Source organism: Ferdinandcohnia salidurans (assembly GCF_042680725.1).
Taxonomy (GTDB): domain Bacteria; phylum Bacillota; class Bacilli; order Bacillales; family Bacillaceae_L; genus Ferdinandcohnia; species Ferdinandcohnia salidurans.
The window spans coordinates 1-230,686 of record NZ_JBHUEK010000031.1 but is presented as its reverse complement, the minus strand read 5'-3'; the positions used below and the strand labels follow the sequence as shown (position 1 = coordinate 230,686).

Genomic DNA, 230,686 nt, shown 5'->3' with positions numbered 1-230,686 from the left:
CCAACGCCAATTACGAAAGAAGTCATTAACTTTTTAGAACAATTCGATCCTGAAAATGAGGAAACATGGGAACGAGCTCGAAAAGTTCCACTCTATAAAGTGTTACCAAAGGTAAAGGTAGCTAAAAAGTAAACGATCAAAAGCGTTCTTAAATAAAGGAAAAGGTACTCCAGCAAAATTGGAGTACCTTTTTTCATAGGAATTGAAATGGATCTGTATTTAGTTCTGAGGTAATCACAGTAACCTCGAATTTCTTTTCTTTGAAACGCTCCGTTAAGATATTAGCTACCCCTTTTTTCATGACCTTTTCAACATTGTGGCCTGGATCAACGATATTAAGGCCCATCATCATTGCATCATGAGCAACATGGTAATACATATCTCCAGTTACATACACGTCTGCACCAGCTCTTTTAGCATGTGAAACATATTTATTTCCGTCTCCTCCAAGTACCGCAACCTTCTTCACTTTATCTGAAAGAGTACCTACGACACGAAGTCCATCTACTTCTAATTTATCCTTAACATGAAAGGCGAATTGCTCAAGTGTCATCTCCTGTTCGAGATAACCAACACGTCCAAGTCCAAGCACATTACCTTCATTTTCAAGGGGATAAATATCGAAAGCAACCTCCTCATATGGATGCGCGTTAAGCATAGCCGTGATCACCTTCTTTTGAAGGCCACTCGGAAAAACCGTCTCAATTTTGATTTCATCCACAACTTCTAATTTACCGACTTCACCTATATGTGGGTTTGTCCCTTGATGTGGTAAAAATGTTCCTGTACCAGGCGTGTTGTAAGTACAATGACTGTAATTCCCTATAAAACCTGCACCAGCCGAGCCTAAAGCATCTCGTACTTCATCAGCAGACTCCCGAGGGACATAGACAGCTAGTTTTTTTAACTTTTCCTCGTAGGTTGGCGCAAGCAATTCAATATTGGTTAACCCCAATGCATCCGCAAGTAAGTCATTCACGCCCCCAACAGCCACGTCTAAATTTGTATGTGCTGCATAAATCGCTATGTTATGTAAAATACACTTTTCAATGATTCTTCCAGATGGTGTATCCGTTTGAACCGTTTTTAAGGGTCGAAAAATAGGAGGATGATGAGCAATAATCAAATCAACATCATTTGAAATGGCTTCATCAACCACATTTTCTAATACATCAAGTACAACCATTATTTTTTTTATTGGTTTGTTTAATGTACCAACTTGAAGGCCGATTCTTTCTCGATCACCTTCGACGGCTAAGTGCTTTGGAGAAAATTGCTCAAATACTTGTATTACTTCAAAACCGTTAGGTATTTTGCTCATTGTAATGCCTCCTTTACTATTTTTATTTTTTGCTTGAGCTCTTCTTTTCGTGTCTGATTTTCAGGTGTTTCTCCTGCTGTCTCAAGCTGTGATAAGATCTTTTCCCAATGTTTTAGTTCATGATCCCATTTTTTTTTCAAAAACTGAATTTTTTTCTTTTAATAAGAATGGTCCTAGTAAAAGTTCTTGTTCCTTATCCTGATAAGGCTTAAGTGGGTTTCCTTTTTCGGCAACTAAAACTTCATAGATTTTTTTGTCTTCCTCTAGGATTTCTTCTGCGATTATCTCCCAATCGTTTTCAATAAGCCATTCTCTAATTGTTGAAGCACCAATATTTGGTTGTAGGATGAGTCTTTGTACACCAGGCAGTTTGTTTTTGCCATTTTCAAGTATGGAGCGGATAAGCGAGCCCCCCATACCTGCTATGGTAATACATGTAACTTCATTTGGTTGAATGACTTCCAGTCCATCCCCTTTACGAGCTTCAATTTTGGCATCAAGCTCACTTTTGGAGATTTGTTTTTTTGCAGATTGTAATGGTCCCTCTGCTACCTCTCCTGCTATTCCTCCAGAGATAAACCCATTTAAGTATGCATAGCACGGAAGATAGGCGTGGTCAGACCCGATGTCTGCTAATATTGCCCCTTTTGGTATGTATGATGCGACAGTTTCAAGCCGCTTTGATAGCTTTTCTTCATTCATAATAACACCACATTTTTTTAGGATAGTTAAAAAGTCCGGTGAAAATGACACATCGAATTTCTTCGTTGGCTTGTTTTTCCGTTCCTTGGAAAAGAAAACCACTTTTCCGGCGTGCAAAATCGTCTGCTCAAGTATTCACTACATACTATCCGCTACTCAAAACTGCACCGCCTTGAACTTTCGACGCACAGGATGTGCTAGTGTCGACAATGCCACAGGACGTGGCGTTTTTGTCGACGCGGTCCTTTTCATCCTCCTTTTTTAACATCATATTTTTTAGTTTTTATTATACAAGATGTCAGTAGAAACTTCCATCTGACAGGGAAGGGCAGTAAAAAACCCTTTACATTTATGCAAAGGGTTTTTTTATTATTTATTTTTGTTCAACTAACCAATTTGCGATTTCTTGTACTTGTGCAGGGTCTTTAACTAAGCCACCTGGCATCGCACCTCTACCATTAGTGATTACATCCTGAATCTCTTCTACGGAAAGATCAACACCTTTTAAAGCAGGTGCAGTACCTTGACCTGCTAAATCTTGACCATGGCATGCTGCACATGTTCCTTGGACAACTTCTTCTGGGGAAGCAGCTGCTGTTTCTGGAGCCTCTTCACCTTGGTTTGCCATTTCGTCCATGTTACCTAGTCCAACAAAGCCTAATAGGAACATAAGTCCAATACCGAAAACTGCAATCAGGGCAAATGGTATTAATGGATTCTTTTTCATTATTCTGACCTCCCTTACCTTATGTACATCAAAAATAGATATAATTATTATTCTATACAAACACTCTCTATTTTACTTGAAAAATGATAGAAGTAAAAGACCTATTTGTACAAGAACTTATTTAACATAATATTGTAAAATTTTTTTACACAAAAACGTCACAAATTTGTCATAAAAAATAATAAAAACTCCTTCCCAATTGGCAAGGAGTCAATAAGACATATTTATTTAGCATCCAATTGAACGTGCAATGACCATTCGTTGAATTTCAGAGGTCCCTTCCCCGATTTCAAGAAGCTTTGCATCCCGCATAAATCTTTCAACATGATATTCTTTCATATAACCATAGCCACCGTGTATCTGGACAGCTTGATTTGTCACCTCCATACAAATTTCAGAGGCATAAAGCTTTGCCATTGAAGCTTCTTTTGAGAAACTTCTTCCTTGATCCTTCAACCATGCAGCTTTGTACACCATATTCCGTGCCAGTTCAATCTTCATCGCCATATCTGCTAATTTAAATTGAATAGCCTGGAAGGTAGATAGGGACTTTCCAAATTGTTTGCGTTCTTTTGCATAATGTAGGGCCTTTTCATAGGCTGCTTGTGCAATTCCAACTGCCATTGCTCCAATGCCGATTCTGCCGCCATCTAGCGTTATTAGAAACTGTCTGAAGCCTTCTCCTCGTTTTCCTAGCAGGTTTTCTTCAGGTACATGAACGTCCTCTAAAACTAATTCCGTCGTGTTTGAAGCATTGAGTCCCATTTTCTCGTAATTATCAATAACTTTAAAGCCTTCTGCATCAGTTGGTACTATAATTGCGCTAATTTCTTTTTTAGCCCCATGACGGCCCGTTATCGCTGTGAGGGCTAAATGCTTTGCGAAACTGGCATTTGTGATAAAGCATTTATTTCCATTAATGATAAACTGATTATTTTCGAGAATGGCTTCTGTTTGGGTTCCACCTGCATCTGATCCAGCATTGGGTTCTGTTAATCCAAAGGCTCCCAAGGACTCTCCTGTGCAAATAGGTATTAAGTATTTTAGTTTTTGTTCTTTTGTTCCAAATAAATGAAGGGGTGCACCACCAAGTGAGATATGTGCCGAGTATGTAATTCCGGTAGACCCACAGGCACGGCTAAGTTCTTCGACCACGATTGCAAAGCTAATTGTATCAGAATCTGCTCCGCCATATTCTTCAGGAAACGGCAGACCCATCATCCCTAATTCTCCAAGCTTTTGAAAAATTTCTTTTGGGAAACGTTTATCTTTATCCCGTTGTTCAGCACCTGGAGCAACTTCTGCTTCGGAAAACTCTCTAATTGTTTTTTGGATCAATTTTTGCTCGGTCGTTAAATCGAAATTCATAATACCCCTCCCGTTGTATACGTTTTCATATCTATTATATCGGGAGTTGGTGAATTTTCAAATAATTTAAATTTTCAATAAAGTAACAACTGAAATTATACTAACGAGAACTCCTGCTATCAAAAAATACTTCTTCTTTAAAAACACTCCAACTAAAATCCAACCGATACAATTCAAAAGAATCATACCGATTAAATAAAGTGCCTGTCCTTTAAAAAGTAGTTCACTTAAACTCGTTGTTAAAAGCAAGGTGAAAAGGGCGAAAATAATTGAACCAAAATGAACGAAAAGTGGATTAGTTCTTTGAGTAATTAGGCCTAAAATGCAGATAATTAAAAAAATAAAGTTTAATACCATTTGCAATATAGTCGATATTTCAGTAAAATAAGTGACAAGTAATAAAACTGGTAAAAGTAAACCAATTCCGATGATCGAAACAAATGGAGTTTTCTTAGTTAAAGTTGTTTCTTTTGTTGATTCAATTCCTTCTCCCTCTGTATATAACGAGAGTAGGAAATTACAATATGCTTCTGGCAGTAATTTATTTTTACGCCAATATAGGATTTCATTGATAATAATCTTTTTTCTGTCTTGATTCATGAAAGCGCTCACCTTGTTTGAATAAAATCAAAGACTAAAACTCCATGTTTGAGTGGCATTGTCTTTGTACCCATGTCGAATAGGGCTAAAACTAAAAAAATAGTTTACTTCAATTGTATGAAGTAAACTACGGAATGTAAATGAAAATATTTATTCTAAGAAATCCTTTAATCTCTTACTACGGCTTGGATGACGAAGCTTTCGTAGGGCTTTTGCTTCAATTTGTCGAATACGTTCACGAGTAACACCAAATACTTTACCAACCTCTTCGAGAGTACGAGTACGTCCATCATCCAATCCAAAGCGTAGACGTAATACATTTTCTTCTCGATCTGTTAAGGTATCTAGAACATCTTCCAGTTGTTCTTTTAAAAGCTCATATGCAGCATGCTCTGATGGAGAAGTTGCGTCTTGGTCTTCGATAAAGTCTCCAAGATGTGAGTCATCTTCTTCACCAATTGGTGTTTCTAATGATACAGGTTCTTGTGCAATCTTTAAGATTTCCCTTACCTTTTCTGGTGTTAAATCCATATCTTCTCCAATTTCTTCAGGCGTTGGTTCGCGCCCCAGGTCCTGGAGTAACTGACGTTGCACACGGATTAATTTATTAATTGTTTCTACCATATGAACAGGAATACGGATGGTTCTAGCTTGGTCTGCAATCGCACGTGTGATGGCTTGACGTATCCACCATGTTGCATACGTACTAAATTTGAAACCTTTGCGATAATCAAATTTTTCAACAGCTTTAATAAGTCCCATATTACCTTCTTGGATTAAATCCAGGAACAACATCCCACGACCAACGTAACGCTTAGCAATACTTACTACAAGTCGCAAATTGGCTTCAGCAAGTCTACGTTTGGCCTCTTCATCACCTTGTTCAATTCGTTCAGCAAGTTGAATTTCATCATCAGCGGAAAGTAAATCAACACGGCCAATTTCTTTCAGGTACATACGTACTGGGTCATTTATCTTTACTCCTGGAGGAACACTTAGATCATTAAGATCAAATTCTTCTTCCTTGGATAGTTCTTGAATATTTGGATCATCTTCATTGTCATCATCAGCATCATGATCCCCGCTATCACCTAATAATTCAATACCCTGCTCTCCAAGGAACTCATAATATTCATCAAGGTGGTCTGATTCAACTTCAAAACCAGACATACGCTCAGCGATTTCTTCATATGTCAATACACCACGTTTTTTTCCTAGTGCTGTTAATTTTTCTTTAACTTGCTCTAATGTTAACTCAGTATCGACTTCTTTAGACTTTTCAGCCATTTGTTCCCCTCCTTCCAAACTTGTAAGACATAGAGGTTAGAAAACCTTTTTGTTAAATTAATGCTTTTTTCATTTGAATGATTTCATTTGCAATTGTAGCAGCCTTCAAATAATCCTTACTTCGTTCAGCCTCTAGTTGTTCAGATTCTTTTTCTTTTATCATTGACATTTTTTTGTGATTCAACACCTGTTTCACATAATCTGATAAAACAGATTCCGTCACTTCCTCTTCAATGGACATCATTGCAATATCGGTGACAATCCTTTTTAAACTCTCATCATGAATCCTTGTTAGTAATGTGCTGATATCTGGTTCATAGCCTTCTTCATAAAATGCATATAGGTACGTTACAATCGCTCGATGCTCTTCGATATTAAATTCGGCTTGAAGCTGATCCTGTATTTTCTCAGCAATATCCCGACTACGCAACATATAAGCAATTAAATATCGTTCTGCATTATGATAGGCTTTAAGTAAATGTTTTGATACGGTAGGTTTCGCTTTCGTATTATTTCTATTCGAAGAGAAATTATCCCTTTTTTTCCGTTCAGATTTATAATACTGAAGCTGTTGGGTTTTTAATGCATCAAGTGATATAGAAAATTCACTTGATAATTGGCGCAAATAATGGTCCCTTTCTACAGCCTTTTCTAAAGAGGAAATTTCTTTAATAACATCTTCTATATAACGGATGCGATCTCCTTCATCCTGAAGATTTTTTCCTTTTCTTAAGTACTGCATTTTAAATGCCATTAATGTAAGACTTGCCCCTATTACATCATTTTTAAACTTATCTGCGCCATATTTTCTAATGTAGTCATCAGGGTCCATGCCATTTGGCATTGTTGCTACTCTTACATAACAACCCGCTTCACCTAGCATACTAGAAGCTCGTAAAGCGGCATCTAAGCCCGCATTGTCAGAGTCATAACAGATAACAACAGATTCCACATTCCGTCTTATTATTTTTACATGTTCATCCGTCAAGGATGTGCCCATCGTACCAATTGAATTTGGAACATCAGCTGTATCTGCTGCAATGACATCTGCAAATCCCTCAAAAAGAACCACTTGCTGGTGTTTTCGAATAGCAAGTCTAGCTTGATGGAAATTATAAAGGGTCTTGCTTTTATTAAAAATAATCGTTTCAGGGCTGTTTAAATATTTTGGTTCCTGCCCCTTATCAAGCACCCTGCCAGAAAATGCTATGGTTTTACCTTGGTGATCCCATATCGGGAACATTATGCGGTTTCGAAATCTATCAAAGAATGTTCCGGTATCCTCCTTTTTTACGAGCAGTCCGGCCCGTTCCATCAACTCAGGCCTAAAGCCTCTCTTCTGAAGAAATTTCGTGGCAAAGTCCCACGAGTCAAGGGCATAGCCAATTTCAAACTTATCGATGATTTCTCTTGTGAAGCCCCTATTGGTTAAATAGTCTAGCGCTGGTTGACCCTCTTTTGTATTAAGTAATAGGTGATGATAGAATTTCTTTAATAATTCGTGTGCTTCTTGCATTTTTGATGCTTCATTGTTTTTATCAGAAACAGCAGTTGGCTGTTCATAATCTGACAAATCTATGTTCACTTTATTAGCGAGGTTTATTGCCGCCTCCGCGAAGGAATACCCTTCTAAGTCCATTAAAAAAGAAAATACATTTCCACCTGCTCCACACCCAAAACAATGAAAGATTTGTTTATCGGGAGATACAGAGAATGAAGGGGTATTTTCACCATGAAATGGGCATAAGCCAAAATAATTTCTACCTTGCTTCTTCAATTGAACATATTCACTAACAACATCAACAATGTCAACAGAAATACGAATTTTTTCGATTGTTTCTTCGGGTATTCGATATCCCATGTATAACATCCCCAAGTACTAAATTATTCGATGTTTAGAGTTTAAATCCTGCAAGATTCGACAAACTTTTTTTAAAAATTTTAGTAAAATGTTGTCTGTCTTCGTCAGTAAAGGGTTTTGGTCCTTTTGAATATGAACCACTCCGTCTTTCTTTTGCAGATAAAAAGCGAAAATGGAGGATTTGTTCCATATCCTCTTCCTTAAACTCTTTGCCACGAGGTGATATAACAGTTACACCTCTATTTACTAAAATACTCGCTAAGCCAGTATCCTGGGTAATGACGATGTCTTTTTTTATTGCATGATTCATAATATAGAGATCTGCTGCTTCTTTCTCAGCATCCACGTACACCCATTTACCACCCATTGGAGTCGACATAACATGAGCATACGACGCTACAAATACAACATTGATATTATATGTACCTGCTATGCTAAGTATTTCTTCTTTAACTGGACAAGCATCCGCATCCACAAATATTTTATTCTTTTTTTCGTCATATTTCTCTATTCTACATCACTCCGAAGAATCCTTCTTTTCAAGAAAAAGATTACAAATAAGTTCAAAAATCTGTGATTGTCCCATCTTTAGGTGAGCAATTATGGACAGATATACTATCATATATCTGTTGAGAAATATTGAAACAAGGAAAAAAATGTCGAAAATTAATTCACCTATTCCATAATTTATCCTTGACAACCTTCAATATATAGTTTATTCTATCCAATCGAACTCTAAACCTAAAAATATGTATTTTTATCACAATTTTTTATTATAATATAAAATTCCTTCAAGCGCCATAAAAAAACATATCTTTTTAGAGATATGTTTTTTACTGTATAAGTAGTCTTATGTTTACTTTGTTTTACGATTACTTATTTTATTTAAAATAATATTGGCCGTTTCTTCAACCGCTTTATTTGATACATCCACTACATCACAATTAATTTTATTCACGAGAGATTCAAAGTGGTCAAGTTCTTCTTTAATACGATTAATATTTGCATAGATCGCTTGGTCATCCAAACCTAATGACTTTAATCTTTCACGTCTAATATGGTTTAGCTTCTCTGGGCTGATTTTTAGTCCAAAGCATTTATTCGGTGATACTTTAAAGAGCTCTTCCGGTGGATCAACTTCTGGGACGATTGGGACGTTTGCGACTTTATAGCGCTTATGAGCGAGATACTGAGATAAAGGCGTTTTGGACGTTCTTGAAACCCCGATTAAGACAATATCTGCACGTAAAATTCCTCTTGGGTCGCGACCGTCATCATACTTAACAGCAAATTCAATTGCCTCAATCTTTTTGAAATAATCCTCATCTAGTTTTCGTACAAGACCTGCTTCAAATCTTGGGTTACTTTCATAAAGGCCAGACATTTTTTCGATTAATGGACCCAGGATATCGTTTACAATTACCCCTTCACGTGCAGCTTCGATCACAAGAAAATCTCGTAGTTCAGGAACTACAAGTGTGAATGCAATAATTGCATTATTAAGTTTGGCAAGTGCGACAACCTCTGCTAATGTAGCTGTATCTTCTACATAAGGAATTCGTTTGATTTCTGTATGGGAGCCGTTAAATTGGCTAACTGCCGCTTTAACAACTAATTCAGCTGTTTCCCCAACTGAATCTGATACTACATATACAACGCGATTTCTCATTTTAATTCTCCATCTCCTAACTTAAAAGATCAAAATGCTCATTAAAGGATTTCATCACCAGCAAGTCCTACGAATGCTTTTGTCATATTTGTCTTAGTGATTCTGCCAATTACCTCTATACCCCGTTCTGATTGCTTAACAATTGGTAATGCATCAATTTGTTTTTCAATCAATTTATGAGCCACGTCAATTAAAAGATCATCTTTTTCACACATCGTAATATTTGGCATTCGTGTCATAATAATTGTAACGGGTACAGATTTTAAATCCTGGTTTCCAAGACTTGCCCGCAGTAAGTCTTTACGTGATAAAACTCCAACAAGAAGTGATGATTTATCCACCACAAACAATGTACCGACATCTTCTAAAAACATTGTCACGATTGCATCATAGACAGATATACTCTCATTAATCACAACAGGGATAGATTGGTAATCCATCACTTTAATTTTATTTATCCTATCCGCAAGTAATTGCTGACCTGTTTTACCTGTGTAGAAATAGCCGACACGTGGCCTGGCTTCAAGATATCCTGCCATAGTTAATATAGCGAGGTCTGGTCGAAGAGTCGCCCTAGTCAAATTTAAACGTTCTGCAATAGCTTCACCAGTGATTGGCCCATTGTCTTTTACGATTTGTACGATTTGTTCTTGCCGCTTACTCAGTTCTATTGTACTCACCACCATTCCTAAAATCTATAGTATTTATTTTAAATATGTAAGTTGTTTGAAAAGAGTTATACTAATTATTAATTATTATATACTAATTGCGTAATCACGTATAGTAAATAGAAAAAGACTAGGAGCTAATTCTTCTGCTCCTAGTTTTTAAATTGTTTATCCCAAGTGTTACTTTTTCGCGGTCATAAACATGTACATTCGTTTTTCATGGTCAGTTTATTTTACAATAATTGCGTTCAGGTCCCCAATTAAATAAATAATGTTAGCTAGTTGCACCATTTGTGCAAGTCGGTTTTTCCTTACTGCCGCATCATCTGCCATTACCATTGTATGTTCGAAGTATTGATCAATTAGCTCTCTCAATGAAGCTAATAAATGGAAAGCTTCTGCTACTTCATGATTGTTTAGACTTTCAATTACTTTTGGTTTTACTTCAGTGAACTTCTCAAAGAGATTCTTTTCCTCTTCAGATTGGAAAAAGCTTGGATTAATTTCAGCTTCTTCACCTTTTTTGGCGATGTTAACAACCCTACCTAATGACTCAATAGTTGTTTTAAAATCTTGGTGGTCCTTGTTGTTCTCAAGCATTTCCGCCTTTTTAATAATAAGTCCAACATTTCCAATCTTTGTACCAAGAACCGCATCAATAATATCATAGCGGATGTTTCTAGTATTTAGTTCATGTTTGATTCGTAATTTGAAAAAGTGAACAAGTTCTTTCTTAATTTCTTGTTTTTCAAGCTTCGCAACTTTTGCCTCAACAAACAGATCTAATACACCATCGATTAGTTCTTCAAGGCCAATATTCCAACCTTTATCAAGTAAGATTTGAACGACACCAGAAGCCATACGGCGTAATGCATATGGATCCTGTGATCCTGTTGGAATAATACCGATTGAGAAACATCCAACTATTGTATCCAATTTATCCGCTAAACTAACTACTGCGCCAATAGTCGAATTAGGACTAGAATCGTCAGCATGTCTAGGCATGTAATGCTCGTTAATAGCTACCGCCACTGCCTCGTCTTCTCCACTAATTCGTGCATAGCGTTCACCCATTACACCTTGAAGCTCAGGAAATTCATACACCATATTGGTTACAAGGTCAAATTTGCATATTTCGGCTGCTCTGTTTGCTTTTTCCTGTGTTTGGCTATCAATGTTAAGAAGTTCTGACACCTTCTTAGTGATATGCTGAATTCTTCTAACCTTATCACCAATTGAACCAATTTCTTCATGGTAAATTATTTTATCAAGCTTTTGGACTAAGTTATCAATTTCTAACTTTTGATCTTCTTTATAAAAGAAATCTGCATCAGATAAACGTGCTCGTAAAACCTTCTCATTCCCTCTAGCAACTTTATCAAGATAGTTATGATCACCATTACGAACTGCGACAAAGTAAGGTAGTAGGGCCCCGTTTTTGTCCTTTACAGGGAAATAACGCTGATGCTCTCTCATACTTGTAATTAACACTTCTTCCGGTAAATTCAAAAATTCTTCCTCAAATTTTCCGAAAAAGGCAGTAGGATATTCAACAAGATTTGTTACTTCATTCAGTAAATCTTCGTCAATTGGAATCTCCCAATTGTTGTCCTCTTCAAGTATTTTGATTTGATTCGTAATGGCTTCTTTGCGCTCAAGATAATCCGCAATCACATATTGAGACATAAGTACTTTTTCATAGTCTCTAGGAGATGTGATTTCAACCTCTTGACCTAAGAAACGATGTCCCCATGTTTTATTTCCTGATGTTACATTCGTAATCGTGATTGGTATTATTTGATCTCCAAACAAAGCGACAATCCATTTAATTGGACGGACATAGCGAAGGTCTTGATCGCCCCAGCGCATATTTTTAGGGAATGAAAGATGGACGATAACACCCTCAAGTTCACCTAAGATTTCTTTCGTGTCTTTCCCTTTAATAAATTTATTGATATGTGCATATTCCACACCATTTATTTCTTTAAAAAAGATATCCTCAACAGAAGCACCCTGTCCTCTTGTGAACCCCATTGCAGCTTTTGTCCAATTTCCATCTTGGTCTAAGGCAATTTTTTTTGCAGGACCTTTTGCTTCTAGTTCAACATCCTTTTGTTTGTCGGCAACATCCCGAACAAGAACCGCTAGTCTTCTCGGTGAAGAAAAACTCTCTACTTGCTCAAATGAAATATTATGTTCAAGCAGCCAGTTTGTAACCTTGTCAGAAAGCTGATTCATAGAATCTGTTACAAAGCGTGCTGGCATTTCCTCTAATCCAATTTCAATCAATAAATCTCGATTACTCATTACGATCGTCTCCTTTTGCCTTCAGCATTGGGAAGCCTAATTTTTCCCGCTCATCATAAAACGTTTTAGCTACCTTACGAGCTAAATTACGAACTCTGCCGATATATCCTGTTCTTTCGGTAACTGAAATTGCTCCCCTTGCATCTAATTGGTTAAAGGTGTGAGAACATTTTAAGACATAGTCATAGGCTGGATGAACGAGTCCTTCGTCCATTTGACGATGCGCTTCCTTTTCATAAATGCTAAATAAGTTAAATAGCATTTCTGTATCTGATGTTTCAAACGTATACTTTGAATGTTCGTACTCAGGCTGATGGAAAATATCTCGAACTGTAAATCCTTTTGTCCATTCAAGATCAAAAACATTCTCTTTATCTTGAATATATGAGGCTAAACGTTCAATTCCATATGTAATCTCAACAGATACTGGCTTACATTCAATACCTCCAACTTGTTGGAAATATGTAAATTGAGTAACTTCCATTCCATCTAGCCAAACTTCCCAACCAAGCCCTGCTGCTCCAAGTGTTGGGGCTTCCCAGTTATCTTCAACGAAGCGGATATCATGTTCTAATGGATTAATTCCTAATGCACGTAAGGAATCTAGATATAATTCCTGAATATTATCAGGTGACGGCTTCATGATCACTTGAAATTGATGGTGTTGGTATAAGCGGTTTGGGTTCTCTCCGTAACGGCCATCGACTGGGCGTCTTGAAGGTTCAACATATGCCACATTCCACGGCTCAGGGCCAAGGCTTCTTAGGAATGTGTAGGGACTCATTGTTCCAGCACCCTTTTCAACGTCATAAGCCTGCATCAGAATGCAACCTTGATCTGACCAATGCTTCTGTAAGGTTAATATCATTTCTTGAATATTCATTAATCTTGCACCTCCAAAATTATAAAGCGAAAAGCGCCTTGCTCAGAAACGAGGAAACTGGCCGACTAGAATCGCCACGTCCTGTGGCAAAGTCGGCACTAGCACATCCTGTGCGTCGGAGACTCCGACAAAGAGGCGCTTTTTGCCTCTGCAGGAGGAGTTGAAGTTTCTCGAGTTTCTAGGCGCTGCAGCTAGGTTGAAAAAACTATTTATAAAAAAATAAAAAAACTCCCCTCCTCTATGCCTAATTGTAGACATAGGGACGAGAGTTTACCCGCGGTTCCACCCTATTTGCAAAAACTCTATGAGTTATTGCCTCTTTCAAGCGATACACTCTGGAACGCCTTCCTTATCTGTTCATACCCTAGCTTCCACCATCCTAGGTTCGCTTTTATGAACGGGGATAAGTACTACTTTCCTTCACCGTGCAATATTTTTAGATGAGGTTCAAAAAGTAGCCAAATGATTAGACTTCGAATCTCTGCGTCACTCGGCCTCTCCGGTCCTCACGTATTAAGAGCATACGCTGCGGTCCTCAAGTCACTCTTTCCTTGACCTTCTCGCTTCTGATTCGTCAACTTTTTGAACTCTTATTTTATTTGAACTATATTCCAAATTCACTGCTATGTCAAGTAGACCACGTTAGGTTAGACGTAAATTTTCAAGTTGGTCTAGGAATCGTTTAGATTTTAGATATAAGCCTGAATATTCCTCGTAGTACATGTCAATGACCATCTTCAATTCTTTCTTCGTTTCGTCTTTTACGGCAATTTTTCCTAATCGGTTTAAATCAAAATAATAAAATAAGCGCAACAAACGAATTGTTGCTTGCGATACTTTCAAATGATAGGGTTCTTTTTCATAACAGCGGTGGCAAAGTAACCCACCCTCTCTTATCGAAAAGGCAAATTCACCCTCTGTACTGTTACAGTTTGTACATTCATTAAGTCGAGGATACAACCCAAGCAATGGTAGCATTTTAAGCTCATATATATACAAAAGAATATCAGGATCATACCCCTCATTTAAGTAATTGAGGGTTTGATACAACATTTCAAATAAAAACGGGTTTGATCTCTTATCTTCAGTGCATTTATCGGTTAACTCGACAACATATGATGCATATGCCGTTAGGAAAATATCTTCCCGAATACTTCGTAAGGTTGAAATCGTTTCACCTTGTTGTAATACGCCTAAACCTGACGTCTTTTGAACTAAAAACTGTCCATATGTAAAAACCTGGGTAATGGCTGCAAGGCGACTACTAGGTTTCTTTGCACCTCTTGCCATTACCCCTATTTTCCCCCATTCACGGGTATACAAAGTTACGATTTTATTTGTTTCACCATAATCACTTGTTCTTATGATAATACCTTCGCATTTTTGTAGCACTACTGTCACCATCCATTGGCAACTAGGCAATCCAATTACCGTTGATTATTTGCGTCATACATGACTTATTTAAGGTTTAAGACGCTTTTTTTAGGATGGTCAAGTAATTGGAAAATCTATTTCTGCTAGCTCCTCACTTTGTGCCTCGGGTCTCTCTGTCTTCTCTTGTTCCAATTCCTTAAAAAGAAGATACGTATCAACATTACCTGTTTGACTAAACACCTTCCAGGTAAAATCTAACATAGTAACCCCACCTTTCTGTAATTTAAACACTAGCAAAGACTATTCCAATTTCATTCACTTGTAAGAATATCTTGACCGAAAATCCTAAAAAACATGTTACATAAATTTTGCTAATCCGTGTATTTTTTTGGAATTTACGTATACTTAGACTTTAATATTCATCTTCTCTAAAGCCATAATCACGAAGTTGAGAACTTTTGTTACGCCAGTCCTTTTGAACCTTTACCCAAAGCTCTAGAAAAACTTTTGAACCAAGCAATGCCTCAATATCTGCTCGTGCTCGTTTCCCAACTTCTTTTAGCATACTACCTTGTTTTCCGATTACAATTCCTTTTTGCGAATTACGTTCGACAATAATAGTGGCGCCAACATAGACAGTATTTCCACTTTCTCTTCTTTCGAGTGAATCCATTACAACTGCAATCGAATGTGGTATTTCCTCTCTTGTTAGGTGAAGCACTTTTTCACGAATCAACTCAGTAATGATAAATCGTTCAGGATGGTCAGTTACCTGATCAGCAGGATAGTATTGAGGTCCCTCTGGTAAATAAACTTTGATCTGTTCAACTAATCTAGAGGTATTCGTTCCCTGGAGTGCTGAAATTGGAACAATTTCCTTAAACGGATAAAGTCCTTTGTACTTCTCGATTAACTCCAATAATTTATCAGGATGTATTTGGTCTATCTTATTAACAACGAGAAAAACTGGTGTCTGAATATTTTTAAGTCGTTCAATAATGAACTCATCCCCACGACCATATCCTTCTTCCGCATTGATCATAAATAAAACGAGATCAACTTCTTTAAGAGTGTTTTGAGCTACCTTCATCATAAAATCACCAAGTTTATGCTTTGGCTTATGAATTCCAGGCGTATCTATAAAAATAATTTGGGAATTTTCTTCTGTAAAAACCCCCTGCACCTTATTACGTGTCGTTTGTGGTTTATCACTCATTATAGCGATTTTTTGCCCGATAACATGATTTAAAAAAGTAGATTTCCCAACATTCGGTCGTCCTATAATTGAAACAAATCCTGATTTATAATTATTCTTAGTTTCCATGTAAATCCTCCGGTGTAAATGCTCCTGGTAGCAGTTCATCAATTGTTATCTCTTGTACGTCACCTTTAAGATTTGATAAGAATACCTTTGTATCACGTCCACAAAGCTCCGAAATCACTTGACGACATGCGCCACAAGGCGGTACTGGTCGTTCTGTATCTGCAACTACAGCAATTGCTGCAAACTCCTTATCTCCTTCAGAAACAGCCTTAAATAGCGCTGTCCTCTCTGCACAGTTTGTTACACTGTATGCTGCATTTTCGATATTACAGCCATGGTATACTTTACCATCCTTTGTTAATATCGCAGCCCCTACTTTAAACTTTGAATATGGAACATATGCTAGTTCTCTTGCTATTTTCGCTTCGTTGATTAGTTCCTCTGTTTTCACTATGTCTTCTTCCTTTCTGCGTATCTAGTACGGCAGTGTATTTTCATTTTACATAAAAACGTTCACGAAATCATCGTTTATGTTTCATTTGTTACATAATTGTAAGAATTTTCTCTATATTAATTTGTATAGATATGGTAAAAAAATGATTAATCCAACGATAATGGCTATTATCGCATATATTAGAACAGCTCCAGCTGAAATATCTTTAGCCTTTTTAGCTAAGGGATGATACTCACCCGTGACTAAATCAACCACTTTTTCAATTGCAGTATTCAGCATTTCAATTGAAAACATTCCACCGAATAAAAGGAGAACAATTAGCCATTCTACCTTTGTAATATGAAACAAGAAACCACAAAAAATAACGATAACCGAGAAAAAAAAATGAATTTGCAAATTTCGTTCTGAAAAAAATGCTTCTCGCAAGCCTTGTAAAGCATACGAAAAGCTATTGATTAAGCGTAACCATTCACTCTTTTGTTTATCTTTCAAGACCGTATGCCTCTAATATTTCCTTTTGTCTTGAAAACATTTTTTCTTCATCCTCTTTTGTCATATGGTCATAACCAAGTAAATGTAAGAAACCATGGACAGCAAGGAAACCTAATTCCCTTGCAAAAGAATGACCATAATCTTCGGCCTGTTCCTTTGTTCTCGGAATCGAGATGATGATATCCCCTAATACCTTTGGTATGTCTTCACCAATAATCGCAAGTTCCCCTTCACCCATTTCTTCCATCGCAAATGAAATGACATCAGTCGGTTGATCTTTGTCACGATATTCTCGGTTTATTTCTCTAATCCGTTCGTTATCAACAAACGTAACGGAAACCTCAGTTCCTTCACTGACTCCTTCTTTATCGGCAGCCAAAAATAAAAGTTCTTGAACTAATGTACATTCTTCCTCTTTTACTTCCCCAATTTCATCATTAAAATCAATTTCTAGTCTCATGCTTCCTTCACCTTCTGTTTTGTTGTTTCGGCAGGGTACTCAATTCTTGAATGGAAAATCCCCTTTAGTGATTCACAAAGTGTTTTCGCAACTACATCAAGTTCTTTTAGTGTTATATCGCATTCATCAAATTGTCCATCCTGTAAGCGGTCCGCAATAATGCTATTTACTAGTGATTCAATCTTATGTGGAGTAGGAGTTGATAGCGACCTTACGGCTGCTTCAACACTATCCGCAATCCCAATCACCGCTGCCTCTTTTGTTTGTGCTTTTGGACCCACATATCTAAAATCTGATTCTAGAATATCGCGTTCACTTTGTTGCTTTGCTTTATGGAAAAAATATTTTAACAGTGTTGTACCGTGATGCTGTTCTGCTATGTCCACTATTTCCTTTGGCATCTTAAATTTCCTTAAAGTTTCTGCCCCATCTGTAGCGTGTGCTGTAATAATTGTTTTGCTAAGCTGTGGTGCAATTTTATCATGCGGATTTTCAATATTCATCTGATTCTCAATAAAGAAATGCGGTCGTTTTGTTTTTCCAATATCGTGATAATATGACGACACCCTAGCTAATAAACCATTAGCCCCGATTGCTTCACAGGCTGATTCTGACAAATTCGCAACCATCACACTATGATGATAGGTTCCAGGAGCTTCCGTCAAAATTTTCCGCAGTAACGGGTGATTTGGGTTTGATAACTCAATTAATTTCATAGTTGATAAAATATTAAATCCAGCCTCAAAGAATGGTAGTAGCCCTATTGTTAAAACAGCAGCAATTACCCCAGATAAGACCGCCATAATAATCGAAGAACCATAGTCTAGACTTGAATAACTACCGTTTTGCAATAACATAATTGAAAATATGACTAAAATATTAATTAAAGCTACAAAGAGTCCAGCTTGGAGAATTTTCGCCCTACGATTGTGCTTACTTAGAAAAAGTATCCCAGCCAAGCTGCCAAATAGGAAATAGATTCCCGCTGAGAAATTAAGCGTACCCGTCACACCTTCATTAAAGATAAGGCTTCCACAAACAGCAAAAACCATGCTTGAAAGTATCGCAACTTTTTCATTAATCAATAGCTTTATTAGCATTGCCCCCATTGCCACTGGAACAATATATCCTATATCAGAATAATCGATTTGTTGGAATAAACTAATACCCTTCATTAATAGAATGGTAATAGTAAAGATAATCGCAAAAATTAATAAATAGATATTCCGATGCCGATCAGTTGGAATCATCTCATTATGAAAATGATAAATAATCCCGGTAATAATCAATAGAATAATCAACAATAGGCCGATGAATGGTTGTATAGGGTTATTTGTGCTAGTCATACCAAGCAGCTCTAACTGCCGATATATATCCCTAGTGATTAAATGTCCTTCTTCAACAATAATTTGACCTTGCAGGATTTTAACGGGCTCAACTGCCTCAATCGCTTGCTGACGCTTTTCTTCCGTGGCTTCAACATCATAATAGACATTTTGAACAACTGCAAACCGAGCCATTTCACGCATTGGTTCTCGAAGAGCCGTATCGACACTTGAGTAACGTAGTTCCTCCACTACCTTATTTTTTGCATTCTCAACTTCAGAAGCTGGAATTCTTGTGTTCATTACATTATTCACTGCGGTAATAACTGCATCCTTAGTGCGTGATAATTGATTGGGACTTGCTGTTAATAATGCTGTAAGAACATCGTTTTGAATTCGATCAGTTAAATCCTGTGGAAGTTTTGTTTTTAAAATTTGTAACTTTTCAGAAGCTGTGAGTTGCTTTGGTTCTTCTCCTCGATCATCCTCCGAAAGGCTTTCCCATTCTTTGACCCTTGAGTTGTATATATCCATTGCTTCATTATTTGTTTCATCAATTGAATCAAAAATAGAAATGACAAGGTCAACTTGATTGTCTGCATAATCTGATTTGAGAGTGAAAACATCTTCAACCTCTTTTGCAGCTGCATCCTGCTTTGTTTTTGTGGCAACCTTATCTTCAATTGTCAAAGGAGAACGAATTGTCTGTTCAGATGGTTTTAAAGCTTCGATTTGTAAAACTTCTGGTTTCACATTGCTAAACATGACTAAAAACATAATTCCCGCAAGGAGGATGTATATCAAAATATGTAGGGATTGATAGCTTTTTAAAATGGACAACTTATTTTGCAGCTTATTCGGTTTCCTCATCTCTTGAACCTCCTTTAACCTGATTTTACCAGTTTCTTTAATGGTAAAAAAGACCCATTTCGCATGGGTCTTGTCATGATTGTCCAGCTTCAGCCTTTTCATAAGCTTCAATGATACGAGCTACAAGGGGATGACGTACTACATCAGACTGTTCTAAGAAGATAAATGCAGAACCATATACATCCTTCAGTATATGCATTACTTCATGTAATCCAGACTTTACCCCTCTAGGTAAATCGATTTGCGAGATATCCCCAGTAATGACCATTTTAGAGCCAAAACCAAGTCGTGTCAAAAACATCTTCATTTGGGCTAGTGTTGTGTTCTGCGCTTCGTCTAAAATGACAAAAGCATCATCGAGTGTACGCCCTCTCATATAGGCTAATGGAGCAATTTCAATTGTTCCTCTTTCTATTAGTCGTTCCGTATGTTCTGCTCCAAGCACGTCGTGTAATCCATCATATAAAGGTCGTAAATATGGATCAACTTTTTCTTTTAGGTCTCCAGGTAAAAATCCTAAGCTTTCACCAGCTTCTACAGCAGGGCGAGTTAGAATAATTCGTTTGACCTGTCCATTTTTTAGTGCATTTACGGCCATTACTACTGCCAAATAAGTTTTTCCTGTACCTGCTGGTCCAATTCCGAAAACTAAATCATGCTGTTTGATAGCAGCTACATATTGGCGTTGTCCATGTGTTTTTACACGAATTGATTTTCCTTTTGCAGTTTTTGTGATTTCTTCATCATATAATTCTTCAAATGAATCCAAACTTCCATTCTTCGCCATTTGAATACAATAAATAACATCACGTTCACTTACTCGTATTCCTTTTCGAATGACACCAAGAAGCTTTTCAATAATTTCTTCAACAAGCTGTACACTTGTTGGATTTCCTGAAACATTAAGTGCCTCGCCTCTTGTTATAATTGAGACGTTTAATTCCTCCTCAATCCTTTTAAGGTGGAGGTCATTGTTTCCAAACAGCACAAGTGCTTCGTTTGGATTTTCAAGTTGATGTTTACTCATTACTAAATCTTCTGACATCCTTTAGTCTCCTTGAACTAATGGTATCGTTGTGACGATATTCTCAATAACATTATATTTTATTTCCAATTTTACTTTACCATTGTTAATGGATTGACGCAAAACTTTTTCTTCAATAATTTCAGCATCACTGTCCAAATCTTGTTCTAAAGCATTCCGACCGATTCTCTTTGCTTCTTCAACAGCCTCATTTGTTGTGTACTTTCTAGTGATTTCTTCACTTTCTCGAATAGACACTTTTTCATACGCAATTGGAAGTTCCCAATTAAAGAATTTGATATGCCTCTTATCTAATTCAGTTTGATATTCCTTATACTCAACTTTACCATATCCCCATACTGGAATACGTAAATCCCCTATCGAGATATAATGCTTTTGTTTATTTTCTCCTGTCATGACATTTAGTTTCGTTGTAATTTCTACCTCTACTGCAGACTTGTACCAAGTCTCCCCATAAATCTTCCCACGTGCAGGTACATAGATTTCTTCTCCTTCTTTTCCAATTTTGCCCGAAACTAAGATGTCTCCCTTTTTGACAAGATCATTTACTGCTTTAACTGGTTTTCCTTCCTCTACGATTAATTTTTTGATAATAGCTGTTTTATTTGCAACAAGATCTCTAGGACTGTACTGTTCTGGCGGGTCAGGTTGGTTCTTTTCAACAACCTCAAAATGATAGGTCGTCCCATTTAACTCCACACCAATCCAAGTAATATCGTTAATCGCTTCTTCTAGATGCCTTTGTAAGGACTCATTATCCTCAATAAAGAATTGAAGCTTTCCTTTTTCAACTCCGAGTTTCTTCAGCTCTTTAATAATTAAATGCTCAGTTTCTGGCTTGGCACCTTCTACTTTAATGCCCCAGACCATATTAGATAACAAAGTTACAATGATCAGAAATAAAAAAGCTCCAATAAGAAATCCACTATTGTATATCGCCTTTTGAACTAGAAAAGGCAAACCTTTTTTTCCAATAAAGCGAAGCTTACAATCATTTTTACGGACAACCCGTCGAATTTTTTTTATATCCTTTAAATACATAGAGAAGCTCAGGGCATGGGTTCCTGGCTTCTTTACATCCCACACGACAATTCCTTGTCTTACACATTCATTTATGAATCTCTCTGTACCTTTTCCAGAAATAACAGCTTTGACACTCCCACTAAAAAAGTGCATCCAATGATTTTTCATGCTTATCCCCCTACTGATTCAATGATTCAATTCTCAATATATTGCACATGTTCAATTTTTCCTTCGAGCATTATTTCTTCAGGTAAAATTGTTTTAATCACAAATGCATTACCCTTTATCAGAAGTTGTCCTTGTTTCAGTAATAGCCGTACCTCTTTATCTGAAAAGGTTAATAATCCTCGATGATTTTCTATGTAAATATGTAATTGTCCAATCATGGTTATTCTTGGAAGATCCATCATGACGTCAGCAGGAAGTTCCATCTTGTTTGTAATCCAACTTTTCATTCGTTGACTTAGGTTTTTAGGCATAACAAAGAACCCCCTTTCATCTCATGTTTATGAGTGAAAAGGGGTTCTTAGTACATTTTTTAAAATCCATAAACGGACACTTAGCGACGGATTTGGTATGGTCTTTTTGCTCTTGGCGGACCCAGAATTTCAGACCAAATAATACCTTCTACAACCTTGTTTTTCGAGTAGTTTTTAGCAGGACTCGTTTCTCTAGAAGCAGTTGGTTTAATAACCGTCAGGACTGGTTCTTCTTCCTCGGTTATCGTTTCCGTATAGGTTCCCTGCTGTTGAAGCTCGAGATAACGATCATAAAACGTATTTGGAACTTGAGTATTGGGAATCTCTTCTGGTTCTAATTCAGTTTCATATTTTGTTTCCACCTGATATTCATCTTTTTCAGGTTTACGTTCTTGGTCAAACGGATTAAACTGTTTTGGCATTGGTACTGGCGTTGTAGGCTCTGACTCCCCACTGTTAAATCGCTTAAACGCATTAAAAACAAATCCAATGATAATGATTAGAATCCAAGCATTTCCCATTACAAAATTAATCAAGTCTTGCAAAGGTGATTCCACAATGTAAACCTCCCTTCAAATTTTGAGGTTTAATTATTATTTATCTTCATCCTCTGGATGTGTGCTTTTACCAATTGAATTTCTCATATCAGTATCAGCCATGATATTTTTAAGGTTCGTATAATCGAGTACTCCTAGATTACCTGAACGTAAAGCTTCTGCCATAGCAAGAGGTACTTCAGCTTCAGCTTCCACAACCTTCGCTTTCATTTCTTCTACGCGAGCGCGCATTTCTTGTTCAGTTGCAACCGCCATGGCGCGACGTTCTTCAGCTTTCGCCTGAGCAATTTTCTTATCGGCTTCGGCCTGGTCTGTTTGAAGCACAGCTCCAATGTTTTTACCAATATCAATATCGGCAATATCAATGGAAAGAATTTCGAATGCAGTACCTGCGTCAAGTCCTTTTGCAAGTACGGTTTGAGAAATCATATCTGGATTTTCGAGTACTTTTTTATGGTCTTTTTGTGAACCAATTGTACTAACGATACCTTCACCTACACGGGCAATAACAGTTTCTTCACCTGCACCCCCGACTAGGCGGTCAATGTTCGCACGCACAGTGATACGTGCTTTCGCTTTAACTTCGATACCATCCATTGCCACACCCGAGATAAATGGTGTTTCAATAACCTTTGGATTAACACTCATTTGAACGGCTTCTAACACGTCACGACCCGCTAAGTCAATTGCAGCTGCCCTTTCGAAGGTTAATTCAATGTTCGCACGTTGTGCAGCGATTAAGGCATTTACGACGCGGTCGACATTACCACCCGCCAAATAGTGACTCTCCAGTTGGTTTGTATTAAGGTTTAATCCCGCTTTTTGAGCCTTAATTAACGGGATAATAACACGGTTTGGAATAACCCGACGTAGTCTCATCCCTATCAATGTAAAGATACTTACACGGACACCCGCAGCTAGTGCAGAGATCCATAGTGCAACTGGCACAAATGTAAATAGTACAGCTAATAAAATAATACCAAGTGCAACTAATATTAGAATTGTAATCATACCTGTTGGCATTCTAATTTTCCTCCTAGATTAAATTTATTTATCAATATCAGTAACCTCTCGAACGACAATTCGAGAACCTTCTGTTTTGATCACTTCAATTTTTGTGTTTTTCTCAATGTAATTCCCTTGTGTGACAACATCTAGTCTTTCTTCATCAATGATTGCTGTACCAGAAGGTCTTAAGGTTGTAAAGGCAATTCCTCGTTTTCCAATCAAATCTTCGCGATTCTTATTTGATACATACCCGCTTTCGGTGTTCGTAGAATCGAAGAGAATAATCTTTTTAAAGGCGTGTAATTTCTTACCGAATACTTTAACCAAAATAATTGAAACGATGACAGTAGCTACTAAAGCAACTAATAGTGAAACACCAATAACCATAACACTACTTCCTGCCAAGAAAAAGCTTGTTAAAATTGCTCCTAAACCTATCAAGCCTATAATCCCCCCAGGCAATACAAACTCTAATAAAACTAAAACAATTCCTATTACAAAAAGGATAATGGACTCCATTCCAGCTAGTCCTGCTACTAAATGTCCATAGAAAAAGAGTAGTAACGATGATATTCCCATTATACCTGGAATACCAAATCCAGGTGAGTAAAGTTCAACTACTAAACCTAAGCTTCCAATTGTTAATAAGATCGAAACAACAACCGGATTCGTAATAAAGCGTGCAATCTTTTCTGCAAAGCTAAGTTCGGCTTCTTCAACAGCAGCTTTTTCATAGCCAATTGTCTTTAGTAAGTCTGCTCTATTCTTTACAACACCTTCAGCATATCCAACCTCCTGAGCCTGCTTGGCGGTTAATGTGAGAAATTTACCTTTTTCAGCACCTAGTTCTGGCAGGTCTATCTCTTTGTCCGCCATTGCTAACGCGTAAATCGGATTTCGACCATTGTTTTCAGCAGCGCCTTTCATCGCTGAAAGCCAGTATGAAACAGCTTTTTCATCTGCAGTATTCCCTGCCTGATCAATAATTCCTGCTGCCCCCATTCTTCCATTCTCAGACATATAAATTTCATTGGCATTTAAGGCGATAAATGCACCTGCTGAAATGGCGTCGTTATTTACAAAGGCAACTGTAGGAATAGTTGATTCCTGAATTCGTTTTCCGATTTGAGTTGCAGCATCAACGGCCCCACCAGGAGTATCTATCTCGAGAATGATGACATCGGCTCCCTTTTCCTCGGCATCTGTAATCGTACGATCAATAAAAGCATGTAAGCCTTTTTCAACGGTTTCTTCCAACGGAATGAGGTAAGCTACCTGATCTGTGGCACTAAGGCTTTTATTTGGTGTTAGTGTAAGGAGTAAAGGTAAAAGAATAATGGATAGGTACAAAAATATTCTCATTTTTTTCAAGGCGATCCCCCCTTTCTATTCCTTTTTACGACTTGATAGTATGTAATACGAATGAGATGTAGGTGAGGTTTCAATATTTTGTGTGTTTCGATACATTATTTTTGTTGGTATTTCTTGGATTATGTATATAGTGATATGAGAACTACAACCAGCGAAAAGAGCGATTTATTTTCCCTCATATAAGAAAAACACCTTACACAATGTAAGGTGCTTTGTTTAAGATAGGTGCTGTTGAACAAGTTTGTTAATGAGACTGCCATCAGCCTTCCCTTTAACTTTTGGCATAATTGCAGCCATCACTTTGCCCATTTCAGCCTTTGAAGAAGCATTGACCTCTTGTACTGTTTCTTTCACAATCTCAACAAGTTCCTCTTCGGATAATTGTTTTGGAAGGTATACCTCTAATATCTCAATTTCAGTTTGAATTTTATTAACAAGATCTTCACGACCAGCGTTACTAAATTCGCGGAGGGAATCTTTTCGTTGTTTTAATTCACGAGTAAGAACAGTTAGTTCTGCATCTTCTGATAGCTCACTGGAACCAAGCTTAATGCCTTCATTTTGAAGAGCAGCCTTTACCATTCGAATAACAGATAGCCTATCTTTGTCTTTATTCTTCATCGCTGTTTTCATATCATTATTTAAACGCTCGAGAAGACTCATAAAACTACACCCTCTTTTAGAATTTACGCTTTCTAGCAGCTTCAGATTTCTTCTTACGCTTTACGCTAGGCTTTTCATAGAATTCGCGCTTTCTAGCTTCTTGAATCGTACCTGATTTAGATACAGTACGTTTGAAGCGGCGAAGAGCATCTTCAAGCGATTCGTTTTTACGAACGACCGTTTTTGACATTCTAATTCCCTCCCTCCGAAAACAACCACTAACATCTAATTAAGACACATGTTCCATTGGTTCTCTTGGTGTCGATAGCTAAATATCGTCTAAAAAATAAACATGTACTTTGCAATTATAATATATGCATGTTTTTTGGTCAACTATTTATCATAATTGAACACTAGAAAGCAATTTATATTCAGTAGTTTTGATAAAGTTTTATACTGTTATTCCTACTAATTCCTTACTTTTTATAGTTTGTTACTTATTCCAAAAAATTTAACATGAAAAAAAGTTAAATAAATCTAAGTAGTCATTTTCAAGCAGCCTTGTCCATACAATGTGATAGGGGTGAAGATATATGATTGAACTTATATCATTATTTGCTGTATTTATCGCCATTTTTTTATTTGGTATGACTGTTATGAGGACAGGCTTGTATAATCTTACCGGCGATAAATTAAGGGTATGGCTAATTCGTTTTACAAATAATCCGATAAAAGGTTTATTAACTGGCATGATCATTACAGCAATTATCCACAGCAGTTCTGCTGTTATGGTTCTTGTTGTTGGATTAATTGCGACTGGATATTTAACCTTTAAACAATCGATTGGAATTATTCTTGGGACAAATATAGGCACGACATTTACTGCAGAAATGATCACTATTGATTTATTTGAATGGATTGTCCCAATATTAATCATAGGATTTTTATGTTTATTTGTTCGAAATCAGCAGGTTTTTAGTTTTGGCGCCTTTTTATTTGGGTTAGGATGCATGTTTGTGGCAATGAATGGATTCGAACAACTCGCGAGACCTATCGGCGATTTCCCTTCGATTTATACCTTTTTTCAACATACAAATCAAAGTAATCTTTTTGGTGTAGGGGTTGGAACCATTTTAACGTCAATTATTCAATCAAGTACAGCGACAACTGGAATTATTATGGGGTTTATGAATGAACAACTATTAACTTTAAATGCAGGGATAGCCGTCTTACTTGGTGCGAATATAGGGACTTGTATTACTGCATATATTGCAAGTATTGGAAGCAAGCATGAAGCAAAATTAGCGGCATATGCTCATATTTGGGTAAATGTAATCGGGGTAGCGTTATTCTTCCCATTTATTAATGTACTTGGTCAAATCGCCATATTACTCACATCACATCCTGATGTGCAAATCGCACACGTTAGTTTAATCTTTAATGTCCTCAGTTCACTCCTGTTTTTACCATTTGCTGGAGTCTTAACAAATTTTATAACGAAAGTGCACAGAACTGCATAAAAAAAGCTGGCCATTTGGCCAGCTTAATTTCTTTTTTAGTAATCTGAAGAACCAGTTAATCCATTAACGATTGCGACACCAGCACTCGCCCCAATTCTTGTAGCCCCAGCATCGATCATATCTTGAGTACCCTTCACATCACGAACACCACCAGATGCCTTTACTCCGATATCTGGACCCACTGTTTTACGCATTAAGCGAATATCTTCCACAGTAGCACCACCTGTCGAGAAACCAGTGGATGTTTTAACAAAATCAGCCCCAGCTTTTACAGAGAGTTCACAAGCTCTTACTTTTTCCTCATCAGTTAGCAAGGATGTCTCGATAATCACTTTAGTAAGCGCCTTTCCTTTGGCTGCTTCAACAACCATACGAATGTCTTTTTCAACTAATTCGTCATTTTTATCCTTAAGAGCACCGATATTGATTACCATATCCACTTCAGTGGCTCCTTTTTCAATTGCATCCTTTGTTTCAAATGCCTTTGTTTCAGAAGTACTAGCTCCTAATGGAAAACCAATAACTGTACAAACCTTAACATCTGAACCATTTAACAAGCTTGCTGCCTTTTCTACCCATGTTGGATTTACACAAACGGACATAAACCCATATTCTTTTGCCTCTGCACAAAGGGTTTCAATTTGCGCTTTCGTTGTATCCGCTTTTAATGCTGTATGATCAATCATTTTTGCAATATTCGTCATTATGTATTACTCCCTTCATCTTTCAGTTGTACGTACCTCTAACATCATATCATTGTTGCAACAGCTTGACTAGCACTTCTCTGTCATATTATGCGATAAAAAAAAGAAGCTAATCCAATGATTAACTTCTTTACGGTTCTCTGGTTCTTATGCAGTCGTTCTTTGTTCTTGTTCAACCGTTAGTTCTTCTTCGACTTTTACAAATTTACCTTCATTATATGGATAACCGGCTTTTGTAATTTTTACTTTTACAATTTTTCCAATCATATCTTCAGTGGCATCGAACTTTACTTTTAAATAGTTGTCTGTATATCCGATGTATAGACCACTTGTTGGATCGTCTTTGTCGATTTCCTCTGGAATTACTTCTAATACTTCACCTTCGTAATTAGACGCATACTCCTTCGCTAATTGGTCAGATAGTGAAATTAAACGGTGTACACGCTCATTCTTCACTTCTTCATCAATTTGGTCTTCCATTCTAGCGGCAGGTGTTCCAGTACGCTTTGAATATGGGAAAACGTGTAATTCAGAGAATTTATGTTCGTTAATAAAATTATAGGTTTCCATAAACTCTTCTTCCGTTTCCCCAGGGAAACCAACAATAACATCTGATGTAATCGCCAATCCTGGTAATGCCTGACGCAACTTTGTTAGACGTTCAGCAAAGAACTCCATTGTGTATTTACGTCTCATACGCTTTAACACGGTGTTCGAACCTGATTGTAATGGAACATGTAGATGTCTAACCACTTTTTTCGATTTATCTAGCACTTCAATAATTTCATCTGTGATTTGGCTAGCTTCGATGGAAGAAATACGAATTCTCTTAAGACCAATAACCTTTGATTCTAGGTCGCGTAAAAGAGCTGCCAGATTGTAATCTTTCATATCTTCCCCATAGCCACCTGTGTGGATTCCGGTTAAAACAATCTCTTTATAGCCTGCATTCACAAGCTGTTGTGCTTGTTTGATAACCTCTTGTGGGTCACGAGAACGCATTAAACCACGTGCCCATGGAATGATACAGAACGTACAGAAATTGTTACAACCTTCTTGGATTTTTAATGAAGCACGGGTACGGTCAGTAAATGAAGGTACATCAAGTTCTTCATACACTCGTGTTTTCATGATATTTCCAACACCATTTATCGGTTGTCGCTCTTCTTTGTATTGCTCGATATATTCAAGCATCTTCTTACGATCCTGTGTACCAACGACAATATCAACGCCAGGAATCGCCATGATTTCCGCTGGTGATGTTTGTGCATAACAGCCTGTAACACAAATAACAGCATCAGGATTCTTACGAATCGCTCTACGAATGACCTGTCTACTCTTTTTGTCCCCTGTATTTGTAACAGTACAAGTGTTAATTACATACACATCAGCAGTACTTTCAAACTCAGTACGCTCATAGCCAGACTCTTTAAAAAGCTGCCATATGGCTTCTGTTTCATAATGATTTACTTTACATCCTAATGTATGGAATGCAACTAATGACATGATTGTCACCTCGCTAATTCAAAATGATATGATACAGTTGATAAAACATATAATGGTGCTGTTTCAGTACGTAAAATTCGTGGTCCAAAGCTGCAGGAAATAAACTCATTTTCGATTAAGAAGGAAACCTCTTTTTCGGTTAGACCTCCTTCAGGCCCGATCACAACAAAAAGAGATTCCCCATTTTTCATTTGTGATAAAAGACGTGCTAGATTAGAGTTTTCACCGCGCTTTGCATCCTCTTCATAAGCTACTACCTTATAGGTATAAGATTGACTAAAGGACAATAATTCTCGAAATGATAATGGTTTGTTAACGTTTGGAACCATTGCGCGATGGGATTGCTCAGCTGCTTCCTTTGCAATTTTCGCCCACCGTTCTACCTTTTTTTGTCCTTTTTTTTCATCCCATTTGACAATTGAACGTGCCGCAACAAAAGGGACAAACTCAGATGCCCCAAGCTCCGTCCCTTTTTGGATTACATATTCAAGCTTATCCCCTTTTGGTAGTCCGCTTGCAATACATACCTTAATGGGAAGCTCATTCGAGTTCTCTACCCATTCTACAACATTTGCCAAAACTGTATCATTGGTAATTTCAGTAATTGCACAAATAGCTACTCTACCATTATAACAACAAAAAATAGAGTCTCCAACTGACATTCTCATAACTCGTGTTATATGGTGAACATCTTCACCTGTAATTGTGGCCTGTGTTTCGTTTATAGTATCGACGAAATATCTTTGCATCTATTTTTCCACCACCTGCAAATACCCTTATTCGCTTTTCTTTCTTGCAATCATTGATACCCAGTCTTCCATAACTAGTACTTCCTCAATCTCGAATCCAGATGCCAGAAGACTGTCCTTTACTTCTTGTTTTTTCGTATTAATAATTCCAGAAACGATGAATGCTCCATTCGGTTTCAGGATTTTTACTGCATCATCTGTGAAACGGACAATAATTTCAGCTAGGATATTCGCGACAATGAGATCCACAGGTCCCTCAATATCATCAAGTAGATTATTCTGAGACACGGTAACTTTATCATGAACCTTGTTTAATTTAATATTGAGTCTTGCACTTTCAACCGCAACTGTGTCTAAATCAAGTGCTTTGACAGAACTTGCCCCCAGCATTGCTGCTGCAATACTTAACACACCAGAACCAGTCCCAACATCGATAATTGTATCTCCGTTCTTAACTGTTCGTTCTAATGCTTGAATACTCATGACTGTCGTTGGATGTGTACCCGTTCCGAAAGCCATGCCTGGGTCTAGTTCAATTATTAATTCATCACTATGAACAGGCTCGTACATTTCCCAAGTAGGCACGATTGTAAATTTCTCAGAAATTTTTACAGGATGATAATACTTCTTCCACGCTGTAGCCCACTCTTCCTCATGAACTTCGCTAATAGTGACTTTATTATGGCCCAAGTCAATATCAAAAAGCAAAAGATTGTTGATTGCTTCTTTTATCTCTTCAACCGTTTCACCTAAAAAGCTATTTACTGGGAGGTACGCCTTAACAATAACTCCTTCTTCAGGGTAGTCATCAGGATTGAGTTGGTAGATCTCACCAAACACATTTTCACGTTCTTTCGTTAAGTCAAATGGATCCTCAATGACAACTCCACTTGCACCTGCTTCATGAAGTATATTTGATACCGGCTCCACCGCCTCTTGTGTAGTGTGAATACTAATTTCAGACCATTTCATTACTACCAACTCCAATCCATTTGTTAAAAAGTCGCTACACCTTTTTGTATCATTCGCCTTTAAAAGCTCGTTTTACTTTCGCGAAAAAATTATCATGTTGTTCATCCGGAGCTTCATTACCGCTTATTTCCGTAAATTCACGAAGCAATTGTTTTTGTTTTTCAGACAGCTTTGTTGGGGTAATAACCCGAATCCGAATATGTTGGTCTCCTTGACCATAACCACGAACATTTGGCACACCCTTGCCTCGAAGGCGGAATTTTGTTCCAGTCTGAGTACCAGCAGGTATCTTTAGCTTTACCTTCCCATGAAGAGTAGGTACTTCAATTTCATCACCTAATGCAGCTTGCGCAAAGGTTAGTGGCATTTCACAGAAAATATCATCTCCGTCACGCTCGAAAAATTCATGAGATCGAACATGGAACACAACGTATAAATCCCCTGGAGGTCCTCCATTTACACCTGGTTCACCTTGACCGGATACGCGAAGCTGTTGGCCGTCATCAATACCAGCTGGAATTTTCACATGAATTTTCTTGCGTTTTTTCACTTTACCAGTTCCACTACATGTAGAACATTTATCCTTAATGAATTTACCAGTTCCACTACAGTGGTGACATACACGTCTGTTTACAATTCTTCCGAAAGCTGTGTTTTGTTCAACGTTGATTTGACCCGAACCTCCACAGTGTGAACATTCTTGTGGGTTTGTTCCAGGTTTTGCACCTGACCCATGACAGGTTGAACATTCTTCCTCTCTCGGAATTTCGATGTCTGTTTCCTTACCAAAAACAGCCTCTTCAAACTTAAGTGTCATTGTATATTGTAAATCTGCCCCTTGACGTGGTGCATTTGGGTCTCTTCTTCTAGTTCCGCCACCAAAGATTGAGCTGAAGATATCTTCGAAACCAAAGCCACCACCAAAATCCGCACCTCCACCAAAGCCACCAAACCCTTGATTTGGATCTGCATGACCAAATTGGTCATAGTGAGCACGTTTATTATCGTCTGATAATGCATCGTAAGCCTCTGTAATTTCCTTAAATTTATCTGCAGCATCTGCTTCTTTATTGATATCGGGGTGATATTTTTTTGATAATTTTCGATATGCTTTTTTAATTTCGTCTTTACTAGCACTTTTCGAAACCCCGAGTACCTCATAATAATCTCTTTTACTCATTGAATCCACTCCCGCATCATTCACATAAAGAATATTGTATCATTTAATTTTATGAAAAGGCAATAATACTTGTTTTAAGCATTAAGTTCATAATTGTCTAACTTTTAAAGGGTAACCACTTTAAACAAAAAAAGCCAAAGCCAAGACAGGCCTGACTTCGACTTTTTTTTACATTTAATTCTTTTAACGGTGTCTGGTTTCAGTGCCTAGAAACTCGAGAAACTTCAACTCCTCCTGCAGAGGCAAACTACGCCTCTTTGTCGGAGTCTTCGACGCACAGGATGTGCTAGTGCCGACTTCGCCACAGGACGTGGCGTTTTAGTCGGCCAGTTTTCTCGTTTCTGAGCAAGGCACTTACGCCTTTCTATTTATCATCATTTACTTCTTCGTATTCAGCATCTACTACATCGTCGTCTTTCTTGCCTTGAGCTGCACCTTCTGCTCCTTGTGCACCCTGAGCTGCTTGAGCTTGTTGCTGAGCTTGCTCATAAAGTTTCACGGAAAGCTGTTGAACGATTTCTTGTAGAGCATCTTTCTTCGCTCTGATTTCTTCAAGTTCGTTTTTCTCAATTGCTTGTTTTAAAGCGTCTTTAGCTTCGTTAGCTTTTTCAACTTCTGCAGCATCAACTTTACCTTCTAAGTCTTTAAGTGTTTTTTCAGTTGTAAACACTAATTGATCTGCTTCATTACGAAGTTCAACTTCTTCTTTACGCTTTTTGTCGGCTTCTGCATTTTCTTCAGCCTCACGTACCATACGATCTACTTCATCGTCAGATAAGCCTGAAGATGATTGAATTGTAATAGCTTGCTCTTTATTTGTACCAAGATCTTTTGCACGTACATTTACGATACCGTTCTTATCGATATCAAATGTTACTTCAATTTGTGGCACTCCACGTGGTGCTGGTGGAATATCAGTTAATTGGAAACGGCCCAATGTTTTGTTATCGGCAGCCATTTGGCGTTCACCTTGAAGTACATGGATGTCAACAGCTGTTTGATTGTCTGCAGCAGTTGAGAATGTTTGTGACTTACTTGTTGGGATTGTTGTATTACGATCGATTAAACGAGTAAATACACCACCCATTGTTTCGATACCTAGAGATAAAGGTGTTACGTCAAGCAGAACAACATCCTTAACGTCACCAGTTAATACTCCACCTTGAATTGCTGCACCTAGAGCAACTACTTCATCGGGGTTAACACCTTTATGTGGTTCCTTACCAGTTTCTTTCTTAATTGCTTCTTGAACAGCTGGAATACGAGTTGAACCACCAACAAGGATGACTTTGTCAATTTCACTAGCTGATAGACCAGCATCTTGAAGTGCACGTCGAGTTGGTCCCATTGTGCGCTCAACAAGTCCTGCTGAAATCTCATCAAACTTCGCACGAGTTAAATTAACTTCTAAGTGAAGTGGTCCTGCTTCTCCTGCAGTGATAAATGGAAGAGAGATTTGTGTAGATGTTACACCGGATAAATCCTTCTTCGCTTTTTCAGCAGCATCTTTTAAACGTTGTAACGCCATTTTATCTTTTGAAAGATCAATTCCATTTTCCTTTTTGAATTGGTCTACTAAATAATCGATAATTACTTGGTCAAAGTCATCTCCACCAAGACGATTGTCACCCGCAGTTGACTTAACTTCGAATACTCCGTCACCAAGTTCTAGGATGGACACGTCGAATGTACCACCACCAAGGTCATATACAAGAATGGTTTGATCTTCTTCTGTTTTATCTAAGCCATATGCAAGAGCAGCAGCAGTTGGCTCGTTAATAATACGTTCAACTTCAAGACCAGCAATTCGACCTGCATCCTTAGTTGCTTGACGTTCAGCGTCATTAAAGTATGCTGGGACTGTGATAACTGCTTTTGTTACCGTTTCTCCAAGGTATTCTTCTGCATAAGATTTAAAGTATTGAAGTAGAATCGCAGATACTTCTTGTGGAGTATATTGCTTACCTTCTATTTCAGTTTTATAATCTGTTCCCATGTGACGTTTGATTGACATAATTGTGTTAGGATTTGTGATTGCTTGACGTTTTGCCACTTCACCAACTTGTCTTTCCCCATTTTTAAAAGAAACAACAGATGGTGTTGTGCGGTTACCTTCTGGGTTCGGAATTACTTTCGGTTCTCCACCCTCCATAACAGCAACACATGAGTTTGTTGTACCTAAATCTATACCAATGATTTTACTCATAAAAAAACCTCCTAATTGAATAAAACTTTGAACTATTCATTCACCTTCACCATTGAAGGTCGTAACACTCTATCTTTAAGTTTGTATCCTTTTTGTAACTCTTCTAGAACCACATTTGATTCCGTGTCAGGCTCACTCACCTGCATAACGGCTTGATGCACATTCGGATCAAATTGTGTTCCCACTGCTTCGATAGCTTCTACCCCTTCTTTTTTAAGGGCATCTATAATGCTTCGGTAAACCATCTCTACACCTTGCATAATAGATTTTGCTTGGTCATTTGTTGCTTCTATTTGAAGTGCCCTCTCAAAGTTATCAAGAGCTGGCAACAAATCCGTTACAAGACTTTGTGATCTATATGTAGCAGCTGTTTCTTGATCTAAGCGTGCACGCCTCTTAAAGTTTTCGAAATCGGCAACCTGACGCAAAATGCGACTTTCTGCCTCCTCTAGCTTAGCTTCAAGTTCTGCAATTTTTTCATTGGCTTTCGAAAGTTCGGCTTGCACATTATCTTCTTGTTCTTCTACTAATTCTGCTTCAGCCTGTTCAATCGTTTCTACCACATCATTATCTACGTTAGCTTCTTCTAGTTCAATTTCTTCTTTTACTACTTCGTTCTCGTTAGCCAATACACTCACCTCCCTTAAAGTGAAGTCCCTATCATCATAGTATCTAGTATATGTATTAGAGGGTTATTCCACCCTCTACTAAATATAGCCACGGCTATTCGATTTGATACAGTTTTGTCAGCACCTTCGAAAAATCATGACTGATATGCTGCAACAATGTAATAACACGTGAATATTCCATTCTGGTCGGGCCCAAAATCGCGATAGACCCTAGGTGTTCATTCCCAACCGAATAAGTTGCAGTAATTAGGCTGCAATCATTCATTGCGATATTGTTGTTTTCATGACCGATTTTGATATTGATTCCCGCTTTATCGGTTCGTAACAATCGAGAAAATTCGTGTTCACTTTCAATCATGGTTAATAAAGATCGAATTTTTTCAATGTCATGAAATTCGGGTTGACTTAACATCTTTGTTTTTCCACCAATAAACACTTTTTCTTCGGTTGATAGTGTAAGTGTTTTGTCTAAAACACTTATAACCGTATCGTAGTTACGTATATTTGTTTTTAACAGAGAAGCAACTTCTTTATAAATTTTGTTTTTTAAATCAGTCAGTGGAACACCAACAAGTCGCTCATTTAGAATGTTTACCATTTTTTCAATATCGCTCGGATCCATGGACTCCGGAAATGAAATAGTTCGATTTTCCACATGGCCATTATCTGTAACGATAATTGCAACAGCTGTTTCATTGTTAATTGGAACAATTTGCAGCTTTTTGACTTTATTTTCTTTAAAGGCGGGACCTAAAACAATTGAAGTATAGTTTGTTAGATCTGATAAAATCTGTGCAGATTTTTGAACGATTTTTTCAAGCTCATAAATCTTCTCTGCAAAAATTGACTTTATCTCATGCTTTTCCTTTAAAGTTAATCGACTTGGAGATAATAAATGATCCACATAGTATCGATAGCCTTGTTCAGATGGGACTCTACCAGATGAGCTATGGGTTTTCTCAATAAATCCTAGTTCTTCTAGATCTGCCATCTCATTGCGAATAGTTGCTGAGCTAAACACAATCCCATCCTTTTTCGACAATGTTCTTGACCCTACTGGCTGTGCAGATCTAATAAAGTCATCAATTATTACTTGAAGAATCAATAGTTGACGATCTGTTAGCAAGGAACATCACCTCTGTTAGCACTCCTAATCTGCGAGTGCTAATTCTATAATTAAATTACCAAATACGCGTGCCATTGTCAACGATTTAAACTCCTTCTTTATCTACAGCAAAAACGCTTGAAAAACTTCATTTCCAAGAAATTTTCCGGCTTGTGTTAACCGAATATAATCATCTTTTTCTTCTAACAAACCTTTTTCTTTTTGTTCTTTAATTTGGTCTGCAAAAACATCAAAAATACTGATTGAAAATTTTTCCGAAAAATGAGAGAGCGAAACTCCTTTTGTTTTACGCAAACCTAGAAAAAGCTCTTCTTCCATTTTTTCTTGTTTTGTTACTTCATGTGTTTCGACATACGGAAAGCGATGTTCGTCTATGGCTTGCATATATTTTTTAATTGGACCGGCATTTGAAATTCTTCTTCCTGCCACATAACTATGGGCGCCTGCGCCAATTCCATAGTATTCTTCATTGTCCCAATACGTTAGATTATGGCGACTTTCATAGCCATCCTTTGAGAAGTTACTAATTTCATATTGATGGAAACCATGCTTTTCCATTTCCGCCATTAAAATTTCATACATTCTTGCTTCATTTTCCTGACTTGGCAGATTCAGTTTCCCTTTTCTCATCAAATTATAGAACACTGTTTTTGGTTCAATAATGAGAGAGTATGCTGATACATGCTCTACATCTAGTGAAAAAGCTAAGTTAAGTGATTCTTGAAAACTTTCTATCGTTTGTTGGGGTAAAGCATACATTAAATCAATACTAATGTTTTTAAACCCAACATGTTTCGCCAAATCAATTGTGTGAAAAACATCTTCACGACGATGTGTTCTACCAATAGCTTTGAGGAGCTCATCATCGAAAGTTTGTACTCCAAAACTTATTCGATTGACACCTGAATCAAGTAATATTTTTAATTTATCCTCTGTAAGATCACCAGGGTTTGCTTCAAAGGTGAATTCGATTGTATCGCTTTGGGGCTTTAAATATTGATTAATACTCGTTAGGAATTTCTCTAACTGGTTTGCGGAAAGAACGGTTGGCGTTCCCCCACCAACGAAGATGGTTTTGAGAGTCGAAGGTGGATAAGCCTCGACTGTATTTTTCATTTCAGTATCCATGTATTGAAGATATTCATCAACGGGTTGTCCTTTTAGAAAAACTTTATTGAAATCACAATAGTGACAAATTTGTTCACAAAACGGGATGTGAAGGTATGCTGCTTGTACCAAAAAATCACTTCTTTCTATAAGCGGATGTCGCGGTTAGTGGAATAAAGAAAACCGCAGAAAAGTCTGCGGCCTCTTACTTTATTTATCATCCATTTTCAATACTGCCATGAATGCCTCTTGAGGTACTTCGACTGAGCCGACTTGCTTCATTCGTTTCTTACCTTCTTTTTGTTTTTCAAGAAGCTTACGTTTACGGGAAATGTCCCCACCGTAACATTTTGCTAATACATTTTTACGCATTGCCTTAATGGTTGAGCGAGCGATAATCTTTTGACCAACCGCTGCTTGAATAGGCACTTCAAAATGCTGTCTTGGAATTAATTCCTTTAGCTTTTCTACGATCACTTTTCCTCGATCATAAGCTGAATCCTTGTGGACGATGAAGGACAATGCATCTACTTTTTCAGCATTTAATAAAATATCCATCTTCACAAGCTTTGAAGGCTTGTAACCTATTAATTCATAGTCAAATGACGCATAGCCTTTTGTACTTGATTTTAATTGGTCAAAGAAATCATATACAATCTCTGCAAGTGGAATTTCATAGACGATACTTACTCGTCTTTCATCAAGATACTGCATATCAATGAAGATACCACGTTTGCCTTGGCATAACTCCATAACAGCACCGACATAATCATTTGGAACCATCATGGTTGCTTTTACGTAAGGCTCTTCAATTCTGTCAATTTTCTGTGGATCCGGCATTGATGCTGGGTTATCAATTCGTACGTCTGTACCATCCGTTAGAAACACATCGTAAATAACGCTTGGTGCAGTAGTAATTAAGTCGATTTTAAATTCTCTTTCAATTCTTTCTTGAATGATTTCCATATGCAATAAACCTAAAAATCCACATCGGAAACCAAAGCCTAGCGCTTGAGAAGTCTCTGGTTCGAATTGAAGGGCTGCATCATTTAATTCAAGTTTTTCTAATGCTTCACGTAAATCATTATATTTAGCTGTATCGATAGGATATAAACCACAATACACCATAGGATTTAAGCGTCTATATCCTGGTAGGGGCTCAGTAGCACCATTTTTCGCGTTCGTAATCGTATCACCTACACGAGTATCCCCAACATTTTTGATTGCTGCTGTTAAAAATCCAACGTCCCCAACAGTTAACTCTTCCTGAAGGGTTGCGCGAGGTGTAAATACGCCCGCTTCAATCACTTCAAACTCCTTACCTGTTGCCATCATTTTTATTTTATCACCAGGTCTGACTTTACCTTCTATGACACGAATGTACGCAACTACACCACGATACGGGTCATATAAAGAGTCAAAAATAAGAGCTTTTAGAGGTGCTTCAGGGTCACCCTGCGGTGCAGGGACTTTTTCAACAACCTGCTCTAATATCTCTTCAATTCCAATACCCGCTTTCGCAGAGGCTAAAACAGCTTCTGACGCATCAAGTCCGATAACATCTTCAACTTCTTGTCTAACGCGCTCTGGGTCCGCACTTGGTAAGTCGATTTTATTAATTACCGGTAATATTTCTAAGTCATTGTCTAAAGCGAGGTACACATTTGCTAGTGTTTGTGCCTCAATCCCCTGTGCTGCATCGACAACGAGTACTGCACCCTCACATGCTGCTAGACTCCGTGAAACTTCATATGTAAAGTCAACATGTCCTGGGGTGTCAATAAGATGGAATATATATTCCTCACCATCTTTTGCCTTATATTTTAATTGTACCGCGTTTAATTTAATCGTTATGCCACGTTCTCTTTCTAGGTCCATGGAATCTAGCAATTGTTCTTTCATTTCGCGATGGGTTAATGCATTTGTTTTTTCAAGTATCCGGTCAGCCAATGTTGATTTACCATGGTCTATATGAGCAATAATTGAAAAATTTCGAATTCTAGATTGTCTATTACGTCTCTCTTCTTGGTTCATTAAAAATCCTCCTGTATGGAACAACTACACTAGATTAGATTATACAGAACTATTTTCTCACATTCAATTACGAAAAAAAACGACCATAAACAAAGAGAGCTTGCTTTTTATTTTATAGCATGCTCTCTTCTAAATTTTATCAAGTAAATGTCCAATTCCATTTCCAATAGCAATCATGATTTTTTCAAAAATAGCACTGATTCCATTTCCTAGTTTTTCACCAATACTTGAAAAAAAGTTAAATGATTCAACATTTTCTAGTTGTTTCTGTTTTTCTTCTAGGTCATGACTCGTGACCTTTCGGCCTAAGACAGATGCTTCAACTTCACCGTTATTGTCGGAAATATGAAAGGCGCCTTGAAGGGAGGGGTCATTATAGCCCCTCATTTTCTTCATCCCTTCATTCGCCTGCTGCATGCCGATCAATACGCCCAGAAGAAGTACGGTTACTATTAAAAAACATTTCATCATGAATTTAACCATTGGAATTACTCCCTTTATTGCCTATTCTTTATTCGTTTCATTCGCATCCACTTTTTCAGCTTGCCAGTAGTATTCTGCTAAGACATCCGCTACGGCTGCTGCTGTTCGGCGGAGTTCTTCGAAATTATTATCGACACCACCAAATTCAATTAACATGGCATTTCCAGATTTATCTTGGTTATATACTCCATTATTGCCAACTCCACCTTGTTTAAAAATACCTCGATTTAAACCTGGATATTTTTTTTCAAAAATATCATGGAGCGAATTGGCAAGCTCAAGATTTTTAGCAATGTTGGGATTGTCTGATCCAACAATAAATGCTATTTTTGCATAGGATTTTCCGTTAATTGTCACTGTGGTTTTTTCTTTTCTATGTGCATCCCGGTGAATATCAATGAAGTAATTTAATTCCTTATTACTTGACATAGCGCTAGCCATAATCTCGCCAGAAGCTTTATATGATTGATACCAATTGTATCCTTTTCCTTTTATATACTGATCCATATTTGTCTTATCAATATCTGTACCAATTCCTCTTGCCTCTAATTCTTGCTGAAGCATTTCCCCTACTTTGGTTACATTCACTTCAGGATGTCTTGCATTATTCGCATTATTTGTATCCACGCCTTTTAAATGTGGGAAGTAGGCTTCTGACGAGTGGGTGTGATATATATAGGCAACTTTTTTCTCGCCGGTTGTCATCGTTGGTGGTGGCACAGGTTTAGTAGGCTTTTCTGCCTGTTCAACATTTTGGGTAGCCACTTTTCTTTCATCTAGTAAAACATCTAATGGTGGCGGAGACTCTATCGGCATATTCGTGTAATTGGTTCCTTCACCTGCTACAATGATCTTCCCGTCAAAAATCGAGAATCCAGGGAGCTCCCTGCCTAAGAAGCTCCGTGGGTCATCTAATGTAAGGTTTGTCGCTGCTTTAAAAACGGCTCCTACATAGTCTGGTTTCGTAGTAGATTCAGGTAAGCCTTGAACGAAATAATGGTTTTCATACCCTAATAAATGAACAAGTGCTTCCCCTGAGAGATTTGTTGCAACATTACTTATAGACGAAGAACTTATTCTAAATTCTGGTTTAAGAGAGACAATTGCTCCCGTTATCGTAAACAATAAAATAAAGCTAAATATGAGGAATAGAATCCCTTTTACAACGCTGGTTCCTTGAATTGAGATCATCATTCCTTGAGATCGAAAGCCCTTCATATTCTACCTCCTCAATGGTTTGTCTATCATATTGATATGAGCAAACAAGAGTTAGTAGAACTGAAATGATAGAATCTATTCAATTTTATTAATGAGTATATGCACCTGAATTATCTTGGCCAATCTCACCATGTAATGCAGTATTAAGGCCACCTGCTATCACATTTGCCATGTCCTCAATGAAGACATCGACCTCTTTTGGGGTAACCATTAAGTTATGACCAAGAGGGGACAGCACTTCATGAATTAACTTTCTTTTCTCATCCTCTGGTAGAGTTCCGACGATCCCTAAGAAAGTATTTCTTTCTTGCTCACCAGGCAAGTCATCGTCTGTTAATACTTTTTTCTCTCCAAAAGTCATACCTGCAGGAATGAGAGAACGTGAAGGCTTATCCCCTTCTTTAAGCTCTCTACCAAAATGCTTTAAAATAAAATCAAACGCGTCACTTGTAATAGAAACAGCGTCAACAACTGTTGGAATTCCAATTGCGATTACAGGAATACCCAAAGAATCCTTACTTAATTCTTTACGTTTGTTTCCAACTCCAGAACCCGGATGGATACCAGTGTCTGATATTTGAATCGTTGAATTCACCCGCTCAACCGAACGTGCTGCCAATGCGTCGATGGCAATAATAAAATCAGGCTTTGATTTTTCGATGACTCCGTAGATGATGTCACTTGTTTCGATTCCTGTTAATCCCATCACCCCTGGTGCAATCGCACTTACAGAGCGAAAGCCATCCTGCACATTTTCAGGCTGGAGCTCAAAGAGGTGTCTTGTTATGACCAGGTTTTCAACTGCCAACGGCCCAAGCGCATCTGGTGTGACATTCCAATTTCCTAAACCAACAACTAGGCAACTAGCATCTTTCCCAATATTTAGTTTTGATAAAAAATGATTAAATTCCTTTGCGAATACTTCTTGCACCTTTTGCTGGAGTTCTGAATCTTTTTGCCGTATCCCCTGAACTTCTAGTGTTAAATAATTTCCTTTTTTCTTTCCGATTGCATTAGCGCCTTCCTCGGTAATTTCGACTGTGGAGATGGTAATTCCATCCTCTTGTCTCTCTTTTATGATGACACCTTCAATTTCTGATACGGGCTGTTGATCTTCTTTTAGTGTTTTATTTCGTTCCTCGACTGCCATTGCGCTTGCTTCTAGCGCTAAGTCAGTACGAACAGAGTATTTTGTTAAGTCTAGTTGTTCTCCCATTCCAATGACCTCCAATTTTTACATAGTATCTATATCTTTACCTGTTAAAATGTGGTTCATGCAATTTTTATCAAGTAGGAAATAGATTGGTATTGCATTCTCACAGCCAATTTGATAGAATAACTTTTGTTGTAACATCAGAGTATCAATGAATGTATAAGAGATCATTAAGCGAAGAAAACTTTATAAGAGAAGGTTTTCGTTAAGTTTCGTAGATGATTGCGTGTTAGATCATCTTGATATTCGCAGGAGGTGAAAGTATGCCAAATATTAAATCAGCTATCAAACGTGTAAAAACAAGTGATGAAAGCCGTGCTCATAACGCGACTGTTAAGTCTGCAATGCGTACTGCTGTAAAAAACTTTGAAGCTTCAGTTGCTAACAATGACGTTGAAAACGCAAAAGCAGCTTATCTTACTGCTTCAAGCAAGCTTGACAAAGCGGCTCGTAAAGGTCTTATCCATAAAAATGTTGCTGACCGTCAAAAATCTCGTCTAGCGAAAAAACTTAACGAGGTTAACGCATAATAAATAAACGACTCGATTTGAGTCGTTTTTTTTTGCGTTCTATTTTACTTCCCTAACTTCATAATAAATAATTCCAAAATTAATTTTTTATCCTTTTTTCCGTTTTTCATTTCATAGTCAGCTTCAGCAAGCTGGCTCAAAATTCCCAGTAATTCTTCCTGTGTAAATAAATTTGCTTGTCCACCTGCAAGCTTGACCCGGAACGGATGAACTTTAAGATTTCCAGCAATCTGTTGTTGTCCGTAACCTTGTCTAGATAGCTCCTTCACCTGAAAAATCAATCTAAACTGTGTAGCAAGCAAAGATAATATTTTGATGGGCTCTTCATTATTTTGCAAAAGGTCATAAAATATTCTTAGTGCCTCATCGAGTTTCCTATTCACTACCTTATCAATCAACGAAAAAATATTTTGCTCCAAAGATCTGGGTACCAGCAATTTCACGGTTTCCTCAGTTATCGCTCCATTTCCCCCAAGATATAAACACATTTTATCGATTTCTTGGGTTATGTTCATAAGATTCGTCCCTGCCACATGTAACAGTTCCTGAATCGCAGAGGGTGAAATAGTAACCTGATGTTGGTTCGTTCTTTCAGTTATCCAGCTATGTAAATCCTTTTCAGATAATGTATTAACAGTCAACACTTCAGCATTTTTCTTTAACTGCTTAACAATCTTCTTCCGCTCATCTAACTTTTCATACGGTGCCGTAACGACAAGAATCGTAAAAGGAGCAGGTTCATTTAAATATTGTTCAAGTACCGTTACATTATGCTCAACCTTTTCCTTACTCTTTTCAGCTGTTAAAAAGTGTGGATTTTGTAAAATAACCAGGCGTCTTTCTCCCATAAAAGGAAGGGTCTCAGCATCAGCCAATGCAATTTCAACGGGTGTCTCCTCTAAATCAAAAATAGATAGGTTAAAATCTTTTTCTTCCTCTTCAATGCTATATTTGATCAGTAACTCCTTTGTTTCCTGTATTAAAAAGGTTTCTGAACCATGTAATAAATAGACAGGGGCAAATTGCCTTTTCTTAATTTTTTTCCAAAGCTCTAAATTCATACATATTCCTCTCCACTGTTAGCCTTCAATTCTTATCTAATCGTATCGGTAAAACACAAATATTTCAACCTCCATAAAAATACAAAGGGAATTGGTTTTAGCCAATTCCCTATCTATAGAAACATTACCAAACAAGCCCCGGGTATCTTGTCGAGTAATGATTATTTGTAACCTGACGTTTGCTGTGATGTTATTCTTATGTACTATTAGGATTTACATTGTTTTTTTGAACTATTTGTGACAAGTGTTGTTAATAAAGGAAGAGTATCGGATAATAGGGGAAAAAGGGTACTACCTTTTTTTGGCTTTGTTTTATTTACCTGAGGTTTCTAACTTTTGGTCTATAAAACAAAACCAACTTTTTAAAGGAATTATAGATTTTTTTAACTAGTTAGGCTATACTATAACTGTTTAGGAGGGGTTAGGCGTGAACGAATTTGAAAAGAATATAAAAAACACACGAAATGACGTTATCGATGCTGGAGTAGCTTTCGTTGCATCATTTGGCTTCTTCGCAATAATTTTCATTATCGCAACATTAATTAAAATTATCGGAGCTTAATTTCGACAGAATACATACTGTCAAAACCAAGACTGCCTATATATGGCAGTCTTTTTTCGTTCCTTGCCTTTACTGTATCTTATGGAATTGTGGTTATAAAGGTTCCTGAATTTTTGAAAAAACGGTATTGTATGGCTCCATTTGTGTCCGTTCTATATACCTTGATTTTTTCTTGTTTTAATCGATTAATCACATCTGGATGTGGATGATTAAAACGATTATTCACACCCACAGGGATTAGGGCAATTTTTGGATGAATGTGTTGAATAAAGCTCTCCGATGACGATGTCTTGCTTCCATGATGCCCCACCTTTAAAACATCAATCCTCATGTTTTTATATGTATTGATAAGATCAAGCTCCACTTCTTTTTCGATATCACCTGTAAATAACCAACTTAGACCACCAAACCGCGTAAAAATTACGATTGAATTATCATTTTCCACCATTTCATCTCCTTTTGGGGCAAGGATATAAAATGTATTTCCTCCTTCCTGCCATTTTTGTCCACGTTCAACTAAATGAATGGGAATCCCTTCTTTAGTAGCTATTTTCTTCAACTCTATTTCTTGTTTCGCATCCTTCTTGTTTTTTCCTAAGACGATTTCATTAATCCTCACTTTTTCAACAATTTCCTTCGCACCACCGATATGATCTTGGTCACCGTGGGTAATGATTAGTTTATCTAAACTTTGTACTCCTTTTGATTTTAGGAATGGAATGATAATATTGGCCGTCGAGAATTCTTTCCTTCTTTCTTGCCATTGCTCTTGATCAAACTGAATATTTCCACCAGTATCAATGAGATACGTTCCTTTTCGATACGGTAGCTCAATAAATATACTATCGCCTTGCCCAACATCAAGCATGGTCATTTCACCATATGGATTTAGATAGGGCAATAGCATATGAAAAATTAAGACTACAATCGGGGCAAGAAGCGCACTTTGCATCAAGGATTTTCTCTTTTCCCAACAAATTAAAAAGTATAGAATAGATGAACAATACAGGACCATTAAGACTAACCCAGGTTTACCTGGTGTCAATAAAGCGAAAGTGAATTGGGATACCCAAACTGTCACGTGATTTAAAATTTCGAGCATCCACGAAAGCATTGCAGCAAAGATTTGGCCAATCGGGGCGAATATGCTCAGCAAAAATACAGTGAGTAAGGCAAAAGGTAAAATGACAACTGAATATAATGGGACATACAGCATATTAAGTGGTAAGCTCAATAACGAGAACTCATAAAAGTGGAAGAGCAGAACCGGCATTGAAGTAATTTGCGATAACAATGAAACGACAAATAAAGAAGCAATCGTAGTTGGATAGTATTTAAAAATGGCTTTTGAAGAAAGGATCAAGGATGCACTTACTAAAAAGGACAATTGAAAACCGATATTTACGATATAGTACGGATTAAACACCAGCATGATCATGCAGGCAAAACTAATGACATCAAGGATACTGCCTTTTTTCCACCACATCATACTTGCTAATAAAAGCATACTCATCAAAACGGAGCGAATGACTGAGGGGGAGCCACCGGCAATAAAGATATATGCTGGTAGTAAACAGAACAGTAAAATTGCGGTTATTTCACGTGTCATGCCGAAGCGTATACATAAAAAGTAAAACATCCCTGTCATGAGACTTACATGCAGTCCTGATATCGCCAATAAATGTATCAATCCTAATGATTGGTAGGAATTTTCTATTTCACTTGCGATATTTGTTCTTTCCCCATATATCAATGCCTGGATTATTCCTGCAGTTGAGCCATCAAAATAAGTATCAATATGACGGATTCCAGCATCTCTAATATTTAGAAGCAAATGATTTATCGTCCACTTTTCGTTTGAAACACATTCTCCTGCCTTCATTTCATTCGCTTCAAATATCCAATGGATTTTTTGTGTATACAAATATTGTTTATAGTTAAAGGAATTGGGATTTCGTGCGACTTGGGGTTCTTTCAGACTTCCATTAAAGGTACAGACTAACCCAATACGAACAGAAGTGCTTAGTTGCTTTTTCTCGATTTCCGTTTTTATGTAATAAACTAACAGTAGTTTTTCATCCCTTGAAGTATTTACGATAACAGATAGCTTGTCACCATTAATAGCTGGTGCTTCAACTATTTCCGCTTCAATCCTTTCTGTGGTAGGATTCAATTTAGTGTGATTGTTGGAGTCGATGATGGTAAAAAGACACATAAAAGTAAATAGAGTAAAAATACTGAGGATAACGAGAGAGAAATGGTGGCGGATTATGATAAATCCTAATAAGAGTAGTGTGAGGATTATACTTAACCATGAAAAAGATGTATAGGGGACTAGTAATCCAAAAATTGCAAAGGTTGCAAGAAAAACAAGCTTTCCTTTTACAAAGTCCCCATACTTATTTATCAAACTAACCGATATTCGAAAATAGTGCAGCAGTTTTCTCATGTAACTTCTCTATTTCTCTATCGTCCGCACCTGACTCTGTTAATTTTTCTATTAAATCATTAACAAATGCTAATTTCTCTTTTGATTTTAAGTCGATCACCATTTCTTGAAGAGGAACCTTCTCAATTCTTACATTTGATTTCTCAAGTAATTCTATTGCATAAGGATGATTTTTATAATCTTCCGCATAATAGACAACCTTAATCCCTGCTTGAATAATTGCTTTTGTGCATTGGAGGCATGGAAAATGAGTAACATAGATTTCCGCATTTTCTGTAGGGACTCCAAACTTGGCACATTGCAGTAATGCATTAATTTCAGCGTGAACGGTTCTTATACAGTGATTTTCGACTACATAGCACCCCTCATCTGAACAGTGTGTTCCTCCAGATACAGAGCCATTATAGCCCCCTGCAATAATTCGCTTATCTCGTACAATTGTTGCCCCAACTGTTAGTCGAGTACATGTACTTCTTAATGCAAGTAAATGGCTTTGTGCCATAAAATATTGATCCCATTTGATTCGATTCAAAATTTCCCCCATCCCTTCAACAAAATCTTACAATTATTTTATCGGTTATTTGTACGTATCGTCAATTTAATTTGAGCTCGTCTTTTATTTTCTCAAAAGATTTTTCCCCAATTCCGCTAACTTCCATCAAGTCCTCAAGTTGTTTAAACGGCCCATTTTCTTCACGGAACGTAATTATTGCTGCCGCTTTAGATGGGCCAATTCCTGATAAGGTTTCAAAATCTGCCTGTGTTCCCTTATTTAAAGAAATCTTTCCATCGCTTTCTGGGGACAAACTGTTCTCCACTTCGAAATCCTCACCAATACGTGGAACGTAAATAACCATTTCATCCTCCACTCGCTGTGCTAAATTCACTTGCTTAATGTTTGCATCTTCAGTAAATCCCCCCGCCATCTCTATAACGTCCTTAATCCTCATCCCATCCTCGGCCTCAAATACATCCTCATTATGTACCGCACCCTTGATATCAACAAGAATTACCTTAATCTCTTCCTCTGCAATAGGTTCTTCATCAACGTTCGATTCAAGGAAAAAATCTTCTTCTACCTCGTCAGGTTCTGCTCTTGTTCCATATCCAAAAATATTATAAAAGACAATAAAGATAACTAAACAAATTCCACAACTCATTAAAATGAACGTAATCTTTTTTTCTCTAAAATTCATGGTTTGGTCTCCTTTGTTTTTTAAACTTTAAGTAAAAACATTCATAATTTCATACAGGAATACATATTGTGTTAGGAGAATAGTCTGTAAAGGAGGGACGAACTTGAATATAGGGTTTATTGGTACAGGAAATATGGGGAAAATTTTAATAGAGTCCTTTGTAGAATCTCTTGCTGTTCCGCCTTCGAAATTAACGATAACAAATCGTACGATTGAAAAAGCAATAGCCATTAAGAACTCCTTGCCAGATATCACCGTTGTAGCGACAAATGAAGACGTTGTAAAAGGCTCTGATTTAATTTTCATTTGTGTAAAACCTTTGGAAATTCACCCCCTTTTACACCAATTATCTCCTTGCCTTACGAGTAGTAAATGTATCGTTTCAATTACGAGTCCGATTTCTGTTGAACAGCTCGAATCAATTGTGAATTGTCAGGTCGCACGTATTATTCCAAGTATTACAAATCGCGCACTAACAGGCGTATCCTTATTTACATTTGGAAGTAGCATAAGCAGTAGATTTAAGGATTATTTAGAATTTCTTTTTGAGCAAATTTCTGCTCCGGTTCACATAAATAACGACATTACAAGAGTCGCTTCTGATATCGTAAGCTGTGGCCCTGCGTTTTTTACTTATCTTGTGAGAAAGTTTATAAATGCAGCAGTAAAGGAAACGAAAATCACAGAGGAGCAAGCAACACTATTAGCTAGTGAAATGATAGTCGGAATGGGGAAATTGCTTGAAAAGGAAATCTATACGTTACCTACTCTCCAGGAAAAAGTATGTGTAAAAGGTGGTGTAACTGGGGAAGGTATTAAGGCAATGGAAGAAAATATCGGCGAGTTATTTGAAGAACTATTTAAGAGTACCCATCGAAAATTTGATGAGGACATTTGCGAAGTGAATAAACAATTTAACGAGACTCCATCTCGATAAATATATCATGTTCCTTCCTAAATAGGAATACTCATTTTTTCTCGACAAAATAAAACAAGGGCAGACATCGTCTGACCCTCTATTTTTTTGCGGTAAATAATATCCGTTCAGAAGTCTCTTGAACTGGATTATTAAAATCAGCAAGCACATCAGTGACCTTAAAACCAATTTCCTCTAGCCAATTTTGAAACGTTTGAATCGGAAAGGTTCGCTGTTCATGAAATTCGTCAAATCTCGTATAATCATCATTATGTTCATTTTTTACAAAAAACGATAATTCATGTTCTACACTGTGAGGATGTTCCCCCTCAAAACAATTCCAAATAAAACTAACCTCTTCATCACTGCTCACAAATGGCCCATCCATAAAAATGGAGTCCATTTTATAAACGGAATGAACATCAAACAAAAAAAGTCCATCGGGTTTCAAAAGCTTGAATACATTTTGAAAGGTTTTCTGCACATCTTCTGCTGTACGTAGATAGTTCAGTGAATCACAGAAAATGACAATCACATCAAATGGGTCTAACCCTGAGATTTCCACCATATCCTGTTGGTAAAACTCAACCCTCATTCCAGCTTCCATTGCTTTGTTATTCGCGACTGCCAGCATATCCTCAGAGAGATCTACCCCAACAACCTCATAGCCCTCTTTTGCAAGTCGAATGGCAATTTCACCCGTTCCGCAACCTATATCAAGAACACGCATGGGATGTTTTTTATTATCATGTGTAACTCTCTCTTTAAAGAACGAAATCCATTGCTCATAATCCACATCACGCATTAGTTCATCGTAGATATAAGCAAATTCTCCATAGCTCATAAACTTAGCACGTCTTCTACTGTTTCAGTAGGCGCATCTCCCCAAAGACGTTCTAAATTATAGTAGGTACGCTCGTCTTTATGAAATACGTGAGCAATGACATCTCCTAGATCAACAAGTACCCATCTTGCTTCGTCAAAGCCCTCTAGGCGTTTAATATGAATACCATTTTCATCCGCTTTGTCCTTAATTTCACGTGCAATTGCTTGTACTTGTTTTTCAGAATTTCCATGGCAGATTAAAAAATAATCGGCAACAAGGGATAACCCCTTCATATTTAATGCTACAATATTTTCAGCGCGCTTATCGTCAGCAGCTTGAACTGCAAATGTTAAGATATCTCTTTCATTCACCCTAGGATTCCCCCTTTTTATTTAAGATTAATGCATTGTATGTTTGCAACGTATCGGGATAAATTGCTTGATTCTTTTTCACCAAAAACATGATGGTGTTTCTTAATGAGTAGATGAGGGCTGTGTCTAAATCCCGTTTTGCGACTTCTCTAACTTCATCTACACCTGGAAAATGTCTACCTGGCTCTATGTAATCTGCGACAAAAATAACCTTTTCAAGCAGAGTCATTCTTTCACGTCCAGATGTATGGAAACGGATTGCATCAAGGATTTCTTCATCCTGAATCCCTATCTCTGTCTTAACAAGGTAGGCTCCAACTGGCGCATGCCAAAGTTCTGTATTATGAATTAATAAACCCGTTGGCATATGTTGGTCGATGATGACCTGCTTCATCTCTTCCTTTGATCTAAATTTCGCATAGTCATGGAATATGGCAGCCATTTCGGCCTTCTTCACATCAGCATCATATCGTTTGGCCAGTTCAATGGCTGTCTCCATAACACCAAGTGTATGCTGATAACGGTGCTCCGTTAATTGTTCTTTAACAAGTTCTAGGGCCCTATCACGTTCCATATAAATGCTTCTCCTCTATATAGTTTCGTACTTTTTCAGGAACTAAATACATTGTATTTCTTTTTTCCCTCAGCCTCTTTCTTATCATTGAAGAAGAGATATCTAATTGAGGAACATCAACTTCTATGATTGAATATTGAGTCGGAAAGGAATATCCTGGTCTTTTCACCCCAACAAACGTAATCATATCCATGAGTTCATCAATTTTATGCCAATGTGGCAAATATTCGACCATGTCCCCACCAATGATAAAATAAAACTTTGTATTACGATATTGTTCACGTAACAATAGAATTGTGTCGTATGTATATGAGGGTCCTTCTCTATCCAGTTCAATTGGCTGTAACTTGAACTTTGGTTGGCCTGAAATAGCTAAAGAGAGCATTTCAACCCGCTCCTCATCGGTCACATAACTTTTCCGTTCTTTGTGTGGAGGTATACGATTGGGCATAAACCAAACCTCTGAAAGATTTAGCTGTGTTAATACCTCTGTAGCAATGAATAAATGACCAATATGGGGCGGATCAAATGTACCACCTATGATTCCGATATGGTTCATTTTTTCCCTCCTAGTCGGCCGAAAATGACGCATCAAATTTCTGCGTTGGCTTGCTTCTCCGTTCCTCACGTATTAACTGCATACGCTCCGGTACTCAAAGCTGCGCCGCCTTGAAATTTTCGGTCCTTTTCAACCTCCTTATTTGGTTGCTTACTTGTTAGCCTTTGGTAGCTCCAATTGCTTGTTTTCTTTAGACTCTTTGTACAGGACAATTGTATTACCAATGATTTGAACCAATTCAGCTTTTGCACCTTTACTCAGCTCTTGCGCTACCGTATCACGGTCATCTTCACAGTTTTGAAGGACACTTACCTTTAATAGTTCACGAGCTTCTAGCGCATCGCTGATTTGTTTAACCATGTTGTCATTTACCCCACCTTTTCCAACCTGAAAGATCGGATCTAAATGATGGGCCTTGGATCGCAAAAATCGTTTTTGTTTACCTGTTAGCATGTCTTACCTCCTAATAGCTTTGTAACTAGTCTTTCCATTCTCTCCGTATCTGGAAATATTCCTGTCCATTTTTCGAATGCTAAAGCACCCTGATAAACAAACATTCCAATTCCATTTTGCGTAATTGCACCACGCTTTGCAGCTTCACGCAAGAGCTTCGTTTCAAATGGATTATAAATAATATCACTTACGATTGTTTTTGGTGCCAAATTCTCCAGTCTAAATGGCATATGATCCACCTGGGGATGCATACCAACTGAAGTTGTATTGATAATGACTTTATATTTACCTAGATTACTCTCTGCATCCGCAAAAACGAGTGCATGCGAGTCAACCTCGAATTTGCAATCATCAATAATGGCTTTTGCCCGGTCTACCGTACGATTTACAATATCAATTCTTTTCACACCCGTTGCTGCTAATGAAATAAATATCCCTCTAGCTGCACCACCCGCTCCGATAATCAATACATTCGAAGAACGCAATTCCTCATTACTGATGACACGATTTAACGAACGGATAAATCCAATTCCGTCTGTGTTATAGCCAACTAATTTCCCATTTTCATTTACAATCGTATTCACTGCACCGATATTCTTAGTAACCTCTTCAATTTCATCTAAATAGTCGATTACCTCTAATTTATGTGGAATTGTAACATTAATTCCTGATACCCCGAGTGCCCTTATTCCTTCAATTGCAGCTTTCACCTGGTCTTGTCCCACATGAAAAGCATGGTATCTGGCATTAAGCTTATAATGTTCAAAAATATCATTGTGCATCATCGGTGACAGCGAATGTGAAATAGGACTTCCAATTACCCCATATACCTTTTCCATTTCCTCACCCATTACCATTCATTTTACTACTATCTCTTTTTAGATTAATGATTTTCTTATCATAACCCCAACGCCCTTTGGAACATGAGCTACTACCTTCGTATGTGGTTCATTAATCGTTACCCAACCCAATCCAGAAAAAACAATATCTGTTTTCGCTTCATTGATCATGAATTCATGGGCAACCAGCGGTGGAAAATCATCTAATTCATTTTTGCCAGGAGGCTGCAAGAGCTCACCCTGATGTTTTTCATATAGTTCATCTGCATTTTCAAGTTTTGTGCGATGGATATTTAGCAAATTTGAGAAATGACAAACGAAAGACTGTCTGCCACCACTTACAAAATCAAACCTTGCTAAACCACCAAAAAACAAGGATTGTCCTTCATTTAACTGAAAGACTTTCGGTTTAATTTCTTTCTTAGGTGTAATAACTTTTAAGTCTTGTTTTGATACAAAGTGTGCCATTTGATGGTGATTGATTATTCCTGGAGTATCAAATAAGGAATGCTCCTCATCAAGGGGAATATCAATAATATCTAATGTTGTACCCGGGAAGTGAGAAGTAGTAATGATGTCCTCTTTCTCTCCACTAAATTCCTTAATCAGACGATTGATGAATGTAGACTTTCCGACATTCGTACACCCTACTACATATACATCTTTTCCTGAGCGATAATGCTCAATTGCTTCAGCTACCTCTTTGATGCCTGTACCTTTTTCTGCACTGATTAAAAAGACATCTACCGGTTTTAAGCCAAGTTCTCGAGACGATTCTTTCATCCAATTTACTAGTTTTTTTGGTTTCACCGATTTTGGTAGCAAATCCACTTTATTACCGACTAATAGTATATTATTGTTCCCCACAAATCGGTGAAGACCTGGTAACCAGCTGCCGTTAAAGTCGAATATATCAACAATTTTTACGATTAATGCATTCGTAGAGCCGATTCCGTGTAAGATTTTCAAAAAGTCATCATCCGTTAAAGAAACATCTTGTACTTCATTATAATGCTTTAATTTAAAGCATCGTTGGCATATGACTTTATCCTTTTCTAAAGCAGATGCTGGTGCATATCCTAATTTTGTTTCGTCAGCTGTTTGGATTTCTACTCCACAGCCAATACAGCTAATTTTTTCTTGTTCCACTCTATTTAATCCTCCCAATAAAGCATTCCACGACGCTTCATCCAAGTTAATATTCTTCTTTCGACTAGGCGGTTAAATTTTGTAAAAAAACCGTCTGTTTGGGCAACTGGAACAACTAGAATCGTATGCAAGCCACTCCGGTTCCCACCGAAGACATCTGTTAGAAGTTGATCACCGATTACAACAACTTCATCCTTTTGTAATCCCATTTCCTTTACTGCGCGCTTAAAAGCACGTACCAATGGTTTTCTCGCCTCAAAAATAAATGGAATACCTAGTGGATCTGCAAATTCTTTTACTCGTTTTTCATTATTATTTGATACAATTGTTACGGTAATACCTTGCTCCTTAATCTCCTTAAACCATTCAACAAGTTCTGGAGTTGCACTTGGGCGATCCCATTCTACCAAAGTATTATCTAAATCGGTAATGACACCTTTGATGCCTAGTTCTTTTAATTTGCTTGGTGAAACCTCAAAAACTGATTTCACATGTTCATTTGGTAAAAAAACATTTAACAATTTGTTTACACCTCTCTCGGACTACCCTTTTTATACCCATCCTATCATAACGAATTAATATGATTTCCACAAAGCAAAAAGATGACAAAATGCATGATAATATTTCATTTTTTTTACAAAAAATAAAAAGTTTTCGACAAAAGTCAGTAAATTTCAACACCTGTGGATAATCTTATGCACATTTTACACAGCGATATACATAGATTTCCATATTTTATAAACAAAATACCCACAAGTTATCCACCATTTCCTGTGGATAACAGAACGGTTGTTCTATTATTTTTTTCGTGATAGAGTTAATTTAACAACAAAGAATAACATAATAGTATATGCAACATGAGATACATTAGAACATCTTACACGTAAATAATTTAGGAGGTGAATGGCCAACTATTGGCAGTATGATATGAAAAAATTATCAGATGACTTGTTAGTTGAATCTTATTTTAAAGCAATAAAATTAAAGCTAAGTCCTGATTTTATTCACCTTATTGAAACTGAAATAATGCGCAGATCATTGGGACATAAAATTAGAAATATATCATAATAATTTATTTATTTAAAGAGCCATTTAGTGGCTCTTTTTTTCTTTATCATTCATTACCCCTAAAACTTCACCTACTTTAATATCTGTCGAAGCATTCATGTCAGGGCTAAGCATAAAACTGTCTTTTTCAAATAACAATATGACGGTTGAGCCAAATGAAAAGTACGCAATTTCTTCCCCTTTTTCCACAGTATCACTTGTATATGTAGTTTCTATACTATTTACAAACATTGCACCAACCTTTACCATCGCAACATATGAATCATTGCCCTTTATTTCTGTGATTTTTCTATAGTTCTTGGATAAAGGATCTCTACCATATTTTAACCCTAGTCGATTAACTGGATACGATTTCCGACCTAATTCCCATTGCTTTGTTACGACCCCAGAAATTGGACTGTGAATTCGATGATAGTGGCTTGGGCTTAAATAAAGAATAAGGAAGGTACCACCTATGTATTTTGTAAGCGACTCTTCATCACCAAGCATTTCCGCAACATGATAGTGCTTGCCCTTTACAATCATTTCTTTTGAAGCGGTAATAATCCCCGTTTCTTCAATGACAGCATCAACAGGACTAATCACCGTATTTTCGGTTTGATCGATTTGCCTACTTTCTTTTCTAAGCCTTCTTATAAAAAGGTCATGTAAGGTTGAGAACTCAGTCAAGTTTTTTTCCATTTCTGCTTGGTTAATCTTGTATATTTTCGCGTAACTCGGAATAAGTATAGCACTAACTCTTGATTGTGAAAATTTTTTTAAAATCGCCGATGAAAAACGATGATTTGTTAATTCTATAAAAAAGCGATAAAGCCATTTTTGCAAACCCAATTCCTCCTAGGATATAACAATTCTCTTTACAAAAGCAAAATAGAACGAATAAAATAAGATTAATAAAGTGATACTATACTATTTTATTGATTTTTGGTCCTTTTTACAAAGACTTTTCCAAGAAAGGAGTGATGAGATGTTTTTATTAGAATATTTAGATTCAACTTTTAAAAAGCTTAAAGCACACACAGCTAATATTCTTACTTTAATTAACTTAAGCCTAGGTGGTTTTTCAATATTATTTATTCTTAAAAACGAATTAAATTTAGGATTATTGTTGATCTTTTTAGCTGCTCTTGCTGATCGATTTGATGGAATGGTAGCAAGAAAATTTCAAATTGAATCTGAGCTTGGAAAACAGCTTGACTCGATGTGTGATATTATTTCATTTGGAGTCGCACCTGCACTTTTATTATACCAAGGAATTATTCATGAATTCGGAGCACCAGGAATGTTTTTCACCGTTTTTTATATCGGATGCGGGGCATTTCGTTTAGCAAAATTCAATATTAGCGACAATAAAGGCTTCTTCGTTGGCTTACCAATTACAGCTGCAGGCTGTCTTTTGACATTAAGCTTCTTAGCAATCCCTTATGTTTCTCCTCAATTTTTTATTTACCTCATGATTATTCTGTCCTTCCTGATGGTTGGTACATTTAAATTAAGGAAAGTTTAATTCAAATTCAAAAACACCTATTCACTTTTAACAGCAGATAGGTGTTTTTTCTTGTCAAACTCCAGGCGCCTTTGCTTTTCTTTATTACTTAGTTAGTTCTAAAAATTCCTCAACATCTTTTATAGAGAGTTTTACTGCCTTTTCCCAGAAGTCGCGCTTAGTTAAATCAACACCTAGGTGTTTTGCAGCAAGATCTTCTACTTTCATGCTTGCTGTATCCTTTAACAGTGCAATGTACTTCTCTTCATAATCGGTTCCCTCTTCTAATGCTTTCGCGTAAATACCTAAAGAGAATAAATAACCAAATGTATATGGGAAGTTATAAAAAGGTACTCCCGTAATATAGAAATGCATTTTTGACGCCCAGAATTGTGGATGATATTCCTCTAATGCTCCACAGTATGCTTCCTTCTGCGCTTCAAGCATGAGTTCATTAAGACGTTCAGTGCTTACAATTCCCTGTTTGCGCTCCTCATAGAATCTTGTTTCAAATAGGAAACGAGCATGGATATTCATATAAAATGCAACACTTCTTTGAATTTTATCCTCTAGAAGTGCAAGCTTTTCGTCTTCTGATTTTGCATTTTTCACAGAAGCATCAGCGACAATCATTTCTGCGAACGTGGATGCAGTTTCTGCAACGTTCATTGCATAACTACGGTTTAACGTGTGAACCCCTGCCATTGCATGCTGGTGGAATGCATGGCCAAGCTCATGGGCAAGCGTTGATACATTAGATGGTGTTCCTGAGAACGTCATAAAAATTCTTGACTGATCGCTTTCAGGGAAGCTTGTGCAGAACCCGCCTGGACGCTTACCAGGACGATCTTCAGCCTCAATCCAGCTATCTTCAAATGCTTTTTGGGTAAATTCAGTAAGCTCAGTACCAAACTTACTAAATTGTTCTAAAATAAATTCTGCACCTTCTTGATAGGAAACCTTTGTTTCAGATTGTCCAACAGGTGCATCCAGGTCATACCAACTAAGTTTATTTAGACCCAATACCTTTGCTTTACGGTTCAAATACTCAACAAATGGAGCCTTGTATTCCGTAATGACAGACCACATGGTTTCAAGCGTTTCCTTAGACATTCTGTTTATATCCAGCGGTTCTTGGAGCACATTGTCCCAACCTCGTGCTTTATACACATTTAAACGAAACCCGCCAAGATGATTCAGCGACTCACCAATATAATCTGAATGTTCAGCCCAAGCTTTTTCCCATTGCTCAAACATCGTCTTGCGAACATTACGGTCAGAGCTAGAAAATTTGTTGAATGCTTGTCCAACAGAAAGTTGTTTTTCTTCCCCATTTTCCTCAAATGGAACTTTGATGTTTCCAACTACCATATTATAAAGCTGTCCCCATGCATGATAGCCATCAACCCCTAAAGCATTAATAAGGTTTTCTTGCTCAAGAGTAAGCTTTTCTTTTGCTCTCGTTCTTCTTTCTTCTAATACATACGATAGCTCATTTAATGGTTCCTCTGATAAGAGCTTATTCCAAACAGATTCCTCTATTGCAACTAGCTTTTGATCAAAAGCAGTAAGGACGGATTGAAGTTGTGCACTTAACTGTGTTGTTTTTCCTTGTAAAAGAGTAGCACCACGATCTGTTGTATCCTGTGCTGTCAAACAGCTAACAAAGGCACCTGCTTGGCGAAGCTTTTTGAAAGATAATTGGAAAGCATTTAGTATGTTTAATAATTCGTCTTTATCTTTCTCATTTGTTGGTACTTGAAAAGCCTCAACTAAAGCATTGAATTCCGAAATTTCCTTATGTAGCGCTTCCAAGAAGGAATGAAATGCAGGTGAACTGCTACCCCCTTCAAAAAATATGTCTAAATCCCATTTTTGTTCATATGTACTCGTGCTCAAATTTGTTTCCCCCTTCTAATTATTTAGTCTCCCTAAATAATTTATATGATTCATTATAAATGGATTTTATAAAAATTTCTATCATTTCGGTAAGTTTTTAACTTTCTCACGTATTTACATTCTTTGAATGAAATTTTACCTTTGGAGGCAAACTTAGGAAAAACCCGGAGTTGTTTGTAATGAAGAAGAAATTAATTCAAAACTATATAGATAAGTTCAATAACGCGAAACTAGACCCTGAACAATATCCGGAAGAATCTGCTGCAGAAGATATGCAAGTTAAAAATCTGGAAATTACTCGAGAACTTCAGATCAATATTTCAACATTAAAGAAGATCTATTCAATACCAGAAAACAATGATGTAAAAATCCATAATTTTACGATCGGTGGATTAAATAAAAAAGCAGCTCTTTTGTTTATTTCAACCATTACTGATATAGACATGATTAGTAATCATATTCTGGAACCATTGCTTAACAATGAAAGTCCACTTAAGGAAGTTCAATCGATAGTCCAAGTGCAATCATTTACAGAGGTAAAACAGATAAAAGAAGTAATTAATGGAGCCAACCAAGGGAACACAATCTTACTTATTGACGGAGAACAAAAAGGATATATAATCGGAACCTCTGATTTTCAAAGCAGATCCGTAGAAAAAGCTGAAAGTGAGGTTGTTCTTAAAGGACCAAAGGAAGCCTTTAATGAAAAAGCAGATACAAATATCTCGTTAATTCGTAAAAAAATCAGAAATGAGAATCTAATTGTAGAGCATTTAACCATTTCTGAGCGGTCAAATAACGAGCTATATATTCTTTATATTAAAGATTTAACAAACGAAAAAATGATAAAAAATGTAAAGGAAAGAGTAAGTGCATTAGATGTTGATGCAATCCAGAATCTGTCACTCCTAGAACAGTATATTGAAGAAAGGCCTAAATCTATTTTTCCCAGTATATTATATACCGAAAGACCGGATCGGGCTACTTCATTTTTAGAGGATGGATATGTCGCCTTATTAATGAATAACTCGCCAGCAGCCTTAATAGTACCAGCAACCTTTTGGTCTTTTATTCATAACCCTGAAGACCATTACTTGCGATTTATATACGGAAACTTCATTCGCATGTTACGGGTATTTTCTTTATTTATTACCCTTTTTGCTTCTGCCATCTATGTATCAGTTACGAATTATCATTCTGAGATGGTTCCGACGGACCTCTTACTAGCAATTTCTGCAACACGCGAAAAAGTTCCTTTTCCTTCCCTCATTGAGATTATCATGATGGAAATTGCCTTTGAGCTCATAAGGGAAGCTGGACTTAGAGTCCCAAATCCAATTGGGCCGACAATTGGTATTGTTGGAGCACTGATATTAGGTCAAGCAGCCGTTCAGGCAAATATTGTAAGTCCTATTGTCGTTATTGTTGTAGCATTAGGAGGATTATGCTCATTTACACTTAGCGATGTAAGCATGAATTTTGCAATTAGAATTATTCGGTTTGGCTTTATTCTATCAGCAGGTTTCTTTGGGATTTACGGAATGACAGCCTTATTTACAGTGGGTTTATTTTATATGGTGTCTATTAAAACTTTCGGTGTTCCTTACTTATCACCAATGACACCTAAATATATTTCTTCTAAAGATACAATCATTAGAAAATTGGTCAAGAATGAACGTTTGCGTCCTGGGTATTTAAAACCAAAGGACATTATAAAAAAGGCAGAGGAATAGATATGGAGCAATCGAAAGGAAAAATGGGGATAAGAGAATATGTGGCCACTGTAATCTTAGTTGTCGGTGTCAAGCTATCGGATGATACACCTGCCATTTTTGCTTATTTCCTCAAAAATGCATTATGGATGGCCCCTATCTTGATCGGATTATTATCGATCATTCCCATTTATTTCATGTTAAAGGTCATTACAGCCTATAAAAATAAAAATTTGCATGATGTAATCCTCCATTTATTTGGCAGATATATAGGAAATATTTTATCATGCATCCTATTACTAGGGGGGCTAATCGCGCTCATTTTGGATTCTGCTGTATATGTTGATATCATTGGTACAATGTATTTTACTGAAACACCCATTTTACTCATTTACATAGTATTTATGGCTGTCTGCGCTTATAGTGCAAAAAAAGGACTTGAACATATTGGATCCGTTTCGTGGCTAGTTCTATTCTATATAAAAATTTCACTATTAATTGCCCTGATTTTAGCCCTACAAGAAAGCAGAGCAGCCCATACCTTCCCTATTTTAGGCCCAGGTCCTTGGGAAGTGGTAAAAAGGAGTAGTACCCATGTATCGATTTTCGCAGAATTTTTTTATATAGGATTAATAGCTCCCTATATTGCAACTGTTAAAGCATTTAAGAAAGGGACGTGGATTGCCCTAATAATTGTCGTTACTGAAATAACCATTTCATTTCTAGTCTATTTGTTCGTCTTCGACTTTGAGGGGTTAAGGTATCTTGATTATCCATACCAAGAGTTAATACGATTGATTAGGCTTGGATTTATAACAAATATTGAAACCTTTTTCTTTCCATTTTGGATTATTGCCTCCTTTATTCGTTTTTCTATGTATTTATATTTAATTTCAATATTATTCGGGGGCATCTTTAATATTAAAAATTTTGAATATCTGGCACCTATCATTGCGACGATTACGGTTATTTTTGGGATGGCTCCTGAGGCACCAACCTTTACACTCTTTAAAATGAGAGAGATTTTGCAAAATTTGATGAGCCCTATTTTTGTATTCGTTCCTTGCCTTATGTGGATACTTGCAAAACTAAGAGGGGATTTAAAGTATGAAAAAACGAGCCAAAATAAGTAGATTTTTATTTATCTTTTCTACTTTGTTATTCCTAGTTGGATGCTGGGATTTGAAGGAAATAGATCAAAGGGCTTATGTCCTAGGGATAGGTTTAGATAAATCAGAAACGGAAGGTTTTTTAAAAGTTACTTATTTAATCTCAAATCCAGAAGCGGGTTCAACACAACAAGGTGGTGGTGGAAATGAACCAACTCATGAAATTATTTCGTTTACTTCATCAAGTTTCATTGAATCAGAAGACCTCGCAAACGCTGTGATAGCAAAGTCCATTACATACGACATATTGGACTTTTTTGCAGTTTCAGAGAGTCTAGCGAAAGAAGAAAAATTTGTTCGCTGGATTTATGATGCTACAAAAGACCGTGAAATTAGACGTGATACGAAAATCATCGTTACGAAGGAAGATGCAAGTAAGTTTATTGAAAACAATAAACCGAAACTAGAAACAAGAAGACATGAATACTTTGAAGTAATCTTCGATAACGCAACTGAGATCGGCTTAATTCCAGATTCAGAAATGCACAACTTTTTTAGAATAACCGAAGGGGATGCAGAACTATATTCTACTGCCTATGCTACAACTAAACAGGACGAGAATACAGCACAGAAAAATATTGATGAAGAATTAATTGCTGGAAAGATGAAGGTAACCGGAAATACGAATCCTGCCCAATTTCTTGGTTCAGCAGTCTTTAAAGAGGGACAAATGATTGGAAAGTTATCGGTGCAAGAGACGCGGATTTCTAAACTGTTAAACAAATGGAGGGAAAAACCAAGTTTCTTGGTTTCTATGCCTGATCCATTTTTGGATGAATTTTTTATAACTGCACGATTCTCTCAACTAAAAGCTCCACAAATTAATGTTGATGTATCAAAGAAGGCTCCCAAGATTATGGTGAATGTCCCAATACAAGCTGAGATTTTGACAGATCACAGTATGGTCAATTATGCACAAGACGAAGAGAAGAGAAATGAGTTAAAAGAACACATCATTAAAGGTTTCGAAAAAAGAATAAATGATCTTGTTAAACGAAGTCAGGAGGAGTTTAAAGCAGACCTCTTTGGTTTTTCTCTAACGGCAAGAAAACAATTTTTAACCATTTCAGAGTGGGAAAACTATGATTGGATGAAATCTTATCCTTCAGCAGATATAAGGGTTAGTGTCGACATTACATTTGGAGAGTTTGGGCGGCAATCTGAATTACCAACATACGAAAGGATTAGGGACTGACGTATGACCGCATTCACATATTTGTTGATTATAATCACGTTTTTTTATACAGTCATGTTTTCCGTTTCCCTCTGGAAGGATAAAAATAAATCGGGTTCCATTGTTGTATTTGGATTAGCTATAATCATAGCTATTGGACCTTTTTTTACAATCCTCAAATAAGTAAAAATTAATGCTAGGGCTGTTGGTGTATAAAAGATCGTCTTTTGTACTATCATCAGCTTTTTTACATTGGACAGACACAAGGAAGCAACTTCCTACATAACATTAAGTAATGGGCAAACGCCTAGGGTAGTAGTGTAATGGATATGCCTACATACACTACGATATATGTGGAGGTGAGCAAATGTCTGGACTTTTAGCAGCATTAGGCTATTTTGTAAAAGAATTATTATTTTTAGTATCCTATGTAAAAAACAATGCTTTTCCTCAACCGTTATCATCTTCTGATGAGAAGAAATACTTACAATTGTTGGCCGAGGGAAATGAACATGCTCGGAATGTGTTAATTGAACATAATCTACGGTTAGTCGCTCATATAGTAAAAAAATTCGAAAATACAGGTGAGGACACAGAGGATCTCATTTCAATTGGGACGATTGGTTTGATTAAGGCCATCGAAAGCTATTCACAAGGAAAAGGAACAAAACTTGCTACCTATGCAGCAAGATGTATTGAAAATGAAATTTTAATGCATTTGCGAGCTCTAAAAAAGACAAAAAAGGATGTTTCTCTCCATGATCCAATCGGCCAGGATAAAGAAGGAAATGAAATTAGTCTAATTGATGTGTTGAAATCTGAAACGGAGGATGTGATTGAAACCATCCAATTAAATATGGAGCTTGAGAAGATCAAAGAATACATTGATGTCCTTGATGACCGGGAAAAGGAAGTAATTGTGGGCAGGTTCGGACTTGATTTAAAGAAGGAAAAAACACAACGTGAAATTGCAAAAGAACTTGGTATCTCAAGAAGCTATGTCTCACGGATTGAAAAGCGTGCATTAATGAAAATGTTCCATGAATTTTATCGCGCAGAAAAGGAAAAAAGAAGAACATAAAAATAGGGTGGACTGCTGGATGCAGTCCACCCTTTTCTTATTTTATTTTCCTATAATTCTACACTTACCTCTGTTCCAATAATAATGGCAATAACAGCTGTAATGACAAGCCCCATAACGATCATAAACATATCCATCAACCTCCATAAAGAGATGTACTTCTTACTTTTACTTTATCACTTACGAACTGTGTAAACGTTATCCACTTTTGAACATTGTGTTAAAGAAATTTGACAAAAATAAGGCGAACTAGAAAAGTGAAAGGCGCCCGTTTATCGGTGACCAGCATAAGACGAGCGCTGACAGAAGGTGCATTTTACCTTCCGAAGCGATTGGCTTATGACCTCGAACAGATGGCGCCTGTAACTAGACAACAACTTAAAAGGAGCGCCTAGCATTGGCGCTCCTTTCAATTTATTGTTTATTTTTCTTTGAAAATAAAATGGTAAAAATCAGTACATGTACCGAAAGCATTCGAAACTCCTCCTATGATTTTAGTACGTTAGGTGGAATCCTTCTCCACAGATAACCAAGCTACAATCGGACAAATTCTCATTAACATTTTCATCATTCCCCTTTCCTATTTTTAGTTTTGTTGATTAAAATAAGCGCATCATTGAATATTGGCGTTCCTTCATTTCTTCCATATGTTTATTGACTTTTTCTTCATGTACATATTCTTCAATAGACTTTTGACGTTTTGAAATTGAGATTGTTAAAAAGAATAGATTGATGGTCATTATTTACTCACCTCCTTTGTTCGTTAGCTATACATATTGAAAATTTGTGTAGGAAAAAATGACACAAAAAGGCCACAGGCATACGAGTCCTGTGGCGTTAAAGGCATAATAAAGCCACAGGCGTACTATTCCACCTGTGGCATGATTAACGTATCAAATAAAATTAAAAATTAATCACCGGTTTGGTCGAATAGATTGTTTCATATGAAGTTGTCATATTTGTAGCAATAGCATTTAATTTAATCATTTTACTCGACCTCCTTTTGTCATTAATTTTTTCCTACTGCGGTAATTATAACCAATTCAGGTGCACATGTAAACACTTTTTTGCAAAAAAATTCCTTCACCACAAATTTAGGTGAAGGACTATTCTTCTTGGAGTTGTTTTTTATATTTAATCACTAAAATAAAAAATGTAAATGACAAGCTTAAGAGAATGAGTGTAGAACCCATCATTGTATATAGTTGAAACGGAGAACGTCCCTCAGGAATGATCACACCAATATATATAAATACACTTAAAACAAGAAGGATGTATCCGAAGTTTGTGTAGTCTGTGACTTTAGTACGCAGGTTTTTCATTTGTTTATTTTGTTCCATCATGTCTTCACCTACCAAATTATTAAACTTCTACCCTATAATATCATAGCTTGATAGGTTGTTAAGAATGTAAATTTTAGCAGTTTAATTCCCTCAAAAAAACCTCTAACCCTTAAATGGGCCAGAGGTTCACTTCTTATTGTAAGCCTTGTTCGAGGTCTTCGATTAAGTCTTCAACATCTTCTAATCCAACAGAGATACGTACTAGCCCATCTCCAATGCCTAATTCCGCACGGCGATCTGCTGGAATGGAGGCATGGGTCATTTTAGCTGGCACTGAAATTAAGCTTTCAACTGCCCCTAAACTTTCCGCTAAAGTAAAGTATTTAACTTTACTTAATAGCTTATCTGCATTTTCTTCACTGCCAACATCAAAGGATACCATTCCACCAAATCCTTTTGCTTGTTCCTTAGCAGTGGCGTGATTTGGGTGGGATTCAATCCCAGGATAGTATACCTTCTTAACTGCTGGATGGTTTTGAAGAAACACGACAATTTTCTTCGTATTTTCCTCATGCTCTTCCATCCGTACTCCAAGTGTACGAATCCCACGAATTAATAACCAGGAATCCTGAGGACCAAGTACACCACCAGTTGAGTTTTGAACGAAATGCAATTCTTCACCTAGCTTAGCAGAGTTAACAACCGCAAGACCAGCCACTACATCACTATGACCACCAATATATTTGGTAGCACTGTGTAAAACGATATCAGCACCAAGAGCAATTGGTGTTTGCCAATATGGCGTGCTAAAGGTGTTATCTACGATCGTTAGGAGGTTATGTTTCTTTGCAATTTCTGAAGCCCCTTTAATATCGGTAATTTTTAATAAAGGATTTGTCGGAGATTCGATGTAAATTGCTTTTGTATTTTTACGAATTTCACCTTCAATATTGTCTAGATTGCTTGTATCAACAAAAGTTGAATCAATACCTAGGCGGTTAAGAACCTTTGTCATTATGCGATATGTTCCACCGTACACATCGTCAGTTAAAATGACATGGTCTCCGCTGTTAAATAGCATCATTACAGCTGTGATTGCAGCCATACCTGAGCCAAATGCAAATCCTCTTTCTCCACCTTCAATATCCTTGATTAATTCTTCTAGTGCATGTCTGGTTGGATTTCCAGTTCGTGAATATTCAAAGCCTTTATGGCCTCCGATTCCTTCTTGTTTATAAGTGCTAACCTGGTAGATAGGCGTGTTAACCGCGCCGGTCTGTGGATCCTCGCCAACTCCCCCATGAATAAGCATCGTTTTACGTTTCATTCTTAAATCCCACCTTGATATATTTTTTTACTTAAATAGCGTTCACTACTGTCAGGAAAAATGACTAGAATATGTGATCCCGGTTGTGCTTTTTCTGACTCTAAAAGAGCGGCATGAAGGGCTGCCCCTGAAGAACTGCCGACAAGAAGCCCCTCCGTACGTGCTATTTCCTTCACTCGACGGAACGCGTCCTCATCAGATACAGTATGAATCGAGTCAAAATAGGATGTATCCATATATCCTGGAAGAAATTCCATTCCAATTCCTTCTGTTTTATGTGGACCTGATTCACCGCCATTTAGGATCGAACCCTCTGGCTCAACGATAACCGTCTTTATGGACTTTTTCTTTTCCTTTAAATACTTAGCAGTCCCCATAAAAGTACCACCAGTACCTGCTCCCGCTACGAAAATATCTAATTGTCCCTCTAGTTGATTCCAAATTTCAGGTCCAATTGTTTTATAGTAGGTTTCAGGATTTGCTGGGTTTGCGAATTGCTGTGGACAATAGGAATTTGGAATTTCATTAAGAAGCTCTTTTGCCTTTTCAATCGCACCCGTCATACCTGCCTCTGTTGGAGTATTGACGATAGTTGCTCCTAACGCCTTCATCAATTCTTGTTTTTCAACTGAGAACTTTTCAGGAACACAAAGAATCACATTTACATTACGGTTGATTGCAGCAAGTGCAAGTCCAATCCCAGTATTGCCGGCAGTAGGCTCAATGATCGTTCCTCCTTCAGTTAACTGACCTGTAGTAAAAGCTTCTTGAAGAAGTTCAACTCCTAAACGATCTTTTATACTTCCGCCTGGATTAAAGAATTCGAGCTTTGCAAAAAGACGAACGCCATTAGATAATGGAAATTTCGTAATCTCAACGATCGGGGTATTGCCGATAAGCCCGTGAACATTCTGATACACTTGCATTTTAGATTCACTCCGTTTACAAAGACTTATTAATTTGTTCTACCATTTTTTCAACTACATCTGATGAATGAGCTGCTGCAGTTTGTAGGAACTGTTCAAACGATACATCGGATTCTTTACCCGCGATATCTGATAGGGCACGGATCACGACAAATGGTACTTTAAATTGATGACAAACTTGCGCTACAGCTGCTGCTTCCATCTCTACTGCGTATAAATCACCGAACTTTTGACTTACAAATGAGACTCGCTCTGGATCATTCATGAAGGAGTCACCTGTTGCAATCAATCCAGTCACAACCTGTATATCTGTAATTCCTTCAGCACTTTTTTCAGCCAATTTTATTAGCTTTTCATCCGCTTTAAATGCTGCTGGCAATCCAGGAACTTGCCCATATTCATAGTTAAAAGCAGTTACATCCACATCATGATGTCTTACTTCTGAAGAAATGACGATATCGCCTACATTAAGCGTTTTTAAATGACCACCTGCTGATCCTGTATTTACAACATAATCTGGTTTAAATTGCTGTAATAAAATAGTTGTAGATATCGCTGCATTCACTTTCCCAATTCCTGATTTTAATAAAATAACATCATACCCATTTAGCGTCCCGGTATAAAAAACACTTTCGGCAACTGTGGTTTCCTGTCTATTTTCAATTTTCTCTCTTAAAATTGCTACTTCTTCATCCATTGCTCCGATAATTGCTATCTTCATAAGTACGTATCACCTTTCATTTTTACTGTTTCGTTGCCTCCATGACCCAAACAAAATGATTAAAACGTGTGAATTCAACAGTAAAGCCATTTTGCTTTGCAATTTCACGTAATACAGGGATAGTTGTGTAATATTCCGTTTCTAGATCTTTTGCAAGGTTATGAAAGCCATTTTGTTTTGCGGAATGAATCGTCATTGTATATTCTTGTTTATTCTCAAACATTGTATCCGCAAACACTATTTTACCACCTTTTTCAAGCAAGTTGCTATATTGTAAAATAGCTTGGTTTTTCTCGGTGTCAGTTAAATGGTGAAATGCATACGTACTTACAACGGTATCAATCTGGGCAGTTGGCTTATTGAAAACGATAAAATCTCCATCTTCAATTGTAAAATCAAAGTTATGAAGCTTTTCTAAGGCGATTTCCCGCATCGGCTTTGATGGTTCTACTCCATATACTTTCTTATTATTGTTAAGTAATTTTTGAGTGAGATTTCCTGTGCCAACACCAAACTCCAAAACAGTGAGGCCAGATTTTTGTACAACATCATTTAAGATGTCATCATATCGTGAAAACACTTCTTTATATTCCACATCATGACCGGTTACAGTTGAATCATAAGAATCCGCCCAACCTTCAAAAACATCTAAAAATTCTCGCCCCATATTTCTCACTCTCCACATTAGATATTATTCCTATAAGTATACTATGAATTAAACAATGAATTGTTCTAAATTTAACATATTATACGGCTATTATCAATTATTAGATGAGATAACGGCACAAAAAAAACGCAGGAATACCCTGCGCTAAAATTAATCTTCATCCTCATCTGGTTCGTTTTCATCTTCATCAGGTTCTGAAGTTTTATAGTTTTTATATGTTTCACTGTCATTTTCTTTTAATTCTTCAATTTTTGTTGGTTTCCACCCTTCGTTAGGTACCCAATCTAAATATACTTTAAGTACTTGTTTTGTTGTTTTCGATGAAACAGTAGCAGTGATCGAATTTCCACCGTTTCTGCCTAGCCACCACACAACCATATCTGAGCGGTCAAAACCGGTGGCATAACTTGTTGCCATTTCCATTTCATTGCGGTCAACTGAATCGGTTTCGAAATTCGTTGTATGTGGTTCTGCTTGCTCAGTACCGATTGGCTTCCATGCCTGATTGACGATTGTTTTCACAATATTTGATTCAGGATCACCTTCTGTAATCACTTCAGTTTCATCCGATTCTGTTACTTTTTCCTCTTCATTTCCTTCAGGCGTTTCTTTTTTTGTATCTTCTTTCGTTTGTTCATTCGTTTTGCCAGAAGTTTCTTCTGCTTCATTCTCTTTGTTATCTGAAGGATCCGAAGCAGCTTTTCCATTATCATTTGCCGGTTGATTTGTCTGTTTGGAAGCTACAGAATCATCTACATTTTTATCACCGAAAATTAACTTTCCACCAAAAAAGACAATCAGAACAACAACAAGGACGATTAAAATATTTAAAATTCGATTTACCTTTTTTCTTTTCGCTCTTCTACCAGATCGAGGCCCTTCATTCATTTTGTCTAACTCATACCCCATATTATAGTACCTCCTAAAAACGACTATTAATCAGTAAACTATCTTCTTATTCTAGCATGTGTGAAAGAAAGGTTGAAGACATTTCTTAATCAGTCGCTTTGTTTGGTACCTTTTTCCTGTTCCATTTGATATATACCTTGTACGATTTCATAAAAAACAGTATTCGCTACAGACTTTGCTCCTGGCTGATCTAAATCGACGACGACAAGCGCGTACTTTGGTTTTTCAAATGGAAAATAACCCGCAAACCATTTGTTTACAAGGACTGCATCTCCTTGTTTTTTTCCTGTCTCAGCAGTACCTGATTTTCCCGCCACTGTAAATGGAAGCTGTGCGAACCTTTGTCCCGTTCCGGATGTAACAACACCCCTTAATAATTCCTGAAGCCTACTTGCCGTGTATGGAGCTATCTTCGGTCCATCCATATCCTGTTTAGAGAATGAGAATAGGGTTGTCCCGTTTTTATATAATACATCACTAACAGTACGAACCTCCTTTTTTGAACCGCCACGAGCAATAGTTGCCATCATATTTGCAATCCCCAACGGAGTTACCCTAACATCTTTTTGTCCAATGGCTGTTTGTGCAACTGCTTTGGCTACTTTTTTATCACGTTCATCCGTCCAAATTCGACCATTGTATTCATTAGGCAGCTGCTTAAAATCTTGAAAACGAAATACATCCCCGTTCCATCCAACTGGGCCAAGTAAACCAAGCATTTCAGAATATTGTTCAATCACGTTTTGGTCTTTTTGTATTAATTCTTGGGCTAGCTTAGCAAAGGTAAAATTACAGCTTTTTGCAAAGCTATCATGAAAATTCAGCATACCATGTGGATATTCGGCTTGCCCCTCCCCATACAAATCTTGGTCACAATTAAACATACGATCGTTTGAGATTTGTTGATTTTCGATTGTGGCTGCGGCGATGACCGTCTTAAACACAGAACCAGGGAATTGTGGCATAATCATTTGATTTTCAGCAGAGCCATCCCTAAATGGGTTTGATGAATTTATATCTGGTTTACTCACCATAGCAAGTAAATCGTTAGACTCAACATCAAGAAGAACAATTCCACCCTTTTTCAAATCATGCTTATCAAGTATCTCTTCTGTCAACATCTGGAGGTCTCGATCAAGTGTTGTTTGAATAGCAACTGGATAATATGGATTTGCAGGTGCAGTGTACTTTACATCAATTCCGAATAATGGTCCTCCATCACCTGCTACGTGATATAAAAGCTTCGCCTCTCCTTCTGGTAATAGGAATTCATCAAACGTAGATTGTAAACCAGTGATACCTAACTTTGTATTTTTCGGTAAATAGTTTTTCTCTGGATAACGATTTTCGAACAACTCTCTGTTTTCCCGGATTAAGCCGATTAAGTGCTCGGCGATTTCACTATCGAGTTCATATTGACGATGGACCGCAAATACACCAGGAATTTGGAGATTATTGATTTTATTCATTTGCGTTTCCGTTAATTCTATGGGTCTATCTCCACCTACTATAACAGGCTTTTTCGCTTCCAGAATTTCATCTTTTAGTTTTGAAGCAGGAATATTTACGATATCTGCTACTTCTTCAACTGGCCATTCAACGTTTTTTAAAAAAGGAAACAACACTAGTGTTGGATAATATTCATGAGTTAGCGCCTTTTTATTTCGGTCAATAAATCTACCACGACCTTGGTCAATAACAAGTTCTTGGGTCCGTTGCGATACACTCGCTTCAATTAAATTCACATCTCTATCCGTAAATGATTCTGTACTTACTAGCTGTAATTGTATAAGCCTACCGATTAATCCAGCTAAGCCTAACAGAATTAGTACCAGAATTAGTAATGCTCGTCTTTTAATAACCATAAAAAAACACCTCGTCTACAGTTTCGACGAGGTGTCACACTATTTATACATATTAAAATGTTATAAAAAAGCCTGGTGCAATGTCGAAATTAGTCAATCTTAGTTATTTCGACAAGCATTTCTCCACCTGGAGTTTGAACAGTTACCTTATCACCAACATGTTTGCCTAAAAGGCTTTTTGCAATTGGAGAGTCATTTGAGATTTTCCCTTCAAATGGGTCTGCTTCTGCACTTCCTACAATTGTATATGTTTCTTCTTCACCATCTGGAAGTTCAATAAACGTCACTGATTTTCCTAGTGAAACACGACCAGCACTGTCAGCATCTTCTTCAATAATCTTTGCATTACGAATCATATTTTCAATTGTTGTAATACGTCCTTCAACAAATGCTTGTTCATCTTTCGCAGAGTCATACTCTGAGTTCTCTGAAAGATCCCCAAAGCTTCTTGCAATTTTAATGCGCTCAACTACTTCTTTGCGTTTAACTGTCTTTAAATGCTCTAATTCCTGCTCTAATTTTTGCTTTCCTTCTAATGTCATAGGAAATACTTTCTCTACCATAATCCCTTCACTCCTTGAAAGTCGTTACAATCCCCCTGTGATTGCTTTTAAGTTAAAATATGTAGTACGAATTTTTTTCTTTACTATATGTAGGGAAAGGAATGGTAGAAAATTACCACCATTCCTTTCCTTATTGATTGTACTATCATAACACCTTTTTCTCTGTTATGTTATTACAAAATGACATTTTGTTCAAGAATTGTTTGAATTTTTGTTACCATTAAGTCTATTGCAACGTGATTTTGTCCACCTTCGGGGATAATAATGTCTGCATATCGCTTCGTTGGTTCAACGAATTGATTATGCATTGGACGAACCACTGTTTCATACTGTTCGATAACAGATTCTAACGTACGGCCACGGTCTTTTATGTCTCGTAGCATTCTTCGGATGATTCGGATATCGGCGTCCGTGTCAACATATAGTTTAATATCCATCAAATCGCGTAATCTTTCATCCTCAAGAACAAGAATTCCTTCTAAAATAATGACATCTTTAGGTTCAACATTGATCACTTCAGAAGACCTTGTATGAAATTTATAGTCATAAACTGGTTTTCTTATACCTTTATATTCAAGAAGATTTTTAATATGTTCAATGAGTAAATCATTATCAAAAGCCAGTGGATGATCATAATTTGTATTTAATCTATCTTCAAAAGGTATATCACTTTGATCTTTATAATAGGAATCCTGCTCAATCATCATGATTGAATGGCCTCTAAAATGCTCATAAATGGCTTTTGAAACACTTGTTTTACCAGATCCTGAGCCCCCAGCAATGCCAATGACAATTGGCTTTCTGCTCATCTTACTTCCCCTTTCGCATCATGTTGTTTGGATAAACAGGCTTGTCCACTTTAAACGAAACAATTTGCAATGGATGTTTCGCAGCTTCTATTTCGTTTCCGTCCTCATCCCAAATCGTCTCAACTGTTTGTGTGAAGTTGTCAATTTCAGGGCCGAAAAATTCAACCTGGTCTCCCTTTTTAAAGTAATTGCGTTGTTGTAACGTTACAATTCCTGATTCCTTTTCATAGTCTAACACGAGACCTGCAAAATCATAAGTTGTTTTTTTACTATGTGTACCATACATTTGCTCTGATACACCAGGAACCCCTTCAAAGAAGGCAGGAGCCGTCTCACGATTTGCACATTTATCGAGCTCTTTAAGCCACTCTTCATCTATGACGAAATTATCCGGATTTGCACTATACGCATCGATCACTTTACGGTAAACACTTACTACTGTTGCAATATAGTGAATTGACTTCATTCGTCCTTCAATTTTCAAGCTATCAATTCCTAATTCAATCATGCGTGGAATCGATTCGATAAGCTTTAAGTCTTTTGGACTCATTGCAAATGGAGCATCACTGTCACCAAATAGGGCTACTTCATTTTCATTTTCATCCAATTTAAATAATTCGTAATCCCATCTACATGATTGGCAACAACCACCACGATTCGAATCACGAGCTGTCATATGATTACTTAATGTACATCGTCCAGAATAGGCAATACACATCGCACCATGAACAAAAGTTTCGATTTCAATATCGACTTTTTCCTTCATTTCTTTAATTTCTTCGGCACTTGTTTCACGCGCTAAAACAACACGTTCTAGGCCTTCTTCTTTCCAGAATTGAACAGCCTTCCAGTTAGAAAGTGATTGCTGTGTACTTAAGTGTACTTCCATCTTTGGAGCCACTCGCTTGCATGTTTCAATAATAAGGGGATCTGCAACGATAATTCCAGATACTCCAGCACTTTCTAGTCCGACCAAGTATTCATCTAATCCATCTATATTTTCATTATGAGCAAATATATTTGTCGTAACATAGATTTTCGCACCATATTTTTTTGCAAATTCCACACCTTCAGCGATTTCTTCTAATGTGAAATTATCAGCATTTGAACGCAGTCCATATTCTTGACCACCGATAAAAACAGCATCTGCGCCATAATGAACAGCAATTTTTAGTTTTTCAAGGTTACCTGCTGGAGCAAGCAATTCAGGCTTTTTAACAATTACACGTTTGCCGTCTACTATCTTTGAAATAGGCTCTTTCACAACTGCTGTCATACAATTTCCTCCTTTATCACTTACTTATATCAAATGCGCCTTGGCGTATTTGCGCCCAGATTTTTTAGGCCCACACGAGGTGGGTCACAAAGACGTTACCACAGGACGTGGCGATTTTAGTCTTTGATCCTTTGCTCGAAAAACTTCCTTTGAAAATCGCATGTCTTCGCCGGAGGCTCTAACTTTATTCAGTCTTCTTATGAATAAAGTTAGTAAACCGTTTCTTTAAAATAGAAACCTGTATCTAGTGGGCGATTCATGGGTTGAAGTTCTTCAAGTTGTGATAATAGGTCATCCTTGATATCTTCATACTCATCACGATTTTCGACACATAAATCGATTGCTTTTCGATAGACTTTTGTAACCTCAATCAGATACTCTGTTGATTTTAAAATCCCCTCAATTTTAAAGCTATCTACACCAGCATCAATCATTTCTTCTAATTCATCGACAATACACACATCGTTCGGGCTCATGATATGAGTGCCATTTTCATCTTCAAAAATAGGATATTTATTGCCGCGTTCTTCATCAAATAGAAACATATCTTTTTCTTTTTTACGATTTTCAACTTCCATAACATTACCTTGATATTCGAAATAGTTTCCGACTAATGAACGCTTCGATTGGAACATGCACATCATTCCATGAATTTGAACTTCAATTTCAACTTCTGCATTTTCCTTTATTTCAACAATTGCATCCATGTTTAACTCACGAGCAAGAACCGCACGCTTTGCGCCTTTTCTGCCCCAGTAATTGCATGTATACCAATTTGTCGCTGTTGTTTCAGTATTCCAGTGAAGTTTCATTTCTGGCGCTACCTCTTTTACAGTCATCAGTACAGCAGGGTCACCAAAAACAATCGCATCCACATTGCTATCACGTAGAAACGCAACATAGTCTCCTAACTCAGGGACCTTTTCATTATGGAAAAGGGCATTCATTGCAACATATATTTTTGCGTCATGTGCATGAGCAACCTCAACCGCTTTTACAATTTCCTCACGGTTAAATTCACCAGCAAGACGCAAACCGTATCGTTGTTCACCTATAATAAAAGCTGTAGCACCAGCATTAATCAATGGTTCAATTTCTTCTACACTTGTAGGAGTCACCAGTAACTCTGGTTTCTTCATTCTGTTACACCTCTTCTTTTACTTAATGCAACCCCATCCCCAACAGGTAAGATAGTAGTCAGATAATCTGGGTGTGCGAGGAGCCATTCATTGTACGATTTAATTTTTGTTACGAGATTTCTTATTCTTTTACTCTCAATTTGTTCCTCTGCAACAAGCCCTTTAAATAGTACATTATCCGTAACAATTAAACCATCCTTTGAAAGGCATTTTTCATAGATGTCAAAAAAATGTCGATATTGCCCTTTAGCAGCATCGATAAAAATGCAATCAAATTCGCCATGTTTCTTTACTTCCTCAGCTGCGTCAAGAGCATCACCGAAAATCACTTCAATTTGTGAGCCGGTCCCTGTTCGTTCAATATTTTCAATGGCTATTTCGTATCTTTCTTGATCTCTTTCAATCGTGACAATTTTCGTATTTGGAAGTGCCTGAGCCATTCGAATAGCAGAATAGCCAATCGCCGTTCCAATTTCTAAAATTTGCTTTGGCTCAGAAATACGCAATATTTGAAGCATTGTTTCAATGCCTACTAGTTCCATAATTGGTACATTGTTTTCTTTTGCATAATGTTCAATTTCTTCAATGATTTCGTCTCGTTTTGGAAATAGACCTTCTAGATAATTGGTTATTTTGCTTGATAACAAGAAAAAAACCTCCATTTCAGTATGGTGGTATTGGTTAAAAGTGCAGTAATTTTGCTTTTTTATTTTTGTATGATAATAATTTCAACTTATTTTACCATAAAGAAAAAGGGAACGCCATATTGGGTTCCCTAGTAAGTTATTGTTGATTGGTTATATACTGTGCTTTTTTAGCATTATGCTCGTCCAATGTCTTGGAGTAATACACTTCACCTGTTGGAGCTGCTAAGAAGTATAGGTAATCCGTCTCGGCAGGGTTTAACGCCGCTGATAGGGATGATTCACCTGCATTTGCAATGGGTCCAGGTGTTAAACCTTGGTTTTTATATGTGTTGTATGGTGAGTTCACTTCAAGATGATCATATAGAACACGTTTTTTATGTTCTCCTAATGCATAAAGAACAGTAGGATCGGTTTGAAGTGGCATTCCATCATTCAGACGATTATAAAACACGCTAGAAATTTGCTCACGGTCTGTTTGTGCCGTTGCTTCTTCTTCTATTAACGACGCCATGGTTAATAGTTTATGAGTAGAATCGATATAGCTGTTCCCTTCCATTAGCCCAACGTATTTTACTAGGATCTTATCTGTTTGCTCTAGCATTGTTTCGATGATGGATTCAATTGAAGGCTTTTTCTCATAAAATGGATAGGTTGCTGGGAATAAATATCCTTCAAGTGGATGTTTAATATCTTTATTTAAAATTTCTTCCGATAATGTATTTGGAAACCTGCTAATCAAGTCTTTGACATAGGTAGGATCGTCTACCTTTTCCATGATTTCTTCCTTGGTATAACCGGTTTGCTCCGCAATAATTGTTGCTATTTCTTCAAGTTGTTTTCCTTCTGGTATCACTAGTTTAAATGCTGGTTCTCCCATAAGGATTCCTGATTTCAGACTTTCAATAATTTGATCAAAGTTCATAGATTGGTTAAATGTATATTCGCCAGCCTGAAAACCAGATTCATTTTTAAATTTTGTGTAGTAACGAAAAACTTTTGCATGTTTCACAATATCATTTTCTTCAAGAATTCTTGCAATCGCTGTTGGCGACGAACCAATTGGTATAGTTACTTCGATTGGTTCTTTATTTGTAGGGTCAACAGGCTCAAGTGCTGATTTTATATATAAATAGCCTCCGCCAATTATTCCAGATAAAACTACTAATATAACGATAAATACGATAAACACAATTTTACGGATTGTTTTGGCTTCTCTATGCCGTTCTTGCAAATTCTTTTTATATAAATCCTTTTTCGATTCGTTATCAGACATATATCGAAAATCCTCCCCTCACTCGAATTATTATACTACATTTTTTTATCTAATTCGTCAATTTTAGGGAGAATTCACTATATTTTTGCAGTTTTTTCTAAAAATTTCGTTCTTTTTTTAGTATCTTTTGAATTTTTTAAGCCATAAGTTGGAGAAAAAGAAAAAAAACAGCTCGCGGCTGTTTTTATTCTTCTCCTTCTTCATCAAGGAATGTATTTAGCATTTCTTCGACAAGGTCCCATTCTTCTTCAGTTTCAATTGGTTTAAGTTCACCATCTTCACCGTCTTCAGAAGGGCTAAAGCTTGATGCATGAATTTCGATATCTTCATCATCTTCATTTTCATCACTTACAGGATAGTAAAGGACGTATGACTTTCCAAATTCATCTGATTCGAATGTAAATAGTACCTCACAAAGAATTTCATTTCCTTGCTCGTCAATTACTGTTATTTGCTTTTCACCATGTTCCATGTTAATCCACCTCATTAATTTTTACTATCTAGATACCCCTGGAGGATCATGACTGCAGCCATTTTATCGATGACTTGCTTTCGCTTTTTTCGACTTACATCTGCTGATAATAGGACACGTTCAGCTGCTACTGTTGAGAGACGCTCGTCCCACAATACAACAGGCAAACCAAATTTCTCTTGTACAATGTCAGCATAATATTGACTGGCTTCACCACGTGGTCCAATAGTTCCATTCATATTCTTAGGTAAACCAATTACGACAGACTCTACTTCATATTCCTTGATAATTTCACCAAGTCTTTCCAATCCAAACTGCTGTCGTTCTTCATTTATCTTGATTGTTTCAATGCCTTGAGCAGTCCAGCCCATTTCATCACTGACGGCGACACCGACTGTTTTTGAGCCGACGTCCAAACCGAGAATCCTCATTCGTTTTACCCCTCACGATGGATCTTTAAATACGACTTCACTAACTCCTCGATTATTTCATCTCGTTCAAGCTTTCGGATGATATTCCTTGCGTCATTATGACGTGGAATGTATGCAGGATCTCCGGATAACAAGTACCCTACAATTTGATTGATTGGATTGTATCCTTTTTCTTGAAGAGCATCATAAACATTGAATAATACTTCATTTACATTGGTTTCAACTGGTTCCTCTGGAAAGTTGAATTTCATCGTTTTATCAAATGAGCTCAAGTTTTGCACCTCACTCTTTAGATTCTGGTGTCCGCATCCGTACATGTAAATCTTACCACTCATTGTACACTAATCACAACTAAATAGAAACAAGAAGTGACAATTTGTATCATTCCTTTAGACAGAATGATACAAATTCACATTTTTTAGAGGTAGTTCAAAAAGTCGGTCGAAAATGACACATCAAATTTCTGCGTTGGCTTGCTTCTCCGTTCCTCACGTATAAAATGCATACGCTCCGGTACTCAAAGCTGCACCGCCTTGAACTTTCGACGCACAGGACGTGCTAGTGTCGACAATGCCACAGGACGTGGCGTTTTTGTCGACGCGGTCCTTTTCACCCTCCTTTTTGAACAAGTATTTTTATATATTTTTTACCCATTCTTCTACAAATTGTAATGCAGATTCAAGCTGTTCTGGATTTTTACCACCCGCTTGCGCCATATCAGGTCGGCCACCACCGCCGCCGCCACAACGAGTCGCTACTTCCTTAATTAATTTTCCGGCATGGAAGCCTTTATCAATCAAGTCTTTTGTTACACCAGCCGTTAAGTTTACCTTGTCTTCGTTAACAGAACCTAAGACAATTACAGCTGAGCCAAGCTTTTGTTTTAAGTCATCGACCATTGCACGAAGATTATTCATATCTTGGGCATTTACCTTACTATATAAAACAGTTGCTCCATTAATTTCTTTCGCTTTTTCAACAAGGCTACCAGCTTCTATATTGCCAAGTTTCGCAGAAAGTGATTCATTTTCACGATGCAAATTACGAATTTCATGTTGTAATGCTTCAATGCGACTTGGAACTTCTGCCGGCTTTGTTTTTAAAAGGTTAGCAACTTCCTGCAGCATTTTCACTTGATCATTGATTACATGGTATGCCGCTTCACCTGTTACAGCTTCAATACGACGTGTACCTGCACCTATACCGGACTCAGAAACTATTTTGAATAACCCAATAGTTGATGTGTTTGGTACATGACATCCACCACAAAGCTCTAAACTATAGTCACCAACTTGAACAACACGAACGATGTTGCCATATTTTTCACCGAATAGAGCCATTGCTCCCATCACTTTTGCCTCAGCTAGCGATTTATAGTCAATATTAACCGGGATGCTACTCCAAACTTTTTCATTCACAATCGCTTCAATTTGCTCAATCTCTTCTTGTTTAATTTGACCAAAATGAGAGAAGTCAAAACGCAAACGATTTGATGTTACAAGTGAACCCGCTTGGTTTACGTGTGCACCGAGCACATCTTTTAATGCTTGATGTAAAAGGTGAGTCGCCGTGTGGTTTTTAATAACCCCAGCACGATTCTCTTGGTCAACCTTCGCATGAAGCTTATCACCTTTTGTTAAACTTCCTTTTTCAATAACTACTCGATGAAGGTTTTGTCCATTAGGCGCTTTTTGAACGTCTTTTACAACTAATTTTGTATTGTCGTTTTCAATTGTACCTTCATCAGCGATTTGTCCACCACTCTCAGCGTAAAAAGGCGTTTGGTTTAAAATAAGTTGAATTTCGTCGCCTTCATTTGCTTTCTCGACCATTTCTCCATCTTTTACGATGACAAGAACGGTTGACTCGGCTTCAAGTTCATCATACCCAACAAATGTGCTCTCAACTTTAATTTCACCAAGAACCCCGCTTTGGACCTGCATGGAATCAACATCTTGACGAGCAGATCTTGCTCTTTCACGTTGACTTTCCATTTCACGTTCAAAGCCATCGTGGTCGACTTTCATACCTTCTTCTTCTGCGTATTCCTCTGTTAGTTCAACAGGGAAACCATACGTATCATATAAGCGGAAGACATCTGCACCAGGAATCGTGTCACTGCCTTTTGCTTTTTCCTTTTGAATAACAGTTGATAGAATTGCTAGTCCATCATGTAAAGTTTCGTGGAAGCGTTCCTCTTCTGTTTTCACGACTTTCTGTATAAACTCAGTCTTCTCTTTTACTTCCGGATAAAAATCAACCATGATCTCCCCTACAACTGGAACGAGTTCATACATGAACGGACGGTTGATGGATATTTGTTTTGCATAACGTACAGCGCGTCTTAATAGTCGTCTGATTACATAGCCACGACCTTCGTTGGAAGGAAGCGCACCATCTCCAACTGCAAATGTAACTGTACGGATGTGGTCAGCAATAACCTTAAATGCCTCATCCTTATCTTTTGATTGACGATATTTTTCACCTGAAATGGATTCAGTTGCCTCAATAATCGGCATAAAAAGATCTGTGTCAAAGTTTGTAGGCACGTTTTGAATAACAGAGCACATTCTTTCAAGACCCATCCCTGTATCAATATTCTTTTTAGGAAGTGGAGTATAAGAACCATCTGGGTTATGGTTAAATTGTGAGAACACAAGGTTCCATATTTCTAGATAACGTTCATTTTCTCCACCTGGATATAATTCTGGATCATTTGGGTCATTACCAAATTCCTCGCCTCGGTCAAAGAAGATTTCTGTATTTGGACCACTTGGACCTTCACCGATATCCCAGAAGTTTCCTTCAAGACGAATGATTCGTTCCTCAGGAATTCCAATCTTTTTATTCCAAAGCTCAAATGCTTCATCATCCTCAGGATGAATCGTTACAGAAAGCTTCTCTGGGTCAAAACCAATCCAATCTTTGCTTGTTAAGAATTCCCATGCCCATTCAATTGATTCTTCTTTGAAGTAATCACCAATGGAGAAATTTCCTAGCATTTCAAAGAAAGTATGGTGGCGTGCTGTTTTTCCAACATTTTCAATATCATTTGTACGAATTGATTTCTGTGCATTACAAATTCTTGGATTTTGAGGGATTACACGTCCATCAAAATATTTTTTTAAAGTAGCAACACCACTATTGATCCATAGTAAGGATGGATCTTCATGTGGAACTAAGGAAGCACTTGGTTCTACTGCGTGCCCCTTTGATTGGAAAAAATCCAAAAACATTTGGCGAACTTGAGCTGATGTTAACTGTTTCATTTCATTACCTCCAATTACATTTTAGACATAAAAAAATACTCTAATCCCCTAAAAAACAGGGACGAGAGTATGCTCGCGGTACCACCCTGATTATGGACACAAAGAAATAGTGCCCATCACCTTCGTATATTGATAACGGTATTCACCGGTAGGTTTACCTACACTCAGGAGTAGCTTTCTGTTACCCTTCATCCGAAATTCCTCTCAGCCTTGGAAATTTCTCTCTGGTTTGATGGTACTGTAACGTACTGATTCCTTCATAGTTTTCACTCATCGTGATTAAATTGTCACATTATGTATTACCTAGTTTCTTGTCAATTATATTCAAGTCAAAAATGTTTGTCAACGTCAGCGTTCAATGTGTTATTGTTCCTTTCGAGCAACTGTAAAATGTTGTTTCGCGTGAACGATAAACACCTTTAATATGGCCACAACCGGAACAGCAACAATCAGGCCCACGACTCCCCCTACTTCTCCACCTACTAATAACGCCGCAATAATTACAATCGGATGTAAGCGTAAGCTTTTCCCGACAATAATTGGTGAAAGCAGGTTTCCTTCGATAAACTGAAGTCCAAACACAACAAGAACAACAATGATTAGCATCTTGATTGAAATCGTTGCAGCAATAATGGCGGCTGGAATTGCACCAATAATTGGACCGAAGTATGGGATGATATTCGTTATGCCCACTATGCTTCCAAATAATAAGGGATATTTCATACCGGAGATCCAAAATGCGATTGAGGCTGTTGTTCCAACAAGCAAACAAACAATCAGTTGCCCTCTAATATAATTCCCCAATGACTCATCAACATCTCGAAAAAAAAGCTGACCTGCTTTTCTAAGTTTTCGAGGCGTAATATACCAAACTGCTTTCATCATTTGGTCGTGGTCCTTTAACAAATAAAAAACGATGAATGGAATAATAGCAATAATGAAAATGGAATTAAGCAATACTTTCAAAAATTCAATTGTCCTTGAAAGTAGATAATCCACATAATTTTCTAGCGAATTAAGCAAATCATCAAGCTGTGAGTGAACAAAGGCAGGAAGCTGTGAACTACCTGATTCAATTTCTTTTAACCATACTCTATAGGTCTTACTGAATTCTGGGAAGCTCTCAGCAAGGTCCTTGAGTTGTGCAAGAATTACCGGAATTCCTTTGTATATACCAAAACCAACCCCACCGAAAAAAACAAAATAGATGAGTAAGATCGCTAGTGATCTCGGTACTCCACGATTGCTGATTTTTTCAATAATGGGATGCAGCAAGTAAGCGATAAAAATAGAAAGAATAAAAGGAACGAGAAATGTTTTTAAGAGTAACACAATCGGGAGCCAGACTGGAGCCAATTTCAAAAAAACATAAATAGTTAAAAACGCTAGTAATAATAGTGATATTCTGAAAATCCATTTGATTCTATTTTCACTCATCTCATTCACTCCCTTGTTAGTAGTTTTTGGAGTATATGCGGTTTTATACGGGTTGTGAACGCAACAGAAAATATTGTAAAAAGACAGATTGTTTTGTAAAATATAGCTGAAAGGATGTGGTAGATTGGTTATAGTTATTAAACCACGTGGTGAAAACATTGAACTAGAGTTACTACGCTCTTTACGAGTCCACAAGAAACTAGCGGAAGAAGACGAAAACAATTTTGTATCCCTCGAAAAAGGCTGGCTAGGTGAAAAACAGTTTGACCAGTTGCTTTTAGGCCTCACAAATGAAAACCTCATATTAAACGACCTTCTCCTGAAAGTGAACAACACCCTATTCCAAATTGATTCCCTGCTTATCACGCAAAAGAAAATATTCATCTTTGAAGTAAAAAACTACGAAGGAGACTATTACATCAAAGATGGCCGCTTGCACATAATGAATGGAAAAGAAATCAAAAACCCTCTCATCCAAACCTCCCGCAGCGAATCATTATTTCGGCAACTCCTCCAGGAATTGAGGTTCAATGTACCAGTTGAATCTAATGTAATATTCATCAACCCAGAGTTTTATTTATATGAGGCACCGGTTAATGGACCCTATGTATTCCATGCACAACTAGGTCGTTTTTTGAAAAAACTAGATGCTGGTGCGGCATCTGGGGTTTCCGGGGGTCATATAGAATTAGCTAAAAAATTGGCTTCATTGCATATAACGAAGAATCCCTATTCGAGACTGCCAGATTACACATATGAGGAGTTGGAGAAGGGGATTGTTTGTAAGAGTGGGTGCTTGGAATATGAAGATACAAATAGACAAACTTTGGTTTGTAATAAATGTGGCTTTGTGGAGGACAAAGAATCAGCGATACTTAGGAGTGTAGAGGAGTTTAGGTTCCTTTTTCCTGAAAAACGAATAACTGTGGATGTTATTTATAATTGGTGTAAGGTTATAAGGTCAAAAAAAACAATACAAAAAATACTATCCAAGAATTTCGATTTGATATTATTTGGTAGAGGCTCATATTATGTGGATAAAAGGAAGTAAAGGTGGTCCGTGACAGTTTTGGGTGGGTATTTTTGGGGATGGTTGATTAAAGTCTTATAGCTGGTATGGCGATTACTAGTTTTATCCAGGTGCGGACCTCTTTCTCCACTTTGCCGGTTTGCTTACTCCTAATTTTATCCAGATGTGGACCTTTTTCTCTACTTTGCAGGTTTGCTTACTCCTAATTTTATCCAGGCGCGAACCTCTTTCTCCACTTTGCCGGTTCCTAACTCCTAATTTTATCCAAGCTCGGACCTCTTTCTTTAGTTTTGAGGGACACTACTCCAAACAGATACCAAAAAACCCCACATCCGTGGGGTTTTTCCATTTCATCACATTTTAAAACATTTTCGTAATACGTTTGCGAATTTTTTTCATGTTGCGGGCAGACATAACATCTGTTCTTTGCATCATTCCGTATGCCGCAGCACCTAGACCCATAGTGATTAGAGAAGTCATTGTTTTATTCATATCCTCTTCACTCCTTGTTTAGGATTACATACTGATCCTTCTGTCGTCTTCAGCAAACAGATCATCCAACGAACTGAGTGTGCCATCTTCCTCTACCTGATGTGTGAATATTTGTCCTTTGTTAACAGATAGTTCGATAAAACATCCCCAGCAGTAATATTGGTTAACACCAATTTTACCGATATCTTTACTTTTACAGTTTGGGCACTTCACAGGGTACACCTCACATCATGGAATTCCTAATTTATAGATACGACGATGACATCTTCACCGATTTTTAAAGGTTCGTTGGTTTTGATTACCTTTTTTCCTTCTGTTATATCAGCAAAAAAGCCATCCGTTACTTCATACCCTATAATAGTGCCCACTTCTTCTGTAAAATATACATCTTCAAGTAAGCCTAATTTTTGACCTTCTGAGGACAAAAGTGGCTTTCGGAATAATCCATGATGGGTGTGCAAAAAATAGGTGGGTGTATCGGCTTCATTGTCAAGAAGCTCCAATAGCGTTCTGTCCGAAACCATGACACCATCATCTCCAATCGAGGAGATGCTTTCGATCGGGACTACTCGATTTCGTTCAAATAGTCCTTTTCCTTTCATAATCAGGGCATTTACCTTGCCATCTGATGTGAGACAAAGGTCTGAAACTCGGCCGAGCTCTTCGGCAGACTTTTCATCATAGACCGGTAAATCCTTGAGTAGAGAGAACGTCCGCAAAGATAATCGCCACCTTTCCGAACATTACTTATCATTCACTTTCAGGTAAGGTGTCATACTGCACAAGAGTTTCCAAAAGAAAAAAGCTGGAATCCCCAGCTTTTATTCAACTTCCATATAATCGTATGGAGTAATTCCCTCCATGCCAATATTTGGGTCGGTTTGGAAAATAACCTCTTGATAGGATTTTGCCTCTTCAGGTATTGCTACAGGAATAGGAGCTTCCACCATTGCACCAAAAGTTGTTTTTAATTTATCGCATAAGGTTGTTTGACGGTTTGTATCATTTGCACGTTGAACACCTTGCCTTAATGCATCTTCCTCGCCACATAAAATTAGGAAGTTTTTAGCTCTCGTTATGGCTGTGTAAATTAAATTACGACGTAGCATGCGATAATAACCTTTAACAATCGGTAAAATGACGATTGGGAATTCACTACCCTGTGATTTGTGAATCGAACAGCAATAGGCATGTGTGATTTGGTTTAAGTCCTGTTTTGTATATGTGACTTCATTACCTTCAAAATTAATAACAACCATGTCCTGTTTTTCTGTGTTTTCTTTTGCATAAAAGATTGACTCAATTTCACCAATATCGCCATTAAACACATTATTCTCAGGCTGATTGACGAGTTGAAGCACCTTGTCACCACGCCGGTAAACAATATCTCCATATTTTAATTCTCGCTTGCCGTGTACGGGCGGATTAAAAAGCTCTTGCAGCATCACATTTAAACTGTCAATCCCAGCAGGGCCGCGATACATTGGTGCCAACACCTGAATATCCTTAACGGAAAAGCCCTTCTTTTTTGCATTATCCGAAACCTGCTTAACCACCTCAAGTACCTGGTTCTGGTAACACTTTAAAAAAGAGCGATCCTTTTTAGGTGCGGAAATATCAGGTGGTAGAGCGCCTTTTTTAATATCGTGAGCCAATTCAATTATTGACGAACCTTCTGATTGTCGATAAATATCAGTTAAACGTACAGTTGGTACTACTTCAGATGCCAATAAATCCTTTAACACCTGGCCAGGACCAACAGAAGGCAACTGGTCTTCATCCCCTACTAGCACTACTTGGATATGCTCCGGTAGTGATTTAAACAACTGATGTGCAATCCAAATATCGACCATTGAAACTTCATCAACTATTAACAGCTTGCCGTTTATCGGATTATCCTCATCATGACTAAATCCTTCGACTCCGTTCCATCCTAAAAGTCGATGGATGGTGACGGCAGGAAGACCAGTTGATTCGGTCATCCTTTTTGCGGCGCGCCCTGTTGGGGCCACTAATAAAACTGGGAAAGGATTTTCGGAATTATAATCTTTTGGGTCTAAGGAGCAGCCGTGCAGTTCTCCGTACAATTCAACGATCCCCTTAATAACGGTTGTTTTCCCCGTACCTGGACCACCTGTTAAGAGAAGCATTGGAGACATGAGCGCTTTTTGGATCGCATCTTTTTGCGAAGGTGCGTATTGGACATTGATTCTTTCCTCTAACTCACCAAGTGCTAGCAAAAATTCAGACTCTGGGAATAGGTTTTCGTATTCAGTCTGTTCCATGACTCGTTTTATATTTGTAATTAATCCTTTTTCAGAAAAATATAGAGTAGGTAGGTAAACCCTGTCCTCTTCAATAACAAGCTTACTTTCCTCGGTTAAACTTATTATTTCCTTAGAAATATCTGTAGCAATGATTTCTTCACGGCTACTTTGTTCTAATAATTGCTGAACACGAATGATTAAATCCTCAACAAAAAGGTAAACGTGTCCGTCCTGTAAAGAATCTTGTTCAAGTATGTATAAGCAACCAGCCTTAATTCGGTCTGGGTGATTTCCAGAAATCCCAAGTTGGCGTCCTAGTTCGTCTGCTCTACCGAAACCTATACCTTCAATATCTTCGACTAACTTATACGGACTATGTTGAAGAATTTCAAGTGTTTGCTCTTTATAGACTTGATAAATCCGCATGGAAAGCTGAGGACCAAATCCATATTGAGAGAGGCCAATCATGATTTGTTCAAGACCTTGGTGTTCTTGTAGTGTTTCATAAATCTCTTTTGCCTTGTCTGCTGGAAGTTTATCAACCTCCTGCAAGATATCAGGGTTTGCGATGATTTTTGAAATGGCTCCTTCACCAAGTTTTTCTACAATTTTTTCTGCTGTCTTTTTCCCAATCCCTTTAAAAAGATCACTTGAAAGGTATTGGACGATTCCTTGTTTCGTATGTGGAATTTCTTTTTGAAATTGTTCAACATGGAACTGGATGCCAAACCGTGGATGCTCCTTTAAGCGACCAAAAAAGATGTATGTTTCATTTTCATGAATTCGAGGGAAATACCCTGTTACAACTGCTTCTTTTTCATTATAGTCTTCATTTGTTTCTTGAAGTCTAATGCGAACGACAGAATATAAATTTTGCTCATTATGAAAGATCGTCACTAAGTGAGTTCCCTTCATAAATTTTCGTTGTTCATCAAATAAATCTAAAGACTCCTGTTGTTCCATTAAGCATTCCCTCCCCTCATTTATTCACTTAATGCTTCACTTACAATCTTTTTCCCGTTTGCTGCAAGCATATGGTCAGGTTGAATTTCTAATGCTTTTTCAAACATTTCGAGTGCTTTTTCATAATCATTCTTAAAACCAGCATAGGCTACACCTAGATTGTAATAGGCATCTGAGTGATTAGGCTCTAATTCAATTACAGTATGGAACGTTTTGATAGCTTCGTCAATTACTGATTCACCCGCTAGGCAGAGGCCATATTGAAATAATGCATCCACATCATTTTCGTTTAATTCCACTGCACGCTTCATATATGGCAGTGCTAACTTTGGCTGTCCTAGTTGAATCAAAGTCATACCTAACATAAAGTATGTATCACTATTTTCCAAGCCTGCTTTTAGAGCTTTTTCAAACATATCCTTTGCTTTTAAGAAATCTTCTTGGTTGTAAAGGAGGTTACCGATTCCGTAATAAGCAGTTCCCGCTTCCTCGTCAAGCTCAAGTGCTTTCGTAAAAAAAGCAATCGCTCTCTCAGGGTCACCCACAGCCGCTAGAAGATTGCCAAAGTTAATATAGTAAACCGGCTCTTTCGGGTTTTCTTCAATAGCTTGTGAAAAGCATTTCGCTGCTTCTTCATACTTACCTTCTTGCATATATTCAATGCCTTGTTTATTTAAATCCAATGATATTCAACTCCAGAATCAACTTTTTTGCACTCATATTATAACACAGGAAAACCCCAACCCTAAATATAGAGTTGAGGTTTCTTCATCCAACATATGTTAGACGTTCTCCATTTTTAAAGACTTTATCAATTGTTGCACCACCGAGACATTCGTCCCCATTATAGAAAACGACTGCTTGTCCTGGTGTTACCGCACGAATTGGCTCATCAAAAATGACTTTAACTGTATTATCGTCCACCTTTTTAACCGTTACTGCATTATCCGGTTGACGATAACGGAATTTAGCTGTGCATTTTACTTCCTCTTCAGGTTCCATATCCGAAACCCAGCTAACATTTGTAGCTAAAATGGAATCTGAATATAGAAACTCATTGTGGAAACCTTGGTCAACATAAAGAATATTTTTCTTAAGGTCTTTTCCAACTGCAAACCACGGTTCTCCGCTTCCGCCAATTCCAAGGCCATGACGTTGACCAATCGTATAATACATTAAGCCATCATGCTTCCCTTTTACTTCACCTGAAAAAGTCACCATATCTCCTTTTTGCGCAGGTAAATAATTGCTTAAGAATTCTTTGAAATTACGTTCTCCGATAAAGCAAATCCCAGTGCTATCTTTTTTAGTGGCAGTCGCAAGGTTTGCTTCTTTTGCAAGCTCCCGCACCTTTGACTTTTCAATATTTCCGATTGGGAACATGACCTTTGAAAGCTGCTCCTGTGTAAGTTGATTTAAGAAATAAGTTTGGTCCTTATTCTCATCTACCCCACGGAGCATCTTGTATTCACCGTCTCTGTATTCAACACGAGCGTAGTGACCAGTCGCGAGATAATCCGCACCAAGTGTTAAAGCATGATCTAAAAAGGCTTTAAATTTGATTTCTTTATTACACATCACATCTGGGTTTGGTGTTCTGCCTGCTTTATACTCGTCCAAAAAGTAGGTAAACACTTTGTCCCAATACTGCTTTTCGAAATTGACTGCGTAGTAAGGAATGCCGATCTGGTTACAGACACGAATTACGTCCTCATAATCCTCAGTGGCAGTACATACGCCATTCTCATCGGTATCATCCCAGTTTTTCATAAATATCCCGATTACATCATAGCCTTGCTCTTTTAGTAAAAGGGCTGCAACTGATGAGTCTACTCCACCAGACATTCCTACTACAACTCGGGTATCTTTAGGATCTTTCATATTTCCACCTCCTATTTTGTTAATCGTGAAACGATTTTTGCTGTTTCTAATGCTGCTGTTTTTATAACTTCGATTGTATTACCGATACCGAAGCTAAAACGGATAGAAGAAGCGATTCGCTCCGAATCCTTTCCAAACATCGCAACCAGCACATGTGAAGGGTCAATGGACCCAGCGGTACATGCTGACCCACTTGAAGCTGCTATTCCTGCTAAATCTAAGTTAACGAGCATAGACTCGACATTTGTACCAGGAAAATAGATATTTAACACATGTGGTAAAGACTTCGTTAGCTCACCATTCACTTCAAACGAGATATCTTGTTCTTTTAAAACTGAAACAAAAGCCTGTTTGAAATCTTGGTATAGAGCATTTTTTTCGCTCATTGTTTTCTTCGCCAACTGTGCTGCAGTTTGCAATCCAACAATTCCCGCTACATTTTCCGTTCCTGCACGACGTTTCTTTTCTTGTTCTCCTCCAAATAGAAGAGGAGCTAACTTTCTTCCCTCTCTCATAAATAAAAAACCAGTTCCCTTAGGGCCATTTATTTTATGTGCTGAAACGGAAAGTAGGTCAATTTTATATTGATTCACATCTATATCAACCAGTCCATATGCTTGGACCGCGTCTGTGTGAAATACTGCCTGATGATCCTGAAGAAGTTCTCCAATTTCCTTAATCGGTTGTATGGCCCCTACCTCATTATTGCCAAACATAATTGTCACAAGGATCGTTTCCGGAGTTAGTGCCGCTTCAATGTCCTTGACAGAAATGAGTCCAGCCTCATTTACTGGTAAATACGTAACTGTAAACCCTTGTTTCTCCAGATGTTCACAAGTATGAAGTACGGCGTGATGTTCGATAGCAGACGTAATGATGTGTTTGCCTTTTCCTTGCATCTTCATAGCAGTTCCAATTATTGCTAAATTGTCTGCCTCAGTACCTCCACTTGTAAAGACAATCTCGTTTGGTTTTGCATTGATTGTACCGGCAATGGTTTGTCTTGCTTCATCAACTGCATGACGACTTTTTCGTCCAAAAAAATGAATGCTAGACGGATTGCCAAAAGCCTCTGTCATAAAGGGAAGCATACTCTCTACAACATCAGGGTGCATGGGCGATGTAGCTGCATGATCTAAATAAATATGCTGCATCAAATCAGCCCTCCTTTTTTAAAAAAGTAACGTTATTATGACATGTTTTCCTTAAATGTAAAACATATATGCATCGTTTCCATCGCTATGGCTTGCAAGGTCTTCGAGTGTAGTTCCGTCTAATACTTCTTTTACAGCATCTCGAATTCGTATCCATAATTCCCGTTTTGCTGGCTCTTCATCCTCCAAAACTTCTACAGGGCTAATGGGTCCCTCAAGAACGAGTATGACATCTCCTGCTGTAATTTTTGTAGGTTCATCCCCTAATACATAGCCACCATAGGCTCCACGAATACTTTTCACCAATCCTGCATTACGTAAAGGTGAGATTAATTGTTCAAGATAATGTTCAGAAAGCTCGTGTTTTGCTGCAATTGATTTTAGGGAGAGCGGTCCTTTTCCATGATTTTTTGCAAGTTCAATCATGATTGTCAGACCATATCTTCCTTTTGTTGATATTTTCATTCACTTTCACCCCTAATTACTAAAATGATTCACTTCAACTATTGGTGTCTTCTCCAATTTCTGTTTTAACCCATCATGCATTCGTTGACATTGTGGCAACGCAAACCCTGCGATATAGCCTATACCTACACAATATATTAAAGTTCCGATAAAAACAGGTCCTCCTAACAACCAACCAATCGTTAGTACAATAATTTCCATTCCTGTACGAATATATTGCACTTTCCAATTAGAAAGTTGGGTTAGTGCTAACATCAGACTGTCCCTTGGACCTGCACCGACACTCGCTGATATATAAATTCCCATTCCATATCCGTTAATAAGTAGTCCCATCAACAACATGATTAATTTCCCAATAAAAGTTTCTGGTGTTACAAGGAACGGAGCCATCATGAACATATCAATGAAAATACCTACTGATATCATATTTAAAAAAGCACCAATTTGAGGCAGTCGCTTTAATAATAATGAGGATAGGAACAAAACAAAAAAGCCGACAATGATCGACCATGAGCCAATAGTAAGACCAATTTGTTTAAATAATCCTATATGCAAAACATCCCAGGGTGATGCCCCAAGCTCTGCTTTGATTATCATGACTATTCCCAATGACATAATTAACATCCCAATAAAAAAAGTAGACCACTTCAAAATGTGGCGGCTAAAGCTACTCTGTGCTCTCATTTCCCTCACTCCATCTCTTGTGTCTCCCACTGTTGCATAACTTTTCTCTATTTGCTATTTCGATTTCGTCTAAACTCACGACATTATATCATAAATTGCATTGTATTTGTATTTTATCGGGTCGAAACGTATGATAAAGTTGATGTACAGACATTAAAACTATTAGGATTTTGTTGGCTAAGGGGATGAATGTTTTGCTTTTTGAATCACTTATCGAAGCACCTTTATCGTACCGAATGCGCCCCAAGCATATTGAAGAAATTCTTGGGCAAAAGCATATTATTGGTAAAGATACAGCTTTATATAAAATGATTATGAATGGACATGTACCTTCCATCTTACTTTATGGGGAACCTGGAATTGGTAAAACTTCCATCGCAACTGCGATTGCAGGTACGGTTGATATGCCCTTTATCTCCATTAATGCAACAACGGCTGGGAAAAAGGATATAGAGGATGCGGTTTCAACCGCAAAAGCCGAAGGGAAATTAATTCTTTTCATTGATGAAGTCCATCGTTTTAACAAAGCGCAGCAAGATTATTTGCTTCCACATGTTGAAAGAGGCTTGATATCATTAATCGGGGCAACGACGGAAAACCCATTCCATGATGTAAACCCTGCGATTCGGAGCAGGTGTGGACAGATTAAAGAGCTTCGTCCATTAACAAAAGAAAATATTAAAGAATTAATACTACGTGCATTAGCGGATTCAGAACGTGGACTCGGCGATTTGCAAATTTCGATTTCAGAAGAAGCAATTGATCTTATTTCATCATCCACAAAAGGAGATGCACGTTCTGCTATGAATGTGTTAGAGGATGTTGTCATGGCCTCAAAAGCTAGAGACAGTGAAGTGGTTGAAGTTGACATAGAGCTTGTTAAGGAATGCGTAGAAAATAAGGGGTTTTCTCATGATAAAGATGGCGATCTTCACTATTCATTGCTCTCTTCCCTTCAAAAAAGTATTCGGGGTAGTGATGTAAATGCGGCTTTACATTATTTAGCTAGACTAATTGAAGGTGGAGATTTAGTTTCGATTTGCAGACGGCTTACCGTAATTGCCTATGAAGATATTTCAATCGCTGCACCTCAAGTTGGGGCTCATACGATTGCTGCTTGCCAGGCTGTAGAACGTTTAGGACTACCTGAAGCACGTATTCCACTAGCAAATGTCGTGATTGAACAGTGTCTATCACCCAAAACAAATAGTGCTTATAAATCACTGGATAAAGCAATTGAAGATATTCGCAAGGGAAATATCGGAGAAATTCCAGATCACCTGCGAGATGCCCATTACAGCGGCGCAAAAGAACTAGGTCATGGAATTGGCTATAAATATCCACATGACTATCCTAATGGATGGGTTCAGCAGCAATACTTACCAGACCTATTAAAGAACAGAAAATACTTTAAGCCAAAACAAAATGGACAAGAAAAATATTTTGCTAAAGTATATGATCGGCTTGAGCAATTACAAAAAGAGGGGGAGAAATAGACTAGGCTATTTCTTCCCCCTGTTTTTATTAAGCAGCAACGTCACGTTTCGTAAAGACAAACCACGTTAGTGCATTGAATATAACAAAATAAATAATTAACATGATGACTGAAAATGCCATCGTCATTCCTTCGACTAGAACATATCCAGTTAGATATTGAGATAGATCTGTATTCGCGAATAGGATGTATTTTGCCCAATCAAACTTTGTTGCCAGAAGAGCTGTAACATTTACCCCTGCAAACATTAAAAAGATTGCTAAACCAATTGCTAGACCACTATTTCTAAAAATAGTAGAAATCATAAATGCGAATGTTGACATCATGATTAAATTAATTGATTTTAATCCGAAAATCCCGAGAATATGTGAAACCATATGAACCTCATGTACTGCACCATCTCTATAAACGAGGTGTGGTGTGGAGCCTCCGATACCAAAGAATATACTTCCTACTAAAAATGAAACTGCAAATAGTAAGACTAAAGAAAATAACGCAAACAAAATGGTAGCTAAATATTTTGACAGAAGAATCTTCGCTCTTGATACAGGTCGTATTAATAATAATTTAATGGTTCCCCATGTAAATTCAGAGGCAACACTACTAGCACCAACTACTATGGTAAACAATGTAATTAATGATACAATTTCCGCAGCAACCGTCATAAAGTTCCATGTAGACCTAGTTTCCATCGGAGCAATATCATGTTCGAGTCGATATTCATTAATCGTTAATTCTCTTTCTGAAATATCCTTTACCATGTCAGGTAAGTCTTCATTCGCTAAATCCGTCTTATACATTTCATTCTGTTGTTGTAAGTTTTGTTTCCATTGTTCATCAACAGAATCTGATGCTGTGGAATTCATTACAACTCCTACTACTACGGCTACAGCTATCAGTATTACAAGCATAATCCAAGTAGAAATGCGACGGTAAATTTTCATATTTTCATTTTGTATCAGTTTCACGATATTAGCCAATTCTGCTACCTCCTGTTACTTCTAAGAATCGGTCCTCTAGTGATTTGGAAAGTTGTGTGATTCCAAATACCTGAATCTCATTTTTTACAAGACTAGCATTTATTTGCGGAATCATCTCATGTTCAATGTTGAGTTCAATTCCCTTTTCGGTTTGAATCATTTCAAGTGCCGGGTATTCCGCTGATAGAATAGATCGTGTTTTGTCTACATCACCCACTTGGAAATGGACTCTAATGCTTGTTTCTTCATTCATAAATTCAGTGACTTTTTGTACACCCACTAATCTACCATCTTGTATAATTCCGATTCGATCACACATCATTTCCATTTCAGAGAGCAAGTGACTGGAAACAATTACGGCTAATCCTTCTTCCCTAGCAAGCTTTCGTATATAATCACGAACTTCACGAATTCCAGCAGGATCTAGACCATTTGTTGGTTCGTCTAGAATCAAAATCGAAGGGCTGTGCAATAATGCTTGAGCAATACCTAAGCGCTGCCGCATTCCTAAGGAATAGGTTTTAACTTTCTCATTGATTCTTTTTTCAAGGCCAACAAGCTTTGTTACCTCAAGAATTCTTTCTTTTGTTACACCGTTTACCATCCGTGCATAGTGAACTAGATTTTGATATCCCGTTAAAAACTTATACATTTCCGGGTTTTCAACAATGCCGCCAATATGCCTTACAGCTTCTTCAAAATTCTTGGCAACATTTGTTCCTTTTATCATAACTTCACCATCAGTGATGGACATAAGCCCTACAAGCATTCGAATCGTAGTCGTTTTACCAGCACCGTTGGGCCCTAAAAAGCCGAACACTTCACCTGGATATACATCAAAGGAAATTCCCTTAATGATTTCTTTTTTACCAATTGTCTTTTTTACATTTTTCAATTGTAAAACTGGTTGCACATTGTTTCCCCCTATCAGTTTGTGAGATTCACTCGTGTAGAATCTCGTTCGCCGTTTTCCGGATTATGCGACAATACTACTTACGTATTATAGATGAAAAAGTTCCCATTTTTTTAGGTTATGAGAGAAATTAACAATACTTTTACATTGCAAATGCAGTATTGTACTCCTTATGTTGTAATTTCTTTTTTGATAAAACTACTAATGTATAAAACAAATATAACGTGGTCATGCTAGATATAAAGAAAAAATCTATTATTTTAAGTAATTGGGAGTTGGTTATATGAAAGTAAGACAAGACGCATGGTCACATGAAGATGATTTACTATTAGCTGAAACAGTATTACGCTACATACGTGAGGGCGGAACTCAATTGGCTGCTTTTGACGAAGTAGGCGATAAATTAAACCGTACTTCAGCGGCATGTGGGTTTAGATGGAATGCAGAAGTCCGTAATAATTATGAACAAGCAATTGCTATTGCAAAAAAGCAGCGTAAAGAAAGAAAACGAGCATTAGAAAGAATGAACAAGGATAAAGGAACAACTCAAGAAAAAACAGTAAGTCACGATTCATTTGTAGAAGAAACTCCTGTACCTGTTTATATCGAAGAGGTTTCTGCAGAATTAATCCCATCATCAAATTCAATTACTAATTCAATCACGCTTGAAGATTGTATTACATTCTTATCTTCATTACGTCACAATGATCTTCTTTCGAATCAGTTGGAGATGGAGAATAATCGTTTACGTCGTGAAAATGAATCATTGAAGCAACAAACTAAAGAGCTTGAAAAGAGACTTGATAAGTTATCTGACCAACAGACTATCATTCAAGAAGACTACCAAGCACTTGTACAAATTATGGACCGTGCAAGACGCTTAGTGATGTTTGAAGATACAGAGGACCGTAACTCCCCGACATTTCGAATGGATAAAAACGGGAATCTTGAGCAATTAGCAAAATAAATAAAACGTGGCCAACGAGGCCACGTTTTATTTATTGGTCCTTAACTCTAGTTATTTTGATGTCCTTTAGCAATTCACGAACAACATAGCTTGCCATTATTAGTCCACACGCAGATGGTACAAACGCATTTGAGGATGGAGGCATTTTTGCTTTACGGATTTTAGCATTCTCATCGGTGATTTCCTTACGAACATCTTCACGAATAACGATCGGGCTTTCATCTGAGAATACAACAGGAATCCCTTTGCGAATTCCTTCTTTTCTTAGTTTTGTACGAATAACCTTGGCAATTGGATCGGTATGAGTTTTTGAAATATCTGCAATCATAAAACGAGTTGGATCCATCTTATTTGCAGCACCCATGCTTGAGATGATTGGAATATTACGTTGCAAACATTCCTTCATAAGATGAATTTTATACATAATCGTATCTGATGCATCAACAACAAAGTCTAGGTTATAGCTAAAAAATTCTTCATAAGTTTCTTCCGTATAAAACATTTTAAGCGCGATTACTTCACATTCAGGATTAATATCTGCAATACGTTCCTTCATTACGTCAACTTTTGACTGACCAATTGTAGAAAGTAAAGCAGGTAACTGACGGTTAATATTTGTAATATCCACATTGTCCTTATCAACGAGGATTAAACGTCCAACACCAGAGCGTGCTAGCGCCTCTACTGAGAAAGAACCAACGCCACCCACTCCTAGGACAGCTACTGTACTGTCTTTAAGGATATCTACCCCGCGCTTGCCTACTGCTAGTTCATTACGTGAAAATTGGTGTAACATATCTTCAACTCCATTGGGTATCAAATTCAATGTCATATTTTTTTATTTTTACCAGAACTAGAATATAACATACTTTCGACACATTTCAAGTATTTCTATGTGAATTTATGTATTTAATACAGAAAAACATTAAAAACCCCCTGTTTACACAATGTAAACAGAGGGTTGTTCTTGTATAAAGTATCCTTAGAAGTCCCAATCGTGCCGTCGATGCCTTAGTTTTGAACCCGCTCACCGCAGGTGGGCACCCTGTTTCGACTTTTGTAAGTCCTCTTTTCAAGTAAAAGATGAGGCATTTACGCAAGTACGAAAACTCCGGGCTCCCGTATAATCTATTGTTCGGTCAAAACAATAGGTTATACGACAAACACATCAGGACTCCTAACTTTATGAATATACTAACACACGAAATTCGTCTTTACAAGTTGACCAAAAAGGGTTTTGTTCGCTATTTTCGAACATTTAACGACAAATACAAGTCATTTAATTGCGCTTTGCTAACTTCACCAGGAGCGTCTGTTAAAAGATCACTTGCACTTGCAGTTTTAGGGAATGCAATGGTATCACGTAAGTTTGTTCTACCTGCTAGAAGCATGACTAGTCGGTCTAAACCTAGTGCAATACCACCATGTGGTGGTGTACCGTATTCAAATGCTTCTAATAGGAATCCGAACTGTTCTCTTGCTTCCTCATCTGTAAATCCTAAAACATTGAACATTTTTTCTTGGATATCACGTTCGAAAATACGGAGTGAACCTCCACCTAATTCATACCCATTTAATACAAGGTCATATGCCTGTGCCTTAACTTCCCATGGTTTGCTTTCTAGAAGCTCAATATCCGCTCTAGCTGGCATCGTAAATGGATGGTGAGCTGCGTAATAACGACCATCTTCCTCATCAAATTCTAATAGTGGCCAGTCTGTTACCCAAAGGAAATTAAACTTAGATACATCGATTAAATCAAGCTCTTTTCCAAGTTTTAAGCGTAGTGCTCCAAGTGCATCTGCAACTACATTTGGTTTATCTGCTACAAAGAATAGCAAGTCTCCCGCTGTAGCCTCTAATACTGCTCTTAATGCTTTTTGCTCTTCTGCATCAAAGAACTTTGCAATTGGACCTTTTAACTCATCTTCTTCAACCTTTAACCATGCAAGCCCTTTTGCACCGTAACGATTTACATATTCAGTAAGGCCGTCAATGTCTTTACGAGTATATTTATCTGCAGCACCTTTTGCATTGATTGCTTTTACCTGCCCACCAGTCGCTACTGCATTACTGAATACTTTAAATCCGCTATCCTTCACAACTTCAGAAAGATTAATTAATTCCATTTCAAAGCGTGTATCAGGTTTGTCTGAGCCATAACGGTTCATTGCATCTTCATATGTTAATCGAGGCAATGGAAGTTCGATGTCCATTCCTTTTACGTCCTTCATTAATTTCTTCATCATTTGCTCTGTCATAGCAATGATGTCCTCTTGACTCATGAAAGAAGTTTCAATATCTATTTGTGTAAATTCTGGCTGTCTGTCTGCACGTAAGTCTTCGTCTCTAAAACAACGTGCAATCTGATAATAACGATCAAATCCACCCACCATCAATAGTTGTTTGAAAATTTGTGGTGATTGTGGAAGTGCGTAAAACTCACCTGGGTGGACACGGCTTGGTACAAGATAATCACGGGCACCCTCTGGTGTACTCTTTGTTAAAATAGGTGTTTCGATATCTAAGAATCCCTTGCCATCTAGATACTCGCGAATGGATTTTGTAACATTGTGACGCATTTGGAACGTTTCAAACATAGCCGGTCTACGAAGATCCAAATAACGATATTTCAAACGTAAATCTTCTGAAACCTCTGAACGATCTTCAATCATAAATGGAGGTGTTTTTGCTTCATTTATGATAGTAATATCAGAAACCTTGATTTCGATCTTTCCAGTTGTGATATTATTGTTTATTGTTGCTTCATCACGAGCTACAACGATACCTTCTACGCTTAGTACATATTCATTTCTAACCGTTTCAGCAATTTCTAATGCATCCTTAGATTCTTCAGGGTTGAATACGATTTGAACAATTCCGCTTCTGTCTCTTAGGTCAATAAAAATAAGTCCACCTAGGTCTCTGCGTCTTTGCACCCAGCCCTTTAATGTTACTTTTTCGCCAATTGCTTGTTCGGTTATTTCACCACAATAATACGTTCTTCCAGACATGTTTCCCACTCCTAATGACTTTTTTCAAGTATATATGATATAAATTCCTCAAGTTGGACTTCTTCTTGATGACCAGACTCCATGTTTTTCACGTTAATAACTTTTCTTTCTAATTCTTCATCGCCTAAAATAGCGACAAATTTAGCTTGTAATCTGTCAGCTGCTTTAAATTGGCCTTTTACTTTTTTATTTAAATAGTCCTTTTCTGCAACTAATCCAGCTTTCCTAAGTTCATTAACGAGGAACACAGATTTAGCTGATGCTGCCTCACCGATTGCAGCAACATAGCAATCAACTCTCTCTTCAACTGGTAGTTCAATACTTTCTGCATTCAGAGCGGCTAAAAGTCTTTCAATACTTAAAGCAAAACCGATACCTGGCGTTTCGGGTCCACCAAGGCTTTCCACTAATCCATTGTAGCGTCCTCCACCACAAAGTGTCGTAATGGCTCCAAAGCCCTCTGCATCACTCATGATCTCAAATGCAGTGTGGTTATAGTAATCCAACCCTCTTACAAGTCCGGAATCAACTTCGAAATCAATTCCTAAATCGGTTAAGTAGGACTTTACCTTATTGAAATATTCACTTGATTCGTCATTTAAATATTCCAAAATCGATGGTGCCGTGTGCATTAATTCATGGTCCCTGTCCTTTTTACAATCAAGGATACGCATTGGATTTTTCTCAAGTCTAGAATTACAGTCTGAGCAAAACTCTTCAATTCTAGGTGAAAAATGTGCGATTAGGGCATCGCGGTGTGCACTTCTACTAGATTTATCACCAAGGCTATTAATGACAAGTTTTAACTTTTTCAATCCCAATGATTTGTAGATTTCCATCGCAAGGGCGATCACTTCTGCATCGATACTTGCATCATTGCTCCCTAATGCCTCAACACCAAATTGGACAAACTGACGGAACCGACCTGCTTGTGGTCGTTCATAACGGAACATAGGGCCACAGTAATAAAGCTTAGTTGGTTGTGATGGGTTACCAAACATTTTGTTTTCTACATATGAGCGAACAACAGCTGCAGTGCCTTCAGGTCGAAGGGTTAGACTTCGTTCCCCACGATCTTCAAAGGTGTACATTTCCTTTGTCACGATGTCAGTGGTTTCCCCTACACTTCGTAAGAAAAGTTCTGTGTGTTCAAATATTGGTGTCCGTATTTCCTTATAATTAAATCTTTTGCATATATCTCGAGCGATCTCCTCGATATATTGCCATTTTTCCACATTACCTGGAAGGATGTCTTGCGTTCCTCTAGGGATATTAACCATTTATTTACTCCTCCTTACTCAAAGAAAAGATATGTATTTACACATCTGGGATAACAAACAAAACAAAAAAGCTCCCATCCCTACAATTTCTTGTAGGGACGAGAGCTTATAGTCCCGTGGTGCCACCCTAGTTAAAACTTCGATGAACTCAACAATAGTTGGTCGTTTAGAAGTTTTCACTCGATCAGTTAACGCCTGAAACGTTCAACTCCTAGTAGAGCAAATTGCTTTTTCAGAGAGAAACCTAAGAGGTGTTCGTTCAATAAGTCATCATGTAGGAATGCTTGCAGCCTATGACATTCCCTCTCTATTCATGTGTAGTCCTATTTACTTTTCCCCATCACTGGTTCAGATTATCATATTTTTTGTAGAATTTTATATTATCATACGTATGAACTCGGTTCATGTCAAGTTTATGAATCGATTTTTTTATTTTTTTATAACAAAAAGGTTATTTTAGGAACGATGTAATTGCTTTTTTAAATTCCGTACGTCTTTAACTGAAACACCAAATTCACTAGCTAATTCCACATAGGTTGAAGATTGTTCCTTCTGAATAAAATCGTGGAAATCAACCCCGAATAGATTTCCTCCAGTATTTTGAACATTGTTACTTTTTTCGCTAAATCTCATCCTTTTCGCCCCTTTTTCGTGGTAAGATATTACGTATCATTCCCTTTTTTAAGAATTTATTTCTTTTAAACAGGAATTTTTTTATTTTTAGCGAATCTTTATAAAGCTATGCTTTTTAACTCAAGGAGGCTTTTACGTGTTACACAAGATTTTAAAAATAGGACTAGCGTTCCTACTCGCGATTATTTTTTCAGTTACAACCAACCCGGGAAATCTTACAAAAGCTGAACAAGTCGCAATTATTGACACCACTGTACTTAACGTGAGAGATGGCCCTGGACTCTCCTACTCAAGGACTGCACAGGTCAAACAAGGAGAGAAATTCACAATAATCGAAAGAAAAAATGATTGGGTTAAGCTACAGCTTTCTGCTGGAAAAACCGGTTGGGTTGCTTCTTGGCTTATTAAAGAAACACAGACTACTTCTACCCAAACTGGTACTTCGTCCACCGTTGTTTCAACTGTAGATGGGCTTAGATTTCGCAGCGGTCCTGGAACAGGCTTCCAAGTAATCGGGTCGTTAAACAAAGGAAATGAAGCTGGGTTTATTGAAGCAAATGATAATTGGTCAAAAATATCGTATAAAGGAAATATTGGTTGGGTTTCCTCACAATTTTTAAAAACGAAGCAACCATCTGGTCCTACAACTTCAACACCAAATTCAAATTCTGGTACATCTAAGAAAACAGCAACTGTTACTGCTTCAATCTTAAATGTACGCGATCAACCTAATTTGCAAGGAAGAATTGTAGGGAAGTTAAAACAAAATGCTACTGTTACGATTACAAATGAAAGAGAAAGTTGGTTAGAAATTAAATTCGGCAGTAGCTCTGGTTGGATACATAGAGATTTTGTAGCAGGCATTTCTTCAACAGAAGAAAAACCAACTCAACCTGCTGCACCACCACAAAGTCCGACAAATCAAGGGAAAATCGGTAAAGTTACGGCTTCTAGCTTAAATGTACGAGATAGTGGTTCCCTTTCTGGAAGAGTTATTGGCAGTTTGAAGCAGGGGAATAAAGTCACTATTCAAGAAGAAGTAAATAATTGGAGCCATATTACTTTGCCAAATGGTAGTAAAGGATGGGTTGCTAGTTGGTATCTTGACGTTCAGTTGGATACACCAAGTGAAACCCCAAACAAAGCAGAATCAACTGTAAAGATCCTTTACAACGGGACAAATATTCGTTCTGGCTCGTCTACTTCAACTTCAGTAGTTGCGCGTGCGAATGAAGGCGATTCGTTTGCAATGGTAGCAAAGGAAGGTGACTGGTATAAAATCAACCTTCCGGGGAATAAAATTGGATATGTTGCCGGTTGGCTTGTTTCTGTTAGTGGAACAGACCAAATTGTAGAACGACCTGGTGTTAGTGTTAATCACTATTTAAAGGGAAAAACTATTGTGATTGATCCTGGTCATGGCGGGAATGATAGTGGAGCTATTGGAGTAAGTGGTACTTATGAGAAAACTCTAAACTTACGTACAGCAAGAATGGTCTTTGATAAATTAAGTGCATCAGGTGCAAATGTAGTTCTGACACGCAATAGCGATAATTATGTCAGTCTCCGCTCAAGAGTGAGTATTTCACATTATCGAAGTGCCGATGCTTTTGTAAGTATCCATTATGATAGCATTTATGACCGAAATGTTCGTGGTGTTACATCCTATTATTATAAAAATATCGATGTTGGACTCGCTTCTAACATTCAAACAGAGATAGTCAAGAATACAGGTTTTAAAAACAGAGAACACCGCCTAGGTAATTATCAGGTGTTACGTGAAAACCGTAACCCTTCTGTTCTATTAGAATTAGGATTTCTTAGTAATCCGACTGAAGAATATACGGTTAACACAAATACGTTCCAGGAAAATGTTTCAAACGGAGTCTATTACGGACTTGCTCAATATTTTAAGGGAAAATAAAATCCTAACAAAAATGCCTCAAAAGCAAATCGCTTTTGAGGCATTTATTATTTACTCTCGATTATTAAGGTAACTGGTCCAACATTTGTAAATTGAACATCCATCATTGCTCCAAATGAACCTGTTTCAACATGTACACCTTTTTCGCGGATTTCCGCATTAAAAAGGTCATACATTTTTTCCGCAAATTCGGGTTTAGCAGCGTCCATAAAGTTTGGTCGCCTTCCTTTTCGGCAATCCCCGTATAACGTAAATTGAGATACTGAAAGAATATCTCCTTTAACATCAAGCAGTGACTGATTCATTTTCCCTTCATCATCTTCAAAAATACGAAGGTTCACAATCTTGTCTGCTACATATTTAATATCTTCCGATGTATCGGAATGTGTAATTCCGACTAGAAGCATTAAACCATTTTTGATGGCTCCGACTTCTTCATTTTGAACAATAACACGTGCGTCTTTTGCACGTTGTACAACAACTTTCATGACAACATATCCCCTAACTCATGACACGTCGAACTGAATAAATATCACGAATTTGCTTAATCCGTTCTACAACTTTATGAAGATGACTTACATTTTGTATGGATATAGACATATTGATTGTGGCTACTTTATTTCGGTCGGATCTTCCAGAAACAGATGAGATATTCGTCTTTGTTTCATTTACAGCTTGAAGAACCTCATTTAATAATCCACGACGATCAAATCCATTTATCTCAATTTCAACATTAAATTCTTTACGATCATTTAGATTACTTTCCCATTCAACCTCAATCAGTCTCTGCTGCGCATCCTCGGTATGAACATTCTGGCAGTCTGCGCGATGTACGGATACACCTCTACCTTTTGTTATGAATCCAACAATTTCATCCCCTGGTACTGGATTACAGCATTTTGACAAGCGGATTAGTAAATTATCAATTCCTTGAACCTGTACGCCCGAATCGCGTCTTTTCGAACGAGATGATACTTGTTTGACTTCTGATACCGTTTCAATAACTTGTTCTAGGTCGCGCTGCTTTCTCAGTTTATCAGTCAAACGATTTGCTATTTGGGCTGCCGTAATGCCGTTATACCCAATCGCTGCATACATATCATCTTCATTTGAAAAATTAAATTTCTCAGCAACTCTTTTAATATTATCAGGTGTTAAAATATCCTTCACTTCAAATTCAAGATTGCGAATTTCTTTTTCAACAAGCTCTTTCCCTTTTTCAATATTTTCTTCACGGCGCTGCTTTTTGAAGAACTGACGAATTTTATTTTTCGCTTGGGATGTTTGGGCGAGCTTAATCCAGTCCTGGCTTGGCCCATAGGAATGCTTCGAAGTTAGTATCTCAATGATATCCCCTGTTTTCAATTGATAATCCAAGGTCACCATTTTACCATTTATTTTGGCACCGATCGTTTTATTACCGATTTCCGAGTGAATGCGATATGCAAAATCAATTGGAACAGAACCAGTTGGTAATTCTATAACATCGCCTTTTGGTGTAAAGACGAAAACCATGTCAGAAAACAAATCAATCTTTAAGGATTCCATAAATTCTTCAGCATTTGACGCATCATTTTGCCACTCTAAAATTTCACGGAACCATGTTAATTTTTCTTCAAACGATGATTGTGTGTTAACCTGTTTACCCTCTTTATATGCCCAATGCGCTGCAATCCCGAATTCGGCAATTTGGTGCATCTCAACTGTTCGAATTTGGACCTCAAGTGGGTCACCCTTCGGACCAATCACTGTAGTGTGTAAGGATTGATACATATTTGGCTTAGGCATTGCAATATAATCTTTGAATCTTCCTGGCATTGGCTTCCAACAAGTATGGATGATTCCTAAGACTGCATAACAATCTTTAATGCTATTTACGACGATTCGAACGGCAAGTAGATCATAAATTTCATTAAATTGTTTATTTTGAAGAACCATTTTCCTATAAATGCTATAGATATGTTTTGGTCGACCAGAAATATCAGCTTTGATCGAAACCTCATCAACATGTTCTTTTACATCATTAATGACTTCCTCAAGATACTCCTCACGTTCCGCTCGTTTCTTTTTCATCAGGTTGACAATCCGGTAGTATTGCTGTGGATTTAAATATCGTAAGGCTGTATCTTCAAGCTCCCATTTAATTTTAGATATCCCAAGTCGATGTGCTAATGGAGCAAAAATTTCAAGCGTCTCATTGGAAATCCTACGCTGCTTTTCTGGTGGGAGATGCTTTAAAGTACGCATGTTGTGCAAACGGTCTGCTAGCTTGATTAAAATAACACGAATGTCCTGAGCCATTGCAACAAACATTTTACGATGATTTTCAGCCTGTTGTTCTTCCTGAGATTTGTATTTAATTTTTCCTAGTTTTGTGACTCCATCGACAAGCATTGCTACTTCTGGAGTAAATGCATCACTAATTTCTTGAAGCGTTACATTCGTGTCTTCCACTACATCATGTAGAAAACCACCCGCAATTGTTGAAGGATCCATCTCAAGATCAACTAAAATACCTGCCACTTGAACGGGGTGGATGATGTACGGTTCACCAGATTTGCGAAACTGCTCCCGATGAGCTTCCTCTGCAAATTTATACGCTCGTTCAATAAACTCGAGATCGTTATTATTCAAATATTTTTTTGCCTTTTCTATCACTTGCTCAGGAGTTAAGACCTGTTCGTTTGCCATGGATTTTATCACCTTTTTATAAATTGAAGATTCAAGATATCCTCTTAAATCATTTTTAAAATATAGAATTAAAAAGATTATTGTTTCTATTATCTTGAAAATCTTGAAAGATGTAAAGGGAAATAACATAAATATCGCCTAATAAGTCTAAAAATTCGTTACCTAAGGGTTATAGAAGGGAATCTATTAAAAAAAGCACTCAAATCTGAGCGCTTTTCATTTATACCTTAATACTGCATAAGTGTTAATACATCATAACCTTCAAGCTTGTCACGACCATCTAGGTACGTGAGTTCGATAAGGAATGCAATTCCTGCAACAATACCACCAAGCTGTTCTACAAGATTAATTGTAGCTTCAATTGTTCCACCAGTAGCTAGTAAGTCATCTGTGATTAATACACGTTGGCCCGGTTTAATTGCATCTTTATGAATTGTTAATACATCTTTACCGTACTCAAGACCATAATCCACTTTAATCACATCTCTTGGTAGTTTTCCTTCTTTTCTAACAGGAGCAAAGCCTACACCATGTGAGTATGCGACTGGACAACCAATAATAAAGCCACGAGCCTCTGGTCCAACAACAAGGTCAATTTCTTTTTCCCTAGCATATTTCACGATTTGGTCTGTAGCATATTTATACGCTTCACCGTCATTCATTAAAGGAGTAATATCCTTAAATTTAATCCCTGGCTTTGGATAATCGTCAACTATTTCAATATACTTTTTTAAATCCATTACTTAATTGCCTCCTCAAGCGAATGCGAACCTTTATTTATTGCATCAAACCATTGCTTTAATTGTTGATATGATGAATACAATAATTGCTTTTCCAATTCAATTCGTTTTGCTTTTAATTGGTATGTTCTCGATTCAGTCAAATCCCTTTTCTTAGCTTGATTTGATAATGAAATAAATCCATTGTCTATTTTAACAAAATCTAATTCAAAAAACACCTGTGACATAAAATCAATTGTTTCCGTTGACCATCCTCTATATTTTGCTAACTCATGCGCATAGCGATTCATATCAAACGGACCTTTTTTTGCCAGAAATGCATAAAACCATTTAAAATGCTCTCGAGTCGGGATTGTGCTGAAAAAATGATCCTGCTCATGAAAAAATAATGTGTAAATCCGATTTGGAAAACTAGTATCAAATAGTACTTTTATCATTTCATCTTCTTCTGGCAAGTCAAGAAGCACAACATGCCTTGATTCGAGTTGTAGCTCTGTTGCCTCTTCAAACGAAGAAATTACCGTTACGTCGCGATTAGATAGACGAAGTTTTTGAACAGTTTCCTGAGCAAAGGAAACTAATTTGAGTTTATCATCTTTAATTTTTTCTAAGTAGGATAAGAAATCACGCATTCCACGAATATCAAATAATTGCCACTCATGAACAGCTATATCCTGTAACATCATTTGTGGCTTCCTATTATTATTCCATTCATTAATAGATAATTCACCGATAACGGAAACCTTCGATAAAGGTGAGATTCCGTCAACAGCATGTCCTAATCCAAAGCCAACTCCGTCTAAAGCTATTTGGTCTTCCTGAAGGACAATTTTCAAATGACTTTGATCAGACCCAATTCTTCGAAGCGAATTGATTTCAACATCATTGATTTGCACAGTGGGTTTTGGATTTCCCATTCCAAATGGTGCTAATTTATTCAACTCTAGAATTGTTTCGATCGAAACATCCTGTATACGGCAAACAGCATCTACAGTTGTGATAGGTTGAAAGTCTTCTGGGGTTAAGACCTCATTTGCAATTGTATTAAGGCGATTTCTTAAGTCTGCCACATCTTCCACTTTTAGTGTCATTCCGGCTGCCATTGGATGTCCACCAAAATGCGGTAAAATATCACGACATGTTGATAGACTTTCATATAGATTAAAGCCTTCAATACTTCTTGCTGAGCCTTTTGCCAGACCTTTTTCAGAATTAATGCTTAAGACAATTGTTGGCCGATAGAAGCGGTCAACTAATCTAGAAGCAACAATCCCAATCACACCAGGGTTCCAGCCTTCCCTTGCAATGACTAATACTGAATTTGAAGAAGGTGGAAAATTCTCCTCTACCTCTTGAATGGCTTCTTGAGTCATTTGATTGACTAATTGCTGCCTTTCTTTGTTCAGTTCATCGATTTCATCGGCAATATATGCTGCTTCTTCTAAATCGTTTGTCAATAATAAATCAACTGCAGGATCTGCAGATTGCAATCGACCTACTGCATTTATTCGTGGACCGATTGCAAATCCAACTGTTTCTTCAGATATATCATTGGATTCGATCTTTGCTTTTTTTAATAATGCTCTTAAACCTGGCCGCTTTGTATTTTGTAACGCCCTTATTCCCTTTTTTGCAAGGAGTCGATTTTCCCCAGTTAAAGGAACTAAATCGGCAATTGTTCCAATAACGGCTACATCTAATAGATCTGTAGGGACTTCTCCTCGTAAAGCATGAGCTACTTTAAAAGCAACCCCAACTCCTGCCAATTCCTTAAACGGATACTGGCTATTCGGCTTTCTCGGATGGATAATCGCTGTTGCAACGGGTAACTCGGGACCGACCTCGTGGTGATCCGTAATGATTAAGTCAATGCCTAATTCTTTTGCAACCTCTGCTTCATGAAGCGCAGAAATACCTGTATCTACAGTAATAATAAGTGAGATTCCTTCCGATTTTGCCCAACGAAAAGCTGTTTCATTTGGGCCATAACCTTCCGTAAATCGATTTGGAATATAAAATTCAACATTTGCACCTTTTTCTTTTAATGCAGTAACCATTACGGTCGTACTGCTCACACCGTCCGCATCATAGTCACCAAAAACTAAAATCTGTTCCTCATTTTTAATGGCCGTATTAATTCGGTCAATGGCCGTATCCATTTGGTCCAGTAAAAATGGATCGTGGAACTCAAGTAAATCTGGTTCTAAAAATTCACGTGCTTCCTGGACAGTTGTAAGTCCTCTATTCACTAGTAGGGATGCTACTAGAGGTGTAACTTGCAGTTCTTTAACTAGTAGATTAGCGTTTGTCTGGTTGTAATCATTTACTTTCCAACGAGTTTTAGATTGTAACAAAAGTTTCACCCCTTAACCATACTATTATACCGAAGCTTTGGGCCTGTTACAACGATTGATATTCTTCATTTAATAGGTTCTAATTTTCAGTCATCATCAGAGTATGGATTGATATGGATAAAAACATTATGTACCTCTGCATATTCCATCAGTTTTGCTTTTACCTTTTTCCCAACCTTATGTCCATCTTCAACAGTCATGTAGGGGTCGACAGAAATTTTCAAATCTACAATAACATAATGTCCATGCTCACGAGCATGAAGTTCCGTAATTTTTTTCACTTCCGGAACGGACAGTACCAATTCTCTAAATTCAGTTGTATCTTCATCATGTAACACATGATCTAATGTATTGTGTATTGCTTCCGTACCAAATTCCCAGGCCATTTTTACAATTAAAACAGCAACAACTAACCCCGCAACCGGGTCAGCATAAACAAGCCAGTCAATTCCTAAATAGCCTCCAAGAATAGCCCCAACTATCCCCACAAGCGTAGCAATGGAAGCAAAGACATCAGAACGGTCATCATATGCATTAATGATAAGTGCATCGCTCTTAATTTTTTTTCCGAGATGATATTTATATCGAAACATGATTTCTTTAATGATGATGGAGAATAAGACAGCATAAATAGCCATCGTCTTTGGAACAGCGATAGGCTTAAAAAATGCCTCAATTGATGCTTTTCCGATTTCAAATCCGACTAGTGCTAGTAATACAGCAACAATGATGGCCGAAACAGACTCAGCTTTACCATGACCATATGGATGATCTTCATCTGGTGGTCTTTTTGCTGCGCGGACTCCAACGAAAACTGCGATAGACCCTGCCACATCTGAAGCCGAATGGACCGCGTCTGCAATAAGCGCGCGACTATTGGATTGTACCCCAATCACCCATTTAATAATAGCTAAAATGATATTCCCCACTACACCGATAATAATGGCTTTTTCTGCTTGTTTGAAACGATCGTTCTCCTTCAAAAAAAACTCATCCTCCCCATGTAAGTTTGAGAACAAAAATGCGCTTTTTTCTTTTGCGCATACGCATGCTTTTTAGTGTATCCAAATTCATAGAGAAAATAAAAAGTCGTGAAAAATCACGACTTTTAACTGTTATATTATACCTGCGGTTCTGATTCTGACTGTGCTGGACGTTTTTTTGTAAGTTGCTTTGTCTTCCATATTAACCATAGCTGTGCTGCAATGAAGATAGATGAATACATACCAGCAACTAAACCAATTGTTAAGGCGAAAGAGAAATTGGTAATAGCCTGTCCACCTAATAATAATAATGCAACACTTGTGAAGATAACGGTTATAGCCGTATTAACGGAACGCCCTAATGTTTGTCTTAATCCATTATTTACAATACTTGCAAGATCTTCATATGTTTTAACACGCTTTTTCTTCTTATAAAGTTCACGGATTCTATCAAACGTTACAATTGTATCATTAATAGAATAACCAATAATAGTTAATATAGCAGCGATAAATGTTACATCTACTTCAAGTCGTGTAACACTAAAGATTACAATCATAAAGAGAGCATCGTGGAAAAGCGCAACAATTGCAGCAAGCCCCATTAACCACTCAAAGCGGAATGCAACATAGATAATAATACCAGCCATCGCAATTAAACTTGCGATAAAAGCGTTTCTAGCTAATTCTTTTCCGACTGTTGGAGAGACCGTGCTAACGTTAGGGTCTGCCCCGTACAGGTCATGGAAATGAGCTTTAACCTCATTTACTTTATCCTTTGATAGCTCATCAGCAAAACGAGCAACACCAATGTCACTATTATCTCCTGATATCACGATTTCCTTGGCTTCTAGATCAAGCTTACTAAGTTCATCAGTGAATTCTTCTTGAGAGATTGGATGGTCAGCAAGCACCTCCATACGGGTACCAGCAACAAAATCAATACCGAGATTAAGCCTAAAGATTGCCAATATTGCGATTCCCAAGATAACCATTATACCAGATGCCAAAAAGAATTTATTTTTATGTTTCGCAAAATCAAAACGGTCAAATCGAGTAGGATAATTTCCTTCCTCATCGGCATCAGCTAAGTTTCGGATGTCACTTTGTTTAACACCAAACCAGCTTGGTTTCTTATTTAAAAATTTGCTATTTACCCAAAGTCCAAGTAATAATCTGCTTCCATATACAGCAGTTATAAAGCTTAGCAAGATACTCACGATTAACATGGTTGCAAAGCCCTTTACAGCACTTGTCCCAAAAATAAATAGGACAACACCTGCTAAAAGAGTTGTAATATTTGCATCAAATATTGTTAGGAAGGAGTTTTTACTTCCTGAACGATACGCGGACAAAATAGATTTTCCGGACTTAATTTCTTCCTTAATTCTCTCGTAGGTGATAATATTCGCATCAACCGCCATACCTACCCCAAGGATTAAGGCTGCAATACCTGGTAAAGTTAGTACCGCATTCATCCAGTCAAATACAAGTATGTTTAAATAAACAAATATACTTAATGTAATTGCAGCAATGAGTCCTGGGAATCGGTAAAATATAAGCATAAATAATAGCACTAAGAAAATACCAATTGCCCCTGCGAAAACGGTTTTCTCTAAAGCTTGTTCACCAAACTTTGCTCCAACAGATGTGGAATAGATTTCTTCTAAATCTACAGGAAGTGCGCCTGCATTTAACAATGAAGCAAGTTCCTTAGCCGATTCAACCGTAAAGCTGCCTCCTTCTATTGAGACCGACTTTCTGTTGAATACTTCATTAACAGTTGCTGCAGAAAGGTACTTTGGATTTGGCTTCTTACTTTCAGCCTCAAATGAATCCACACCTTCTTCAAAGTCTAACCATATCACCATTAAATTGTTTGGAGCTTGGTCAAGAACTTTTTGTGTAGCGTTTTTTAGGTCATCTGAATTTTTAACGGTTAGAGAAACGGCTGGTTTTCCCATTTGATCGAATGCCTGACTAGCACCATTTTGCGCTAATTGGGAGCCGTCAAGTAAAACGTTATCGTTTACATCTCTGAAGGTTAGTTTAGCTTGTGTAGATAGGATGTCACGAACCTTTTGTTGGTCTTCAACACCCGCTAATTGCACACGAATGCGATCCTTACCTTCAATTTGAATATTTGGTTCATTTACCCCTAGTACGTTTACACGGTTATTTAAGGCATTTACCGTACTTACTAAGGCTTCCCTATCAATTACATCGCCTTTCTTAGCAGGTTGTACCTCATAAAGGATTTCAAAACCACCTTGAAGATCGAGTCCTAATTTAATATTTTTTGCGGTATCTGTACCGGTTACTCCGATTAAGGCACCAAAGAGAAGTACCAATACAAAAAACACCACGATGCGGCCTTTTTTAACCATAAGTATGTATATCCTCCTTTATATAAGAAAAGCGAAAGGTGCGCCTGCCAATCGGTGACAAATATAAGTCGAGCGCCGACAGAAGGCGCACTTTGCCTTCAAAAGCGATTGGCTTATGTCCTCGAGCCGATGGAGCCAAGAGCTAGACAATTCTATTCTAGTAAAAAAACTAGCCTGTCCTTTAAGCCCTCCATCACAATTATGAAACAATGCGATTTTGATGTCAATTACAGCTTTAGTGAATGTTATGCCACATCTAAAAAAAATTTATGGTTCTACGAATTACAGTAATTTTTCCAAAGCTTCTTTTCCTTCACCTTCAAACCAATTCGGCGCTTTAAAAGCTTCTACCGTTGCATAGTTCATATAATCTCCAACTTTTATTCCGAGAATATCACTGACAATTTGGTGCAACTGCTTTTCTTCTTTTTCTTTTCTCCATGTTTTATTTTTCATGAACCCCCACAGTTCTTCCTCTTTAACGCTGTCGTATCCATACAGTCCGAATTCTTCCAGCTTACTCTTTAAAAATGGACGAACTGTTTCACGATACTTGTCATACATGTGACTCTCTGATTGACCCACTCATCATCTCTCCCATTTTTCAACTAACTTACGATACTTGTCATGCTTGGCCACCTACTAAGCATATAGTTAATTGTAAATGATATCACCTTTTTTGAGAAGGTAGGGAAAATGAATTGTCAAAGCAAACATTCCTTAAAGGTACGTTAATTTTAATTATCGCAGGGCTCATTACAAGAATATTGGGATTTATTAATAGAATTGTTGTCGCACGGCTTATTGGTGAAGAAGGTGTGGGGCTCTATATGATGGCAATCCCTACATTTGTCCTCACTATCACATTAACTCAGATGGGACTCCCAGTGGCAATATCGAAATTAGTAGCAGAAGCAGAGGCTCAGGGTGATAAGAGAAAAATCAAAAAAATCTTGGTTGTTTCTCTATCCATTACTGGAATATTAAGTATTATCTTTACACCTATGATGATCTTTCTTGCACCCTTATTATCCGAGACGCTTCTTACGGATGAAAGAACGTATTATCCTTTATTAGCGATATCACCGATTGTCCCTATTGTGGCGATTTCATCTGTTCTCCGTGGCTATTTCCAAGGTCGTCAAAATATGAAGCCACCTGCCTATTCACAGGTAATTGAACAAGTCGTCAGAATTACCTTAGTATATGTGTTTACGAAGGCCTTTTTACCGATGGGGATTGAATACGCTGCAGCAGGTGCAATGCTCTCGGCCGTTGTTGGAGAATTAATGTCACTCATTTATTTATTCTTTATGTTCAAGCTGAAAAAACGGATTCGAATCCGGCAGAACTTTTTTAAATCGGCTAAGCACGGAAAAGAAACATTCAATGATTTGACACGAATTGCGGTTCCAACCTTAGGCAGTAGAATGATTGGGTCGATTTCTTGGTTTTTTGAACCGATTGTCGTTGCCCAAAGTTTAGCAATTGCCGGTGTCGTTACACATCTCGCGACAAGACAATACGGGGAGTTAACAGGTTTTGCATTACCACTACTTATGCTTCCATCGTTCATTACGACTTCACTTTCAACAGCACTTGTGCCTTCCATAAGTGAAGCAGCAGCAAAAAAGCAAACATTATTAATTGAATATCGCCTGAAACAGGCGTTACGATTATCACTTGTTTCAGGTGGGTTAGCAATCGTTGTTTTATATGTGTTTGCTTCCCCAGTAATGGAGCTGATGTATGGGAATAGTAATTCAGCCATTTATATAAAAGTAATGGCTCCGTTTTTTATCTTTTATTACTTCCAAGGTCCACTTCAAGCAACCTTGCAGGCTCTTGATTTAGCCAAAGCCGCAATGATCAATAGCTTTATCGGAAATTTTATAAAAACGGGCGCGATTTTTATTCTTGCAACAAGACCTTCCCTTGGGATTATGGGTGCAGCTCTTGCGATTGTCATTGGAATGATGCTTGTCACCTTGCTACATTTTTCGACGATTGTAAAAGTGATTTCTTATAGTTTTTATGTTAAGGATTATATAAAGAGTGGCATAACCATGGTTCTATCAGGCATAGGCGGTCATTACTTTTATCAATTCTGCTTAACCGATGGTTCCCTTGCTATAAGAACACTGGCAGCGATTGGTGTTACATCATTCATTTATGTTGTTCTATTATTTGCTTTTAAGCTTTTGACAAAAGAGGAAGTAAAGAGAATTCCTTTTATTGGACCAAAGCTAGCAACACTTTTGTAATGACTAAACCAAAAGGTAACCGACCACGGTTACCTTTTTTCATCCTTTATATCTACATGTAGTTTTCCGTGATGATAATTACAGATTGAAATTTTCTTAATATCACTATAACCTAACTTCTTCAACTCAGATCGGAGCCAAAATTCGGTCTTATTAATTTGTTTTAAATGATCCACTTGAATTTCTCCATCAAGAACGACTGGTAAATCAATTGTATAATCTGAGAAATCGGATGGTTGATTATTACTTTTTTCCAACACGGACAATTCTCCAGATGATTCAAGTATAGCAAATTCCACATCAGCTAAATTTTTTATGTTTTTTTCACGAAGCTGCATCATAAGATCATCGTGATTATAACGTTGATGCCTCATGGCATGTTCATCAACTTTACCCCTGTTCACAATCACTGTTGGACGTCCATCGATGAGTTCTCTAAGTTTTTTACTTTTTAACGACAGCAGGGCAAGTAAGTATTGAATCCCCATCAACAAAAGCATCGGTATGAGCGAATGGAGAATTGGATCTTTTGTACTCTCGATACCGATAACTGCCATCTCTGCAATCATCATAAAAACTACTAAATCGATAAGACTAAGTTCTCCAATTTCTCGTTTACCCATTAATCGAAAAATCGTTAACAGGATTATATAAAGAAAAATAGTCCTCCCCACAAGGATGAGGTATTCTCCCAACGAAAGCCCCCCTCTCTAATGGAATCTAATATAAGAAACACATACTGCAACTTAGTGTGCACAAATTCTCTTAAAACATAATTCGAATTTTTTCTACCTGAGTTTTAATGGACAAGAAAAGTTTGTACTTTTTATTCTAATTCCTTGTGATCGTGAATATGCTCGTACTAAGGGTTATTCGTATATATTTGAGGGGGAGAGAATCGATATGAGGAAAATGGGAGTTGCAATGGCTTATGGTGTGGTAGCAATTTTTTTAATTGTTATTGTATCTAGTTTACTTATCTCACTATTACTTCGATTTACTTCACTTCAGGAATCTTCAATGTCCTGGGTGATTTTAGGTGCTTCCTTCCTTGCTCTTTTCATCGGTGGTTTTGTTTCAGGTGGAAAAGGAAAGGAAAAAGGTTGGCTAATTGGTGGAGGCACAGGTATTTTATATTCTATCATTGTATTTATAGTTCAATTTTTAGGGTATGATGCTACTTTCACAGCGGAGCAAACAATGTATCATGTTGGGTTTTTAGCGGCTGCTGTAATTGGTGGAATTTTCGGGGTGAATATGACCACTCCATCAAGAAGAGATGCTTAATAGAAAAATAAAAAAAGAGCGCCCGAGACGCTCTTTTTTTTATGAAAAATTAGTCCTTGATGACATCACGTACTGCTTGTCTGTCATATGTAAGATTTGCATTTCCAGATTTAATAATAATCTTGTTTTCGTCGATTGCATCAACTGTTCCGTGTAAACCGCCTACAGTTACAACTTTATCCCCTTTTTGAAGGTTAGATTGCATATTAAGAGTAGCTTTTTGACGCTTTTGTTGTGGACGAATTAACAAGAAATAGAAAATCGCAAACATTAGAATCAACGGACCAACTGTTCCTAAAATACCTTCCATTCATTTCACCTCCCGACTCTATCTTTTTTTCATTTTTTCTTTAGTTAGAAGTTTTTCGCGTTCGGCTTATTGAAACCATATCGCTCAAAAAATTCTTCGCGGAAGTCTCCAAGACGATCTTCGCGAATCGCTTGACGGACTTGCTCCATTAATTTTAACAGAAAATGAAGATTATGATAAGTAGTAAGTCTTATTCCGAATGTTTCACTTGTTTTTATTAAGTGTCTAATATAGGCACGGCTATAATTTTTACATGTATAACATTCACAATTTTCGTCCAACGGTCCAAAATCACGTGCATACTCCGCGTTTTTAACTACTAATCTTCCTTCGCTTGTCATAAGCGTTCCATTTCGAGCAATTCTAGTAGGTAGTACACAGTCAAACATATCAATACCACGTATCGCTCCATCAATCAAGGAATCCGGCGAACCAACCCCCATTAAATATCTAGGCTTGTTCGTTGGTAAAAGTGGTGTTGTAAACTCGAGTACTCTGTTCATAACGTCTTTAGGCTCACCAACAGATAAGCCACCTACAGCATAGCCAGGGAAGTCTAGGGATACTAAGTCTCTTGCACTTAGTTTACGAAGTTCCTCGTATTCTCCTCCCTGAACAATACCAAATAGTCCCTGGTCTTGTGGACGACTGTGTGCCTGGATGCATCTTTCAGCCCAACGACTAGTACGTTCAACAGATTTCTTCATATATTCAAAGCTAGCTGGATATGGTGGACACTCATCAAATGCCATCATAATATCTGAGCCAAGGGCATTTTGTATCTCCATTGCTTTTTCAGGAGACAAAAATAACTTATCTCCATTTAAATGATTACGGAAATGAACGCCTTCTTCCTTAATTTCTCTAAATTCACTTAAACTAAATACCTGAAATCCTCCTGAATCAGTGAGAATTGCTCGATCCCAGTTCATGAATTTATGTAGTCCACCCGCTTCTTTGATGATTTCATGGCCTGGTCTTAACCATAGATGGTAGGTATTACTTAGAATAATACCAGCACCCATCTCCTTAAGGTCTTCTGGTGACATTGTCTTTACGGTAGCAAGTGTTCCCACAGGCATGAATGCAGGTGTTTCAAAAGAACCATGCGGGGTATGCACAATTCCTAGTCTCGCACCTGTTTGCTTACAAGTCTTAATATGTTCGTATCTTATTGCTGTCACTTATATGTCTCCTTTATCGTGGGTGATGAATAAAACTCACCACCCGAAATATCTAATTTGCGCTATGTCTTATTTAATTAGCATTGCGTCCCCAAAGCTAAAGAATCGATACCGCTCTTTTACTGCTTCGTTATACGCATGGAGGATATTCTCGCGTCCAGCCAGTGCACTTACAAGCATGATCAGTGTTGATTTTGGAAGATGGAAGTTTGTTATAAGACCATCAATTCCCTCATACTGATATCCAGGGTATATAAATATATTCGTCCAACCGCTTGATTCTACGAATTTACCATTATTTTTCACAATCGTTTCAAGGGTTCTAGTTGAGGTAGTCCCTACGGAAATGATTTTCCCACCATTTGCTTTTACCTCATTTAGTAAATTAGCAGTTTCCTCTGTCATTTGATAAAATTCAGAATGCATATCATGATCTTCAATTGTGTCTGAGCTGACGGGACGAAATGTTCCTAACCCCACATGCAAGGTAATAAAGGCTGTATGTACTCCCTGGTCACGAATTTGCTGTAAAAGCTCTTCTGTAAAATGAAGTCCAGCCGTAGGCGCTGCTGCTGAACCACGATGCTTTGCATAAACAGTTTGATATCGTTCTTTATCATCCAATTGCTCATGAATATATGGGGGCAATGGCATCTCACCTAAGGCTTCTAAAACTTCATAAAAAATACCTTCATAATGAAAGTTCAACATTCTTCCACCGTGATCACCGATATCCGTACACGTTGCTTTTAAACGTCCATCACCAAAGGTTAATACAGTACCTTCTTTCACACGTTTTGCAGGCTTAACAAGAGTCTCCCAACTATCACCATCTTTTTGTTTTAAAAGTAGTACTTCTACTTTTGCACCTGTGTCCTCTTTTACTCCATACAGTCTTGCTGGCAAGACACGTGTATCGTTTAAGACTAGGCAATCTCCTTTATTTAGATATGATAGGATTGAACGAAAATGAGTATGGGTAATGTCTCCTGTCTCTTTGTCTACTACCATTAAGCGCGAAGCCTCACGATTTTCTAACGGAGTTTGAGCGATTAATTCCTCTGGTAATTCAAAATCAAATAATTCTACTTTCATATTTCCACCTAATTTCTACTGACTTTCTAACGAAACTTACCAAATACGTAAAAGATTAATGATAATACAATACTTATTACAATAGATGTAACGATTGGAAAATAAAATGTGGTATTCCCTTTTTTCACGACTATATCCCCAGGTAGTTTTCCAATAAAATGCATAATAAACCCGACAACTAATAATAGAACTCCCATTATCATTAGCATTTTACCCATTTTAACTTTATTCACTCCTTATAAGGTATTGGAACGAAGGCATCTATTTGTAAAATCAATTTTCGTGTAGGATAAAAACTTAATTGAATAAAGTTAAAAAGCCTCCGGCGGATGCCACGATTTTTCAAAGGTAATTTTTCGAGCGAGCTCGAAAAAAATCGGGCGCATATACGCCAAGGCGTATATGATTAGGTATTACTCCTTTGGAACCTCAATTTGAAAATGTCGATATACCAGTTCAGTTACAATTCGACCACGTGGGGTTCGTTGCAAGAAACCAATTTGCAGAAGGTAAGGCTCATAAACATCTTCAATTGTATGTGCCTCCTCACCGATCGTTGCAGCAATCGTCTCAAGTCCAACTGGACCACCACGAAACTTCTCAATGATTCCTCTAAGTAATTTATGGTCAATATGATCAAGTCCTAAACGGTCAACCTGTAGCAATTCTAAGGCTGTATCTGCCATTTGCGTTGTAATTGTACCATTCCCGCGTACCTGTGCGAAGTCCCTTACCCGCCTTAATAAACGATTCGCAATCCTTGGGGTCCCTCTTGATCGTCTCGCTATTTCGTGTGCCGCATGTTCATCAATTTCTACCTCCAACAATTCAGCTGTTCTTGTTACAATTTCAGCTAATTGATTTTCAGTGTAATATTCTAGTCGACTAAGCACCCCAAATCGATCCCTAAGAGGTGCAGATAGTGATCCAGCACGTGTTGTCGCTCCAACTAAAGTAAAGGGTGGTAAGTCGAGTCGAACAGAACGTGCTCCCGCTCCCTTTCCAATCACGATATCCAAACAAAAATCCTCCATCGCAGGATATAAAACCTCCTCGATGGACCTTTGAAGACGATGAATTTCGTCAATAAAAAGGACATCACCTGGTTCAAGTGCTGTCAATATAGCCGCTAAATCCCCTGGCCTTTCAATTGCTGGTCCTGAGGTTGTCCGAATATTCACGCCCATTTCATTTGCAATAATCGTAGCTAGCGTTGTTTTCCCAAGTCCTGGAGGCCCATATAATAATACATGGTCCAAGGTTTCTTGTCTCATTTTAGCTGCTTCAATAAAAATCGATAAATTTGATTTTACCTTTTCTTGACCAATATATTGAGCTAAGGTTTGTGGTCTGAGGCTTTGCTCGATTGCTGACTCTTCGTAATTGGTACTACCTGAAACGATTCTGTCCTCCATTCAAGCATCCTCCTTATTTTAATAGCTTTTGTAAAGCCTTTTTAATATATTGATCCGTTGAGAGCTTTTCTTTTCTTAGCTCTGGCAACACTTTATTGATTTCTCTTTCCGCATAGCCTAACACTTTAAGAGCTTCAACTGCTTCCTCAATTTCTGTGTGACTCGTATTGTCCACAAATTCATGATCGTCACTAAACAAATCAGGATGAAGTGTTGGCATAAGGTCATGGAGCTTTCCTTTAAGATCCAGTATAATTTGTCGAGCTGTCTTTTTCCCTACACCTGGAAACTTAACGAGGAATTTTTCATCCTCGTTTTCAATTGCACGAATGACTTGTTCTGGTTCCCCCGAAGCCAAAATCGCGAGTCCGCCCTTTGGACCAATCCCTGTAACATTTAAGAGTTTCAAAAATAAAGCACGCTCCTCACGTGTCTTAAAACCATAAAGTGCTAAAATATCTTCTCTTACATGCTGATATGTATAAACAATTTCCTTATTATCTCTTTTAAAAACGAACGGATTTGGTGTTAGGATTTGGTAGCCTACCCCATTATTTTCAATAACGATATATTCCGGATTAATGTAGTCAACCGTCCCTTTAATAAATTCAATCAAACTTATTCTCTCCCCTACTTTGCTGTACCCCATTTTATCATATTCGTCAAAAAAAGACTAAAAAATGAGTGTTCAAAAAGGAGGATGAAAAGGACCAAGAAGGTCGAGGCGGTGAAGTTTTGAGTAGCGGAACGTATGCAGTTAATACGTGAGCAACGGAAAAACAAGCCAACGAAGAAATTCGATGTGTCATTTTTACCGGACTTTTTGAACATCCTCCAAAATAAAAGAGAGACTAGAAGGAGTCTAGTCTCTTTAAAAATGTTATATATTAAGGGGAGGATGTATAGGTTTTATAGGTTTCAATGACATTAATATACTCATCTTTTGTTCCTATTTTGATTCCTTTTTTCAGTAAATCATGTTGGTAGCTTTCAAGCTTCTCAACGTCGATCTGAAAGAATGATTGGATAACCTTTTCTGATTCATCTGGTTTTCCATTAAAAATAGACAAAATTCCATCTTCCGTTATACCAAAATAGCCGTTCGTTTTAAGCAAAGGTGAAATGTCGTCTATTCGTTGTTGAAAAACAACCTGAGTATCATCTTGATGGACTAGGTTCCAATCCTCATACTGTGCCCAAAAATCTTCCATAGATAGGATTGTTTCTTTTATGATTTCTTCACTTACCTCGCCGTCTACATAAACACGTTCAAGAATGACAGTGACTTCTAATGGACCGGTTACCTCTTGAACAGAATCATTGTTTTCTTCTAACTCCGCACCAATTCCTGAAAAGCTAGGCAATATAAAAACAACCGCTAGACAAACGATTACTTTTACAATCTTTCTCATTTTGGCATCACCTCTTACAATTAGTTGCCAACTCTTTTTTATACTTGTATATGACCGTCCTACACATATTAGTTTGACCATTATTAACAAGAATATCCAATGTTTTTTGAAAAAATTTTCCATAAAAAAGGGATGTCCCAAAGGACACCCAATTAGATATGCAATTTACATTAACCCCTATTATGGTTTGTGAATGGCTTACTAATAGCATCACCAATGTTGTCAAAAAGGTCTTTTATGTCAGCATCAATTGTTTCACGTCTATTTCCGTTACGAATATCATTATCGATATCACGTACTCGTGAAAAAGTACCTTCATCTGTCACAACATTGATATTTCGGTTACCAGCTAATGGCTGTACCGCTCTTTCTACAGCGTCTTGGACATTATTACGATTTGTATTATCGTTCGTATCAACAGCAACTAAGACGTTATCGTCTGTTACGATGACACGAGCATCGTCCACGTTTTTAACCTTAGAAGCACGTTCGGAAATTTTACGAACTAATTTTCCATTGTCATTGTAATAGCCATATGTTTGTACTTTATGGTTATTGTCATTCAGATGGCTGCTATAGTTTGTATCAGCATGTCCATGGCCATTTTCATACATTGTATTCGGGTTTCCATCATTAAAAGGGTTAATTGTTCGACCGTTACGGTTATTCATGATACCATTTCGACGTTGTTCCTCGCGATAGTTCATGATTCCAGGACGATTTTTTCTTGTTTTATCATTGTTATTTACCATACCGGTATTGTTGTTGTCATTTCTGTTGTTCATGATGCCAGTGCGATTGTTATTGTCATTTCTGTTGTTCATGATGCCGGTACGGTCATTCCTGTTATTCCCAGTGCGATCCATAATTTCTGTTAATGGACCATCATTGTCACGAAGACGGTTTCCATTTCCATCTTCATTATTTCGATTATTTTCATTCGAGTAATAACCGATTGGTCTAGCATTATCATTATAATCCTTATTTGGACCTGCCCCTTGATTATCGGTATTACACGCCGTTAGACCACCAAGTAATAATGCTGCAGTCGAAACTGTATAGAGTATTTTCCTCAATACAATAACCCCCTTTGACCTATTGAACATATCTACATGTTCATCATTAGGTTGGCTTATCCAAAGGGGGATTATTTCTGTTAGTTTTTTGCAGGTTATTTAAATCTTGGACTGACAAGTGTCCATTTTCAAATTATTACATTTTTAGAACTTACTTTTTAGACAAATACTAAAAAAATACAAGGACGAATGTATGATTTATTCGCCCTTCATTAAATGTTTATTATTAATCGTCTAAGTCATCGTCAACATCCGGCATGTTAAACATTGGGTTAAACGGCATTTGCTGATTTGGATTCATTCCAAACGGTGCACCCTGATATCCTGGGAATCCACCACCTTGGAACTGAGGTTGAAATGGTGGTTGGAATTGTCCTTGAAATCCTGGTTGCCCCATTGGGTAGCCTTGTTGCGGGAAATGTCCTACAAATGGAGGCTTCGGTCCACCACAACCACAATCTTTTTTATTATAAAATTGTGTTGGCATCATTTGTGGATTCATTGGTCCCGCAAAACCTGGTCCTGGATTGTTAGCCATCGCTGGACTTACAGCTTGTGGTGCAGCTTGCATTGGCATATTAGGTCCGAATCCAGCAGGCCCTGGGAAACCTCCATTAAATCCATAACCTGGCATTACCGGAGTTACTGGTACACACGGTCCCATCGGAAACGGTGGTGCCTGCATTGGTGCCATTTGTGGCATTTGTGGCATTTCAGCTACTTCTTCAAATTCATCTTCTACACCTGCGACCATTTGAGGCATTTGTGGCATTTGTGCTTGCATAATATTATAATTGTTAATATCGATTTCAAATGGGTGTTGCGGTGGCATTTGTACTGGCGCCATTTGAACTGGAGCCATTTGAACCGGAGCCATTTCTTCTTTTACTTCCTCTTTTACCCCTTCTGTTCGAGGGAATCCTCCCATCGGATTAAATGGCCCTTGTTGCGGTGGAAAGCCTCCCTGAAACCCTGGTACATAATTAAAGCCGTACCCAGGCATAACTGGCGTAATTGGTACACAATTATTAAACATAGCTGGCTGTTGTAAAGGCATTTGTGGCATTTGCTGCATTTGTGGCATTTGTGGCATTTGTGCTTCAAAATCTTCTTCTGGTTCAAACTCCTCTTCTTCCGGTGCCATCATCCCAGGTAAAACATTGGTTGGTGGTGTTGGAATTTGCGGCATTCCCATCTCCATCAGATTAAAGTTATTGATATCAATTTCTAGTGGCTGATATTGTGGCATTTGCGGCATTACTGGCATTTGTGGTGGTGCAGCTGGCATCTGCGGCATTATTATCATTTGCGGCATTTGCGGCATTTGAGGAATATATGGTCCTGTCTCAACACCCTTTACTTCCTCCTTAACCTCTGGTACCTCCTCTTCAAAATCGATTACAGGAAATGGTTGAGGTGCAATTTCGGCAAACGGATGCTGAATTTGTTCCTCTTTCGGCGCTACATTAATTTGAGCTTCTTTTTTAGCTCCACCAATTTGAGCTTCTTTTTTTACATGAACAGTTCCGGTTGGCACTTTAATTTTCATACCAGGCATAATCATATCAGGATTACTTAACTGAGTATTGACAGCTTTTAGTTCTTGGAAGTCCACCCCATATTTTTTTGCAATTTCCCATAAGGTGTCGCCTTTTTGAACGATATGGATCTTCACGCGATTTTCCCCTCCTATACATAAGTCAATACATACTATGTCAAAATAGGCAAATTGCCACTATTTCTCATCACAACTTATGCATAGGCTTCACAAATTATGTACAGCATGAGGGCTGGCCAAGCATAAAAAGTATAAAAAAAAAGAGACTCGACTAAATGCCGAGTCTAAATATGATAATATGGATAACTACCTAATACAGTCACTCCGCTCCCTAAAGCTTCTAATTCTGCAATCGCACTTGGGATTAGTATTTCATCCATTCTTTGTTCAATATCAATTAAAAATAAATAATTACCAAGACCCGTTTTCATTGGTCTTGATTCGATTTTAGACAAATTTAACTTTCTCCAGGCAAAAACGGACAATACCTGATGTAATGCCCCGGCTTGGTCGGAAGGCAATGTAACCATCAAGGTTGTTTTATCTCCTGTATTTTCCTTAACTAAATCTAAATCTAACATTTCTTTATGTAATACAACAAAGCGCGTATGATTATTATCAAAATCATGTATATCATGTTTTACAATCGTTAAACCATATTCCTTTGCCGCAAATGAGTTTGCAATAGCCGCATGATTCTGCTCTGGATGCTCACTTACAAATTTAGCGGCTGCACCTGTAGAACTTGTTTCAATCGGCTGTATATTTGGAAAATGATTATATAAAAATTTATGGCATTGCGCGATTGCATGTGGGTGTGAATAGATACCTTGTACATCTTCCCAATTGTTTATATTGTTGGGATGCACCATTAAATGCTGTTTGATTGGGATAATCACTTCACCAATAATTTTAAGTTGTTTTACATGAATTAGATAATCAATTGTTAAATTAACCGTTCCTTCAATCGTATTTTCAATTGGAACGACAGCCACATCCACTTCCCCGTTTTCTACTGCATCAATACATGCAGGTATTGTTCGATATGGTTTGTTTTCCTTACCGGGAAACAATGCTTCAACCGCTTGTGCTGTGAATGTAGCATTCGGTCCTAGAAACCCTACATTTGTAATGTTCATCGTTCTTCCCCCTATGCTCCTGTTCCAAGAATTTCAACTTTATCTACAAATTCAAGTTTACGAAGTCTAGCTAGGAGGTCAGTTACTTCACCATGCATGCCTGATGTGTTTAATGAGAGTGTTACATTCGCTTTTCCCCTAAGCGGAATTGTTTGGTGGATTGTTAACACATTACAACCAGTATCTGCTACAGTTCTTAATAATTGAGAAAGGGTACCAGACCGGTCCTCCAGATGAAAAAACAATGAAATAATTTTTTCCTTAACAGTCGTATGAAAAGGGAAGACAGTGTCTTTATATTTGTAATAAGCACTCCTACTTAAGTCCACTTTCTGTGTTGCTTCTGCAATAGATTGTGCTTCTCCACTGTCTAATAGTTCCTTTGCATCCAATGTTTTACGAACTGCTTCTGGAAGTACATCCTCACGAACTAGATAGAATTTGCCATCCATGTAAGCTACTCCCCCCTACTTACCTTCTTTTAAACACATTATTTTATTCTATAAATTCAAATTCATATTCAAGTAATTTTACGATATCCCCGTGTTTTGCACCTTTTTCACGCAATGCGTCGTCGATTCCCATACCACGCAACTGGCGAGCGAATCGTTTTACAGACTCATCTCTTGAAAAATCAGTCATCTTAAAGAGTTTTTCGACTCGTTCTCCAGAAATAATAAATGAGCCGTCACTTTCACGCGAAATAATAAAATCCACTTCTTCTTTTTCGTGACGATACATCACGCGGTGATTGCTCGTATCTTCCTCGACCTCAAGAGGAAATTCTGGGGTCGTTTCAAGTAGATCTGCAATCGTGAACAACAAATCGCGGAGACCTTGTCTTGTTATCGCGGAAATCGGGAAAATTTTCACATCGTCTTGGAGCTTCTCTTTAAATGTTTTTAAATTTTCCTCAGCTTCAGGTATATCCATTTTATTTGCGACCACCACTTGTGGACGTTCCGTTAAACGAAGATTGTATTCCTTTAATTCTTGATTAATCGTGAGATAATCCTCGTAAGGATCGCGTCCTTCCATTGCTGACATATCAATTACATGAACAATGACTCTTGTTCGTTCAATATGTCTTAAAAATTGATGTCCAAGACCGACGCCTTGGTGTGCCCCTTCAATTAAACCCGGAAGGTCAGCCATCACAAAGCTGCGTCCATCCTCTGTTTCAACAACGCCCAGATTTGGTACTATCGTTGTAAAATGGTACTCTGCAATTTTTGGTTTTGCAGCAGAAACAACGGATAATAGAGTAGACTTTCCGACACTTGGAAAACCAACAAGACCCACATCAGCTAAAACCTTAAGTTCAAGTCTTATATAACGCTCCTGTCCTGGTTCACCATTTTCAGCGATTTCTGGTGCCGGATTGGCAGGTGTTGCAAATCGAGAGTTTCCTCTTCCACCACGACCACCTTTAGCGATGACTGCTCTTTGGCCATGCTGTGTTAAATCTGCAACAACCACACCTGTATCATCATCTGTCACGACTGTGCCAGGGGGGACCTTAACAACCATCGGCTCTGCGTTTTTTCCGTGCTGATTCTTCGACATTCCGTGTTCCCCACGTTTTGCCTTAAAATGGCGTTGGTATCGGAAGTCCATCAAGGTTCTTAGACCTTCTTCAACCTCAAAAATGACGTCCGCGCCTTTTCCACCATCTCCACCAGCAGGACCGCCCATTGGAACATATTTTTCACGACGATAAGCAACCATCCCGTTACCACCGTCTCCACCTTTTACATACACTTTGACTTGATCTACAAACATCTCTTACCTCCGGTTATTTATGCACCTGAATTTTCATGCAATATGTATTGTTATACTTACTTCTTTATTATGTACTTTGTATTCTGTTATTTGCGGGAATTGATCTGATTGGCTTAGCGTAGTTAGCCAATTTGTGAGGTATTCCCTATCTTTTAGTATTCCACTAAAATCAAAAAAGAATCGAGTTTCCTCTAATGAACAGTCGATAGTAAGGGATAAATGATTTTCTCCCATTTCATCAACCGCATCTTCCAGTATGGCAAAAAATTGTGTGCACCATTCTGTTAGTTTTGTATCGTAGTTTGATAAATTTCGAATATCACCAACAACATCATAGTCCAATTGATATTTATGAGGCTCCCAATTTAAGGTCATGATAAGTGCAGCAAAAGTTGGAATTTGTAAATTTGTGAGATGTGTTTCATTTTGAGCATCTATAACAATCTCTTCAATTATCGTCTTAACCCGATCCATTTTATTTAGTGAGATGTTCCCTTTGATTAGCTGTATTTTATTTAACCAATCGTGACGTGTATGTTTTAAAACTTCAATCGTACTCCAATTTTTATTCATGTCATTTCCCCTAAAATTCAATGTGCCAAAAGACAACATTTAGATTTCGAATCTTGTCTAAAAATTATATCAAACCTTGGAAAATAACACTACATTCTACAATCAGGATTCTTTAATAAATAAAAAAAGGAGGTTGAAAAGGACCAAGAAGTTCAAGGCGGCGCAGCTTTGAGGACCGGAGCGTATGCAATTAATACGTGAGGACCGGAGAAGCAAGCCAACACAGAAGTTCGATGTGTCATTTTCATCCTCCAAAAAATAAAACTCTAACCTTAAGGTTAGAGTTTAATACGATTACGCTTCTTGCGCAGCTGGGTATACACTTACTTGTTTGCGGTCACGGCCTACACGCTCAAATTTAACAACTCCGTCAACTTTTGCGAATAGAGTGTCGTCACCACCACGGCCAACGTTTACTCCTGGATAAATTTTAGTACCACGTTGACGGTATAAAATTGATCCACCAGTTACGAATTGACCGTCAGCACGTTTTGCACCAAGACGTTTCGAGATTGAATCACGACCGTTTTTAGTACTACCTACCCCTTTTTTAGAAGCGAAGAATTGAAGGTCTAATCTTACGAACATTATTGTCCACCTCCTATTAATGAAGTTTTTTATGATTGAATTTTCATATATTGTCCATAATCAAGTTCAATCGTTTGTAAGGATACAAGCATTCCCTCTAGAAGAAGCTGTACCTTTTCCCGGGTTGTCTCATCCTCGAGTTGAGGAATTTGACAGCGGAGGAATCCGTTTTTTTCTTGTTCCAATATCGGTTCTACTTTACATAGAGCATATATTGAATTAATAGCACCAAAAGCAACGGCTGAGGCACCTGCACAAACGATATCCTTTCCAGGAACATCATATTCGGCATGTCCACTCATTGTAAACGAGTCGATTCTACCAGAACTATTACGGTTAATAGTTATTTTTATCATGATAGAAAGCCTTATGCGTTGATTTTTTCGATTGTAACTTTAGTGTAAGGTTGACGATGACCTTGTTTTTTACGGTAGTTCTTTTTAGCCTTGTATTTGAAAACAACGATCTTCTTAGCGCGACCTTGCTTTTCAACTTTAGCTGTAACAGTTGCACCTTCAACAGTTGGGCTACCAACTTTTACGTTTTCGCCACCTACGAATAAAACCTTGTCAAAAGTAATTGTTCCACCTTGTTCTACGTCAAGCTTTTCAACATAGATTTCTTGGCCTTCTTGAACTTTGATTTGCTTACCGCCAGTTTCAATAATTGCGTACATATTTGCACCTCCTAATAGTATGACTAAGACTCGCCAATACACAGGCGCTCCATTAATGGAAACTTAACTACCTGGAATGAGCGGTTGTAGCAGTGGGTGCTACAAACAATAACATGAAAATATTATCACAAAGACAAGTTTGAGTCAATCATTTCTTAAATTAGGACCGATTATTTAGCCGTTCTTTCATTTCATCAATGGTTCCAATATGTCTAATGAAATATTCATGTCGAGGAGAAACTATTTCAGTTACATAAATACGAAAAGACAAGGCTTCTTCCAAACGTTTCTTATGATTAGTGTTTTCTCCGAGCAGGACTTGTTTTACTTCTTCTGTTGTTTCAATCCAAATCGCGTCGTAATCCATGCCTTGATATTCCCATAATTCACGTTCAAGTTTGAAAGCAATCGTTTCTGCAGAGTCTACCCGTCCTGTACCTGAACAAGTTGGACAACTCGTCTGCAATATTCCTAAAAGATCTTGACGAGTTTTCTTTCGGGTTAGCTCTAGAATACCTAGAGACGTAAAGCCATGAATAGTCATGCGATTTCGATCTTCCTTTGCTACAGAGCGTAAGGCTTGGATGACTTTTTGGCGTTCGTCATTATGCTTCATATCAATAAAATCAACCAAGACAATACCACTAATATCTCGAAGCCTTAGTTGGAAAGCAATTTCTTTTGCTGCTGCGAGATTTGTTTTAAACACCGTATCTCGCAAATTTTCTTTTCCTTGAAACTTTCCAGTATTCACATCGATTATCGTTAAAGCTTCTGTCTGCTCAATTAATAAGTACGCCCCATTATCTAGCCATACAATATGCTTAAGTGCTTTTTCAATTTCCCGCTCTATACCGTAAGAAGAAAAAATATTTTCTTTTCCACGAAAAAAAGAGACTTTTTCTTCGCCTAATAGGTCCTTTATCTGTTTATATTCTTGCGCTTCATCAATTACAATTTCCTTAATATCCTCAAACTGATGCTCTAATAGAATTTTATCAACAAGATGATTGGCATCAAATAAAAGGCTTGGAGGCTTAAGTAGTTTTTGCTTTTCAATTAAAGAATTGAAGCGGCTTCTTTGAATTTCAAGCTCCTTTAGAATGATTGATTCATCCTTATTTTCACAAGCAGTCCGGATAATAAGACCTTCTGGCTTTTCAAGATATGTTTTTCCAAAATTACGCCATCTGTCCCTTTCTTCTTCCTCTTTCATTTTCCTCGAGACTGCTACATAATTCCCAAATGGCGAATAGACAAGGGAAGTTCCAGGAAACTCAATTAGTCCAGTTAGTTTGGGACCTTTCCGCTCTGCCCCTTCTTTCGTAACTTGAACAATGATTTCCTCACCTTGTCTAACAAAATGAGCTATATTTTTATCTTTTTCACTTTGGGGAGAAAGATGGTAGGAAGCAAGCTGCTCTCGTCCGATATAGCCGTTTCTGCCTATACCAATATCTACAAAGGCTGCCTGCATCCCTGGTAGGACGTCAATCACTCGCCCCTTATATAAATTTCCAACTATTTCTTTATGTTTGGGTTGCTGGATATTCAACTCTAGAACTTTTTGATCCTCTACTACAGCTACTCGTTTTTCACTTGTTTTAACATTTATAATAATTGTCTTCAAACTCTTGTCCTCGCTTTAACAATACACTTTCCTTTAATGTACCTCATTTGGAAATGTCAATACAAGTAGAGAAGCTCACCGACAGGTTGGGTAATCTTTTTATCATTAAAATAGGCATATAATAGCTCATTTTCATCAAGCGGCTGTTGGTTTTCTCCGTCCTTTCTAATGACAATGGGGTGCTTACAACCTCGTTGAAACATCGAAAGAACGGAATAAACCATTTCTGTTTCGTCCACTACGAGTGGCTTCAATTTCGTAAAGGTGTCCTGCTTACCGTAGTAGCGTTCCAGTAAGAATCTCATGAAGACGTAATGCCTCTTTCTCCATTCCATAATTATCGAAAAGAATAGAAAGGATAAAATTACCCATAGATTTAGATTGTTCGGGCTATAGAGTAACATTCCAACTAAAATGAGCCCAGCTATCAAGCAGGATACAAAAAGCATCCGTTTATGTGCCTCAAAAAAAGAATGCTTATAAGAAAAAAACAAATAAAGCAGTTTCCCTCCATCTAACGGCCAAATCGGAAGGAGGTTAAAGATAAGAATCACTAAGTTATGATATAGAAAAAGATCAAATGTTTTTGGGGAGATGACTGAACCCAAAAACAAGCAATACGCAACACCCACTAACCAAATATGTTGTAGGGGCCCTGCTACTATTACGAGGAGTTCTTCCTTCAAGGGACGATTTCCGTGTTCATCCATCTCTGCCACTCCACCAAATGGCAGGAGCTGAATCTTCTTAATTCTCCATGAAAAAAAATGGGCACATGCAGCATGTCCCATTTCGTGGACAAATATGATTAAAAACAGCATCAATAACTCTCTAAAATGTGCAGTAACAACTGCAATTGCGACGATAAGCCAAAGTAGTGGATGTATTTCTATTTTTCTTAGGAGTTTTACGTAATTATTCAAATTTTATCACCTGGATCGGGTCAATAAATGTTTCACCTTGCTTTATTGCAAAATAATACGTTCCTTTGTTCTCGCCTTCTGGGTCTTGAACCTGTCCTACCTCTTGTCCTGTTTCTACATAATCATATAGTTTTACATTTACTGATCCTAGATTTCCATACCAAGTTTCAGTGCCATCACTATGCTGGATCACAACTGTCTTGCCTAGATCACCTTTAACTGCAACTTCCGTCACATTTCCCGCATTCATTGCTTCTACTACTTTGCTGTCCGTTTCAACAATAATACCTTGACCATTTGCTTCAAAGGTCTCCGTCACAGTTCCAGCTGCAGGAAGGGCATATTTACCAGGTTCAGGTGCATCAACCTGCTCTTTGTTTTGATTAATAGGAAGTAAAGCAAGTGGACTGCCAAAGGTATCTTTATACCATTCCGTTACTGCCGCAAATTGAAATTCAGTTTCCATTGTACTGGATACAAAATGCCGGACTTTTTCAAAATTTGGTGACTGATTTTTAAATATAATTCCAATTGACAATACAAGAATGGCTGAAAGAAGTACCTTAAATAAAAAGACTTCTTTTCGGAAGAGTGGATGGCCTCCATCTCCAGATCCACCCCCATCGAAAGAGGCGTATGTACTACCTCCAAATCGCTCCTCATCATTTGCTAAAAAGGGAGGAACTGACTTGTGTGGATTAGTGGGGCTCGGGTATCTGGAACGCTTTCTCTTCGCAATCCGCCTTCTAATTTCATTCGCTCGATTACTCATATATTCACATCATCCCTTGTCCATATTATTTGTACAAGTTTATGATTGAAGAACGTCAGTTATGACAATTTGGAACACTTGTGATCAAATGATTCATCTTTCATTTGATTCTCATTGAAAAAGAAGGATGCGATTTCTCTGCATCCTCCTCTCCCTTCAAAAAACTATTTATTTTTTCCTGGTTTGTCAGGTTTTCCTGGCTTTCCTGGTTTGCCTTTTCCTGGCTTTCCATCATCTTCTTGTACATTGATAAACAGCTTACCAGTTGCTACTTGTCGTGCCTCGTTTCCAAATTCATCCCTTACAATAACCTCAATTTCAGCACCTTCGGCTACAACGCTTGAAATTGCTGTCCAATATCCTTCGTATACACCCGGTGATACTTCTTGTATTGGAAGTTCTGTAGCATTACTAAGATCAGCTTTAGCGTTCGTTAAAGGTAAGCGAATCGCATAGGTTGCATTTAATCCAGGTTCAGTTGTGAATTCAATCTTCACACTTTCACCTGATTTCAAATGTACATCCTCAGTAGGTTTAAGGTCAGCTATTCTTATTTCACCGAATTTAGCAGTTACAGTAACTTGATTAGTAGTTGTATTACCTGCTTTATCAGTAGCAACGACCTCGATATTATTTTCTCGATTTTCAATTAAAATGCGTTTTGAGAAACTACCTTCTGTAATAGTTGCATTCTCTCCATTTACTGTCACAGATTCAATATTCTCATCCTGTACAGTACCTGTTACAGTTACTGTTTCTTTATTTGTCTTTGCACCATCTTCTGGGCTTGTAATTGCGAGTTCCGGAGATGTTTGGTCAAGCACAACAACTACAGGTTCTGATGCATCGGTAATACCCGTGTCAGTTGATGCCTTAGCTGTTAGTGAATTCTCACCATCTTGCAATTCAACATCCACAGAGAAAGTACCAGCATCAGTTGTGTCCGTTGTTGCTACTTCTTCCCCATTGTTAAAGATATGAACAGTTGTTGTAGGGGCTGCCTTTCCTTCAACAGTAACAGTAGATTCATTTGTGTAAGCTCCTGTTATTGGAGAAGTAATGGTTGGAGCCGTTACCTCATAATTAACTGTTGCACGAATCATGTAATTTCCTTCAGCTTCTGGAGCTAATGACCAGGCTCCTCCAACAAACTGCCAGCTACGACCTGAATACTCTCCATCTTCATCGGTTCCAAGTCCTGGTGCATTTGGATTTGGATCTGCTTGAATGTATACCATATAGAAGTCGCCTTCTACGATGATTCCTTCAGCAGCAAGGTCCACATTTGTCCATTCACCAGTTCGTAGAGCAGTTGCGTCAATCGGCCCAGCAAGTTTTTTACCTGGTGCTCCATCTATTCCAGTTGCATCCCATACTTCTACTTTGAAATCCGTTCCTCCTGGGGTTGGCCATGTTGTATCCCAGAAACGGAATTGTCCTCCTGTAACAAGAGCAGCATTTTGCCCTTCATTTAGTGACATTTTCACTGCCCAACCGTTACCAGCATCATAGAAAGCACGTGCATTTTCTGCAGTACCATCGTCATAACCAATTTCACCAGGATATCCAATGAATGGTCTTAATTCTACGTTTTGTGCAACTTCACCATTTCCTTCGAGAACAACTTCAAATGATTCACTATAATAGGAAGGTGCCATTACACGAACAGTATACGTACCTTCATATGCAGTAAGTGAATACTGACCATTTTCATCTGTCTCAACAGGAGTAACATTTGCATCTTCTACGAGTAATAGAGTTGCACCTGATACAGGTTCACCTGTTGCCGCATTTGTAATTGTGCCTGATACTGTTCCTTGTGCTTTCTCCTCTAAAACAAAGTTTGCCACTGCTTCACCTTCTGCCTCGACTGTTACAGTTTGTTGTGCTGCATGGTACCCATAGCTTTCAGCAACTACTGTAAAATCACCTGTGCCATGAATTAATTCATAAGCTCCAGTAGCAGGATTAGTTGAAACAGATCGGCCCGATTCTAGTACGCTCACTTGAGCATGTAAAGGCAAAGCTTGTGGGCTAGTTTCATTAACATCTACTTCCTTAAAGTCGATATGAGAACCTTTTGGCTGAATTTTAGCAGGATCAACTTTTTCTCCTTCTTTAAGAGAAACTGAGCTGTCCCCTCTGTCTGCGCTATCACCCTTCGTAGGTTGTACTCCTAATTGAGCTTTACTTTGACCTGGCTGTTGCTCATTTGAAAGACGTACATCATCAATGTACCAGCCATCGCGAGTTACACTTCCATCAGTTGTTACATTGAAGCCAATATATACACGCTGTCCCGCATACTCTGATAAATCAATTTCTGCAGATTGCCATCCAGAAGATGTATCTGTGATACGTAGTAATTGTGTCCAGTTTTCCATATCTGTAGAAACAAATACGTGACCGTAATCCCAGTTACGTTCAAGATTAAACCAGTTCATGTATTGTAGGTATGCTGGACCTTCAGGTAGGTCAATTGGTGGCATAACAAGAGTCATATTCGCTCGACTGCTATATTGTCCAGCTAGATTGGTAGCATATACTTTTTCTCCAGAATGCGCACTATTTGGACCACTTGTCGGAGCACCCCATTGCCAAGTATCCTCCGCACCATAAGAGAACCAACCTACAGGAGTAGATTCAAAGTCTTGGAAATAACCGACTGAAATACCTGGCTGTACAGTAACTTCATATTCATCGGTCGTTACATCATTTTGACCAAAATCAACCACCTGCCATCGATATGAAACAGAAGGCTCTGCAATGTCTTCCCCTGGAATCACTGCTTCGAATGTTCCTTCATTGTACGTTCCAGATGTTTGAGTAGCTGTAACATTCACCCATTCACCATCTTGATTTTCATATTGAAGTACAACAGATGTAATGCTTATGTTGTCTTGTACTGAAATCGAAAGTGGTAAGTCCATTCCAGCATAGGTTTCAGAAGGTGCTGCATGTTCAAACGTTGGAGCCTCTTCATCCATACCATCCTTTGCAACTTGACCTTTAATTTTCCCTAGTCCAGAAGCAACTGAGGAGACAGCTAGATAGGCGTTAGCCAAACCATACCCATAACCAAAGTTAGGTGATTCTGGGAAAGTACCGTCAGTTAAAGGCGTTGCAGTTGATGTAATGATCTCTTCAATTTGTTCAATCGTTAATGATGCATTTGCTTGTTTTAATAAAGCTACAATAGCAGAAATATGCGGACCTGCCATTGATGTTCCATTCCAGCCACCTTCATATCCGCTACCAGGAACGGATGAACGAATATTCACACCTGGAGCTGAAATATCCGGTTTAATATCTCCTTCATATGGTGAAGGACCTTGTAACGAGAACCCTGCCAATCGATCATTAATATCCGTTGCGCCAGTTGCAAACGATTCAGGATAGTTTGCTGGTGTAGCAATTGATCCTGGGCCACCTGGATTAAATAATGTTGTATTACCTGCAGAAAACTCTGGGAAAATATCTGCTGCTCTCCAGTTTTGGACCATTGGGCGATACCATTCATCTAAACCAGGTCCCCCACCCCATGAATTGTTAACAACATCAGGAGCCATATCCGGATTACCACCAGGAGCGATAATCCATTCCCCTGCTTCTAATAAGTCAATATCGGACCCTCCAGCATCTGTAAATGCCTTAACCGCGATCCACTTTGCACCTGGAGCAACACCAATCTGATTTGCACCATTTGGCTCTGCACCAACCATTGTACCTGTAACATGTGTTCCATGACCAATATCGTCATACGGAGTAGATTGACCAGCAGTGGCATCAAACCAGCTAAACTGGTGGTTCGGATTGCTTGGATTAGCTGGGTCATAGCCACGATACTGCTCCATTAATGCTGGGTGATTCCATTGAACACCCGTATCAATGCTAGCAACAACCGTACCAGCTCCATCGATTCCCATCTCCCAAACCTGCGGAGCTCCAACACGATCAATATTCCACTCAATGTTTTGAGGAGTCGCTTTTGATTCAACTGCTACTGAAGACTTTTCCGTTACTGGAACATGCAATGTTCGTGTTTCATTAGGTAACACTTTTTCAACCTCAGGGAATGATGCGATTTTCTCCATAACATCTTTCGTTGCCGTAACCGCCATTCCGTTTACAATGAAGAAGGATTTAATATCCTTTGCATTACCCGAAGCCTCTTCTTTTTGAAGATATGTCTTCACATCACCTTGTGTTTCAATCGCTGTTGTACGAAGTTCTGAAACAATTGCATTTCGTTTTATCGATTTTGTTTTAGCTACTGTAGATTTTTGGATACTAGCTTTTTTAGCTGCTTCATTTGCTATTTTGTTAGAATCAACTTGTTCCTTGAACTTAACAAGAAAAGTAACCATCTTCTCATCGGCGAATTTGTCTTGTAAGCTTTTAGAAATTTTACTAGAAGCCACATCATTATTATTTCCTAGGTAAGATGTTGAAGGTTCCTTTGCCTGAGCAAATGTTTGCGAAGCCATTACACTCGGTGCTAGTAATAACGCACACATTACGATACTTGCAACCTTTGTTAACCTACGTTTCCCTTTTTTCCTCATCAGGTTTCCTCCCTTTATTTTTTTACGATCTGATTTGTCCTCCTTTCGATAGATTCCTATACTCCAATTCATTGGGGTCTCTTAGATACCGCGTATTTCCATCTGGAAATAACATTATGTAGAAGTACAGGTATGAATTAACCTTAGCTAAAAAAATATGAAAAAAGTGTCGAAAAACGACTAATTTGTTTGAAGATTCAGAATTTGGTTAATTTGTATTATATGGAAAAAGACAAATAAGGAGTTTAGTACGAATTAATATATATTCGTTTCGCTATGTGTTTTTTGGGGGTTTTTCAAGAAAATAGGGACTTTGCTTTACCTTTCATAACAAAAGATTACAAATTTATTTGTTAGGTAGAACGTCTTACTTGTAAGGAATTTCCAAAATGTTCTCCAAAAATGATTATATTCTCCTTCTAATTTTTTTGAAATTATTCAGGTCGAACGTAAGTTGGTAATTTATTCCTTTATTTCTAGCGATTACGATAGGTACAGTCTCCTAATTCAGATTCTTAATAATGACGGGGAAGGACTAAATTCTCATAGCTTTACTTAAATTTATAGTGGCTCACTTTAAGAAGGCCTTTTACAATGGTTCTAAGTCAAATGTTGGGGTTATAGGCTACCGCGCTTCGCTTGGTGGCCTGTATAAAAAATGATGGATGGGTACCATTCATCATTTTTTATACAGAAGAATACTCACTAACTCGGTTAACCAATATGTACCCCAATTCTTTTATACTTGTGTGTTAATAAAATTTTAGCTCTAAAGCGTTCAAAAACCCTAAATCCATAAGCGTTTCTCTTAAGAACTTTGGTGGAATTATTAATTCCTTCTAGAAATCCATTTGAATATTCATAGGCAAAACTGTTTAATACTTCAACTTGCCAATTTTGAATGGTCTTTATTGCTTTAATCATCTCGGGTATCTTCGATTCCCCAATGAACTTATATAACTCTTCGAGTTCCTTTTTTACTAGGCTAATATTGCTTTTTCCTTTTTCTTTGGCACGTAAAAACCAAGCTCGATAGGCCTCTTTAATCTCATAAGCTCGTTGGAGCTCCTCTGACATTTCCAAGTATCTATCCAAATGCCATCGTTCATCCTTGGTCAAGCGCTGGCTATCTTTATGAAATACATGTTTCATTCGCTTACACTTTTTACGATCGTAGCCATGAAACTCGTTTTGTACCCGTCGTCTTACTGCATCAAGCCCCCAATAGATATAACGACAAAAATGAAACCTATCAGCTACAATAACAGGTTTACCCAATGCCTCTTGAACGGCTGCTTTAAAGGAATGATTCATATCCATTATGACTATTTGAACTCTAGAACCATGCTTTCGTAAGTAGTCCTTTATCGTACGTTTATAGCGATTTGGTAGAATATCAATCGGTTCTTTTGTTATCCCATCCGCAATGATTAACTGGTATTTACCTTCTCGGGTATCACCTTTGTATTCATCTATCGCTATTACCGTAGGTAATTCTTCAACAGGGCGAATTTCAGTTCTAGAGATTTGATCGAATCGACGAATAATTGTTGATGAAGAGCATCCATAGTTCTCAGCCGTTTCTTTGAATGTTTTCCCCTTAATTGCTTTGATTGATATTGCTTGATTCCATTCGATAGAAGTACGTTGATAGCGCATGACAAAAGGGTTTTTCTCAGAAAAACGTTTTCCACATTCACATGCATATCGTCTTCGCTTATAAAAGATCTGAGTTTTTCTTTCAAACCACTTTAAGTGTTGGATTTTTTGTACACGATAGTCATGAACTTTCCTCGTCCTTTGATTGCATTTAGGGCACCGGTGTACTTTCCGTTCCATTTCAACGTACAGTCGTACAACTTCTCCCACCTCTTCAACACTGGTTAAGATTGACCCTTTTAATCCTGGAATAATCATGGTAAAATCAATATACACGCAACTCCATTCTTTACTTGTTTCTCGACAATTCAAGTATAAAAGAATGAAGAGTTTGCGTGTATTTTTATGCACACAAAATTTTTTTCTAAACCCCAACAAATATTATAGAGCCTTTACAATAATAAAAAACCACCTCATTTTGTAAGGTGGTTTAACGTACTCCAAAGAATTTCTTAATCTTTGAGAACATCCCTTTAGGGTCGTTTTCAAGTGATTGAAGTGGAATCGACTCCCCTAAAATTCTTCGCGCTATATTTCGATAAGCAATTCCTGTTTTACTGCTTGAATTTAAGGCAATTGGCTCACCACTGTTTGACGCTTTAATAACTTCATCATCATCTGAGACAATTCCGATTAAGTCGATTGAGAGATGTGTCACAATTTCATCAATATCAAGCATCTCACCTGATTTCATCATATGATTCCGTATCCGGTTTACGATGAGACGTGGTGGTTCGACATCCTCTTTTTCAAGTAATCCAATTATGCGGTCGGCGTCTCGAACGGCAGAAGTTTCTGGTGTTGTTACAACAATCGCTTTGTCCGCCCCAGCAATAGCATTTTGAAAGCCTTGTTCAATTCCGGCAGGACAGTCGATGATTATATAATCAAAATCCTGTTTTAACTCCTCTACCAAATTTTTCATTTGGCTAGGTTCTACTGCAGTTTTATCACTTGTTTGGGCAGCTGGCAGTAAATATAGATGGTCTTCGAATCTTTTATCCTTAACTAAGGCTTGTTTAAGCTTACAACGACCCTGAATAACGTCAACTAAATCATAAATGATGCGATTTTCAAGACCCATAACAACATCTAGATTACGCAGGCCAATATCTGTATCTATTAAACATACTCGTTTCCCTAGCACAGCCAAGGAAGTGCCTACGTTAGCAGACGTGGTCGTCTTTCCGACTCCACCTTTTCCTGATGTTATAACTATAGCCTCTCCCACAGCTAGATTCCCCCTTCTAACCTTGTTAAATTAGGTCTTAAATGAGTTAACTGTTGCAATCTATCTACTACAATTGTCTCATTATCGTCCACATAGGCACATTCCATTAGATTGTTTTCTGTTTGAACAGCGTCTGGTGCTCTATTCATGATGTCACCAATCCGAAGCTGCGTAGGTTTCATAACTGCTGCAGTGATGATCGCATCTCGTCTCCCATTGAAACCGGCATGTGCAATTCCGCGTAAAGTGCCTAAAATAAAAATATTTCCTCCAGCGATCACAGTAGCTCCAGGGTTCACGTCACCAACTAGCATAAGATCTCCTTCGACCTTTAGAACTTGTCCAGAACGAATCACCTTAGCGACTGAAACGATTTCATGCTTCTTTCTCATCTCTTCTGCTTCTTGTTTTGTAACAACGTTACTATCAATTAAATCTACGACCAAATGTTTTTTATTTCGAATAATCGACCTGATTTCTTCTTCTTGATCTTGTGATAAAAAACGATTACCAATCTTTACTTTAACAGGAACAAACGGAACATCATCATTCCGCTTCTGATTCAGGGAAAGCTTAATCTCTAAGTCTTCGATTAGCTCTTTAAATGAACAAGAATCATCGAGATGCAACGTTAGTCCGTCTTTTGTCCCTTTTATTGTAACATACTGTTGTTTTTGTCCTTTCACGACGTTCACCTCAACGATAATATACTTCAACAAGAGACTCCATTTTTCCTGTTAATTATCAAATTTTTTTAAGAGATTCTATCAAATTCTACTTATTCTTCAATATGCAGCTTTCCTAGTAATTTCTTAAAGGGAAATGCAAACACTAGTATAAATATACTATTTAGTAGTAACGTCGGTAAAATTCGGATTTGAAGGAATCGTTCTATTGAAATAGTAGTAGAACCGATTACCAAATTTACACCATACACACAAAATTCCAAAACAAAGATTCCAATGAGACTTAGAAAAGAGATGACAAAGATATTTGTTTGTAAAATTCGACTTGCCCAGGAAATAAGATAGACCACAAGTGTGAATAAAAACAAATAAACTCCTAAAACTTCCGTGTAAACAATATCATAAAGTAAACCAAAGATAGCCCCATATAAAAGTCCAACTGGTTTATTAAAATAGACTGTAATAAAAGCAATCAATAAAAATAAAAAACGAGGTACATAGACATTCTCTTTGTGAAAAATATCTGCTGGCACTAAATCAACAAAGCTGCTTTCCAGTAAAAAAACAAAGAACAAAATAAGGGGAAGAACGAAACGCTTCACGATTCTTCCTCCTCTTCTTCCGGTACAATCATCGTTCTCTCGACAATGATTACATGATCAATTTCATAAAAATCAGCAGCTGGTCTGATATAGGCTGTTTTTGTTAATCCATAATCGTCAGGTACAATATCCATAACCTCACCAATATACAGTTCACTTGGGAAAATTCCACCTAGCCCGGAAGTAAGTACTTTTTGATTTTTTTCAATCTTAGAATCTGGCGTATTGATTTTAAATAGTAGAGCTTCTTTTTCTTCGTCATACCCCTCAATTAAGCCCATAATCTTTGATTCCCCTTGAATGTAAGCAGAGATTCGGTTAATTCGATTAGGAGAACTCAAAAGCTGGATGGTAGAAGTAAATGTGTTGGCATGCTTTACCTTTCCAATTAATCCTTTTGAGGTAATCACCGCCATGTCAACTTCCACGCCATGCCGAGTCCCACGATTAACTGTAATGATTTCATGCCATTGGTCAGGGTTACGTCCTATAACAGTGGCCTGTATTTTATTAAAATGATCAAGAGATTCCGTTTTTTCCAGGACGTCGCGTAATTTTCCATTTTCTTTTTCTAACTCCTGTACTTTTGCTTCTAATTGACCATAGGAATCAAGCTTTTCCTTTAAGAGTTTATTCTCTTCATATGTATTTTGTATATGATTTATATTATCAAAAAATCCCGCAATGGCTTGTGAGGGCTGATGAAAAACACTCTGACCCCAGCCAACTGAGTCTTTTATAAATTGCTCCGGCCATGATAATTTGTTACGCTCTTGTAAGGAAAATCCAATCAATGCCACTAGAACGATGATACAAACAAGTAAGATGATTAGTCGCTTATTGAGAAAAAATTGTGGCATGTGTTACACCCTCTAACTAAACTTAAATTTCAACACATATAGTGGGGAAGTTAAATTCCCCACTATATAAGTCCCCTATCGTAAATCCTTTGATTTCCCTTTAAATAAATGGATATGGTCGAGCGCTTTTCCTGTTCCGATTGCGACACAATCTAATGGGTTTTCGGCGATTAGAACAGGCATACTTGTCTCTTCACTAATAACCTTATCCAAATTTCGTAAAAGAGCTCCCCCACCAGCTAGCACAATTCCACGATCCATAATATCTGCTGCTAATTCAGGTGGCGTCTTTTCAAGCGTATTTTTAACAGCATCGACTATCGCATACACTGTATCATGAAGTGCACCCGAAATTTCTGCTGCTGTAATTTCAATTGTTTTTGGTAAACCAGTTAATAAGTCTCTTCCGCGGATTTCCATGTTCTCTACACCTTCTGGAGCACCCGCTGATCCAATCTCAACCTTGATTGCTTCCGCCGTCCGATCTCCAATCATAAGGTTGTAAGTCTTTCGGATATATTGAATAATGGCATCATCCATTTCATCACCAGCAATACGGATGGACTGACTTGTAACGATACCACCTAAAGAAATAATCGCTACTTCTGTTGTACCACCACCAATATCAACGATCATACTGCCAGTTGGTTCCCATACAGGAAGGTTAGCGCCAATTGCCGCTGCGAATGGCTCCTCGATTGGATAGGCATCTCTCGCACCAGCCTGACGAGTTGCGTCGATTACCGCGCGTTGTTCAACTGCTGTAATTCCGGATGGCACACAAACCATAATATATGGCTTTCTAGAGAAAAAGTTCTTTGTTTTAACCGCTTGGTTAATGTAATACTTCATCATTGTCGCGGTTGTTTCGTAGTCAGCGATGACACCGTCCTTCATCGGACGAAGCGCAACAACATTCCCGGGTGTACGCCCAATCATGTTTTTAGCATCATTTCCGACTGCCACAATCTGCTTTGTATCTGTTTGCATGGCAACGACCGATGGCTCTCTCACTGCGATTCCTTTACCTTTAATGAAAACAAGTGTATTAGCCGTCCCTAAATCTATACCAAGGTCTCTTGTACCTATTCCAAACATATATGTATCTTCCTTTCTGATACGCGAATAAAGAGTAGTAATTTATTGTTAATCATGCGAAAAACTCATAACCAATATTATATCGTACAAAATTAAAAATTAATAGTCACACATAACCTTTTTCTTTCAGACTGACATATTTATGTTCACCAATGATTAAATGGTCCAATAGCTCTATGCCAATTATCCTGCCACATTCAACAAGTCGCTTCGTTACCTCAATATCCTCTCGGCTTGGAGCAGGGTCACCAGACGGATGATTATGAATGCAAATAATCGAAGCCGCTGACCTGCGAAATGCCTCCTTATACACCTCACGAGGATGAACAATCGAGGCATTTAAACTTCCGATAAAAATCGTTTGGCGATGTATCACCTGATTTTTCGTATTTAAGTACAGACAAACAAAATGTTCCTGAGTTAAAAAGCGCATGTCCTCCATCACATATTTTGCACCATCTTCTGGAGACCTAATGACATAGCGATCTTCATATTGAAGTTTGCCAATTCTTCGACCTAGTTCAATTGCCGCCATAATTTGTACGGCTTTTGCTTGCCCGATCCCTTTAATTGAGGTGATTTCTTCAACAGATGCGTCCTGTAATAATCGTAGTCCTTCGAAATGATGTAATAAGCGGTTTGAAAGTTGGATAACGGATTCTTCCTTTGAACCTGTACGTAATAGAATGGCTAAAAGCTCATGGTTTGAAAGACTGTCGGGTCCATCAGAAACCAAACGTTCTCGAGGCCTTTCCGCTTGAGGGTAATCCCGAATCATAAGTGCAGATGTTTTCAAATAGGTTCCTCCTACCTTTACAATTAGATACTCGGACCCCACTCTCTTTATTAAACTGCAGACTACTATGTGTAATTATCGTACCATGAAAGCAACGTATAAGAGTTTTCTTTACGCAAACTTTACAAATTTCAGCAGTGAAAACCTAGATCTCTTAATTCACGAAGGGTTCTTGATACAGGCAATCCTACTACAGTAAAATAGTCCCCTTTAATATGTTTTACGAGTGCAGATCCAAGTCCTTGAATTCCATATGAACCTGCTTTATCCTTTGGTTCGCCTGAAGCAACATATGTTTGTATTTCCTCATCCGTTAGGTCCCAAAACGTTACTTCTGTTCTTTCGAAGAACGTTTTTTGGGTGTCCTTAAAAAGGATCGCAACTCCTGTTACGACTTCATGTGTTTGATTTGAAAGTGTTTTTAAAACATTAATTGATTCCTGTTCGTTTTTAGGTTTACCTAAAAATTGGTTTTGAAACACAACAGCTGTATCTGCTGCAAGTATATAGGAATCAGGAAATTGCTCCAGGACCGCCTTTGCTTTTTTTAAGGCAATGGTCATTGCTTTTTCTTCAGGAGTGAGTGTTTCGTCAATGGATTCATCAATATTACTGACGGAAACATCGAAGGAAAGTTTCACATTTCTAAGAAGTTCTTTTCGTCGTGGAGAACCAGAGGCTAAAACGAGGTGTTGCATGATTTATTCACCCTTTATCTTTATATTTCAGAATGGAAGATACCTGTTTATCGTAACAAACAATCCCTGACTCTACAATTATGAAAAATTGAATTTTGTCGATATTTTATCGTTTGTAAAAAATTATCTATTTATGTAAATCCATAGAAATTCAATCCATAAAGAAGGAAAGGAGTTCATTCTCCTTTCCCAGTCCATTGTAAAATTTAATTTTGACTAACTTAGCTCAGAAAGCCAAACGGTGTAGGCTTGATACGCATTTAATAATGATTGCTGTGATTGCCATAATGACTTCTCATCGCCACCATTTGTAAAGGATTGTAGCTGAGTGAAGGAAGACTCGATATATGCATTGAATTCTTTAAGCTGTGCATGTAAGTTGTCTTTTTTGATTTCCTTTACAGCCGTTATTTGTTTTGATAGATTCTCTAATTGTCCGTTATCAATCGCACCTGTACCGAAAGCTTGAGAAGATAGAGTTAATAATTCCTTATATACTGGTAGACTTACCTTGATTGCCTCTGAGTCCATTTTTCCTGCATTTGAATAAGACCCACCCGGCACCTCAAATGTTTTCGTAAAAAACTCTGGGAATGCTTCTTCGTATTTGGCCTTAATACCCCCAACTGAGCCCTGTTCAGAGCCGATGCCCGCTATAACGTAAAAAGCACCATCCATTTCAACAGTAGTTGCAGCAAAACCTTTACCTTTGATATCACTCACTGTTGTATTTGCTGATTCAGCAGTTGAAAACTTACCACCTTGAACGATCCCGGTTGATAGAGTCTCTAAATCAATAGCAACCTGACTACTTGCAGGAGGGTCTTCTTGTTTCCCGGTTGGAGCAGGATTGCCATTAGTAACTTGTGTTGGATTGTCATTTTCTGCTGGCCCAGCATTCACATCTTCTACGACTTTTAAAATCATAAATCCAAATCCTGTGCCAAGAACAATGGCTAAAGCAATTGAAATAACAAATTGTTTTAAGGAAAATACTTGTATTCCTTTACTCTTTTTCGGTAAATAAGGAATTTTACTAGGACCATTGGTATGACGTAAATCTTCAATCGGAATCACAGGAATCTCTTTTTCTTTTGTCTTTTTATTTCTCAAGTTTTCATCTGGTAGAACCCAGCTAAAATCATCCTCTTCTTCCTCTTGTGCAGCTGCAACCTCCTCATTTTCAACAATAATAAGAGGTTTTTCCTTTTCGACAAATTCTGTTTTCTCTTTCTTTTCCTTCTGAACCTTTGGCTCCTTGCCATTAATTTTAATAGAAATCCGATTCTGCTTGTCCATTTTTTCACCACCCATTTAAGGAAACGCCTACTTTTTTTCAATGCTACCATACCTATAAAAAAAAAGAACAAGACATTTGTCGTCTTGTTACTAGAGGTTTTCGTCAAATTGTTACAAATGATAACAATTGGCAGGTTTGCAATAGTCCATATAAAGTAAAAAACCCACTAAATCGTGGGTTTATTGTTCAACGTTCATTGATAATTCTACAAAAACACTAGGACCTAGGTCTTGAGCCTTTATAATATCATCTACTGATAAATGAGTTCCAGCTGGTATTAAAACATTTCCTTCATTGTCCAAAATGTCTTTTTTGACTACTTTACCATATAGAAGATCAACCTGTTTTAGGCGCAGTGCTTTTGCTTCTGTTTCTTCATGCTGGTCAATGGATGCATTAATTTCGTCAAATGGACTTTGTTCTTCTGTTGATGATGCTGGTAAAACTTTTTCAATGATTTCTTCATTTGTTTCATCTTGTGTTGATTCTAGTATTGGGTTTTCTAAATACTCTACTGAATCAAGGAACTTGGATGACGCGTCTTCCTCTACAATGATAATGTCTTTTCCATATGTTAGAACTGAATCTGATGCGAGGGCCACTTCACTTCCAGAAACATTTAATAATGTACCTAATAGATTTCCTGTCTCATCATCAACATAATATTCAAGGACTTCCCCTAATAACTGTCCTTTTCTTGTCATGACTTTTGTATTCGTAATTTTAATTTTCTTATTTACAAGTGAATTCGCGATTGGTATCTCATTCAAATCGATAACAGATCCTTCACTTTCAATAGTAACGGCGTACTCACCAATTCCGACTACCCTTTTGAATGGAATAGCTTTCACACTTACTTGCCAATCTTCATGTTCTATAGTAAGAAAGTCCACTGAACCTTTTTCAGGGTTTATCACTAAGGATTTTACCTTTCCTATTTCGATTCCATCTATAATACTAATAATTGGTAGCCCAACAATTTCAACACTCTTCTTCATTCTATTCACCACACCTAGTTATTTTTTCATGCGTCTTTTTTCATTCATTTTACCATGTTCTTCGCTATTTTTCGTCATATTTTGCAATATTCATCTACAATAAAGTTAATTTCTTGTAAAATCACAGGATATTTTTCAAATCTGACTCTATTTTGTGATAGTAAAGATGATAGTTCTTCAATTTGTCCTGTATGTATATAATGTTCTATTAATAAGCTAACAACAGTATAATAATCATGATCAGAAAGTTGAGGATGGAGATGGTCCAGAATAATCTTTTCATAATGAGAATTTGAGATTTTATTACGCGAAAGTTTAATTTGAGAGATCATCGTAGCAAAGAGCTGCTGTCTTAGTGCTTGATTATTATCTTGATTTTCTTGATTGTCTTGGATATCGTCCTCTACCTCTACAGCTTCCACAATTTCAGTACTAGGATCATCTTCCTTTGTTTCATCGTCTTGCTCATTTTCTAATGTTATTATTTCGTTTTCTTCTAGTTTCACTAGTTCTTGGGCTTCTTCGATCTGATTCTGTGATGCTTCCATTTGTTCTTCCTGTATGGAATTCTCGTTTTCAACGGGAATTGACAGTATGACATCTTCTTCGATTGAATCTACCTCAATCTCTGATGGTTCAATAAGTGGGATTTCCTCTATACTACTTTCTTCATTGTGTTGTTCATCAATATTTACTGGTAAACTATCAATTTGAATTTCTTCAAGGGTTGAAGGTGCAGTAATTAGAAGGTCATCGTCCTCTTCATCTATATCAATTGGTTCTACTTCTATCGTTTCTTCAGATGCTTCAATCATTTCATCTGTTCTTTGTAATTCATTATTATTATTTAATTCCAGTTCGATTTCTTTCAGTAACTCATCAAAATTATGATTAGCATCCATCTCGTTCTTATGTATCTCATCTTGAAGTTCTTCATTTTCAACATGAATATTTTCCATTACAAAATCATCATTTTTTTGATTATCAATTGGTTCAATTTCTTCTACACGTTCCTCATCCACTGCTTGTGTTAGAGGAGAGACTATTTTTTGCTCACTAGGGAGCACCTTGTCTTTTTCAAGGCTAACCTGACTTCGTATTTCTTCTTCAATATCATCTTCAATTTCGAATTTAATTACTTTATCTTCGAATTCTGCACTATTTTCGTCATGAATAAATAATTGATTCCCATATCTTTTTCCAATTAAATAGGAAGCTCCTACTGCTAGCAGTATTAACACTAAGCCAGTTTGCCATACACTCAAGACTGTCTTCAAAGCGATGCCGATACTAAATACGATAAATGCACAAAAAAGAATTAGTAATTTTCCCTTCTTAGTAAAACCAATAGGTAAAAAATAAATAATAGGTAGTATGATTAAAAGAGAAATAATTGCAATTACAAGAGATTCCAAGCTGCTATCACATCTTTCTATAAAGATCATCAAAGTTCCTTATAACAGTTGCATAAAATCTTGTTAAGAATTTTTTTACAACATAGCCATTTTTTACACTTTGTTATTTTATACTAATGTTTTGATTTTATAAACATTTATTATGCCGCGATAACAGCTAATAAAAAACGAGACATTTTTGCTTTGCCTCGTCCTTTACTAGGTTATCAGCTACTCATTTTCTTCACTTTTCTTTTCTAAACCTGTTGCTAAAGGATTATCCTTATTGCTAGGAGGGGGAACCGTAAGTTTTGGTGCCTCTTCAGCAAGTTCAGTATATTTAGGCATATAAAAAGTTGAAATAGTTACATCATACACGAGTGGTTGTGCAATTTGATCCACAGAAGTCAGCTCCGGAGTACCTGAAAAGCTTAATGATTCCACCCTTGTTATTCTCGTTTGGTGTTCGATTACAGATAAGAACTTCTCCAAATCAGGATAAGTGGGGGACTGGACTTGTAAGGTTACGGTTATCTGGTTTAGGCCATCAATTAGTTGAGAATCAACATCCTCCACTTCGACAGTCTGTTCGGATTCATCTGATCCATTATCAGTCGAAACTTGATCATTTACTTCTATATTTTCAGGATTCGCTGCTTCCTGATCGTCTACAGGTTGAGTTTCATCCATGAATGTAAATTCACTTTCACTATAGGACATGCTAATAACTCGACTCTCAGATAAGGTTTCTGCACGTTCTAGATCCAAGACGATTTGCTCAACTAAAGGAACTACGGGAATCCTTTTTTGAATTTCAGTAGAACTTATAATTGGCGTATCATTCGTACGCTTATCCGAGATTAACTCCAATAATCTTTCTTCTGTTTTAACGCTATTCTCTAATTGAGCTATTTTCAACTTCACTGGTTTTACTAGTAGGAAATAGGTTAAATAAAAAACACCCACTAAAAAGACAATTGCCATAACCAAGTAGATAATTTGTTTACGTGAAAAATGGAGAGTCATACCTAATTTCCCTCCTGTAATGAACGAATGGCACTCTTCTCAAAAATAATTTCATACTGAGCAAAATACCTTGGCAGAATGTCACTATTTTCGTCTGTTTCAACTGCATGGCCAGATGGAGCATCCTCAGCCTCATTACCATTATTGTTCAGTTGATCATTATTATTGGCCGTATCCCCATCCTCTTCTGTAATTGGGGTAGTAGAAACAGTTAATAGTCGTGCTGAATCAATAAATGGAGACTCAGTAAGTAAAGCCAAATAATGAGCATTTTCTGTGTTCGTATCAAACTGAACTTCTAAAGAAACAATTCCATCCTCTGTATATGAAAAATTTTGAACAAAACCTCGTTCAGGCAATAACTTAGTTAAATGATTTAAAATCGGTACCGTCACTACAAAATAGCCATCTGCCCACTCCACGGTTCTTTCTAAATTGATTACATTATTCGAATGATCAGCGGATGCATATTTTTGTTCCTCTGCTGCTCGTTTTTCTTGGAGTGTTGCAATTTGGTTCTCAAGATTTTCTTCAAGTGAAGTTGCTTTTTTATATTGCAAAAAGATAAACAAAAATCCAATGATTGCAACACATAAAATAATAAGAAGGAGTAGTAATTTCGCTCGATTTTTAAACTCTTTTCTTGGTAGTAAATTAATATCCACAAGCATAATTACACCTCTTTTAGTGCCAATCCTAATGGTAGAAAATATTGACTAGGCAGTTTCTCAAATGTAGCAATTGTACATACTGGAATTTCATATCGTTCTATTAGCGTTGATGTGATGTCTGGAAGATTTGGATGATCCCCACTAACGAGAACATTTGTAATTCTTTCTTTCCCCTGTGACATGTTAAAACTATAAAAATTCATTACATGCTCAATCTCTTTATTTATTTCATCTATAAGAACTTCTAACTTACTGCGATGACTGTTCCATCTAATGTCTGCTAAGGTTTTGGAAGAGTTTTGTTGGATATCCCAATCATCAATAGATGTTTCCAAAGTAATATGCCTCATAAACAAAGGAATGTCGTGATGAAAAATACTTAAATTGGCAGATTGAAGATCAAATTGTAGCAACAATGAGTGTTCTTCTGCGTTTGTTTTCTTACAAAAATGAAACAGTCGATACATACATAGCGGTGAAATATCGGCCGCAATTGGCTTTAACGAAATTCCTTCTAATAAGGAAGAGTATTCGATAGCAACATCCTCAGGTGCTGCAAAAATTAGAACCTCTTTTTTCTTTTCGTCTTCAGAAAGGATTTTATAATCTAGCACAGGGTCTTCGAAAGGTAAATGAATCGTTGCACCGAGTTCTAGGTAAATATATCCTAAAATCTCATCATCCTTCACTTCATTTGGAATCGAAATCTTTCGAATGACTACAAATGAGTCTGGAATAATAAATTGGACTTGATTATTTTTGATACCCCAATCTGTCACACATTCTTCTAGAATTAAATGAAGTGTGTCACGTTCAATGATTCTACCTTCTTGAATAATGCCAGGGGGTAAATATTTTTCACGAAATTTATGTACTGTGATAGGGTTAGAGCGTTTCACACCCACATAACGAATGACATGATCTTTTATAATGATATTTGCAATTTTACTTGGTGAAAGAAGTGTGAAAGCCATTATGTATCTCCTTACTATCAAAATCCTATTAGGTCAATATACATCGCTATTAGGTTGTGCCCCCAAAAATATGCTATAAGTGTACCGATGACAATGGCTGGACCAAACGGCATGGGTTTTCCTTTTTTTACTTTGCCAATTGCAATCCCAATTAATCCAAAAATAGTCCCAATGAAAGTAGCGAGGAAAAAGGAAAGAAGGACAAGTTTCCAACCTAATGCAAGTCCGATGACCGCATAAAGTTTAATATCGCCTCCACCCATCCCACCTTTGCTAAAGACAGCTATAAGATAGAGTAACAGAAAACCAACAATACTTCCTGCGACCATATCCCACCATGGATCAAGTGGCACAAAGATACGCTCAATGATGAATAATGGGGCAAAAAAGAGTAAGACCTTATCTGGAATGATCATGTATGTGATGTCTGAAACAAAAATGATGATCAATAAGGATATTAATGTCCAAGCAATGATCAATTCTTTTGACCATCCCACCAGCAATGGTGAAATCGTGAAAAGAATTGCTGTAGCAAGTTCAATTGAAGCATATATTGGTGATATGTGGGTTTTGCAATTCCGACACTTTCCCCTTTGTAATATGTATGAAAAAACCGGGATTAATTCTATCGCTGTAAGCTGGTGCTTACAAGTTGGACATGCAGAACGTGGTCTAACAATTGATTGGCCAGCCGGGATGCGTAGGCCTACGACATTGTAGAAGGAGCCTAAAACCAATCCAATTAACAAAATGTAAATATAAACTAAAACTAATATACTCAACATTATCTCCACCCATTTTAAAACGATAACCCTCTGGTTGATAGAGGGTTATCTGGTTAAAAAATAATATAATTATCCAGCATTTTCTTCGTTTTCTTCATTATTAGCATTTCCTGCCTTCTCAGTATTCAATGCATTTTGTATCTCTGCTTCGGTTAATCCACCATCACTACTATTTGCAACACGTGCATCAGCTGCAGTATTTGCATCAGTATGACCGATAATAGTATAAACGCCATCTGTTAAAGTAACTTTTTCAAAACCTTCAGCTTTATCTACATAATCTTTTAAATTTGCTTTAGTTATTTCTCTATTTCCTGTACTATTTGTTGATGCAACATATAATTTAGCCCCATCAATTATCTGTTGGGCATCAGCCAATGCTGCATTCTCTCTACTGTTGTTAATTACATTGCCAATCGCCGGAATCGCAATAGCAGCAATAATTCCTAAAATTACGATTACCGCTAATAACTCAATCAACGTTAAACCTTTTTGGTTTTTCAAATGTTTCTTAAACATGATTCCCTCTCCTTTTTAGGAACTAGTCCATTTATACTACTTATTATAATAGCAAATGCTGTTGAAAACACTAGAAATTTGTTTAAAATAACATAGTTTTAAACATTCTTTTACAAATGTATGTCTTTTCTCACAATAAGATCATTTAATTTGATTAAATATGTCGAACATCGGTACTAAAATCGCCGTGACTATAGTCCCGACTATTCCGCTCAAAAATACAATCAATAATGGTTCAATTAATGATTTTAATTGATCTGTTGTATTCTCCACCTCATCCTCATAAAAATCTGCTACTTTCCCTAGCATCTCATCTAACGAACCTGTACTTTCGCCAATTGCAATCATATGGATGATCAGTGGTGGGAACGCCCAGTGTTTTTTCATCGGATCTGTCATCGATTTCCCTTGTTCTAGTGCTTTTCTTGACTGTTTTACAACGTCTGCTATTACTTCATTTTCAACAATCGTTTCAACAACAACTAACGCCTGTAAAATAGGTACTGAACTATTCAACATGGAACTTAATGTTCTCGTTAACCGGGCAAGAACAGCCTTCTGTATTAGCTTCCCAAATATCGGCATTTTTATTTTGGCATAATCCACGTAATATCTTGTCTCTTGTCTTTGCTTAAGAAGAGTAAACATTAAAAATATAAAAATTCCTAAAAGTAATACAAGCCACCAAAACTTTTGCATAAACACACTTGCGTTTAACACGAATTTTGTAATAGCAGGCAGTTCGGCTCCAAAGTCAGCGAACATGTCAACAAAAGTTGGTACAACAGAAACTAATAAAAAGATGACAACTGCTATTGCAACGATTCCAATTACAATTGGATAAGCCATCGCTGACTTTACCTTTTGTCTCGTCTTATTTTGTTTCTCATAATACACTGCAAGGTTTTCAAGTGTTTCATCCAAACTTCCGCCAACCTCACCTACACGTACCATATTCGTGAATAAGTTTGTAAAAATTCGTTTATGTTTTGCAGTAGCAGTTGATAAGGAAATCCCTTCTCTAAGGTCCAACTCTACTTCTAAGAGAGCATTCTTAAGTGGTTTACTATCGGTTTGATGTGCCAAAATATTCATTGAATCGACAATGGTTACACCGGCTTTAATAAGGGTTGAAAACTGTCTTAAAAAAATGACAAAATCCCGTAGTTTTACAGGATTGCCAATGGCTATATCTTTCGTTAAAAAGGTTTCAGGTAATTCATTAATGCTAATTACCCTAATTCCTTTATCACTTAGTGATGAGACTGCATCGGTTTTAGAAGTTCCTGAAATTGTGCCGGACTTCTTTCCGAATTTATCTCTACCCTCATATTTAAATTTAGGCATTCGTATTTAACTCCTGTATAAACGGTTGGGCAATTTCTCTAGAAATAACCCCGGCACGGATTAAGTCTAAAATATTGCTTTCCAACGTATGCATTCCTTCAGCACGGCTTGTTTGCATTACATTTTTAATTTGGTGATTTTTATCGTTTCGAATTAAATTTGCAACTGCTGAATTATTAAGCAAGATTTCTGTAGCAGCTTTCCTTCCCTTTCTATCAATGGTTGGGAATAATCTCTGGGAGATAACACTTACTAGAACGTTTGCAAGCTGAATCTTGATTTGAGGCTGCTGAGAATAAGGAAACATATCAATAATCCGGTCTATTGTTGAAGGGGCACTTACTGTATGTAAGGTTCCTAACACAAGGTGGCCTGTTTCCGCAGCTGTAATAGCTGTTTGTGTTGTTTCCAAATCTCGCATTTCACCTACAAGAATAACATCAGGGTCTTGCCTTAGTGCTGCACGAAGACCATTTGCAAAATTATGAGTGTCACTTCCAACCTCGCGTTGCTCAATAATACTCATCCCATGCTTATGCAAGTATTCTATCGGATCTTCTAACGTAACAACATGCTTACTCATTGTTTGATTAATATACTGAATCATTGCAGCTAGTGTTGTTGACTTCCCGCTCCCTGTCGGACCTGTTACTAGTATCAAACCTTGAGGTTTCTGACAAATCTTTTTAAGCACCTGTGGCAAAGCGAGATCTTCAATCGTCGGTATCGACGTCGGAATCACACGAAATGCAATTGCAGGACAGCCTCTTTGCATATAAATGTTAACGCGAAAACGTGAAACACCAGCTATTCCATAGGAAAAGTCAAGCTCACCTTTCGCTTTGAATTGGTCCCACATTTCCTCTGGGACAATTGCTTTGGAGATTTCCTCTATTACTGGCTGTTTTAAGATTTCTTTCCCGTATCTTTTTAATTCTCCATTAATACGAAAAATTGGAGGTACACCAGCTGTAATATGAATATCAGAAGCCTTATGTTCATTTGCTGAATGTAAAATTCGATTTATTTCGTCTCTCATTTAGTTCCCACCTATTCAGCAGTTGTCACTCTTAATATTTCTTCAGTTGTTGTTAATCCTTGTTGAACCTTTAATAATCCATCATCAATTAGAAAAATGGTTTCATTTTTAATAGCCAATTCACGAAGTGTCGTGTAGGATTCTCGATTCATAATCGCCCTTTTCATATCATCATTAATGATTAATAATTCATGAATAGCAACTCTGCCTTTGTAACCGGTCATATTACACGTCCCACAGCCTTTTCCTCTGTTCACCTTATCAACTGCAATGCCACGTTTTGCAAAGATTTCGAGCTCACGTACGGTAGGTTCCTGCAGTTGGCCACAATCGCGGCATACACGACGAACCAATCGCTGGGCCACTACACCTGATAGTGATGAAGCAACAAGAAATGGTTCAACCCCCATATCAATTAGACGAGTTATTGTTCCCAGAGAATCGTTTGTATGAAGGGTACTTAAAACTAAGTGACCCGTTAAAGATGCTCTAACTGCTACATCTGCTGTTTCTCGATCACGTATTTCCCCTACCATGATGATATTAGGATCTTGTCTTAAAATTGCTCTTAGCCCTTTTGCAAACGTCATTCCAACATTTGAATTTACTTGAATTTGATTAATACCTTCGAGTTGATATTCAACAGGGTCTTCAATGGTAATAATGTTTACATGCTCTGAATTAAGATGGTTTAAAGCTGCATAAAGGGTAGAAGACTTACCTGACCCCGTTGGGCCTGTGATCAATACAATCCCCGTAGGTTTTTTAATTAATTTCTTAAATTTACTAAAGTTAACTCGATTAAATCCTAATTGTGAAAGATTATTAAGTGAGCTTCCTAAATCTAAGACCCTCATTACAATCTTTTCACCATAAACAGTTGGCAAAGTAGAAACACGTAAATCAATATGGTGTGCTTCAAGATTAACTTTTATCCGGCCATCCTGTGGGATTCGACTTTCCGTAATGTCGAGGTTTGCCATGATTTTTATTCTTGCAGTTAAAACTCCCTGCATACTTTTAGGTAAAGCTCGTTCTGTACGAAGAACTCCATCCACTCGGTAACGAAGCAAAACCTTCGTTTCATGTGGGTCTACATGGATATCACTTGCACGCTGTTGGACCGCATTTTGCAAGATCTGGTTCACTAATTTAACAACGGGAGAATCCTCATTTGTAATTTTCTCTTCTTGGATTTCCGTTGGTGCTTCATTAAAAAGCTCCTTTACTCCTTCATCCAAATCATAGAACTTATTAATTGCACGTAAGATTTCATCCTTTGAAGCGATGACCGGTTCAATATGAAAACCAGTCAATAGACGTAAATCTTCAATTGCGTAGAAGTCCATTGGATCCGCCATTGCTACAAATAGCTTGTCCCCTTCTTTTCGAAGAGCAATTAAATAATGCCTTCTCGCCATTTCTTTTGGAATTAAGTTAGTTAATGTCGTATCGATTGGATATCGGAATAAACTAACATGCGGTATTCCCAATTGAAATTCTAGTACTTCAATTAGTTGTTGCTCGGTTATAAACCCTTTTTGAAGAAGAATATCTCCAAGTTTTTGAGACTCCGTTTTGTCCTCAAGCGCTTGTTTTAATTGATTCTCTGTTATCAGACCTGACTCAACTAGTAAGTCTCCTAATCGCTTACGAAGTTTTCGCATGGAATTTCCCCTTCCTAAGATTTTATTAAATGCATTGGATCAGGATCTTCCCATAAATCTGTATTTTCTTGTTCGTTTTCTTCCTGAGATTCACTTCCCGATTCATTGTTATTTTCTTCTCCCTCTGTTCCATTATTAGTTCCAGGAGGATTTGATTCTAAATTAGTTCCATTTTCTTCTGAATCTGAATCATTTAGGTTGGGTGATGGTTCCGGAACGATAATACTATGAGCTTCAATTGTATGGATTGGTGGATAATAATCCTCAGTTATCTCCACTCTTTGATCTACTTGGCCACTCTCACTTATTATTCGGTAAATCTTTGCCACTTGACCAGTACTACCTTTTTGCTTGACAACCATTTTCCCTTTAGGAAGGGTACTATCATATTGCTTAATAATCTTTGGTTTAAAGGTTTCTTCATCCTCTATGGAGACCTTGATTGTTTGTGGGAACTCAGCACCAACGAGTTGGACTTCTAACCCTTCGTCCGTTAATGAAAAAACCAGTTTATAATCGTAAGGATTTTCATTGTAGATAATTAAATCCTTTTTCTTGTTTTCAATCTTAGCCTCATAGCCAAAATCAGCATAAGAGGGAAGCACATCACTAATATGTCTTTCAATAATTTTAAAATTTGACGGTAGTACAGAAGAATATATTCCTGTAGCGATTACACTTAATGCTTGGTCTGAATAGTGATTTGTTGTGCCACTTTCAGATAATAAGGTAAGTAATGAAAATGGCTTGTTTGCAGGTACATGTACAACTCCAAACTCATTAACCCATTTAACTATTTCACTCTCATCGTCAAAATGATCAATAACCGATCGTGATATTACATTGGTATCATCAACAATTACAAATGGATCAAGCTTAATTTCTATTTCACCAGGATGTAAATTTGAGGCAGGAGCTAAGATCCCAGATTTAAGTTCTTCAGCCTTAAAATCCTGTAATTCCATCAATGTTAATTCTGTAAGTACTGTTTCAAAATGATCATCCTTTAAATCCGTAAGAAGGGGGTTTTGGATGCCATCCACCGCTGAATCAATACTCTCAAGAATATGAAAGCTAAATACTTCACGTTTGTTCAACTTCATTTTTTTATCACCAGATACAAGTGAAAGTTCACCTATCTCATACCAGTTTTCAATCTCTGATAATAAAATGCCTTTTGCATCTTCCTCACCCAAGCCTGAAACATCCACGGGGCCAATCAGTGTTCCTTCTTTGAATACATCCTCGGCAAAGAATGCATGATATGTTCTTGCACCAACAGTTGAAAAAAGTGATAACAGTAAAACACAACTAATTAGCAGGCTGAATATTTTTACTGAGAATAATTTTTGCATGTTGTCCCCCCTTCAACTGTTTATGTAGCTTTTTATTTCGAACTAATTGTATGTTTTGTTTGTAGTGTCCCCAGATTCAAACGCATGTTTTTATAGTAAAAAATACCTATTCTTCACCTATCATTTTATATGAAAATAGGAAAATACTAAAGAAGATTTACACGATATTTGTAATTAATTCATACATTTTGTCACTTTTTCAAACTGGATTCTAAAGCATAAAAAAATAGGGCAGTTCGCCCCATTTATATACTTATTTTTCTCTAGTTGGTTCTGTTGAGAGAATATCCTTTGATGATATAGCACCCGTTGACCCACCAAAGATTGGGGGAATATCATCATCTAAAACATTATTATATGTTATCGATCCTCCCCCAGAGATGGTTAAGTTCTTAGAAATAATATTACCTATAATGGTGCCTCCACCTGATATATTTACATTCGAATTTGGTGCGTAGAAGATTTGAGTTATAGCATTAGCTCCTCCACTAATGTCTATCTTTCCACCACCAGTAATAATATGACCTTGAAAACCAGATCCTCCAGTCAGCGAAATGTTTGCATGTTGTGCATATAACGAACCGTATATTTTTTGACTTCCTGACATATCTAGGCTAGGGCCCTTATAAAAAATATCAAGCTTTTTAATTTGTTCTTTGATAAGCTCCGCTCTTGTTGATTCATTCTTCTTTTTAATATCTTCAATCTCATCTGTGGTATTAATAACACTGCCTGCACCCATTGTAATATTGTTATTAACATAAAAGGTAAGCTTTCCTGTTCCAATTATATTAATTTTTCCATTTGGAACATTTAAATGATTTAGAACGATATTTCGATCAGCACTACCTATATCAATATTTAATGTATTATTCGAAGTAATATAAATCTCATTGAATTGCAAATCCTCCGTCAGATTTAAAGTATAATTGTTAGCAACCCAGTCATTTATACGCAATGATCCGTTATAGATGACGTCATGACTATTGTTATTGTTATAAATTCTTTTGTTCTTTGGTATTGGATTGTTAGGAAATGCAGGAAACTGTGGTAAGTTAAATATTTTTATATATGGTATATTAACTATTTCAAAGTCCACGTTCATATTTTGCGGTTTCTCAATAACGTCATTTCCAGCACTAGGACCTACATATACCGTTCCTGAAATACTCGCACCACCGCTAAGTTTAACCGATTTAGGGGCAGATGAGTTTGTCCCGACATCACCAAAAATATCGGCCCCACCTGATAAATCAATAACCTCTTTAACAAACACAGCTGTATCAGGAATTTCTACATTACTTTTAGCTACCCATTTGATGCGGATTTGTTTCTCAACCGTCCGTGACCGATTATCGATTGTTCCGATCGATGTGATTTTATAATCGTGATGGCTTGCGTTGGCATTTTGATTCCCAATCTTTTCAATCAGTATTTTTGCTTCTGGTTGATGTCCAAAAGCTTCTTCAAAGTTTGTATAAGGTAGTTCATTGTTAATATCCGTGATCATGCTATCAATTTTTGAAAAAAAAGTGGTTTTATTTGTTGAGTCGTTATAAATATGTACGATGTTCTTATTCACCTTATCCAACGTATATGTAACGCCTGATTCAGCAATATAATAAGTAGATTGGTAGGTTCTTTCACTGGAGCTCATTTTCATATTATTCAATGTAAGTCCCATTAGTGCTAGGCCCAATATAGTAACGACAGTTAGGATTAACAGTACCATAACTAGGGCAACACCTTTTTCATTATTTAAGAATGAAGTCCGTTTTTTCAAAATATCACGCCTATTCTCGTATATAAATAGTGGTTTCTGGCAGGTTCCCAATTTTTAAATTAACTTGATTTCCATTCTTTGTAACAGAAAAACCGTTTATCTTTGTCATAAACTCTTCATTGTTTTTCTTAATTGTCGTTCCTTCTAGTTTGTAAGTATCTGTATCATTAACGGTTAACTGATTAGGGTTTTTCACCTCGACAGTTTTTGCTTTTCTAATTTCTTTTGTAATTAGATTTGCCGCTAGTCTTTCTTGTGATTGTTTTTGTACCTCATCCGATTGTGAATTCATTTGTTTTTGTCCAAATAAATGAACAGAACTAGCTAGAAGTAGAATGATTGAAAGAAGTGAAATGGCGGCTAATAGTTCAACTAAAGTAACACCTCTTTCGGACTTTATCATTTTTTAACACCCACTATTTTTTCCAAGATATAATCATCTCCATTTGGGATTCAAGCTCTCTTTTAGATGTATCTCTATAGATTTTCATCACAATTTTTCCGAGATCAGTTGATATGTCATTAATTTGCACGAGAATATAACGACCTTCTTTTGATATTCCATAACAGTTAGTGCATGAAGGGTCACTTTGGTACCCTTTATTTTGTATTTTATTTGATAGATTATTTAATGATGGTGTATTAGAATTTGTATTTAGATTTATGATTTCTTCCATCTCGGATTCTGCAAGATAAGTTGACTCTGTTATATTTTTCGACAGATGATTAGCCCTAGATGATTGTATGAACATTGGTGTGATTGACATAATGATAATTGACAGAATGACGATGGAGGCGAGAATTTCAATTAAGGTGATCCCATTTTGATTCTTTATCTTCAACCTCCATCCCCCTCTTCACTATTAGTTCTTTAGCACCATTATATTGTTATTAAATTATATTGGAAAGGAAAAAACATAAAGACGCGTCAGAATTTGTATTTTCATGTAAAAAAATAGACAAGAAAAGTCTTTTCTTATCTATTTCACATCTATCTTGCCTCTATTCAGTTATTTTGATAATAAAAATCCCCTAACCTCTGATATAAAATAAAGTGAACCAGTTATAACTAGGACTGCATTCTTTTCCGCTGTTATTTTGTCTAATCCCTTTTTCACAGCATCCTTCCAGTTTTCAAGCGTAGCAATATTTTCGCCTTTAGAAGAATTTTCATATAGTTCGTTGGAGCTTGCTGCTCTCGGAAAGTCAAAGGTTGTAAATGTTAGGTTATCAGCGACTGCTTCAAGTTGCCCAATCATCGTATCAAGTTTTTTATCATGTAATGCGCTAAAAATAATGTGGATTTCTTTCTCTTTTAGGTGCGCCTGAATTGTATCAACAAGGCTTTTAATTCCTTCAGGATTATGAGCTCCGTCCAGAATGACAAGGGGCTCTTTCGAAATCTCTTCAAAGCGACCAATCCATTTTGTTTTTTCTAATCCAGCTGCAAGTTCATGATCTCCGATTTGTACAATCTCACTATTCTTTAAAATATTTAACGCCATTACTGCAAGACTAGCATTTCGTACCTGATGAGTGCCCTTCATGGAAATGTTAAGATTATGAAAGGTTTGATTATCTGCTTTTAGAGTAAATGATTCTCCATTATTGTGTTGGTGATCTACAATAAAGAAATCCTGTCCCAATTGATACAGTTGACTATTTTCTTCTTTTGCCTTGGCCTTAATAACCTCAATAGCTTCCTGTTGTTCAACTGCTGACACGACCGGGACATTTTGCTTAATGATACCCGCTTTTTCTCCGGTGATTTTTTCAATGGTGTCCCCTAAAATATTCATATGGTCGAATCCAATACTCGTGATTATAGATACAAGAGGAGTTATCACATTTGTTGAGTCTAACTTGCCCCCTAATCCAACCTCCATTATCACGAAATCAATATCCGTGTTTTCCCCGAAATAATAGAGAGCCATTGCCGTGATTACTTCAAATTCAGTTGGACCCCCAAGTTCCGACCCTTCTAATTCATCTGCTAATGGTTTGATCACCTTTAAAAGAGTGACAATTTCGTCGTTCGATATAGGTTTTCCATCTACACTAATTCGTTCATTAAAGGTCTCAATATAAGGAGAAGTAAATGTTCCAACCCTATATCCAGCTTCTTGTAACATATTGCGAATGTAGCTAACAGTTGAGCCTTTCCCGTTTGTTCCTGCTACATGAATCGTTTTTATTTTTTCTTCTGGATGACCGAGCCGTTCCATCATCCATTCCATTCGCGCAAGTCCTGGCTTCATACCAAGTCTTAATCTTCCATGAATCCATGACAAAGCATCTTCGTACGTATGTATCATATGGGTTCCTCCATATATATTCATTCAACTTTAATAATGAAGGAAAGACGAATCTATAATAGATTCGCCTCTCATTCCTTTAGCCTCTTAATTCTGAAATGCGTTCACGAACTGTTTCGCGTCTTTCAAGATAATCTTTTTCTTTTGCCTGTTCCTCTTCAATTACCTTTTGAGGTGCTTTCTTAACAAAGCCTTCATTGCTAAGTTTCTTCTGAACGCGTTCAACTTCTTTATCAAGTTTATCTAGTTCTTTTTCTAGACGCTTAATTTCTTCATCAATGTTGATTAGTCCTTCAAGTGGAAGGAATAATTCTGCTCCTGTTACTACTGAAGTCATAGCCTTGTCAGGAGAAGTAATTTCAGTTGCAAGTACAAGCTCGCTAGGATTACAGAATCTTTCTAAATAAGAACGATTCTTTTCCAATTGTGAAAGAACTGCTTCGTCTTTCGCTTTAATATGAAGCTTGATCTGTTTGCTCATAGGTGTATTAACTTCTGCTCTGATGTTTCGAACAGAGCGAATAATATCGACTAATAGTCGCATTTCCCCGGCTGCTTGATCATCAGATAATTCCTGATTCACTTCCGGCCATTTTGCTACAGTAATGGATTCGCCATTATGCGGCAAGTTTTGCCATATTTCCTCGGTAATAAACGGCATGAATGGGTGTAGCAATCTCATCGTGTTGTCTAAGACATATGCAAGAATCGATCTTGTTGTTTTCTTTGCTTGCTCATCTTCACCGTACAATGGTAGTTTTGCCATTTCAATATACCAATCACAGAATTCATCCCAAATGAAGTTATATAAAACTCTTCCAACTTCACCGAATTCATATTTATCAGCAAGCTTTGTTACTGATTCGATTGTTTCATTTAGGCGAGTTAAAATCCATTTGTCAGCAACAGATTTTTCTCCACTAAAGTCAATGTCTTCGAACTTCAGGTCACCCATATTCATTAATGCAAAACGTGATGCATTCCAAATCTTATTGGCGAAGTTCCATGTTGCTTCAACTTTTTCCATGCTAAAGCGTAAATCTTGGCCAGGTGAACTTCCAGTAGATAAGAAGTAACGTAATGAATCGGCTCCATATTGGGCGATAACATCCATTGGGTCCACACCATTTCCGAGTGACTTACTCATTTTACGACCTTCTGCATCACGTACCAGACCGTGAATCAGAACATCTTTAAATGGACGTTTTCCTGTAAATTCTAGGCCTTGGAAAATCATTCTTGATACCCAGAAGAAGATGATATCATAGCCTGTTACTAGAGCATCTGTAGGGTAGTAGCGTTTAAAATCAGCTGCTTCCTTATCTGGCCACCCCATTGTGGAGAAAGGCCATAATGCAGAACTAAACCAAGTATCTAAAACATCATTGTCTTGTTCCCAATTTTCGATGTCACTTGGTGGCTCATGGTCAACATAAACCTCTCCTGTTTCTTTATGGTACCATGCTGGAATTCGATGACCCCACCATAATTGGCGTGAAATACACCAGTCACGGATGTTTTCCATCCAGTGAAGATATGTTTTTTCGAAACGTTCTGGAACGAAATTAACTTTTTCCTCTTGTGATTGGAGATTGATTGCCTCGTCTGCTAATGGTTGCATCTTTACAAACCATTGTGTGGATAGATATGGCTCAACAACTGCCCCGCTTCGCTCACTGTGACCTACTGAATGGAGATGCTCTTCAATTTTAAATAGCACGCCTTCTTCTTGAAGGTCTTTAACTATTTGTTTTCGGCATTCAAAGCGATCCATTCCTTGGTATTTACCAGCATTTGCGTTCATGCTTCCATCTACATTCATAACTAAAACACGTTCAAGATTGTGACGATTCCCTAGTTCAAAGTCATTCGGGTCATGAGCTGGTGTAATCTTAACAGCACCAGATCCAAATTCCATATCAACATAATCATCAGCAACAATCGGAATTTCTCTTCCAACGATCGGAAGAACAACCGTTTTACCGATTAAATGCTTGAAGCGCTCATCTTCTGGGTGAACAGCGATTGCAGTATCACCTAGCATTGTTTCTGGTCGAGTCGTTGCAATCTCAATAGACCCACTTCCATCTGCTAATGGATAACGCATATGGTAAAATGCACCTTGAATATCCTTATAAATGACTTCAATGTCAGATAGAGCTGTTTTGGTTGCTGGATCCCAGTTGATGATATATTCACCGCGATAAATTAGACCTTTTTTATATAGGGTAACGAATACTTCACGTACCGCTTTAGAAAGTCCTTCATCAAGAGTGAAACGTTCTCTCGAGTAATCAAGTCCAAGACCTAGTTTAGACCATTGTTCACGAATATGGCTCGCATACTCTTCCTTCCACTTCCATGTCTCTTCTACAAACTTTTCTCGGCCTAAGTCATAGCGAGATTTTCCTTCTTCACGTAGTTTAGCCTCGACCTTTGCTTGGGTTGCGATACCGGCATGGTCCATTCCCGGTAACCATAAAACATCATAGCCTTGCATTCTTTTTATACGAGTAAGAATATCCTGTAGAGTTGTATCCCACGCATGACCTAGGTGTAACTTCCCTGTTACGTTGGGTGGTGGAATAACAATCGTATAAGGTTTTTTCTCAGCATCATCTTTTGCTTCAAAAAATTTACCTTCTAACCAATATTGATAACGTCCCGCTTCAATGGCTTGCGGATCATACTTAGTTGATAAAGTCTTTTCATTACCTTCCATTTGAGTTCCTCCTTAAACTAATAAACAAAATCAAATGCGCCTTGGCGTATTTGCCGTCCAGATTTTTTCGAGCTTGCTCGAAAAGTTTCCTTTGAAAATCTGTGACATCCGCCGGAGGCTTATTTTTCAGCTTCGGCTGAATAAATAAAAAACTCCATTCATCCTAATAAAAGGACGAATGGAGTCTATTCGCGGTACCACCTTTTTTCATAGATAAAAAACTAATCTATGCTCTCAAGAAAAGATAACGGCTTTTCACCGGCTTTTACTACTTCATTTCATAAAAGCTACTTAAGGGCGACCTTCCATTGTAACGTTCCTAAGAAATCTCACAGCTAATGATTTCTCTCTCTGAAGGTGTTCTCAATGTACTCTTCCCTGTCATCGTATGTACTCATTATAGGTATGTAAGTTAAGTTCTTTAAAGAATTTTACTACTTATTTTGTTGAATTTCAATAGGTATTGTCAATAAGGGTAGCCAAGTTTTTTATACTTTATTCTCTTAGAGTTAATTTGTTACAAAATTTTCAATCTGAATTGACAGGAACTTTTCTGCTTTTCCAAGCATAGTTTAATTATAGGATTTCTTTGAAGGGAGAGATAAAGCATGAGAAGACGCCGTTTTAGAAAATACTCTTATCCTCATTGGGTACGACAATGTAGAGATGTTTGCCACCAATTTATCATCCCCATCACCATCGTTCAAGCGGTTCGAACTATCTTTATACCCACCTCATTTGATGTGCTTTTTTTAGCCATATTAATTTTACTTGCAGTTGCATTTCACCTCGACATGATCTAAAAAATCCCATACTTTACTCCGTATGGGATTCTTCTTCTTCCTCTTTTTCTTTTCTTTTTTGTTCGGCTTCCAAGAGTTTGACTGAAACAAATTCAATATTTTTAGTCAGCCAATAGGCTCGTTGTAATACTTTGACATGCTCTCGCTCTGGTTTCTTCTGATTATTTTCAATGTAATTTCGAACACATTTATAGATTGGCTCAGGGAAAGTTAAATGGCTTAAAAAGAGATAGAACTCCTCTTCACGTAAAGGAAAACGGCTTTGATACGTTTCATACCATTCAAGACAATCCGTACACAAAGTCGGATAGGTCTTTAAAATTCGATAATAGAGGCTTACTAAATCATTCGTAGGGTTTGCAAAACCAGCCCTTTCAAAATTTGATAGATACCCTCTTCCACTGTCATCATATAATAAATGTGTATCTGAAAAATGATTAAGTGTTAATGCGGTACGGTATGCTTTTTCTTCTTTCATTAACTCATGCCATTTATCGAGCTGTGATCTTGCAAATGAGGCTGCTAGACTTACTTCATAAAAATACGTACAGAATTGAAGCTCAAATGGGGACATATACCATTTTTGTTCGGCAGCTTCAACAAAACCTTCTAGAAACTGATTCCGTTCATCCCATTTCTTAACGATTGATTCATAATGCCCTGTAATCTCAGTTTCATCGTTCATTTGTAGTTTTCTTGCGGTTGTTAAGTGAATCCTTGCAATTTCTTTAAAAAAGGAATGATAATGTTCTCCACGGTGTTCAGTGGTCGTGGATTTTAACCAAGGCATTAGGTAGTGGAATTTATGGTTATGATAGACAAGGTATTTCCCCTCGATGGTAGAGTAGATGGGCACTGCCCTTGTATAGCCCTGTTGCAATAATTGTTGAAGGAAAGTAGGGAAGGAAGGGTTTATTTTACTTGATACAGATTTTAAAGCGAAAATTCCTCTGTTAGTCACTACTTTTGTAACTTTCCCGAGTTGTTCAAAAGATAAGGGCTGTAGATTGTATTTTTTTAAGATGGGCCCTATTTCTTTAGCATCGTTATTTTCCATTGGGCCAATCACTCTCTTTCCTAACTGTTTTGATCATTTGTTTCATATAGAAAACAGGGTGAGGTTTTCCTCACCCTATTGATGTTCTTAACTATTTGCTTGAACAGGGATGTATAAAAGCTGGCCTTCAGAGACGGAATCAGTATTAAGTGAATTTACTCGTACTAATTGTTGTACGGAGATATCATACCGCTCTGAAATCTTTTCTAACGAATCTCCGTGTTGAACGATACAAATTTTCATAGTGGTGTGGTCATCTACTTCATCTCTACCAAAAATTTTGGTTAATAATAAATCATTTTCACTACGTTTTGAAGGCTCATCAGTCTTTTCTTCTCTTTGATCTTTCCCTGCTTCTTTTTCTTGGACGGCAGTAGAGCTTTTCTTATTAGGATTATCAGACCCAAAGGATAATTGATTATCATGTCTTGCCTTCACTTCGATTGAAGGGGTTAACACGGCATGAACCTCTTCTTCTTCTATCGCTTCGACAACATCAACTTCCTCTTCTTCCTCAGGTTCCTCTTGTTCTAGATATACTTCTTTTCTTGCCTCTACCTCAAATGGAACAAATAAATCAGCATCTTCTTCCTCATCCTGCTGTTCACTTACAGCAATAACCTCTGCTTGTTCCTCTATTTGTTCCTCTTCTTGAGCCTCTCTATGTAGCACCACTTCGTCTTTTTCTTGTAGCACTACCTCTACTTGCTCTTGTGGCTTTTCTTCTTCAACTTGTTCTGAAACCACCTGAACTTCCACTTCCACTTCTTCAGGAGGAATGCTTCTTACAAGCTCCAGTTCTTCTTCTGCTTCTTGTTCTGCCACAACTGGGGCTTGCACCTCTTGTTTTACTGTCTCTTGAACAGCATCCTCCTTAGGCGCCTGAGTAACACCTTGGATACCGCTAATTGCTAAATCGGCAATAATTTGTAAACAGCCACGCTTTGGAATTTCATAGTCAAACGTCTCAATTGAAACATATACATCATCGAGGCTTTGTACACGATCTTGTGGAATTGTAATATCGACTGGGAAACGATGGTTTAGTTCACTAATCCCATCTTCTCTTGTGATCACTTCATTCACAAGGCGAACCGACGCAAAATCGCGTTCTTCCTCCTCGGAATGGTTTTCATCTATACGATATTCACCTGTTAGTTGTAATGCACCGCGTATGGACACATATTGGTCATGCTCTTGAATCACAATATCTGGGTCAAGAGATATTGAGATGAGCTCTGAGACTTCCTGTCCCTTTTGAAACCAGACTGATTCCTCTACTGAAAATCGTAAGTTTTCAGACATAGCTACTCCTCCTTTCAGTCCTCTTCTATACAGATTTACTATGACATTACAATTTTTATGATAAATCATAAGCATTTATGATAATTTCCGTAAATAAAAAGACAGACTCAGTCCGTTTACTGAGTCTGTCCTAATATTTAATCAATCAAATGCGCCTTGGCGTATTTGCGCCCAGATTTTTTCGAGCTTGCTCGAAAAGCTTCCTTTGAAAATCTGTGGCATCCGCCGGAGGCTTTAACTTTATTGAGGCGGGTTCAAATCCGTCTCAATAAAGTTAAGCTTTTAGTTTAGAAAATGCTTTTTCAGCTGCTTGAATCGTTTTTTCAATATCTTCATCAGTGTGTGCTGTTGATAAAAACAGTCCTTCAAATTGAGATGGTGGAAGGAATACTCCTTCATTTGCCATTTCACGATAATAGGATGCAAAATACTCTAAATTAGATGTTTTTGCAACTTCATAGTTTATCACTTTTTCATTAGTGAAGAAGAATCCAATCATTGAACCCGCACGATTGATGCAGTGTGGGATATCGTATTTCTCAGCTGCTTGTGTAAGCCCTTCTTCTAGTCGATCAGCTTTCTTTTTAAATTCAGTGTAGTCTTCTGGTTTCAGCTGTGATAAAGTCTCATAGCCAGCAGCCATTGCTAATGGGTTCCCAGAAAGGGTTCCTGCTTGATAGATTGGTCCAGCTGGTGCAATATTCTCCATAATTTCTGCGCGGCCACCATATGCGCCTACAGGGAGTCCACCACCTATTACTTTACCAAGACAAGTGAGGTCAGGAGTGACACCATAATATCCTTGTGCACAATTATAGTCCACACGGAACCCAGTCATCACCTCATCAAAAATGAGCAATGTTCCATTTTGGGTTGTAATCTCACGAAGTGCTTCAAGGAATCCTGGCTGTGGAGGAACAACACCCATATTTCCTGCAACTGGTTCGACAATTACTCCTGCTATGTCTTCTCCAAACTGTTCAAACGCGTATCTTACAGCCTCTAAATCATTATAAGGAACAGTAATGGTATTTTTCGCTATTCCCTCAGGGACTCCTGGGCTGTCAGGTAAACCAAGAGTAGCTACACCTGAACCAGCTTTAATCAATAAAGAATCACCGTGTCCATGGTAACAGCCTTCAAATTTTAAGATCTTACTACGACCTGTATATCCTCTAGCTAATCGTAACGCACTCATCGTTGCCTCTGTACCGGAGTTAACCATCCGAACGATTTCAATTGATGGCACTCTTTCAATGACAAGCTTTGCAAGTTCGTTTTCTGCTAAAGTTGGGGCACCGAAGCTAGTTCCCATTTCTGTTGCTTTTTTAAGTGCTTCAACCACTTGATCATTCGCATGACCGTGAATAAGCGGTCCCCATGATAAAACGTAATCTATGTATTCATTTCCATCGATATCATATATTTTAGAGCCTTTCCCACGTTCCATGAAGATTGGATCCATATTTACCGATTTAAAAGCACGAACTGGGCTGTTTACACCACCTGGCATTAGATGCACTGCATCTGCAAATGCCGCTTTTGACTTTTCATAACTTCTCATCTTCGTAACCCCTTTCCTTTTTTGGGGCCTGACCCCCAATGCGTTAACACGGTGGGGGGTCAGGCCCTTTAATAATGCTATTAGTTATCTTGTAACCAGCGAGCAACATCTTTTGAATGATACGTAATGATTAAATCTGCCCCTGCACGTTTCATTCCTGTTAGCATTTCCATAACGATTTCTTTCTCATTAATCCAACCGTTTTGTGCTGCCGCTTTAATCATGGAGTATTCACCACTCACATTATAAGCTACCACTGGTGCATTAAAATTATTTTTAACGTCACGCACGATATCCAAGTATGATAATGCTGGTTTTACAATTATGAAATCAGCACCCTCTTCAATATCTGATTCTGCTTCTCTTAATGCCTCTAGACGATTTGCATAATCCATTTGATAGGTTTTACGATCACCGAAGGAAGGTGCACTCCCAGCTGCATCCCGGAATGGACCATAAAATGCTGATGAATATTTAACCGCGTAAGACATAATTGGCACATTTTCAAATCCTGCTTCATCTAAGCCGTGTCTAATCGCTGTCACAAAGCCATCCATCATATTAGATGGGGCAATAATATCTGCACCAGCTTTTGCCTGGCTGACAGCCGTTTTTGCTAATAATTCAAGGGAAGGATCATTTAAAATTTGTCCATTTTCTATTACACCACAATGCCCATGGGATGTATATTCACAAAGACATGTATCTGCGATTACGACTAAGTCTGGGTGCTTTTCTTTTGTTAATTGAGTTGCCTTTTGAACAATTCCGTGATCATGATAGGCACCAGTACCCGTTTCATCTTTTTCATTTTCATTTGGTACACCAAATAAAATAACAGATTTAATTCCTAATTCTACGATTTCATCAAGCTCTTGCTCAAGTAAATCCAATGAAATATTATACACACCAGGCATAGAGGAAACTTCTACTTTTTTATTTTCCCCTTCGACAATAAACAATGGGTAAATTAGGTCATCAATATGAAGATGAGTTTCACGAACTAACGCTCTAATATTTGCAGTTTGGCGTAATCTTCTATGTCTTGCAAATTGTAATTTTTCCATTTATTTTTCTCCTCCTTGCGCTTTTAAATAATCAATGATTTCCGTTAATAAATGATCAATGGTATAATTCTTAGGACATATGTGTATTGGGATATGTAATTGTTTTGCACACTTTTTTGTTTCCGGTCCAATACAAGCAAATATCACATTTTTTGTCCATTGTTGCCACTCTATTTGTTCAACCATTTTATAAAATTGCTTCACAGTTGAAGGACTTGTAAAGGTTATAATATCAATTTGGTTTTCTTTTAAAAGCGCTATTAAGCGCTCTTTTTCACGCGAATCACCAATTGTCTCATAGACAATTAAATCAGTAGCTTCTGCCCCATACCTTGTCAGTTCGTCAACTAAATAAGAACGTGATAGATTTCCACGAGCAAGTAAAAAGCGAGCACCTTTTTTCACAAAAGGTTTTAAACTCTTAAATAAGCCTTCCGCGATAAACTCTTCCGGTACAAGCTCTGGTTCAAATCCCTTAGATAACAAAGCCTTTTCTGTCTTTGTACCAACGACAGCTATTTTAGGTAGAGGAAGATTTATTCCCACTTCTTCCACTACCTGATCATAAAAATCGAAAAAGAAATCTACACCATTCTTGCTCGTAAAAATCAACCAATCATATGACTCCAAATTACTTATTGTATTCTTAATAATCGTTGTATTTTTTGGCTTTTGAAACGTTAGTAATGGAAGTTCAATTGGCGTTCCGCCAGCTGCTGTAATTTTCATTGAGAATTCAGCAGCTTGCTTTTCACCTCTAGTATTTAAGATCATTTTCCCCAAAAGAGGTTGTTCGCCTTCCATTACTGGTTAAGCTCCTCTTTCACTTTGTCGATCAGCTCTTTAGCACCCAGATTTGTTAATTTATTTGCTGCTTTATGACCAACCTCGATTGGATTATTTCCGTAAACCTGTTCTTTGTAAATCGTATTTCCATCAGGAGAACCCACTAAGGCAGTTAAAGCAATCTCTTTATCATCGGACATTGTTGCATATGCTGCAATTGGAATTTGGCAGCCGCCTTCCATTTTATCTAGGAATGCACGTTCAGCTGCAACGGTTTTTTCCGTATATTCATCATTTAATTTTGACAATGCCACTAAAAGTTCTGCATCATCTACACGACATTCAATTGCTAATGCACCTTGACCGACTGCTGGTAAGCAAACTTCAGGGTCTACGAATTCGGATACAACATCGTCAGACCAGCCCATACGCTTTAAGCCAGCTGCTGCTAATACAATTGCATCGTAATCTTCGTTCTCAAGCTTTGCAAGTCTCGTATCAATATTTCCACGAATCCATTTAATTTCGATATCGTTTCTTTTTGCTAGAAGCTGTGCACTTCTTCTCAAGCTACTTGTACCCACGATAGCCCCGCTTTGAAGCTTTTCAAAGGAAACACTTCCCTTGGATATGATGACATCACGGTGATCTTCACGTTTTGGCACACAACCAATAACTAGTCCTTCAGGTAGCACTGCAGGCATATCTTTCATACTGTGAACTGCCATATCAATTTCCTTATCAAATAAAGCTTGTTCAATTTCCTTAACAAAAAGGCCTTTACCTCCGACCTTTGATAAAGTAACATCAAGGATTTTATCTCCTTTTGTGACGATTTCCTTTACCTCAAACTCATATGGAACACCAAGGTTCTTAAGCTGCTGGATAACCCAGTTTGTTTGTGTAATAGCTAATTTACTTCTTCGAGACCCAACAATTATTTTTCTCATGAATGTACCTCCTGTCTATGTATACCAAAAGTGAAAACTAGATAAACTTCCAAATAAAAAGAAATTAACAAGTAAAAGTAAAAATGCTCCAATATTCCAATTGGCGATTGCTTTTCCTTGAAGCTTTTGTACAACTCTTTTATATAAGTACCATGCATAGATAACTAGAACAAAAAACGATCCTATTACCTTTGCATCGTAAAAATAAAAATTATCAACCTTAATATAGGCCCATAGTAAACCTAAAATGAGTGATAGTAAAAGCATAGGCACTCCAATGAGATTCAATACATAGGACATATGGTCTAGTTTTGATAAATCATCTAACCGAAGGAGTCGCTTTCCCCATTTTTTCTGTTTTAATAAATTATATTGAATCAAATATAGAATCGAAAAAACAAATGATAACGAAAATGCCCCATACGAAAGAATCGCCATCGAAATATGAATCATAAGTAATTCTGAAATTAGCTGGCTTTCCACAGCACTTGAACCGTGCTGACCTGGAGCAAATGTGTGTAACGCCATTATGAAAAAACCTAATAAATTTGTAAAAAAAACAATGAAATCCACTCTCAAAAATTTGTTTAAAATTAAAGAGAGGGTGATCAGAACCCAGGCATAAAAATAAAGCCCCTCTACCATGGATAAAATCGGTAATCTACCTGTACTTAGCACTTTCGTTAATAGAAAAATCGATTGAATTACCCATACAAATGAAAGTAACCAGAAGGCAAACTTGTTCACCCTCCGGTTATTATGAAGAAAGTCTATAAAATAAAGTAGGACACTCAAGGCATAGAGAATTACTGTGAACTCATGTAATCTCATTACATTCATCTCTACCATATCGATTTTCTCCTCATTATGACTGTAGAGAAGGCTGCTGTGTATTTACTGCTACCTTGTTCAAATTACTCTTAGCCATCTGCGTCCCCTGCTCAGAAACAACCGCTTCCTCAATATCAAAGATTTTCATAAATAATGAAAGTGATTCCTCTGCATTTGGTTGTGCAGCAAGTTCCTTTGCTTGTAGTATAGGATCTTTTAATAGCTGATTAATGATACTCTTCGTGTGCTTATTTAATACTTTTCTCTCACGATCGGAAAGATTAGGAATCTTGCGTTCAATACTTTCCATTGTTTCGGCTTGAATGGCTAATGCCTTATTGCGAAGAGCTGATATCACTGGAACTACGCCTAAAGTATTTAACCAATTTTTAAATTCAACAATCTCCGATTCAATCATAAGCTCTATTTCTTCAGCCGCAACTTTACGTTCCTGCAGATTGGCTTCTACGATTCCTTCTAAATCATCGATATCATATAAAAAGACACTTTCTAAATCTGCTAGTCCTGGGTCTAAATCCCTTGGTACAGCAATATCGACCATAAATAAAGGACGACCTTTTCTCATGCGCTCGACATCCTGCATCATCTCTTTTGTAATCACATAGCCCTTAGCTCCTGTTGAACTAATCATGATATCAGCTTCCACTAAGGCGCATTGAAGTTCCTCTATCGTCTTGGCTTCACCTTGGAATTTCTCGGCTAGGTTTTGTGCTTTTTCGAAAGTCCGATTCATAACTGTTACTTTACCTACGCCTGAACCGTGTAGGTTTTGAACAGCTAATTCTCCCATTTTTCCGGCACCTAAGATGAGAACATTTTTATTCGTAAGGTCTCCAAAGATTTTTTTAGCTAACTCTACAGCAGCATAACTTACAGAGACAGCGTTTGAGCCGATTTCAGTTTCTGAATGTGCGCGTTTAGCTAGTGTAATGGACTGTTTAAATAAATGATTGAAAACAGTTCCTGATGTACCTTTTTCCTGTGCTGATAAAAAGCTTGATCGTACTTGTCCAAGTATTTGTGTTTCACCAACAACCATTGAATTTAATCCACAAGTAACATGAAACAAGTGTTCAACTGCACCCTCATTTTCAAAGATACTTAAATACGGAGTAAATTCCTCTTTGTCGATACCAAACCATTGTGAAAGAAAATCTTTAATATAGTAGCGTCCTGTATGCAATTGGTCGACAACAGCATATATTTCTGTCCGATTACAAGTTGAAACTATAATATTTTCAAGAATACTTTTTTTCCCTTTCAATTCCTTCATAGCTTGTGCAATGCTATCCGGATCAAAAGTTAATTTTTCACGTATTTCAACAGGGGCTGTTCTATAATTAAGTCCGACCATTAGTGTATGCATAATATCTCACCCCAACCTTTTATATGATCAAATGCGCCTTGGCGTATTTGCGCCCAGATTTTTTCGAGCATGCTCGAAAAATTTCCTTTGAAAATCTGTGGCATCCGCCGGAGGCTAACTTTATTCAGTCTTGGGATAATTCACCCATAAATACTATAAGTAGATTGCATTTATCCCAGAGAATTACAGAAGTAGGATACTGAATAAAGTTCATGTGGAACCTATTCGTCCAAAAAACTACTACTATTATACCATGTATGATGTTACGGATTGTCGAAAAATGTGTGAACAGTTTTTGACAACCTATGCTAAGATAAATTTATAATAAATAATAATTATAAAGGCATTTATATATGTTTTAATCATCTTGACTTCAATCGTTACATTAACAAAAAAGTAGTGTCAAATCAAGTTAATAGCACGGGGGATCATATGAAAAAAAATAATATCTTTTCTGGCATCATCCTTTTAGGGATTGGTTGCTATCTCTTACTGCAACAGCTGGGCATACCAGTATTTACTAACTTCTATTCTTGGCAAACACTCATCATCATTGTCGGGATTGCCTTTCTCGTTCAAGCTTATGTTGAAAACAATCCAGGTAGTATCTTACCTGGAATAATTCTGGTTGGATTTGGATTCCATTTTCACAGTCTCAACCAACTTAGCTTTTGGCCAAAACAGCCGGGTACCTTGCTTCTTATTGTTGGACTCGGAATGCTATTTACATATTTTAAAACGAAAAATGGGTTAATCCCTAGTATTGTTCTATTATTTGTTTCATTATTGTTTCTAAACTATAGCCGATTTATGGGCTGGTTAAGCTTATTTGAAGGTGGCTTTTCATTTATTTTGAACTATTGGCCCCTCCTTGTGATTGGAATCGGCTTTTATTTATTATTCATTAAGAAAAAGTAAATTATACCAAAACGCAAATTGCCCACGAAGAACCTTTTCTCGTGGGTTTTTTATGAAAAAAAATAGCATCTCAAAGTTTGTCTTTGAGATACGTAGCTTTCTCGTTAAAGAATAGAGTTTAGAAAGTCCTTCGTTCGTTGTTCTTTCGGATTTTCGAATATATCCTTAGGCTTTCCGACTTCAACAATTTTTCCATCATGCATATAGATAACTCGATCAGCAACCTCTCTAGCGAATCCCATTTCATGTGTAACCACAACCATGGTCATTCCTTCATGTGCTAATTGCTTCATTGTATTTAAAACCTCGCCGACTAATTCCGGGTCAAGGGCAGATGTTGGTTCATCGAATAACATGATCTCGGGTTTCATTGCCAATGCTCGAGCAATGGCAACACGTTGCTTTTGTCCACCTGACAATTTTGACGGATACACATTCATTTTATCCGCCAATCCTACTTTTGCAAGAAGCTCCTTTGCCTGCTCAATGGCCTCTTGCTTTGGCATTCTTTTAACCTGTGTGGGCGCTTCTATCACATTCTGAAGAACTGTCATATGTGGAAATAGATTAAAATGTTGAAAAACCATACCAACTCTTTGCCGTATTTCATTTAGGTTATGGCTAGTAGACTCTATTTTTTCATCATTTATGATGATTTCTCCACTCTCTTTTATTTCTAAAAAATTCAAACAACGTAGCAATGTACTTTTGCCAGACCCACTTGCTCCAATTAAACAAACAACCTCACTTTCTTGTACGTTCATGTTAATATTTTTTAACACATGTAATTCTCCGAATGATTTATTTAAGTCGACAACTTTTATCATATCCTTCTTTCGCAACTCACTTCACCTTCCCTTATTTATCGCTTGCGGCCAATTTTTTCTCGAGCATTCCAACTAAAATAGTAAATATCAAGACGAGAATTAAATAATAAATCGCAACGATAAGTAAATATGTCATATAATCAAAATTGTTAGAGCCCAATGTTGTTGATACATTAAAGAGTTCGTTTAAACCAATAAATGCGGCTAGTGAAGAGTCCTTTAATCCAATAATAAATTGATTTCCAAGGGGTGGTATTGCTCTTCGGAACGCTTGAGGAAGGATAATTCTTCGCATCGTCAAAATTCTGCTCATTCCTAATGATTGTCCTGCTTCCATTTGACCATTATCAATGGATTGAATGGCTCCTCTAAAAATTTCTGCAATATATGCTCCATTATGAAATGCCAATCCCAGCGTTACGGACCAAAACATCGATATATCTAAAGCAGACAAACCAAAATAAAAGACAAAGATCTGAACGATTAAAGGGGTTCCTCTTACCAAATAAATATACAAATCTGCAATCTTGACGAGGATGGTTTTCCCTGAAATTTTTAAAAATGCAAAAAGTAAACCAATAAATACAGCGATGAAAATAGCAACGATTGTTACTTGTAATGTAAGAAGCATCCCTTTTAAAAACACAGGATACGAATCAATCAACTGTTCTATGATATGACTAAATTCAGGCAATTACCTTCAACTCCTTATTCAAAAGTACTTATTAGAAAAAGAAACGAATGCGTAAGAAAGTCACATTCGTTTCTAAGATGATACCTATTCTTCTGGATTCGTTGTGATATCTTCTTTAAAGTATTTTTCACTAATTTTCTTTAAGGTTCCGTCTTCTCTTAATTTATCCAGTGCTTCATTTATTTTCTTCAATAGCTCTTCATTGTCCTTCGCCACTGCTACGGCCTGCTCACTTAAACCAAGTATATCTTTTCCTTCAATTTCGATACCGTTTCCAATTGCTTCTTTTCCCGTTAAAAAGTCAGTAATAACCGCATCATGCTTTCCGATTGCTAAAGCTTCCAATGCTGTAACATCACTGTCGTATTGAACGACGTTGTCAGTTACCTCTTGAGCTGTTTTTGCATAAGTAGAACCTTTTGAAACAGCAATTTCCAAACCTTTCAGATCATCTAGGCTCACTACATCACTGTCTGGTCTTACGAAGATCTGAGGTCCTGAATAGTAATAAGGTGTTGAAAAATTCACATGCTCTGCACGTTCAGCTGTAATCGTATGACTTGCAACGGCCGCATCAAAACGTCCTGTTTTCACACCCTCTACAATACTGTTAAATTTAAACCTTTTTTGATCGGGTTCTAAACCTAACTCTTTTGCAATCGCTTCTGCGACTTCAATATCGAAGCCAGTCATAACACCATCTCCATCTGTTACACTAAATGGATTGTATTCTCCAGATGAAGCAAACGTAAATTTTCCGTCCTCAACTAATTTCATCCCAGTTGAAGATGACTTTTCACTTCCACAAGCACTCAAAACACCAACAGTCAACATCAGAACTAAAAAAGAAACGAGTCTCCTTTTCACTTTTGTTTCCCCCTTTTTTACTTTTACTTGCTAACATAATTCGCCTAGTAAAGTGTACCTAACATTTCTTCTATCTTATTAGGCCAATCCCTTGCATATAACCGAATCGGTAAAATCGCCTTTATATCTCCCCAATTCTTCATAATTTCCTTCGTTTCGCCAAGCTTGGTTTTTTACTCAAAAAACAGCTAAAGCATATGCTTTAGCTGTTTTTTTCATTCATATAAGATTGTAGGACGGTCCAGGCCTGTTCTTTTCCTAAACCTGTTTCTGATGAGAATTTGATGATATGGTCATCAGGCTCAAGTTCTAATGTTTCGCGAACGACCTTTAGATGTTTATCCCATTTTCCTTTTGGAATTTTATCTGCCTTTGTTGCAATGACGACAACAGGGAGTTCGTAATGTTTCGCAAAATCATACATTAACACATCATCATTGGTTGGAGGGTGACGTAAATCAACAATCAAAACAACTGCTTTAAGCTGTTCACGTGTCGTTAAATACTTCTCAATCATTTTCCCCCATGCCGCTCTTTCTGTTTTTGAAACCTTAGCATACCCGTATCCTGGAACATCCACAAAGTGCAATAATTCATTAATCAGGTAAAAGTTTAAGGTTTGCGTCTTTCCAGGCTTTGATGATGTACGTGCCAACGCTTTACGATTAATCATTTTATTAATAAACGAAGATTTTCCAACATTCGAACGTCCGGCCAGCGCAAATTCAGGAAGATCTCCTTCTGGGTATTGTTCTGGCTTTACAGCACTTATAACGATTTCTGCACTTGTAACTTTCATTTTTTCTCCTCTAATAACGCATGTTTTAATACTTCATCTAAATGTGATACCGGAATAAATTCGACATCATCTCTTACACTGTCAGGGATGTCTTCTAGATCCTTTTCATTTTCCTTTGGAAATAAAATCTTCGTTAAACCGGCACGATGGGCACTTAATGATTTTTCTTTTAAACCACCTATCGGGAGAACTCGGCCTCTTAAAGTAATTTCACCAGTCATCCCAACTTCCTTGCGAACAGCTCTGCCAGTTAAAGCAGAAATTAGTGCCGTTGCGATTGTAATCCCAGCTGAAGGACCATCCTTTGGAACAGCACCTTCTGGAACGTGAATATGGATATCATTTTTTTCATTAAAATCCGGATCGATTTTTAATTCTTGTGCTTTTGATCTAATATAACTAAAAGCAGCTTGAGCAGACTCCTTCATTACATCCCCTAGCTTACCAGTGAGGACAAGCTTTCCTTTACCAGGTGCTAGCGAAACTTCGATAGAAAGGGTGTCCCCACCGAAAGCTGTATACGCAAGTCCAGTAGCAACTCCAACCTGGTCTTCAAGTTCTGCTTGGCCATAACGGAATATCGGCTTCCCTAAGAATTCAACTACATTTTTATCGGTAATGACAACGCGTTTCTTTTCACCAGAAACAATTATCTTAGCTACCTTACGACAAATTTTCGCTATTTGACGCTCAAGACTACGGACTCCCGCTTCTCTTGTGTAATGACGAATAATATTCAAAAGAGCATCTTCTCTTATTTGCAATTTACCTTTTGTTAAACCATGCTCTTCAAGTTGTTTTGGCAATAAATGATCTTTGGCGATATGAACTTTTTCAAGCTCTGTATAGCCAGCGATTGTAATAATTTCCATTCGGTCCCGAAGTGGTCCTGGAATGGTTGCCAAGTTATTTGCAGTAGCAATGAACATGACCTTCGATAAATCGTAAGGCTCTTCAATAAAATGATCACTGAAGTTGAAGTTCTGCTCAGGATCCAATACTTCAAGCATCGCTGCAGAAGGGTCACCTCTAAAATCATTGGACATTTTATCAATTTCATCTAATAAAAAGACTGGATTGATTGTGCCGGCCTTTTTCATTCCTTGGATAATACGTCCTGGCATTGCACCTACATATGTTCTACGGTGCCCTCTGATTTCTGATTCATCACGAACACCACCAAGTGAAATTCGCACAAAATTTCTACCAAGTGATTTTGCCACTGATTTTGCTAACGATGTTTTACCAACTCCCGGAGGTCCCGCTAAACATAGAATCGGCCCTTTTAAAGAGTTTGTTAATTGTTGAACAGCTAAATATTCAAGTACTCTTTCTTTTACCTTATCGAGCCCAAAATGGTCTTTTTCAAGGATTTCCTCTGCATGGTGAATATCTAGTCGATCTTCCGTTGCATTTGTCCATGGCAACGACAACAGCCATTCAATATAGTTCCGTATCACAGCGCTCTCTGCCGAAGTTTGTGGGATTTTTTCGTAACGGTCAAGTTCTTTCAATGCGACTTTCTTGAAATGCTCAGGCATTCCTGCTGCTTCAATCTTATCCTTGAGTGTAGTGACCTCACCTGTTTTTCCCTCTTTATCTCCTAATTCCTTTTGAATGGCTTTCATTTGTTCACGAAGATAGTATTCCTTCTGAGTTCTTTCCATGGAACGCTTAACACGTTGACCAATTTTCTTTTCAAGACTTAAGACTTCTTTTTCATTATTGATGATGGTAATGACCTTGTTCATTCGTGCACGAACATCAATCGTTTCAAGAATTTCTTGTTTTTCTTTTAGTTTGAGAGGGATATGGGAGGCAATGATATCTGCCATTCGACCTGGTTCCTCAATATCTGTAACAGACGTATATGTTTCAGTCGATATCTTTTTAGAAAGCTTTATGTACTGTTCGAAATACTCAAGCATCATTCGCATGAGTGCTTCTGATTCAACATCCTTTGTTTCGTCTTCCTCAAAGGTTTTTACTTTAACCGAATAATAAGTTTCGTTGTCATAGATTTCTTTTATTTCCGCGCGATGAAGTCCTTCAACCAATACACGTATTGTTCCATTTGGTAATTTAAGCATTTGTTTTACTTGCGTTAATGTTCCTATGTTATAAATATCATCCTCTGTAGGATCGTCAATAGCCACATCTTTTTGGGTTGTTAAAAAAATGATATGGTCTTCTACCATTGCTTTTTCCAATGCTTGCACTGATTTTTCACGGCCAACATCTAGGTGCAAAACCATAGTTGGATAGACAAGCAATCCGCGAAGTGGTAAAAGAGGAACAATGATTTCTTTTTTTCTTGTCATTGCATACACCTCAAAATTGAATATAGTTCTTAAATGTAAATTTTATCTTATTTGATAGCTAGTGTCTATTTTGGAGGTTTTTTCATTTTATATTAAAGATGAAAAACATAAAAAGACTTCGACGTTCTTTTTATAGTATGTCGAAGTCTTTCTATTTTAAACTGTTTTACATTTAGACAGATTCTGTTTTTGAAAAGTTAGTTGAAGCTGGAATGATTGATTGCTTGGATTGCTTTTGCCGTTCAGGAGTTTCAATCGCAATCTCAAAGACTTCCTCCAAATTGGTAACTGGAATAATTTCAATTCCCTCGATTTCCTTTAAGATCGATTGCATATTTTCTTGAGGAATGATGACCCTGTTCGCTCCAGCTTGTTTTGCTGCTTTTATTTTTGGTACGACTCCACCGATTGGTTTTACATTCCCATGAATGCTGATTTCACCTGTCATGGCAACTTTATGATCGACCGGGAACTTATGGATGGCTGAAAAGATACCAGTGGCCATCGCAATCCCTGCAGAAGGTCCGTCAATTGGAATCCCTCCAGGGAAATTAACATGAATGTCGTAGTCATGTGCAGGAACGCCCATTGAACGTAGCACGGTAATGACATTTTCAATAGAGCCCTTCGCCATACTTTTTCTTCGAACCGACTTTCCGCGGTCCCCAATACTTTCTTCTTCAACAATACCAGTTATATTAATCGTGCCTTTATCTTTAGCAGGAATAACAGTAACCTCGATTTCTAACAACGCTCCGGTGTTTGGTCCATATACAGCTAAGCCATTAACAAGACCCACCCTTGCACTTGGATATATCTTCTTATCATATCGCGGTGTTAACTGACTTGAATGAAGCACCCACTCTATATCTTCATCCTTAATAAAATCTCGGTCCTCTGAAATTGCGATTCCAGCGGCGATTTGAACCATATTTACTACCTCACGTCCATTTCTAGCATAAGAGGCAAGTGTAGCAATTCCCTTTTCAGTCGCCTGCATTTTTACTTTCTCAAGTGCTTTTCTTGTTACAATCGCTAATTCATCCTGATCTAAATCACGGAAAAACACCTCTAAGCAACGCGAACGAATCGCTGGCGGTATTTCATTAGGGGTACGTGTCGTAGCACCAATCATTCGAAAATCAGCTGGTAACCCATTCTTAAAAATATCATGAATATGTGTAGGGATTTGTGTATTTTCTTCACTATAATAAGCACTTTCAAGAAATACTTTGCGATCCTCTAAAACCTTTAACATTTTATTCATTTGAATGTGATGAAGCTCTCCAATTTCATCAATGAATAATACGCCTCCATGTGCATGTGTCACCGCCCCCGGTTTTGGCTGAGGTATACCCGCTTGACCCATCGCACCTGCTCCTTGATAAATCGGATCATGAACAGAGCCAATTAAAGGATCGGCTATTCCACGTTCATCAAATCGTGCAGTTGTCGCGTCTAATTCTACAAAAACAGCTGATTGCTTAAAAGGAGACTTTGCATTGCGTTTTGCTTCCTCCATTACAAGACGTGCTGCCGCTGTTTTACCTACTCCAGGTGGTCCATAAATAATGACGTGCTGAGGATTTGGTCCACAAAGCGCTGCTTTTAAGGATTTGATTCCATCCTCTTGTCCAACAATATCTGAAAAACTAGTTGGTCTTACTCGCTCAGCTAGAGGTTCTGTTAAGGAAATGGACCTCATTTTACGGAGTTGTTCCATTTCTTTTCTAGACTCTTTATCTATAGATACCTTTTGAGTTCGCTGGTTTTTAAGGAGATTCCAAAAGTAAAGCCCGATGATCACTCCAAAAAATAGCTGTACGAATAAAACAATACCTGTCCAACTCATATTATTCCTCCTGCTCGCAAAGATAGACTACTATCTGCTATTATCTCCTGAGTAAAGGTGGAATAAACCAAATTTGACGGATTTTTGACTAATCTATTTGAATAAATGCGAGAGTTTTTCGTCAAAATACTGCCTGAATCAAATTCTAACGACGATACTTTTTAGCAAAAACGCACAAAAATCCCGAGGTATATTCAACCTCGGGATTTTTATTATTATTATGCGGAGATTTCTGTGTTTTCAACAACCGTTCCATCATCCAATAGAAGCTTTGGAGATGTATTTTTTGATACAGTTTCCGCTGTGATGATACATTTTTTAATATCGTCTCTTGATGGAAGATCAAACATCACATCAAGCATAATACCTTCGATAATGGAGCGTAAACCACGTGCTCCTGTTTTACGTTCAATTGCCTTTTTCGCAATTTCCTTAAGAGCATCCTCTTCGAAATCTAACTCGACTTCATCTAGCTCAAGCATTTTTTGATATTGCTTAACTAAAGCATTTTTTGGTTTCGTTAGAATTTCTACCAACGCGTCCTCATCTAATGGTTCAAGGCTCGCAATAACTGGGAGACGGCCAATAAATTCAGGAATTAAGCCAAACTTTAGTAAGTCTTCTGGTAAAGATCTAGAAAGTAGTGATTTTTGGTCTAATTCTTCTTCAACAACGTTAGAACCAAATCCAATTACTTTTTTACCAAGACGGCGCTTAATGATTTGTTCAATTCCATCAAAAGCTCCACCACAAATAAATAGGATATTTGAAGTGTCAATTTGAATAAATTCTTGATGAGGGTGCTTTCTTCCACCTTGTGGAGGTACACTTGCCACTGTGCCTTCAAGAATTTTTAATAGTGCTTGCTGTACACCTTCACCCGAAACATCACGTGTAATTGACGGATTTTCAGATTTACGTGCTACTTTATCAATTTCATCGATATAAATAATACCTTTTTCAGCTTTCTCTACATCATAATCAGCCGCTTGAATAAGTTTTAATAGAATATTTTCTACGTCTTCCCCAACATATCCAGCTTCTGTTAATGAAGTTGCATCCGCAATCGCAAACGGTACATTTAGAATACGAGCCAAAGTTTGCGCTAACAATGTCTTACCACTACCTGTTGGCCCAATCATACAAATATTACTTTTCGATAATTCAACATCATCAATTTTGCTGTTTGAATTAATACGCTTATAGTGGTTATATACAGCGACAGCTAATGACTTTTTCGCTGCATCTTGACCAATCACATATTCATCTAGGATTTCTCTTATTTCTTTTGGTTTAGGTACATCTTTAAATTCAACTTCTTCCTCTGTACCTAATTCCTCTTCTACGATTTCAGTACATAATTCAATACATTCATCGCATATATAAACGCCAGGACCTGCAACTAACTTTCGAACTTGATCTTGCGTTTTTCCGCAAAAAGAACACTTAAGTTGCCCTTTTTCATCATTAAATTTAAACATCATGTCACCCCTTATTTGTTTCTTTCTCTCTACAATAAGCCCCGTATCTATTGACATAGGCAATCTTGTTTGAACTTCGGCCTCTTTACCGTCAGTTCCATTATCTAATTATGTAATGCACATTGTACCATATTTCTTCCTCAGAATGGTAATAATAACTCTCGCGCTCATTATGTATGTATGTGTGGTCTTAAAAAACAACTAATGGAATATGTGCTGACATCGCCCCTCCTTTTTAGTGTTCCCATATTCTTTAGAATAAAACTACTACCAAATGCTTATTGTAAGGTAGTTCAAAAAGTGCGGTGAATATGACGCATCGAATTTCCGCGTTGGCTTACTTCTCCGGTCCTCACGTATTAACTGCATACGCTCCGGTCCTCAAAGCTGCGCCGCCTTGAAATTCTTGGTCCTCTTCATCCTCCTTTTTGAACAAGCATTCATATGTACAACTTTTTAGTTTTGGGTATAAAACAAGGCACGATCATATCGCGCCTTGATATTCCCTTATTTATTATTATGCAACACTTTTGCTATTTTCTACAAGAAAATCGATTGCTTTTCTAATTTTTAAATCTTCTGTAATTCCATCTAAGCCACCAAGCATTGACTTAATCTCATCAGCAGAAACACCGTACATTGTAGCCATATTTTCTAATTCTGCACTGATTTCCTCTTCTGACACTTCGATGTTTTCAGCTTTTGCGATCGCTTCTAAAGTTAAGTTAACACGAACGCGCTTGCCAGCATCTTCTTTCATTTGTTCACGTAAAGCATTTTCGTCTTGACCAGAGAATTGGAAGTATAGGTCAAGGTTCATGCCTTGCATTTGTAAACGTTGTTCAAATTCACGTAGCATGCGGTCTAATTCAGTATTAACCATTGCCTCTGGAATATCGATTTCAGCATTCTCTGATGCTTTTTCGATTAATGTATCTTTAAGGCTGTTTTCAGCGTCACGCTTCTTAGTCTCTTCTAAACGAGTTCTAGTTTTAGCTTTTAATTCATCTAATGTTTCAACTTCATCGTCTACATCTTTTGCAAACTCATCATCAAGCTCAGGAAGTTCTTTTGCTTTGATTTCGTGAACTTTTACTTTGAAAGTTGCTGGCTTACCTGCTAGGTTTTCAGCATGGTATTCTTCAGGGAAATTAACTTCAACGTCTTTCTCTTCACCTGTAGCAATACCAACTAATTGTTCTTCGAATCCAGGAATGAATGAGCCTGAACCAATTTCTAATGAATAGTTCTCAGCTTTTCCACCTTCGAATGCTTCTCCATCAACGAAACCTTCGAAATCAATTACAACAGTGTCGCCATTTTCTACAGTACCTTCTTCTTTAACAACAAGTTCTGCATTGCGCTCTTGTAATTGTTTGATTTCTGCATCAACTTCTTCGTCAGTAACAGTATCTTCAAGTTTTTCAACTTCTAGACCTTTGTAGTCACCAAGTTTAACTTCTGGCTTAACAGTTACTTTTGCAGTGAAGATAAGGTTTTTACCTTTTTCGATTTGTTCAACGTCAACTTCTGGACGATCAACTGGCTCAATACCAGTTTCTTTAATTGCATTTTCATATGCATCTGGAAGAAGAATATCTAATGCATCTTGGTATAGTGATTCAACACCAAAACGCTTTTCGAACATTCCACGAGGCATTTTACCTTTACGGAATCCTGGTACGTTAACTTGCTTTACTACCTTTTTAAAAGCTTCGTCAAGTCCTTGGTTAAATGTTTCTGCGTCAACCTCTACAGTTAAGACACCTTGGTTTCCTTCTAATTTTTCAAACTTTGCGGACATAATTCTTTCCCTCCAACTATCTATTTACTAACTATTTTTTCCGATATGTAAATTTCATAACTATTACCATATGTCGGTAAACTAGCATTTTACAACCATTACATTATAACATAGAATAGGCACCTTTCAACATATAGAATATTTTTATATTGTTAGAAAGTTTAACCAACTAATCGAAATTATAATATCTTCTTTTACCATTTTTTTATTCTATATACGAAAAACGCTCTACCTTTTCTAGCTTATCTAGAGCATGTTTTAGTTCAAATAAACTTATCCCGTAGATTTGCTCTAGTGTTCGATTCTCAATTTCCATTCCGTGTAGTTCAGCACTATATAAATGGAGAGCGGCAGCATACGTCGATGGGTTCTCATCATCCAATGTAAAAGGATAAAGTACAAAAAGATGCTGAAGCCAAATCTCTTTTGCTGTTTCATATAGAGTCGGATTCTCATTTTGCAATTGCTCCTCTAAGATCGATAGAACCTCAATTGTAAATGAAGACATTGACGGGTCTATTAACTTTGAAGGGATAACTTTAATTGTTTCCCCTAGCTTCTCAACCTCTATCTCACCATCTATCTGATTTATTGCAAGTAACTGCAATATCATCGTTTTTACAACTGGATGCTTTTTAGGATTAGCTAAAAATGGAGCCAGCATATCAAGGTATTTCCGTATATTGAGTTCCTTCATGGATTGTATGGCCGCAATTTGATTCCCGATCATTTCCTCATTATATAAAACATGTTGTAGATGTTCCAAAACATCCTCATTCGTGTTCTCAGCTTCACTTTCCACCTTATCATCTGAATAAAGCATTCTTTTACTCAGTTCTAAGAGCTGAGTCAGATTGTCTAAATACTCGGGAGGAACTGAATCTTCATCAAGCACAGCCTCTATTGTTGTTTTTACTTCATTATATTGTCCGAGTTGGATGAGAATTGTTAAATAGATTTGAAGGACATGAAAATAGTCCCCAACATCTTCCTTCATCATAACTAAACAATTTTCTTTTGCTTGCTCTAATTCTCCTAATTCAAAAAGACAGATGACAATCCCAAGCTCAATTTCATGATTGCCCTCTTCAAGTTCCTGTGCTTGTGATAATAATGTTAGAGCTTCTTTAAATTTTTTATTGGTTAATGCCTCAAGACCTTTGTCCATTAATCTTTCCTTTAGATGAGGAAAGGGAACAACTTTATCATGCTTCTTACCTTTAAACTTATTTTCCATAGAGTTTTTCCAACCCCAAACTCATTTTTCTACTTGAGTTATAAGTGTACCAATGAAAAAAAGAGAAAACAATAGTGGTACCATGGTTGGTGACAAAAAAAGAGACAAAGTCTGATGGACTTTGTCTACAATTATTAGTTCGCAGTTTTGACTTCGTACTCTTTAATTTGTTGTTCATAGGAAAGAGTCTTGTCAATCTCATCCCAACCATTGATCAACATTTCCTTCCAGTATGAATCAATTGTAAATTCTGTTTTGAAACCTTTTGAATCGACGATTGTTTGTTCCTCTAATGAAATTGTGCATTGATAATCAGCGGAACTCGCTTCTTTTAAAAGATACTCGATCACGCTTTTTTCTAATACGATAGGTAGAATACCATTCTTCAAGCAGTTATTATAGAAAATATCTGCAAACGAAGGAGCTAGGATTGACTTAAATCCATAGTCTTGTAATGCCCATGGAGCATGCTCACGAGAAGAGCCACAACCAAAGTTTTCATTTACAACAAGAATAGTCGCACCTTCATTTTCTTTTCGATTTAATTCAAAATCTGGATTTGGGCTTCCGTCAGCTTCAAAGCGCCAATCGAAAAAGGCATATTTTCCAAACCCGGTTCTTTCAATACTTTTTAAAAATTGCTTCGGAATGATTTGGTCTGTATCCACATTGTTTCGATCCATTCCTGCAACTTTACCTTGATGTGTGATAAATGGTTCCATAATTATGCCTCCTCCCCAGCTGTTACCTTTTGAATTTTACGAACATCTACGAATTTCCCATAAATAGCTGCAGCTGCTGCCATTGCCGGACTCACTAAGTGTGTACGAGCACCCTTACCTTGTCGTCCTTCGAAGTTACGGTTTGAAGTTGAAGCACATCTTTCACCAGCAGGAACTACATCTGGGTTCATACTTAAGCACATGCTGCATCCAGCATCACGCCATTCAAAGCCAGCTTCACGGAATACATCAGCAAGACCTTCTTTTTCGGCTTGTTGCTTCACTTGTTGAGACCCTGGAACGACTAAAGCCCGTACATTAGGGGCCACCTTTTGACCACGGATAATTTCAGCCGCTTCACGTAAGTCACCAATTCGTGAATTTGTACATGATCCGATAAATACATGTTGAATTTCAACTTCATTAATCGGCGTTCCAGGAGCAAGCTCCATATATTCATAGGCACGTTGAGCAGACTTCTTGTCTACCTCTTTGCTAAAATCCTCTGGATATGGAACTGTATCTTCAATAGTTATACTCATAGATGGGTTAGTACCCCATGTAACAGTAGGTAAGATTTCATCTGCATGAATTTCTAGAACTTTATCGAAAGAAGCTCCCTCATCAGTTGCAAGAGCTCTCCATCTTTCAACAGCTGCATCAAATTCAGCATCTGAAGGGCTATGCTTTCTTCCTTTAAGATAGGAGAATGTTGTTTCATCTGGGCTAATTAAACCAGCTTTCGCTCCACCTTCAATTGACATATTACAAATGGTCATTCTTTCTTCCATTGACATGTTTCGAATTGCTTCACCTGTATATTCGATTACATGTCCTGTTCCAAAATCAATTCCAAACTTACGGATAATGGATAAAATAACGTCCTTCGCATATACACCAGGTGATAATGTTCCAACTACATTTACCTGCATAGTTTTAGGTTTTTGTTGCCATAATGTTTGGGTAGCAAGTACATGTTCTACCTCACTTGTCCCAATTCCAAACGCTAAAGCTCCAAATGCTCCATGTGTAGATGTATGGCTATCCCCACATACAATTGTTTTTCCTGGTTGTGTTAATCCAAGCTCAGGCCCAATAACGTGAACAATTCCTTGTTCAGGGCTATATAGATCTGCTAAAGGTACATTAAATTCCTTACAGTTTTTCTCCAATGCACTCATTTGTTTAGCGGCGATCTCATCCTTCGTTTGGAAACGATCACTTGTAGTAGGTACGTTGTGATCCATTGTCGCAAATGTTAAATCAGGTCTTCTGACTTTTCTATTTTTTATACGTAAACCTTCAAAGGCTTGCGGAGAAGTTACTTCATGGACAAGATGTAGGTCAATGTATAGTAGGTTTGGTTTCCCCTCTTCATGATTGATAACGTGCTGATCCCATATTTTTTCAATAATCGTTTTCGGTGCCATTAGTATCTTCATCCTCCTTTTTCACTTTTTTTGAAAAGATAAGCTCGGTATATACCGAGCTATCAGTGGGTCTAGCTTTGCAATTGATAAATTTTATCTATGCATAGCAAGACATAATATTTGAAATCGCCCCGTCCTCAACTAAGGCTTCTTTAATCTTTTCCACCATCTCTGTTGTTGAAATTGCTTTACCTTGTGGTTGAACGACATCTGCAGTGCGGTAACCAGCAGCTAATACATCATCCACGGCTTTTTCTATTGCTTTTGCCTCTTCTTCTAATCCAAAAGATAAGCGTAAAAGCATAGCAGCAGATAATATGGTTGCAATTGGATTTGCGATATCCTTACCAGCGATATCTGGTGCAGAACCATGAATTGGTTCAAAAAGACTCGGTCCATCCGTCGATAAACTTGCTGAAGGAAGCATGCCAAGTGATCCTGTTAACATGGATGCTTCATCACTTAAAATATCTCCAAACATATTCTCAGTAACGACTACATCAAATTGTCTAGGGTTTCGGATTAGCTGCATGGCTGCGTTATCCACTAGCATATGCTCTAATGTAACCTCTGGATAAGAAGCAGCAACTTCTTCAGCAACCTCACGCCACATTCTGCTAGATTCCAAGACATTAGCTTTGTCTACAGAAGTCACTTTCTTCTTTCTGGTCATAGCCATTTCAAATGCTTTTTCAATGATTCTCTTCATTTCAGAGCGTTTGTAGGAAAGAGTATCAACAGCTGATTCTTCGCCATCTTCAATCTTTCTTCCACTTGGCTTTCCAAAGTAAAGTCCACCAGTAAGCTCTCTGACGATTACAAAATCCGCATTTTCAATCACTTCTTGTTTGAGTGGAGAAGCGTCTAGTAAGCTATTAAAACAAGTTACCGGTCTTACATTAGCAAACAAGTTTAAGGCTTTTCGAATTTGTAATAATCCTTTTTCAGGACGTAAATGTGGAGGGTTTGAATCCCACTTCGGACCCCCTACAGCCCCTAGCAATACAGCATCACTTTGTTTACATACTTCCAGTGTTTCCGCCGGAAGAGGAGTGCCTTCAGCGTCTATAGCTGAACCACCTATTAAAGCGTGTTGAAATGTAAACTCATGATTGTATTGTCCGGCGACTGCCTTCAACACTTCGATTGCCCCTTTAGTCACTTCTTTGCCAACGCCATCTCCACGAAGTACGGCAATACTCTTCTTCATATTGACTCCTCCTCTTATATCTTATCTACACTGAAAATAGTAAATTTAAAAGTTTAAACTCCAACTTTTTCAAGTAGCTTCTTATTCTTTTCAACTGCTAAAAGTCTGTTTACTGCATTCACATATGCTCTTGCAGAAGCTTCTAAGACGTCTTGTGCAGAACCTCTTCCACTGCTTTCAACATTCTCATGTTTTACTTTTACAAATACCTCTGCAAGTGCGTCACGCCCTGCGCCGACAGATTGGATTCGGTAATCATCTAAGGTAATTGAAATACCGAAGCAACGTTCGAGTGTATTGTAAAGTGCTTCAACACTTCCTGATCCTGTTGCAGCCTCTTGGATTTGGTTACCTTCACGATCTGTTAAGGTAATTGTTGCAGTAGGAATTTGGTTAGTACCGTATTGAACTTGCAAAGAAGTTAATTGATACATATCCTCCACATTCGCTACCTTCTCATCTACTAATAATGTGATTAAATCATCATCAGTAATTTCTTTCTTTTTATCTGCTAAATCTTTAAATAGCTTAAAAACACGGTTAACTTCTTGATCATCCAATGTGTAACCCAATTCTAAAATACGGTTGCGGAATGCGTGTCTACCTGAATGCTTTCCTAGTACCATTGAATTTGATTTCACCCCTACTAATTCTGGAGTGATAATTTCATAGGTCGTTTTTTCCTTTAACACACCATCTTGGTGAATACCTGATTCGTGTGCAAAAGCATTTCTCCCAATTACAGCTTTGTTTGGAGGAATAATCATACCTGTTAATTTACTTACTAAATCACTTGTACGCTTGATTTCATCCAACTTTAATCGAGTGTGTGCTTTGTAGAAGTCCTGACGAATATGGAGCGCAACTGCAACCTCTTCTAATGAAGCGTTACCCGCCCTTTCACCAATTCCATTGATGGTTCCTTCTACTTGTAAAGCACCATGTTCAATTGCTGATAATGAATTTGAAACAGCCATTCCAAGATCATCATGACAATGAGTAGATAGAATAACTTTATCAATATTCGGTACGTTCTCTAGTAAATAGGTGAACATTTTACCGTATTCTTCTGGTGCTCCATATCCAACTGTATCTGGTAGGTTAATTACATTCGCTCCTGCATCAATGACTTCTTTTACGATTTTAGCTAAGAAATCTAATTCAGTGCGGCTAGCATCCTCTGCAGACCATTGGATGATTGGGAAGAATTTTGATGCATATTTTACACTCTCTACTGCTGATTGAATCACTTGATCTGGTGTCTGTTTAAGCTTGTATTTTCTATGAATTGGGGATGTAGCAATAAAGGTGTGGAGACGAGGCTCCGCTCCACCCTTTAAAGCTTCCCAAGCACTATCGATATCACTTTTTACAGCTCTTGATAAACCCGTAACAGAAACATTTTTGATGGTTTCAGCAATTTGTTTAACTGACTGAAAATCACCTTCGGAGGCAGCTGGGAATCCGGCCTCCATGACATCCACATTGAGTCGTTCCAGTTGCTTAGCAATTTCAAGTTTTTCGTGTAAGTTTAAGTTTACTCCAGCAGACTGTTCTCCATCTCTTAATGTAGTGTCAAAAATATTAATTTTCCGCACTGGCACCCACCACTTCTTTCACTTGTCTTTGTTTTACGAAAGGCATCATTGCACGAAGTTTCTTACCTACTACTTCAATTTGGTGTTCAGCTTCAATTTTGTTAATAGCATTGAATTCTGGACGATTTGCTTGGTTTTCAAGGATCCAGCCTTTAGCAAACTTACCTGTTTGGATATCTTTTAGTACTTCTTTCATTTCTGCTTTTACACTGTCAGTTACGATACGTGGTCCAGTTACGAAATCTCCCCACTGAGCTGTGTCAGAAATTGAATATCTCATTCCAGCTAAACCTTCTTCATACATTAAATCAACGATAAGTTTTAATTCATGTAAACATTCGAAGTATGCAACTTCTGGTTGGTATCCAGCTTCTACTAATGTTTCGAATCCTGCTTTAACTAATGCAGAAGTTCCACCACATAATACTGCTTGCTCACCGAATAGATCTGTTTCAGTTTCTTCTTTAAATGTAGTTTCTAGAACGCCCGCTCTAGCTGCTCCAATTCCTTTTGCATACGCAAGCGCAATTTCCTTTGCGTTTCCAGATTCGTCTTGCTCGATCGCGATTAGTGCTGGTACTCCAGCTCCTTCAGTAAATGTACGGCGTACTAGATGTCCTGGTCCTTTTGGAGCTACTAAGAAAACATCTACGAAGTTTGGTGGTACGATTTGGCTAAAGTGAATGTTAAAACCATGAGCAAATACTAATGCATTTCCTGGCTCTAATCCTGGTTCGATTTCTTCCTTATATACCTTGGGTTGATTTTCATCTGGAAGTAATACCATAATTACGTCTGCTTGCTCTGCAGCTTCTTTAACAGAATAAACTTGTAGTCCATCATTTTTTGCTTGCTCAAAAGATTTTCCTTGACGTAGACCAACAATTACATCAACGCCACTTTCACGTAAGTTCAGTGCATGTGCGTGTCCTTGTGAACCGTAACCAATGATCGCAACCTTCTTATTTTGTAAAACTGAATCATTTACATCTCCGTTATAATATACCTTTGTCATTTTAAAATCTCTCCCTTATTAGAATTAAGTTATATATGGTAATGTGATTAAACCCTTAAGTGATGAAAATGTATTTACACAATAGAAATATTCTTTGGATTCGAAGCTGTTTTTTGGTTGCCTCTTGTAAATGCAGTTGTGCCTGTACGGGCAACTTCTTTAATACCGTACGGCTTTAAGAGGTCAATTAAAGCTTCAACTTTTTCTGATTCTCCTGTAACTTGGATAACCAGGCTTTCCTTACTTACATCAATAATGGATGCTCGGAAAGGATCTATTAAGCTATAAATCTCATTTCTATTTGATGGACTGGATGCTACTTTAATGAGAGCAAGCTCCCTAGCCACAATGGCTTGATTCGTAATATCCACGACCTTTATAACATCAATTTGTTTGTTTAGCTGTTTTGTAATTTGTTCAACAACCGTTTCCTCATCGAGGTGAATCACAAATGTCATTCGTGAGAGTCCCTCCGTTTCGGAATGTCCCACTGTAATGCTTTCAATATTGTAGTGTCGTTTTGTTAACAGGCCAGTGATTCGGTTAAGTACACCAGCGCGGTTATTTACTAGTAATGTGATGATTCTTTTCACAGTTTAACACCTACCATTTCATGATGACCCTTTCCTGTAGCTACCATTGGATATACATTTTCGAAAGGCGTCACATTAAAGTCCATAAGAACTGGTCCCTCGTATTCAAGTGCTTCTTTTAACACTTGCTCTGCTTCTTGTTCATTTGTAGCTCTTAAACCTTTAATGCCATAAGCATCAGCTAGTTTCATAAAATCTGGCTGATTAGGAATCAAGGAATGTGAGTATCTCTCTTTATAGAAGAGTTCTTGCCATTGTCTAACCATTCCTAAAGCTTTGTTGTTAAGAATGATGATTTTGATTGGTAGATTTAATTCATGAATGACTGAAAGTTCTTGAGAAGTCATTTGGAATCCACCATCTCCTAGTATGGCAACCACAGTTGAGGACTTTTCAGCTAGCTGTGCACCAATACTAGATGGTAAGCCAAAGCCCATTGTTCCAAGTCCACCTGATGTTACCCAACGATTTGGTTTTGTAAACTGATAGTATTGCGCAGCCCACATTTGATGCTGGCCAACGTCAGTTGTAACAATTGCTTCCCCATCTGTATATTTATAAATAAGTTCTATCAATTTTTGTGGTTTTAGTTCATCTGCTGATGGTTTATAAACAAGTGGATATTCTGCTTTCCATCCAGCTAGTTTTTCTCTCCATTCTCCGGAATCTCCAGGTTTACCATCTTGGTGAACTAGAGCTTTAAGAACCTCTTTCGCATCCCCTACCACAGGAATCTTAGTAGGTACGTTTTTCCCGATTTCAGCAGGATCAATATCGATATGTGCGACTGTTGCGTAAGGAGCAAAGTGTTCTAGGTTTCCAGTTACACGGTCATCAAATCTAGCTCCAATGCTGATTAATAAATCACATTCATGCAAAGCCATATTCGCTGAGTATGTTCCATGCATTCCTGCCATACCTAGATATAATGGATGATTAGCAGGGAATCCACCTAAACCTAACAGTGTATGTGCTAAAGGGATATTTTGTTGTTCAACATATTCTCTTAATTCGTCGGCTGCTTTTGCGAATATTACCCCTGCTCCTGCAAGTATAACTGGCTTTTTCGCTTGGCTGACCGCTTCAACTAGCTTACGAATTTGCAGATGATTTGGGTGAATTGTCGGCTGATAACCTGGCAACTGAATTTCTTGATCATAATCAAATTCCGCTTCATTTGCTGTCATGTCTTTTGGAATATCAATTAATACAGGTCCTGGTCTTCCAGAAGTTGCGATATAAAATGCTTCTTTAATTATTTTTGGTAGGTCTTTAACATCCCTTACCTGGTAACTATGTTTTGTAATTGGCATTGTGATTCCAAGAACATCCGCTTCCTGGAAAGCATCTGAACCAATTACTGATGAAGCAACCTGACCTGTAAATACAACAAGTGGAATTGAATCAATCATCGCGTCTGCTAATCCCGTCACAATATTTGTTGCACCCGGTCCAGAAGTTGCAATGACGACACCTGGTTTTCCTGAAATTCTCGCATACCCTTCAGCTGCATGTATACCACCTTGTTCATGTCTAGTTAATACATGAAAAATTCCTGAGTCATATAAACTATCATAAATATTAAGTACAGCACCGCCAGGATATCCAAAAATGACTTCTACGTTTTCCCTTTTCAATGCTTCGATTAGCATTCGGGAACCATTCATTTTTGTAGAAGCTTTAGTTTGATCTTCCACTTTTGCATTTACGCCCATTTTTTCTTACATCCCTTCCTTATAGTAAATATATTTCTCTAATCAAATATGCCTTGGTATATTTGCGCCCGATTTTTTTAGGCCCACATGAGGTGGGTCACAAAGACGTTGCCACAGGACGTGGCGTTCTTAGTCTTTGATCCTATGCTCGAAAAATTCCCTTTGAAAAATCGAGGCATCCGCCGGAGGCTTTTAACTTGATTCAGACCGTGTCTGAATTAAGATAAAAAAAATAAAATGCCAATCCACCCACTAGACCAATTTCTTGGTCGAAGGGGTGAAAAGGCATTTATCACTTTCCACGGTACCACCCTTGTTCGCGATCTAAAAGACCACCTCAGGAACAACTTTTGTTGTTCATTTTGATAACGGGTGAGCTGTTACCAAACACCCGGTTAGCTCTACTACAAATGTTTCAAGCTAACACTCTGAGGTGAGTTCATCCAACGGGATAACACCGGCTTCCAGCAGTACCGGCTCTCTGTTGATATCTTTACGTTAGACTACTTATCCTCTTCAACGTTTATGAATATTCAATATTTTCAAGTTACATTTCTATTAGCTTTATGCCCTAGGCACCACTTTAATACCTAAAAACATAAACGCTTTACACGATTGAAAACTTAGGTTCAAAAAATAATCCAAATCCATGACCTTCCACCTTTTTAGTAAAAGAATGGATTAGTTATGATAGGACTTTTCTAAGTTGCCAATTTACTTATTCATTTTCTTTTTTGGTAGAAAATATTTGATATTAGAGCCTATATTACGCCCATTTTTTATCGGAGTCAACACCATTTTAAAGAATTGTTAGATTATTTTGATTTGAAAAACTATCTGAATCCGCTTACAACTTAGAAATGACGCGGTTTTTAGAATTGAAAGAATTCGTTGAAATTTTTGTGTCTGAAAATTATTAATTCAGGTGTGGTATAGGTAGCAATCTTTCAAGGTCCATTTTCAACAACTGATCGGAGGAATTACTTAAATTTTTGTTCGTCCATGAGTCCATTGGACAAATAAAAAACACTTCCATTCATTTACATGAAAAGAAGTGTTTGTGATTGATTATGTAAAATGGCTATGCTAAGGAATAAGCCTACGGGAGGTTACGAAAATCCTTAACAAAGTGAACATTCTTTTGCTGATTATTCTTTGGATGATTTACTCTCAGGGTTAGTGATTTATTGCGGAACTTTGGATCGAAATAGTAACATTCATCGGTGTCGGGACAATATACACAATAAACGTCAATTTCTTGTTTATTTGTTTCCTTGGTTACTATTCCCTTGCTATTACAGTATGATGACCGAAACCTAACTTCCAACACACCCTTTTGATTTAATTCTCTATACTTTACTTGCACTCTTTTAAATTGGTGGTTCTTATAAACAACCAAGTCAAAAGGAGCATGTTCTGTGTGAAGTGTTAAAATCATATATCCTTTTTCATACAAATCAACCTGAGCCTTTAATACTCCTAAATCCCCTTTTTGTTTAGTATGGTGTTCCAAGCTATCACCCCTTTGGAGACATAAGCTTCTCTTCAAAAAAACAGCGAACATATATTCTTATCCCCTAACATAACTATACCATGTACTATTTTATTTTGCTATACAAAAAACCTCTTATATCAAGAGTATGAAGTCCTAATTTGGACTTTTACTCTAACGATATAAGAGGTTCATATGACGTTATTTACGATTATGTAAAATGGCGTCCCAGGAGAGATTCGAACTCCCGACCGACGGCTTAGCTTACCACTATGACTTTCGTCACCAACAATTGTTGTTTGTAGTCTGGACTATATCTTCACCATTTCAGGTGCGACACGTGTAGTCTCTACGGAACCTCATGATAATCATTTGAAGATTATTCTTTGGAGTTTCTACCATCAATTTACTTGATCATTCGAATCTCCTCAATCTCATACGAGACATAAGTTTCCTCGGTATTACCATCAGCTGAAAACTGTTAAGGCTTCACCGATATAGTGTCGTCCACTCTATAAGTTCTTCTTTCCTTATAGAGGCTCCTATTTTCTTGAAGGCCGTTGCTCTATCCTGCTGAGCTACTGGGACATTTTAATTTTTCCCGCTAAGTTATTAGCGACATTTTTTATTATAGTCAGATAGGAATCAGATGTCAACACATTTTGAAGAAAAAATTTTAAAAGGGAGTATTTTTTTACTCCCTAAGCTATTGTATCATAAGTTTACCTTGGTTGATAACTCCTCAACAACATTTCCTTCACTATCGTAAAAAACAACATCAGCTTGATTATTATCAACCTCTACTATTACATAAGTTCTTTCCTTGCGCATTCTTGGCAAGCGGAAACTACCTGGATTAATAAATAAAACATCGTCAATTAATTCAGCCCCCGCTATATGTGAATGTCCGAAACAAACAATAGATGCTCCGACTTCTCTAGCACGATAGGATAGATTCATTAATGACATTTTTACATTATATAAATGACCATGTGTTAAATATACCTTAAGCCCATTTAAAAGAATAATCATATCATTCGGGTAGTTAGAGTCAAAATCACAATTTCCTCTGACTACTGAAAATCCACTCATTTCTTCTGATTGAGATGACAACTCAGAATCCCCGAGATGAAGCATAAATTCCACATCATTCTTATGCCGCTCCTTAATGTCGAGTAATTCCTTTGTTAATCCATGACTGTCACTCAAAATTAATACCTTCATCTTTGAAACTCCTCACGATCTTTTAACAGCTCGTCTAGTTTTCTAAGTGCATTCCCACGATGGCTAATAAGATTTTTCTCATCTTTTGATAATTCAGCCATTGTTTTACCCTTAACAGGCACAAAAAAGATTGGGTCATAGCCGAATCCATTTTCCCCAACAGGCGTATCCGTAATGACACCCTCACAGGTTCCCTCTACAATTTCCGTTTTTTCTCCGGGAATTGCCAAAGCTAGTGCACAATGGAATCTAGCCGTTCTTTTTTCATCGGGAACTCCTTTTAATTCTTCTAATACTTTATTAAGGTTATCCACATCATTTTTATGCTCACCAGCATATCTAGCTGAATAGACGCCAGGTCTACCCTCTAGATAGTCAATTGCAAGTCCAGAATCATCTGCTATAACAGGTATGTGGAGCTTTTTAGCAATAGCTTCTGCTTTTATTTGGGCATTTTCTGCAAATGTTACGCCCGTTTCTTCAATATCCTCTATATTGGGATAGTCGACCAATGATTTTACGTCTATACCTTTGCTTGCAAATAAATCTCTAAATTCCTTTACTTTCCCTTTATTTTTAGTAGCAATCATGATTTCCTTCACGTTAAGAGTCCTTCTTTCCAATTAAGTCTACTAAATCTCCTAATGCAGCTCTCTGCGCCTGTATCAACTCGGTAATCCCTTTTTCGGCTAATTCTAATAATGTTTGTAGCTGCTGTCGTGAAAAGGTCGATTCTTCCCCTGTTCCTTGAAGCTCAACAAACTCTCCCGCTCCAGTCATCACAACATTCATATCAACATTTGCAGCCGAATCCTCTATGTAATTTAAATCCAGAATTTCCCCTTTTTCAGGATCAATTCCCACTGAAGTAGCCGCTAAAAAATCTGTGATGGGAAATGAACTCATCTTTTTACCTTGATAGATTTTATGTATTGCAAGGACCATCGCCACAAAAGCACCGGTTATCGAGGCTGTCCTTGTACCACCATCCGCCTGAATGACGTCACAATCAATCCAAATTGTTTTTTCACCGAGCTGCTCAAGATTAACTACTGATCGTAGAGCACGCCCAATTAAACGCTGAATTTCCATCGTTCTTCCGGAGATTTTTCCTTTAGTCGCTTCTCTCATATTCCGCTGTTCAGTCGCTCTCGGGAGCATTGAGTACTCCGCTGTAATCCAACCCTTACCAGAACCCCTCATAAAAGGAGGCACCCTATCATCAATGCTCGCATTACAAATGACCTTTGTATCCCCAATCGTAATTAAAACCGACCCCTCAGGATGTTTGATATAATTCACTTCAAACTGAATCGGTCGTAACTGATTATGTAATCGTCCATCAACTCTCAAAAAATAAAAACCCCCTGTCTGTCCTTTAAAAAGCAGGCTACACACTGCCCACCATCCTTTATATAGTATAGCAAAATTTTGTTTTTCTATCGTCTCCCATAAGAAAAAGGTGTGAACAATGTCCACACCCTCTCTCTTTTTAGAAACTACCTGTATTCACATTTGCTGGACGTGTTACTGGTTCAGTTAGGGATTTCCCATCCTCAGTAACCACATCTTCACTTCCATTTACCGTGATAGCAACACTCTTCACTTCAGGCTGCTCAGTTAAAGATAATACTAACGAGTTAATAACATGCTTAGAGATCATTTTCTCGTTAAAGCTACCAAAGATAGCTTCATTAAAATCTAGAGTAACATTGCCATCTTCCACTTTCGCACCTAGTAGTTTTACATCTTGGTGAATTTCGCTTATTAAATTCGAAGACATATTAGGTCCATCAATTAGCGCATTAACTACTGCAGAAACTCTGTCATCTCCAGTATTTTCAATACGCTTCGTTACAGGTACATAGTACTCTGCGTCTTCATTTTGCACATAGAAATAGAGTGTCACAGGGCGGCTATTTGTAATATCGACTACTCCGCTGTTATCAATGTTAATCCCATCGGCTCTACTCAAATCCGTCGGAATCGGAGTACTATTAACAGGCATTTCATCTAATTTATATCCATTTACGCTAATTACAACGTTATTTACATTATCAAATTGGGTTAATGTCCAAGTAATGGCTTGTAAGATTTTTGCTTCATCCTCAGGATTATAAGTGCCAAATTCCTTCGAGAAGTCAGCTGTAATCGTGCCATCCTCCAATTTCACATCCACAACCGTATCCTGTGGAATAACCGCTCTAAATCCATCTGGCAGCATTTCATTTAACGGGCCACCCGCTACTAGATATTCAAGGACTTGTCTTGCCGCAGCATCTGTCTTCGGAAGATCTACAGTATATGGTACTACTAGACCACTATTATCAATTAGATACAGGTCACGTTTTACTGTTTCAGTTGTAGCTTCCTCTTGGTCAGTAGCCTCAGTAGCTTCAGTTTCTGAGTTATCCCCCTTTGCTACTGTCTCATCCACCGCTTCGTTTTTAGGTGGATCCATTTGTTTAACTTCTTCCTCTCCACCAAATAAGCCACATCCTGAAAGTAGAACTGTAGATGTAACAACTGTTGCAGCTATTGCAGATTTAGTTATTTTACGCATTCTTTTCCCTCCTAAGGCAGTTTGTACTACTATGTATACGAGCCCTCTTTTCAAATTAGACCGCTTTTTCATGAAAAAAATGGACAAAATGTTTTGATTTTAGAAGGAAATAGATTGTAAAATAAAGGAGTAAGATTTAAATATTTCGATAGGATGTGTTGTGTTTGATAATTAAAAAACGTACTGAACCTCTTGAATTACAACTCCTAAAGTCTAACCGAGCACGAAAGAAAGTCCCTGAAAAAATCGAGAATCAAATCATTACGCTCGAAAAAGGTTTCATTGGAGAAACAATGTTTGATCAGCGTATGGAAAGTCTTTCACTTGATTCCCTTACCATCAACGACTTGCTTCTAGAAACGAACAGCACTCATTATCAAATTGATTCACTACTTATTTCCCCACCCAAGATTCACATATTCGAAGTAAAGAACTTTGAAGGTGATTACATAGTAAAAGGAGACCAATGGAAAAGCTTATCAACTAGGAAAGAGATCAAGAATCCCCTTCTACAGCTATCCCGAAGTACCTCTCTGCTAAGACAATTACTCCAACAACTCGGTCCCAACCTCACCGTCGAAGGCCACCTCATTTTTATAAATCCCGAATTCTACCTCTACGAAGTTCCACCAAATCTACCAATTGTATTTCAGCCTCAACTTAATCGTTTTATACGCACCTTAAATGCGCAGCCATCAAAAATTTCTAATACACATCAAACGTTAGCAAAAAAATTGCTTTCGTTACATATTAAAAAGTCTCCTTTCTCATTGCTACCAAAGTATTGTTTTGATGAATTTAAAAAAGGGATATTGTGTGGGGAGTGTTGGAATGGGTTTATGGAGATTGGGAATCAATACAAGCTGGTTTGTGGTAAATGCGGGAATAATGAGGATATTGAAGCAGCTGTAATTAGAAGTGTGGAGGAGTTAAGACTGCTTTTTCCGGATCTGAAAATTACAACGATGACGGTTTTTGATTGGTGCAAGGTTATAAAAGATAAAAGAACTATCAGAAAAATCCTTGCGAGTAATTACAATTTCGTATCATCGGGAAAATATTCATATTATAAGGCTAAAGAGTGATTCATGTTTTCAAAATAAAGCTAATTTCTACTCATGAGTGGAATGCTGTTCTGGTTCAATATATAGTGTTTTCGTTACAGGTTATTTAGTTTTTTCCTTTGAGCGTGCAGCGCTAAACTACTCTTGCGGGACACGCTTCTTCTTTTTTCCTTCGAGCGTGTACCGCTAAACTATTCTTGCGGGGCATGCTTACTCTTTTTTCCTTCGAGTGTGTACCGCTAAACTACTCTTGCGGTACATGCTTACTCTTTTTTCCTTCGAGCGTGTACCGCTAAACTACTCTTGCGGGACATGCTTCTTCGTTTTTCCTTCGAGCGTGTACCGCTAAACTACTCTTGCGGGACATGCTTCTTCGTTTTTCCTTCGAGCGTGTACCGCTAAACTACTCTTGCGGGACACGCTTACTCTTTTTTCCTTCAAGCTTGTACCGCTAAACTATTCTTGCAGTACACGCTTACTCTTTTTTCCTTCGAGCATATGCATCTTTAACTCTAGACTCGACTCACGAAACACACTCTTGCTATTAAACGAGTACGCGTACCTCTTATGTCCTAGCATCATCCCGACTTACCGAATTTCTAATAACAAAAAAGCCCCACCCGGGACTTTTTTTCTCTACTCCTACAATTTCACCGATTTCACATTATATACCGGTTCTTCAAACCAGTTACTGGCGATTTGTTGGAAGATTTCTTTTTCGCCTGTTGTGAGGAACAGGTGGCCTTTTTTTGACGGTTTTTTATTCAATAGTCCGCTATAGAAGAGCACTGTACTCACTTCACGGGCTGTCTCGGCACCGGAGTCAATTAGTTTGATTCCATCTCCAAGATAGTTCCGAATGGTATTATGAAGTAATGGATAATGGGTACAACCAAGGATCAAGGTGTCGATTTCTTTACCCCGTAAGGCCTCTAGGGATTCAGCCACAATTTGTTCGGCATGGGGACCAGTGAACTCTCCTGCCTCGACGATTGGAACAAATCGTGGGCATGCAAGACTTGCGACATTGATTTGATTGTTGATTGATTTTAGAGCATCTACATAGGCACCACTTTCGATCGTGTTGACTGTGCCGATAACTCCGACATAATTATTTTTTGTAACCTTTAGGGCGGTTCTTGCTCCTGGGTAGACGACACCAATTACGGGAATTGACAGTTCAGCTTGAATTTCATCCAACACCAGGGCAGTAGCCGTATTGCATGCAATGACAAGCATTTTGATTTTATGTGACAATAAATAGTTCGTCAGCTCCCACGTAAACTGACGAACTTCTTCTATAGGTCTAGGTCCATAAGGACACCTAGCGTTATCACCTAAATATATGATTTCTTCATTTGGTAATTGTCTAATTATTTCCCGAGCAACGGTTAAACCGCCTACCCCTGAATCGATAACTCCGATTGGTCTGTTCAAATGATTCGCCTCATTCTACTCGCATTTCTTGATGTAATTTTCTAAGACTCTTTTCGAGTTGGGTAACTTCTTCACCAGAGAAGTTTTCCATGATTTCCTGTAGGTAATCTTGTCTTTTCTTGATTACCTCTTCGATAATACGTTCTCCTTCTTCAAGTAAATGAATTCGAACGACACGACGATCTTTTGGGTCTTTTACGCGCATTACAAGCGAATTTTTTTCCATGCGGTCTACAAGATCTGTTGTCGTGCTGCAAGCCAAGTACATTTTATTTGATAATTCACCAATTGTCATGTCTCCAAGTTCAAGTAACCATTGAAGAGCTATAAATTGGGGTGTTGTAATTGTAAAGTTGCTAAGGATTTCTCGGCCTTTTTGTTTAAGTAAGCCCGAGATAAAACGAAGTGATTTTTCGATATCTGCGATTACTTGGTAGTCTTTTGTTTCATTGCTCTCTTTAACAGTCATTACATCCTCTCCTAGTAAATTGTTAGTGGTAAAATCCAACTGATTTCTCTTGTATTACAGTTGCTTCATTGTATGCAAAATGTAAAGACGCATCGTATAAGAAAAAAAACTATATTATTCTTATTTTCTACTTTTTTCGCGCAAAAAGCAAGTTGAAGTTATTTAGGAAATATGTAAAATGCCCTAAATAAGTAACCGGCTACCTTACATAAGTAAAAGGTAACCGGTAATACTTAAAGTTCAAGTTCTCCCATACGAAGGAGCTCTACAACTGCTTGAGAACGCCCCTTTACTCCCAGCTTCTGCATCGCATTCGATATGTGGTTACGAACTGTTTTTTCGCTTATGAATAGCTCACTTGCGATATCTTTCGTTGTTTTGTCTTGAACTAGTAATTCAAAAACTTCTCTTTCTCTCTTTGTTAGTAGCGGTTTTGGTTGAAACTCTTTCTCCTTCAAGTATTGTAACCCTCCTTGCTAAGGTTCAAGCTGAACTACTGGATGGGTATATATTTAGTCACCATATAATATGAGAAGGAGAGTGTTGCTGTGACTGTTAAAAGGTTGATATGTAGACTTTTTTGCGTCCATTTTTAGATGTATTGGTATTTTTGTTTTATTTGACTCATATATTATAGGTTAGTGATTTTTTAACATTTGCTTCATCTCTTCAGACCATGGCTCACCTTTTCCTGTTCGCTTTGACATTTGAACAAGTGTACTCCTACCGACAAAACAAACGGATCCTTCTTTATCTTTAGCCATATAATGAATATCCATTGAGGAATTGCCAAGATGATTTATTTTCGCATACAGTTTAAGTTGTTCACCGAAATAGACTTGTTTCAAATAATCACATTGTTGGTTTGCAACCACCGGGATTGTTTCGCTTGATTTGTCAGTCCACCTTTGCATAAACCCTACATGATTAAAATATTGAATTCTTGCTTCCTCAAAGTAAGCAAAGGGGACTGTATTGTTTAAATGTCCAAACATATCTGTTTCGGAAAAGCGTACCTGAATTGGTTGATAAAATTCAAATGTATTCTCCCATGTCTCAAATTCATCGATATACGTAATATGCTTCATTCCAATAGCTCCCTTACATAAGATTATTCAAATTGCAGTTAAGTGGTGCGTTATTCTAATGGGGAATTTTAATGCCTTCTATGAGGTATACTTTTAAAAACTCTTCGTAAAAAAAGCACTCCTCCATATGACATGAAGGAGTGCTTTCAATGTTTCTATTAGACTTGGTCACTACCAAACATATTTCTGAATGCTTGGATAGATGTGTCTCTGTTTAGAGCTGCAATTGAAGTAGTGAGTGGAATACCTTTTGGACAAGACTGTACACAGTTTTGTGAGTTACCACAGTTTGCAAGGCCTCCGTCTCCCATAATTGTTTCTAAACGTTCAGCTTTATTCATAGCACCAGTTGGATGTGCGTTGAATAAACGTACTTGTGATAATGGTGCTGGACCAATGAAATCAGACTGGCTGTTAACATTAGGACATGCTTCAAGACAAACACCACATGTCATACATTTTGATAATTCATATGCCCATTGACGCTTTTTCTCAGGCATACGAGGTCCAGGACCCAAGTCGTAAGTTCCATCGATTGGGATCCAAGCTTTTACTTTTTTCAATGAATCAAACATTCTACTACGGTCAATTTGTAGGTCACGAACGATAGGGAATGTCTTCATTGGTTCAAGTTTAATTGGTTGTTCAAGTTGATCAATAAGTGCTGAACATGATTGGCGAGGTTTACCATTGATAACCATTGAACATGCACCGCAAACCTCTTCCAAACAGTTCATATCCCAAGTAATTGGGGCAACTTGATTTCCATTAATATCTACCGGATTACGACGGAATTCCATTAATGCAGAAATTACGTTCATATTTTTACGGTAAGGAACCTTGAATTTGATTACATATGGTTCAGAATCTGGAGTATCCTGACGAGTTACATGAAATTCAACTGTTTTTTCACTCATCTTACTTTGCCTCCTTATTCTTAGTATAGTCACGTTTACGTGGTGTGATTAATGAAGTATCTACGTCTTCATAATGGAATGCAGGCGCAGTTTCCTTCCCAGTAAATTTAGCCATAGTAGTTTTTAAGAAGTCCTCATCATTACGATCAGGGAAATCAGGCTTATAGTGTGCTCCACGGCTTTCGTTACGGTTATATGCACCAATTGTAATTACACGTGCTAGTTGAAGCATGTTTTGTAATTGACGAGTAAATGTAGCACCTTGGTTGCTCCATTTAGAAGTGTCATTGATATTAATATTTTTGTAACGCTCCATAAGCTCTTGAATCTTTTCATCAGTCTTTAATAGCTTGTCATTGTAACGAACTACTGTTACGTTATCTGTCATCCACTCACCAAGTTCTTTGTGAAGGATGTATGCATTTTCGGTACCATCCATTGCCATGATGTTATCCCATTTCTCTTGCTCTTGTTTTACATGGCTATCGAATACAGATGAAGAAATGGAATCTGTACCTTTTTTAAGTCCTTTGATGTAATTAACTGCGTTTGGACCAGCAACCATACCACCGTAGATAGCTGATAATAGAGAGTTAGCACCTAAGCGGTTTGCTCCGTGCTGAGAAAAATCACACTCTCCTGCAGCAAATAATCCAGGGATATTCGTTTGTTGATGATCGTCAACCCATAATCCACCCATTGAGTAGTGAACTGCAGGGAAGATTTTCATTGGAACTTTACGTGGATCATCACCCATGAATTTTTCATAGATTTCAATAATTCCACCTAATTTGATATCAAGTTCTTTTGGATCTTTATGAGAAAGATCTAGATAAACCATGTTTTCACCATTGATACCAAGCTTCATATCTACACACACATGGAAAATTTCACGTGTTGCAATATCACGAGGAACTAAGTTTCCGTATGCAGGATATTTTTCTTCTAAGAAGTACCAAGGCTTTCCATCTTTATATGTCCATACTCGTCCACCTTCACCACGAGCGGATTCACTCATTAGGCGAAGTTTGTCATCTCCAGGAATCGCTGTTGGGTGGATTTGGATAAATTCACCATTTGCATAATATGCACCTTGTTGGTACACGATTGATGCAGCAGATCCAGTGTTGATAACTGAGTTTGTTGTTTTACCAAAAATAATTCCAGGGCCTCCAGATGCCATAATAACAGCATCAGCAGGGAATGATTTAATTTCCATTGATTGAAGGTTTTGAGCTACGACACCACGACAAATCCCTTCATCATCTTGGATAATTCCCAGGAATTCCCAACCTTCGTACTTTGTAACTAATCCTGCTACTTCGTGACGGCGAACTTGCTCATCTAATGCATAAAGCAATTGTTGACCAGTTGTTGCACCAGCGAATGCAGTACGGTGGTGTTGAGTTCCCCCGAAACGACGGAAATCAAGTAAACCTTCTGGTGTACGGTTAAACATTACACCCATACGGTCCATTAAGTGAATAATTCCTGGTGCTGCTTCACACATAGCCTTAACCGGCTTTTGGTTTGCCAAGAAGTCTCCACCATATACTGTATCATCAAAGTGGATCCAAGGAGAATCCCCTTCACCTTTTGTATTAACTGCACCGTTTATCCCACCTTGTGCACAAACAGAGTGAGATCGTTTTACAGGTACGAGTGAAAATAAATCAACTTGTGTTCCTTCTTCAGCAGCTTTGATGGTAGCCATTAATCCAGCTAGTCCACCACCAACTACGATAACTTTTCCTTGACTCAAAGTAACTCACTCCCCAATAAAGAGATCGTTCATCTTGTGTAAAAAAATGTGAACGTTCTAATTTTCATATTCTTAAACGAAAGCAAAAAGTGTTGTAACACCTACTATTGATAAAGCAATGAAAATAATGATTGTTACATATGTTGCAATTTGTTGCGAACGTGGAGTTATTGTTAGCCCCCAGCTTACAGCAAATGACCATAGACCATTTGAGAAATGGAAAATTGTAGAGATTACACCAACAAGATAGAAAATAAGCATTGCAGGTGAATCTAGGATATTCTCCATCATTTGGAAGTTAACTTCTGCTCTTCCTAAAGCGTAAGCAATTCGTGTTTCCCATACATGCCATGCCACAAAAATAAGAGTAATAATACCAGATATACGTTGTAAGAAGAACATCCAGTTACGGAAGAAACCGTATCTACTCACATTATTCTTTGCAGTAAAGGCAATATACAGACCGTAAATTGCGTGAAATAATAATGGCAGATAAATAATAACTACCTCTAAAAGGATTCTAAATGGAAGATTCCCCATAAAACCAGCAGCATTGTTAAATGCCTCTTCCCCTCTTGTCGCAAAGTTATTCGCCATTAAGTGTACGATTAAGAACACCCCAACAGGTATTACACCTAATAATGAATGAAGTCTGCGATTAAAAAATTCACGATTACCAGCCATACTTTAACCCCCCTTAGTAATAAAACGTGCCCACACGGCACTCCCTTGTAATATTTCATCCTGTATAAATATGTAAAAGGACGATATAAAAACTGATAACTGAAAACCTTTGCAGGAATCTACAAATTTAATTATTGTAGATAAATAGACAAATGCTGCATGTAATTTTCTTTTATCAGTATAATGTAACAAATTCATTTTACTCCCATAAAGCAAGAGCGTCAAGGAAACAAATCCACAAATTATTCATAAAAATGATAATAATTGTACACATATGAATGTAGTAATACTAAATAAAAATCAGTTCTCTCTGACAAAAAGAAACAAAAAAATTCATGTTTTTCTTATACCCTCATGTTATATAATAAAGAATGGAGAAAGAGGGGAATGCAGTGAAGAACGTTAACATCAACGAACAAAACGTAAATACAAGTGAACAGTCTGTTTCCGTATTTGGGTACGAACTTTTACGAGAAGTTTTAATTCCTGATATTCTCGGGAAAGAAACGCCACAGATTCTATATTGGGCTGGAAAAAATCTTGCCCGAAAATTCCCCTTACCTACTACGGAAGAAATCATCTCATTCTTTCATGATGCTGGATGGGGAGACCTTAAGGTAGAACGTTTGGATAAAAACTCCATTGAATTTCATTTGGAGGGTTCGATCGTATCTACTCGCTTTAAACGAAGAGATATTTGTACATTCCAGCTTGAATCTGGCTTTCTTGCCCAACAAATTCAACAACAGAAAAATCGAATCACTGAAAGCTTTGAACAACAAAAAAGAAGAGCTCAAAAAATTATATTTACGGTAAAATGGGACCCAAAAGATATCACCGAAGAATAAAAGCCTGCACATTTCGTGCAGTTTTTTTTATTATAAAAAAAGGGTGTCCAAATTCCTTTGAACCACCCATAAATTTCAAATTATAGTTTTACCTTCGCTTTTTCTTCTTCAACAGCCGCTAAATTAAATGAGTCATGTAAAGCTTCAACTGCACGAACCATATTGCCTTGTTCAAGAACGGTAGAAACTTTAATTTCAGATGTACTTACCATTTTCACTTCAATATTTTCCTTTGCAAGCACTTGGAACATATCAGCTGCTACACCTGGGTTTGAAACCATTCCAGAACCAACAATCGAAACCTTTGCTAACCCATCCTCATGTTCGATACTTTCATATTTCAATAAATCCTTGTTATTTTCTAAAACAGCAAGTGTGTCACGTAAATCAGGTGTTTTTACAGAGAATGAAATATTTGTATGATTTTGATCTGTCATGTTTTGAATAATGATATCAACGTTTAAACCACTTTTCGCAAGTGTGCCAAAAATAGTGGATAGTGTATGCAATTCATTTGGTAAACCAGATACTGTTACCCTTGTAATTTGGTCTTCAAAAGCAATTCCCCTAACAACAAGATTCTTTTCCATTGAAACTTCCTCCTCAATAATGGTCCCATTTTCTAGCTCTAAGCTTGAACGAACTTCAAGCGGCATTTCGAAGTTTTTCGCAAATTCCACTGCACGTGGGTGAAGTACTCCAGCACCAAGATTTGCAAGCTCCAGCATTTCATCATAAGAGATGGAATGAAGTTTACGTGCAGTTGGAACTACGCGAGGATCGGTTGTGTATACACCTGTTACATCTGTGTAGATATCACATTTATCCGCGTTTAATGCCGCTGCGAGTGCGACTGCAGTTGTATCGGAACCTCCGCGACCAAGAGTAGTAATGTCCCCTGAACTACTGACTCCTTGGAATCCAGCAACGACAACAATTTTTCCTTCTTTTAAGCTTTTATATACTCTTGAAACCTCAATGTTTTCAATACGGGCATTGCTATGTATAGCCTCTGTTTCAATACCCGCCTGCCAGCCTGTATATGATACGGATTGATACCCTTTTTCTTGTAAAGCCATAGATAATAATGCAATTGTTACTTGTTCACCTGTACTTAACAACATATCCATCTCGCGCTTACTTGGCGCGCTTGTAATTTCATTAGCTAAACTTACAAGCTGATCGGTTGTCTTCCCCATTGCAGAAACAACAACGACAACTTGATTCCCCGCTTGCACTTCTTGAATAACTCGACTTGCAACATTCTTAATTCTATCTGGTGACCCAACAGAGGTGCCTCCAAACTTTTGTACGATGATCCCCATGCCCTCAACCCTCTCTAAAATAATCAAATCCGCCTTGGCGTATTTGCGCCCGATTTTTTTCGAGTCTGCTCGAAAAGTTTCCTTTGAAAAATCGTGGCATCCGCCGGAGGCTTTAACTTTATTCAGTAGAAGTCAATGCTTCTACTGAATAAAGTTAATAAAAAACAGCAATGAGAAATTATCTCATTGCTGTGATATACGTAAACATACTACGTGTCACTTCGTGAGATAGCCCTCCAAGATTGATTCATCTTGACAATCCTATGTCTCTTAAACATAAGACCAGCACAAAAAGGTATGAGCCTTTTTACACTTCGGCGAACTTTCCTTTCTGCAATGATCGTAAGGGCTCATACCCCTCCAATTGCATACTGATAAAGATCGCACCTCTATCTTCACTTCAACGTGTTGAAGTGGAATATTATATTATTAAGGATTATATCAGACTATTTTTTAAATAGCAACGACTATTCTTTTAATTTTTCGTAAATTGCTTCAGCTGTCAGTTTAGGTATATTGGCTTTTTGGATCTCCTCAATACTAGCTTCCTTTAACTTCTTGATAGAACCAAAATGCTTCAGTAGTGCTTTTTTTCGTTTTTCCCCAACTCCAGGAATATCATCGAGCACAGATTGAAATGCGTTTTTTCCACGGACTTGACGATGGAAGGTAATCGCAAAACGGTGTACCTCATCTTGAATTCGTTGAAGAAGATAGAATTCCTGACTATTTCTAGGTAGTTCCACAATCTCAGGCGGGTCTCCGATTAAGAGTTCAGACGTTCTGTGTTTATCATCCTTCGCAAGTCCTGCTAGAGGAATTTCTAGGCCTAATTCATTTTCAAGAATATCCCTTACCGCAGCAAGATGACCTTTTCCTCCGTCAATAATGATTAAGTCTGGTAATGGCAGATTTTCTTTTAATGCACGGCTGTATCTTCTCCGTACAACCTCCCTCATCGATTCATAATCATCAGGACCTTGAACTGATTTAATTTTATACTTTCTATATTCTTTTTTATCAGGTTTTCCATCAGTAAACACAATCATAGCAGAAACAGGATCTGTTCCTTGAATATTGGAATTATCAAACGCTTCGATTCGATGAGGTGTATAAATCCCTAACTTCTGTCCTAAATTTTCAACAGCCTTAATCGTACGTTCTTCATCTCGTTCTATTAAAGCAAACTTTTCCTTTAGCGCAATTTTTGCATTTTTAGTAGCGAGGTCAATTAATTGTTTTTTCTTCCCTCTACTAGGCTGTTGAACGGTTACTTCTAGTAATTGCTCAACAATGTCACGGTCTATCGAACTAGGAAGCAAAACTTCCTTTGGTTTAAAATGATTCTCTTTTAAGTAAAATTGGCCAAGGTAGGTTAAGAAGTCTTGTTCAGGCTCGTTGTAAAAAGGAAATAGGGAAACATCCCGCTCTATTAATTTTCCTTGACGAATAAAAAAGACTTGAACACACATCCAGCCCTTATCATAGGAATAGCCAAATACATCACGGTCAATAAAGTCTGTCATTGTCATCTTTTGCTTTTCCATCGTCGTTTCAATATTTGCGATTTGGTCACGATATTCTTTTGCTCTCTCAAAGTCGAGTTCTTCAGAGGCCTTTAACATTTTTTCAGTCAACTCGTCTTTGATTTCTTTATATCCACCATTTAGAAAACGGATAATATCGTCTACCATTTTTTTATTGGTTTCATCAGATACTTCATTGACACAAGGGGCAAGACATTGACCGATATGATAATATAGACAAACCTTATCTGGTAATGTTGAACATTTTCTTAAAGGATAAATGCGGTCTAATAGTTTTTTTGTTTCAGTTGCAGCTTGCACATTAGGGTATGGTCCGAAATATTTGCCCTTATCTTTTTTTACTTTGCGTGTAATCAATAATCGCGGATGTTTTTCAGCAGTAATTTTGATAAAAGGATACGTCTTGTCATCCTTTAACATGATATTGTATTTTGGATCGTATTTTTTTATAAGATTGATTTCAAGAAGAAGTGCTTCAATATTTGAAGATGTTACAATATATTCAAAGTCCTCAATCTCATTGACAAGCCTTAAGGTTTTACCATCGTGTGATCCTGTAAAATAAGATCGAACACGGTTCTTCAGCACTTTCGCTTTACCCACATATATTACAGTACCTTGCCTGTCCTTCATTAAGTAACAACCAGGCTGGTCCGGTAAAATCGCTAATTTTTCCTTAAGATGATCGTGCATAGTAACCACTCCATCTACTATAAAATCAATTGCGTCTTAGTGAACTTTTACTTTCGTTTTGACGTATCTTATATTGTAACATTTTTACGAAGAAGTTGTATGAGTAAAAATAGGAAGTCCCCCAAAAATGAGATTAAACAAAAAAACAGCCCATGAAGGCTGTTTTTTTAATTTGAATTAATAGTGGCTTTCAAGTCTGCCAGCTAGAGCTTCTTTTGGTTGGTAACCGACTACTTTATCAACAACTTCACCGTTTTTAATAACAAGTAAAGTTGGGATGCTCATTACGCCAAACTTCGCTGCAGTTTCTTGGTTTTCATCTACATCGAGTTTCACGATTTTCACTTTGTCACCAATTTCAGTGTCTAATTCTTCTAATACTGGAGCAATCATCTTACATGGTCCACACCAAGGTGCCCAGAAGTCTGCAAGTACTAATCCATCTTTTGTTTCTGCATCAAAATTTTGGTCTGTTACGTTTGTAATAGCCATTTAAACCCCTCCTAATAAGTAACATTGAAATTCTACCAAGAGTATACCATCTGGAATGTCATTTTACGAATATTTTGCTTCAAAATGAACAGTAAACTAAATCAGAAATGATAAGATTAGTCACTATACTTCATACATAGTCATCTTCCCCAACTTTTTAAACTGTTATGTATGTAAATAATAGAGGTTATATAGGTCCGTTTTGTGTGTAGCCTATAAAAAAAGACGTCCAGAAGGACGTCTTTTTGCGTATTGCGGCGAGGACAGCACTCCACATAGTGCCTTGCCAAAAGGCGTGTCAACTCGACTTATGCAATTCAGCTCATCGCTTGATTAGTATACCATAAATTTTATAAAGGTAAAATGGAAAAAATCTCTATAAATTAGTAAGCTTCAGCTCATATTATGCATTTACTTTTAGTTTCTTGAACTCTTCAGTAAGCATTGGAACTACATCAAATAAGTCACCAACAATTCCGTAGTCTGCAACCTTGAAGATGTTTGCTTCAGGGTCTTTGTTGATGGCTACGATTACCTTAGAGTTGGACATTCCTGCTAAGTGCTGGATTGCCCCTGAGATACCGCAAGCAATATATAGGTCTGGTGTGACAACCTTTCCTGTTTGACCAATTTGAAGTGAGTAGTCACAATAATCAGCATCACATGCTCCACGAGATGCACCTACAGCGCCACCAAGAACATTCGCTAATTCTTTTAATGGTTCAAAGCCTTCTGCACTCTTTACCCCACGTCCACCTGCGATAACTACCTTCGCTTCGGATAAATCTACACCTTCAGTTGCCTTACGCACAACTTCTTTTACGATTGTTCGTAAATCTTTAATTTCAACAGACAGAGATGAAACTTCACCCGTACGTGACTCGTCTTTTTCAAGTGGTGTAATATTGTTAGGACGTACGGACGCAAAGATTAAACCGTCAGTCACAATTTTCTTTTCAAATGCCTTGCCTGAATAGATTGGGCGAGTAAAGACAATGTTGCCACCTGCAGATTCAATTGCTGTTACGTCTGAAATTAGACCAGAATTCAATTTACTAGCAATTTTGGGTGAAAGGTCTTTACCTAATGATGTGTGACCAAAAACTAAAGCTTCTGGTGACTCAGCATCAATAACTGCGAGAACGGCTTGTGAGAAGCCGTCTGGTGTATATGAAGCTAATTTTGCATCTTCAACCGTAACGACTCGGTCGGCTCCGTAATGAATTAAATCATTTGTTAAAGCGCCTACAGATTCACCGACTAACACGGCAACTACCTCGCCGCCTTCTGCTACAGTTTTACCAGCTGCAATTGCTTCAAAAGATACGTTTCGTAACGCACCATCACGTGTTTCTCCTAGAACTACTACTTTTCTTGACATTATGCGTAACCCCCTAGATTAGCCTTAGTAAAATTTTTGAAATCGCATACAAAGATTGCCCGAAAACTTATACCACCTTAGCTTCGTTATGAAGGAGTGAAACTAACTCTTTTACCTGATCTTCTAAATCGCCTTCAAGTACACGGCCAGCTTCTTTTTTAGGTGGAAGATAAATTTCAATTGTTTTTGTTTTTGCTTCTACATCATCTTCATCCAAATCTAGATCATCTAACTCAAGCTCATCAAGCGGCTTCTTCTTCGCTTTCATAATTCCAGGTAAAGATGGATAGCGTGGTTCATTCAATCCCTGTTGACATGTAACAAGTAATGGTAAAGTCGTTTCGATAACTTCAGAGTCACCTTCAACGTCTCTTACTACTGTTACTGTTGAACCATCGATATCAAGTTTTGTAATTGTCGTTACATAAGGAATATCTAGAATTTCCGCTACACGTGGACCAACTTGACCTGAACCACCGTCAATTGCTACGTTTCCACCTAAAATAATATCGGCATCTTTATCTTTTAGGTATTCAGCTAAAATTTTTGCAGTTGTGAACTGGTCGCCTTCTTCTAGATCATCTTCTGTATTAATCAAAACGGCTTTATCAGCACCCATTGCTAAAGCTGTTCGTAATTCTTTATCAGCTTCGTCAGTTGTTGCAACTGTGACAACAGTTACTTCGCCACCATGCGCATCACGAAGTTGGATTGCTTCTTCAACCGCATATTCATCATAAGGGTTAATAATAAATTCAGCTCCATCTTCACTGATTTGTCCATTGCTTACTACGATTTTTTCTTCAGTATCAAATGTTCTTTTCAAAATAACAAAGATGTTCATGAGTTTCCCTCCTAAAGGTATTGTGCAATTTCTTGTAATCTACTGATTTTCTTCAAATCTAGTATTATTTGCCTTTAAATGTCGGCGGACGTTTTTCGATGAAGGCCGTTATTCCTTCTTGTCCATCCTCTGAAATGAACATTTCTCCAAATAATACGGCTTCTCTTTTGACAGTTTCTTCATATTGTTCATTCTTCATTGAATTTAATAATTCAATGGTCGCTTTTATAGAAACAGGGCTTTTTTGAGCGATCTTCCTAGCAATTGCCATTGTTTCTTCGTGAAGATTTTCTTCTGGGAAAGCTTGATTTGCTAATCCGTACTGTACAGCCTCATCACCGCTAATTGGGTCACTTGTCCAAAGCATTTGAGCAGCTTTAGCAACACCAACATAGCGAGGCAAGCGTGCTGTCCCAGCAAAACCAGGGATAAGTCCAAGCTGTAGCTCAGGTAATCCAAGTTTTGCCTTATTGCTAACAAGGCGGAAATGGCAAGCCATTGCCAGTTCAAGACCGCCACCTAAGGCAGCTCCGTGAATACTAGCAATAATAGGTTTGGGGAATCGTTCCATTCTTTCGAATAGAGATTGACCTTGTCTTGCAAGATTTGAAAATTCTTCGCCAGAGTTTATGGTTGTAAACTCTTTTATATCCGCCCCTGCAGAGAAAAAGCGACCTTCGCCATGGATTACTAGAACTCTTACATTGTCATCCTTCTCAATGTCATCTAGCAAACTTGTAAGCTCTTTCAAAACAGCGGTTGATAATGCGTTCGCTGGAGGTCGATTAATGCTAATAGTGGCAATGTAATCGGCTAACTTCACTTTAAAAAACTCCATCTGCATCCCTCCTAATTAAGTATATGTATGTAACACACCTCAATCAAATGCGCCTTGTCGTATTTGCGCCCGATTTTTAGGCCCACAGGAAGTGGGTCATAAAGACGTTGCCACAGGATGTGGCGTTCTTAGTCTTTGAACTTATTGCTCGAAAAACTACCTCTGAAAAATCGTGGCATCCGCCGGAGGCTTTAACTTTATTCAGCCAAGGTTTGAATCCTCAAGCAGATTGTTTACCCTTTTCACACTATGCTATCACTTAAAAAGTTATGAGAAACTAGCTGAATAAAGTTAAAAATAACTAGAGGTGTGTTAATCCACAACCATTTACTAATAGTGCATGGACTTCTTTTGCCAAGGATGGCAAATCATATTTCTGTTCGTTCATAACCCAAGTGGTTGCAGTTTCATCAATCGAGCCGAATATCATCTGTCTTGCTAAACGGACATCCAGGTTTGGATTAAACTCACCATTTTCTTTCCCAAATTGAATGATGGAATCGATGGTTCCTAAATACCCTTTAAGTACTTCATTAATCCGGTGACGTAATTCCTTATTTGATTGTCTTAATTCAAGCTGAGTTACGGTTGCAAGATGATGATCGGCTGCTAAAAGTTCGAAATGTTTTTCAACCAATGTTAATAACTTCTCTGCAGCACTCGATTTTCCTGCTATTTCAGCTTCAATTTTTTCAATAAATTCGCCCATTTTTTCGTGGAATAAAGATACGAGAATATCTTCTTTGTTTTTAAAATATAAATATATTGTACCGTCTGCCACGCCTGCTTGCTTCGCAATTCTCGAGACTTGAGATTGATGATACCCATTCTCCGCGATAACCACTACCGCCGCGTCTATGATTTGCTTATATTTTGGTTTTGTATTTTTCAAGTTCTTACGTCCTTTCAGAAAAAATGAATGAATAGTCATTCATATTTCTATAATAAAACCTAATCAAGATACTGTCAAGATTATCTTCTCAATTTCACATTTGCACTTTTAAAGTAAAGAAAAAGAGCCACAGGCTCATATCATGGCTCCTCACTGATGTTTACACGAATGATGTATTTAGAGCTGATTGATCCTACTTTTCTTAATTAATTTTTGTTAGTTTTTCCTTTTCCTCTTCAACTAATACCCGGCGCAGAACCTTGCCTACAATAGTCTTCGGTAATTCTTTTCTAAATTCATATACTCTTGGAACTTTATATGCTGCTAAATGTTTTCGACAATGCTGATCAAGCTCTTCCTCTGTGAGTTGTTGGCCTTCTTTTAATACGACGTATGCCTTTACTGTTTCCCCACGATACGGATCTGGGATACCTGCGACGACAGCCTCTTGTACTTTTTCATGTTCAAACAGTACTTCCTCAATTTCTCTCGGATAAACATTAAATCCGCCAGCAATAATCATATCTTTTTTACGGTCTACCACATAGAAAAATCCATCTTCATCCATGTAGCCTAAGTCACCTGTTAATAACCAACCATCACGAAATGTATTTTCAGTTTCTTCAGGCTTATTCCAATATCCTTTCATAACCTGAGGACCTTTTACAACTATCTCTCCAATTTCTCCTATATCAGCAGGTTCACCTGTTTCCATTGATAGCACCGCAGCTTCGGTATCCGGCCATGGTAATCCAATGCTTCCATTCACGCGATGTCCCCAAATTAAATTCGCATGTGTTACAGGGGAAGCTTCCGATAAACCATATCCTTCTACAAGCTTTCCACCCGTCACTTTTTCAAATTGTTCTTGAACTTCAAGTGGCAAAGCGGCAGAACCGCTAATACAAGACTCAATCGAAGATAAATCATATTTCATTAGATCTGGATGATTCAACAGACCGATGTACATCGTTGGTGCTCCAGGAAAAAGAGTTGGCTTCTGTTTATGAATCGTTTTTAGCGTGTCTCCTGCATTGAATTTCGGCATAAGGATCATTTTTGCAGCCATCATAATAGATAGGTTTAATACAGTTGTCATTCCATACACATGAAAAAATGGCAGAATGGCTAAGATGGATTCTTCTCCTTTGTTACATTTATACATCCATTTAGAACACATTATCGTATTCGCAACTAAATTCCGATGTGTTAACATTACTCCTTTTGGAAAACCTGTTGTTCCTCCTGTATATTGTAACAAAGCAAGGTCTTCTACTGGGTCAATGTCGATATCGATTTCTTTTGCATCAGATGTTTTTATAATTTCCCTTAGTAAATGATTTGTTCCTTCATGTTCCACTTTGACTACAATACCATACTGTTTCTTTTGAATAAAAGGATAAATCATATTTTTCGGGAATGGGAGATAGTCTTTAATTTCGGTCACAATAACATGTTCAAGTTCTGTTAGCGCTTTCACTTTTGAGACTCGTGGAAATAAAATATCTAATGTAATGATTGCTATTGAACCTGAATCCTTTAAATGATATTCAAGTTCTCTTTCTGTGTACAATGGATTTGTTTGGACAACGATTGCACCAGAAAACAAGACACCATAATAAGCAATTACACCCTGTGGGCAGTTCGGCAACATAATGGCAATTCGGTCACCTTTTTTGATGCCTTGAGACACTAAATAGTTTGCAAGTTTTAAAGATTCCTCATACACTTGTAAAAAAGTTAATTCTTTTCCTTGAAAATGAACAGCTACTTTTTGAGGAAATTCACTTGCAGTTCTTTTCAAATACGCTTGAATTGGAATGTTTTCATACTCGAGTCGATGCGGAATTTCCTCAGGATAATTTGCTAACCACGGCCTTTCAAACTCCATCAAATAACCTCCCTTTAAATATTTATTTAGAGAATACGAAGCCGTATCCAAAACCCAGTTTGAATTTTCAAACCATTTATACTCATTATATTATATAGAATATTCGGTGACAATTAGATTCATGAATTGTTGCTGAAGTTTATGTCGTTTTACGACAAAAATAGATTGAATGAACCAATCGATTCATAAAAATAGGGCTGTTGGTTAATTCCCAATCAGCCCATTACTTTATAACACTAAATAAAGGATCCCAATAATAACAAATACTCCACTTACAACTAACAAAATCTTAGCTAGCTTTTCCATTTTAAAAACCACCATTTCCTATCCCTGCGCCGATTACATAAGAGAGTCCCGCCGATATAATCATGGAAATAAGTCCTACAGCGCGATTATCTTGTTGTATCTCAACATCAATGTCGAATTTCGGGGTTAAGAATTCAAAAATAAAATAGCCAATTAGAAGCAGGAAGAACCCAAATACTCCCCAGCCAATCATGACAAATAATGAATCATGGTTTTGGATGGAAAAGCGGAATATATTTGCGATCCCGAAAATTTTTCCTCCTGTTGCCATTGCGACTGAGAGGTTTCCTTTTTGGATTTCTTCCCAATTTTTGTATTTGGTGACCAATTCAAATATGGCCATAAACAGAACTAAACACAGTATAACAACACTGTAATTAGCAGCCGTTAACACAAATTCATTATCCCAAAATTGATCCATCATCTTCTCTCCCTATTAGAGATTACATTTCTATGCTAATTATTTTAATTCTACTACTGTGACGCCTGTTCCACCTTCTCCAGCTTCCCCAAATCTTGTAGATTTTACGGAGCGGTGATTTTTCAGGTATTCTTGAACACCTTGGCGCAAAGCACCTGTCCCTTTTCCATGGATAATAGATACACGTGGATAACCTGCAAGTAAAGCATCATCGATGTATTTTTCCACTCGTAACAAAGCGTTCTCGTATCGTTCACCTCGTAAGTCTAATTCTAGACTTACGTGATAATCTCTACCCCTTACTGTTGCTAGTGGCTTAGTCTCAACTGGTTTCGGACTGCTAACAAACTCGAGGTCTTTTTCCTTCACCTTCATTTTTAAAATCCCAATTTGAACCTGCCATTCGCTATTTCCTGCCTTATCGATTAAATGGCCCTTTTGGTTTAAGCTAATTACCTTTACTTCATCACCAGGTACGAGCCTTCTTTTAGCTTTGGTTGCAACAGATTGTTTATTCGTCTTGTTCGAAGTTTGCGGTACCGCATTTTCCAAACGCTTTTTCGCATCAATCAATTGATGTTCCTTAACAAGCGATTGTTGCTCAAGCTTCATTTTACGTAAATCTCGAATGACTTCTTCAGCTTCGCTAGTTGCATGTTTGATTGTTTCAGCTGCTATTTGTTCTGCCTTTTCATATAATCTGTCACGTTGTTCATTAAAATCAATGATTTGCTCTTGAAGCTGCTTATGAAGTATCTCTGCCTGCTTTCGGATATCTTCTGCTTCCTCGAGCTCTTGCTCTGCATCCTTTTTACTTTTTTCCAAGGAGGCGATCATATTTTCGACCGTATTCGTTTCAGAACTAATATGATTTTTGGCAGTGTGAATAATGCTATCTGATAACCCTAGTCGTTTTGAAATTTCAAATGCATTACTCCGACCAGGAACTCCGATTAAAAGCTTATATGTTGGACTTAAGGTTTCAATATCAAATTCAACACTTGCATTAATTACTCCTTCTCGGTTGTACCCATACGCTTTTAGCTCTGGGTAATGGGTTGTAGCGATAACTCTTGCACCCCGACTATATACTTCATCAAGGATTGAGATCGCAAGGGCAGCCCCTTCTTGAGGGTCAGTTCCCGCTCCTAGTTCATCAAAAAGAACTAAGCTGTTTGCGTCAACTTGTTTTAATATATCTACAATGTTAACCATGTGAGAAGAAAACGTACTTAAACTTTGTTCAATCGATTGCTCATCACCAATATCAGCATATACCGATTCAAATACAGCTATCTCTGACTCTTCCTGTGCCGGTATTTGAAGGCCTGATTGAGCCATAATCGTTAATAACCCGATCGTTTTTAAAGTGACTGTTTTTCCCCCTGTATTTGGACCCGTAATTACAATAGAAGTGTAGTCTTTTCCAAGCTCAATATCATTTGGCACTACTTCTTGTGGGTCAATGAGAGGATGACGACCTTTTTTAATGAACACATAGCCATTCCCATTGATTCTCGGCTTTGAACCCTTCACTTTTTTGCTGTAGCTCGCTTTTGTGAACATAAAATCAAGTTCCCCAAGCGTGTCCACATTTTGATAGAGTGACTCATTTTCCTCTGCTACTGCATTAGAGAGTTCTAGTAAAATCCGGTCAATTTCTAGTTTCTCCCTAACCCTAGCTTCCTGCAATACATTGTTAAGGTCGACCACTGATTGTGGTTCAATAAACAATGTTGCACCCGAAGAGGATTGGTCATGAACGATTCCACCGTAAGTCCCACGATATTCCTGTTTAACGGGAATTACATAGCGATCATTACGAATCGTAATGATTGCATCTGAAAGTGTTTTTTGAGCCGAAGATGATCGAATAATATGCTCTAACTTCTCCCTGATTCTTGCTTCACTGCTACGAAGTTGGGTACGAATTCCACGCAATTTGTCACTCGCTCCATCCATAACCACTCCATTATCATCGATACAGTTTTTTATTTTTTGCTCTAGTTCAAATAAGGGGGTAATCCGTTCAACTAATTCACCGAGTATCGGGACTTCAATCTCGTCCTCAATCATACCTTCAACAAACTTCTTCATTTGCCTACCAGCATAGATAGTACCTGCAATATCTAAGAGCTCCATTGTATTTAAGCCACCGCCAATACTTGCGCGCTTAACTGCAGCTCGGATATCCGTTAATCCCCCAAGAGGAACATTTCCTTTTAACCGTAATACCTTCGATGCTTCGTCCGTTTGCTCTTGTAGAAAAACAACCTCCTCTACTTTCGTCGAAGGAATCATTTGTTCAATTTTTTCCCTTCCTAATGAAGATGAGACGTGCTGTTTTAGCTGTTCCTTTACTTTCTCAAATTCTAAAACCTTTAAAACTCGTGGCTGCATGCTGTTACTCCCTTCTTGCTACCCACAACTTTAATATGGACGTATCTCCTGAGTAGGAGGCGTATAAATAGAATTATAAATTTCTTTTTAGATAAGCCAATAGTTCATCCTTATCCCAGGTGTTAATAACACTTTCTTTTTTAATCCAACCTTTAGTTGCCGCAGAAATGCCATAACCCATATCCTCTAGCATGTCTATATTATGTGCATCCGTGTTAATCACTAGTTTTACACCTGCATCTTGTGCCTTTCTAATATAATCTGAAGAAAGGTCCAATCTATTCAAATTCGCATTTAATTCCAAGGCTGTATTCGTTTCTTTGGCTAGCTCAATTAGCATATCCACGTCCACGTCATATCCTTTTCTGCGCCCAAGTATTCTTCCAGTAGGGTGTGCGATAATATCAACATGAAGATTTTCTAATGCTGTTTTTAAGCGTTGCATGATTTTCTCCCTTGGTTGTGTAAAGCTTGAATGAATGGATGCAATCACAACATCTACATCTCGAATAATTTCATCATCATAATCTAGTCTTCCATCAGGGAGGATGTCCATTTCAACACCCGTAAAAATCGTAAAATCATCATATTTTTCATTTAATCTTTTAATTTCTTTGTGTTGTTCTAGTAAACGATCGGGGGTAAGCCCGTTTGCAACACGAAGATATTGTGAATGGTCTGTAATAGCCATGTAGCGGTAACCTTTTTCCCTACAGGCTTCAACCATTTCTTCAATGGTATATGCACCGTCACTCCATGATGTATGCATATGGAGGTCTCCTTTAATATCTTCAAGTCGTATGTGTTCAACTTTCTGTTGAAAGGCTTCTACCTCTGAGCCATCTTCTCTTAGCTCTGGCGGGATAAAGGTGAGTCCGAAATATTGATAAAATTCTTCTTCCGTTTCAAAGGTTTTTAATTCACCTGTTTCACTATTTTCAACACCATATTCACTTATTTTTTCACCACGGTCCTTTGCTAACTGTCTCATCCTCACATTATGGTCTTTACTGCCTGTAAAATGATGAAGAGTAGTTGCAAATTCATGTGGTTTCACAAGACGGAAATCAACCGAAATATCATAGCTATACGAAATTTGAACGGAAACCTTTGTATCCCCGCTAGCGATAACACCATTTATGCCATTAAGACTTAATAGCTGTTCCCGTACTTTTTCAGGTTCATTTGTTGCAATAATGAAATCAAGGTCCTTTATCGTTTCTCTCATTCTGCGTAGACTGCCTGCACGAGAGAATGTTTTGATTCCTTCCATCTTGCTTAATTGTTCCTCGATTTCTTCAGCGAGCGCTAGCATGAGAGCAATTGGCAAGCGATCTGGTCGTTTGCCATATTCCTCGATGGAAGCGAGTATTTTTTCTTCTGTTTTCTTACCAAAACCTGCGAGGTTTTGAATTTTTTCGTTTAGGCATGCTTGTTTTAACATTTCCATATCTTCAATGCCCAGTTCTTGATAAAGCTTAGCTATTTTTTTACCGCCAAGGCCTGGCAGGTTTAACAAAGGGATGAGTCCTTCCGGCACTTTTTCTTTTAATTCATTTAGTACGTTTGAACTGCCCGTTTCTATGTACTCTGTAATCACAGCTGCGGTTCCTTTTCCTATACCTGGTAGTGCTGTGAAGTCTTCAATTGTGGATAAACTTCGATCATCATTTTCCAGTGCAGCTGCTGCCTTACGAAAAGCTGATATTTTAAATGGATTGTCCCCTTTAAGTTCCATATAAATTGCAATTGTCTCTAGTAGACGGATTACATCTTTTTTATTAATTGTCACTGTTAGCACCTACCTATCATTCCATACGATTAACTATCCAAAATGATACAGATTTTTTGCGAAAAAGTCACTTAATGTATCAGCTTTTTCATTTTTGACAAAAAAAACTCCTCTAACTTAATAGAGGAGTCAGTTACTAAATACTTGTCAAATCCACATGTCCTTAATTTTCCCAGTGAAGAATGGTGTATGTTGTACAATCATTTTCGCCATAAATGAATCATTGAGATTAGACTGAACCATTTCAACTGGTAGTAAAGCTCCGATATAAAGCACAATAAAAACAATTAGGTATACTTCAACAAATCCTAGTAGGCCTCCAGCCCACCCATTAATTTGTTTTAAAATTGGTAGATTTGCAAGGAAATCTAACATCGATCCTATGATCTGCCATAGGAACTTTGTAGCAAAGAAGATAATGGCAAAAGCTATAGCACGGTAATAAGACGTTTCTAAATTTGTACTTTCAAATAAAAACTTCATTGTTTCGGCGTCACCGAATGTTGGATATGGAATCCATAATACTAATTTTGGCATAAGTTCATCATAATAGAGATACGCGACGATAAATGCAACAATAAAACCAGTAAGATGAACGATTTGAAGGATAAAACCTCTTCTTAAACCAACTAAGAATCCCATTAAGAGGATGATAATCAAAACTAAATCGAACATATCACTTCAATCCTTTTCATTTTTTGCTTGTTCTAAAAGTTTTTCAAGGTTTTCATAGTCTTCTTTTAGCTTTAGATGATCATGAACAATATTAACTGCTGTTAATACTGCCAGTTTATTAATATCTAGTGTCGGGTTTTTTCCGCTAATTTCTCTCATTTTATCATCGACAATTGAGGCCACAAGGCGAATATGACTTGTGCTCTCAGACCCGATAATTGAGTATTGCTGTCCATATATATCTACAGTGGTTCTTGTTTTTTGTGGCTGTGACAAGTATTTGGCCTCCATTCTAGTCAATCCTACAAATAATAATACCATGAACGTGATATTTATGGAAAGAAATCTCAACAAACGTTATGATAGATTATGTAGAATTTTATCCATAAATAGTAGGAGATGTTATTTTTGTCTAATACTGTATTAAAATGCACCCTCGAAACAATAGAAAAAATGAAGACGCATTATAAAAGTCAATTGCAAGATAAGGTCCCACAGGGTGGATTATTTGTCGCCAAACTCCCTAGCTGTACAATTACTGCTTATAAATCTGGGAAAGTATTGTTTCAAGGTAATAGCGCTGGAAGCGAAGCTGCAAAATGGGGTAGCTCTGTTACGTCCACTAAGACGACTACATCTAAGAAACCAGTTGCAAAAAACAGTGGATTGCCTGCCAATATTAGAACATTATCAATGGTTGGTTCAGATGAAGTTGGGACGGGTGACTACTTTGGACCAATGACGGTCGTTGCTGCATATGTTTCCAATGATAAGTTCGAGCTATTGAAGGAACTTGGGGTTAAAGATTCAAAGGATTTAAACGACAAACAAATATGTGAGATTGCCGAATCCATTATTCATGTCATCCCATATAGTCTGTTAATTTTACATAATGAAAAATACAATGAACTCCAAGCAAAAGGGATGACTCAAGGAAAGATGAAGGCATTATTACATAACCAAGCAATCGGTCATGTCTTGAAAAAAATTGCACCCTCCACACCGGATGGTATTTTAATCGATCAGTTCGCTGTTCCTGACGTGTATTTCAGACATCTTTCTGGTCAAAAGGAAATAATTAAGGATAAGGTTTATTTCAGTACAAAAGCTGAGGGCGTCCACCTATCAGTCGCTGCCGCTTCAATTATCGCTCGTTATGCATTCGTAAAAGAATTTGACAAATTAAGTGAGAAATGCGGTTTGGAGTTAAAAAAAGGGGCCAGTGCTCAGGTTGATGTGGTTGCAGCTAAGCTAATAAAAAAGCAAGGTATAGGTGCACTGCGCACGTATACCAAACTACACTTTGCAAACACAGGAAAAGCAAAGAAAATAGCTGGGATATAAGAGAGCTAGACAATTTAAAAATGGAGTGGGATACAATACCCACTCCATTTTTTTATGAACGCAATGTTGCATCAAATTTCTCTGCAACTGCCTTTAGTACTTTTTCATGTGCTTTTGTTACTTCTTCCTCTGTTAAAGTACGTTCTGGATCGAAGTATTTAATCGAGTATGCAACTGATTTTTTACCAGGCTCCATACGCTCTCCTTCATATAGGTCAAAGATCGTTACATCGCGGAGTAACTTTCCACCCGCTTCAATAATGACCTGCTTCATATCACCTGCAGCCACTGAGGTGTCTACAACAAGTGCGATGTCACGAGTCATTGAAGGGAATCTTGGAATTGGCTGATACAGTATTTCTTCCACATCTGCTTCTAAGACATCCTTTAATGATAATTCAACCACATAAGTCGGTGTTAAATCTAAGTCTTTTTGGACGTTCGGATGAATTTGACCAATAAATCCAATTTCTTTGTTATCTAACAACACAGAAGCAGTCCGACCAGGATGCATATCTTCAACTCTTGCTTGAAGGAATGAAGTTCTATTTCCAAGACCTAGCTTTTCAAATAGACCTTCTACAATACCTTTAACCACATAGAAGTCAACTACTTTTTTCTCACCCTGCCATGTTGGTGATAACCATGAACCTGTAAGAGCAATCGCAAGATGTTCTTTTTCATCAGGTAGTTCTTGATTTGGTCTAGTAATGAAGACTGCACCAGTTTCATACGTAGCTACACTGTCAATTTGGCGAGCTAGGTTATGTGAAACAACCTCTAATAAATGCGGAAGAAGACTTAATCTTAACAGACTTCTTTCTTCACTCATTGGCATCGCCAAACGAATTGGTTCACTTTGTTCAAGTGCGTATTTAGTCACTTTTTCAGCACTTGTAAGTGAATATGTGGTGCTTTGATATAAGCCTACACCTTCTAAATATCTTCTAACTAAACGACGTTTTGCTTGGTAATCCGTTAATCTACCAGGATTTGATTCGCCAATTGGAAGTGTTGTTGGAAGTTCATCATAACCGTATAACCGCGCAACTTCTTCGATTAAATCTTCTTCAATTGTAATGTCAGGTCTGCGAGTTGGTACAGTGACATGGAACGTATTATTATCCACAGTAAATGAGAATTGTAGGTTTGTAAAAATCTCTTCTACTTTTTCTTTTGTTATTTCAGTTCCTAATACTTTATTAATTCTCTCAAGTGAAACAGATACATTTACAGGTTGAATATCGAGAGTGTCAACTGCTACAACACCATCAAGAATCACACCGCCAGCAAGCTCAGCCATTAGCTCAGCAGCACGGTCGGCTGCTGCACGAGTACGATTTGGGTCAATTCCTTTTTCATAGCGAGCACTTGCCTCACTGCGTAATCCGTGATCCTTAGAAGACTTACGGATTGTACTTCCTGTAAAATAAGCAGACTCAATTAATACCGTTGTTGTGTCATTTTTAACTTCAGAATTCGCGCCACCCATTACACCAGCAAGGGCAACTGGCACCGTACCATTTGTAATGACAAGGTGTTCGTTAGTTAATGTACGCTCTACATCGTCTAATGTTGAAATCTTTTCACCGTTATTCGCACGTCTTACAAGAATTTCCTTAGAACCAAGACGGTCATAATCAAACGCGTGTAAAGGTTGACCATATTCTAATAAAATATAATTTGTAATATCAACTACATTATTGTGCGGTCGAATTCCTTCTGCCATCAGGCGTGTTTGAAGCCACAATGGTGATGGACCGATTTTAACGTTCTTTACAACTCGCGCCACATATAATGGATTATCTTCCTTTGCTTCAACTGAAATTGAAATATAGTCTTCCGCTTTTTCCTCTGAAGTTGTTACTTTTGGTTGTGGAAGTTTAACTTCTTTTCCAAGAATAGCTGCAACTTCATAAGCAACCCCCATCATGCTCATAGCATCAGCACGATTAGGTGTTAGTCCTAATTCAAGAACTTTGTCATCAAGATTTAGTTGGGCAATCGCGTCCGCTCCTGGCTCAACATCATGTGGGAAGACAAAGATGCCTTCTGAATATTCCTTTGAAACGAGCTTTGATTCAATTCCAAGCTCTTGTAGAGAACAAATCATGCCATTTGATTCTTCACCACGAAGCTTTGCCTTTTTGATTTTGAAATTACCTGGAAGTACAGCTCCTACCTTTGCCACGACCACCTTTTGTCCTTTGGCAACGTTAGGTGCACCACAAATAATTTGAACAGGTTCACCTTCACCTAAATCGACTTGACATTTATTTAATTTATCAGCATTTGGATGCTGCTCACATTCTAAAACATGACCGACAACAATCCCACTAATGCCTTCCCCTAAATGATCGACACCTTCAACTTCAATTCCGCTTCGAGTGATTTTCTCTGCTAATTCTTCAGCAGTTACACCTGATAAGTCAACGTATTCTTGTAACCATTTATATGAAACAAACATGTTTTTCTCCCTCCTTAAGCCCGATTAAATTGTTTGATGAAACGATTATCATTTGTATATAAATGACGAATATCATCAATTCCATACTTTAACATTGCAATACGCTCTGGGCCCATTCCGAACGCAAAGCCTGTATATTTCTTTGAATCAAATCCAGACATTTCAAGTACATTTGGATGAACCATACCTGCACCTAAAATTTCAATCCAGCCTGTTTTCTTACAAACATTACAGCCATCTCCACCACATTTAAAGCATGAGATGTCCATCTCTACTGAAGGCTCAGTGAATGGGAAGAAGCTTGGACGCAGACGGATTTCACGATCTTCTCCAAACATTTTCTTTGCAAACGTATTTAAAGTACCTTTAAGGTCACTCATACGAATGTTTTCATCAACAACCAATCCTTCAATTTGTGTGAATTGATGGGAATGTGTCGCATCATCATTGTCACGACGATATACTTTACCAGGACAGATGATTTTTACAGGTCCTTTTCCTTCATGCTTTTCCATTGTTCTTGCTTGAACAGGAGATGTTTGAGTACGAAGAAGAATATCCTCAGTGATATAAAATGAATCCTGCATGTCCCTTGCTGGGTGGTCCTTTGGTAAATTTAAAGCCTCAAAATTGTAATAATCTTTCTCGACTTCTGGCCCTTCCGCAATGGAATAACCCATACCGAGGAAAAGATCTTCAATTTCTTCAATTACCTTTGTAAGTGGATGAGGTCCTCCTACCTTAATTGGTCTTCCTGGTAGTGTGACATCGATTGTTTCAGAAGCGAGTCTTTTTTCAACTTCTTCTTTTTCGAGCAATTCCTGTTTTGCAGTTAATTTTTCAGTGATTTGCTCTCTTACTTCATTCACAAGCGCACCCATTTTTGGACGCTCTTCAGCAGAAAGCTTGCCCATCCCTCTTAGTACTTCAGTGATAGGTCCTTTTTTTCCTAAATACGCAACACGAATATCGTTTAATTCTTTAAGATTCGTTGAAGCTTCTACTTTTTCCAGAGCTTCTTCTTTCAGCTCAAGTAATCTTTCTTGCATTAAAAATTCCTCCTTTTTCTTAGAAAAGCGCAAGGCGCCCCAATTCCAGCTAAAAGCATGCACGTCCTGTGCATAACGCTGGAATCCTAGCCGTCCTGGCATGGGCGACAAGCACAAGACGAGCACTGACAGAAGGCGCTTTTTGCCTTCCGAAGTGATTGGCTTGTGACCTCGAGCCGATGGCGCCTGGAGCTAGACATTAAGACAAAATAAAAAACCTCAATCCCAAAAAAGGGACGAGGTTTAGATTCGCGGTACCACCCTTGTTAACAATTATCAAACAATAATTGTTCACTTAGTTTCGATAACGGCAAATGCCGGTACACCTTTACGTTTTGAATGACAAAACGGTCCAAGTGCCAACTCAAGAGGTGAATTCACTTTCTTCTTCTATAAAAATGCTTTCAGTCACGGCATTTTCTCCCTGAATAGTGAGTGGAAAGATACTAGTCTCTATCACTGTTTTTAGCTATATGTAAAGCATATAGATTATATTATACGTATCTTAGAGTTGCAAATCAAACCCATTTTAATTCTTTTTTCGTATAAATGGGAGATATAGAATAATAAACATGAACAATGCGACTATTTCCAAGGATAAAATATACCAAGGGTACGGACCCAGAATATCGATTAGGCTTGGGTTTATTGGTTTTCGTGCGAGAAACATATAGTTTCCACCTGTTGCTTTGTTTATGAAAAAGACAACTATTGCAATAACATTTAAAGCAGCAAAGGCCTTCCAAATAGATTTAATTGTAGGTCTACAATTCTCAAACCATATCATATACAAACTTGCTAGTATGATCGCGATATGTGCTAGAAAAAAATGAAAATAGCGATAATGTGGAAAATCATAGGCAAGTTCTGGTGTAAGCATTGCTTGCATAGCACCGCCAATACCTAAGAAATACGTAATCTCAAATAAAAAAAGCTTTCGAGTTAACAACATGATGATACTTAATAACAATGAAATTGAGCATAGCTGAAATGGCAATGAATCTACCGGATCCCATACTCCCGTTTTCAAATACCAAATGTAAAGCGATAGTTCGCTAGCTAATAAAAAGAAAGCAAGGGAATAACGGATTGCTGATTTTCTCTTTGTGAGTTTTGTTCGAAACATAAATAATAATATCCCTGATGCAAACAATAAGCCTAACATCACAACATGTGAAAGAGATAACCACTGAAATGGGTCTCCAATAACGGACCTTCCGAAAAAGTCGTTTATTTATACTCCCCCCTCTTTACCGTAAATGATAAAGCAATATCCCCGCTGCTACTGCAACGTTTAATGATTCACTCCTACCGAAGATTGGGATATAAAGATTTTGATCAGTTTTCTCTAATAGGTCAGGTTCTACTCCATTCCCTTCATTGCCAACAATCAGTGCAAATGGATTTCCAACAGACGCTTGTTTATAATCAACTGCATTTTTTAAAGATGTTCCATATACTTTAATCCCATTTTGTTTAAGCTTTAAAATAGTGTTGTGAAGATTTTCTTTAATAATAGGTATATGAAATATGGAGCCTTGCGTAGAACGAATGACCTTTGAGTTATAGACATCAACGCTTCCTTCACCAATAATGACAGCATCAATTCCTGCTGCATCTGCAGTTCGAATCATCGTCCCTAGGTTACCAGGATCCTGTACAGCATCTATTAACAAGAGTCTAGAGAACTTTCCACCTTCATTTACCGAGTATTGCTCACAAACGGCAGCAACTCCTTGAGAAGTATCTGTATCACTTATTTCCTGCATGATTTTTTCCGTTACAATCGTGATTGATAAATCATCTACATTCCATCCTGAAGGGATGTCAGTTGTTTCACTTATAATCAATTCTTGGATGACTACATCACTTTTCATTGCCTCTTCCACTAAATGGAATCCTTCAATCATAAATGTCCTTGATTTATCACGTTCTTTTTTCGTATGTAGTTTTTTCCATTGTTTTATTTGAGGATTTTTATTTGATTCGATTCGTTTCAACTTGTCAATTGCTCCTTTTTGCTGATTCTTTTCCCATTATATCCTAACAAAGATACATAATAAAACGGTATAACGTAAATCATAGTAAAGAAAAAGTTACATAGGAAAGGTGTGCATGTAAATGAACTTAAACTTAAGACATGCTGTAAAGCACAATGTCACAGGAAATTCTCAGGCTGAATTAGAAGATACAATTGTAGATGCTATCCAAAGTGGCGAAGAAAAAATGCTTCCTGGTTTAGGCGTTTTGTTTGAAGTCATTTGGCAAAATGCAAGCCAAGAGGATAAGCAAGAAATGCTTACAACTTTAGAGCAAGGATTAAAGCAGTAGTTGGAAAAAGCCGATGATAACTCATCGGCTTCAGACTGTAGACAAACTCGAAAAATTTCGAGTTTGCCTACAGTCTTTTTTAATTTACAATATTTA

Annotated in this window: 216 protein-coding genes, 1 other RNA gene, 1 pseudogene, 1 riboswitch and 6 other annotated features (1 of these 225 cut by a window edge); of the genes and pseudogenes, 23 read left to right on the top strand and 195 right to left on the bottom strand. The window is 37.6% G+C overall.

Annotation, left to right across the window (positions count from 1 at the left end; genetic code table 11):
• Positions 1 to 132, top strand: the 3' end of a protein-coding gene (locus tag ACFSFW_RS21655) for a 4-hydroxy-3-methylbut-2-enyl diphosphate reductase (protein WP_388041282.1). The gene continues 816 nt to the left of window position 1, outside the view; 132 of the gene's 948 nt are visible here — the last part of the coding sequence; its start codon lies off the left edge, out of view; its stop codon occupies positions 130 to 132.
• A gap of 61 nt (positions 133 to 193) precedes the next feature.
• On the opposite strand, the gene ACFSFW_RS21650 is transcribed toward ACFSFW_RS21655, so the two are convergent.
• The 27 genes and pseudogenes from ACFSFW_RS21650 to rpsU form a co-directional block, all read right to left on the bottom strand.
• On the bottom strand, positions 194 to 1,321 hold the full coding sequence (locus tag ACFSFW_RS21650) for a Nif3-like dinuclear metal center hexameric protein (protein ID WP_388041279.1): 1,128 nt from the start codon (positions 1,319 to 1,321) through the stop codon (positions 194 to 196).
• Positions 1,318 to 2,023, bottom strand: a pseudogene (locus ACFSFW_RS21645) (tRNA (adenine(22)-N(1))-methyltransferase). The gene ACFSFW_RS21650 and the pseudogene ACFSFW_RS21645 overlap by 4 nt, the downstream one beginning before the upstream one ends.
• 373 nt (positions 2,024 to 2,396) lie before the next feature.
• Positions 2,397 to 2,750, bottom strand: coding sequence for a cytochrome c550 (gene cccA, locus ACFSFW_RS21640; protein ID WP_388041276.1), 354 nt, complete (start codon positions 2,748 to 2,750; stop codon positions 2,397 to 2,399).
• Between the two features lie 228 nt (positions 2,751 to 2,978).
• Complete coding sequence (locus ACFSFW_RS21635) at positions 2,979 to 4,118, bottom strand: acyl-CoA dehydrogenase family protein (protein WP_388041273.1); 1,140 nt, start codon at positions 4,116 to 4,118, stop codon at positions 2,979 to 2,981.
• A 66-nt stretch (positions 4,119 to 4,184) separates the two neighbouring features.
• On the bottom strand, positions 4,185 to 4,718 hold the full coding sequence (locus tag ACFSFW_RS21630; RefSeq protein ID WP_388041270.1) for a hypothetical protein: 534 nt from the start codon (positions 4,716 to 4,718) through the stop codon (positions 4,185 to 4,187).
• Between the two features lie 150 nt (positions 4,719 to 4,868).
• Entirely contained in the window at positions 4,869 to 6,005 is a 1,137-nt protein-coding gene (rpoD, locus tag ACFSFW_RS21625) for an RNA polymerase sigma factor RpoD (protein ID WP_099352239.1), read from the bottom strand.
• A 52-nt stretch (positions 6,006 to 6,057) separates the two neighbouring features.
• Complete coding sequence (dnaG, locus tag ACFSFW_RS21620; protein WP_388041267.1) at positions 6,058 to 7,866, bottom strand: DNA primase; 1,809 nt, start codon at positions 7,864 to 7,866, stop codon at positions 6,058 to 6,060.
• Between the two features lie 34 nt (positions 7,867 to 7,900).
• Positions 7,901 to 8,341, bottom strand: coding sequence for a YaiI/YqxD family protein (locus ACFSFW_RS21615; RefSeq protein WP_099361946.1), 441 nt, complete (start codon positions 8,339 to 8,341; stop codon positions 7,901 to 7,903).
• 381 nt (positions 8,342 to 8,722) lie between these two features.
• Positions 8,723 to 9,535, bottom strand: a complete 813-nt coding sequence (locus tag ACFSFW_RS21610; RefSeq protein WP_304218696.1) for a pyruvate, water dikinase regulatory protein — start codon at positions 9,533 to 9,535, stop codon at positions 8,723 to 8,725.
• Positions 9,536 to 9,576: 41 nt separating this feature from the next.
• Positions 9,577 to 10,221 (bottom strand): transcriptional regulator CcpN, encoded by a 645-nt coding sequence (gene ccpN / locus ACFSFW_RS21605; protein ID WP_304218698.1) that lies wholly within the window; start codon positions 10,219 to 10,221, stop codon positions 9,577 to 9,579.
• 210 nt (positions 10,222 to 10,431) lie between these two features.
• On the bottom strand, positions 10,432 to 12,510 hold the full coding sequence (gene glyS / locus ACFSFW_RS21600) for a glycine--tRNA ligase subunit beta (RefSeq protein WP_388041265.1): 2,079 nt from the start codon (positions 12,508 to 12,510) through the stop codon (positions 10,432 to 10,434).
• On the bottom strand, positions 12,503 to 13,393 hold the full coding sequence (gene glyQ, locus ACFSFW_RS21595) for a glycine--tRNA ligase subunit alpha (RefSeq protein WP_304218704.1): 891 nt from the start codon (positions 13,391 to 13,393) through the stop codon (positions 12,503 to 12,505). The genes glyS and glyQ overlap by 8 nt, the downstream gene beginning before the upstream one ends.
• Before the next feature lie 642 nt (positions 13,394 to 14,035).
• Positions 14,036 to 14,785 (bottom strand): DNA repair protein RecO, encoded by a 750-nt coding sequence (gene recO / locus ACFSFW_RS21590; RefSeq protein ID WP_099361949.1) that lies wholly within the window; start codon positions 14,783 to 14,785, stop codon positions 14,036 to 14,038.
• Between the two features lie 99 nt (positions 14,786 to 14,884).
• Positions 14,885 to 15,028 carry a YqzL family protein gene (locus ACFSFW_RS21585; RefSeq protein ID WP_099352231.1) on the bottom strand — a complete coding sequence of 48 codons (144 nt, stop codon included), beginning with the start codon at positions 15,026 to 15,028 and terminating at the stop codon, positions 14,885 to 14,887.
• A 151-nt stretch (positions 15,029 to 15,179) separates the two neighbouring features.
• Positions 15,180 to 16,091, bottom strand: coding sequence for a GTPase Era (gene era / locus ACFSFW_RS21580; RefSeq protein WP_304218708.1), 912 nt, complete (start codon positions 16,089 to 16,091; stop codon positions 15,180 to 15,182).
• Entirely contained in the window at positions 16,081 to 16,482 is a 402-nt protein-coding gene (locus ACFSFW_RS21575) for a cytidine deaminase (protein ID WP_388041260.1), read from the bottom strand. The genes era and ACFSFW_RS21575 overlap by 11 nt, the downstream gene beginning before the upstream one ends.
• A gap of 114 nt (positions 16,483 to 16,596) precedes the next feature.
• Positions 16,597 to 16,977 (bottom strand): diacylglycerol kinase family protein, encoded by a 381-nt coding sequence (locus tag ACFSFW_RS21570; protein ID WP_388041258.1) that lies wholly within the window; start codon positions 16,975 to 16,977, stop codon positions 16,597 to 16,599.
• Entirely contained in the window at positions 16,967 to 17,437 is a 471-nt protein-coding gene (gene ybeY, locus ACFSFW_RS21565) for an rRNA maturation RNase YbeY (protein WP_304218718.1), read from the bottom strand. Before ybeY ends, ACFSFW_RS21570 begins: the two co-directional genes overlap by 11 nt.
• Complete coding sequence (locus ACFSFW_RS21560) at positions 17,434 to 19,632, bottom strand: HD family phosphohydrolase (protein ID WP_388041256.1); 2,199 nt, start codon at positions 19,630 to 19,632, stop codon at positions 17,434 to 17,436. Before ACFSFW_RS21560 ends, ybeY begins: the two co-directional genes overlap by 4 nt.
• A gap of 73 nt (positions 19,633 to 19,705) precedes the next feature.
• The gene (locus ACFSFW_RS21555; protein WP_388041253.1) at positions 19,706 to 20,677 is read right to left on the bottom strand and encodes a PhoH family protein; all 972 of its coding nucleotides are present in this window, start codon (positions 20,675 to 20,677) and stop codon (positions 19,706 to 19,708) included.
• A 3-nt stretch (positions 20,678 to 20,680) separates the two neighbouring features.
• On the bottom strand, positions 20,681 to 21,868 hold the full coding sequence (gene yqfD, locus ACFSFW_RS21550) for a sporulation protein YqfD (RefSeq protein ID WP_304218727.1): 1,188 nt from the start codon (positions 21,866 to 21,868) through the stop codon (positions 20,681 to 20,683).
• Between the two features lie 26 nt (positions 21,869 to 21,894).
• A complete protein-coding gene (gene yqfC, locus ACFSFW_RS21545) occupies positions 21,895 to 22,179 on the bottom strand; it encodes a sporulation protein YqfC (RefSeq protein ID WP_099361957.1) in 285 nt (94 codons plus the stop codon).
• An 80-nt stretch (positions 22,180 to 22,259) separates the two neighbouring features.
• Complete coding sequence (locus tag ACFSFW_RS21540) at positions 22,260 to 22,736, bottom strand: YqfB family membrane protein (protein WP_304218732.1); 477 nt, start codon at positions 22,734 to 22,736, stop codon at positions 22,260 to 22,262.
• 36 nt (positions 22,737 to 22,772) lie between these two features.
• Entirely contained in the window at positions 22,773 to 23,759 is a 987-nt protein-coding gene (gene floA / locus ACFSFW_RS21535; protein WP_304218735.1) for a flotillin-like protein FloA, read from the bottom strand.
• Between the two features lie 24 nt (positions 23,760 to 23,783).
• Positions 23,784 to 25,115 (bottom strand): NfeD family protein, encoded by a 1,332-nt coding sequence (locus tag ACFSFW_RS21530; RefSeq protein ID WP_388041248.1) that lies wholly within the window; start codon positions 25,113 to 25,115, stop codon positions 23,784 to 23,786.
• A 216-nt stretch (positions 25,116 to 25,331) separates the two neighbouring features.
• Entirely contained in the window at positions 25,332 to 25,778 is a 447-nt protein-coding gene (locus ACFSFW_RS21525) for a GatB/YqeY domain-containing protein (protein ID WP_388041246.1), read from the bottom strand.
• A 16-nt stretch (positions 25,779 to 25,794) separates the two neighbouring features.
• Positions 25,795 to 25,968 carry a 30S ribosomal protein S21 gene (gene rpsU / locus ACFSFW_RS21520; RefSeq protein ID WP_015595024.1) on the bottom strand — a complete coding sequence of 58 codons (174 nt, stop codon included), beginning with the start codon at positions 25,966 to 25,968 and terminating at the stop codon, positions 25,795 to 25,797.
• 343 nt (positions 25,969 to 26,311) lie between these two features.
• On the opposite strand from rpsU, the gene ACFSFW_RS21515 reads away from it, so the two are divergent.
• Positions 26,312 to 27,238 carry a Na/Pi symporter gene (locus ACFSFW_RS21515; RefSeq protein ID WP_388041243.1) on the top strand — a complete coding sequence of 309 codons (927 nt, stop codon included), beginning with the start codon at positions 26,312 to 26,314 and terminating at the stop codon, positions 27,236 to 27,238.
• 35 nt (positions 27,239 to 27,273) lie between these two features.
• Here the strand turns inward: ACFSFW_RS21515 and deoC are convergent, their stop codons facing one another.
• From deoC to gpr, 13 genes are all read right to left on the bottom strand, one after another.
• Positions 27,274 to 27,942: a deoxyribose-phosphate aldolase gene (gene deoC / locus ACFSFW_RS21510; protein ID WP_388041240.1), complete on the bottom strand. Its 669-nt coding sequence runs from the start codon at positions 27,940 to 27,942 to the stop codon at positions 27,274 to 27,276.
• Between the two features lie 147 nt (positions 27,943 to 28,089).
• Positions 28,090 to 29,448, bottom strand: coding sequence for a tRNA (N(6)-L-threonylcarbamoyladenosine(37)-C(2))-methylthiotransferase MtaB (gene mtaB, locus ACFSFW_RS21505; protein WP_099361964.1), 1,359 nt, complete (start codon positions 29,446 to 29,448; stop codon positions 28,090 to 28,092).
• Between the two features lie 5 nt (positions 29,449 to 29,453).
• A complete protein-coding gene (locus ACFSFW_RS21500; protein WP_388041236.1) occupies positions 29,454 to 30,197 on the bottom strand; it encodes a 16S rRNA (uracil(1498)-N(3))-methyltransferase in 744 nt (247 codons plus the stop codon).
• A gap of 27 nt (positions 30,198 to 30,224) precedes the next feature.
• Positions 30,225 to 31,169, bottom strand: coding sequence for a 50S ribosomal protein L11 methyltransferase (gene prmA, locus ACFSFW_RS21495; protein ID WP_388041234.1), 945 nt, complete (start codon positions 31,167 to 31,169; stop codon positions 30,225 to 30,227).
• 49 nt (positions 31,170 to 31,218) lie between these two features.
• Positions 31,219 to 32,349 carry a molecular chaperone DnaJ gene (gene dnaJ / locus ACFSFW_RS21490; protein WP_304218789.1) on the bottom strand — a complete coding sequence of 377 codons (1,131 nt, stop codon included), beginning with the start codon at positions 32,347 to 32,349 and terminating at the stop codon, positions 31,219 to 31,221.
• 364 nt (positions 32,350 to 32,713) lie between these two features.
• Positions 32,714 to 34,555: a molecular chaperone DnaK gene (gene dnaK / locus ACFSFW_RS21485; RefSeq protein WP_388041231.1), complete on the bottom strand. Its 1,842-nt coding sequence runs from the start codon at positions 34,553 to 34,555 to the stop codon at positions 32,714 to 32,716.
• 32 nt (positions 34,556 to 34,587) lie between these two features.
• The gene (gene grpE, locus ACFSFW_RS21480) at positions 34,588 to 35,184 is read right to left on the bottom strand and encodes a nucleotide exchange factor GrpE (RefSeq protein WP_388041228.1); all 597 of its coding nucleotides are present in this window, start codon (positions 35,182 to 35,184) and stop codon (positions 34,588 to 34,590) included.
• A gap of 94 nt (positions 35,185 to 35,278) precedes the next feature.
• Positions 35,279 to 36,310 (bottom strand): heat-inducible transcriptional repressor HrcA, encoded by a 1,032-nt coding sequence (hrcA, locus tag ACFSFW_RS21475; protein ID WP_388041225.1) that lies wholly within the window; start codon positions 36,308 to 36,310, stop codon positions 35,279 to 35,281.
• 102 nt (positions 36,311 to 36,412) lie between these two features.
• Complete coding sequence (gene hemW, locus ACFSFW_RS21470; RefSeq protein ID WP_388041223.1) at positions 36,413 to 37,549, bottom strand: radical SAM family heme chaperone HemW; 1,137 nt, start codon at positions 37,547 to 37,549, stop codon at positions 36,413 to 36,415.
• A gap of 78 nt (positions 37,550 to 37,627) precedes the next feature.
• Entirely contained in the window at positions 37,628 to 39,451 is a 1,824-nt protein-coding gene (lepA, locus tag ACFSFW_RS21465) for a translation elongation factor 4 (protein WP_304218802.1), read from the bottom strand.
• Positions 39,452 to 39,580: 129 nt separating this feature from the next.
• On the bottom strand, positions 39,581 to 39,934 hold the full coding sequence (locus ACFSFW_RS21460; RefSeq protein ID WP_304218805.1) for a YqxA family protein: 354 nt from the start codon (positions 39,932 to 39,934) through the stop codon (positions 39,581 to 39,583).
• Between the two features lie 21 nt (positions 39,935 to 39,955).
• Entirely contained in the window at positions 39,956 to 41,152 is a 1,197-nt protein-coding gene (gene spoIIP / locus ACFSFW_RS21455; RefSeq protein WP_388041219.1) for a stage II sporulation protein P, read from the bottom strand.
• Between the two features lie 88 nt (positions 41,153 to 41,240).
• Entirely contained in the window at positions 41,241 to 42,368 is a 1,128-nt protein-coding gene (gene gpr / locus ACFSFW_RS21450) for a GPR endopeptidase (RefSeq protein ID WP_304218810.1), read from the bottom strand.
• Between the two features lie 260 nt (positions 42,369 to 42,628).
• On the opposite strand from gpr, the gene rpsT reads away from it, so the two are divergent.
• The gene (gene rpsT / locus ACFSFW_RS21445; RefSeq protein WP_099361976.1) at positions 42,629 to 42,895 is read left to right on the top strand and encodes a 30S ribosomal protein S20; all 267 of its coding nucleotides are present in this window, start codon (positions 42,629 to 42,631) and stop codon (positions 42,893 to 42,895) included.
• Positions 42,896 to 42,939: 44 nt separating this feature from the next.
• Here rpsT and holA read toward each other — a convergent pair whose 3' ends face one another.
• Positions 42,940 to 43,956 (bottom strand): DNA polymerase III subunit delta, encoded by a 1,017-nt coding sequence (gene holA, locus ACFSFW_RS21440; protein WP_388041215.1) that lies wholly within the window; start codon positions 43,954 to 43,956, stop codon positions 42,940 to 42,942.
• Positions 43,957 to 44,383: 427 nt separating this feature from the next.
• On the opposite strand from holA, the gene ACFSFW_RS21435 reads away from it, so the two are divergent.
• Entirely contained in the window at positions 44,384 to 44,518 is a 135-nt protein-coding gene (locus ACFSFW_RS21435) for a YqzM family protein (RefSeq protein ID WP_099361978.1), read from the top strand.
• A 79-nt stretch (positions 44,519 to 44,597) separates the two neighbouring features.
• Here the strand turns inward: ACFSFW_RS21435 and ACFSFW_RS21430 are convergent, their stop codons facing one another.
• The 3 genes from ACFSFW_RS21430 to ACFSFW_RS21420 form a co-directional block, all read right to left on the bottom strand.
• A complete protein-coding gene (locus ACFSFW_RS21430) occupies positions 44,598 to 46,967 on the bottom strand; it encodes a DNA internalization-related competence protein ComEC/Rec2 (protein WP_388041212.1) in 2,370 nt (789 codons plus the stop codon).
• The gene (locus tag ACFSFW_RS21425; protein ID WP_304218817.1) at positions 46,930 to 47,499 is read right to left on the bottom strand and encodes a ComE operon protein 2; all 570 of its coding nucleotides are present in this window, start codon (positions 47,497 to 47,499) and stop codon (positions 46,930 to 46,932) included. The genes ACFSFW_RS21430 and ACFSFW_RS21425 overlap by 38 nt, the downstream gene beginning before the upstream one ends.
• A gap of 61 nt (positions 47,500 to 47,560) precedes the next feature.
• Positions 47,561 to 48,163 carry a helix-hairpin-helix domain-containing protein gene (locus ACFSFW_RS21420; protein ID WP_304218819.1) on the bottom strand — a complete coding sequence of 201 codons (603 nt, stop codon included), beginning with the start codon at positions 48,161 to 48,163 and terminating at the stop codon, positions 47,561 to 47,563.
• A 103-nt stretch (positions 48,164 to 48,266) separates the two neighbouring features.
• On the opposite strand from ACFSFW_RS21420, the gene comER reads away from it, so the two are divergent.
• Positions 48,267 to 49,100 carry a late competence protein ComER gene (comER, locus tag ACFSFW_RS21415; RefSeq protein ID WP_304218821.1) on the top strand — a complete coding sequence of 278 codons (834 nt, stop codon included), beginning with the start codon at positions 48,267 to 48,269 and terminating at the stop codon, positions 49,098 to 49,100.
• Positions 49,101 to 49,179: 79 nt separating this feature from the next.
• On the opposite strand, the gene ACFSFW_RS21410 is transcribed toward comER, so the two are convergent.
• From ACFSFW_RS21410 to ACFSFW_RS21375, 8 genes are all read right to left on the bottom strand, one after another.
• Positions 49,180 to 49,923, bottom strand: a complete 744-nt coding sequence (locus ACFSFW_RS21410) for a class I SAM-dependent DNA methyltransferase (RefSeq protein ID WP_388041208.1) — start codon at positions 49,921 to 49,923, stop codon at positions 49,180 to 49,182.
• Positions 49,920 to 50,276, bottom strand: coding sequence for a ribosome silencing factor (gene rsfS / locus ACFSFW_RS21405; protein ID WP_304218824.1), 357 nt, complete (start codon positions 50,274 to 50,276; stop codon positions 49,920 to 49,922). Before rsfS ends, ACFSFW_RS21410 begins: the two co-directional genes overlap by 4 nt.
• 1 nt (position 50,277) lies before the next feature.
• Positions 50,278 to 50,850 (bottom strand): bis(5'-nucleosyl)-tetraphosphatase (symmetrical) YqeK, encoded by a 573-nt coding sequence (gene yqeK, locus ACFSFW_RS21400; RefSeq protein ID WP_388041205.1) that lies wholly within the window; start codon positions 50,848 to 50,850, stop codon positions 50,278 to 50,280.
• Positions 50,840 to 51,409 carry a nicotinate-nucleotide adenylyltransferase gene (locus ACFSFW_RS21395; protein WP_388041203.1) on the bottom strand — a complete coding sequence of 190 codons (570 nt, stop codon included), beginning with the start codon at positions 51,407 to 51,409 and terminating at the stop codon, positions 50,840 to 50,842. Before ACFSFW_RS21395 ends, yqeK begins: the two co-directional genes overlap by 11 nt.
• Before the next feature lie 150 nt (positions 51,410 to 51,559).
• Entirely contained in the window at positions 51,560 to 51,862 is a 303-nt protein-coding gene (yhbY, locus tag ACFSFW_RS21390; protein ID WP_099361986.1) for a ribosome assembly RNA-binding protein YhbY, read from the bottom strand.
• Complete coding sequence (gene aroE / locus ACFSFW_RS21385) at positions 51,856 to 52,701, bottom strand: shikimate dehydrogenase (protein WP_388041200.1); 846 nt, start codon at positions 52,699 to 52,701, stop codon at positions 51,856 to 51,858. The genes yhbY and aroE overlap by 7 nt, the downstream gene beginning before the upstream one ends.
• Positions 52,702 to 52,740: 39 nt before the next feature.
• Entirely contained in the window at positions 52,741 to 53,850 is a 1,110-nt protein-coding gene (gene yqeH, locus ACFSFW_RS21380) for a ribosome biogenesis GTPase YqeH (protein WP_388041198.1), read from the bottom strand.
• A 5-nt stretch (positions 53,851 to 53,855) separates the two neighbouring features.
• Complete coding sequence (locus ACFSFW_RS21375) at positions 53,856 to 54,371, bottom strand: YqeG family HAD IIIA-type phosphatase (protein ID WP_099352191.1); 516 nt, start codon at positions 54,369 to 54,371, stop codon at positions 53,856 to 53,858.
• A gap of 406 nt (positions 54,372 to 54,777) precedes the next feature.
• Between ACFSFW_RS21375 and ACFSFW_RS21370 the strand changes: the two genes are divergently transcribed.
• On the top strand, positions 54,778 to 54,918 hold the full coding sequence (locus ACFSFW_RS21370; protein ID WP_099352317.1) for a sporulation histidine kinase inhibitor Sda: 141 nt from the start codon (positions 54,778 to 54,780) through the stop codon (positions 54,916 to 54,918).
• Between the two features lie 24 nt (positions 54,919 to 54,942).
• On the opposite strand, the gene ACFSFW_RS21365 is transcribed toward ACFSFW_RS21370, so the two are convergent.
• Positions 54,943 to 55,743: a phosphatidylserine decarboxylase gene (locus tag ACFSFW_RS21365; protein WP_388041195.1), complete on the bottom strand. Its 801-nt coding sequence runs from the start codon at positions 55,741 to 55,743 to the stop codon at positions 54,943 to 54,945.
• A 142-nt stretch (positions 55,744 to 55,885) separates the two neighbouring features.
• On the opposite strand from ACFSFW_RS21365, the gene pssA reads away from it, so the two are divergent.
• Positions 55,886 to 56,425: a CDP-diacylglycerol--serine O-phosphatidyltransferase gene (gene pssA, locus ACFSFW_RS21360; RefSeq protein WP_099352189.1), complete on the top strand. Its 540-nt coding sequence runs from the start codon at positions 55,886 to 55,888 to the stop codon at positions 56,423 to 56,425.
• An 84-nt stretch (positions 56,426 to 56,509) separates the two neighbouring features.
• On the opposite strand, the gene ACFSFW_RS21355 is transcribed toward pssA, so the two are convergent.
• Positions 56,510 to 58,303 (bottom strand): M3 family oligoendopeptidase, encoded by a 1,794-nt coding sequence (locus ACFSFW_RS21355; protein ID WP_388041193.1) that lies wholly within the window; start codon positions 58,301 to 58,303, stop codon positions 56,510 to 56,512.
• 179 nt (positions 58,304 to 58,482) lie between these two features.
• On the opposite strand from ACFSFW_RS21355, the gene ACFSFW_RS21350 reads away from it, so the two are divergent.
• From ACFSFW_RS21350 to sigK, 4 genes are all read left to right on the top strand, one after another.
• A complete protein-coding gene (locus tag ACFSFW_RS21350; RefSeq protein WP_388041191.1) occupies positions 58,483 to 60,036 on the top strand; it encodes a spore germination protein in 1,554 nt (517 codons plus the stop codon).
• A 2-nt stretch (positions 60,037 to 60,038) separates the two neighbouring features.
• Entirely contained in the window at positions 60,039 to 61,148 is a 1,110-nt protein-coding gene (locus ACFSFW_RS21345) for a GerAB/ArcD/ProY family transporter (protein WP_388041190.1), read from the top strand.
• The gene (locus ACFSFW_RS21340; RefSeq protein ID WP_388041187.1) at positions 61,123 to 62,379 is read left to right on the top strand and encodes a Ger(x)C family spore germination protein; all 1,257 of its coding nucleotides are present in this window, start codon (positions 61,123 to 61,125) and stop codon (positions 62,377 to 62,379) included. Before ACFSFW_RS21345 ends, ACFSFW_RS21340 begins: the two co-directional genes overlap by 26 nt.
• Positions 62,380 to 62,725: 346 nt before the next feature.
• Positions 62,726 to 63,439 (top strand): RNA polymerase sporulation sigma factor SigK, encoded by a 714-nt coding sequence (sigK, locus tag ACFSFW_RS21335; RefSeq protein ID WP_099352185.1) that lies wholly within the window; start codon positions 62,726 to 62,728, stop codon positions 63,437 to 63,439.
• 599 nt (positions 63,440 to 64,038) lie between these two features.
• Here the strand turns inward: sigK and ACFSFW_RS21330 are convergent.
• The 19 genes from ACFSFW_RS21330 to ACFSFW_RS21240 all read right to left on the bottom strand — a co-directional run bounded on the left by ACFSFW_RS21330 (position 64,039) and on the right by ACFSFW_RS21240 (position 82,453).
• Positions 64,039 to 64,179 (bottom strand): YrzI family small protein, encoded by a 141-nt coding sequence (locus ACFSFW_RS21330; RefSeq protein ID WP_099352184.1) that lies wholly within the window; start codon positions 64,177 to 64,179, stop codon positions 64,039 to 64,041.
• Positions 64,180 to 64,545: 366 nt separating this feature from the next.
• A complete protein-coding gene (locus ACFSFW_RS21325) occupies positions 64,546 to 64,779 on the bottom strand; it encodes a YrhC family protein (protein WP_388041183.1) in 234 nt (77 codons plus the stop codon).
• Between the two features lie 136 nt (positions 64,780 to 64,915).
• Positions 64,916 to 66,049, bottom strand: a complete 1,134-nt coding sequence (locus ACFSFW_RS21320) for a bifunctional cystathionine gamma-lyase/homocysteine desulfhydrase (protein ID WP_388041180.1) — start codon at positions 66,047 to 66,049, stop codon at positions 64,916 to 64,918.
• Positions 66,050 to 66,051: 2 nt separating this feature from the next.
• The gene (locus ACFSFW_RS21315) at positions 66,052 to 66,975 is read right to left on the bottom strand and encodes a PLP-dependent cysteine synthase family protein (RefSeq protein ID WP_388041177.1); all 924 of its coding nucleotides are present in this window, start codon (positions 66,973 to 66,975) and stop codon (positions 66,052 to 66,054) included.
• Between the two features lie 16 nt (positions 66,976 to 66,991).
• Complete coding sequence (gene mtnN / locus ACFSFW_RS21310; protein WP_388041174.1) at positions 66,992 to 67,696, bottom strand: 5'-methylthioadenosine/S-adenosylhomocysteine nucleosidase; 705 nt, start codon at positions 67,694 to 67,696, stop codon at positions 66,992 to 66,994.
• A gap of 22 nt (positions 67,697 to 67,718) precedes the next feature.
• Positions 67,719 to 68,363, bottom strand: coding sequence for a class I SAM-dependent methyltransferase (locus tag ACFSFW_RS21305; protein ID WP_388041171.1), 645 nt, complete (start codon positions 68,361 to 68,363; stop codon positions 67,719 to 67,721).
• Positions 68,364 to 68,513: 150 nt separating this feature from the next.
• Positions 68,514 to 69,272: a YrrS family protein gene (locus ACFSFW_RS21300; RefSeq protein WP_304217400.1), complete on the bottom strand. Its 759-nt coding sequence runs from the start codon at positions 69,270 to 69,272 to the stop codon at positions 68,514 to 68,516.
• Between the two features lie 89 nt (positions 69,273 to 69,361).
• Complete coding sequence (locus tag ACFSFW_RS21295; protein ID WP_388041168.1) at positions 69,362 to 71,137, bottom strand: peptidoglycan D,D-transpeptidase FtsI family protein; 1,776 nt, start codon at positions 71,135 to 71,137, stop codon at positions 69,362 to 69,364.
• A gap of 89 nt (positions 71,138 to 71,226) precedes the next feature.
• A complete protein-coding gene (greA, locus tag ACFSFW_RS21290) occupies positions 71,227 to 71,703 on the bottom strand; it encodes a transcription elongation factor GreA (protein ID WP_099352177.1) in 477 nt (158 codons plus the stop codon).
• Between the two features lie 170 nt (positions 71,704 to 71,873).
• On the bottom strand, positions 71,874 to 72,509 hold the full coding sequence (gene udk / locus ACFSFW_RS21285) for a uridine kinase (protein WP_304217406.1): 636 nt from the start codon (positions 72,507 to 72,509) through the stop codon (positions 71,874 to 71,876).
• Between the two features lies 1 nt (position 72,510).
• Positions 72,511 to 73,785, bottom strand: coding sequence for a peptidase U32 family protein (locus ACFSFW_RS21280; RefSeq protein WP_388041165.1), 1,275 nt, complete (start codon positions 73,783 to 73,785; stop codon positions 72,511 to 72,513).
• 209 nt (positions 73,786 to 73,994) lie between these two features.
• Positions 73,995 to 74,924, bottom strand: a complete 930-nt coding sequence (locus ACFSFW_RS21275) for a peptidase U32 family protein (protein ID WP_388041162.1) — start codon at positions 74,922 to 74,924, stop codon at positions 73,995 to 73,997.
• Positions 74,921 to 75,571: an O-methyltransferase gene (locus ACFSFW_RS21270; protein WP_388041160.1), complete on the bottom strand. Its 651-nt coding sequence runs from the start codon at positions 75,569 to 75,571 to the stop codon at positions 74,921 to 74,923. Before ACFSFW_RS21270 ends, ACFSFW_RS21275 begins: the two co-directional genes overlap by 4 nt.
• 136 nt (positions 75,572 to 75,707) lie before the next feature.
• Positions 75,708 to 76,844, bottom strand: coding sequence for an endolytic transglycosylase MltG (gene mltG / locus ACFSFW_RS21265; protein ID WP_388041157.1), 1,137 nt, complete (start codon positions 76,842 to 76,844; stop codon positions 75,708 to 75,710).
• Positions 76,845 to 77,028: 184 nt separating this feature from the next.
• On the bottom strand, positions 77,029 to 77,316 hold the full coding sequence (locus tag ACFSFW_RS21260) for a DUF1292 domain-containing protein (RefSeq protein ID WP_099362006.1): 288 nt from the start codon (positions 77,314 to 77,316) through the stop codon (positions 77,029 to 77,031).
• Between the two features lie 14 nt (positions 77,317 to 77,330).
• Positions 77,331 to 77,747: a Holliday junction resolvase RuvX gene (gene ruvX / locus ACFSFW_RS21255; protein WP_388041154.1), complete on the bottom strand. Its 417-nt coding sequence runs from the start codon at positions 77,745 to 77,747 to the stop codon at positions 77,331 to 77,333.
• Between the two features lie 5 nt (positions 77,748 to 77,752).
• Positions 77,753 to 78,019 carry an IreB family regulatory phosphoprotein gene (locus ACFSFW_RS21250; RefSeq protein WP_010678229.1) on the bottom strand — a complete coding sequence of 89 codons (267 nt, stop codon included), beginning with the start codon at positions 78,017 to 78,019 and terminating at the stop codon, positions 77,753 to 77,755.
• 363 nt (positions 78,020 to 78,382) lie between these two features.
• Positions 78,383 to 81,016, bottom strand: coding sequence for an alanine--tRNA ligase (alaS, locus tag ACFSFW_RS21245; protein ID WP_388041151.1), 2,634 nt, complete (start codon positions 81,014 to 81,016; stop codon positions 78,383 to 78,385).
• Between the two features lie 54 nt (positions 81,017 to 81,070).
• Positions 81,071 to 81,286 (bottom strand) — a binding site (T-box leader).
• Between the two features lie 93 nt (positions 81,287 to 81,379).
• Positions 81,380 to 82,453 (bottom strand): AI-2E family transporter, encoded by a 1,074-nt coding sequence (locus tag ACFSFW_RS21240; RefSeq protein ID WP_388041148.1) that lies wholly within the window; start codon positions 82,451 to 82,453, stop codon positions 81,380 to 81,382.
• A gap of 124 nt (positions 82,454 to 82,577) precedes the next feature.
• On the opposite strand from ACFSFW_RS21240, the gene ACFSFW_RS21235 reads away from it, so the two are divergent.
• Positions 82,578 to 83,504 (top strand): nuclease-related domain-containing protein, encoded by a 927-nt coding sequence (locus tag ACFSFW_RS21235; protein WP_388041147.1) that lies wholly within the window; start codon positions 82,578 to 82,580, stop codon positions 83,502 to 83,504.
• Positions 83,505 to 83,843: 339 nt separating this feature from the next.
• Here the strand turns inward: ACFSFW_RS21235 and ACFSFW_RS21230 are convergent, their stop codons facing one another.
• The 9 genes from ACFSFW_RS21230 to ACFSFW_RS21190 all read right to left on the bottom strand — a co-directional run bounded on the left by ACFSFW_RS21230 (position 83,844) and on the right by ACFSFW_RS21190 (position 91,389).
• Positions 83,844 to 83,975 carry a YrzQ family protein gene (locus ACFSFW_RS21230; protein WP_388041144.1) on the bottom strand — a complete coding sequence of 44 codons (132 nt, stop codon included), beginning with the start codon at positions 83,973 to 83,975 and terminating at the stop codon, positions 83,844 to 83,846.
• Positions 83,976 to 83,999: 24 nt separating this feature from the next.
• Positions 84,000 to 84,188 carry a YrzR-like zinc ribbon domain gene (locus tag ACFSFW_RS21225; protein ID WP_010678234.1) on the bottom strand — a complete coding sequence of 63 codons (189 nt, stop codon included), beginning with the start codon at positions 84,186 to 84,188 and terminating at the stop codon, positions 84,000 to 84,002.
• Between the two features lie 26 nt (positions 84,189 to 84,214).
• On the bottom strand, positions 84,215 to 84,694 hold the full coding sequence (locus tag ACFSFW_RS21220) for a PRC-barrel domain-containing protein (protein WP_388041141.1): 480 nt from the start codon (positions 84,692 to 84,694) through the stop codon (positions 84,215 to 84,217).
• Positions 84,695 to 84,796: 102 nt separating this feature from the next.
• Entirely contained in the window at positions 84,797 to 87,205 is a 2,409-nt protein-coding gene (recD2, locus tag ACFSFW_RS21215) for an SF1B family DNA helicase RecD2 (RefSeq protein ID WP_388041139.1), read from the bottom strand.
• 20 nt (positions 87,206 to 87,225) lie between these two features.
• Positions 87,226 to 87,888 carry a tetratricopeptide repeat protein gene (locus ACFSFW_RS21210; protein ID WP_388041136.1) on the bottom strand — a complete coding sequence of 221 codons (663 nt, stop codon included), beginning with the start codon at positions 87,886 to 87,888 and terminating at the stop codon, positions 87,226 to 87,228.
• Positions 87,889 to 87,973: 85 nt separating this feature from the next.
• On the bottom strand, positions 87,974 to 89,086 hold the full coding sequence (mnmA, locus tag ACFSFW_RS21205; RefSeq protein ID WP_304217442.1) for a tRNA 2-thiouridine(34) synthase MnmA: 1,113 nt from the start codon (positions 89,084 to 89,086) through the stop codon (positions 87,974 to 87,976).
• 11 nt (positions 89,087 to 89,097) lie between these two features.
• On the bottom strand, positions 89,098 to 90,240 hold the full coding sequence (locus ACFSFW_RS21200; protein ID WP_388041133.1) for a cysteine desulfurase family protein: 1,143 nt from the start codon (positions 90,238 to 90,240) through the stop codon (positions 89,098 to 89,100).
• A gap of 51 nt (positions 90,241 to 90,291) precedes the next feature.
• Positions 90,292 to 90,705, bottom strand: coding sequence for a cysteine metabolism transcriptional regulator CymR (gene cymR, locus ACFSFW_RS21195; protein ID WP_304217448.1), 414 nt, complete (start codon positions 90,703 to 90,705; stop codon positions 90,292 to 90,294).
• Between the two features lie 12 nt (positions 90,706 to 90,717).
• On the bottom strand, positions 90,718 to 91,389 hold the full coding sequence (locus ACFSFW_RS21190) for a YczE/YyaS/YitT family protein (protein WP_388041131.1): 672 nt from the start codon (positions 91,387 to 91,389) through the stop codon (positions 90,718 to 90,720).
• A gap of 194 nt (positions 91,390 to 91,583) precedes the next feature.
• On the opposite strand from ACFSFW_RS21190, the gene ACFSFW_RS21185 reads away from it, so the two are divergent.
• Positions 91,584 to 92,885 carry a replication-associated recombination protein A gene (locus ACFSFW_RS21185; protein ID WP_388041129.1) on the top strand — a complete coding sequence of 434 codons (1,302 nt, stop codon included), beginning with the start codon at positions 91,584 to 91,586 and terminating at the stop codon, positions 92,883 to 92,885.
• Positions 92,886 to 92,913: 28 nt separating this feature from the next.
• On the opposite strand, the gene ACFSFW_RS21180 is transcribed toward ACFSFW_RS21185, so the two are convergent.
• Together ACFSFW_RS21180 and ACFSFW_RS21175 are read right to left on the bottom strand one after the other, a co-directional pair.
• Complete coding sequence (locus tag ACFSFW_RS21180) at positions 92,914 to 93,864, bottom strand: ABC transporter permease (protein WP_388041127.1); 951 nt, start codon at positions 93,862 to 93,864, stop codon at positions 92,914 to 92,916.
• Positions 93,857 to 94,777, bottom strand: a complete 921-nt coding sequence (locus tag ACFSFW_RS21175) for an ABC transporter ATP-binding protein (protein ID WP_388041125.1) — start codon at positions 94,775 to 94,777, stop codon at positions 93,857 to 93,859. Before ACFSFW_RS21175 ends, ACFSFW_RS21180 begins: the two co-directional genes overlap by 8 nt.
• A 283-nt stretch (positions 94,778 to 95,060) precedes the next feature.
• Here ACFSFW_RS21175 and ACFSFW_RS21170 point away from each other — a divergent pair, with 283 nt between their 5' ends.
• Positions 95,061 to 95,744: an RsfA family transcriptional regulator gene (locus tag ACFSFW_RS21170; protein WP_388041123.1), complete on the top strand. Its 684-nt coding sequence runs from the start codon at positions 95,061 to 95,063 to the stop codon at positions 95,742 to 95,744.
• A gap of 31 nt (positions 95,745 to 95,775) precedes the next feature.
• Here the strand turns inward: ACFSFW_RS21170 and ACFSFW_RS21165 are convergent, their stop codons facing one another.
• The 5 genes from ACFSFW_RS21165 to ACFSFW_RS21145 all read right to left on the bottom strand — a co-directional run bounded on the left by ACFSFW_RS21165 (position 95,776) and on the right by ACFSFW_RS21145 (position 100,671).
• Positions 95,776 to 96,540 (bottom strand): tRNA threonylcarbamoyladenosine dehydratase, encoded by a 765-nt coding sequence (locus ACFSFW_RS21165; protein ID WP_099362023.1) that lies wholly within the window; start codon positions 96,538 to 96,540, stop codon positions 95,776 to 95,778.
• A 188-nt stretch (positions 96,541 to 96,728) separates the two neighbouring features.
• Positions 96,729 to 96,922: non-coding RNA, 6S RNA (ssrS, locus tag ACFSFW_RS21160), on the bottom strand.
• 66 nt (positions 96,923 to 96,988) lie between these two features.
• Positions 96,989 to 98,758 carry an aspartate--tRNA ligase gene (aspS, locus tag ACFSFW_RS21155; RefSeq protein ID WP_388041120.1) on the bottom strand — a complete coding sequence of 590 codons (1,770 nt, stop codon included), beginning with the start codon at positions 98,756 to 98,758 and terminating at the stop codon, positions 96,989 to 96,991.
• A gap of 11 nt (positions 98,759 to 98,769) precedes the next feature.
• Positions 98,770 to 100,038, bottom strand: a complete 1,269-nt coding sequence (hisS, locus tag ACFSFW_RS21150; protein ID WP_388041117.1) for a histidine--tRNA ligase — start codon at positions 100,036 to 100,038, stop codon at positions 98,770 to 98,772.
• A 91-nt stretch (positions 100,039 to 100,129) separates the two neighbouring features.
• Positions 100,130 to 100,391 (bottom strand) — a binding site (T-box leader).
• Between the two features lie 103 nt (positions 100,392 to 100,494).
• Entirely contained in the window at positions 100,495 to 100,671 is a 177-nt protein-coding gene (locus tag ACFSFW_RS21145) for a hypothetical protein (protein WP_010678249.1), read from the bottom strand.
• 136 nt (positions 100,672 to 100,807) lie between these two features.
• On the opposite strand from ACFSFW_RS21145, the gene ACFSFW_RS21140 reads away from it, so the two are divergent.
• Positions 100,808 to 102,595 (top strand): N-acetylmuramoyl-L-alanine amidase family protein, encoded by a 1,788-nt coding sequence (locus ACFSFW_RS21140; RefSeq protein ID WP_388041114.1) that lies wholly within the window; start codon positions 100,808 to 100,810, stop codon positions 102,593 to 102,595.
• A gap of 47 nt (positions 102,596 to 102,642) precedes the next feature.
• Here the strand turns inward: ACFSFW_RS21140 and dtd are convergent, their stop codons facing one another.
• From dtd to ACFSFW_RS21105, 7 genes are all read right to left on the bottom strand, one after another.
• The gene (gene dtd / locus ACFSFW_RS21135; RefSeq protein ID WP_304217479.1) at positions 102,643 to 103,083 is read right to left on the bottom strand and encodes a D-aminoacyl-tRNA deacylase; all 441 of its coding nucleotides are present in this window, start codon (positions 103,081 to 103,083) and stop codon (positions 102,643 to 102,645) included.
• Positions 103,084 to 103,096: 13 nt separating this feature from the next.
• Positions 103,097 to 105,286: a RelA/SpoT family protein gene (locus ACFSFW_RS21130; protein WP_304217482.1), complete on the bottom strand. Its 2,190-nt coding sequence runs from the start codon at positions 105,284 to 105,286 to the stop codon at positions 103,097 to 103,099.
• Between the two features lie 227 nt (positions 105,287 to 105,513).
• The gene (locus ACFSFW_RS21125) at positions 105,514 to 106,026 is read right to left on the bottom strand and encodes an adenine phosphoribosyltransferase (protein ID WP_099362029.1); all 513 of its coding nucleotides are present in this window, start codon (positions 106,024 to 106,026) and stop codon (positions 105,514 to 105,516) included.
• Complete coding sequence (recJ, locus tag ACFSFW_RS21120; RefSeq protein WP_304217488.1) at positions 106,026 to 108,380, bottom strand: single-stranded-DNA-specific exonuclease RecJ; 2,355 nt, start codon at positions 108,378 to 108,380, stop codon at positions 106,026 to 106,028. Before recJ ends, ACFSFW_RS21125 begins: the two co-directional genes overlap by 1 nt.
• Before the next feature lie 86 nt (positions 108,381 to 108,466).
• Positions 108,467 to 109,363: a cation diffusion facilitator family transporter gene (locus tag ACFSFW_RS21115; protein WP_304217491.1), complete on the bottom strand. Its 897-nt coding sequence runs from the start codon at positions 109,361 to 109,363 to the stop codon at positions 108,467 to 108,469.
• A gap of 137 nt (positions 109,364 to 109,500) precedes the next feature.
• On the bottom strand, positions 109,501 to 111,747 hold the full coding sequence (secDF, locus tag ACFSFW_RS21110; protein WP_304217493.1) for a protein translocase subunit SecDF: 2,247 nt from the start codon (positions 111,745 to 111,747) through the stop codon (positions 109,501 to 109,503).
• Positions 111,748 to 112,029: 282 nt separating this feature from the next.
• Entirely contained in the window at positions 112,030 to 112,311 is a 282-nt protein-coding gene (locus tag ACFSFW_RS21105) for a post-transcriptional regulator (RefSeq protein ID WP_304217772.1), read from the bottom strand.
• Between the two features lie 137 nt (positions 112,312 to 112,448).
• On the opposite strand from ACFSFW_RS21105, the gene spoVB reads away from it, so the two are divergent.
• Positions 112,449 to 114,011, top strand: a complete 1,563-nt coding sequence (gene spoVB / locus ACFSFW_RS21100) for a stage V sporulation protein B (RefSeq protein WP_304217496.1) — start codon at positions 112,449 to 112,451, stop codon at positions 114,009 to 114,011.
• A 29-nt stretch (positions 114,012 to 114,040) separates the two neighbouring features.
• On the opposite strand, the gene ACFSFW_RS21095 is transcribed toward spoVB, so the two are convergent.
• Positions 114,041 to 114,706, bottom strand: coding sequence for a DUF421 domain-containing protein (locus ACFSFW_RS21095; protein ID WP_304217499.1), 666 nt, complete (start codon positions 114,704 to 114,706; stop codon positions 114,041 to 114,043).
• A 208-nt stretch (positions 114,707 to 114,914) separates the two neighbouring features.
• Here ACFSFW_RS21095 and ACFSFW_RS21090 point away from each other — a divergent pair, with 208 nt between their 5' ends.
• Positions 114,915 to 115,298 carry a TIGR04086 family membrane protein gene (locus tag ACFSFW_RS21090; protein ID WP_304217501.1) on the top strand — a complete coding sequence of 128 codons (384 nt, stop codon included), beginning with the start codon at positions 114,915 to 114,917 and terminating at the stop codon, positions 115,296 to 115,298.
• Positions 115,299 to 115,347: 49 nt separating this feature from the next.
• Here ACFSFW_RS21090 and yajC read toward each other — a convergent pair whose 3' ends face one another.
• The 45 genes from yajC to ACFSFW_RS20865 form a co-directional block, all read right to left on the bottom strand.
• Positions 115,348 to 115,608 carry a preprotein translocase subunit YajC gene (gene yajC, locus ACFSFW_RS21085; protein ID WP_099352139.1) on the bottom strand — a complete coding sequence of 87 codons (261 nt, stop codon included), beginning with the start codon at positions 115,606 to 115,608 and terminating at the stop codon, positions 115,348 to 115,350.
• Between the two features lie 44 nt (positions 115,609 to 115,652).
• Positions 115,653 to 116,792 (bottom strand): tRNA guanosine(34) transglycosylase Tgt, encoded by a 1,140-nt coding sequence (gene tgt / locus ACFSFW_RS21080; protein WP_304217507.1) that lies wholly within the window; start codon positions 116,790 to 116,792, stop codon positions 115,653 to 115,655.
• Positions 116,793 to 116,861: 69 nt separating this feature from the next.
• Positions 116,862 to 117,887, bottom strand: coding sequence for a tRNA preQ1(34) S-adenosylmethionine ribosyltransferase-isomerase QueA (queA, locus tag ACFSFW_RS21075; protein WP_304217510.1), 1,026 nt, complete (start codon positions 117,885 to 117,887; stop codon positions 116,862 to 116,864).
• Between the two features lie 26 nt (positions 117,888 to 117,913).
• A complete protein-coding gene (locus ACFSFW_RS21070; RefSeq protein WP_304217513.1) occupies positions 117,914 to 118,105 on the bottom strand; it encodes a DUF2905 domain-containing protein in 192 nt (63 codons plus the stop codon).
• A 195-nt stretch (positions 118,106 to 118,300) separates the two neighbouring features.
• On the bottom strand, positions 118,301 to 119,302 hold the full coding sequence (gene ruvB, locus ACFSFW_RS21065) for a Holliday junction branch migration DNA helicase RuvB (RefSeq protein WP_304217516.1): 1,002 nt from the start codon (positions 119,300 to 119,302) through the stop codon (positions 118,301 to 118,303).
• A 13-nt stretch (positions 119,303 to 119,315) separates the two neighbouring features.
• Entirely contained in the window at positions 119,316 to 119,918 is a 603-nt protein-coding gene (gene ruvA, locus ACFSFW_RS21060; protein WP_304217518.1) for a Holliday junction branch migration protein RuvA, read from the bottom strand.
• Positions 119,919 to 120,189: 271 nt separating this feature from the next.
• The gene (locus ACFSFW_RS21055) at positions 120,190 to 120,714 is read right to left on the bottom strand and encodes an intercompartmental signaling factor BofC (protein WP_304217521.1); all 525 of its coding nucleotides are present in this window, start codon (positions 120,712 to 120,714) and stop codon (positions 120,190 to 120,192) included.
• Between the two features lie 170 nt (positions 120,715 to 120,884).
• A complete protein-coding gene (locus ACFSFW_RS21050; protein WP_304217524.1) occupies positions 120,885 to 121,790 on the bottom strand; it encodes a YhcN/YlaJ family sporulation lipoprotein in 906 nt (301 codons plus the stop codon).
• A 226-nt stretch (positions 121,791 to 122,016) separates the two neighbouring features.
• Positions 122,017 to 123,465 (bottom strand): SafA/ExsA family spore coat assembly protein, encoded by a 1,449-nt coding sequence (safA, locus tag ACFSFW_RS21045; RefSeq protein ID WP_388041104.1) that lies wholly within the window; start codon positions 123,463 to 123,465, stop codon positions 122,017 to 122,019.
• A gap of 167 nt (positions 123,466 to 123,632) precedes the next feature.
• On the bottom strand, positions 123,633 to 124,487 hold the full coding sequence (pheA, locus tag ACFSFW_RS21040) for a prephenate dehydratase (RefSeq protein WP_304217530.1): 855 nt from the start codon (positions 124,485 to 124,487) through the stop codon (positions 123,633 to 123,635).
• Between the two features lie 11 nt (positions 124,488 to 124,498).
• The gene (gene thrR / locus ACFSFW_RS21035) at positions 124,499 to 124,939 is read right to left on the bottom strand and encodes a transcriptional regulator ThrR (RefSeq protein WP_099362046.1); all 441 of its coding nucleotides are present in this window, start codon (positions 124,937 to 124,939) and stop codon (positions 124,499 to 124,501) included.
• Positions 124,940 to 124,982: 43 nt separating this feature from the next.
• The gene (gene obgE, locus ACFSFW_RS21030) at positions 124,983 to 126,269 is read right to left on the bottom strand and encodes a GTPase ObgE (RefSeq protein ID WP_304217533.1); all 1,287 of its coding nucleotides are present in this window, start codon (positions 126,267 to 126,269) and stop codon (positions 124,983 to 124,985) included.
• A 33-nt stretch (positions 126,270 to 126,302) separates the two neighbouring features.
• Positions 126,303 to 126,842: a sporulation initiation phosphotransferase B gene (locus tag ACFSFW_RS21025; RefSeq protein WP_304217536.1), complete on the bottom strand. Its 540-nt coding sequence runs from the start codon at positions 126,840 to 126,842 to the stop codon at positions 126,303 to 126,305.
• A 294-nt stretch (positions 126,843 to 127,136) separates the two neighbouring features.
• Entirely contained in the window at positions 127,137 to 127,430 is a 294-nt protein-coding gene (rpmA, locus tag ACFSFW_RS21020) for a 50S ribosomal protein L27 (RefSeq protein WP_099352127.1), read from the bottom strand.
• 29 nt (positions 127,431 to 127,459) lie between these two features.
• Positions 127,460 to 127,786, bottom strand: a complete 327-nt coding sequence (locus ACFSFW_RS21015; protein ID WP_099352126.1) for a ribosomal-processing cysteine protease Prp — start codon at positions 127,784 to 127,786, stop codon at positions 127,460 to 127,462.
• 11 nt (positions 127,787 to 127,797) lie between these two features.
• Entirely contained in the window at positions 127,798 to 128,106 is a 309-nt protein-coding gene (rplU, locus tag ACFSFW_RS21010) for a 50S ribosomal protein L21 (RefSeq protein ID WP_099362050.1), read from the bottom strand.
• Between the two features lie 16 nt (positions 128,107 to 128,122).
• Positions 128,123 to 128,202, bottom strand: a sequence feature (ribosomal protein L21 leader region).
• 64 nt (positions 128,203 to 128,266) lie between these two features.
• Entirely contained in the window at positions 128,267 to 129,736 is a 1,470-nt protein-coding gene (locus ACFSFW_RS21005; protein WP_304217543.1) for an Rne/Rng family ribonuclease, read from the bottom strand.
• Positions 129,737 to 129,792: 56 nt separating this feature from the next.
• Positions 129,793 to 130,659: a M50 family metallopeptidase gene (locus ACFSFW_RS21000; protein ID WP_304217547.1), complete on the bottom strand. Its 867-nt coding sequence runs from the start codon at positions 130,657 to 130,659 to the stop codon at positions 129,793 to 129,795.
• Positions 130,652 to 131,431, bottom strand: a complete 780-nt coding sequence (locus tag ACFSFW_RS20995) for a M23 family metallopeptidase (protein ID WP_304217550.1) — start codon at positions 131,429 to 131,431, stop codon at positions 130,652 to 130,654. Before ACFSFW_RS20995 ends, ACFSFW_RS21000 begins: the two co-directional genes overlap by 8 nt.
• Positions 131,432 to 131,595: 164 nt before the next feature.
• Positions 131,596 to 135,996, bottom strand: coding sequence for a S8 family serine peptidase (locus tag ACFSFW_RS20990; protein ID WP_388041098.1), 4,401 nt, complete (start codon positions 135,994 to 135,996; stop codon positions 131,596 to 131,598).
• 714 nt (positions 135,997 to 136,710) lie between these two features.
• Positions 136,711 to 137,931 carry an ISL3 family transposase gene (locus tag ACFSFW_RS20985; protein ID WP_304217774.1) on the bottom strand — a complete coding sequence of 407 codons (1,221 nt, stop codon included), beginning with the start codon at positions 137,929 to 137,931 and terminating at the stop codon, positions 136,711 to 136,713.
• 154 nt (positions 137,932 to 138,085) lie between these two features.
• Positions 138,086 to 138,886: a septum site-determining protein MinD gene (minD, locus tag ACFSFW_RS20980; RefSeq protein ID WP_099362055.1), complete on the bottom strand. Its 801-nt coding sequence runs from the start codon at positions 138,884 to 138,886 to the stop codon at positions 138,086 to 138,088.
• Positions 138,887 to 138,888: 2 nt separating this feature from the next.
• Positions 138,889 to 139,581 carry a septum site-determining protein MinC gene (minC, locus tag ACFSFW_RS20975; protein ID WP_099362278.1) on the bottom strand — a complete coding sequence of 231 codons (693 nt, stop codon included), beginning with the start codon at positions 139,579 to 139,581 and terminating at the stop codon, positions 138,889 to 138,891.
• A gap of 83 nt (positions 139,582 to 139,664) precedes the next feature.
• Positions 139,665 to 140,174, bottom strand: a complete 510-nt coding sequence (mreD, locus tag ACFSFW_RS20970) for a rod shape-determining protein MreD (protein WP_304217555.1) — start codon at positions 140,172 to 140,174, stop codon at positions 139,665 to 139,667.
• Entirely contained in the window at positions 140,171 to 141,034 is an 864-nt protein-coding gene (gene mreC, locus ACFSFW_RS20965) for a rod shape-determining protein MreC (RefSeq protein ID WP_304217559.1), read from the bottom strand. The genes mreD and mreC overlap by 4 nt, the downstream gene beginning before the upstream one ends.
• 75 nt (positions 141,035 to 141,109) lie before the next feature.
• Entirely contained in the window at positions 141,110 to 142,132 is a 1,023-nt protein-coding gene (locus tag ACFSFW_RS20960; protein WP_304217561.1) for a rod shape-determining protein, read from the bottom strand.
• A 106-nt stretch (positions 142,133 to 142,238) separates the two neighbouring features.
• Positions 142,239 to 142,910, bottom strand: coding sequence for a RadC family protein (gene radC / locus ACFSFW_RS20955; protein ID WP_180271204.1), 672 nt, complete (start codon positions 142,908 to 142,910; stop codon positions 142,239 to 142,241).
• 149 nt (positions 142,911 to 143,059) lie between these two features.
• The gene (locus ACFSFW_RS20950) at positions 143,060 to 143,626 is read right to left on the bottom strand and encodes a Maf family protein (protein WP_304217564.1); all 567 of its coding nucleotides are present in this window, start codon (positions 143,624 to 143,626) and stop codon (positions 143,060 to 143,062) included.
• 216 nt (positions 143,627 to 143,842) lie between these two features.
• Positions 143,843 to 144,925, bottom strand: a complete 1,083-nt coding sequence (locus ACFSFW_RS20945) for a hypothetical protein (protein WP_388041092.1) — start codon at positions 144,923 to 144,925, stop codon at positions 143,843 to 143,845.
• 180 nt (positions 144,926 to 145,105) lie between these two features.
• The gene (locus tag ACFSFW_RS20940) at positions 145,106 to 145,924 is read right to left on the bottom strand and encodes a PRC-barrel domain-containing protein (protein ID WP_304217570.1); all 819 of its coding nucleotides are present in this window, start codon (positions 145,922 to 145,924) and stop codon (positions 145,106 to 145,108) included.
• Between the two features lie 74 nt (positions 145,925 to 145,998).
• On the bottom strand, positions 145,999 to 147,369 hold the full coding sequence (locus ACFSFW_RS20935; RefSeq protein WP_304217572.1) for a hypothetical protein: 1,371 nt from the start codon (positions 147,367 to 147,369) through the stop codon (positions 145,999 to 146,001).
• Positions 147,370 to 147,549: 180 nt separating this feature from the next.
• A complete protein-coding gene (locus ACFSFW_RS20930; protein WP_304217575.1) occupies positions 147,550 to 148,344 on the bottom strand; it encodes a pilus assembly protein PilO in 795 nt (264 codons plus the stop codon).
• A 2-nt stretch (positions 148,345 to 148,346) separates the two neighbouring features.
• Entirely contained in the window at positions 148,347 to 149,015 is a 669-nt protein-coding gene (locus tag ACFSFW_RS20925) for a PilN domain-containing protein (RefSeq protein ID WP_304217577.1), read from the bottom strand.
• A gap of 2 nt (positions 149,016 to 149,017) precedes the next feature.
• A complete protein-coding gene (pilM, locus tag ACFSFW_RS20920; RefSeq protein WP_304217579.1) occupies positions 149,018 to 149,989 on the bottom strand; it encodes a type IV pilus biogenesis protein PilM in 972 nt (323 codons plus the stop codon).
• Positions 149,990 to 150,006: 17 nt separating this feature from the next.
• A complete protein-coding gene (locus tag ACFSFW_RS20915) occupies positions 150,007 to 150,765 on the bottom strand; it encodes a prepilin peptidase (protein WP_388041406.1) in 759 nt (252 codons plus the stop codon).
• A 78-nt stretch (positions 150,766 to 150,843) separates the two neighbouring features.
• Positions 150,844 to 151,293: a prepilin-type N-terminal cleavage/methylation domain-containing protein gene (locus ACFSFW_RS20910; RefSeq protein WP_304217584.1), complete on the bottom strand. Its 450-nt coding sequence runs from the start codon at positions 151,291 to 151,293 to the stop codon at positions 150,844 to 150,846.
• Positions 151,294 to 151,434: 141 nt separating this feature from the next.
• A complete protein-coding gene (locus ACFSFW_RS20905) occupies positions 151,435 to 152,640 on the bottom strand; it encodes a type II secretion system F family protein (protein ID WP_304217587.1) in 1,206 nt (401 codons plus the stop codon).
• Positions 152,633 to 153,679, bottom strand: coding sequence for a type IV pilus twitching motility protein PilT (locus ACFSFW_RS20900; RefSeq protein WP_304217589.1), 1,047 nt, complete (start codon positions 153,677 to 153,679; stop codon positions 152,633 to 152,635). The genes ACFSFW_RS20905 and ACFSFW_RS20900 overlap by 8 nt, the downstream gene beginning before the upstream one ends.
• Positions 153,680 to 153,690: 11 nt before the next feature.
• Positions 153,691 to 155,346 (bottom strand): GspE/PulE family protein, encoded by a 1,656-nt coding sequence (locus ACFSFW_RS20895; RefSeq protein WP_304217592.1) that lies wholly within the window; start codon positions 155,344 to 155,346, stop codon positions 153,691 to 153,693.
• A 14-nt stretch (positions 155,347 to 155,360) separates the two neighbouring features.
• A complete protein-coding gene (locus tag ACFSFW_RS20890; RefSeq protein ID WP_304217594.1) occupies positions 155,361 to 156,701 on the bottom strand; it encodes a G5 domain-containing protein in 1,341 nt (446 codons plus the stop codon).
• 253 nt (positions 156,702 to 156,954) lie between these two features.
• Complete coding sequence (locus ACFSFW_RS20885; RefSeq protein ID WP_304217597.1) at positions 156,955 to 158,484, bottom strand: pilus assembly PilX N-terminal domain-containing protein; 1,530 nt, start codon at positions 158,482 to 158,484, stop codon at positions 156,955 to 156,957.
• A 10-nt stretch (positions 158,485 to 158,494) separates the two neighbouring features.
• A complete protein-coding gene (locus ACFSFW_RS20880) occupies positions 158,495 to 158,887 on the bottom strand; it encodes a prepilin-type N-terminal cleavage/methylation domain-containing protein (RefSeq protein WP_304217600.1) in 393 nt (130 codons plus the stop codon).
• A gap of 13 nt (positions 158,888 to 158,900) precedes the next feature.
• Positions 158,901 to 159,326: a type IV pilus modification PilV family protein gene (locus ACFSFW_RS20875; RefSeq protein ID WP_304217603.1), complete on the bottom strand. Its 426-nt coding sequence runs from the start codon at positions 159,324 to 159,326 to the stop codon at positions 158,901 to 158,903.
• Between the two features lie 168 nt (positions 159,327 to 159,494).
• Positions 159,495 to 160,799: a bifunctional folylpolyglutamate synthase/dihydrofolate synthase gene (locus ACFSFW_RS20870; RefSeq protein WP_388041085.1), complete on the bottom strand. Its 1,305-nt coding sequence runs from the start codon at positions 160,797 to 160,799 to the stop codon at positions 159,495 to 159,497.
• 79 nt (positions 160,800 to 160,878) lie between these two features.
• Positions 160,879 to 163,521: a valine--tRNA ligase gene (locus ACFSFW_RS20865; protein ID WP_304217609.1), complete on the bottom strand. Its 2,643-nt coding sequence runs from the start codon at positions 163,519 to 163,521 to the stop codon at positions 160,879 to 160,881.
• A 167-nt stretch (positions 163,522 to 163,688) separates the two neighbouring features.
• Positions 163,689 to 163,915: a binding site (T-box leader), on the bottom strand.
• A 214-nt stretch (positions 163,916 to 164,129) separates the two neighbouring features.
• Here ACFSFW_RS20865 and ACFSFW_RS20860 point away from each other — a divergent pair.
• A complete protein-coding gene (locus ACFSFW_RS20860; RefSeq protein ID WP_304217611.1) occupies positions 164,130 to 164,324 on the top strand; it encodes a YszA family small membrane protein in 195 nt (64 codons plus the stop codon).
• Between the two features lie 13 nt (positions 164,325 to 164,337).
• Here ACFSFW_RS20860 and ysxE read toward each other — a convergent pair whose 3' ends face one another.
• The 8 genes from ysxE to hemA form a co-directional block, all read right to left on the bottom strand.
• On the bottom strand, positions 164,338 to 165,381 hold the full coding sequence (ysxE, locus tag ACFSFW_RS20855) for a spore coat protein YsxE (RefSeq protein ID WP_304217614.1): 1,044 nt from the start codon (positions 165,379 to 165,381) through the stop codon (positions 164,338 to 164,340).
• A gap of 87 nt (positions 165,382 to 165,468) precedes the next feature.
• Positions 165,469 to 166,686, bottom strand: coding sequence for a stage VI sporulation protein D (spoVID, locus tag ACFSFW_RS20850; protein ID WP_304217616.1), 1,218 nt, complete (start codon positions 166,684 to 166,686; stop codon positions 165,469 to 165,471).
• Positions 166,687 to 166,960: 274 nt separating this feature from the next.
• Positions 166,961 to 168,250, bottom strand: coding sequence for a glutamate-1-semialdehyde 2,1-aminomutase (gene hemL / locus ACFSFW_RS20845; protein WP_304217619.1), 1,290 nt, complete (start codon positions 168,248 to 168,250; stop codon positions 166,961 to 166,963).
• Between the two features lie 80 nt (positions 168,251 to 168,330).
• Positions 168,331 to 169,317 carry a porphobilinogen synthase gene (gene hemB / locus ACFSFW_RS20840; protein WP_304217622.1) on the bottom strand — a complete coding sequence of 329 codons (987 nt, stop codon included), beginning with the start codon at positions 169,315 to 169,317 and terminating at the stop codon, positions 168,331 to 168,333.
• On the bottom strand, positions 169,318 to 170,121 hold the full coding sequence (locus ACFSFW_RS20835) for a uroporphyrinogen-III synthase (RefSeq protein ID WP_388041080.1): 804 nt from the start codon (positions 170,119 to 170,121) through the stop codon (positions 169,318 to 169,320).
• Positions 170,121 to 171,053 (bottom strand): hydroxymethylbilane synthase, encoded by a 933-nt coding sequence (gene hemC, locus ACFSFW_RS20830; RefSeq protein WP_388041078.1) that lies wholly within the window; start codon positions 171,051 to 171,053, stop codon positions 170,121 to 170,123. The genes ACFSFW_RS20835 and hemC overlap by 1 nt, the downstream gene beginning before the upstream one ends.
• A 15-nt stretch (positions 171,054 to 171,068) precedes the next feature.
• Positions 171,069 to 171,902, bottom strand: a complete 834-nt coding sequence (locus tag ACFSFW_RS20825; RefSeq protein ID WP_388041076.1) for a cytochrome C assembly family protein — start codon at positions 171,900 to 171,902, stop codon at positions 171,069 to 171,071.
• A 16-nt stretch (positions 171,903 to 171,918) separates the two neighbouring features.
• Positions 171,919 to 173,271: a glutamyl-tRNA reductase gene (hemA, locus tag ACFSFW_RS20820; protein ID WP_388041073.1), complete on the bottom strand. Its 1,353-nt coding sequence runs from the start codon at positions 173,269 to 173,271 to the stop codon at positions 171,919 to 171,921.
• A 432-nt stretch (positions 173,272 to 173,703) separates the two neighbouring features.
• Between hemA and ACFSFW_RS20815 the strand changes: the two genes are divergently transcribed.
• Complete coding sequence (locus ACFSFW_RS20815; RefSeq protein WP_388041071.1) at positions 173,704 to 174,189, top strand: LiaI-LiaF-like domain-containing protein; 486 nt, start codon at positions 173,704 to 173,706, stop codon at positions 174,187 to 174,189.
• Between the two features lie 104 nt (positions 174,190 to 174,293).
• Here the strand turns inward: ACFSFW_RS20815 and ACFSFW_RS20810 are convergent, their stop codons facing one another.
• From ACFSFW_RS20810 to ACFSFW_RS20710, 21 genes are all read right to left on the bottom strand, one after another.
• Positions 174,294 to 175,016, bottom strand: a complete 723-nt coding sequence (locus tag ACFSFW_RS20810) for an amino acid ABC transporter ATP-binding protein (RefSeq protein WP_388041404.1) — start codon at positions 175,014 to 175,016, stop codon at positions 174,294 to 174,296.
• A 31-nt stretch (positions 175,017 to 175,047) separates the two neighbouring features.
• Positions 175,048 to 175,710, bottom strand: coding sequence for an amino acid ABC transporter permease (locus tag ACFSFW_RS20805; protein WP_099352087.1), 663 nt, complete (start codon positions 175,708 to 175,710; stop codon positions 175,048 to 175,050).
• A gap of 84 nt (positions 175,711 to 175,794) precedes the next feature.
• Positions 175,795 to 176,544, bottom strand: a complete 750-nt coding sequence (locus ACFSFW_RS20800) for a transporter substrate-binding domain-containing protein (protein WP_388041402.1) — start codon at positions 176,542 to 176,544, stop codon at positions 175,795 to 175,797.
• Positions 176,545 to 176,779: 235 nt separating this feature from the next.
• The gene (gene yihA / locus ACFSFW_RS20795) at positions 176,780 to 177,376 is read right to left on the bottom strand and encodes a ribosome biogenesis GTP-binding protein YihA/YsxC (protein WP_388041068.1); all 597 of its coding nucleotides are present in this window, start codon (positions 177,374 to 177,376) and stop codon (positions 176,780 to 176,782) included.
• Complete coding sequence (gene lon, locus ACFSFW_RS20790) at positions 177,373 to 179,697, bottom strand: endopeptidase La (RefSeq protein WP_388041065.1); 2,325 nt, start codon at positions 179,695 to 179,697, stop codon at positions 177,373 to 177,375. The genes yihA and lon overlap by 4 nt, the downstream gene beginning before the upstream one ends.
• A gap of 172 nt (positions 179,698 to 179,869) precedes the next feature.
• Positions 179,870 to 181,549, bottom strand: a complete 1,680-nt coding sequence (gene lonB, locus ACFSFW_RS20785) for an ATP-dependent protease LonB (RefSeq protein WP_388041064.1) — start codon at positions 181,547 to 181,549, stop codon at positions 179,870 to 179,872.
• A gap of 218 nt (positions 181,550 to 181,767) precedes the next feature.
• Positions 181,768 to 183,030, bottom strand: a complete 1,263-nt coding sequence (gene clpX / locus ACFSFW_RS20780) for an ATP-dependent protease ATP-binding subunit ClpX (protein WP_099352083.1) — start codon at positions 183,028 to 183,030, stop codon at positions 181,768 to 181,770.
• 517 nt (positions 183,031 to 183,547) lie between these two features.
• Positions 183,548 to 184,834 carry a trigger factor gene (gene tig, locus ACFSFW_RS20775; protein WP_388041061.1) on the bottom strand — a complete coding sequence of 429 codons (1,287 nt, stop codon included), beginning with the start codon at positions 184,832 to 184,834 and terminating at the stop codon, positions 183,548 to 183,550.
• A 205-nt stretch (positions 184,835 to 185,039) separates the two neighbouring features.
• The gene (locus ACFSFW_RS20770) at positions 185,040 to 186,071 is read right to left on the bottom strand and encodes a tetratricopeptide repeat protein (RefSeq protein ID WP_388041058.1); all 1,032 of its coding nucleotides are present in this window, start codon (positions 186,069 to 186,071) and stop codon (positions 185,040 to 185,042) included.
• A gap of 134 nt (positions 186,072 to 186,205) precedes the next feature.
• Positions 186,206 to 186,793, bottom strand: coding sequence for a 3-isopropylmalate dehydratase small subunit (gene leuD / locus ACFSFW_RS20765; protein ID WP_388041056.1), 588 nt, complete (start codon positions 186,791 to 186,793; stop codon positions 186,206 to 186,208).
• A gap of 2 nt (positions 186,794 to 186,795) precedes the next feature.
• Entirely contained in the window at positions 186,796 to 188,223 is a 1,428-nt protein-coding gene (gene leuC, locus ACFSFW_RS20760) for a 3-isopropylmalate dehydratase large subunit (protein ID WP_388041053.1), read from the bottom strand.
• A gap of 97 nt (positions 188,224 to 188,320) precedes the next feature.
• Positions 188,321 to 189,433, bottom strand: coding sequence for a 3-isopropylmalate dehydrogenase (gene leuB / locus ACFSFW_RS20755; protein WP_388041050.1), 1,113 nt, complete (start codon positions 189,431 to 189,433; stop codon positions 188,321 to 188,323).
• Positions 189,434 to 189,486: 53 nt separating this feature from the next.
• On the bottom strand, positions 189,487 to 191,031 hold the full coding sequence (locus tag ACFSFW_RS20750) for a 2-isopropylmalate synthase (protein WP_099352077.1): 1,545 nt from the start codon (positions 191,029 to 191,031) through the stop codon (positions 189,487 to 189,489).
• The gene (gene ilvC / locus ACFSFW_RS20745; RefSeq protein ID WP_388041048.1) at positions 191,018 to 192,046 is read right to left on the bottom strand and encodes a ketol-acid reductoisomerase; all 1,029 of its coding nucleotides are present in this window, start codon (positions 192,044 to 192,046) and stop codon (positions 191,018 to 191,020) included. Before ilvC ends, ACFSFW_RS20750 begins: the two co-directional genes overlap by 14 nt.
• 74 nt (positions 192,047 to 192,120) lie before the next feature.
• Positions 192,121 to 192,639, bottom strand: a complete 519-nt coding sequence (ilvN, locus tag ACFSFW_RS20740; protein WP_099352075.1) for an acetolactate synthase small subunit — start codon at positions 192,637 to 192,639, stop codon at positions 192,121 to 192,123.
• Complete coding sequence (ilvB, locus tag ACFSFW_RS20735; protein ID WP_388041045.1) at positions 192,636 to 194,354, bottom strand: acetolactate synthase large subunit; 1,719 nt, start codon at positions 194,352 to 194,354, stop codon at positions 192,636 to 192,638. Before ilvB ends, ilvN begins: the two co-directional genes overlap by 4 nt.
• 270 nt (positions 194,355 to 194,624) lie before the next feature.
• Positions 194,625 to 194,883, bottom strand: a binding site (T-box leader).
• A 570-nt stretch (positions 194,884 to 195,453) separates the two neighbouring features.
• Positions 195,454 to 195,867: a group I intron-associated PD-(D/E)XK endonuclease gene (locus ACFSFW_RS20730; protein ID WP_388041043.1), complete on the bottom strand. Its 414-nt coding sequence runs from the start codon at positions 195,865 to 195,867 to the stop codon at positions 195,454 to 195,456.
• A 693-nt stretch (positions 195,868 to 196,560) separates the two neighbouring features.
• Complete coding sequence (locus tag ACFSFW_RS20725) at positions 196,561 to 197,070, bottom strand: metallophosphoesterase family protein (protein WP_388041041.1); 510 nt, start codon at positions 197,068 to 197,070, stop codon at positions 196,561 to 196,563.
• A complete protein-coding gene (locus ACFSFW_RS20720) occupies positions 197,067 to 197,672 on the bottom strand; it encodes an XTP/dITP diphosphatase (RefSeq protein WP_304217673.1) in 606 nt (201 codons plus the stop codon). Before ACFSFW_RS20720 ends, ACFSFW_RS20725 begins: the two co-directional genes overlap by 4 nt.
• Before the next feature lies 1 nt (position 197,673).
• The gene (rph, locus tag ACFSFW_RS20715) at positions 197,674 to 198,423 is read right to left on the bottom strand and encodes a ribonuclease PH (RefSeq protein ID WP_304217676.1); all 750 of its coding nucleotides are present in this window, start codon (positions 198,421 to 198,423) and stop codon (positions 197,674 to 197,676) included.
• 139 nt (positions 198,424 to 198,562) lie between these two features.
• Positions 198,563 to 199,633: a GerMN domain-containing protein gene (locus tag ACFSFW_RS20710; protein WP_388041037.1), complete on the bottom strand. Its 1,071-nt coding sequence runs from the start codon at positions 199,631 to 199,633 to the stop codon at positions 198,563 to 198,565.
• Between the two features lie 164 nt (positions 199,634 to 199,797).
• On the opposite strand from ACFSFW_RS20710, the gene ACFSFW_RS20705 reads away from it, so the two are divergent.
• Positions 199,798 to 200,718 (top strand): nuclease-related domain-containing protein, encoded by a 921-nt coding sequence (locus ACFSFW_RS20705; protein WP_388041034.1) that lies wholly within the window; start codon positions 199,798 to 199,800, stop codon positions 200,716 to 200,718.
• A gap of 621 nt (positions 200,719 to 201,339) precedes the next feature.
• Here the strand turns inward: ACFSFW_RS20705 and racE are convergent.
• The 7 genes from racE to ACFSFW_RS20670 form a co-directional block, all read right to left on the bottom strand.
• A complete protein-coding gene (gene racE, locus ACFSFW_RS20700) occupies positions 201,340 to 202,134 on the bottom strand; it encodes a glutamate racemase (protein ID WP_388041031.1) in 795 nt (264 codons plus the stop codon).
• A 10-nt stretch (positions 202,135 to 202,144) separates the two neighbouring features.
• The gene (locus ACFSFW_RS20695; protein ID WP_099352066.1) at positions 202,145 to 202,603 is read right to left on the bottom strand and encodes a MarR family winged helix-turn-helix transcriptional regulator; all 459 of its coding nucleotides are present in this window, start codon (positions 202,601 to 202,603) and stop codon (positions 202,145 to 202,147) included.
• Positions 202,604 to 202,836: 233 nt separating this feature from the next.
• Positions 202,837 to 203,061: a spore germination transcription factor GerE gene (gene gerE / locus ACFSFW_RS20690; protein WP_010678342.1), complete on the bottom strand. Its 225-nt coding sequence runs from the start codon at positions 203,059 to 203,061 to the stop codon at positions 202,837 to 202,839.
• 180 nt (positions 203,062 to 203,241) lie between these two features.
• Entirely contained in the window at positions 203,242 to 203,691 is a 450-nt protein-coding gene (locus ACFSFW_RS20685; RefSeq protein WP_388041027.1) for an acyl-CoA thioesterase, read from the bottom strand.
• A 158-nt stretch (positions 203,692 to 203,849) separates the two neighbouring features.
• On the bottom strand, positions 203,850 to 204,608 hold the full coding sequence (gene sdhB / locus ACFSFW_RS20680) for a succinate dehydrogenase iron-sulfur subunit (RefSeq protein WP_099352064.1): 759 nt from the start codon (positions 204,606 to 204,608) through the stop codon (positions 203,850 to 203,852).
• Between the two features lies 1 nt (position 204,609).
• The gene (gene sdhA, locus ACFSFW_RS20675; RefSeq protein ID WP_304217693.1) at positions 204,610 to 206,370 is read right to left on the bottom strand and encodes a succinate dehydrogenase flavoprotein subunit; all 1,761 of its coding nucleotides are present in this window, start codon (positions 206,368 to 206,370) and stop codon (positions 204,610 to 204,612) included.
• A 72-nt stretch (positions 206,371 to 206,442) separates the two neighbouring features.
• Positions 206,443 to 207,054, bottom strand: a complete 612-nt coding sequence (locus tag ACFSFW_RS20670; protein WP_099362112.1) for a succinate dehydrogenase cytochrome b558 subunit — start codon at positions 207,052 to 207,054, stop codon at positions 206,443 to 206,445.
• A 392-nt stretch (positions 207,055 to 207,446) separates the two neighbouring features.
• Between ACFSFW_RS20670 and ACFSFW_RS20665 the strand changes: the two genes are divergently transcribed.
• Positions 207,447 to 207,902 (top strand): YslB family protein, encoded by a 456-nt coding sequence (locus tag ACFSFW_RS20665; protein WP_099362113.1) that lies wholly within the window; start codon positions 207,447 to 207,449, stop codon positions 207,900 to 207,902.
• A gap of 80 nt (positions 207,903 to 207,982) precedes the next feature.
• Here ACFSFW_RS20665 and ACFSFW_RS20660 read toward each other — a convergent pair whose 3' ends face one another.
• From ACFSFW_RS20660 to zapA, 13 genes are all read right to left on the bottom strand, one after another.
• Positions 207,983 to 209,227, bottom strand: coding sequence for an aspartate kinase (locus ACFSFW_RS20660; protein WP_388041023.1), 1,245 nt, complete (start codon positions 209,225 to 209,227; stop codon positions 207,983 to 207,985).
• A 221-nt stretch (positions 209,228 to 209,448) separates the two neighbouring features.
• Positions 209,449 to 209,627, bottom strand: a riboswitch (Lysine riboswitch).
• A 67-nt stretch (positions 209,628 to 209,694) separates the two neighbouring features.
• On the bottom strand, positions 209,695 to 211,467 hold the full coding sequence (gene uvrC / locus ACFSFW_RS20655) for an excinuclease ABC subunit UvrC (RefSeq protein WP_388041020.1): 1,773 nt from the start codon (positions 211,465 to 211,467) through the stop codon (positions 209,695 to 209,697).
• A 177-nt stretch (positions 211,468 to 211,644) separates the two neighbouring features.
• The gene (trxA, locus tag ACFSFW_RS20650; protein WP_099352058.1) at positions 211,645 to 211,959 is read right to left on the bottom strand and encodes a thioredoxin; all 315 of its coding nucleotides are present in this window, start codon (positions 211,957 to 211,959) and stop codon (positions 211,645 to 211,647) included.
• A gap of 403 nt (positions 211,960 to 212,362) precedes the next feature.
• A complete protein-coding gene (locus tag ACFSFW_RS20645; protein WP_099362116.1) occupies positions 212,363 to 213,340 on the bottom strand; it encodes an electron transfer flavoprotein subunit alpha/FixB family protein in 978 nt (325 codons plus the stop codon).
• A 67-nt stretch (positions 213,341 to 213,407) separates the two neighbouring features.
• On the bottom strand, positions 213,408 to 214,184 hold the full coding sequence (locus tag ACFSFW_RS20640; RefSeq protein WP_304217710.1) for an electron transfer flavoprotein subunit beta/FixA family protein: 777 nt from the start codon (positions 214,182 to 214,184) through the stop codon (positions 213,408 to 213,410).
• A gap of 64 nt (positions 214,185 to 214,248) precedes the next feature.
• Entirely contained in the window at positions 214,249 to 215,022 is a 774-nt protein-coding gene (locus ACFSFW_RS20635; protein ID WP_388041016.1) for an enoyl-CoA hydratase, read from the bottom strand.
• A gap of 301 nt (positions 215,023 to 215,323) precedes the next feature.
• Positions 215,324 to 215,914: a fatty acid metabolism transcriptional regulator FadR gene (gene fadR / locus ACFSFW_RS20630; protein ID WP_099362118.1), complete on the bottom strand. Its 591-nt coding sequence runs from the start codon at positions 215,912 to 215,914 to the stop codon at positions 215,324 to 215,326.
• Between the two features lie 202 nt (positions 215,915 to 216,116).
• Positions 216,117 to 217,805 carry a long-chain-fatty-acid--CoA ligase gene (locus ACFSFW_RS20625; protein WP_388041014.1) on the bottom strand — a complete coding sequence of 563 codons (1,689 nt, stop codon included), beginning with the start codon at positions 217,803 to 217,805 and terminating at the stop codon, positions 216,117 to 216,119.
• A 307-nt stretch (positions 217,806 to 218,112) separates the two neighbouring features.
• The gene (locus tag ACFSFW_RS20620) at positions 218,113 to 218,532 is read right to left on the bottom strand and encodes a DUF350 domain-containing protein (protein ID WP_304217719.1); all 420 of its coding nucleotides are present in this window, start codon (positions 218,530 to 218,532) and stop codon (positions 218,113 to 218,115) included.
• A gap of 39 nt (positions 218,533 to 218,571) precedes the next feature.
• Positions 218,572 to 220,932, bottom strand: a complete 2,361-nt coding sequence (locus ACFSFW_RS20615) for an endonuclease MutS2 (RefSeq protein ID WP_388041011.1) — start codon at positions 220,930 to 220,932, stop codon at positions 218,572 to 218,574.
• A 73-nt stretch (positions 220,933 to 221,005) separates the two neighbouring features.
• Positions 221,006 to 222,724 (bottom strand): DNA polymerase/3'-5' exonuclease PolX, encoded by a 1,719-nt coding sequence (gene polX / locus ACFSFW_RS20610; RefSeq protein ID WP_388041009.1) that lies wholly within the window; start codon positions 222,722 to 222,724, stop codon positions 221,006 to 221,008.
• 147 nt (positions 222,725 to 222,871) lie between these two features.
• Entirely contained in the window at positions 222,872 to 223,399 is a 528-nt protein-coding gene (locus ACFSFW_RS20605; protein WP_099362122.1) for a CvpA family protein, read from the bottom strand.
• A gap of 6 nt (positions 223,400 to 223,405) precedes the next feature.
• A complete protein-coding gene (gene zapA / locus ACFSFW_RS20600) occupies positions 223,406 to 223,675 on the bottom strand; it encodes a cell division protein ZapA (protein ID WP_099352047.1) in 270 nt (89 codons plus the stop codon).
• Between the two features lie 132 nt (positions 223,676 to 223,807).
• Here zapA and rnhC point away from each other — a divergent pair, with 132 nt between their 5' ends.
• Positions 223,808 to 224,743 carry a ribonuclease HIII gene (gene rnhC / locus ACFSFW_RS20595; RefSeq protein ID WP_388041006.1) on the top strand — a complete coding sequence of 312 codons (936 nt, stop codon included), beginning with the start codon at positions 223,808 to 223,810 and terminating at the stop codon, positions 224,741 to 224,743.
• Positions 224,744 to 224,795: 52 nt separating this feature from the next.
• Here the strand turns inward: rnhC and pheT are convergent, their stop codons facing one another.
• The 4 genes from pheT to ACFSFW_RS20575 form a co-directional block, all read right to left on the bottom strand.
• Entirely contained in the window at positions 224,796 to 227,210 is a 2,415-nt protein-coding gene (pheT, locus tag ACFSFW_RS20590) for a phenylalanine--tRNA ligase subunit beta (protein WP_304217733.1), read from the bottom strand.
• 14 nt (positions 227,211 to 227,224) lie between these two features.
• Positions 227,225 to 228,259: a phenylalanine--tRNA ligase subunit alpha gene (gene pheS, locus ACFSFW_RS20585; RefSeq protein ID WP_388041004.1), complete on the bottom strand. Its 1,035-nt coding sequence runs from the start codon at positions 228,257 to 228,259 to the stop codon at positions 227,225 to 227,227.
• A 229-nt stretch (positions 228,260 to 228,488) separates the two neighbouring features.
• Positions 228,489 to 228,728 (bottom strand) — a binding site (T-box leader).
• A gap of 60 nt (positions 228,729 to 228,788) precedes the next feature.
• Entirely contained in the window at positions 228,789 to 229,466 is a 678-nt protein-coding gene (locus tag ACFSFW_RS20580) for a YwaF family protein (RefSeq protein ID WP_388041400.1), read from the bottom strand.
• A gap of 43 nt (positions 229,467 to 229,509) precedes the next feature.
• A complete protein-coding gene (locus ACFSFW_RS20575) occupies positions 229,510 to 230,259 on the bottom strand; it encodes a TrmH family RNA methyltransferase (RefSeq protein WP_388041001.1) in 750 nt (249 codons plus the stop codon).
• A gap of 121 nt (positions 230,260 to 230,380) precedes the next feature.
• Here ACFSFW_RS20575 and sspI point away from each other — a divergent pair, with 121 nt between their 5' ends.
• Entirely contained in the window at positions 230,381 to 230,590 is a 210-nt protein-coding gene (gene sspI, locus ACFSFW_RS20570) for a small acid-soluble spore protein SspI (protein WP_099362128.1), read from the top strand.
• The last annotated feature ends 96 nt before the right edge of the window (positions 230,591 to 230,686 follow it).

Coding starts and splice junctions, on each gene's coding strand:
- ACFSFW_RS21650 (WP_388041279.1), bottom strand. CDS start 1,321: ATGAGCAAAATACCTAACGGTTTTGAAGTAATACAAGTATTTGAGCAA.
- cccA (WP_388041276.1), bottom strand. CDS start 2,750: ATGAAAAAGAATCCATTAATACCATTTGCCCTGATTGCAGTTTTCGGT.
- ACFSFW_RS21635 (WP_388041273.1), bottom strand. CDS start 4,118: ATGAATTTCGATTTAACGACCGAGCAAAAATTGATCCAAAAAACAATT.
- ACFSFW_RS21630 (WP_388041270.1), bottom strand. CDS start 4,718: ATGAATCAAGACAGAAAAAAGATTATTATCAATGAAATCCTATATTGG.
- rpoD (WP_099352239.1), bottom strand. CDS start 6,005: ATGGCTGAAAAGTCTAAAGAAGTCGATACTGAGTTAACATTAGAGCAA.
- dnaG (WP_388041267.1), bottom strand. CDS start 7,866: ATGGGATATCGAATACCCGAAGAAACAATCGAAAAAATTCGTATTTCT.
- ACFSFW_RS21610 (WP_304218696.1), bottom strand. CDS start 9,535: ATGAGAAATCGCGTTGTATATGTAGTATCAGATTCAGTTGGGGAAACA.
- ccpN (WP_304218698.1), bottom strand. CDS start 10,221: ATGGTGGTGAGTACAATAGAACTGAGTAAGCGGCAAGAACAAATCGTA.
- glyS (WP_388041265.1), bottom strand. CDS start 12,510: ATGAGTAATCGAGATTTATTGATTGAAATTGGATTAGAGGAAATGCCA.
- glyQ (WP_304218704.1), bottom strand. CDS start 13,393: ATGAATATTCAAGAAATGATATTAACCTTACAGAAGCATTGGTCAGAT.
- ACFSFW_RS21585 (WP_099352231.1), bottom strand. CDS start 15,028: ATGTTAGATTTTACCTGGAAGGTGTTTAGTCAAACAGGTAATGTTGAT.
- era (WP_304218708.1), bottom strand. CDS start 16,091: ATGGAAACTAAGAATAATTATAAATCAGGATTTGTTTCAATTATAGGA.
- ybeY (WP_304218718.1), bottom strand. CDS start 17,437: ATGAGACTAGAAATTGATTTTAATGATGAAATTGGGGAAGTAAAAGAG.
- ACFSFW_RS21560 (WP_388041256.1), bottom strand. CDS start 19,632: ATGAGGAAACCGAATAAGCTGCAAAATAAGTTGTCCATTTTAAAAAGC.
- ACFSFW_RS21555 (WP_388041253.1), bottom strand. CDS start 20,677: ATGTCAGAAGATTTAGTAATGAGTAAACATCAACTTGAAAATCCAAAC.
- yqfD (WP_304218727.1), bottom strand. CDS start 21,868: ATGAAAAATCATTGGATGCACTTTTTTAGTGGGAGTGTCAAAGCTGTT.
- yqfC (WP_099361957.1), bottom strand. CDS start 22,179: ATGCCTAAAAACCTAAGTCAACGAATGAAAAGTTGGATTACAAACAAG.
- floA (WP_304218735.1), bottom strand. CDS start 23,759: ATGCCAACAGGTATGATTACAATTCTAATATTAGTTGCACTTGGTATT.
- ACFSFW_RS21525 (WP_388041246.1), bottom strand. CDS start 25,778: ATGAGTCTTCTCGAGCGTTTAAATAATGATATGAAAACAGCGATGAAG.
- rpsU (WP_015595024.1), bottom strand. CDS start 25,968: ATGTCAAAAACGGTCGTTCGTAAAAACGAATCGCTTGAAGATGCTCTT.
- ACFSFW_RS21515 (WP_388041243.1), top strand. CDS start 26,312: ATGATTGAACTTATATCATTATTTGCTGTATTTATCGCCATTTTTTTA.
- deoC (WP_388041240.1), bottom strand. CDS start 27,942: ATGACGAATATTGCAAAAATGATTGATCATACAGCATTAAAAGCGGAT.
- mtaB (WP_099361964.1), bottom strand. CDS start 29,448: ATGTCATTAGTTGCATTCCATACATTAGGATGTAAAGTAAATCATTAT.
- ACFSFW_RS21500 (WP_388041236.1), bottom strand. CDS start 30,197: ATGCAAAGATATTTCGTCGATACTATAAACGAAACACAGGCCACAATT.
- prmA (WP_388041234.1), bottom strand. CDS start 31,169: ATGAAATGGTCTGAAATTAGTATTCACACTACACAAGAGGCGGTGGAG.
- dnaJ (WP_304218789.1), bottom strand. CDS start 32,349: ATGAGTAAAAGAGATTATTATGAGGTACTCGGGGTTTCGAAAAGTGCT.
- dnaK (WP_388041231.1), bottom strand. CDS start 34,555: ATGAGTAAAATCATTGGTATAGATTTAGGTACAACAAACTCATGTGTT.
- lepA (WP_304218802.1), bottom strand. CDS start 39,451: ATGAACCAAGAAGAGAGACGTAATAGACAATCTAGAATTCGAAATTTT.
- ACFSFW_RS21460 (WP_304218805.1), bottom strand. CDS start 39,934: ATGGTTAAATTCATGATGAAATGTTTTTTAATAGTAACCGTACTTCTT.
- spoIIP (WP_388041219.1), bottom strand. CDS start 41,152: ATGAAGGGCTTTCGATCTCAAGGAATGATGATCTCAATTCAAGGAACC.
- gpr (WP_304218810.1), bottom strand. CDS start 42,368: ATGGGAGAACAACTAGACTTAACAAAATACTCTGTTCGTACTGACTTA.
- rpsT (WP_099361976.1), top strand. CDS start 42,629: ATGCCAAATATTAAATCAGCTATCAAACGTGTAAAAACAAGTGATGAA.
- holA (WP_388041215.1), bottom strand. CDS start 43,956: ATGAATTTAGAGCTTTGGAAAAAAATTAAGAAAAGGCAATTTGCCCCT.
- ACFSFW_RS21430 (WP_388041212.1), bottom strand. CDS start 46,967: ATGAGAAAACTGCTGCACTATTTTCGAATATCGGTTAGTTTGATAAAT.
- ACFSFW_RS21420 (WP_304218819.1), bottom strand. CDS start 48,163: ATGAATTTTAGAGAAAAAAAGATTACGTTCATTTTAATGAGTTGTGGA.
- ACFSFW_RS21410 (WP_388041208.1), bottom strand. CDS start 49,923: ATGAGCTATGGAGAATTTGCTTATATCTACGATGAACTAATGCGTGAT.
- yqeK (WP_388041205.1), bottom strand. CDS start 50,850: ATGGAACGTGATAGGGCCCTAGAACTTGTTAAAGAACAATTAACGGAG.
- ACFSFW_RS21395 (WP_388041203.1), bottom strand. CDS start 51,409: ATGAACCATATCGGAATCATAGGTGGTACATTTGATCCGCCCCATATT.
- yhbY (WP_099361986.1), bottom strand. CDS start 51,862: ATGCTAACAGGTAAACAAAAACGATTTTTGCGATCCAAGGCCCATCAT.
- aroE (WP_388041200.1), bottom strand. CDS start 52,701: ATGGAAAAGGTATATGGGGTAATTGGAAGTCCTATTTCACATTCGCTG.
- ACFSFW_RS21370 (WP_099352317.1), top strand. CDS start 54,778: ATGAAAAAATTATCAGATGACTTGTTAGTTGAATCTTATTTTAAAGCA.
- pssA (WP_099352189.1), top strand. CDS start 55,886: ATGTTTTTATTAGAATATTTAGATTCAACTTTTAAAAAGCTTAAAGCA.
- ACFSFW_RS21350 (WP_388041191.1), top strand. CDS start 58,483: ATGAAGAAGAAATTAATTCAAAACTATATAGATAAGTTCAATAACGCG.
- ACFSFW_RS21345 (WP_388041190.1), top strand. CDS start 60,039: ATGGAGCAATCGAAAGGAAAAATGGGGATAAGAGAATATGTGGCCACT.
- ACFSFW_RS21340 (WP_388041187.1), top strand. CDS start 61,123: ATGAAAAAACGAGCCAAAATAAGTAGATTTTTATTTATCTTTTCTACT.
- sigK (WP_099352185.1), top strand. CDS start 62,726: ATGTCTGGACTTTTAGCAGCATTAGGCTATTTTGTAAAAGAATTATTA.
- ACFSFW_RS21330 (WP_099352184.1), bottom strand. CDS start 64,179: ATGACCATCAATCTATTCTTTTTAACAATCTCAATTTCAAAACGTCAA.
- ACFSFW_RS21325 (WP_388041183.1), bottom strand. CDS start 64,779: ATGGAACAAAATAAACAAATGAAAAACCTGCGTACTAAAGTCACAGAC.
- ACFSFW_RS21320 (WP_388041180.1), bottom strand. CDS start 66,049: ATGAAACGTAAAACGATGCTTATTCATGGGGGAGTTGGCGAGGATCCA.
- ACFSFW_RS21315 (WP_388041177.1), bottom strand. CDS start 66,975: ATGCAAGTGTATCAGAATGTTCACGGGCTTATCGGCAATACCCCGATC.
- mtnN (WP_388041174.1), bottom strand. CDS start 67,696: ATGAAGATAGCAATTATCGGAGCAATGGATGAAGAAGTAGCAATTTTA.
- ACFSFW_RS21305 (WP_388041171.1), bottom strand. CDS start 68,363: ATGGGGCGAGAATTTTTAGATGTTTTTGAAGGTTGGGCGGATTCTTAT.
- ACFSFW_RS21300 (WP_304217400.1), bottom strand. CDS start 69,272: ATGGGGTATGAGTTAGACAAAATGAATGAAGGGCCTCGATCTGGTAGA.
- ACFSFW_RS21295 (WP_388041168.1), bottom strand. CDS start 71,137: ATGGTTATTAAAAGACGAGCATTACTAATTCTGGTACTAATTCTGTTA.
- udk (WP_304217406.1), bottom strand. CDS start 72,509: ATGAGCAGAAAGCCAATTGTCATTGGCATTGCTGGGGGCTCAGGATCT.
- ACFSFW_RS21280 (WP_388041165.1), bottom strand. CDS start 73,785: ATGACAGCAGTTGTGAAAGAGCCTATTTCAAAGATAGTAGACGGCAAA.
- ACFSFW_RS21275 (WP_388041162.1), bottom strand. CDS start 74,924: ATGAAGAAACCAGAGTTACTGGTGACTCCTACAAGTGTAGAAGAAATT.
- mltG (WP_388041157.1), bottom strand. CDS start 76,844: ATGTCTGATAACGAATCGAAAAAGGATTTATATAAAAAGAATTTGCAA.
- ACFSFW_RS21260 (WP_099362006.1), bottom strand. CDS start 77,316: ATGGAACATGGTGAAAAGCAAATAACAGTAATTGACGAGCAAGGAAAT.
- ruvX (WP_388041154.1), bottom strand. CDS start 77,747: ATGAGGATTCTCGGTTTGGACGTCGGCTCAAAAACAGTCGGTGTCGCC.
- alaS (WP_388041151.1), bottom strand. CDS start 81,016: ATGAAACAGTTAACATCAGCTCAAGTTCGCCAAATGTTTTTGGATTTT.
- ACFSFW_RS21240 (WP_388041148.1), bottom strand. CDS start 82,453: ATGAGTGAAAATAGAATCAAATGGATTTTCAGAATATCACTATTATTA.
- ACFSFW_RS21230 (WP_388041144.1), bottom strand. CDS start 83,975: ATGAATAAAACAATGACTTCTCTAATCACTATGGGTCTAGGTGCTGCG.
- recD2 (WP_388041139.1), bottom strand. CDS start 87,205: ATGGAACAACAGGAGTCTTTAGATTTATTTGATGAACAACGAAAATTT.
- mnmA (WP_304217442.1), bottom strand. CDS start 89,086: ATGAAAGATCCTAAAGATACCCGAGTTGTAGTAGGAATGTCTGGTGGA.
- ACFSFW_RS21200 (WP_388041133.1), bottom strand. CDS start 90,240: ATGCAGCATATTTATTTAGATCATGCAGCTACATCGCCCATGCACCCT.
- cymR (WP_304217448.1), bottom strand. CDS start 90,705: ATGAAAATATCAACAAAAGGAAGATATGGTCTGACAATCATGATTGAA.
- ACFSFW_RS21190 (WP_388041131.1), bottom strand. CDS start 91,389: ATGAGAGCACAGAGTAGCTTTAGCCGCCACATTTTGAAGTGGTCTACT.
- ACFSFW_RS21170 (WP_388041123.1), top strand. CDS start 95,061: ATGAAAGTAAGACAAGACGCATGGTCACATGAAGATGATTTACTATTA.
- ACFSFW_RS21165 (WP_099362023.1), bottom strand. CDS start 96,540: ATGTTACACCAATTTTCACGTAATGAACTAGCAGTAGGCAAGCGCGGG.
- aspS (WP_388041120.1), bottom strand. CDS start 98,758: ATGTCTGGAAGAACGTATTATTGTGGTGAAATAACCGAACAAGCAATT.
- hisS (WP_388041117.1), bottom strand. CDS start 100,038: ATGGTTAATATCCCTAGAGGAACGCAAGACATCCTTCCAGGTAATGTG.
- ACFSFW_RS21145 (WP_010678249.1), bottom strand. CDS start 100,671: ATGAGATTTAGCGAAAAAAGTAACAATGTTCAAAATACTGGAGGAAAT.
- dtd (WP_304217479.1), bottom strand. CDS start 103,083: ATGAAAGTTGTTGTACAACGTGCAAAAGACGCACGTGTTATTGTTCAA.
- ACFSFW_RS21130 (WP_304217482.1), bottom strand. CDS start 105,286: ATGGCAAACGAACAGGTCTTAACTCCTGAGCAAGTGATAGAAAAGGCA.
- ACFSFW_RS21125 (WP_099362029.1), bottom strand. CDS start 106,026: ATGGATTTAAAAAAGTATATTGAAATAGTTGACGATTATCCAAAGCCA.
- secDF (WP_304217493.1), bottom strand. CDS start 111,747: ATGGTTAAAAAAGGCCGCATCGTGGTGTTTTTTGTATTGGTACTTCTC.
- ACFSFW_RS21105 (WP_304217772.1), bottom strand. CDS start 112,311: ATGTATGACAAGTATCGTGAAACAGTTCGTCCATTTTTAAAGAGTAAG.
- ACFSFW_RS21090 (WP_304217501.1), top strand. CDS start 114,915: ATGAGGAAAATGGGAGTTGCAATGGCTTATGGTGTGGTAGCAATTTTT.
- yajC (WP_099352139.1), bottom strand. CDS start 115,608: ATGGAAGGTATTTTAGGAACAGTTGGTCCGTTGATTCTAATGTTTGCG.
- queA (WP_304217510.1), bottom strand. CDS start 117,887: ATGAAAGTAGAATTATTTGATTTTGAATTACCAGAGGAATTAATCGCT.
- ACFSFW_RS21070 (WP_304217513.1), bottom strand. CDS start 118,105: ATGGGTAAAATGCTAATGATAATGGGAGTTCTATTATTAGTTGTCGGG.
- ruvB (WP_304217516.1), bottom strand. CDS start 119,302: ATGGAGGACAGAATCGTTTCAGGTAGTACCAATTACGAAGAGTCAGCA.
- ACFSFW_RS21055 (WP_304217521.1), bottom strand. CDS start 120,714: ATGAGAAAGATTGTAAAAGTAATCGTTTGTCTAGCGGTTGTTTTTATA.
- pheA (WP_304217530.1), bottom strand. CDS start 124,487: ATGAACATTACAAATGTAGGGTTTCTAGGACCGAATGCTACATTCACA.
- thrR (WP_099362046.1), bottom strand. CDS start 124,939: ATGGATGGCAAATTCTATCTAGTTCGTGAGGATGTACTTCCAGAAGCA.
- obgE (WP_304217533.1), bottom strand. CDS start 126,269: ATGTTTGTAGATCAAGTCAAAGTGTATGTAAAAGGTGGAGACGGTGGT.
- ACFSFW_RS21025 (WP_304217536.1), bottom strand. CDS start 126,842: ATGAATAAAAATTGGAGTACGATTGAAGTTTTAAAACATACACGTCAC.
- rpmA (WP_099352127.1), bottom strand. CDS start 127,430: ATGTTCGTAAGATTAGACCTTCAATTCTTCGCTTCTAAAAAAGGGGTA.
- ACFSFW_RS21015 (WP_099352126.1), bottom strand. CDS start 127,786: ATGATAAAAATAACTATTAACCGTAATAGTTCTGGTAGAATCGACTCG.
- rplU (WP_099362050.1), bottom strand. CDS start 128,106: ATGTACGCAATTATTGAAACTGGCGGTAAGCAAATCAAAGTTCAAGAA.
- ACFSFW_RS20995 (WP_304217550.1), bottom strand. CDS start 131,431: ATGAGTAATCGAGCGAATGAAATTAGAAGGCGGATTGCGAAGAGAAAG.
- ACFSFW_RS20990 (WP_388041098.1), bottom strand. CDS start 135,996: ATGAGGAAAAAAGGGAAACGTAGGTTAACAAAGGTTGCAAGTATCGTA.
- mreC (WP_304217559.1), bottom strand. CDS start 141,034: ATGCCACAATTTTTTCTCAATAAGCGACTAATCATCTTACTTGTTTGT.
- ACFSFW_RS20960 (WP_304217561.1), bottom strand. CDS start 142,132: ATGTTTGGAATAGGTACAAGAGACCTTGGTATAGATTTAGGGACGGCT.
- radC (WP_180271204.1), bottom strand. CDS start 142,910: ATGATTCGGGATTACCCTCAAGCGGAAAGGCCTCGAGAACGTTTGGTT.
- ACFSFW_RS20950 (WP_304217564.1), bottom strand. CDS start 143,626: ATGCAACACCTCGTTTTAGCCTCTGGTTCTCCACGACGAAAAGAACTT.
- ACFSFW_RS20945 (WP_388041092.1), bottom strand. CDS start 144,925: ATGGACAAGCAGAATCGGATTTCTATTAAAATTAATGGCAAGGAGCCA.
- ACFSFW_RS20940 (WP_304217570.1), bottom strand. CDS start 145,924: ATGAAGAAGAGTGTTGAAATTGTTGGGCTACCAATTATTAGTATTATA.
- ACFSFW_RS20935 (WP_304217572.1), bottom strand. CDS start 147,369: ATGATCTTTATAGAAAGATGTGATAGCAGCTTGGAATCTCTTGTAATT.
- ACFSFW_RS20930 (WP_304217575.1), bottom strand. CDS start 148,344: ATGACTCTCCATTTTTCACGTAAACAAATTATCTACTTGGTTATGGCA.
- ACFSFW_RS20925 (WP_304217577.1), bottom strand. CDS start 149,015: ATGCTTGTGGATATTAATTTACTACCAAGAAAAGAGTTTAAAAATCGA.
- pilM (WP_304217579.1), bottom strand. CDS start 149,989: ATGGCTTTCACACTTCTTTCACCAAGTAAAATTGCAAATATCATTATA.
- ACFSFW_RS20910 (WP_304217584.1), bottom strand. CDS start 151,293: ATGTTTAAGAAACATTTGAAAAACCAAAAAGGTTTAACGTTGATTGAG.
- ACFSFW_RS20905 (WP_304217587.1), bottom strand. CDS start 152,640: ATGCCTAAATTTAAATATGAGGGTAGAGATAAATTCGGAAAGAAGTCC.
- ACFSFW_RS20900 (WP_304217589.1), bottom strand. CDS start 153,679: ATGAGAGACGAAATAAATCGAATTTTACATTCAGCAAATGAACATAAG.
- ACFSFW_RS20895 (WP_304217592.1), bottom strand. CDS start 155,346: ATGCGAAAACTTCGTAAGCGATTAGGAGACTTACTAGTTGAGTCAGGT.
- ACFSFW_RS20890 (WP_304217594.1), bottom strand. CDS start 156,701: ATGCAAAAATTATTCTCAGTAAAAATATTCAGCCTGCTAATTAGTTGT.
- ACFSFW_RS20880 (WP_304217600.1), bottom strand. CDS start 158,887: ATGATAAAGTCCGAAAGAGGTGTTACTTTAGTTGAACTATTAGCCGCC.
- ACFSFW_RS20870 (WP_388041085.1), bottom strand. CDS start 160,799: ATGATACATACGTACGAAGATGCTTTGTCATGGATTCATGGAAGATTA.
- ACFSFW_RS20865 (WP_304217609.1), bottom strand. CDS start 163,521: ATGGAAGGTAATGAAAAGACTTTATCAACTAAGTATGATCCGCAAGCC.
- ACFSFW_RS20860 (WP_304217611.1), top strand. CDS start 164,130: ATGAGAAGACGCCGTTTTAGAAAATACTCTTATCCTCATTGGGTACGA.
- ysxE (WP_304217614.1), bottom strand. CDS start 165,381: ATGGAAAATAACGATGCTAAAGAAATAGGGCCCATCTTAAAAAAATAC.
- spoVID (WP_304217616.1), bottom strand. CDS start 166,686: ATGTCTGAAAACTTACGATTTTCAGTAGAGGAATCAGTCTGGTTTCAA.
- hemL (WP_304217619.1), bottom strand. CDS start 168,250: ATGAGAAGTTATGAAAAGTCAAAAGCGGCATTTGCAGATGCAGTGCAT.
- hemB (WP_304217622.1), bottom strand. CDS start 169,317: ATGGAAAAATTACAATTTGCAAGACATAGAAGATTACGCCAAACTGCA.
- ACFSFW_RS20835 (WP_388041080.1), bottom strand. CDS start 170,121: ATGGAAGGCGAACAACCTCTTTTGGGGAAAATGATCTTAAATACTAGA.
- hemC (WP_388041078.1), bottom strand. CDS start 171,053: ATGAGAAAAATAATTGTTGGGTCTCGAAGAAGTAAATTAGCTATTACA.
- ACFSFW_RS20825 (WP_388041076.1), bottom strand. CDS start 171,902: ATGGTAGAGATGAATGTAATGAGATTACATGAGTTCACAGTAATTCTC.
- hemA (WP_388041073.1), bottom strand. CDS start 173,271: ATGCATACACTAATGGTCGGACTTAATTATAGAACAGCCCCTGTTGAA.
- ACFSFW_RS20815 (WP_388041071.1), top strand. CDS start 173,704: ATGAAAAAAAATAATATCTTTTCTGGCATCATCCTTTTAGGGATTGGT.
- ACFSFW_RS20810 (WP_388041404.1), bottom strand. CDS start 175,016: ATGATAAAAGTTGTCGACTTAAATAAATCATTCGGAGAATTACATGTG.
- ACFSFW_RS20800 (WP_388041402.1), bottom strand. CDS start 176,544: ATGTTGACTGTTGGTGTTTTGAGTGCTTGTGGAAGTGAAAAGTCATCT.
- yihA (WP_388041068.1), bottom strand. CDS start 177,376: ATGAAAGTTACAAGTGCAGAAATCGTTATAAGTGCTGTAAAGCCAGAA.
- lon (WP_388041065.1), bottom strand. CDS start 179,697: ATGACAAGAAAAAAAGAAATCATTGTTCCTCTTTTACCACTTCGCGGA.
- lonB (WP_388041064.1), bottom strand. CDS start 181,549: ATGAGTTGGACAGGTATTGTTTTATTCGTACAGCTATTTTTTGGAGTG.
- clpX (WP_099352083.1), bottom strand. CDS start 183,030: ATGTTTAAATTTAATGATGAAAAAGGGCAACTTAAGTGTTCTTTTTGC.
- tig (WP_388041061.1), bottom strand. CDS start 184,834: ATGTCCGCAAAGTTTGAAAAATTAGAAGGAAACCAAGGTGTCTTAACT.
- ACFSFW_RS20770 (WP_388041058.1), bottom strand. CDS start 186,071: ATGGAAAATAAGTTTAAAGGTAAGAAGCATGATAAAGTTGTTCCCTTT.
- leuD (WP_388041056.1), bottom strand. CDS start 186,793: ATGGAACCATTTATCACACATCAAGGTAAAGTTGCAGGAATGGATCGA.
- leuC (WP_388041053.1), bottom strand. CDS start 188,223: ATGGCACCGAAAACGATTATTGAAAAAATATGGGATCAGCACGTTATC.
- leuB (WP_388041050.1), bottom strand. CDS start 189,433: ATGAAGAAGAGTATTGCCGTACTTCGTGGAGATGGCGTTGGCAAAGAA.
- ilvC (WP_388041048.1), bottom strand. CDS start 192,046: ATGACAAAGGTATATTATAACGGAGATGTAAATGATTCAGTTTTACAA.
- ilvB (WP_388041045.1), bottom strand. CDS start 194,354: ATGGGCGTAAATGCAAAAGTGGAAGATCAAACTAAAGCTTCTACAAAA.
- ACFSFW_RS20725 (WP_388041041.1), bottom strand. CDS start 197,070: ATGAAGGTATTAATTTTGAGTGACAGTCATGGATTAACAAAGGAATTA.
- ACFSFW_RS20710 (WP_388041037.1), bottom strand. CDS start 199,633: ATGCGTAAAATAACTAAATCTGCAATAGCTGCAACAGTTGTTACATCT.
- ACFSFW_RS20695 (WP_099352066.1), bottom strand. CDS start 202,603: ATGACTGTTAAAGAGAGCAATGAAACAAAAGACTACCAAGTAATCGCA.
- ACFSFW_RS20685 (WP_388041027.1), bottom strand. CDS start 203,691: ATGAAGCATATTACGTATATCGATGAATTTGAGACATGGGAGAATACA.
- sdhB (WP_099352064.1), bottom strand. CDS start 204,608: ATGAGTGAAAAAACAGTTGAATTTCATGTAACTCGTCAGGATACTCCA.
- ACFSFW_RS20670 (WP_099362112.1), bottom strand. CDS start 207,054: ATGGCTGGTAATCGTGAATTTTTTAATCGCAGACTTCATTCATTATTA.
- ACFSFW_RS20660 (WP_388041023.1), bottom strand. CDS start 209,227: ATGGGGATCATCGTACAAAAGTTTGGAGGCACCTCTGTTGGGTCACCA.
- uvrC (WP_388041020.1), bottom strand. CDS start 211,467: ATGCACGATCATCTTAAGGAAAAATTAGCGATTTTACCGGACCAGCCT.
- trxA (WP_099352058.1), bottom strand. CDS start 211,959: ATGGCTATTACAAACGTAACAGACCAAAATTTTGATGCAGAAACAAAA.
- ACFSFW_RS20645 (WP_099362116.1), bottom strand. CDS start 213,340: ATGTCAAGAAAAGTAGTAGTTCTAGGAGAAACACGTGATGGTGCGTTA.
- ACFSFW_RS20640 (WP_304217710.1), bottom strand. CDS start 214,184: ATGAACATCTTTGTTATTTTGAAAAGAACATTTGATACTGAAGAAAAA.
- ACFSFW_RS20635 (WP_388041016.1), bottom strand. CDS start 215,022: ATGGAGTTTTTTAAAGTGAAGTTAGCCGATTACATTGCCACTATTAGC.
- ACFSFW_RS20625 (WP_388041014.1), bottom strand. CDS start 217,805: ATGGAGTTTGAAAGGCCGTGGTTAGCAAATTATCCTGAGGAAATTCCG.
- ACFSFW_RS20620 (WP_304217719.1), bottom strand. CDS start 218,532: ATGGATCAATTTTGGGATAATGAATTTGTGTTAACGGCTGCTAATTAC.
- ACFSFW_RS20615 (WP_388041011.1), bottom strand. CDS start 220,932: ATGCAGCCACGAGTTTTAAAGGTTTTAGAATTTGAGAAAGTAAAGGAA.
- ACFSFW_RS20605 (WP_099362122.1), bottom strand. CDS start 223,399: ATGTTCGATTTAGTTTTGATTATCATCCTCTTAATGGGATTCTTAGTT.
- pheT (WP_304217733.1), bottom strand. CDS start 227,210: ATGTTTGTTTCATATAAATGGTTACAAGAATACGTTGACTTATCAGGT.
- pheS (WP_388041004.1), bottom strand. CDS start 228,259: ATGCAAGAAAGATTACTTGAGCTGAAAGAAGAAGCTCTGGAAAAAGTA.
- sspI (WP_099362128.1), top strand. CDS start 230,381: ATGAACTTAAACTTAAGACATGCTGTAAAGCACAATGTCACAGGAAAT.